This window comes from Pseudomonas sp. CFBP 13727 (genome assembly GCF_014841915.1).
In the GTDB taxonomy this organism is placed as follows: domain Bacteria; phylum Pseudomonadota; class Gammaproteobacteria; order Pseudomonadales; family Pseudomonadaceae; genus Aquipseudomonas; species Aquipseudomonas baltica.
The window spans coordinates 286,448-514,167 of record NZ_JACYUT010000002.1 but is presented as its reverse complement, the minus strand read 5'-3'; the positions used below and the strand labels follow the sequence as shown (position 1 = coordinate 514,167).

The 227,720-nt window shown below is 61.4% G+C and carries 211 protein-coding genes, 4 tRNA genes and 6 pseudogenes (2 of these 221 running past the window's edge); 105 read left to right on the top strand and 116 right to left on the bottom strand.

Annotation, left to right across the window (positions count from 1 at the left end):
- The 4 genes in view from IFT76_RS09850 to fabI are tightly spaced (at most 18 nt apart) and all read left to right on the top strand, a layout consistent with a single transcriptional unit that may run on beyond the window.
- Window positions 1-561 carry the 3' portion of a microcin C ABC transporter permease YejB gene (locus IFT76_RS09850; RefSeq protein WP_122476002.1) on the top strand. Its footprint begins 513 nt before the window's first position, so only the last 561 of its 1,074 coding nucleotides appear in the window; its start codon lies off the left edge, out of view; the stop codon is at window positions 559-561.
- 1 nt (window position 562) lies between these two features.
- Complete coding sequence (locus tag IFT76_RS09845; RefSeq protein WP_122476003.1) at window positions 563-1,582, top strand: ABC transporter permease; 1,020 nt, start codon at window positions 563-565, stop codon at window positions 1,580-1,582.
- 1 nt (window position 1,583) lies between these two features.
- On the top strand, window positions 1,584-3,194 hold the full coding sequence (locus IFT76_RS09840; RefSeq protein ID WP_192058150.1) for an ABC transporter ATP-binding protein: 1,611 nt from the start codon (window positions 1,584-1,586) through the stop codon (window positions 3,192-3,194).
- An 18-nt stretch (window positions 3,195-3,212) separates the two neighbouring features.
- Entirely contained in the window at window positions 3,213-4,007 is a 795-nt protein-coding gene (fabI, locus tag IFT76_RS09835) for an enoyl-ACP reductase FabI (protein ID WP_192058149.1), read from the top strand.
- A gap of 170 nt (window positions 4,008-4,177) precedes the next feature.
- On the opposite strand, the gene IFT76_RS09830 is transcribed toward fabI, so the two are convergent.
- The 6 genes from IFT76_RS09830 to tig all read right to left on the bottom strand — a co-directional run bounded on the left by IFT76_RS09830 (window position 4,178) and on the right by tig (window position 12,622).
- Complete coding sequence (locus tag IFT76_RS09830; RefSeq protein ID WP_185794481.1) at window positions 4,178-6,052, bottom strand: SurA N-terminal domain-containing protein; 1,875 nt, start codon at window positions 6,050-6,052, stop codon at window positions 4,178-4,180.
- Between the two features lie 171 nt (window positions 6,053-6,223).
- Window positions 6,224-6,496, bottom strand: coding sequence for an HU family DNA-binding protein (locus tag IFT76_RS09825; protein ID WP_049858847.1), 273 nt, complete (start codon window positions 6,494-6,496; stop codon window positions 6,224-6,226).
- Window positions 6,497-6,639: 143 nt separating this feature from the next.
- On the bottom strand, window positions 6,640-9,036 hold the full coding sequence (gene lon / locus IFT76_RS09820; protein ID WP_192058147.1) for an endopeptidase La: 2,397 nt from the start codon (window positions 9,034-9,036) through the stop codon (window positions 6,640-6,642).
- A 151-nt stretch (window positions 9,037-9,187) separates the two neighbouring features.
- Complete coding sequence (gene clpX / locus IFT76_RS09815) at window positions 9,188-10,474, bottom strand: ATP-dependent Clp protease ATP-binding subunit ClpX (protein WP_122476011.1); 1,287 nt, start codon at window positions 10,472-10,474, stop codon at window positions 9,188-9,190.
- Window positions 10,475-10,578: 104 nt separating this feature from the next.
- Window positions 10,579-11,220 carry an ATP-dependent Clp endopeptidase proteolytic subunit ClpP gene (clpP, locus tag IFT76_RS09810; protein ID WP_122476013.1) on the bottom strand — a complete coding sequence of 214 codons (642 nt, stop codon included), beginning with the start codon at window positions 11,218-11,220 and terminating at the stop codon, window positions 10,579-10,581.
- Window positions 11,221-11,311: 91 nt separating this feature from the next.
- Window positions 11,312-12,622, bottom strand: coding sequence for a trigger factor (tig, locus tag IFT76_RS09805; RefSeq protein ID WP_192058146.1), 1,311 nt, complete (start codon window positions 12,620-12,622; stop codon window positions 11,312-11,314).
- A 312-nt stretch (window positions 12,623-12,934) separates the two neighbouring features.
- Between tig and IFT76_RS09800 the strand changes: the two genes are divergently transcribed.
- Window positions 12,935-15,103: a GAF domain-containing protein gene (locus IFT76_RS09800; protein WP_192053282.1), complete on the top strand. Its 2,169-nt coding sequence runs from the start codon at window positions 12,935-12,937 to the stop codon at window positions 15,101-15,103.
- Between the two features lie 85 nt (window positions 15,104-15,188).
- Here the strand turns inward: IFT76_RS09800 and IFT76_RS09795 are convergent.
- The 3 genes from IFT76_RS09795 to IFT76_RS09785 form a co-directional block, all read right to left on the bottom strand.
- Window positions 15,189-15,273 (bottom strand) — tRNA-Leu (locus tag IFT76_RS09795).
- Window positions 15,274-15,330: 57 nt separating this feature from the next.
- Window positions 15,331-15,406 (bottom strand) — tRNA-His (locus IFT76_RS09790).
- Window positions 15,407-15,447: 41 nt separating this feature from the next.
- Window positions 15,448-15,524, bottom strand: a tRNA-Arg gene (locus IFT76_RS09785).
- A 290-nt stretch (window positions 15,525-15,814) separates the two neighbouring features.
- On the opposite strand from IFT76_RS09785, the gene folD reads away from it, so the two are divergent.
- On the top strand, window positions 15,815-16,669 hold the full coding sequence (gene folD / locus IFT76_RS09780; RefSeq protein ID WP_192053191.1) for a bifunctional methylenetetrahydrofolate dehydrogenase/methenyltetrahydrofolate cyclohydrolase FolD: 855 nt from the start codon (window positions 15,815-15,817) through the stop codon (window positions 16,667-16,669).
- 278 nt (window positions 16,670-16,947) lie between these two features.
- Here the strand turns inward: folD and IFT76_RS09775 are convergent, their stop codons facing one another.
- From IFT76_RS09775 to IFT76_RS09750, 6 genes are read right to left on the bottom strand one after another with little or no spacing between them, the layout of a single operon-like run.
- A complete protein-coding gene (locus IFT76_RS09775; RefSeq protein ID WP_192058144.1) occupies window positions 16,948-18,693 on the bottom strand; it encodes an ABC transporter substrate-binding protein in 1,746 nt (581 codons plus the stop codon).
- Window positions 18,694-18,739: 46 nt separating this feature from the next.
- Complete coding sequence (locus IFT76_RS09770) at window positions 18,740-19,012, bottom strand: DUF2160 domain-containing protein (RefSeq protein ID WP_192058142.1); 273 nt, start codon at window positions 19,010-19,012, stop codon at window positions 18,740-18,742.
- 10 nt (window positions 19,013-19,022) lie between these two features.
- Window positions 19,023-19,823, bottom strand: coding sequence for a carbohydrate ABC transporter permease (locus IFT76_RS09765; protein WP_122476020.1), 801 nt, complete (start codon window positions 19,821-19,823; stop codon window positions 19,023-19,025).
- 7 nt (window positions 19,824-19,830) lie between these two features.
- Window positions 19,831-20,697 carry a carbohydrate ABC transporter permease gene (locus IFT76_RS09760; protein ID WP_122476022.1) on the bottom strand — a complete coding sequence of 289 codons (867 nt, stop codon included), beginning with the start codon at window positions 20,695-20,697 and terminating at the stop codon, window positions 19,831-19,833.
- The gene (locus tag IFT76_RS09755; RefSeq protein ID WP_192058140.1) at window positions 20,694-21,791 is read right to left on the bottom strand and encodes an ABC transporter ATP-binding protein; all 1,098 of its coding nucleotides are present in this window, start codon (window positions 21,789-21,791) and stop codon (window positions 20,694-20,696) included. The genes IFT76_RS09760 and IFT76_RS09755 overlap by 4 nt, the downstream gene beginning before the upstream one ends.
- Window positions 21,791-22,885 carry an ABC transporter ATP-binding protein gene (locus IFT76_RS09750; protein ID WP_192047815.1) on the bottom strand — a complete coding sequence of 365 codons (1,095 nt, stop codon included), beginning with the start codon at window positions 22,883-22,885 and terminating at the stop codon, window positions 21,791-21,793. Before IFT76_RS09750 ends, IFT76_RS09755 begins: the two co-directional genes overlap by 1 nt.
- A 256-nt stretch (window positions 22,886-23,141) precedes the next feature.
- Here IFT76_RS09750 and IFT76_RS09745 point away from each other — a divergent pair.
- Window positions 23,142-24,926, top strand: a pseudogene (locus IFT76_RS09745) (sigma-54-dependent Fis family transcriptional regulator); the annotation flags it as partial.
- A 24-nt stretch (window positions 24,927-24,950) separates the two neighbouring features.
- On the opposite strand, the gene IFT76_RS09740 reads toward IFT76_RS09745, so the two are convergent.
- Entirely contained in the window at window positions 24,951-25,781 is an 831-nt protein-coding gene (locus IFT76_RS09740; protein ID WP_192058136.1) for an IclR family transcriptional regulator, read from the bottom strand.
- 232 nt (window positions 25,782-26,013) lie between these two features.
- Here IFT76_RS09740 and IFT76_RS09735 point away from each other — a divergent pair, with 232 nt between their 5' ends.
- The 7 genes from IFT76_RS09735 to IFT76_RS09705 are packed head-to-tail and all read left to right on the top strand — an operon-like array spanning window position 26,014 to window position 32,497.
- Window positions 26,014-27,039, top strand: coding sequence for an ABC transporter ATP-binding protein (locus tag IFT76_RS09735; protein ID WP_192058134.1), 1,026 nt, complete (start codon window positions 26,014-26,016; stop codon window positions 27,037-27,039).
- A complete protein-coding gene (locus tag IFT76_RS09730; protein WP_185794471.1) occupies window positions 27,036-27,881 on the top strand; it encodes an ABC transporter permease in 846 nt (281 codons plus the stop codon). Before IFT76_RS09735 ends, IFT76_RS09730 begins: the two co-directional genes overlap by 4 nt.
- A 3-nt stretch (window positions 27,882-27,884) precedes the next feature.
- Window positions 27,885-28,679: an ABC transporter permease gene (locus tag IFT76_RS09725; RefSeq protein WP_122476031.1), complete on the top strand. Its 795-nt coding sequence runs from the start codon at window positions 27,885-27,887 to the stop codon at window positions 28,677-28,679.
- On the top strand, window positions 28,679-28,969 hold the full coding sequence (locus tag IFT76_RS09720; RefSeq protein ID WP_122476033.1) for a (2Fe-2S)-binding protein: 291 nt from the start codon (window positions 28,679-28,681) through the stop codon (window positions 28,967-28,969). Before IFT76_RS09725 ends, IFT76_RS09720 begins: the two co-directional genes overlap by 1 nt.
- Window positions 28,966-30,321 carry an FAD-dependent oxidoreductase gene (locus IFT76_RS09715; RefSeq protein WP_192058132.1) on the top strand — a complete coding sequence of 452 codons (1,356 nt, stop codon included), beginning with the start codon at window positions 28,966-28,968 and terminating at the stop codon, window positions 30,319-30,321. Before IFT76_RS09720 ends, IFT76_RS09715 begins: the two co-directional genes overlap by 4 nt.
- Window positions 30,318-31,460, top strand: coding sequence for an NAD(P)/FAD-dependent oxidoreductase (locus IFT76_RS09710; protein ID WP_192058131.1), 1,143 nt, complete (start codon window positions 30,318-30,320; stop codon window positions 31,458-31,460). Before IFT76_RS09715 ends, IFT76_RS09710 begins: the two co-directional genes overlap by 4 nt.
- Window positions 31,457-32,497 carry an ABC transporter substrate-binding protein gene (locus tag IFT76_RS09705; protein ID WP_122476038.1) on the top strand — a complete coding sequence of 347 codons (1,041 nt, stop codon included), beginning with the start codon at window positions 31,457-31,459 and terminating at the stop codon, window positions 32,495-32,497. Before IFT76_RS09710 ends, IFT76_RS09705 begins: the two co-directional genes overlap by 4 nt.
- Window positions 32,498-32,654: 157 nt before the next feature.
- Here IFT76_RS09705 and cysS read toward each other — a convergent pair whose 3' ends face one another.
- A complete protein-coding gene (gene cysS / locus IFT76_RS09700; protein WP_192058129.1) occupies window positions 32,655-34,037 on the bottom strand; it encodes a cysteine--tRNA ligase in 1,383 nt (460 codons plus the stop codon).
- A 29-nt stretch (window positions 34,038-34,066) separates the two neighbouring features.
- The gene (locus tag IFT76_RS09695; RefSeq protein WP_122713769.1) at window positions 34,067-35,764 is read right to left on the bottom strand and encodes a glutamine--tRNA ligase/YqeY domain fusion protein; all 1,698 of its coding nucleotides are present in this window, start codon (window positions 35,762-35,764) and stop codon (window positions 34,067-34,069) included.
- A gap of 229 nt (window positions 35,765-35,993) precedes the next feature.
- Between IFT76_RS09695 and IFT76_RS09690 the strand changes: the two genes are divergently transcribed.
- Window positions 35,994-36,497, top strand: coding sequence for a peptidylprolyl isomerase (locus IFT76_RS09690; RefSeq protein WP_122476043.1), 504 nt, complete (start codon window positions 35,994-35,996; stop codon window positions 36,495-36,497).
- The gene (gene lpxH / locus IFT76_RS09685) at window positions 36,494-37,228 is read left to right on the top strand and encodes a UDP-2,3-diacylglucosamine diphosphatase (RefSeq protein WP_192058127.1); all 735 of its coding nucleotides are present in this window, start codon (window positions 36,494-36,496) and stop codon (window positions 37,226-37,228) included. Before IFT76_RS09690 ends, lpxH begins: the two co-directional genes overlap by 4 nt.
- 100 nt (window positions 37,229-37,328) lie before the next feature.
- Here lpxH and IFT76_RS09680 read toward each other — a convergent pair whose 3' ends face one another.
- The 3 genes from IFT76_RS09680 to IFT76_RS09670 all read right to left on the bottom strand — a co-directional run bounded on the left by IFT76_RS09680 (window position 37,329) and on the right by IFT76_RS09670 (window position 40,696).
- Window positions 37,329-38,861 carry a DHA2 family efflux MFS transporter permease subunit gene (locus tag IFT76_RS09680; protein ID WP_122476047.1) on the bottom strand — a complete coding sequence of 511 codons (1,533 nt, stop codon included), beginning with the start codon at window positions 38,859-38,861 and terminating at the stop codon, window positions 37,329-37,331.
- A gap of 57 nt (window positions 38,862-38,918) precedes the next feature.
- A complete protein-coding gene (locus IFT76_RS09675) occupies window positions 38,919-40,151 on the bottom strand; it encodes an HlyD family secretion protein (protein WP_192058125.1) in 1,233 nt (410 codons plus the stop codon).
- Between the two features lie 71 nt (window positions 40,152-40,222).
- Entirely contained in the window at window positions 40,223-40,696 is a 474-nt protein-coding gene (locus IFT76_RS09670; RefSeq protein ID WP_192058123.1) for a MarR family winged helix-turn-helix transcriptional regulator, read from the bottom strand.
- 267 nt (window positions 40,697-40,963) lie between these two features.
- Between IFT76_RS09670 and dacB the strand changes: the two genes are divergently transcribed.
- A complete protein-coding gene (dacB, locus tag IFT76_RS09665) occupies window positions 40,964-42,424 on the top strand; it encodes a D-alanyl-D-alanine carboxypeptidase/D-alanyl-D-alanine endopeptidase (RefSeq protein WP_185794463.1) in 1,461 nt (486 codons plus the stop codon).
- 63 nt (window positions 42,425-42,487) lie between these two features.
- Here the strand turns inward: dacB and rlmKL are convergent, their stop codons facing one another.
- On the bottom strand, window positions 42,488-44,764 hold the full coding sequence (rlmKL, locus tag IFT76_RS09660) for a bifunctional 23S rRNA (guanine(2069)-N(7))-methyltransferase RlmK/23S rRNA (guanine(2445)-N(2))-methyltransferase RlmL (RefSeq protein WP_192058121.1): 2,277 nt from the start codon (window positions 44,762-44,764) through the stop codon (window positions 42,488-42,490).
- A 533-nt stretch (window positions 44,765-45,297) separates the two neighbouring features.
- Here rlmKL and rmf point away from each other — a divergent pair.
- Window positions 45,298-45,513 (top strand): ribosome modulation factor, encoded by a 216-nt coding sequence (rmf, locus tag IFT76_RS09655; RefSeq protein ID WP_008368461.1) that lies wholly within the window; start codon window positions 45,298-45,300, stop codon window positions 45,511-45,513.
- Window positions 45,514-45,601: 88 nt separating this feature from the next.
- Here the strand turns inward: rmf and IFT76_RS09650 are convergent, their stop codons facing one another.
- The 9 genes from IFT76_RS09650 to ppsA all read right to left on the bottom strand — a co-directional run bounded on the left by IFT76_RS09650 (window position 45,602) and on the right by ppsA (window position 54,927).
- Window positions 45,602-46,630 carry a quinone-dependent dihydroorotate dehydrogenase gene (locus IFT76_RS09650; RefSeq protein WP_192058119.1) on the bottom strand — a complete coding sequence of 343 codons (1,029 nt, stop codon included), beginning with the start codon at window positions 46,628-46,630 and terminating at the stop codon, window positions 45,602-45,604.
- Window positions 46,631-46,777: 147 nt separating this feature from the next.
- Window positions 46,778-47,815, bottom strand: coding sequence for an OmpA family protein (locus IFT76_RS09645; RefSeq protein WP_192053153.1), 1,038 nt, complete (start codon window positions 47,813-47,815; stop codon window positions 46,778-46,780).
- A 103-nt stretch (window positions 47,816-47,918) separates the two neighbouring features.
- Complete coding sequence (gene sigX, locus IFT76_RS09640) at window positions 47,919-48,509, bottom strand: RNA polymerase sigma factor SigX (protein WP_122476059.1); 591 nt, start codon at window positions 48,507-48,509, stop codon at window positions 47,919-47,921.
- Between the two features lie 103 nt (window positions 48,510-48,612).
- Complete coding sequence (locus IFT76_RS09635) at window positions 48,613-49,437, bottom strand: mechanosensitive ion channel family protein (RefSeq protein ID WP_185794460.1); 825 nt, start codon at window positions 49,435-49,437, stop codon at window positions 48,613-48,615.
- A gap of 3 nt (window positions 49,438-49,440) precedes the next feature.
- Window positions 49,441-49,683 (bottom strand): CrfX protein, encoded by a 243-nt coding sequence (locus IFT76_RS09630; protein WP_122476063.1) that lies wholly within the window; start codon window positions 49,681-49,683, stop codon window positions 49,441-49,443.
- 84 nt (window positions 49,684-49,767) lie between these two features.
- Window positions 49,768-50,763: a zinc transporter ZntB gene (locus tag IFT76_RS09625; RefSeq protein ID WP_122476065.1), complete on the bottom strand. Its 996-nt coding sequence runs from the start codon at window positions 50,761-50,763 to the stop codon at window positions 49,768-49,770.
- A 27-nt stretch (window positions 50,764-50,790) separates the two neighbouring features.
- Window positions 50,791-51,276 carry a ribonuclease E activity regulator RraA gene (gene rraA / locus IFT76_RS09620; RefSeq protein WP_122476067.1) on the bottom strand — a complete coding sequence of 162 codons (486 nt, stop codon included), beginning with the start codon at window positions 51,274-51,276 and terminating at the stop codon, window positions 50,791-50,793.
- 84 nt (window positions 51,277-51,360) lie between these two features.
- Window positions 51,361-52,347 carry an alpha/beta fold hydrolase gene (locus tag IFT76_RS09615; RefSeq protein WP_122476068.1) on the bottom strand — a complete coding sequence of 329 codons (987 nt, stop codon included), beginning with the start codon at window positions 52,345-52,347 and terminating at the stop codon, window positions 51,361-51,363.
- Between the two features lie 204 nt (window positions 52,348-52,551).
- Complete coding sequence (gene ppsA / locus IFT76_RS09610; RefSeq protein WP_122476070.1) at window positions 52,552-54,927, bottom strand: phosphoenolpyruvate synthase; 2,376 nt, start codon at window positions 54,925-54,927, stop codon at window positions 52,552-52,554.
- A 174-nt stretch (window positions 54,928-55,101) separates the two neighbouring features.
- Between ppsA and ppsR the strand changes: the two genes are divergently transcribed.
- The 6 genes from ppsR (at window position 55,102) to IFT76_RS09580 (ending at window position 61,434) form a co-directional block, all read left to right on the top strand.
- The gene (gene ppsR, locus IFT76_RS09605) at window positions 55,102-55,920 is read left to right on the top strand and encodes a posphoenolpyruvate synthetase regulatory kinase/phosphorylase PpsR (RefSeq protein ID WP_192058117.1); all 819 of its coding nucleotides are present in this window, start codon (window positions 55,102-55,104) and stop codon (window positions 55,918-55,920) included.
- Window positions 55,921-56,114: 194 nt separating this feature from the next.
- Window positions 56,115-56,666, top strand: a complete 552-nt coding sequence (rloA, locus tag IFT76_RS09600; RefSeq protein ID WP_192058116.1) for a retropepsin-like aspartic peptidase RloA — start codon at window positions 56,115-56,117, stop codon at window positions 56,664-56,666.
- 5 nt (window positions 56,667-56,671) lie between these two features.
- A complete protein-coding gene (gene rloB / locus IFT76_RS09595; protein ID WP_122476074.1) occupies window positions 56,672-58,207 on the top strand; it encodes an osmotic stress tolerance membrane protein RloB in 1,536 nt (511 codons plus the stop codon).
- Window positions 58,207-59,193, top strand: a complete 987-nt coding sequence (locus tag IFT76_RS09590) for an alpha-L-glutamate ligase-like protein (protein ID WP_192058114.1) — start codon at window positions 58,207-58,209, stop codon at window positions 59,191-59,193. Before rloB ends, IFT76_RS09590 begins: the two co-directional genes overlap by 1 nt.
- A gap of 79 nt (window positions 59,194-59,272) precedes the next feature.
- On the top strand, window positions 59,273-60,616 hold the full coding sequence (gene pabB / locus IFT76_RS09585) for an aminodeoxychorismate synthase component I (RefSeq protein WP_192058111.1): 1,344 nt from the start codon (window positions 59,273-59,275) through the stop codon (window positions 60,614-60,616).
- Between the two features lie 83 nt (window positions 60,617-60,699).
- Window positions 60,700-61,434 carry a phosphoadenylyl-sulfate reductase gene (locus IFT76_RS09580; protein WP_192058109.1) on the top strand — a complete coding sequence of 245 codons (735 nt, stop codon included), beginning with the start codon at window positions 60,700-60,702 and terminating at the stop codon, window positions 61,432-61,434.
- A 48-nt stretch (window positions 61,435-61,482) separates the two neighbouring features.
- Here the strand turns inward: IFT76_RS09580 and cysB are convergent, their stop codons facing one another.
- The gene (cysB, locus tag IFT76_RS09575; RefSeq protein ID WP_043185743.1) at window positions 61,483-62,457 is read right to left on the bottom strand and encodes an HTH-type transcriptional regulator CysB; all 975 of its coding nucleotides are present in this window, start codon (window positions 62,455-62,457) and stop codon (window positions 61,483-61,485) included.
- Window positions 62,458-62,578: 121 nt separating this feature from the next.
- Window positions 62,579-63,079 (bottom strand): universal stress protein, encoded by a 501-nt coding sequence (locus IFT76_RS09570; protein WP_122476081.1) that lies wholly within the window; start codon window positions 63,077-63,079, stop codon window positions 62,579-62,581.
- Window positions 63,080-63,293: 214 nt separating this feature from the next.
- Between IFT76_RS09570 and IFT76_RS09565 the strand changes: the two genes are divergently transcribed.
- Entirely contained in the window at window positions 63,294-64,367 is a 1,074-nt protein-coding gene (locus IFT76_RS09565; RefSeq protein ID WP_122476765.1) for a 3-deoxy-7-phosphoheptulonate synthase, read from the top strand.
- A 66-nt stretch (window positions 64,368-64,433) separates the two neighbouring features.
- On the opposite strand, the gene IFT76_RS09560 is transcribed toward IFT76_RS09565, so the two are convergent.
- Window positions 64,434-64,715: a GNAT family N-acetyltransferase gene (locus tag IFT76_RS09560; protein WP_122476082.1), complete on the bottom strand. Its 282-nt coding sequence runs from the start codon at window positions 64,713-64,715 to the stop codon at window positions 64,434-64,436.
- Between the two features lie 469 nt (window positions 64,716-65,184).
- On the opposite strand from IFT76_RS09560, the gene IFT76_RS09555 reads away from it, so the two are divergent.
- Window positions 65,185-65,436, top strand: a complete 252-nt coding sequence (locus tag IFT76_RS09555) for an Lpp/OprI family alanine-zipper lipoprotein (RefSeq protein ID WP_122476084.1) — start codon at window positions 65,185-65,187, stop codon at window positions 65,434-65,436.
- Between the two features lie 70 nt (window positions 65,437-65,506).
- Here IFT76_RS09555 and IFT76_RS09550 read toward each other — a convergent pair whose 3' ends face one another.
- The 3 genes from IFT76_RS09550 to IFT76_RS09540 form a co-directional block, all read right to left on the bottom strand.
- On the bottom strand, window positions 65,507-66,475 hold the full coding sequence (locus tag IFT76_RS09550; RefSeq protein WP_192058107.1) for a L,D-transpeptidase family protein: 969 nt from the start codon (window positions 66,473-66,475) through the stop codon (window positions 65,507-65,509).
- A gap of 92 nt (window positions 66,476-66,567) precedes the next feature.
- Window positions 66,568-66,861, bottom strand: a complete 294-nt coding sequence (locus IFT76_RS09545; protein WP_122476088.1) for a hypothetical protein — start codon at window positions 66,859-66,861, stop codon at window positions 66,568-66,570.
- Between the two features lie 56 nt (window positions 66,862-66,917).
- Window positions 66,918-67,523, bottom strand: coding sequence for an arylesterase (locus IFT76_RS09540; protein WP_122476089.1), 606 nt, complete (start codon window positions 67,521-67,523; stop codon window positions 66,918-66,920).
- Between the two features lie 11 nt (window positions 67,524-67,534).
- Here IFT76_RS09540 and IFT76_RS09535 point away from each other — a divergent pair, with 11 nt between their 5' ends.
- The gene (locus IFT76_RS09535; protein WP_192053139.1) at window positions 67,535-68,218 is read left to right on the top strand and encodes an ABC transporter ATP-binding protein; all 684 of its coding nucleotides are present in this window, start codon (window positions 67,535-67,537) and stop codon (window positions 68,216-68,218) included.
- A complete protein-coding gene (locus tag IFT76_RS09530) occupies window positions 68,218-70,722 on the top strand; it encodes an ABC transporter permease (protein WP_192058104.1) in 2,505 nt (834 codons plus the stop codon). The genes IFT76_RS09535 and IFT76_RS09530 overlap by 1 nt, the downstream gene beginning before the upstream one ends.
- Window positions 70,723-70,737: 15 nt before the next feature.
- Here the strand turns inward: IFT76_RS09530 and IFT76_RS09525 are convergent, their stop codons facing one another.
- The 3 genes from IFT76_RS09525 to IFT76_RS09515 form a co-directional block, all read right to left on the bottom strand.
- A complete protein-coding gene (locus tag IFT76_RS09525) occupies window positions 70,738-71,046 on the bottom strand; it encodes a class I SAM-dependent methyltransferase (RefSeq protein WP_122713797.1) in 309 nt (102 codons plus the stop codon).
- A gap of 219 nt (window positions 71,047-71,265) precedes the next feature.
- Complete coding sequence (gene greB, locus IFT76_RS09520; protein WP_192058102.1) at window positions 71,266-71,742, bottom strand: transcription elongation factor GreB; 477 nt, start codon at window positions 71,740-71,742, stop codon at window positions 71,266-71,268.
- A gap of 69 nt (window positions 71,743-71,811) precedes the next feature.
- Window positions 71,812-73,233: a transglycosylase SLT domain-containing protein gene (locus IFT76_RS09515; RefSeq protein ID WP_122476097.1), complete on the bottom strand. Its 1,422-nt coding sequence runs from the start codon at window positions 73,231-73,233 to the stop codon at window positions 71,812-71,814.
- A gap of 121 nt (window positions 73,234-73,354) precedes the next feature.
- Here IFT76_RS09515 and IFT76_RS09510 point away from each other — a divergent pair, with 121 nt between their 5' ends.
- Both IFT76_RS09510 and IFT76_RS09505 read left to right on the top strand, forming a co-directional pair.
- Entirely contained in the window at window positions 73,355-74,200 is an 846-nt protein-coding gene (locus IFT76_RS09510; protein WP_192058100.1) for a TatD family hydrolase, read from the top strand.
- 174 nt (window positions 74,201-74,374) lie between these two features.
- A complete protein-coding gene (locus tag IFT76_RS09505; protein ID WP_122476099.1) occupies window positions 74,375-74,620 on the top strand; it encodes a hypothetical protein in 246 nt (81 codons plus the stop codon).
- Here IFT76_RS09505 and IFT76_RS09500 read toward each other — a convergent pair.
- The 11 genes from IFT76_RS09500 to IFT76_RS09450 form a co-directional block, all read right to left on the bottom strand.
- On the bottom strand, window positions 74,589-75,383 hold the full coding sequence (locus IFT76_RS09500; protein ID WP_185794447.1) for an acyl-CoA thioesterase: 795 nt from the start codon (window positions 75,381-75,383) through the stop codon (window positions 74,589-74,591). The two genes, IFT76_RS09505 and IFT76_RS09500, sit on opposite strands and share 32 nt — an antisense overlap.
- Window positions 75,384-75,495: 112 nt before the next feature.
- Entirely contained in the window at window positions 75,496-77,481 is a 1,986-nt protein-coding gene (locus IFT76_RS09495; RefSeq protein WP_192058098.1) for a transglutaminase TgpA family protein, read from the bottom strand.
- Complete coding sequence (locus IFT76_RS09490; protein ID WP_446731097.1) at window positions 77,478-78,461, bottom strand: DUF58 domain-containing protein; 984 nt, start codon at window positions 78,459-78,461, stop codon at window positions 77,478-77,480. The genes IFT76_RS09495 and IFT76_RS09490 overlap by 4 nt, the downstream gene beginning before the upstream one ends.
- The gene (locus IFT76_RS09485; protein WP_122476106.1) at window positions 78,431-79,348 is read right to left on the bottom strand and encodes an AAA family ATPase; all 918 of its coding nucleotides are present in this window, start codon (window positions 79,346-79,348) and stop codon (window positions 78,431-78,433) included. Before IFT76_RS09485 ends, IFT76_RS09490 begins: the two co-directional genes overlap by 31 nt.
- 77 nt (window positions 79,349-79,425) lie before the next feature.
- The gene (locus IFT76_RS09480) at window positions 79,426-79,704 is read right to left on the bottom strand and encodes a hypothetical protein (RefSeq protein WP_122476107.1); all 279 of its coding nucleotides are present in this window, start codon (window positions 79,702-79,704) and stop codon (window positions 79,426-79,428) included.
- A gap of 105 nt (window positions 79,705-79,809) precedes the next feature.
- Window positions 79,810-80,532 (bottom strand): response regulator, encoded by a 723-nt coding sequence (locus tag IFT76_RS09475; RefSeq protein WP_185794445.1) that lies wholly within the window; start codon window positions 80,530-80,532, stop codon window positions 79,810-79,812.
- 2 nt (window positions 80,533-80,534) lie between these two features.
- Window positions 80,535-83,171: a sensor histidine kinase gene (locus IFT76_RS09470; protein ID WP_192058096.1), complete on the bottom strand. Its 2,637-nt coding sequence runs from the start codon at window positions 83,169-83,171 to the stop codon at window positions 80,535-80,537.
- A gap of 15 nt (window positions 83,172-83,186) precedes the next feature.
- Complete coding sequence (gene kdpC, locus IFT76_RS09465; protein WP_192058094.1) at window positions 83,187-83,747, bottom strand: potassium-transporting ATPase subunit KdpC; 561 nt, start codon at window positions 83,745-83,747, stop codon at window positions 83,187-83,189.
- A 16-nt stretch (window positions 83,748-83,763) separates the two neighbouring features.
- Window positions 83,764-85,818: a potassium-transporting ATPase subunit KdpB gene (kdpB, locus tag IFT76_RS09460; protein WP_192058092.1), complete on the bottom strand. Its 2,055-nt coding sequence runs from the start codon at window positions 85,816-85,818 to the stop codon at window positions 83,764-83,766.
- 10 nt (window positions 85,819-85,828) lie between these two features.
- Window positions 85,829-87,523, bottom strand: a complete 1,695-nt coding sequence (kdpA, locus tag IFT76_RS09455; protein ID WP_122476115.1) for a potassium-transporting ATPase subunit KdpA — start codon at window positions 87,521-87,523, stop codon at window positions 85,829-85,831.
- 6 nt (window positions 87,524-87,529) lie between these two features.
- Entirely contained in the window at window positions 87,530-87,619 is a 90-nt protein-coding gene (locus IFT76_RS09450; protein ID WP_192058090.1) for a K(+)-transporting ATPase subunit F, read from the bottom strand.
- A gap of 198 nt (window positions 87,620-87,817) precedes the next feature.
- Here IFT76_RS09450 and IFT76_RS09445 point away from each other — a divergent pair, with 198 nt between their 5' ends.
- Together IFT76_RS09445 and IFT76_RS09440 are read left to right on the top strand one after the other, a co-directional pair.
- Window positions 87,818-89,059 (top strand): exonuclease SbcCD subunit D C-terminal domain-containing protein, encoded by a 1,242-nt coding sequence (locus IFT76_RS09445; protein ID WP_192058088.1) that lies wholly within the window; start codon window positions 87,818-87,820, stop codon window positions 89,057-89,059.
- Window positions 89,056-92,688, top strand: coding sequence for an AAA family ATPase (locus tag IFT76_RS09440; RefSeq protein WP_192058086.1), 3,633 nt, complete (start codon window positions 89,056-89,058; stop codon window positions 92,686-92,688). Before IFT76_RS09445 ends, IFT76_RS09440 begins: the two co-directional genes overlap by 4 nt.
- A 57-nt stretch (window positions 92,689-92,745) precedes the next feature.
- Here the strand turns inward: IFT76_RS09440 and IFT76_RS09435 are convergent, their stop codons facing one another.
- The 4 genes from IFT76_RS09435 to IFT76_RS09420 all read right to left on the bottom strand — a co-directional run bounded on the left by IFT76_RS09435 (window position 92,746) and on the right by IFT76_RS09420 (window position 96,678).
- Complete coding sequence (locus IFT76_RS09435) at window positions 92,746-93,903, bottom strand: lactonase family protein (protein ID WP_192058085.1); 1,158 nt, start codon at window positions 93,901-93,903, stop codon at window positions 92,746-92,748.
- A gap of 103 nt (window positions 93,904-94,006) precedes the next feature.
- Window positions 94,007-94,282 carry a DUF5629 family protein gene (locus tag IFT76_RS09430; RefSeq protein ID WP_122476122.1) on the bottom strand — a complete coding sequence of 92 codons (276 nt, stop codon included), beginning with the start codon at window positions 94,280-94,282 and terminating at the stop codon, window positions 94,007-94,009.
- A 74-nt stretch (window positions 94,283-94,356) separates the two neighbouring features.
- Entirely contained in the window at window positions 94,357-95,346 is a 990-nt protein-coding gene (gene araD1, locus IFT76_RS09425) for an AraD1 family protein (protein WP_192058083.1), read from the bottom strand.
- 21 nt (window positions 95,347-95,367) lie between these two features.
- The gene (locus IFT76_RS09420) at window positions 95,368-96,678 is read right to left on the bottom strand and encodes an MFS transporter (RefSeq protein WP_192058081.1); all 1,311 of its coding nucleotides are present in this window, start codon (window positions 96,676-96,678) and stop codon (window positions 95,368-95,370) included.
- 206 nt (window positions 96,679-96,884) lie between these two features.
- On the opposite strand from IFT76_RS09420, the gene IFT76_RS09415 reads away from it, so the two are divergent.
- Window positions 96,885-98,624, top strand: coding sequence for an IlvD/Edd family dehydratase (locus IFT76_RS09415; RefSeq protein ID WP_192058079.1), 1,740 nt, complete (start codon window positions 96,885-96,887; stop codon window positions 98,622-98,624).
- 184 nt (window positions 98,625-98,808) lie between these two features.
- On the opposite strand, the gene IFT76_RS09410 is transcribed toward IFT76_RS09415, so the two are convergent.
- Window positions 98,809-99,378, bottom strand: coding sequence for an elongation factor P (locus IFT76_RS09410; protein ID WP_049858924.1), 570 nt, complete (start codon window positions 99,376-99,378; stop codon window positions 98,809-98,811).
- A gap of 49 nt (window positions 99,379-99,427) precedes the next feature.
- Window positions 99,428-100,570 (bottom strand): elongation factor P maturation arginine rhamnosyltransferase EarP, encoded by a 1,143-nt coding sequence (gene earP / locus IFT76_RS09405; RefSeq protein WP_192058077.1) that lies wholly within the window; start codon window positions 100,568-100,570, stop codon window positions 99,428-99,430.
- Between the two features lie 122 nt (window positions 100,571-100,692).
- Here earP and IFT76_RS09400 point away from each other — a divergent pair, with 122 nt between their 5' ends.
- Window positions 100,693-101,157: a GreA/GreB family elongation factor gene (locus IFT76_RS09400; RefSeq protein ID WP_122476129.1), complete on the top strand. Its 465-nt coding sequence runs from the start codon at window positions 100,693-100,695 to the stop codon at window positions 101,155-101,157.
- A 494-nt stretch (window positions 101,158-101,651) separates the two neighbouring features.
- Here IFT76_RS09400 and IFT76_RS09395 read toward each other — a convergent pair whose 3' ends face one another.
- Window positions 101,652-104,075, bottom strand: coding sequence for a glucose/quinate/shikimate family membrane-bound PQQ-dependent dehydrogenase (locus IFT76_RS09395; RefSeq protein ID WP_192058075.1), 2,424 nt, complete (start codon window positions 104,073-104,075; stop codon window positions 101,652-101,654).
- 295 nt (window positions 104,076-104,370) lie between these two features.
- Window positions 104,371-104,796 carry a cell wall hydrolase gene (locus tag IFT76_RS09390; RefSeq protein WP_192058074.1) on the bottom strand — a complete coding sequence of 142 codons (426 nt, stop codon included), beginning with the start codon at window positions 104,794-104,796 and terminating at the stop codon, window positions 104,371-104,373.
- Window positions 104,797-105,084: 288 nt separating this feature from the next.
- Between IFT76_RS09390 and IFT76_RS09385 the strand changes: the two genes are divergently transcribed.
- Window positions 105,085-107,199, top strand: a complete 2,115-nt coding sequence (locus tag IFT76_RS09385; protein ID WP_192058071.1) for an ATP-binding protein — start codon at window positions 105,085-105,087, stop codon at window positions 107,197-107,199.
- Between the two features lie 186 nt (window positions 107,200-107,385).
- Window positions 107,386-107,847, top strand: a complete 462-nt coding sequence (locus IFT76_RS09380) for a PA2169 family four-helix-bundle protein (protein WP_122476136.1) — start codon at window positions 107,386-107,388, stop codon at window positions 107,845-107,847.
- Window positions 107,848-107,941: 94 nt separating this feature from the next.
- Here IFT76_RS09380 and IFT76_RS09375 read toward each other — a convergent pair whose 3' ends face one another.
- From IFT76_RS09375 to IFT76_RS09365, 3 genes are all read right to left on the bottom strand, one after another.
- Entirely contained in the window at window positions 107,942-108,589 is a 648-nt protein-coding gene (locus tag IFT76_RS09375) for a serine protease (protein ID WP_192047769.1), read from the bottom strand.
- A gap of 493 nt (window positions 108,590-109,082) precedes the next feature.
- Window positions 109,083-110,006 (bottom strand): LysR family transcriptional regulator, encoded by a 924-nt coding sequence (locus tag IFT76_RS09370; protein WP_192058069.1) that lies wholly within the window; start codon window positions 110,004-110,006, stop codon window positions 109,083-109,085.
- Window positions 110,003-110,977, bottom strand: a complete 975-nt coding sequence (locus IFT76_RS09365) for a quinone oxidoreductase family protein (protein WP_192058067.1) — start codon at window positions 110,975-110,977, stop codon at window positions 110,003-110,005. Before IFT76_RS09365 ends, IFT76_RS09370 begins: the two co-directional genes overlap by 4 nt.
- 212 nt (window positions 110,978-111,189) lie before the next feature.
- Here IFT76_RS09365 and IFT76_RS09360 point away from each other — a divergent pair, with 212 nt between their 5' ends.
- From IFT76_RS09360 to IFT76_RS09290, 15 genes are all read left to right on the top strand, one after another.
- Entirely contained in the window at window positions 111,190-112,209 is a 1,020-nt protein-coding gene (locus tag IFT76_RS09360) for an AraC family transcriptional regulator (RefSeq protein ID WP_192058065.1), read from the top strand.
- 219 nt (window positions 112,210-112,428) lie between these two features.
- On the top strand, window positions 112,429-113,817 hold the full coding sequence (locus IFT76_RS09355; RefSeq protein WP_192058063.1) for an MFS transporter: 1,389 nt from the start codon (window positions 112,429-112,431) through the stop codon (window positions 113,815-113,817).
- A 12-nt stretch (window positions 113,818-113,829) separates the two neighbouring features.
- Window positions 113,830-114,570, top strand: coding sequence for a nitroreductase (locus IFT76_RS09350; RefSeq protein WP_122476147.1), 741 nt, complete (start codon window positions 113,830-113,832; stop codon window positions 114,568-114,570).
- Window positions 114,567-116,219: an AMP-binding protein gene (locus IFT76_RS09345; protein WP_185794424.1), complete on the top strand. Its 1,653-nt coding sequence runs from the start codon at window positions 114,567-114,569 to the stop codon at window positions 116,217-116,219. Before IFT76_RS09350 ends, IFT76_RS09345 begins: the two co-directional genes overlap by 4 nt.
- Before the next feature lie 488 nt (window positions 116,220-116,707).
- The gene (locus IFT76_RS09340) at window positions 116,708-117,946 is read left to right on the top strand and encodes an urea ABC transporter substrate-binding protein (RefSeq protein ID WP_122476150.1); all 1,239 of its coding nucleotides are present in this window, start codon (window positions 116,708-116,710) and stop codon (window positions 117,944-117,946) included.
- Between the two features lie 10 nt (window positions 117,947-117,956).
- A complete protein-coding gene (locus IFT76_RS09335; protein ID WP_185794423.1) occupies window positions 117,957-118,826 on the top strand; it encodes an ABC transporter permease subunit in 870 nt (289 codons plus the stop codon).
- Window positions 118,826-119,857, top strand: coding sequence for an ABC transporter permease subunit (locus tag IFT76_RS09330; RefSeq protein ID WP_192058061.1), 1,032 nt, complete (start codon window positions 118,826-118,828; stop codon window positions 119,855-119,857). The genes IFT76_RS09335 and IFT76_RS09330 overlap by 1 nt, the downstream gene beginning before the upstream one ends.
- A complete protein-coding gene (locus IFT76_RS09325; protein WP_192058060.1) occupies window positions 119,854-120,579 on the top strand; it encodes an ATP-binding cassette domain-containing protein in 726 nt (241 codons plus the stop codon). Before IFT76_RS09330 ends, IFT76_RS09325 begins: the two co-directional genes overlap by 4 nt.
- The gene (locus IFT76_RS09320) at window positions 120,572-121,276 is read left to right on the top strand and encodes an ABC transporter ATP-binding protein (protein ID WP_192058058.1); all 705 of its coding nucleotides are present in this window, start codon (window positions 120,572-120,574) and stop codon (window positions 121,274-121,276) included. The genes IFT76_RS09325 and IFT76_RS09320 overlap by 8 nt, the downstream gene beginning before the upstream one ends.
- A gap of 12 nt (window positions 121,277-121,288) precedes the next feature.
- Window positions 121,289-122,809, top strand: a complete 1,521-nt coding sequence (locus IFT76_RS09315; RefSeq protein WP_192058056.1) for an amidase — start codon at window positions 121,289-121,291, stop codon at window positions 122,807-122,809.
- Window positions 122,806-123,930 (top strand): transporter substrate-binding domain-containing protein, encoded by a 1,125-nt coding sequence (locus IFT76_RS09310; protein ID WP_192058054.1) that lies wholly within the window; start codon window positions 122,806-122,808, stop codon window positions 123,928-123,930. Before IFT76_RS09315 ends, IFT76_RS09310 begins: the two co-directional genes overlap by 4 nt.
- A gap of 16 nt (window positions 123,931-123,946) precedes the next feature.
- Entirely contained in the window at window positions 123,947-124,561 is a 615-nt protein-coding gene (locus IFT76_RS09305) for an ANTAR domain-containing response regulator (RefSeq protein WP_185794417.1), read from the top strand.
- Window positions 124,562-124,609: 48 nt separating this feature from the next.
- On the top strand, window positions 124,610-125,761 hold the full coding sequence (locus IFT76_RS09300) for an iron-containing alcohol dehydrogenase (RefSeq protein WP_192058052.1): 1,152 nt from the start codon (window positions 124,610-124,612) through the stop codon (window positions 125,759-125,761).
- A gap of 188 nt (window positions 125,762-125,949) precedes the next feature.
- Complete coding sequence (locus IFT76_RS09295) at window positions 125,950-126,585, top strand: hypothetical protein (protein ID WP_192058050.1); 636 nt, start codon at window positions 125,950-125,952, stop codon at window positions 126,583-126,585.
- A 14-nt stretch (window positions 126,586-126,599) separates the two neighbouring features.
- A complete protein-coding gene (locus IFT76_RS09290; RefSeq protein ID WP_192058049.1) occupies window positions 126,600-127,382 on the top strand; it encodes a DODA-type extradiol aromatic ring-opening family dioxygenase in 783 nt (260 codons plus the stop codon).
- Window positions 127,383-127,448: 66 nt separating this feature from the next.
- Here IFT76_RS09290 and IFT76_RS09285 read toward each other — a convergent pair whose 3' ends face one another.
- Both IFT76_RS09285 and IFT76_RS09280 read right to left on the bottom strand, forming a co-directional pair.
- A complete protein-coding gene (locus IFT76_RS09285) occupies window positions 127,449-127,739 on the bottom strand; it encodes a type II toxin-antitoxin system RelE/ParE family toxin (protein WP_192058047.1) in 291 nt (96 codons plus the stop codon).
- The gene (locus IFT76_RS09280; protein ID WP_122476172.1) at window positions 127,702-127,965 is read right to left on the bottom strand and encodes a CopG family ribbon-helix-helix protein; all 264 of its coding nucleotides are present in this window, start codon (window positions 127,963-127,965) and stop codon (window positions 127,702-127,704) included. Before IFT76_RS09280 ends, IFT76_RS09285 begins: the two co-directional genes overlap by 38 nt.
- 240 nt (window positions 127,966-128,205) lie before the next feature.
- On the opposite strand from IFT76_RS09280, the gene IFT76_RS09275 reads away from it, so the two are divergent.
- The 5 genes from IFT76_RS09275 to IFT76_RS09255 all read left to right on the top strand — a co-directional run bounded on the left by IFT76_RS09275 (window position 128,206) and on the right by IFT76_RS09255 (window position 130,433).
- Entirely contained in the window at window positions 128,206-128,817 is a 612-nt protein-coding gene (locus tag IFT76_RS09275) for a LysE family translocator (RefSeq protein ID WP_192058045.1), read from the top strand.
- A gap of 203 nt (window positions 128,818-129,020) precedes the next feature.
- Complete coding sequence (locus IFT76_RS09270) at window positions 129,021-129,275, top strand: AbrB/MazE/SpoVT family DNA-binding domain-containing protein (RefSeq protein WP_122801237.1); 255 nt, start codon at window positions 129,021-129,023, stop codon at window positions 129,273-129,275.
- Window positions 129,272-129,619 carry a type II toxin-antitoxin system ChpB family toxin gene (locus IFT76_RS09265; protein ID WP_185794411.1) on the top strand — a complete coding sequence of 116 codons (348 nt, stop codon included), beginning with the start codon at window positions 129,272-129,274 and terminating at the stop codon, window positions 129,617-129,619. The genes IFT76_RS09270 and IFT76_RS09265 overlap by 4 nt, the downstream gene beginning before the upstream one ends.
- Before the next feature lie 97 nt (window positions 129,620-129,716).
- Entirely contained in the window at window positions 129,717-130,130 is a 414-nt protein-coding gene (locus tag IFT76_RS09260; RefSeq protein ID WP_244647920.1) for a hypothetical protein, read from the top strand.
- A gap of 78 nt (window positions 130,131-130,208) precedes the next feature.
- On the top strand, window positions 130,209-130,433 hold the full coding sequence (locus IFT76_RS09255; protein ID WP_122476182.1) for a YgdI/YgdR family lipoprotein: 225 nt from the start codon (window positions 130,209-130,211) through the stop codon (window positions 130,431-130,433).
- On the opposite strand, the gene IFT76_RS09250 is transcribed toward IFT76_RS09255, so the two are convergent.
- Window positions 130,411-131,328 (bottom strand): DMT family transporter, encoded by a 918-nt coding sequence (locus tag IFT76_RS09250; RefSeq protein ID WP_192058044.1) that lies wholly within the window; start codon window positions 131,326-131,328, stop codon window positions 130,411-130,413. The two genes, IFT76_RS09255 and IFT76_RS09250, sit on opposite strands and share 23 nt — an antisense overlap.
- An 89-nt stretch (window positions 131,329-131,417) precedes the next feature.
- Between IFT76_RS09250 and IFT76_RS09245 the strand changes: the two genes are divergently transcribed.
- The gene (locus IFT76_RS09245; RefSeq protein WP_192058298.1) at window positions 131,418-132,749 is read left to right on the top strand and encodes an aminotransferase-like domain-containing protein; all 1,332 of its coding nucleotides are present in this window, start codon (window positions 131,418-131,420) and stop codon (window positions 132,747-132,749) included.
- Between the two features lie 88 nt (window positions 132,750-132,837).
- On the opposite strand, the gene IFT76_RS09240 is transcribed toward IFT76_RS09245, so the two are convergent.
- On the bottom strand, window positions 132,838-133,287 hold the full coding sequence (locus tag IFT76_RS09240; protein WP_192053059.1) for a hypothetical protein: 450 nt from the start codon (window positions 133,285-133,287) through the stop codon (window positions 132,838-132,840).
- Window positions 133,288-133,495: 208 nt separating this feature from the next.
- Here IFT76_RS09240 and IFT76_RS09235 point away from each other — a divergent pair.
- Window positions 133,496-133,861, top strand: a pseudogene (locus IFT76_RS09235) (AraC family transcriptional regulator); the annotation flags it as partial.
- A 396-nt stretch (window positions 133,862-134,257) separates the two neighbouring features.
- The gene (locus tag IFT76_RS09230; protein ID WP_192058042.1) at window positions 134,258-134,845 is read left to right on the top strand and encodes a LysE family translocator; all 588 of its coding nucleotides are present in this window, start codon (window positions 134,258-134,260) and stop codon (window positions 134,843-134,845) included.
- On the opposite strand, the gene IFT76_RS09225 is transcribed toward IFT76_RS09230, so the two are convergent.
- Complete coding sequence (locus IFT76_RS09225; protein ID WP_244647918.1) at window positions 134,796-135,644, bottom strand: AraC family transcriptional regulator; 849 nt, start codon at window positions 135,642-135,644, stop codon at window positions 134,796-134,798. The two genes, IFT76_RS09230 and IFT76_RS09225, sit on opposite strands and share 50 nt — an antisense overlap.
- A gap of 280 nt (window positions 135,645-135,924) precedes the next feature.
- Here IFT76_RS09225 and IFT76_RS09220 point away from each other — a divergent pair, with 280 nt between their 5' ends.
- From IFT76_RS09220 to IFT76_RS09185, 9 genes and pseudogenes are all read left to right on the top strand, one after another.
- Entirely contained in the window at window positions 135,925-136,185 is a 261-nt protein-coding gene (locus IFT76_RS09220; protein WP_122713851.1) for a type B 50S ribosomal protein L31, read from the top strand.
- 157 nt (window positions 136,186-136,342) lie between these two features.
- A complete protein-coding gene (locus IFT76_RS09215; RefSeq protein WP_192058038.1) occupies window positions 136,343-136,675 on the top strand; it encodes a hypothetical protein in 333 nt (110 codons plus the stop codon).
- 108 nt (window positions 136,676-136,783) lie between these two features.
- Complete coding sequence (locus IFT76_RS09210; RefSeq protein WP_122476208.1) at window positions 136,784-137,236, top strand: hypothetical protein; 453 nt, start codon at window positions 136,784-136,786, stop codon at window positions 137,234-137,236.
- 282 nt (window positions 137,237-137,518) lie between these two features.
- Window positions 137,519-138,100, top strand: coding sequence for a TetR/AcrR family transcriptional regulator (locus IFT76_RS09205; protein WP_192058296.1), 582 nt, complete (start codon window positions 137,519-137,521; stop codon window positions 138,098-138,100).
- Window positions 138,101-138,159: 59 nt separating this feature from the next.
- Window positions 138,160-139,263 carry an alkene reductase gene (locus IFT76_RS09200; RefSeq protein WP_192058036.1) on the top strand — a complete coding sequence of 368 codons (1,104 nt, stop codon included), beginning with the start codon at window positions 138,160-138,162 and terminating at the stop codon, window positions 139,261-139,263.
- A 98-nt stretch (window positions 139,264-139,361) separates the two neighbouring features.
- Window positions 139,362-140,105 (top strand): SDR family oxidoreductase, encoded by a 744-nt coding sequence (locus IFT76_RS09195; protein ID WP_192058034.1) that lies wholly within the window; start codon window positions 139,362-139,364, stop codon window positions 140,103-140,105.
- Between the two features lie 63 nt (window positions 140,106-140,168).
- Entirely contained in the window at window positions 140,169-140,555 is a 387-nt protein-coding gene (locus tag IFT76_RS09190) for a nuclear transport factor 2 family protein (RefSeq protein ID WP_192053041.1), read from the top strand.
- 59 nt (window positions 140,556-140,614) lie between these two features.
- Window positions 140,615-140,716: pseudogene (locus IFT76_RS20925) on the top strand (NAD-dependent dehydratase); the annotation flags it as partial.
- An 84-nt stretch (window positions 140,717-140,800) separates the two neighbouring features.
- Window positions 140,801-141,262 carry an SRPBCC family protein gene (locus tag IFT76_RS09185; protein ID WP_192058032.1) on the top strand — a complete coding sequence of 154 codons (462 nt, stop codon included), beginning with the start codon at window positions 140,801-140,803 and terminating at the stop codon, window positions 141,260-141,262.
- Window positions 141,263-141,314: 52 nt separating this feature from the next.
- Here IFT76_RS09185 and yfcF read toward each other — a convergent pair whose 3' ends face one another.
- The 8 genes from yfcF to IFT76_RS09145 all read right to left on the bottom strand — a co-directional run bounded on the left by yfcF (window position 141,315) and on the right by IFT76_RS09145 (window position 149,184).
- Window positions 141,315-141,941: a glutathione transferase gene (gene yfcF / locus IFT76_RS09180; protein WP_192058031.1), complete on the bottom strand. Its 627-nt coding sequence runs from the start codon at window positions 141,939-141,941 to the stop codon at window positions 141,315-141,317.
- 456 nt (window positions 141,942-142,397) lie between these two features.
- Entirely contained in the window at window positions 142,398-142,841 is a 444-nt protein-coding gene (locus tag IFT76_RS09175; protein ID WP_122476218.1) for a hypothetical protein, read from the bottom strand.
- Window positions 142,842-143,103: 262 nt separating this feature from the next.
- On the bottom strand, window positions 143,104-143,361 hold the full coding sequence (locus IFT76_RS09170; protein WP_192053035.1) for a DUF3077 domain-containing protein: 258 nt from the start codon (window positions 143,359-143,361) through the stop codon (window positions 143,104-143,106).
- 129 nt (window positions 143,362-143,490) lie between these two features.
- A complete protein-coding gene (locus IFT76_RS09165) occupies window positions 143,491-143,697 on the bottom strand; it encodes a hypothetical protein (RefSeq protein WP_192058029.1) in 207 nt (68 codons plus the stop codon).
- 438 nt (window positions 143,698-144,135) lie between these two features.
- Window positions 144,136-145,298, bottom strand: a protein-coding gene (locus IFT76_RS09160; protein ID WP_126364779.1) for an IS3 family transposase whose coding sequence is annotated in 2 segments (ribosomal slippage) — window positions 144,136-145,046 and window positions 145,046-145,298 — 1,164 coding nt in all. Because the reading frame shifts where the segments join, the coding sequence is not laid out codon by codon here.
- Window positions 145,299-145,459: 161 nt separating this feature from the next.
- Window positions 145,460-146,626 (bottom strand): serine hydrolase domain-containing protein, encoded by a 1,167-nt coding sequence (locus IFT76_RS09155; protein ID WP_192058027.1) that lies wholly within the window; start codon window positions 146,624-146,626, stop codon window positions 145,460-145,462.
- A 760-nt stretch (window positions 146,627-147,386) separates the two neighbouring features.
- On the bottom strand, window positions 147,387-148,193 hold the full coding sequence (locus IFT76_RS09150; RefSeq protein WP_192058025.1) for an alpha/beta fold hydrolase: 807 nt from the start codon (window positions 148,191-148,193) through the stop codon (window positions 147,387-147,389).
- A 91-nt stretch (window positions 148,194-148,284) separates the two neighbouring features.
- A complete protein-coding gene (locus tag IFT76_RS09145; protein WP_192058023.1) occupies window positions 148,285-149,184 on the bottom strand; it encodes a LysR substrate-binding domain-containing protein in 900 nt (299 codons plus the stop codon).
- A 108-nt stretch (window positions 149,185-149,292) separates the two neighbouring features.
- Here IFT76_RS09145 and IFT76_RS09140 point away from each other — a divergent pair, with 108 nt between their 5' ends.
- Genes IFT76_RS09140 through IFT76_RS09125 form a run of 4 tightly spaced genes read left to right on the top strand, consistent with a single transcriptional unit; the run spans window position 149,293 to window position 152,453 of the window.
- Entirely contained in the window at window positions 149,293-149,955 is a 663-nt protein-coding gene (locus IFT76_RS09140) for an RraA family protein (protein WP_192058021.1), read from the top strand.
- Window position 149,956: 1 nt separating this feature from the next.
- Window positions 149,957-150,622 carry an RraA family protein gene (locus tag IFT76_RS09135; protein WP_192058020.1) on the top strand — a complete coding sequence of 222 codons (666 nt, stop codon included), beginning with the start codon at window positions 149,957-149,959 and terminating at the stop codon, window positions 150,620-150,622.
- Entirely contained in the window at window positions 150,619-151,248 is a 630-nt protein-coding gene (locus IFT76_RS09130; RefSeq protein WP_137137783.1) for an RraA family protein, read from the top strand. The genes IFT76_RS09135 and IFT76_RS09130 overlap by 4 nt, the downstream gene beginning before the upstream one ends.
- Window positions 151,245-152,453, top strand: coding sequence for an aminotransferase class I/II-fold pyridoxal phosphate-dependent enzyme (locus IFT76_RS09125; RefSeq protein WP_192058018.1), 1,209 nt, complete (start codon window positions 151,245-151,247; stop codon window positions 152,451-152,453). Before IFT76_RS09130 ends, IFT76_RS09125 begins: the two co-directional genes overlap by 4 nt.
- 496 nt (window positions 152,454-152,949) lie before the next feature.
- Here the strand turns inward: IFT76_RS09125 and IFT76_RS09120 are convergent, their stop codons facing one another.
- The gene (locus tag IFT76_RS09120; protein WP_192058017.1) at window positions 152,950-153,324 is read right to left on the bottom strand and encodes a MerR family transcriptional regulator; all 375 of its coding nucleotides are present in this window, start codon (window positions 153,322-153,324) and stop codon (window positions 152,950-152,952) included.
- Window positions 153,325-153,397: 73 nt separating this feature from the next.
- Here IFT76_RS09120 and IFT76_RS09115 point away from each other — a divergent pair, with 73 nt between their 5' ends.
- A complete protein-coding gene (locus IFT76_RS09115; RefSeq protein WP_192058015.1) occupies window positions 153,398-153,847 on the top strand; it encodes a hypothetical protein in 450 nt (149 codons plus the stop codon).
- Window positions 153,848-153,859: 12 nt separating this feature from the next.
- Here the strand turns inward: IFT76_RS09115 and IFT76_RS20815 are convergent, their stop codons facing one another.
- Both IFT76_RS20815 and IFT76_RS09105 read right to left on the bottom strand, forming a co-directional pair.
- Window positions 153,860-155,587: a PQQ-dependent sugar dehydrogenase gene (locus IFT76_RS20815; protein ID WP_244647917.1), complete on the bottom strand. Its 1,728-nt coding sequence runs from the start codon at window positions 155,585-155,587 to the stop codon at window positions 153,860-153,862.
- On the bottom strand, window positions 155,544-155,927 hold the full coding sequence (locus IFT76_RS09105; protein ID WP_192058013.1) for a tautomerase family protein: 384 nt from the start codon (window positions 155,925-155,927) through the stop codon (window positions 155,544-155,546). The genes IFT76_RS20815 and IFT76_RS09105 overlap by 44 nt, the downstream gene beginning before the upstream one ends.
- Window positions 155,928-156,021: 94 nt before the next feature.
- Between IFT76_RS09105 and IFT76_RS09100 the strand changes: the two genes are divergently transcribed.
- From IFT76_RS09100 to IFT76_RS09090, 3 genes are all read left to right on the top strand, one after another.
- Window positions 156,022-156,864, top strand: coding sequence for a LysR family transcriptional regulator (locus IFT76_RS09100; RefSeq protein WP_192058011.1), 843 nt, complete (start codon window positions 156,022-156,024; stop codon window positions 156,862-156,864).
- A 120-nt stretch (window positions 156,865-156,984) separates the two neighbouring features.
- Window positions 156,985-157,686, top strand: a complete 702-nt coding sequence (locus IFT76_RS09095) for a glutathione S-transferase family protein (protein ID WP_192058010.1) — start codon at window positions 156,985-156,987, stop codon at window positions 157,684-157,686.
- 130 nt (window positions 157,687-157,816) lie between these two features.
- Window positions 157,817-158,386 (top strand): TetR/AcrR family transcriptional regulator, encoded by a 570-nt coding sequence (locus IFT76_RS09090; protein WP_192058008.1) that lies wholly within the window; start codon window positions 157,817-157,819, stop codon window positions 158,384-158,386.
- A 19-nt stretch (window positions 158,387-158,405) separates the two neighbouring features.
- Here the strand turns inward: IFT76_RS09090 and IFT76_RS09085 are convergent, their stop codons facing one another.
- Entirely contained in the window at window positions 158,406-159,275 is an 870-nt protein-coding gene (locus IFT76_RS09085; protein ID WP_185794381.1) for a helix-turn-helix domain-containing protein, read from the bottom strand.
- Between the two features lie 156 nt (window positions 159,276-159,431).
- Between IFT76_RS09085 and pobA the strand changes: the two genes are divergently transcribed.
- Both pobA and IFT76_RS09075 read left to right on the top strand, forming a co-directional pair.
- Window positions 159,432-160,616, top strand: a complete 1,185-nt coding sequence (gene pobA, locus IFT76_RS09080) for a 4-hydroxybenzoate 3-monooxygenase (RefSeq protein WP_192058006.1) — start codon at window positions 159,432-159,434, stop codon at window positions 160,614-160,616.
- Window positions 160,617-160,685: 69 nt separating this feature from the next.
- Window positions 160,686-162,248 (top strand): sensor domain-containing diguanylate cyclase, encoded by a 1,563-nt coding sequence (locus IFT76_RS09075; protein ID WP_192058004.1) that lies wholly within the window; start codon window positions 160,686-160,688, stop codon window positions 162,246-162,248.
- A gap of 63 nt (window positions 162,249-162,311) precedes the next feature.
- Here the strand turns inward: IFT76_RS09075 and IFT76_RS20990 are convergent, their stop codons facing one another.
- From IFT76_RS20990 to IFT76_RS09050, 6 genes and pseudogenes are all read right to left on the bottom strand, one after another.
- Window positions 162,312-163,154, bottom strand: a complete 843-nt coding sequence (locus tag IFT76_RS20990) for a methyl-accepting chemotaxis protein (protein WP_425312007.1) — start codon at window positions 163,152-163,154, stop codon at window positions 162,312-162,314.
- Window positions 163,155-163,169: 15 nt separating this feature from the next.
- Window positions 163,170-164,294 (bottom strand): annotated as a pseudogene (locus tag IFT76_RS20985) (HAMP domain-containing protein); the annotation flags it as partial.
- 142 nt (window positions 164,295-164,436) lie between these two features.
- Complete coding sequence (gene araD1 / locus IFT76_RS09065) at window positions 164,437-165,432, bottom strand: AraD1 family protein (RefSeq protein ID WP_192058000.1); 996 nt, start codon at window positions 165,430-165,432, stop codon at window positions 164,437-164,439.
- A 53-nt stretch (window positions 165,433-165,485) separates the two neighbouring features.
- Window positions 165,486-166,661 (bottom strand): L-rhamnonate dehydratase, encoded by a 1,176-nt coding sequence (locus IFT76_RS09060; protein WP_122476260.1) that lies wholly within the window; start codon window positions 166,659-166,661, stop codon window positions 165,486-165,488.
- On the bottom strand, window positions 166,658-167,716 hold the full coding sequence (locus IFT76_RS09055; protein WP_192057998.1) for a 4-hydroxythreonine-4-phosphate dehydrogenase PdxA: 1,059 nt from the start codon (window positions 167,714-167,716) through the stop codon (window positions 166,658-166,660). The genes IFT76_RS09060 and IFT76_RS09055 overlap by 4 nt, the downstream gene beginning before the upstream one ends.
- Entirely contained in the window at window positions 167,713-168,669 is a 957-nt protein-coding gene (locus tag IFT76_RS09050) for an amidohydrolase family protein (RefSeq protein ID WP_192057996.1), read from the bottom strand. Before IFT76_RS09050 ends, IFT76_RS09055 begins: the two co-directional genes overlap by 4 nt.
- A 398-nt stretch (window positions 168,670-169,067) precedes the next feature.
- Here IFT76_RS09050 and IFT76_RS09045 point away from each other — a divergent pair, with 398 nt between their 5' ends.
- From IFT76_RS09045 to IFT76_RS09005, 9 genes are all read left to right on the top strand, one after another.
- On the top strand, window positions 169,068-170,084 hold the full coding sequence (locus IFT76_RS09045) for a tripartite tricarboxylate transporter substrate binding protein (RefSeq protein ID WP_185794374.1): 1,017 nt from the start codon (window positions 169,068-169,070) through the stop codon (window positions 170,082-170,084).
- Between the two features lie 52 nt (window positions 170,085-170,136).
- The gene (locus tag IFT76_RS09040; RefSeq protein WP_122476268.1) at window positions 170,137-170,670 is read left to right on the top strand and encodes a tripartite tricarboxylate transporter TctB family protein; all 534 of its coding nucleotides are present in this window, start codon (window positions 170,137-170,139) and stop codon (window positions 170,668-170,670) included.
- Window positions 170,667-172,196: a tripartite tricarboxylate transporter permease gene (locus tag IFT76_RS09035; RefSeq protein WP_192057994.1), complete on the top strand. Its 1,530-nt coding sequence runs from the start codon at window positions 170,667-170,669 to the stop codon at window positions 172,194-172,196. The genes IFT76_RS09040 and IFT76_RS09035 overlap by 4 nt, the downstream gene beginning before the upstream one ends.
- A gap of 69 nt (window positions 172,197-172,265) precedes the next feature.
- Window positions 172,266-173,207, top strand: a complete 942-nt coding sequence (locus IFT76_RS09030; protein WP_122476272.1) for a LysR family transcriptional regulator — start codon at window positions 172,266-172,268, stop codon at window positions 173,205-173,207.
- Window positions 173,208-173,421: 214 nt separating this feature from the next.
- Window positions 173,422-174,624, top strand: a complete 1,203-nt coding sequence (locus tag IFT76_RS09025; protein WP_192057992.1) for a pyridoxal phosphate-dependent aminotransferase — start codon at window positions 173,422-173,424, stop codon at window positions 174,622-174,624.
- A 52-nt stretch (window positions 174,625-174,676) separates the two neighbouring features.
- On the top strand, window positions 174,677-175,576 hold the full coding sequence (locus IFT76_RS09020) for a transporter substrate-binding domain-containing protein (RefSeq protein ID WP_192057990.1): 900 nt from the start codon (window positions 174,677-174,679) through the stop codon (window positions 175,574-175,576).
- Between the two features lie 98 nt (window positions 175,577-175,674).
- Window positions 175,675-176,403, top strand: coding sequence for an amino acid ABC transporter permease (locus tag IFT76_RS09015; RefSeq protein ID WP_192052989.1), 729 nt, complete (start codon window positions 175,675-175,677; stop codon window positions 176,401-176,403).
- Window positions 176,404-176,406: 3 nt separating this feature from the next.
- On the top strand, window positions 176,407-177,093 hold the full coding sequence (locus IFT76_RS09010; RefSeq protein WP_192057988.1) for an amino acid ABC transporter permease: 687 nt from the start codon (window positions 176,407-176,409) through the stop codon (window positions 177,091-177,093).
- On the top strand, window positions 177,090-177,818 hold the full coding sequence (locus IFT76_RS09005; protein WP_122476282.1) for an amino acid ABC transporter ATP-binding protein: 729 nt from the start codon (window positions 177,090-177,092) through the stop codon (window positions 177,816-177,818). Before IFT76_RS09010 ends, IFT76_RS09005 begins: the two co-directional genes overlap by 4 nt.
- Window positions 177,819-177,845: 27 nt before the next feature.
- Here the strand turns inward: IFT76_RS09005 and IFT76_RS09000 are convergent, their stop codons facing one another.
- Genes IFT76_RS09000 through IFT76_RS08990 form a run of 3 tightly spaced genes read right to left on the bottom strand, consistent with a single transcriptional unit; the run spans window position 177,846 to window position 180,769 of the window.
- Entirely contained in the window at window positions 177,846-178,634 is a 789-nt protein-coding gene (locus IFT76_RS09000) for an NADPH-dependent F420 reductase (protein WP_192057986.1), read from the bottom strand.
- A gap of 46 nt (window positions 178,635-178,680) precedes the next feature.
- On the bottom strand, window positions 178,681-179,421 hold the full coding sequence (locus tag IFT76_RS08995; protein ID WP_192057985.1) for an NADPH-dependent F420 reductase: 741 nt from the start codon (window positions 179,419-179,421) through the stop codon (window positions 178,681-178,683).
- 34 nt (window positions 179,422-179,455) lie between these two features.
- Complete coding sequence (locus tag IFT76_RS08990; RefSeq protein ID WP_192057983.1) at window positions 179,456-180,769, bottom strand: NtaA/DmoA family FMN-dependent monooxygenase; 1,314 nt, start codon at window positions 180,767-180,769, stop codon at window positions 179,456-179,458.
- A 227-nt stretch (window positions 180,770-180,996) separates the two neighbouring features.
- Between IFT76_RS08990 and IFT76_RS08985 the strand changes: the two genes are divergently transcribed.
- Window positions 180,997-181,605, top strand: coding sequence for a TetR/AcrR family transcriptional regulator (locus IFT76_RS08985; RefSeq protein ID WP_192057981.1), 609 nt, complete (start codon window positions 180,997-180,999; stop codon window positions 181,603-181,605).
- Between the two features lie 92 nt (window positions 181,606-181,697).
- Here the strand turns inward: IFT76_RS08985 and acnB are convergent, their stop codons facing one another.
- From acnB to IFT76_RS08950, 7 genes and pseudogenes are all read right to left on the bottom strand, one after another.
- On the bottom strand, window positions 181,698-184,298 hold the full coding sequence (gene acnB, locus IFT76_RS08980; protein WP_192057979.1) for a bifunctional aconitate hydratase 2/2-methylisocitrate dehydratase: 2,601 nt from the start codon (window positions 184,296-184,298) through the stop codon (window positions 181,698-181,700).
- A 191-nt stretch (window positions 184,299-184,489) separates the two neighbouring features.
- Window positions 184,490-185,101: pseudogene (locus tag IFT76_RS08975) on the bottom strand (PrpF domain-containing protein); the annotation flags it as partial.
- A gap of 136 nt (window positions 185,102-185,237) precedes the next feature.
- Window positions 185,238-185,588, bottom strand: a pseudogene (locus IFT76_RS08970) (aconitase family protein); the annotation flags it as partial.
- Between the two features lie 44 nt (window positions 185,589-185,632).
- Entirely contained in the window at window positions 185,633-186,520 is an 888-nt protein-coding gene (gene prpB / locus IFT76_RS08965; protein WP_192057975.1) for a methylisocitrate lyase, read from the bottom strand.
- Window positions 186,521-186,724: 204 nt separating this feature from the next.
- Window positions 186,725-187,645 carry an NAD(P)-dependent oxidoreductase gene (locus tag IFT76_RS08960; RefSeq protein WP_192057973.1) on the bottom strand — a complete coding sequence of 307 codons (921 nt, stop codon included), beginning with the start codon at window positions 187,643-187,645 and terminating at the stop codon, window positions 186,725-186,727.
- Between the two features lie 95 nt (window positions 187,646-187,740).
- A complete protein-coding gene (locus IFT76_RS08955; protein WP_192057971.1) occupies window positions 187,741-188,025 on the bottom strand; it encodes a YciI family protein in 285 nt (94 codons plus the stop codon).
- 166 nt (window positions 188,026-188,191) lie between these two features.
- The gene (locus tag IFT76_RS08950; RefSeq protein WP_192057970.1) at window positions 188,192-189,094 is read right to left on the bottom strand and encodes a LysR family transcriptional regulator; all 903 of its coding nucleotides are present in this window, start codon (window positions 189,092-189,094) and stop codon (window positions 188,192-188,194) included.
- Window positions 189,095-189,670: 576 nt separating this feature from the next.
- On the opposite strand from IFT76_RS08950, the gene IFT76_RS08945 reads away from it, so the two are divergent.
- On the top strand, window positions 189,671-191,302 hold the full coding sequence (locus IFT76_RS08945) for an MFS transporter (RefSeq protein WP_192057968.1): 1,632 nt from the start codon (window positions 189,671-189,673) through the stop codon (window positions 191,300-191,302).
- A 34-nt stretch (window positions 191,303-191,336) separates the two neighbouring features.
- On the top strand, window positions 191,337-192,863 hold the full coding sequence (locus IFT76_RS08940) for a CoA-acylating methylmalonate-semialdehyde dehydrogenase (RefSeq protein ID WP_192057966.1): 1,527 nt from the start codon (window positions 191,337-191,339) through the stop codon (window positions 192,861-192,863).
- A 245-nt stretch (window positions 192,864-193,108) separates the two neighbouring features.
- Here IFT76_RS08940 and IFT76_RS08935 read toward each other — a convergent pair whose 3' ends face one another.
- From IFT76_RS08935 to IFT76_RS08925, 3 genes are all read right to left on the bottom strand, one after another.
- Window positions 193,109-194,425: a CitMHS family transporter gene (locus IFT76_RS08935; protein WP_192057964.1), complete on the bottom strand. Its 1,317-nt coding sequence runs from the start codon at window positions 194,423-194,425 to the stop codon at window positions 193,109-193,111.
- A gap of 316 nt (window positions 194,426-194,741) precedes the next feature.
- Window positions 194,742-197,513, bottom strand: a complete 2,772-nt coding sequence (gene acnA / locus IFT76_RS08930; protein WP_192057962.1) for an aconitate hydratase AcnA — start codon at window positions 197,511-197,513, stop codon at window positions 194,742-194,744.
- A gap of 225 nt (window positions 197,514-197,738) precedes the next feature.
- Window positions 197,739-198,668 (bottom strand): GntR family transcriptional regulator, encoded by a 930-nt coding sequence (locus IFT76_RS08925; protein ID WP_192057961.1) that lies wholly within the window; start codon window positions 198,666-198,668, stop codon window positions 197,739-197,741.
- Between the two features lie 157 nt (window positions 198,669-198,825).
- Between IFT76_RS08925 and prpF the strand changes: the two genes are divergently transcribed.
- The 3 genes from prpF to IFT76_RS08910 all read left to right on the top strand — a co-directional run bounded on the left by prpF (window position 198,826) and on the right by IFT76_RS08910 (window position 202,540).
- Window positions 198,826-199,998 (top strand): 2-methylaconitate cis-trans isomerase PrpF, encoded by a 1,173-nt coding sequence (gene prpF, locus IFT76_RS08920; protein WP_192057959.1) that lies wholly within the window; start codon window positions 198,826-198,828, stop codon window positions 199,996-199,998.
- Window positions 199,995-200,723 carry a transporter substrate-binding domain-containing protein gene (locus tag IFT76_RS08915; protein WP_192057957.1) on the top strand — a complete coding sequence of 243 codons (729 nt, stop codon included), beginning with the start codon at window positions 199,995-199,997 and terminating at the stop codon, window positions 200,721-200,723. Before prpF ends, IFT76_RS08915 begins: the two co-directional genes overlap by 4 nt.
- A 173-nt stretch (window positions 200,724-200,896) precedes the next feature.
- Window positions 200,897-202,540 (top strand): acetolactate synthase large subunit, encoded by a 1,644-nt coding sequence (locus IFT76_RS08910; protein WP_192057955.1) that lies wholly within the window; start codon window positions 200,897-200,899, stop codon window positions 202,538-202,540.
- Between the two features lie 115 nt (window positions 202,541-202,655).
- On the opposite strand, the gene IFT76_RS08905 is transcribed toward IFT76_RS08910, so the two are convergent.
- Window positions 202,656-203,996 carry an MFS transporter gene (locus IFT76_RS08905; protein ID WP_192057954.1) on the bottom strand — a complete coding sequence of 447 codons (1,341 nt, stop codon included), beginning with the start codon at window positions 203,994-203,996 and terminating at the stop codon, window positions 202,656-202,658.
- 595 nt (window positions 203,997-204,591) lie between these two features.
- On the opposite strand from IFT76_RS08905, the gene IFT76_RS08900 reads away from it, so the two are divergent.
- The 5 genes from IFT76_RS08900 to IFT76_RS08880 all read left to right on the top strand — a co-directional run bounded on the left by IFT76_RS08900 (window position 204,592) and on the right by IFT76_RS08880 (window position 207,716).
- Entirely contained in the window at window positions 204,592-204,819 is a 228-nt protein-coding gene (locus IFT76_RS08900) for a ribbon-helix-helix protein, CopG family (RefSeq protein WP_192057952.1), read from the top strand.
- Window positions 204,813-205,184 (top strand): type II toxin-antitoxin system VapC family toxin, encoded by a 372-nt coding sequence (locus IFT76_RS08895; RefSeq protein ID WP_192057950.1) that lies wholly within the window; start codon window positions 204,813-204,815, stop codon window positions 205,182-205,184. Before IFT76_RS08900 ends, IFT76_RS08895 begins: the two co-directional genes overlap by 7 nt.
- A gap of 606 nt (window positions 205,185-205,790) precedes the next feature.
- Complete coding sequence (locus IFT76_RS08890; RefSeq protein WP_342365575.1) at window positions 205,791-206,159, top strand: MarR family winged helix-turn-helix transcriptional regulator; 369 nt, start codon at window positions 205,791-205,793, stop codon at window positions 206,157-206,159.
- A 34-nt stretch (window positions 206,160-206,193) separates the two neighbouring features.
- Entirely contained in the window at window positions 206,194-206,940 is a 747-nt protein-coding gene (locus IFT76_RS08885) for an NADPH-dependent F420 reductase (protein ID WP_192057946.1), read from the top strand.
- Complete coding sequence (locus tag IFT76_RS08880) at window positions 206,937-207,716, top strand: NADPH-dependent F420 reductase (protein ID WP_274603811.1); 780 nt, start codon at window positions 206,937-206,939, stop codon at window positions 207,714-207,716. The genes IFT76_RS08885 and IFT76_RS08880 overlap by 4 nt, the downstream gene beginning before the upstream one ends.
- Window positions 207,717-207,843: 127 nt before the next feature.
- On the opposite strand, the gene IFT76_RS08875 is transcribed toward IFT76_RS08880, so the two are convergent.
- The 3 genes from IFT76_RS08875 to IFT76_RS08865 all read right to left on the bottom strand — a co-directional run bounded on the left by IFT76_RS08875 (window position 207,844) and on the right by IFT76_RS08865 (window position 208,628).
- On the bottom strand, window positions 207,844-208,119 hold the full coding sequence (locus IFT76_RS08875; protein WP_192057942.1) for a hypothetical protein: 276 nt from the start codon (window positions 208,117-208,119) through the stop codon (window positions 207,844-207,846).
- A gap of 164 nt (window positions 208,120-208,283) precedes the next feature.
- Window positions 208,284-208,448, bottom strand: coding sequence for a S24 family peptidase (locus IFT76_RS08870; protein ID WP_192057941.1), 165 nt, complete (start codon window positions 208,446-208,448; stop codon window positions 208,284-208,286).
- Between the two features lie 90 nt (window positions 208,449-208,538).
- A tRNA-Ser gene (locus IFT76_RS08865) sits at window positions 208,539-208,628 on the bottom strand.
- A gap of 213 nt (window positions 208,629-208,841) precedes the next feature.
- Here IFT76_RS08865 and IFT76_RS08860 point away from each other — a divergent pair.
- Together IFT76_RS08860 and IFT76_RS08855 are read left to right on the top strand one after the other, a co-directional pair.
- Window positions 208,842-209,531: a crotonase/enoyl-CoA hydratase family protein gene (locus IFT76_RS08860; RefSeq protein WP_192057939.1), complete on the top strand. Its 690-nt coding sequence runs from the start codon at window positions 208,842-208,844 to the stop codon at window positions 209,529-209,531.
- A gap of 191 nt (window positions 209,532-209,722) precedes the next feature.
- Entirely contained in the window at window positions 209,723-210,694 is a 972-nt protein-coding gene (locus tag IFT76_RS08855; RefSeq protein WP_192052972.1) for a magnesium and cobalt transport protein CorA, read from the top strand.
- Window positions 210,695-210,728: 34 nt separating this feature from the next.
- Here IFT76_RS08855 and IFT76_RS08850 read toward each other — a convergent pair whose 3' ends face one another.
- The 10 genes from IFT76_RS08850 to IFT76_RS08805 form a co-directional block, all read right to left on the bottom strand.
- Window positions 210,729-211,454, bottom strand: a complete 726-nt coding sequence (locus IFT76_RS08850; protein ID WP_192052970.1) for an amidotransferase — start codon at window positions 211,452-211,454, stop codon at window positions 210,729-210,731.
- Between the two features lie 505 nt (window positions 211,455-211,959).
- Window positions 211,960-212,793 (bottom strand): transglutaminase family protein, encoded by an 834-nt coding sequence (locus IFT76_RS08845; protein WP_192057920.1) that lies wholly within the window; start codon window positions 212,791-212,793, stop codon window positions 211,960-211,962.
- Entirely contained in the window at window positions 212,790-213,740 is a 951-nt protein-coding gene (locus IFT76_RS08840; protein WP_122476296.1) for an alpha-E domain-containing protein, read from the bottom strand. The genes IFT76_RS08845 and IFT76_RS08840 overlap by 4 nt, the downstream gene beginning before the upstream one ends.
- Before the next feature lie 12 nt (window positions 213,741-213,752).
- Entirely contained in the window at window positions 213,753-215,162 is a 1,410-nt protein-coding gene (locus tag IFT76_RS08835) for a circularly permuted type 2 ATP-grasp protein (protein WP_122476298.1), read from the bottom strand.
- A gap of 376 nt (window positions 215,163-215,538) precedes the next feature.
- Complete coding sequence (locus IFT76_RS08830) at window positions 215,539-215,880, bottom strand: ribonuclease E inhibitor RraB (protein WP_192057918.1); 342 nt, start codon at window positions 215,878-215,880, stop codon at window positions 215,539-215,541.
- Window positions 215,881-216,100: 220 nt separating this feature from the next.
- Entirely contained in the window at window positions 216,101-216,337 is a 237-nt protein-coding gene (locus IFT76_RS08825; protein WP_122476302.1) for a hypothetical protein, read from the bottom strand.
- Between the two features lie 175 nt (window positions 216,338-216,512).
- On the bottom strand, window positions 216,513-218,600 hold the full coding sequence (locus tag IFT76_RS08820) for an LTA synthase family protein (RefSeq protein ID WP_192057916.1): 2,088 nt from the start codon (window positions 218,598-218,600) through the stop codon (window positions 216,513-216,515).
- A gap of 200 nt (window positions 218,601-218,800) precedes the next feature.
- Window positions 218,801-218,992 carry a PLDc N-terminal domain-containing protein gene (locus IFT76_RS08815; RefSeq protein WP_043185491.1) on the bottom strand — a complete coding sequence of 64 codons (192 nt, stop codon included), beginning with the start codon at window positions 218,990-218,992 and terminating at the stop codon, window positions 218,801-218,803.
- A 90-nt stretch (window positions 218,993-219,082) separates the two neighbouring features.
- The gene (locus IFT76_RS08810; RefSeq protein WP_122794999.1) at window positions 219,083-219,613 is read right to left on the bottom strand and encodes a hypothetical protein; all 531 of its coding nucleotides are present in this window, start codon (window positions 219,611-219,613) and stop codon (window positions 219,083-219,085) included.
- Between the two features lie 63 nt (window positions 219,614-219,676).
- On the bottom strand, window positions 219,677-220,198 hold the full coding sequence (locus IFT76_RS08805; protein WP_122476308.1) for an ankyrin repeat domain-containing protein: 522 nt from the start codon (window positions 220,196-220,198) through the stop codon (window positions 219,677-219,679).
- A gap of 359 nt (window positions 220,199-220,557) precedes the next feature.
- On the opposite strand from IFT76_RS08805, the gene IFT76_RS08800 reads away from it, so the two are divergent.
- Window positions 220,558-220,836: a DUF3509 domain-containing protein gene (locus tag IFT76_RS08800; RefSeq protein ID WP_043185483.1), complete on the top strand. Its 279-nt coding sequence runs from the start codon at window positions 220,558-220,560 to the stop codon at window positions 220,834-220,836.
- A gap of 173 nt (window positions 220,837-221,009) precedes the next feature.
- On the opposite strand, the gene IFT76_RS08795 is transcribed toward IFT76_RS08800, so the two are convergent.
- From IFT76_RS08795 to aroC, 3 genes are read right to left on the bottom strand one after another with little or no spacing between them, the layout of a single operon-like run.
- A complete protein-coding gene (locus tag IFT76_RS08795; RefSeq protein ID WP_192057914.1) occupies window positions 221,010-221,555 on the bottom strand; it encodes an acireductone dioxygenase in 546 nt (181 codons plus the stop codon).
- A 19-nt stretch (window positions 221,556-221,574) separates the two neighbouring features.
- Complete coding sequence (locus tag IFT76_RS08790; RefSeq protein ID WP_192053417.1) at window positions 221,575-222,753, bottom strand: MFS transporter; 1,179 nt, start codon at window positions 222,751-222,753, stop codon at window positions 221,575-221,577.
- A gap of 5 nt (window positions 222,754-222,758) precedes the next feature.
- Complete coding sequence (aroC, locus tag IFT76_RS08785) at window positions 222,759-223,850, bottom strand: chorismate synthase (protein WP_192057912.1); 1,092 nt, start codon at window positions 223,848-223,850, stop codon at window positions 222,759-222,761.
- Between the two features lie 139 nt (window positions 223,851-223,989).
- Between aroC and IFT76_RS08780 the strand changes: the two genes are divergently transcribed.
- Both IFT76_RS08780 and IFT76_RS08775 read left to right on the top strand, forming a co-directional pair.
- Window positions 223,990-224,943 (top strand): alpha/beta hydrolase, encoded by a 954-nt coding sequence (locus IFT76_RS08780; RefSeq protein WP_244647019.1) that lies wholly within the window; start codon window positions 223,990-223,992, stop codon window positions 224,941-224,943.
- Between the two features lie 81 nt (window positions 224,944-225,024).
- Window positions 225,025-225,807 carry a hypothetical protein gene (locus tag IFT76_RS08775; protein WP_192057910.1) on the top strand — a complete coding sequence of 261 codons (783 nt, stop codon included), beginning with the start codon at window positions 225,025-225,027 and terminating at the stop codon, window positions 225,805-225,807.
- A gap of 119 nt (window positions 225,808-225,926) precedes the next feature.
- Here the strand turns inward: IFT76_RS08775 and prmB are convergent, their stop codons facing one another.
- Complete coding sequence (gene prmB / locus IFT76_RS08770; protein WP_122476320.1) at window positions 225,927-226,835, bottom strand: 50S ribosomal protein L3 N(5)-glutamine methyltransferase; 909 nt, start codon at window positions 226,833-226,835, stop codon at window positions 225,927-225,929.
- A 137-nt stretch (window positions 226,836-226,972) separates the two neighbouring features.
- Here prmB and IFT76_RS08765 point away from each other — a divergent pair, with 137 nt between their 5' ends.
- Entirely contained in the window at window positions 226,973-227,563 is a 591-nt protein-coding gene (locus IFT76_RS08765; protein WP_122476322.1) for a cysteine hydrolase family protein, read from the top strand.
- Between the two features lie 33 nt (window positions 227,564-227,596).
- Window positions 227,597-227,720, top strand: partial view of a hypothetical protein gene (locus IFT76_RS08760; RefSeq protein ID WP_122476324.1) — the start only. Its footprint extends 197 nt past the window's final position; 124 of the gene's 321 nt are visible here — the first part of the coding sequence; its start codon is at window positions 227,597-227,599; its stop codon lies beyond the right edge, outside the window.

Below are 227,720 nucleotides of genomic sequence, written 5' to 3'. Positions count from 1 at the left end.
CCCGCCTTCCTGTTCGCCATCCTGCTGATCGTGGTGTTCGCCGGCGGCAGCTACCTGGACTGGTTCCCGCTGCGCGGCCTGACGTCCAACAATTTCGAGGAGCTGAGCTGGAGCGGCAAGGTGCTGGACTACTTCTGGCACCTGGTGCTGCCCGTCGGCGCACTGGTGATCGGCCACTTCGCCACCATGACACTGCTGACCAAGAACAGTTTCCTCGACGAAATCGGCAAGCAATACGTGGTCACCGCTAAGGCCAAGGGGCTGAGCAATCGCCGCGTGCTGTACGGCCACGTGTTCCGCAATGCCATGCTGCTGGTGATCGCCGGCTTCCCCTCGGCCTTCATCGGCATCTTTTTCACCGGGTCCCTGCTGGTCGAAGTGATCTTCTCCCTCGACGGCCTGGGGCTGATGAGCTTCGAGGCGGCGATCAACCGCGATTACCCGGTGGTGTTCGGCACCCTGTTCATCTTTACTTTGCTGGGGCTGGTGGTGAAATTGATCGGCGACCTTACCTACACCCTGGTCGATCCACGCATCGACTTCGGCCATCGGGAGCACTGAGATGAACCTGTCTCCCCTCAATCGGCGGCGCTTCGAACGGTTCAAGGCCAACAAGCGCGGCTGGTGGTCGCTGTGGCTGTTCCTGGTGCTGTTCGGCCTGAGCCTGGGCGCCGAACTGATCGCCAACGACAAGCCCCTGGCGGTGCGCTACGACGGCGAGTGGTATTTCCCTGCCTTCAAGCGCTACCCGGAAACGACGTTCGGCGGCGAATTCCCCCTCGAAGCCAACTACAAAAGTCCCTACCTGCGCGAACTGCTGGCGGCCAAGGACAGCTGGACGCTCTGGGCGCCGATCCCGTTCAGCTACCAGAGCATTAACTACGACCTCAGGGTACCGGCACCGGCGCCGCCTTCCGCGCAGAACTGGCTGGGCACCGACGACCAGGGGCGCGACGTGCTGGCGCGGGTCATCTATGGCTTCCGCATCTCGGTCCTGTTCGCCCTGACGCTGACCATCGCCAGTTCGATCATCGGAGTCATCGCCGGTGCGCTGCAGGGCTTCTATGGCGGCTGGGTGGACCTGGCAGGCCAGCGTTTCCTGGAGATCTGGTCCGGCCTGCCGGTGCTGTACCTGCTGATCATCCTGGCCAGCTTCGTGCAACCCAATTTCTGGTGGCTGCTGGGCATCATGCTGCTGTTTTCCTGGATGAGCCTGGTGGACGTGGTGCGCGCCGAATTCCTGCGTGGCCGCAACCTGGAATACGTGCGCGCAGCCCGCGCGCTGGGCATGCAGAACGGCGCGATCATGTTCCGCCACATCCTCCCCAACGCCATGGTCTCGACCATGACCTTCATGCCGTTCATCCTGACGGGCGCGATCGGCACCCTGACCGCCCTGGATTTTCTCGGCTTCGGCCTGCCTGCCGGTTCGCCATCGCTGGGCGAACTGGTCGCCCAGGGCAAGTCCAACCTGCAGGCGCCCTGGCTGGGTATCAGTGCCTTTACCGTGCTGGCGCTGATGCTCAGCCTGCTGGTGTTCATCGGCGAATCAGCCCGTGACGCCTTCGACCCGAGGAAATGACATGAGCCAGGACAATCTGATCCAGGTCCGCGACCTGGCCGTCGAGTTCGTCGCCGGCGAAAGTCGGCAACGGGTGGTCGAACACATCAGCTTCGATATCCGCCGTGGCGAAACCCTCGCGCTGGTGGGTGAAAGCGGCTCGGGCAAGTCGGTGACTGCACACTCCATCCTGCGCCTGCTGCCCTACCCGCTCGCCCAGCACCCCAGCGGCACCATCGTCTACAACGGCCGCGACCTGCTCACGCTGCCGGAAAAACAGCTCAGGCACATCCGTGGCAACCGCATCGCGATGGTCTTCCAGGAGCCGATGAGTTCGCTCAATCCGCTGCACAACATCGGCAAACAGATCGGTGAAGTGCTGGCCCTGCACAAAGGGCTCACCGGGGCTGCCGCTGTCCGGCGCACCCTGGAATTGCTCGAGCTGGTCGGCATCGGCGAGCCGCACAAGCGCCTCAAGGCGTTGCCGCACGAATTGTCCGGCGGCCAGCGTCAGCGGGTGATGATCGCCATGGCCCTGGCCAACGAGCCAGAACTGCTGATTGCCGACGAGCCCACCACCGCACTCGATGTCACCGTGCAGCTGAAGATTCTCGAACTGCTCAAGAACCTGCAGGCGCGACTGGGCATGGCCCTGTTACTCATCAGCCATGACTTGAACCTGGTGAAGCGAATTGCGCACCGGGTATGTGTCATGCAGCGCGGTCGCATCGTCGAACAGGCTACGTGCGAAGAATTGTTTCGAGCGCCCCAGCACCCGTACACCCAAGTTCTGCTAGGTGCCGAACCCAGTGGCGAGCCGGCGGCGACACGGGTTGGCGAACCGATTCTGTCGGTCGACGACCTGCGCGTCTGGTTTCCCGTCAAGAAGGGATTGCTGGGTCGTACCGTGGATCACGTCAAAGCCGTCGATGGCATCCAGTTCACCCTGCCCCGTGGGCAGACCCTGGGTATCGTTGGCGAAAGCGGCTCGGGCAAGTCCACGCTGGGCCTGGCGATCATGCGTTTGATCGCCAGCCGTGGCTCGATCCGCTTCCAGGGCACTGCTCTGGACGGCTTGGCCCAACAGCAGGTGCGACCGCTGCGCAAGCAGATGCAGGTGGTCTTCCAAGACCCGTTCGGCAGCCTCAGCCCACGCATGAGCGTAAGCCAGATCGTCGGCGAAGGCCTGCGAATACACAAGATCGGCAACGAAGCCGAGCAGGAACAGGCTATCATTGCCGCGCTCGAGGAGGTTGGGCTGGACCCGCAGACCCGCCATCGTTACCCTCACGAGTTCTCCGGCGGGCAACGGCAACGTATCGCCATTGCCCGGGCCTTGGTTTTGAAACCGGCGTTGATCCTGCTGGACGAGCCCACATCGGCGCTCGACCGCACCGTTCAACGCCAGGTAGTGGAGCTGTTGCGTTCACTGCAACTGAAATACAACCTGACCTATTTGTTTATCAGCCACGACCTGGCGGTAGTCAAAGCCTTGAGCCACCAACTGATGGTGATCCGGCACGGTCAGGTCGTCGAACAAGGGGCGGCGCGGGCTATCTTTGCCGCGCCGCAGCACCCTTATACACAGCAGCTGTTGGAAGCAGCCTTCTTGGCCCCAACGGCTGTCGATTAACCTGAAGAGGAACAACACATGGGTTTTCTCGCCGGTAAGCGCGTCCTGATCGTCGGTGTCGCCAGCAAACTGTCCATCGCATCCGGCATTGCTGCCGCCATGCATCGCGAGGGTGCTGAACTTGCCTTCACCTACCAGAACGAAAAGCTCAAGGGCCGCGTCGAAGAATTCGCCGCCGGCTGGGGCTCGAGCGCCGATCTGTGCTTCCCGTGCGACGTGGCCAGCGATGTTGAAATCGCCTCGGTCTTCGAAGCCCTGAGCAAGAAGTGGGATGGCCTGGACGTCATCGTTCACTCCGTCGGTTTCGCCCCTGGCGACCAGCTCGATGGCGACTTCACCCAGGCCACCACCCGCGAAGGCTTCCGCATCGCCCACGACATCAGCGCCTACAGCTTCGTGGCACTGGCCAAGGCCGGTCGCGACATGATGAAAGGCCGCAATGGCAGCCTGCTGACCCTGTCGTACCTGGGCGCCGAGCGCACCATGCCCAACTACAACGTCATGGGCATGGCCAAGGCTTCGCTGGAAGCGGGCGTGCGTTACCTGGCCGGCTCCCTGGGCCCGGAAGGCACGCGCGTCAACGCCGTATCGGCTGGCCCGATCCGTACCCTGGCAGCCTCGGGCATCAAGAACTTCCGCAAGATGCTCTCCGCCAACCAGGCGCAGACCCCGCTGCGCCGCAACGTCACCATCGACGAAGTCGGCAACGCCGGCGCGTTCCTGTGCTCCGACCTGGCGTCGGGCATCAGTGGCGAAATCATGTACGTGGACGGCGGCTTCAACACCACCGCCATGGGTGATATCGAAGAGTAAGTCGTCAGGCTGCACTCGATCGAAGAAAACGCCGCTCACCTCGAGCGGCGTTTTTTTACCTGAGATTCAGAAATCTCCGTAGGAGCGGTCATCGGCCGCGAAAGGGCGCCGCCGATGCCTGGACAAACAAAAGGCCGCATACGCGGCCTTTTGTTCAAACATCCATCACCTCAATACTTGGTGATGTCCGCCTTGGTTTCCAGCAACTTGCGATACGCGGCAAAATCCTGCTGCCCCATGCGCGACGCCAGGAACCGGCGATACTGGGTCTTCTCTTCATCGCTGGGTGCTGCCGCCTCGTTCACGCCGTCCAGGCGCAGAATCACGAAGCTGCCATCCTTGAGCGACACACTGGTGAATTCGGGCTTCTCCTTGGCTTGTGGCTTGGGCATGCGGAACAGCGCCTGCAGCTCGGCCGGCTCGATGCCGTCCTGACCGCGGGTGACCGCCTCCAGCACTTTCCACGACTGCCCGTCCTGACGGGCAGCCAACGGCACCTTGCCGTCACGCAGACCGGCCAGCAACGCTTCGCCCTTGGCCTTCACCTGGGCTGCAGCGTGCTGCCTGGCCAACTCGGTGCGGATCGGCCCGGATACGGCTTCCAGCGGCAGCTGCGCAGGCTTGCGATGCTCCTTCACACGCACCACGACCATGGTTTCCGGATCCAGCTCGAGCGCGGCGCTGTTGGAACCCTCTTCCAGCACTTCGGGGCTGAACGCAGCCTGGACCACCGCGCGACTCGCCGTGACGCCCTGGCTGCCGCCGTCCCTGCCGAATGGCTCGGAGGTCTGCACCTTGAGGCCCAGCTCCTGAGCCGGCTGACCGAGGTCGGAGGCTTCGAACGCCGAGTCTTCCAACTGCTTGGTGGCGGTGACGAAGCGCTGTTCCACTTCCTGGGTCTTGAGGTCGCTGGTGAGCTTGGCCTTGAGGCTGGCAAAGGTCGGTACGTCCGGCGCCTGCACGTCTTCAAGCTTGATCAGGTGCCAGCCGAAATCGGTGCGCACCGGCGCCGACACCTGGCCCTTGCTCAAGGCATTGAGCGCCGTTTCGAACGCCGGGTCGTACACGCCATTGCCGGCGAAGCCGAGATCGCCGCCATTGTTGGCCGAGCCTGGGTCCTGTGAGACTTCCTTGGCCAGCTTGGCAAAATCCTCGCCCTTGTCCAGGCGCGCCTGTACTTCCTCGATCCTGGCCTTGGCCTGCGCGTCATCGAGCTTGTCGTTGACTTCGATCAGGATGTGCGCGGCACGGCGCTGCTCGGACAGGTTGGCGATCTCTTTCTGGTAGGCGTCCTGGAGGTCCTCGTCCTTCACGGTGATCTGGTCGAAGAACGAAGACTTCTTCAATTCGACATAGTCGATGACCACCTGATCGGGGCTCATGAACTCCTTGGCGTGTTCGTCGTAGTGCGCCTTGATCTCCTCGTCGGTGACCTTGGTCGCCGACGGGTCAGCCTTGAAGGTCAACGAAGCGAAATCGCGGGTCTGCTTCTCGAGACGGGCGAACGCGGCAACCTGCTCGTCGGTCACGAAGCTGCTGCCTGCCAGGCCGGCGCGCAGCTGGCTGATGAGCATCTCTTCGGAGAGCATCTGGCGGAACTGCAAGCGGCCATAACCCATCTGGCGGATGACCTGGTCGAAACGTTCGGCGCTGAACTTGCCGTCAACCTGGAATTCCGGTGTCTGCAGCATGATCTGGTCGAGCGCGCCTTCGGAGAAGGCGAACTTGGCGTCATGTGCGCCTTGCAGCAGCAACTTGCGGTCGATCAGGCCCTTGAGGGCCGCTTCGCGCAGCATCTTGTCGTCGAGCAGGGCCGGATCGAAATCCTTGCCCAGCTGTTGCATCAGCTGGCGACGTTGCATCTCGGTGGCCTGGCTTAGCTCGTTCAAGGTGATCTCGTCACCGTTGACCTTGGCAGCGTCCTGGCTATGGCTGGCGGCCTGGAAGATCGCGTCGAAACCGGTAAGCGCCATCAACACGATGATCAAACCGATGATGGTCTTGGCAATCCAGCCCTGGGAGTTATCCCTGATGTTCTGCAGCATGCATCCCCCGAAAACGGTCGTACAGATAGAGCGACCGCGGAGAGTAATAGGAATCCGGATAGAAGAAAGGCGCATCCGAGGATGCGCCTTCTCGTAACTCGCGGAGCTTGCTCAGCTCCACTCCTGTTGCCGGCATGGCCTGGCAGCAGGTAGCAAAGGCGTGGCCGAAGCTTAGTTGACAGCTTCTTTCAGGGCTTTACCGGCTTTGAAGCTGGGCTTCTTGGCAGCCGCGATTTCCAGCGCCTTGCCGGTTTGCGGGTTGCGACCGGTGCGCGCCGGGCGATCAGTCACGGAGAACGTACCGAAACCTACCAACACAACCGAATCACCGGATTTAAGGGCGCCCGTCACGGATTCGATCACGGCGTCCAGCGCCTTGCCAGCTGTAGCCTTGGAGATATCAGCAGATGCGGCGATTGCGTCAATCAGTTCCGACTTGTTCACTATAAGTCCCCTTATATCGATATTTTGAGTTGTTTCTAAGTATGTGGTGAAACGTGCGCCGGGTGGCTGTCGAGACAGCAAGTGCCGCTTTATAACAAGGGCTCTAAAAAACTGTCAAGAAAGCCACCCAGTCAAATCAAGGCTCAATGCGTGCTGATTCGTTCCTTGGAATCCGTATCGCGTTTCTCATCCTTGGCGACAATCTCGGGAGCCACATCGGGCAAGGGCTCAGGCGCGTATTGCAGCGCAATTTGCAGGACTTCGTCAATCCATTTAACAGGTTTAATCTGCAGATCCTGTTTGATATTGTCGGGAATTTCCTTGAGATCGCGCACGTTTTCTTCAGGGATGATTACAGTCTTGATTCCACCACGATGGGCCGCCAGCAACTTCTCTTTGAGGCCACCGATGGCCAATACCTGGCCGCGCAGGGTGATCTCGCCGGTCATGGCGACATCGGCACGCACCGGAATCTTGGTCAGGGCCGAAACCAGCGCAGTGCACATGCCGACACCGGCACTCGGACCGTCCTTGGGCGTGGCGCCTTCGGGCATGTGGATATGCGTGTCGTGCTTCTCATGGAAGTCCGGCGCGATACCCAGGCTCTTGGCGCGGCTGCGTACCACCGTCTGCGCCGCCGTGATGGACTCGACCATCACGTCACCCAGCGAACCGGTCTTGATCAGCTGGCCCTTGCCGGGAACCACGGCAGCCTCGATGGTCAGCAACTCGCCGCCCACCTGAGTCCAGGCAAGGCCGGTGACCTGACCCACCTGGTCCTGCTGCTCGGCCAGGCCGTAGCGGAACTTGCGCACGCCCAGCAAGTGCTCCAGCGATTCGGCGGTGACCTTGACGGTGAATTTCTTCAGGTGTGCATGTTCCTTCACCACCTTGCGGCAGATCTTGGCGATCTGACGCTCCAGGCCTCGCACGCCCGCTTCGCGGGTGTAGTAGCGAATGATGTCGCGGATCGCCTCGACGTCGATCTCGACTTCGGTCTTTTTCAAGCCGTTGGCTTCGATCTGCTTGGGCGACAGGTACTTGATCGCGATGTTGATCTTCTCGTCTTCGGTGTAGCCGGGCAGACGGATCACTTCCATCCGGTCGAGCAACGCCGGCGGAATGTTCATCGAGTTCGAGGTGCACAGGAACATCACGTCGGAAAGGTCGTAGTCGACTTCCAGGTAGTGATCGTTGAAATTATGGTTCTGCTCTGGATCGAGCACTTCCAGCAGCGCCGAGGCCGGATCGCCGCGCATGTCGCTGCCCATCTTGTCGATCTCGTCGAGCAAGAACAGCGGATTGCGGACCCCCACCTTGGTCATCTTCTGAATCAGACGACCAGGCATCGAACCGATGTAGGTACGACGGTGACCGCGAATCTCGGCTTCGTCGCGAACACCGCCCAAGGCCATGCGCACGAACTTGCGGTTGGTGGCATGGGCGATGGATTCGGCCAGGGAGGTCTTGCCCACACCGGGCGGCCCGACCAGGCACAGCACAGGGCCACGGATTTTCTTCACGCGCTTTTGCACGGCGAGGTATTCGAGGATGCGTTCCTTGACCTCTTCGAGCCCGTAGTGATCGGCATCCAGAATGCTTTCGGCGCGTGCCAGGTCGAGGCGCACCTTGCTCTGCGCCTGCCAAGGCACCTGCACCAGCCAGTCGATATAAGTCCGCACCACCGTTGCTTCTGCAGACATCGGCGACATCTGCTTGAGCTTGTTCAACTCGGCCGTGGCCTTGGCCAGGGCGTCCTTGGGCAGGCCCGCCGCGTCGATGCGCTTTTTCAGCTCTTCGACTTCGTTGTGCCCTTCCTCGCCATCGCCCAGCTCTTTCTGAATGGCCTTCATCTGCTCGTTCAGATAGTACTCGCGCTGGCTGCGCTCCATCTGCTTCTTGACCCGCCCGCGAATGCGCTTCTCGACCTGCAGCAGGTCGATCTCGGCATCCAGCAGTGCCAGTACGTGTTCGACACGCGCCGGCAACTCGATGATCTCGAGGATCTCCTGCTTCTGTTCGATTTTCAGCGCCATGTGCGCGGCCATGGTGTCGACCAGGCGGCCAGGCTCATCGATGCTGTTCAGCGAGGACAGCACCTCGGCAGGGACCTTCTTGCCCAGCTGCACGTACTGCTCGAACTGGCCCAGCAGCGTGCGCACGAACACTTCGGACTCGCGATCCGGCGCATCGACTTCGTCGATCAATTGCACTTCGGCGCGAACGTGGCCGTTGATCTCCAGGAACTGCTCGACGCTGCCGCGCTGCTCGCCTTCGACCAGCACCTTGACGGTGCCGTCAGGCAGCTTGAGCAGCTGCAGAACGGTGGCAACGGTACCGACACGGTACAGGGCGTCCTCACCTGGATCATCATCGGCGGGATTCTTCTGCGCGAGCAAAAGGATCTGCTTTTCGCCAGACATCGCCGCCTCGAGGGCTTCGATGGACTTCTCACGACCCACAAACAGCGGGATAACCATATGCGGATAGACGACGACATCACGCAATGGCAGGAGAGGCAATTCGATGGTTGTCTTCATGATTTCGCCTCTACAGCGGCCCCGAAGGCCGTAAACAGATGGAATTGAGCATGCCTTCAATGTGGGGGCTCGCCCCGCAAAAAACAAGTTCACTGTCTGAAAAACGAAAGGGGCCCGTAGGCCCCTTCCTTGTTCCAGCTCAGATTGTCGATCAGGCGTCGGGTGCAGCCTTCGCCGGCGGCTCGCTGTTTTCGTAGATCAACAGCGGCTTGGACGTCCCTTCGATCACGCTCTCATCGATGACCACTTTGCTTACATCGGTCTGCGAAGGAATTTCATACATGGTGTCGAGCAGAACGCCTTCGAGAATCGAACGCAGGCCTCGCGCACCAGTCTTGCGCTCAAGAGCACGACGAGCAACGGACTTCAAGGCATCGCTGCGGAACTCGAGATCCACGCCTTCCATTTCGAACAACTTGCCGTACTGCTTGGTCAGCGCGTTCTTCGGTTCGGTAAGGATCTGGATCAGTGCCGCCTCGTCCAGTTCGTCCAGCGTTGCCAGAACCGGCAGACGACCGACGAACTCGGGGATCAGCCCGAACTTGACCAGATCGTCCGGCTCCACTTCACGCAGCGACTCGCCGACCTTCTTGCCTTCCTGCTTGCTGCGCACCTGGGCACCGAAACCAATACCACCCTGGGTGGAGCGATTCTGGATGACTTTTTCCAGGCCGGAAAATGCACCACCACAGATGAACAGGATGTTGCGCGTGTCGACCTGCAGAAACTCCTGCTGAGGATGCTTGCGACCACCTTGCGGCGGTACCGAGGCAACGGTGCCCTCGATCAGCTTCAACAGCGCCTGCTGCACGCCTTCGCCCGAAACGTCACGGGTGATGGACGGGTTGTCCGACTTGCGCGAAATCTTGTCGATTTCGTCGATGTAGACGATGCCCATCTGGGCTTTCTCTACGTCGTAGTCGCACTTCTGCAGCAGCTTCTGGATGATGTTCTCGACGTCCTCACCCACGTAACCGGCTTCGGTCAGGGTGGTGGCATCGGCGATGGTGAACGGAACGTTGAGCAGGCGAGCCAGTGTTTCAGCCAGCAAGGTCTTGCCCGAACCGGTCGGGCCGATCAGCAGGATGTTGCTTTTGCCGAGCTCGACGTCGTCGTTCTTCTTGTCACGCTGGTTCAAGCGCTTGTAGTGGTTGTACACCGCTACCGCCAGAACCTTCTTCGCGCGCTCCTGGCCAATCACATACTGATCCAGGATGCCGCTTATTTCTTTGGGCGAGGGCAATTTATGCGCGCTGCTCTCGGCCTGGGCTTCCTGCACCTCCTCGCGGATGATGTCGTTGCACAGGTCGACGCACTCGTCGCAGATAAAGACCGAGGGGCCGGCAATCAATTTGCGCACTTCATGCTGGCTTTTGCCACAGAAGGAGCAATAGAGCAGCTTGTTGCCGTTGTCCTCGCCGTTGCGGGTGTCAGTCATTCGATCGATCCAAATCCGATAGGCTTGCAACACAAGATGAAGGCTATTGCGGGCTTTTTCAAGCCCACAGGTGGCTGACATGGCCACCACCCCCATCTGGCTGCTTAGGCGGGCAAGTTGCGCTTGGACATCACAGAGTCGATCAAACCGTAATCGACCGCACGCTCGGCGCTCATGAAATTGTCGCGGTTGGTGTCCTTCTCGATGGTCTCGATGCTCTGGCCGGTGTGGTGCGCCAGCAGCGAATTGAGACGCTCGCGAATGAACAGGATTTCCTTGGCATGGATCTCGATGTCCGAGGCCTGGCCCTGGAAACCGCCCAGCGGCTGGTGAATCATCATGCGCGAGTTGGGCAGGCAATGACGCTTGCCCGCGGCGCCACCGGCAAGCAGGAACGCGCCCATGCTGCAGGCCTGGCCGATGCAGGTGGTGGACACGTCCGGCTTGATGAACTGCATGGTGTCGTAGATCGACATCCCCGCCGTCACCGACCCGCCTGGTGAGTTGATGTAGAGATGGATGTCCTTGTCCGGGTTTTCCGCCTCAAGGAACAGCAACTGCGCGGCGACTAGGTTGGCCATGTAGTCTTCCACAGGGCCGATCAGGAAGATCACTCGTTCCTTGAGCAGGCGCGAGTAGATGTCGTACGCACGTTCGCCACGAGCCGATTGCTCGATAACCATCGGGACCAGGCCGCCTGCGGCCTGGATGTCAGAGCTCTGCTGAATATAAGAATTGCGGGACATGTCTCGCACTCACTCCCAAATAGTCATGTCTTGAATACGCATAAGCCAGCGCGAAGGCTGGCTTATGGTGTTTTCGAACCTCAGAGAACGATCACTCGGCTTGTGCTGCTTCCGCCGGCTTGACCGCTTCTTCGTAAGAGACCGACTTGTCGGTCACCTTGGCTTTCTGCAGAACAGTATCCACAACTTGTTCTTCCAGCACAACCGAACGGACTTCGTTCAGCTGCTCATCATTTTTGTAGTACCACGATACAACTTGCTCAGGCTCCTGGTAGGCCGAGGCCATTTCCTGGATCAGCTCGCGCACGCGTGCTTCGTCCGGCTTGAGTTCGTTCTGCTTGACCACTTCGGCAACGATCAGGCCCAGCACGACGCGACGCTTGGCTTGCTCGGTGAACAGCTCGGCCGGCAATTGGTCAGGCTTGATGTTGCCGCCAAACTGCTGCACGGCTTGAACGCGCAGACGGTCGACTTCGTTGTCGAGCAGCGCCTTGGGCACTTCGATCGGGTTGGTCGATACCAGACCGTCCATGACCTGATTCTTGATCTTGGCCTTGATTGCCTGACGCAGCTCGCGCTCCATGTTCTTGCGAACTTCGGCGCGGAAGCCGTCGAGACCGGTTTCCTTGATGCCGAACTGGCCGAAGAACTCTTCGTTCAGCTCTGGCAGTTTGGCTTCGGAAACGCTGTTGACGGTGACGGTGAACTCGGCGGCCTTGCCGGCCAGCTCGAGGTTCTGGTAGTCCTCGGGGAAGCTCAGGTTCAGGACCTTCTCTTCACCGGCCTTGGCGCCGACCAGGCCGTCTTCGAAACCAGGAATCATGCGGCCCGAACCCAGAACCAGCTGGGTACCTTTGGCGGAACCACCGGAGAACTCTTCGCCTTCGATCTCGCCGACGAAGTCGATGTTCAGCTGGTCTTCGGTCTGCGCGGCGCGATCGGTCTGCTCGTAGCGTACGTTCTGCTTGCGCAGCACTTCGAGCATGTTGTCCAGGTCGCTGTCGGCGACGTCGGCGCTCAGACGCTCGACTTCGATGCTGTCGAACGCGCCGACTTCGAACTCGGGGAACACTTCGAAGGTGGCGATGTATTCCAGGTCCTTGCCCTTCTCGAACACTTTCGGCTCGACGGCGGGTGCGCCGGCTGGATTGAGCTTCTGCTCGACCACGGCTTCATAGAAGGAAGCCTGGATGACGTTGCCCAGGGCTTCCTGGCGCGCGTCAGCCTCGTAGCGCTGACGGATGACGCTCATAGGCACCTTGCCTGGACGGAAGCCCGGGATCTTGGCGTTACGGGCGGTCTGTTGCAGACGCTTGTTGACTTCGGCCTCGATGCGCTCGGCGGGAACGCCGATGGTCATGCGGCGCTCGAGAGCGGAAGTGTTTTCAACAGAAACTTGCATGGATTTTCCTCGTTGCACAGACGTTAGCCGGCCATTTCCGACCCCAGATCAAGGGCAAGCATTCTAGAGGCTCGAACTCAAGAAGTCACCCTATGCACATGGATGCGCACAAAGTCGCTGAAGAAACCGTCAAACGGCAGCAAAAGAAGGCTGGCCCAGGCCTGCAAATGCCCTGACGGACAAGTTTTGCAAGATAATCTCAGGCTCGCTGGTATCCTATGCAAAGGATAAAGCCATTACCTTGCACTTCCACGTGGAGATCTCGGCCATTCTGTCGCTTCCCGTAGCAACCTCTATTCTTGCAGGACCCTCATGGCCATAAGCCCTGACACGCCGGTCTCCCTCGCCAATTGCGAGGACGAGCCCATTCATCGGCCCGGGGCCATTCAGCCTCACGGCGCGCTGATCGCACTGGACGGCGAAGGTCGCGTGCTGACTCGCAGCGCCAACCTGATGGCCATCACCGGATTGGATGTATTGCCGGGCACTACCCCGAACAGCGAACTGCTGGGCGCCGATGCCCTGGCCTTGATCGCCGAGGGCCTTGCCAGCAGTGATCACTGGGCGAACAGCGTCGAGAGTGTCCTGCTTGGCCGCCTGTTCGACGTGGTTGCCCATCGCCATCTGCAGGTCCTGTATCTGGAGTTCGAACCGCGTCGGACCGCCAGCGGCTCGTTCAGCCAGTTCGCCCTGTACGCGCAGCGCATCATCAGCCAGATGCAGAACCGCCACGACATCGACGCACTGCTGAGCCGCGTGACTGCCGAAATCCGCAACATGACAGGTTTCGACCGGGTCATGGCCTACCGTTTTCGCCCCGACCTGTCTGGCGAAGTCATCGCCGAGGCCCACCGCGAAGACCTCGAGAGCTACCTGGGCCAGCGCTACCCGGCATCGGACATCCCTGCCCAGGCACGCCTGCTTTATATACTCAACCCGATTCGCCTGATCGCCGACGTGGCCTATGCGCCAGCGCCGTTGACGCCGTCCTTGGATCCACGGACCGGCCAGCCGTTCGACCTCAGCTTCAGCACCCTGCGCAGCGTTTCGCCGATTCACTGCGAATACCTGACCAACATGGGCGTGCGCGCCTCGATGAGCGTGTCGATCGTCGTCGGCGGCAAGCTGTGGGGGCTGTTCTCCTGCCATCACATGGCACCCAAGACGATGGCGCATCCATTGCGCATGTCTTTTCAGGTCATCTCGCAGGTGTGCAGCGCGCTGGTCGAGCGGTTGGAGCACAACCTGGCCACCCAGACCTTGAAGCAGGCGAGCGACCAACAACAAAAACTCATGACCCTGGCGCGCGACTCCGAAGACCTGGTCAGTGCATTGGCGGGCGAGCCGGACAACATTGCCGCGCTGATACCCTGCGATGGCGCCGCAGTGGTCATGTCGGGTCGCACCCAAAGCATCGGCGGGCACTTCGACCCACTGTGTCGCCAGGTGCTGGAGCACGTCGAGCAGGACCCGAACCTCGAGGTCTTCCACACCGACAATTGGCAGGGTTCAGAGAGTGAACGCAATACCAGCGGCTACTGCGGCATTCTGGCGGTCCGTTTCCATCGCCAGGAATCGGGCTGGGTGATGTGGCTGCGCAAGGAAGAAATCAACAATGTGCGCTGGGGCGGCAAGCCGGAGAAAATCATCAAGGTCGGGCCGTCCGGGCCACGCCTGACGCCACGGGGCTCCTTCGAGGCTTGGGAAGAAGTGGTGCGTGGGCGTTCGGCCAACTGGGGCGATACCGATATCACCATTGCCGAGAAGCTGCGACGCGACCTGGTCGAATTGTGCCTGAGCCGTGCCAGCGAGATCGATGGCATGCGTCAGCGCCTGATCGCCATGCTCGGCCATGACCTGCGCAATCCGCTGCAGTCGATTTCCATGGCTGCGGCCATGTTGTCCTCGAGCGAGACGCGCGACACCGAACTGCGCAAGCACATCAGCCACTCCAGTGGTCGCATGGAACGGCTGATCAGCCAGATCCTTGAGATGAGCCGCCTGCAGTCCGGCCTCGGCATCATGGTCAATCGGGTTGAAACCGATCTGTCGGCGCTGGTCGAAAGCATCGTCGATGAGACAGCGGTGGCTTTCCCTGGCCTGACCATCGAGGCACGCATCCAACCGGATGTGCGCGCCATGGTCGATCCGGACCGCTACGCGCAGGTCATCACCAACCTGCTGGGCAACGCCCGCTACCATGGCACGCCGGATACGCCGGTACTGATCAGCTTGAGCACGGAGCAAAACAACACGCGGCTGTCGGTCCTCAACCAGACCACCCCGGTGGCCCCCGAGCGCCTGTCGACGCTGTTCCAGCCGTTCAAGCCGCACAGCAGTGAAAACCTGCGCAACAAGAACGGCCTGGGGATCGGGCTGTACATTTCTCAGGCCATCGCGGTTGCGCACAGTGGCAACCTGAGCGTCGAGCAGAACGGCAATGTCATCACCTTCAGCATGGTCCAGCCCGTGGAGGCGTGACTCGTCGACTGAAACGCAGACACGAAAAAGCCGCCCGAAGGCGGCTTTCACGTTGCGCAGCAGGCCTAGGCCTGACTGTACGGGTTGGTGCGGACGAAGAGACTCGAACTCTTACACCTTGCGGCGCTGGAACCTAAATCCAGTGTGTCTACCAATTCCACCACGTCCGCGTGTAGCTTTTAAAGCAAAGGCGCCGGATCGGTAAGAATCGGGCGCCTTTCGGAATATGGGGTGGACGATGGGGATCGAACCCACGACAACAGGAGTCACAATCCTGTGCTCTACCAACTGAGCTACGCCCACCATATTGCGTTTACTACATTACTTGTGCCAAAGCTGCCTAATGGCGCACCCGGCAGGACTCGAACCTGCGACCATCCGCTTAGAAGGCGGATGCTCTATCCAGCTGAGCTACGGGCGCTTTTGAGTCTGTAGTCCTTGCAGATTACAAATCCAGAGCTTCAGTCGGTGATGACAAACAAGCCTTGAAACCGCCTGTTTTGCTCTACCTTCTTCACCAGTGCTAGGCCCTGCCCGACAAGTGCGACGAATGTTATAGGCGAGCCTTGGGGTCGTCAACTCTTTTTTGAAAAAAATTCATTTAATTAAAGGGCTTAGGAGGTTTCGCGAAGCAAGCGCCTTTGCCCTGGGCGTGCGACATGCGAGAATGCGCGCACATTTTCATTCCTTTTCGATGGTTAATCACGCGTCATGACTGCACAACTTATCGACGGCAAGACGATCGCCGCCAACCTGCGTCGGCAGATCGCTCATCAGGTTGCCGAGCGTCGTCGGCAAGGCCTGCGCACGCCGGGCCTTGCGGTGATTCTGGTGGGTACCGACCCCGCTTCCCAGGTCTATGTTTCGCACAAGCGCAAGGACTGCGAGGAAGTCGGTTTCGTTTCCCGGGCCTTCGACCTGCCGAGCACCACCTCGCAGATTGAGCTCGAGACGCTGATCGACACGCTCAATGCCGACACCGAGATCGACGGCATTCTGTTGCAGTTGCCGCTGCCCGAGCATCTGGACGCCTCGCTGCTGCTCGAGCGCATCCGTCCGGACAAGGACGTCGATGGTTTCCATCCCTATAACGTCGGCCGCCTGGCCCAGCGCATTCCGTTGCTGCGTCCGTGCACGCCCAAGGGCATCATGGCCCTGCTGGAAAGCACTGGCCAGGATCTGTATGGCATGGACGCGGTAGTGGTGGGTGCCTCCAACATCGTTGGCCGACCGATGGCCATGGAGTTGCTGCTGGCAGGCTGCACCGTGACCGTGACTCATCGGTTCACCAGGGACCTGGCGGGCCACGTGGGCCGCGCCGATCTGGTGGTGGTTGCCGCGGGCAAGCCAGGGCTGGTGAAGGGCGAATGGATCAAGGAAGGTGCGATCGTGATCGACGTGGGCATCAATCGCCAGGCCGATGGCAAGCTGGTGGGCGACGTGGTGTATGACACTGCCCTGCCCCGTGCCGGCTGGATCACTCCAGTCCCAGGCGGCGTAGGTCCGATGACCCGCGCCTGCCTGCTGGAAAACACCCTGTATGCGGCAGAAACGCTGCACCAGTGACGTAAGCCCTGATGCGCGCTGCATCCGTTGCACCGCAGCGCGGCTTTCGCGGCCGCTGACCGCTCCTACGGGGCATCAATCTTCCGTGGGAGCGGCCTGTGGCCGCGAAAAGAACGGCGCGGTGTGGCAGGCCAATCGCAGCGCGGCTTTCGCGGCCGCTGAGCGCTCCTACGGGGGTATCCATCTTCCGTAGGAGCGGCCTGTGGCCGCGAAAAGAACGGCGCGGTGTGGCAGGCCAATCGCAGCGCGGCTTTCCTGGCCGCTGACCGCGCCTGCGGCTACTTTCTTGCATCCTCCCACGATTTGACCAGTTCGGCGTAGCCCACGGTCTGACCTTGAGGTTTTTCGTTGGCCAGTTTGGGCTTGGGTGCGCCGGGCTGGTCGAACCAGTACTGGGCGTCGCGCTCGGGGTTCATCTTCGGCCCGCACACGGGTTGCACCTTGCTGCGTTCCAGGCGCGTCATGATCGCGTCCTGGTCCTTGGCCAGGCCATCGAGCGCCTGCTGTGGGGTCTTCTCGCCGCTGGCTGCCTCGGAAATGTGGCTCCACCACAACTGCGCCAGACGCGGATAGTCAGGCACGTTGGTGCCGGTCGGGGTCCATTGCACGCGAGCCGGGCTGCGGTAGAACTCCACCAGGCCACCCAGCTTGGGTGCCAGATCGGTCATGGCCTGGGAATTGATGTCCGATTCGCGAATCGGCGTCAGGCCGACGATGGTCTTTTTCAGCGAGACCGTCTTCGACGTCACGAATTGCGCATACAGCCATGCCGCCAGGCGCTGTTTCTCGGGCGTCGACTTGAGGAAGGTCCAGGCGCCGGTGTCCTGATACCCCAGCTTCATGCCCTCTTCCCAGTACGGGCCCTTGGGCGAAGGTGCCATGCGCCATTTCGGCGTGCCATCGCCATTCATCACCGGCAGGCCAGGCTTGGTCATGTCTGCAGTGAAGGCGGTGTACCAGAAGATCTGCTGGGCGATGTTGCCCTGGGCCGGTACCGGGCCGGATTCGGAGAAGGTCATGCCCTGAGCTTCGGGCGGTGCGTAGGCACGCATCCAGTCGACGTATTTCTGCGTCGCATAGACGGCTGCCGGGCCGTTGGTGTCGCCGCCACGGGTCACGCTGGAACCCACCGGATGGCAGTCCTCCACGCGAATGCCCCACTCGTCCACCGGCAAGCCGTTGGGCAGGCCCTTGTCGCCACCGCCGGCCATGGAGAACCAGGCATCGGTGAAGCGCCAACCCAGCGAGGGGTCTTTCTTGCCGTAGTCCATGTGCCCGTAGATGCGTTTGCCGTCGATTTCCTTGACGTCCTCGGAGAAGAACTTGGCGATGTCCTCGTAAGCCGACCAGTTGACCGGGACACCGAGCTCGTAGCCGTAGATTTCCTTGAACTTCTTCTTCAGTTCGGGGCGGTCGAACCAGTCGGCACGGAACCAGTACAGGTTGGCGAATTGCTGGTCGGGCAGTTGATAGACCTTGCCGTCGGGCGCGGTGGTGAACGAGATGCCGATGAAATCCTTGAGATCGAGGGTGGGCGAGGTGGCCTTCTTGCCCTCGGGACTGGCCATCATGTCGGTGATCGATTCGCTCTTGCCGTAGCGAAAGTGGGTACCGATCAAATCCGAATCGTTGACCCAGCCATCGTAGATGTTCTTGTCCGACTGCATCTGCGTCTGCAGCTTCTCGACCACATCGCCTTCCTGCAACAGGTCGTGGGTGAGCTTGATCCCGGTGATCTCGCTGAACGCCTTGGCCAGGGTCTTGGCTTCGTATTCATGGGTGGTGAGGGTTTCGGACACCACGTTGATGCTCATGCCTCGGAACGGCTTGGCGGCCTCGATGAACCATTGCATCTCCGCCATCTGTTGCTCGGGCGTGAGGGTGGATGGCTTGAATTCGGCGCCTACCCATTTCTTCGCCGCGTCTTCATAGGCATCCGCCCAAGCCGCGGCGCTCAGCCCGGCGCACGCCAGCGCGGTCGCCAGGGCAATGCTATGTCGCAGTTTGTTGTTGTTCTTGTACATAGTGACCTCCTGTTTGGAATTTTTGCGTCGCGCAGACCCGTGTGGCTCAGCCCCAACGCATTACCGCCAGCAACCACACCAGGGACAGCGCCGAGGCGACCCAGATGCTCCAGTCGGTAACGCCGATCACCAGCAGGTGCAGGTAGGCGCTACCGAGAAGACCGATGAACAACCGATCGCCGCGAGTGGTCGCGATCGGCAGGAACCCGCGCCGCTCGGTGCAGGGCGAGCGCAATTCGTAGAGCGTCATGCCGGCGAGCAACAGCGCGATGGCGCCGAAGAACAGGGCAGTCGGTAGAGTCCAGGCCATCCACTCCATCACAGGCTCCTCATACGCGGCCCAGGGCGAAGCCCTTGGCCACATGGTTGCGAACGAACCAGATCACCAGCATGCCGGGCACGATGGTCAGCACGCCGGCCGCAGCCAGCACACCCCAGTCGATGCCCGAGGCTGAAACGGTACGGGTCATCACCGCCGCGATCGGCTTGGCATTGACCGAAGTCAGGGTGCGCGCCAGGAGCAATTCCACCCACGAGAACATGAAGCAGAAGAAGGCCGTTACACCGATACCCGAGCCAATCAGCGGCATGAAGATCTTCACGAAGAATTTCGGAAAGCTGTAGCCATCGATGTAGGCGGTTTCGTCGATCTCCTTCGGCACGCCGGACATGAAGCCTTCGAGAATCCACACCGCCAGCGGTACGTTGAACAGGCAGTGCGCGAGCGCGACGGCGATGTGCGTGTCGAACAGGCCGATGGATGAGTACAGCTGGAAGAACGGCAGCAGGAACACCGCAGGCGGCGCCATGCGGTTGGTCAGCAGCCAGAAGAACAGGTGCTTGTCGCCTAGAAAGCGGTAACGCGAAAACGCATAGGCCGCCGGCAGCGCGACGCTGAGCGAGATCAGCGTGTTGAGGCTCACGTAGTACAGCGAATTGATGTAGCCGGTGTACCAGCTGGGGTCGGTGAAGATCACCCGATAGTTGGCCAGGGTGAATTCGTGGGGAAACAGGGTCAGCCCGCCGAGGATTTCACCGTTGCTCTTGAACGACATGTTCAGCAACCAGTAGATGGGCACCAGCAAAAACAGGATGTACAGCAGCAGGGGGATCAGTTTGCGCTTGCTCATGGCTGCCTCAACCTTGCTTGTCGTTGTGGGTCATGGCGGTATAGAACAGCCATGACACCAGCAGAATGATCAGGAAGTACACCAGCGAGAAGGCCGCAGCCGGGCCCAGGTCGAACTGACCCACGGCCATCTGCGTCAGGGTCTGGCTGAGGAACGTGGTGGCATTGCCCGGCCCACCACCGGTCAGCACGAAGGGTTCGGTGTAGATCATGAAGCTGTCCATGAAGCGCAGCATGACCGCGATCAACAGCACGCTTTTCATCTTCGGCAACTGGATGTGCCGGAACACCGCCCAGTTCGAGGCGCGGTCGATACGCGCAGCCTGGTAGTAGACGTCGGGGATCGCGCGCAGGCCCGAATAGCACAACAGCGCCACCAGCGAAGTCCAGTGCCACACATCCATGACCAGCACCGTGACCCAGGCGTCCACGGTGTTGGACGCATAGTTGTAGCTGATGCCCATGGCGTTGAGCGTGTAGCCCAGCAAGCCGATGTCGGCGCGGCCGAAGATCTGCCAGATGGTGCCTACCACGTTCCACGGAATCAGCAGCGGAATGGCCATGACGATCAGGCACAGCGACGACCAGCGGCCCTTGGCCGGCATGGTCAGGGCGATGGCGATGCCCAGGGGTATCTCGATCAGCAGCACGCAGCCCGAATAGATGAACTGGCGCAGCAGCGAATCGTGCAGGCGCGGGTCCTGGAGGACCTGGCGGTACCAGTCGGCGCCAACGAAGTAGCGGCTGGACTGGTCGAAGATGTCCTGCACCGAATAGTTGACCACGGTCATCATCGGAATCACGGCGCTGAACGCCACCAGCAGGAACACCGGCAGCACCAGCCACCAGGCCTTGTTGTTCTGAACCTTGTTCATGGCTTCACCTCCAGCAGGCGGTCATCGGCATAGACCATCAGCCACTGCGCGGGAAAGCTGATGAACACCGTGCCCTCGGGCACGGTGCGGTCCTCGGGCAAACGCACCTTGAAGGTCTGGCCGCCGAGCAGCAGGGTGAGAATCTTGTAGGTGCCCAGGTCTTCCAGATGGACCCGTTCGCTGTGCAGGGCCGCCTCGAAGCCTTCGTCCCAGACCCGGATGAACTCCGGACGGATGCCGATCTGCAGGCGTTGCCAGCCGCCCTGGGCAATGCGCGCCTGCAAGGCCTCCGACAAGGGCACATGAATGCCGCCGAAACCGACCCCACCACGCTCGGGCTGGACATCGACGAGGTTCATGCCGGGGCTGCCGATGAAGTAGCCGACGAAGGTGTGCGCCGGTCGCTCGAACAGCTCGCGCGGGGTGCCGAACTGGACGATCTGACCGCCGTACATGACCGCGATCTTGTCGGCGAAGGTGGATGCCTCGAGCTGGTCGTGGGTAACGTAGACCATGGTGATGTTGAACTGCTCGTGGATCTGCTTGAGCTTGCGCCGCAGTTTCCATTTCAGGTGCGGGTCGATGACCGTCAGCGGTTCATCGAAGAGGATCGCCGAGACGTCGTCGCGTACCAGGCCACGGCCCATCGACACTTTCTGTTTTTCGTCGGCACTGAGATTGCGCGCCTTGCGCTGCAGCAAGCGTTGCAAGTCGAGCACCTCGGCCACTTCCTGCACCCGAACCTTGACCTGTTCCTCGGACTTGCCCTGGTTGCGCAAGGGGAATGCCAGGTTGTCGAATACCGTCATGGTGTCGTACACCACCGGAAACTGGAACACCTGGGCAATGTTGCGCTGCTCGGGCGGCAGTTCGTTGACCACTTTGCCGTCGAACAGCACCTGCCCGTGGGACGGGCTGAGCAACCCGGAAATGATGTTGAGCAAGGTCGATTTGCCGCACCCGGACGGGCCGAGCAAGGCGTAGGCGCCGCCCTGCTCCCAGATGTGATCCATCTCGCGGATGGCATAGTCTTCCGGCCCAGCCGGGTGGGCGCTGTAACTGTGGGCCAGGTGCTGCAGACGTATCTCGGCCATCAGGCAGCCCTCGCTACACGCAGGCCGGGAGCCTGGACCAATTGCCCGTCGCGCTGGAACACGAACAGCTTGTGGGTCGGGATGTACACCGGTATGGCCGCGTCCACCGCATAGTCGTGGACGCCCGGCAGATGCAGCACCAGCGAAAAGTACTCGTTGCGTACGTGCAGGAACGTCTCCGAGCCGCTGATCTCCGCAAGCTCCACGGTTACCGCCAGTTCCAGGTCGTCGTCATTGCTGGGGGTCAGGCCGATGTGGCTGGGTCGCACGCCGAAGCGGTAATCGCCATCGGGGACGCCGGACAGGTCGAGATTGCGGGCGAAGTGAACGAAGTTGGCGAAGCTGACTTCCTGACCACCGATGCGACCTTCGATCAGGTTGATCGGCGGTTCGGAAAACAGCTCGGCCGCGAGCACCGTGGCCGGCCGGTGGTAGACCTCCGGCGTCCTGCCACTCTGAATCACCCGCCCCTCGTGAAGAATGGTGGTGGTGCCGCCCAGCGCCAGGGCTTCGTTGGGTTCGGTGGTGGCGTACACGGCAATGGTATGGCGGGTCAGGAACAACTCGCGCATCTCGAAACGCAGTTCTTCGCGCAGCTTGTAGTCGAGGTTCACCAGCGGTTCGTCGAACAGGATCAGTTCGGCATCCTTGACCAGCGCGCGGGCCATGGCCGTGCGTTGTTGCTGGCCACCGGACAATTCCAGCGGGTGGCGCTTGAGGAACGGCTCGATCCGCAACATGCGTGCGGTCTGCAACACGCGCTCCTCGATCTGCTCGCGGGCCATGCCGGCCTGGCGCAGCGGCGAGGCAATGTTGTCGAAGACGGTCATGGTCGGGTAGTTGATGAACTGCTGGTAGACCATGGAGACGTTGCGCTGGCGCACCGGTTTGCCGGTCACGTCCACACCGTTCATCAATACGCGGCCCTGGTCAGGTTTGTCCAGGCCGGCCATCAGCCGCATGAGGCTGGTCTTTCCAGACAGGGTACGTCCCAGCAGAACGTTGAACGAACCGGGTTCCAGCACCAGCGACGCATTGTCGATGTACAGCTGATTTTCCACACGACGAGTGACCTGCTCGAGCACAAGGGACATGGCGGCGCCTTTTTTATTATTGGAAGCGGTTGCGGCTTCGCATCGGTACGACTGCTGGCAAACCCAGAGCGATAAGCGTGCCAATTGCCGCCAGTCAAGGCTGAAAGCGCCAGCCAAACGGTTCGAAGGTATGTGTCCAAGGCAGGCGGGGTTCATCACTGAACAAAAATGAACGCCTGGCGCATTGACAATGAACAACCGTGAACAACACTGCATGAACAAAAACAACAAGGCCGCGTGCCGGGATACTCGAACCATGTCCGTATCCAATCCAATGCTTGCCCATGACCGGCTCATCCACGATTCCTGGGCACGCTGTCGCGAAGCGGGGCTCGAGCACCATCACGCGCCGCGCTTCGAGCCGCTGCCACGGGCCGCGCTGCAACAGATGCTCGAACGCCACCAGGCGCTGCTGCACACCACCCATCGCGAGGTGTTGCCCTACTACGAACACATCCTGGGCAATTCGCGCTGCCTGATTCGGCTGGCCGACCCGCAGGCGCGCGTGCTCAGGTCGTGGGGAGAGCAGCCGGGCGCTACCCACAGCCATGCCGGTTTCGTCCCCGGCGCGTCCTGGCTGGAAACATCGGCCGGGACCAATCCGATCGGCACTGCGCTGGCCTGCCGCCAGGCCGTGCACGTCGAGCCCGACGAGCACTTTCTGCTTGCCAACCGCTTGATGAACGGCTCGGCGTCACCGATATTCGACGCGCAACGGCGAATGGTCGCAGTGCTGGACGTTTCCAGCGACAGTCACCTGCCGCCTTCGCACACGCTCGGGTTGGTGAAGATGATGAGCCAGACGGTGGAGAATCGCCTGATTCTCGAGGCGTTCGCCGACCGGCATCACCAATTGATCTTCAATACCGGAGTCAACAACCTCGACAGCCAGTGGGCCGGACTGCTGGTCTTCGACGACAACGGTTGCGTGCTGGCCGCCAATCGTCGTGCCGACAGCCTGCTGGGTGTCGAGCTTCCGGGGTTGACCGTGCAGCAGGTGTTCCGACTGACGCCGCAGGCACTGCTCGACCACCCGCCGGAGCGCACGTTCGCCCTGCAACCGCCAGGGCGCAACCGGTTGCAGTGTCTGCTCAAGAAGCCGGTTTTACCGTGCCCGGCGCCGGCTGCAGCGCAACGTGGCACCGACCCGCGCCTGGACAAAGCCATGCAGCAGGGTCTGCGCCTGCTGGAAAAGGACGTGCCGTTGTTGCTGCGCGGCGACACCGGTACCGGCAAGGAAGTGCTGGTCAAGGCTCTGCACCGGGCCAGCAGCCGCGCGTCTTGCCCGCTGATTGCGGTCAACTGTGCGGCGATTCCCGCCGAGCTGGTGGAGTCGGAACTGTTTGGCTACGAGCGTGGTGCCTTCACCGGTGCCAGCCAGAAGGGCAGCCCTGGCCTGGTGCGCAAGGCCGACAAGGGCATTCTGTTCCTCGACGAGATCGGCGACATGCCGTTGCCGACCCAGGCGCGGCTGCTGCGCGTATTGCAGGAGCGCTGCATCCAGCCGCTGGGCTGTGGCGACCCGATACCGGTCGACATTCGTCTGATTTCCGCGACCCATGAGGATCTGCGCCAGCGGGTGCAGGCCGGCTTGTTCCGCGAAGACCTCTACTACCGCCTGGCTGGCATGACCCTGCACCTGCCGACCCTGCACGCGCGCAGCGACAAGCGCGAGCTCATCGAACAGGTGTGGGAGTCGCACCGCGAACCCCAGCAGAGCGCCGGTTTCAGCGCCGAGGTGTGGGCCGCATTCATGGCCCACCCATGGCCTGGCAACGTGCGTCAGTTGTCTGCGGTGGTCAAGGTCGCCCTGGTCCTGGCCGATGAGGAGGTGATAGGCCTGGACCATCTGCCCGAGGATTTTCTTCGCGAGGCGGGCCAGCTGCCGGCGCAGGAACAGGCCTTGCCGCGCCCGCTGCTGACCCTGGCCAAGGTCAGTGACCTGGGCGAACTGCTGCAGGCCAGCGACGGCAACATCTCGCGCCTGGCCAGGCGCCTGGGAGTCAGCCGCAATACGCTTTACAAGCGTCTGCGCGAACAGGGGCACGCCGGGCACGCCGGCCCTTCAGACCTTGCCGAAGGTCTGCGAGGGCCTGCGCAGGGTCGGGTCGAAGGGGTTCAGACGTGGGCCGATGGCAGCAGCTTCGCGCTTGAGCAGTTCGACCACGGTGGGTAGACGGTCGGGGCCAAGTCGATCGCTGATGGTGGCTACACTGAGGGCCGCCACCGCGTGGCCGTTGCGGTCGAGTATCGGCACCGCCAGGCCCGCCATGCCGGGCAGCACGCCGGTGTTGCGCGCGGCATAGCCGAGCTTGCGCACGCTGTCGACTTCCGAACGCAACAGCACCTCGTCGTACAGGTGCAGGTCCCTGAGCCGGGGCAGGTTGTAGTGGATCACGGTTTCGCGCTCGTCTTCGGGCAGGAACGCGAGGATCGCCAGGCTGCCTTGCCCTACCCCCAGCGCAACGCGGCCACCGATGTCGCCGGTGAAGGTGCGTATCGGGTAGGGCCCTTCGCTGCGGTCCAGGCAGATGGCATCGAAACCACTGCGCGCCAGCAGAAACAGCGAGTCACCCAAAGACGCCGACAGCCGCAGCAGGCTGGGGCGCGCCAGCTCGCGCAGGTTGCTGCCATTGCCGGCGCGGGCGGCCAGGGCGAAGAACTCCAGGCTCAGCCGATAGCGCTTGCTGCGTACATCCTGCTCGACCATGCCCTCCTCTACCAGCCCGCGCAACAGGCGGTGCGTAGTGGGTTGCGACAGGCCGATGCGCTCGGCGAGCTGGATGACGCGCTCGCCCTCGGCGGGCGCTGCAGACAATCCACGCAATACGGCAAACAACCGGGAGACACCGCCTGTGCCTGGCTCCGAATTCCGCTCAGTGGAATCGTTATTCATGTTTTATTCATCCGATTTCATTGAAAGGATTAATCCGAAAATAACCATCCGCTCAGTGAAATAAGCGCTTTCGCCATCCTAGTCTTCGTCCTACTCTGCGTCCACGGGGCGAGACCAACAATAGCCGGCAGCCGACTCAGAACGAGCGCCACCCCATTGCAGGACCCCTTTCGCCTCTGCCCTCGATCAACGCACCGCACATGCGGCCGACAACGACAGGTGGAACGCAGCCATGGCCTTTCTCGAACTTCAAGCACTGTGCAAACGCTACGGACCCGTGCAGGCCGTGGTAGCGACCGACATGAGCGTCAGCCAGGGCGAGTTCGTCTCGCTGCTCGGCCCTTCGGGTTGCGGCAAGACCACCACGCTGCAGATGATCGCCGGCTTCGTCGATGTCACCAGCGGCCGGATCGTGCTCGACGGCCGCGATATCACCCATGCCAAACCCAGCAGCCGTGGCCTTGGCGTGGTATTCCAGAGCTACGCGCTGTTCCCGCACATGAGCGTGCGCGACAACGTGGCCTTCGGCCTGAAGATGCGCAAGGTTGGCAGCAGCGACATCCGCACCCGTGTCGACCAGGTGCTGGCGCTGGTGCGCCTGACCGCCCATGCCGACCGTTACCCACGCGAGCTGTCCGGGGGCCAGCGCCAGCGGGTGGCCCTGGCTCGGGCCTTGGTGATCCAGCCGCCGGTGCTGCTGCTCGACGAGCCATTGTCCAACCTCGACGCGAGCCTGCGCGAGGAAATGCAGTTCGAGATTCGCCGCATCCAGTGTGAAGTCGGCATCACCACGCTGATGGTGACCCACGACCAGGCCGAAGCCTTATCGATCAGCGACCGGGTGGTGGTGATGCAAGCCGGTCAGGTCACGCAGATCGACGAGCCCTACAAGCTCTACGAGCACCCGCGCACGCCGTTCATTTCCGGTTTCGTCGGCAAGGCCAACCTGCTGCCCGGCGAGTACGACGCGCTGGGCCAGCCCCAGGTCTTGGCACAGGCCGGGGAAGGCGAACTGATGTTGAGCCTGCGCCCGGAGAAGATCGATTTCTGCAACGCCGGTGATGGGCGCATCCAGGGCCGTATCGTGACCCGCTATTTTCTCGGCAGCCAGTGGCTGTACCGCTTGGAAACGGTGCTCGGCGAGATCACCGTGGTGCGGCGCAACGATGGCAGCGCACCGCTGGCCACCGGCGTCACTGTCGGCCTGGACTGGCCGGGCGAGCTGCTTCGCGTGCTCGCCAGCGAGGCCTGCGCATGAGCCGCGGATACCTGCTGTCGGCGCCGGCGCTGGCGCTGTTCGTCGGTCTGCTGATCGTCCCGCTGGGGCTGACCCTGGTGCTGTCGTTCAACCTGTTCGACTACGAAGTGGGGGTCAAGAGCGACAGCTACACGCTGGCCAACTACGCCGCCCTGCTCAGCGACGGCTATTTCTACGAAATTTTCTGGCGGACCTTCTGGATCAGCGCTCTGGTGACCCTGCTGTGCGTGGTGATCGGCGTGCCGGAGGCTTACATCCTCAGCCGCATGGGCACGCCGTGGCGCTCGATCTTCCTGATTCTGATCCTGACCCCGCTGCTGATTTCGGTGGTGGTGCGCGCCTTTGGCTGGAGCCTCTTGCTGGGCGCCGATGGCCTGATCAATCAGGCTATCGCAGCGCTGGGCGGGCGGCCGCTGAAAATGCTCTACACACCCTTCGCGGTGATTCTGGCGCTGGTGCATGTGATGTTGCCGTTCATGATCATCCCGGTCTGGACCTCGCTGCAGAAGCTCGACCCGGCTGCCGAGCAGGCGGCGCAATCGCTGGGCGCAAGCCAGGCCAAGGTGATGCGCCTGGTGGTGCTGCCGCAGATCATGCCCGGCGTGCTGTCGGGCACGCTGATCGTCTTCGGTCTGGCGGCCAGCTCGTTCGCCATTCCCGGGCTGCTCGGCGGGCGCCGCTTGAAGATGGTCGCCACGGTGGTCTACGACCAGTACCTGTCGGAACTCAACTGGCCCATGGGCGCAACCATTGCGGTGGCGCTGTTGCTGGCCAATCTGCTGATCATGCTGTCCTGGAACCGACTGGTCGAAGGTCGCTACAAGAAAGCCCTGGGGGAATGATCGATGTCCAAGAACGGTCCGTTGGCCCTGTCGTTTCATGCCTTGGTGGTGGTGTTCATGCTGGCCCCGCTGGTGGTGGTGTGCCTGGTGGCGTTCACCCCGGAGAACACCCTTACCCTGCCCACCTCCGGGTTTTCCCTGCGCTGGTTCCGCGCCGTTTTCGAGCGCGCCGATTTCATCGATGCGTTCTATAACAGCCTGATCCTGGCCGTGGTGGCTGCAACCCTGGCGACCCTGATCGCCGTGCCGGCGGCGCTGGCGATCACCCGCTATCACTTTCCGGGACGCGACTTTCTCAATGCGCTGTTTCTGTCGCCGATCATCATTCCGCACCTGGTGCTGGGCGTGGCGATGCTGCGCCTGTTCGCGCTGATGGGGGTCAATGGCAGCTTCGTCTGGCTGATGCTGGCCCATGTGGTGGTGATCACGCCTTATGTGCTGCGTCTGGTGATCGCCGCCGCCATCGGCATCGACCGCAGCGCCGAGCAGGCGGCGGAATCGCTGGGCGCCAGCCGTTTCACCCTGTTTCGTCAGATCACCCTGCCGATGATCCTGCCGGGGGTGGCCGGGGGCTGGCTGCTGGCGTTCATCAACAGCTTCGACGAGGTGACCCTGTCGATCTTCGTTACATCGCCTGCCACCCAGACCCTGCCGGTGCGCATGTACGTGTACGCCACCGAGTCCATCGACCCGATGATGGCGGCGGTGTCGGCGCTGGTGATCGCCTTGACCGCCGCGACCATGATTCTGCTCGACCGGGTGTATGGCCTGGACCGCGTACTGGTGGGGAAAAACTGATGGCTTTGTTCAAGCGCCTGGCCGAACTCGATCGCGCGTCGGTACCCTTCACCCTCGATGGACAAGCGGTGACCGGTCTGGCTGGGGATACCCTGCTGGTCGCAGTACTGACCTGCGCCGAGCACCTGCGCGGCAGCGACTTCAGTGCCCAGGCCCGTGCCGGTTTCTGCCTGATGGGCGCCTGCCAGGATTGCTGGGTGCGCTTGGGCGACGGCCGCCGCGTGCGCGCCTGTGCCACGCCACTGGAAGCCGGCATGCAGGTCGACCGCGAACCGGGGCGGCGCTCGTGAACGCGGTGGTGATCGTCGGCGCCGGACCGGCCGGCATCCGTGCCGCGCAGACCCTGGCCGCCCATGGCCTGCGCCCGTGCCTGGTGGACGAAGCCTTGCAGGGCGGCGGCCAGGTCTATCGCCGAGCACCGGGCAACTTTCAACGTCCTGCCAGCCAGCTCTATGGCTTCGAAGCGCGCAAGGCAGGTGCGGTGCATCAGGCGCTGGACGCGCTGCGTGGGCAGATCGACTACCGACCCGACACATTGGTGTGGAACGCCGAGGATGGCTACCTGCACACGCTCAACCAGCAGCGCGTCGGCACCGTCAAGTATGACCGCCTGTTGATCGCCACCGGCGCTACCGACTGCATCCTGCCGGTGCCGGGTTGGACCTTGCCCGGTGCCTACAGCCTCGGCGCTGCGCAGATTGCCTTGAAGGCCCAGGGGTGCGCCATTGGCGAGCAGGTGGTGTTCGCCGGCAGTGGGCCGTTGCTGTATCTGGTGGCCTATCAGTACGCCAAGGCCGGCGCGCGGGTGCTGGCGGTATTGGATAGCTCGCCGTTCGCTGCTCAGGTCGCAGCCCTGCCCCGGCTGCTGCGTCAGCCCTTGACCCTGGCCAAGGGTCTGTACTACCGCGCCTGGCTGACTGCCCATGGGATCGCCGTGCACCAGGGCGCGCATCTGGTCAGGGTCGACGGCGAGCGCAGGGTCGAAGCCGTCACCTGGCAGCAAGGTGGCAAACGACACACCCTGGCTTGTGACGGGTTGGCCTTCGCTCACGCGCTGCGCAGCGAAACGCAACTGGCCGACCTGCTCGGTTGCGCGTTTACCTGGAGCGCGCTCAACCGGGCCTGGCTGCCGAGCCGCGACCCGGCCGGGCGCAGCAGCGTGCCGGGGGTCTATCTGGCCGGTGATGGCGCTGGGATCATGGGTGCCGATGCGGCGGAAATGGCCGGCGAGCGCGCCGCCCTGGCCCTGCTCGAAGACCTGGGTGTCGCCATCGACGCCAGGCGTGGCGCGCACCTGCAAAGGCAACTGGCGCGCATCCAAGGGTTTCGTGCCGGCCTGGAAGACGCATTCCCGTTCCCCGAGGACTGGGCTCGCCAGGCGCCCGATGAACTGATGCTGTGCCGATGCGAGGAAGTCAGCGTCGGCGAGGTACGCGGGGTGGTCGCCCAGGGCCATACCGATATCAACCGAGTCAAAGCCCATTGCCGGGTCGGCATGGGCAGGTGCCAGGGGCGCATGTGTGGCAGCGCCACCGTGGAAATCATTGCCCAAGCCGCCGCGTGCTCGCCGCAGGACGTCGGCCGCCTGCGCGCGCAGGCGCCCATCAAGCCGCTGCCCTTCGGTGTGGAGGTGCAGCCTTGAGCCAGGTCTGCGAAACCGATGTGATCATCGTCGGCGGCGGAATCGTCGGTGCTTCGGCAGCCTTGATGCTGGCGCTGCGCGGTCAGCGGGTGGTATTGCTGGAGCGCGACTGCTGCGGCTCGCGGTCCAGCGGCGTGAACTACGGTGGCGTGCGCCGTCAGGGCCGTTCGCTGGTGCAATTGCCGCTGTCGCAGCGCGCCCATGAACTGTGGAGCGACCTGCCCGGGCTGATCGGCATCGACGGCGAGTACGTGCGTTCCGGTCATCTCAAGCTGGCCCGCAGCGACGCCGACATGGCCCGTCTGCAAGCCTGGGCCGACGCCGCCGCGGGTTTCGATCTGGGGGTGGAGCTGCTCGATCGTGGTCAGTTGCGCCAGCGTTTTGCCTGGGTGGGCGACGTGGCCGTGGGTGCGTCGCTGTGCAGCGCCGATGGGCATGCCAACCCACGCCTGGTATCGCCCGCCTTCGCGGCAGCGGCCAGGCGTGCCGGTGCACGGATCCTCGAGCAGGTGCAGCCGTTGGCCTTCGACCATGACGGCCAGGCGTTCGTGCTGGCCTGCAGCAACGGCGAACGGCTGCGCGCGCCCTGGCTGCTCAACTGTGCCGGGGCCTGGGCGAACCACATCGCCGAACAGTTCGGCGAGCAGGTACCGATGACCAGCGGCCACCCGGCAATGCTGGTGACCGAACCGCTGCCTGTGGTCATGGACGTCAGCACCGGGGTCGAGGGCGGTGGCATCTACGCGCGCCAGGTGGCACGGGGCAATTGCGTGCTCGGCGGCGGGCAGGGTTTCGCCGTGGACACGGTGCGGGCACGCCCCGGTCAGCTGGCCACCCTGGATATCCTGCGCAACGCCGTCGAGTTGTACCCGTTCCTGCACGGCGCGCAGGCGATCCGTACCTGGAGCGGGACCGAAGGCTACCTGCCCGACCGCGAGCCGGTGATCGGCCACAGCCTGGCGCAGCCGGGCCTGATCCACGCCTTCGGCTTTGCCGGAGCCGGTTTCCAGATCGGCCCTGCGGTCGGTGAAGCCTTGTCGCAACTGGTCGTCGAGGGCCGCAGCCAGGCGCCGATCGACGCGTTTTCCATCCAACGCTTTTCTCCCCTTGAACTGCATAAAGGAAGGTCGCTTTCATGAAGCCAGTCAAACCTACGGTTCACGCACTCTCCCTCGCTGCACTGCTTGCAGCCACCGGCGCCCAGGCCGGGCCCACGCTCTACCTGGGCATGAACGGCGGCACCATGGAACGCCTGTACGCCGACAAGGTGCTGCCGGCATTCGAGGAGGCCAATGATGTGAAGGTGGTCATCGTTCCGGGCACTTCTTCCGACATTCTCGCCAAGGTCCAGGCGAGCAAGGACAACCCGCAGATCCATGTGATGTTTCTCGACGACGGCATCATGTACCGCGCCATCTCCATGGGCCTGTGCGACACCCTGCAGGACAGCGACGGCCTGGCGGCCATCCCGGCCAAGGCGCGGATCAAGGATCAGGCGGCTGCGGTCAGCCTGGGGGTGACTGGGCTGGCCTACAACACGCGCCTGTTCAAGAAGAATGGCTGGGCCGCCCCCACCTCGTGGATGGACATGGCTGATAGCCGTTTCAAGGAAAAACTGGTGTTCCAGTCACTCGCCTCCTCGACCTTCGGCCTGCATGGTTTCCTGATGTTCAACCGCTTGCAGGGTGGCAGCGAGACCGATGTCGAACCGGGGTTCAAGGCATGGCCCAAGACGGTAGGCCCCAATGTGCTGGAGTACATCGCCAGTTCGGCGAAGATCTCCGAGATGGTGCAGACCGACGAGGCCGCGTTGTTTCCGCTCACACCGACTCAGGTGACCGCCTTGAAACTGCGCGGTGTACCGGTTGAGTACGCGCAACCCAAGGAGGGCGCGGTGGTGCTCAACGTGGCGGAATGCGTGATCGCCAAGAACGACCAGCCCGAGCTGGCCCAGAAGCTGGCGGCCTACCTGCTGAGCCCCGAGGCCCAGGCACCGGCACTGGAGGAAGGCGATCAGATACCGTCCAACCCCAATACCCCAACAACCGACAAGACCCGTGGGCAGGTGCAGGCGATGGAGAAATACCTGGAAACGGCAGTGGCCATCGACTGGGATCAGGTCAACCAGCTGCGCCCTACCTGGAACGCCCGCTGGAGCCGCTCGATCGAGCGCTAGGCCACGCACCGAGTCGCCCGTTTCGCGGCCACGGACCGCTCCTACGCAAAATCCGTAGGAGCGGTCCGTGGCCGCGAAAGGCGCGACGCGGTCCAACTGGTACACCGCAGTGCCCGGTTCGCGGCCGATGACCGCTCCTACGGGGAATGTTGCTGTATCAGTCCGCCAGGCGCCAGGTGGTGCCGCCCTTGCCGTCTTCCAGCACAACGCCCAACGCGGTGAGCTGGTCGCGGATGCGGTCGGATTCGGCCCAGTCCTTGCCCGCTCGTGCCGCCAGACGTGCGGCGATGAGGGTGTCCACCTGGGCCGCATCGACGCGACCGGCAGCGCCGGCCTGGAGGAATTCGTCGGAATCGAGCTGCAATACCCCGAGCAGGTCGCCCATTTCGCGCAAACGACCGGCCAAGCCCGCAGCTGCGTCGACATCACTGTCACGCAAACGGTTGATCTCGCGCACCAGATCGAACAACACGGCGCAGGCCTCCGGTGTGCCGAAGTCATCGTTCATGGCATTGGCAAAGCGCTCGACGAACAGCTCGCCCCCCGCTGCCGCCACTTTCGGCAAGCCCTTGAGCGCATGGTAGAACCGCTCCAGCGCGCCCTTGGCTTCCTTCAGGCTGTCTTCGGAATAGTTGATCGAACTGCGGTAATGGCTGGAAACCAGCAGGTAGCGCACCACCTCGGGCTGATACTTCTCCAGCACATCGCGAATGGTGAAGAAGTTGTTCAGCGACTTGGACATCTTCTCGCCGTTGATGCGGATCATCCCGCAGTGCAACCAGGCGTTGGCGTACGGCTTGCCGGTGGCCGCCTCGCTCTGGGCGATCTCGTTCTCGTGGTGCGGGAATTCCAGGTCGTTGCCGCCACCATGAATATCGAAGGTGTCGCCCAGGCAGCAGGTCGACATCACCGAGCATTCGATGTGCCAGCCAGGACGGCCTGGGCCCCACGGTGACTCCCAACTAGGCTCGCCGGGCTTGACGCCCTTCCACAGGACGAAATCGAGGGGGTCCTGCTTGGCCTCTTCCACTTCGATGCGCGCCCCGATGCGCAGGTCTTCGATCTTCTTGCGCGACAGCTTGCCGTAGCCCTGGAACTTGCCGACCCGGTAGTACACGTCGCCGTTGCCCGGCGCATAGGCATAGCCCTTGTCGATCAAGGTCTGAATCATCGCCAGCATGCCCGGGATGTGCTCGGTGGCACGCGGCTCCTGATCCGGCTTGAGGATGTTCAGGCGCGCCTCGTCCTCGTGCATCGCATCGATCATGCGCGCGGTCAGGGCATCGAAGCTTTCGCCGTTGTCCCGCGCACGGTTGATGATCTTGTCGTCGATGTCGGTGATGTTGCGCACGTAGGTCAGCTCATAGCCGCTGTAGCGCAACCAGCGCGTGACCAGATCGAACGCGACCATGCTGCGACCGTGGCCCAGGTGGCAGTAGTCGTACACGGTCATGCCGCACACGTACATGCGCACCTTGTTGCCATCCAGCGGCGTGAAGACCTCTTTGCTCTTGCTCAGCGTGTTGTAGATGTTCAGCACAACGATTCCTCAACTTGGCCTGGCGAGGCTCAGCCCCACGAGTCACGCAGGGTGACGGTACGGTTGAACACCGGACGACCCGGTTGCGTGTCGACCAGGTCGGCGCAGAAATAGCCTTCGCGTTCGAACTGGAAACGATCTTCCGGCGCCGCGTTGGCCAGCGACGGTTCGGCGCGGCAGCCACGCAGTACCTGCAGGGAGTCGGGATTGATGTTGTCGAGGAACGTCGCGCCGTCTTCGGCCTTCTCCGGGTTGGCCGAGCGGAACAGGCGATCGTACAGGCGTACTTCACACTCGACGCTGGCCGCGGCCGGAACCCAGTGGATCACGCCCTTGACCTTGCGCCCTTCCGGATTCTTGCCCAGGGTGTCCGGGTCGTACGAGCAGCGCAGCTCGACGATGTTGCCGTCGGCATCCTTGATCGCTTCGTCGGCACGGATCACGTAGCTGCCACGCAGGCGCACTTCGCCGTTGGGCTCCAGGCGCTTGTAGCCCTTGGGCGGCTCTTCCATGAAGTCGTCGCGGTCGATGTACAGCTCGCGCTCGAACGGCAAGGCGCGCACGCCCATGTCTTCCTTGGGGTGGCGCGGCAGCTCGAGCTGCTCGACTTGGCCTTCCGGATAGTTGGTGATCACTACCTTGAGCGGGCGCAGCACGCACATGGCGCGCGGTGCGTTGCGGTCGAGGTCGTCACGGATGCTGAATTCGAGCATCGACATGTCGACGACGCCATCGGAACGGTTGGTGCCGATCATGTCGCAGAAGTTGCGGATCGACGCCGGGGTGTAGCCGCGACGGCGGAAACCGGAGAGGGTCGACATGCGCGGATCGTCCCAGCCCTGCACGTGCTGTTCGTCGACCAGCTGCTTGAGCTTGCGCTTGGAAGTCAGCGTGTAATTGAGGTTCAGGCGGCTGAACTCGTACTGGCGCGGGTGCGCCGGCACTGACAGATGGTCGAGGAACCATTCGTACAGCGGACGATGCCCTTCGAATTCCAGGGTGCAGATGGAGTGCGTGATGCCTTCGATGGCGTCGGACTGACCGTGGGTGAAGTCGTAGTTGGGGTAGATGCACCAGGCATCGCCGGTCTGGTGGTGATGGGCGTGGCGGATGCGGTAGAGAATCGGGTCGCGCAGGTTCATGTTCGGCGAGGCCATGTCGATCCGCGCACGCAGTACGCGCTCGCCGTCCTTGAACTCGCCAGCCTTCATGCGCGCGAACAGGTCGAGGTTTTCCTCGACGCTGCGCTCGCGGAACGGGCTGTTGCGGCCAGGCTCGGTCAGGTTTCCGCGGTACTCGCGCGCCTGCTCGGGGGTCAGGTCGCAGACGTAGGCGTCGCCCTGCTTGATCAGCTCCACGGCCCAATCGTGCAGCTGGTCGAAGTATTGCGAGGCGTAACGCTCTTCACCGGCCCACTCGAAGCCCAGCCACTTGATGTCGCGCTTGATGGCGTCGATGTATTCCTGATCTTCCTTGGCCGGATTGGTGTCGTCGAAACGCAGGTTGCAGACACCGCCGAATTCCTGCGCCAGGCCGAAGTTCACGCAGATCGACTTGGCATGGCCGATGTGCAGATAGCCGTTGGGCTCGGGCGGGAAGCGGGTAACGATCTGGCTGTGCTTGCCGGCGTCCAGGTCGGCCTGGACGATCGGGCGCAGGAAGTTGGCGGGCACGGCAGGGCCATTGCCTTTGGAGTTGGGAGCGTTGTCGGCGGTGGGCTTGCTCATTGGAATCCTTGAACGAACGATGCGGCGGCAGCCAGGGTAGGCCGACCAAATCAAAGCGCTTATCATAGCCGAAGCGGTCAACCGGCTGACAGGCCAGCCCCGACAAACTATCGGGTAAATCCTGCAGCGCGGCAAAAAACAGCCTTTGAATAGGCATCGTCGCCTGTAAACTGGGCGCCGTCGCTAGCGAATTTCCACAGAACATTCTCCACAGAACAGAGAGAGACCCATGTCCAAAGTCAAACTGACCACCAACCACGGCGTCATCGTCCTGCAACTGAACGCCGAAAAGGCCCCGCTGACCGTGGCCAACTTCCTCGAGTACGTGCAGGCCGGCCACTACGAAAACACCGTATTCCACCGCGTGATCGGCAACTTCATGATCCAGGGCGGCGGTTTCGAGCCTGGCATGAAAGAGAAGAAGGACAAGCGCCCGAGCATCCAGAACGAAGCCGACAACGGCTTGCCGAACAAGAAGTACTCGGTGGCCATGGCCCGCACCATGGAGCCGCATTCTGCTTCGGCGCAGTTCTTCATCAACGTGGGCGACAACAGCTTCCTCAACCACACCGCGAAAACCACCCAGGGCTGGGGCTACGCGGTGTTCGGTGAAGTGGTCGAAGGCCAGGACGTGGTCGACAAGATCAAGGGCGTGTCCACCACCTCCAAGGCCGGTCACCAGGACGTACCCGCTGAAGACGTGATCATCGAGAAAGCCGAGATCGCTGAGTGATACTGCTGATCTCCGATCTGCACTTGCAGGAAGAACGCCCGGACATTACCCGGGCGTTTCTGGATTTCCTCGGCGGGCGTGCGCGCTCAGCCGAGGCGCTGTACATTCTGGGCGACTTCTTCGAAGCCTGGATCGGCGACGACGCCATGACCCCTTTCCAATCGTCCATCTGCGCAGCGCTGCGCGCGCTCAGCGACGGTGGCACGAAGATTTTCCTGATGCACGGCAACCGCGACTTCCTGATCGGCTCGAGCTTCTGCAGGAAGGCCGGTTGCAGCCTGCTGGCGGACCCGAGTGTAGTGCGCTTGAACGGCCAGGCGGTGCTGTTGATGCACGGCGACAGCCTGTGCACGCGCGACGAAGGCTACATGCGCCTGCGCCGCGTGCTGCGCAACCCGCTGACCCTGTTCGTCCTGCGCAACCTGCCGCTGGGCACGCGTCACACGCTTGCCCGCAAGCTGCGCAATGAAAGCCGGGCGCAGACCCAGATGAAAGCCCATGACATCGTCGATGTCACCCCTGAAGAGGTGCCGCGGGTGATGCGCCAACACGGTGTGGCCACCCTGATTCACGGGCATACCCATCGTCCGGCAGTGCATGAGCTGCAGATCGGTGATCTGCAGGCACAGCGTATCGTGCTGGGGGACTGGGATCGTCAAGGGTGGGTGCTGCAGGTGGATGACCGGGGCTTCAACCTGGCGCCGTTCGATTTCCCGGCGCCGGCGGTCTGATACACCGCGCTGTCCTGTTCGCGGCCACTGACCGCTCCTACAGGTAGATCGCGGTGCCTCCGTAGGAGCGGTCAGTGGCCGCGAACAGGCGCCACGGTTTTCAATGCCCACCACCGGCAGCCGGCCCGGCCTTGGCGGTGAACGGTGGCTTGGCCAGCCAGACCAACAGCACCAGCCCGGCGAAGATCCATCCCATCAGGGTGAAATAGTCCACCGTACTCAACATGTAGGCCTGGCTGTTGACCATCTGCTCCATCCGCGCATACGCCTGAGGCGTGTTGCCGCCCATCTGCTCCAGTGCATGGCGGGTCACCGGATCGTAGGTGCTGATGCTCTCGGTCAGGTAGGCATGATGCTGATCGGCGCGGCGAATCCAGATCCAGGTCGTCAACGATGCGGCGAAACTGCCGCCCAGCGTACGCAGGAACGTCGCCAGGCCCGACCCGTCGGCAATCTGCTGCGGTGGCAGGTCCGACAGCAGAATGCTCAAGGTGGGCATGAAGAACAGCGCCACGCCAGCGCCCATGAACAACTGCACCAGTGCCACATGCTGGAAGTCCACCTGGCTGTTGAACCCGGCACGCATGAAGCAACTGGTACCGATAGCCACGAACGCGAGGCCCGCGAGCAGACGCAAATCGAACTTGTGTGCGTACTTGCCGACAAAGGGCGACATCAGCACCGGCAGGATACCGATAGGTGCTACCGCAAGGCCCGCCCAGGTGGCGGTGTAGCCCATCTGGGTCTGCAGCCACTGCGGCAGGATCAGGTTGATGCCGAAAAACCCGGCATAGCCGAACACCAGCACCAAGGTACCGATGCGGAAGTTGCGGAACGCGAACAGTCGCAGGTTCACCACTGGATGCTCATCGGTCAGCTCCCAGATGACGAACGCCGTCAAGGCTACGGCCGATATGACCGAGCCGACGATGATGAACCCGGACTCGAACCAGTCCAGATCGTTGCCCTTGTCCAGCACCACCTGCAATGCACCGACGCCGATGATCAACGTGATCAGGCCGACATAGTCCATGGGCTGTCTGCTCAGGTGCACCGGCCGCTTGGCCATCTGCTGACGCACCACAGCACAGGCGAACAAGCCGATGGGAATATTGATGAAGAAGATCCACGGCCAGCTGTAGCTGTCGGTGATCCAGCCACCCAGGATCGGCCCGGCGATCGGCGCCACCACCGTTACCATCGCCAACAGCGCCAGGGCCATGCCGCGCTTGGCCGGTGGATACACGGCGATCAGCAGGGTTTGCGTCATCGGGTACAACGGCCCTGCGACCAACCCCTGCACCACGCGAAAGCCGACCAGCTCGGGCATCGAGGTGGAAATGCCGCACAGGAACGAGGCTAGCACGAACAACAGTGTGGCCCAGAGAAACAGCTTCACTTCACCGAAGCGTCGACTCAGCCAGCCGGTCAGTGGCAAGGCGATGGCGTTGCTCACCGCGAACGAGGTGATGACCCAGGTGCCCTGCTCGGAGCTGACCCCCAGGTTGCCGGAAATGGTCGGCAGGGCGACGTTGGCGATGGTGGTGTCGAGCACCTGCATGAAGGTCGCCAGCGACAGGCCAATGGTGCAGAGCAACAGGCTTGGCGGCGTGAACGAGGCTTTGGAATCCATGATCCACCCTTTGCAATGCGATGCCGCGCCCGCCCTTCAGGGCCCGGCGCAGGCGAATCAGCGCGTGGCCGTGGTACCGGGCGCTGCGCTGTTGTCGTGGATCAACTGGGCGATCATGGCGTCCGCCTCACCCAACTGCTTGTCGTAGACATTGGTGGTGAAGGACGCCTGCTGCGGGGGTTGCTGGGCCAATACCGGCCCGCTCTGGTCGTGCAGATTCACATCGACCACCGTCGACAGGCCGATGCGCAGCGGGTGCTCGCGCAACTGCGCGGGGTTGATGTGCACCCGCACCGGCACCCGTTGCACGATCTTGATCCAGTTGCCCGTGGCGTTCTGCGCCGGCAGCAGGGCGAACGCACTGCCGGTACCGGCGCCCAGGCTGTCGATGGTGCCGCTGTACTTCACCTCGTCGCCGTACAGGTCACTGGTGATGTCCACCGGCTGGCCGATGCGCATGTGGCGCAGCTGGGTTTCCTTGAAGTTGGCGTCGATCCACAGCTGGTCGAGCGGGATCACCGCCATGGTCGCGGTGCCCGGCTCGATGCGCTGCCCCAATTGCACGGTGCGCTTGGCCACATAGCCGGTCACCGGGGCGATCAAGGTGGTGCGGGCATGGGCCAGATAGGCCTGGCGCAACTGCGCTGCCGCGGCACGTACGTCGGGATGATTGGACACCTGCGTGGCATCCACCAGCGCGGTCGAAGTTGCCAGTTGCTGCTGGGTGTTGCTCAAGGCGCTTTGCGCGGAAATCAGATCGTCATGGGCGTGGGACAGCTCTTCCTGCGAGATCGCCCCGTCGGACGCCAGGTTCTTGCGTCGGCCATAGTTGTCCTGCGCGCGTTGCACTTCTGCCTTGCGTGCAGCGACCTGGGCTTTCATGCCGTCAACGTTGCTGTACAAGCCACGCACCTGGCGTACCGCCTTGGCCAGGTTGGCCTGGGCATTCTGCAGGTCGATCTGCGAATCGTTCGGGTCGAACTGCACCAGCGGCTGGCCCTCGTGGACCAGGTCGCCGTCGTCGGCGCCGATGCTGATCACCGTGCCCGTGGTCAACGGTGTGATTTCCACCACATTGCCATTCACGTAGGCATCATCGGTGCTTTCGCTCCAGCGCCCGTACAGCGTGTACCAAGCCCAGACGCCCAGACCGCCGAGCACCACCAGGGCGAGCAGGATGAACAGCCAAAGCTTGCGCTTGCGACGGTTGCCCGGCGCCTTGTCGTTGGCCGACGGCGCTGCGGGCGGTTGCTGGGTGGCATTGGAATCAGTGGCAGTGGCATTGGCCATGGCAGTTCACCTGAAAGGGTTCGGTCGGTGTTGCATCGAGCAGGTCAGTCCGGGGTCTCACGGCGGCGGGTTCACCCAGCGGCGGTACCCAGCGCCAACAGGGGGTCCCCGGAAGCCTGCAGCAGCTTCGTGAGAATCCGTTCCAATTCGACGATTTCTTCGCGTTCGAGCATGCCCACCAGCTCGTTCATGGCATTGGCACCGATGACCGGCAAGCGTGCCGCCAGTGCCTGCCCCTCTTCGGTCAGCACCAGCTGCACCTGGCGTCGATCGGCGGCGCTGCGCTGGCGCCTGATCAGCTGCTTGTGTTCCAGGCGGTCGAGCATGCGTGTCATCGAACCGCTGTCCAGCGCCAGGTAGCGGGACATTTCCGCCGGTGTGTCGATACCGAACCGCGCATTGATGATCAGCACCTTGAATTGCGCCGCGGTTACCCCGTAAGGCACCAGGTGCGCGTCCAGCAAACGGTCCTTCAACGCCGATCCACGGCCCAGCAGCAGGCCCAGATTGCAGGTATGGAAGGTCTCGGGGGTGTAGTGATTCATGGGCTGGCAGGCTGTCCCGACTGTGTGAACACATCTTTGAAACATAATGTTACTGCTTAGGCAGACAATGTCAAGGCAATGGTTAGCTTGCTAACAGATAGATCTGTCGGTCGCTTTCACCGGAAAAATTCGCCCGATCCCGATCGTGGCTGGCCAAAGCACGCAACGCTTGGGGCATAATGCTGGCGTTTCACCCGTAGTGGGGGTCTTCATTTCCTTATATGGCCCTCGTTTTCGTCACCCCTCGCCTGCAGGGTTTTCACGCACATGATCAAATCTCTTCGTCCAATACTGCTCGCCGGCCTGATGTTGCCACTGGCATTTCCCATCGCTGCCGCCCCCCTGAACACCACCCTGCCGCCCAAGGTTCAGCAAGCCATCAAGGCCAGCAAGCTGCAGAACGATGCACTGTCACTGGTCATGCTGCCGCTCAACGGCCCCGGCAGCCCGACCGTGTTCAACGCCGACGTGTCGGTCAACCCGGCCTCGACCATGAAGCTGGTCACCACCTATGCAGCACTCGAGTTGCTGGGGCCGACCTACCAGTGGAAGACCGAATTCTTCACCGACGGCACCCTGAGCAACGGCGTGCTCAACGGCAACCTCTACCTCAAGGGCGGCGGCGACCCCAAGCTGAACATGGAAAAGCTCTGGCTGCTCATGCGCGACCTGCGCGCCAACGGCGTGCGCCAGGTGACGGGTGACCTGGTGCTGGACCGCAGCCATTTCGTGCAGCCGCAACTGCCAGCGTTCAACGACGACGGCGGCGACGAAAACGCACCGTTCCTGGTGCGTCCGGATTCGCTGCTGGTCAACCTCAAGGCGCTGCGCTTCGTCACCCGCAACGACACCGGCAAGGTGCTGGTGTCGGTCGAACCGCCGATCGCGACCATCCGCATCGACAACCAGGTCAAGGCCCTGCCCGGCACCAAGTGCACGGGCGATGTGCGCTACAACCCGATCACCCAGGCCGACGGCATGACCGTGGTGGTCAGCGGCCAGTTGGCCGAGGGCTGCAGTTCGCAAACCTACCTGTCGCTGCTCGACCACCAGAGCTATGCAGCCGGCGCGGTGCGGGCCATCTGGAACGAACTGGGCGGCAGCATCCAGGGCGGCGACCGTCTAGGGGCCGTGCCGAAGAGCGCGCGAGTACTGGCGCGGGCGTTTTCGCCGGATCTGGTGGAAATCATTCGCGACATCAACAAGTACAGCAACAACACCATGGCTCAGCAGCTGTTCCTCAGCCTGGGCGAGCGCTATCGCAACGAGGCCGACGGCGACGACGCCAAGGCCGCGCAGCGGGTGATTCGTGGGTGGCTGGCGAAAAAGGGCATCACCGCATCGCATCTGGTGATGGAGAACGGCTCGGGGCTGTCGCGTGACGAGCGCGTCAGCGCGCGGGAGATGGCCACCTTGCTGCAGGCGGCCTGGAAAAGTCCGTACGCTGCCGAGTTCATGGCGTCGATGCCGATCGTCGGCATGGACGGCACCATGCGCAAGCGCCTCAAGCGCACGGCCCTGCAAGGTGAAGGCCACATCAAGACCGGCACCCTGAACACCGTTCGCGCCATCGCCGGCTACAGCCGCGACAGCAATGGCAACACCTGGGCGGTGGTCGCCATTCTCAACGACCCACGCCCGTGGGGCGCCTCGTCGGTACTGGATCAGGCACTGCTGGATCTGTATTCGCAGCCAAAAGCCGCGTCTACTTCGCCCAACATCCAGTAATCCACCCAGACCCTCTGGAAGGGGGGCGCGCTGCTTGCAAAGGCAGCGCCCCCTCTCGGTGAATCACCGCGCCTGAATCTTCCAGGCCCGGTGGATCTTGCCGTTGCGCGCGAAATCCTGATCCACTGTCTGCGCCGTGATGTCCTCGACCGCATAGCGCTCGGCCAAATTGGCGTCCAGCTGGAACTTGCGGAAGTTGTTGGAGAAATACACCACGCCCCCCGGTGCCAACCTTGCGACCGCCAGGTCCAGCAACTCGACGTGGTCGCGCTGCACATCGAACACCCCTTCCATGCGCTTGGAATTGGAGAAGGTCGGCGGGTCGATGAAAATCATGTCGTATTCGTCACGACTGGCCTGTAGCCAGGCCATCACATCGCCCTGCTCCAGGCGGTTCTTGTCCGAGAAACCATTGAGCGACAGGTTGCGCCGTGCCCAATCCAGATAGGTCTTGGACAGGTCGACGCTAGTCGTGCTGCGCGCACCGCCCTTGGCCGCATGCACGCTCGCCGTGGCGGTGTAGCAGAACAGGTTGAGGAAGCGCTTGCCCGCTGCCTCTTTCTGAATGCGCAGGCGCATTGGCCGATGATCGAGAAACAGCCCGGTATCCAGGTAGTCCGTCAGGTTCACCAACAACTGCACGCCGCCCTCCTGCACCTGGGTGAACTGGCCCTGAGCGCTCTGGCGCTCGTATTGGCGCGTCCCGCTCTGGCGCTCGCGGCGCTTGATGATGACCCGGCTCTTGTCGATGTTCAGTGCCTGCGGAATCGCCGCCAGGGCGTCGTACAGGCGTGCCGAAGCCTTCTCAGGGTCGATCGACTTGGGCGCGGCGTATTCCTGCACGTGCACCCAATCGTGGTACAGATCGATGGCCATGGCATATTCAGGCATGTCCGCATCGTACACACGGTAGCAATCGATACCCTCGCGACGTGCCCATTTGCCGAGGGTCTTGAGGTTCTTCTGCAAGCGGTTGGCGAACATCTGCCCGCCTTCGCTGAGCCGCGCCTGTTCAACCACGGGCGCGGGCGCCGGGGCCGGCTTGACAGGGTTGCCGTTCTTGTTCACTCGTGCATACGGATCGGCCAGCGCTGGCGCGGTATCCACCTGCTCGGCTTGCTCACGCGCGGCCTGGCGCTGCTCGGGCGTACGTCGCTCACCGGTGACGAACTGGTCTGGCAGCACCTTGATCAATAGCAGCTTGCACGGCAACGGGCCGTTCCAGAACGAATACTGCTTGTGGCTGCGGATACCCATGCGCTTGCCCAGGTCGGGGGCACCGGTGAACACCGCCGCTTCCCAGCTCAGGCAGGCCTGGCGCAGGCGTTCGCCCAGGTTCTGGTACAGGTACAGCAAGCTGGCCTCATCGCCCAGCCGCTCGCCGTACGGCGGGTTGCAGATGACCAGGCCTTTCTGGTTGTGATCGGGGCGCGGCTCGAACGTCGCCACCTCGCCCTGGTAGATCTTGATCCAGTCGCTGAGGCCGGCGCGTTCCACGTTGTTGCGGCCTGGCTGGATCAACCGCGGGTCGGCTTCGTAGCCGCGAATCCACGAGGCTGGCTTGGCCAACCCGGCTTCGGCCCTTGCCAGCGCCTCGTCGTGCAGCTTGCGCCAGGTAGCCGGAACATGACCGAGCCAGGCGCTGAAGCCCCAGCGCGTACGCTTGAGGTTGGGTGCGATGTCGGCGGCAATCATGGCCGCCTCTACCAGAAAGGTCCCCACACCACACATCGGGTCGGCCAGTGCGCCGCCCTCGGCAGCGATGCGCGGCCAGCCCGCACGAATCAGAATGGCGGCTGCAAGGTTTTCCTTGAGCGGCGCAGCGCCTTGCTGCAGGCGGTAGCCACGCTGGTGCAGGCTGTGTCCGGACAGATCGAGCGAGAGAATCGCCTCGCCGCGGTCCAGGCGCAGATGGACGCGCAGGTCCGGGTTGAGCTTGTCGACGCTGGGACGCTCGCCACTGGGCGTGCGCAGCTTGTCGACAATGGCATCCTTGACCTTCAGCGCACCGAAGTGAGTGTTGTCGATGCCCGAACCATGCCCGCTGAACTCCACGGCCAGGGTGCCGTCGGGCAGCAGGTGGTCCTGCCACTCGACATCCAGAACGCCGTGATAGAGGTCTTCGGCATCTTTCATGGCAAAGCGCTTGAGCACCAGCAGCACGCGGTTGCCCAGCCGCGACCACAGGCACAGCCGGTAGGCGGTTTCCATGTCGGCCATGCCGCGCACTGCGGAGGTGTGCTCGCGGGTTTCTTCCAGGCCCAGGGCGGTGGCTTCTTCGGCAAGCAAGCCTTCGAGGCCCTTGGGGCATGTGAGAAACAGTTCAAAACGGTCCGACATGGTACTTCCTGGCCCATTTGGGCATTGATGAGACGGCAAGCGCATTGCCGTCTCGAGGTTCAACCAGGCGCCTTACGCAATGGAGCGCCCGAGCGACACCACCGTGGTGTCAATCCACCCCACCTGCCGCCTTGATAAGCGAGAAGCCGGGGCAGAACCTGATTCTGCTGATAAAGGCATCGCCTGCGCGACCCTTCGTCGATTTTTCACGTCACTGGAATCGAGATGATTCGCAATGGCATATTGACCTCATTGCATACTGCAAGCCTTGTCTTGGACGGGCTAGCAGTCGAGTGAAGCTTGAAGCACCTGCTTACTTATTGCCCATACCGCGAAATAGTTACGTGCTTATGACAAAACGATCATTCACATCGCGCAGTTCAACGTTTAGAAATCACCTCAGGTCGTCGCCGCAATGGCGAAGACATCACTGCTCGCCACGCCGGCAGCGAGCGCGATACCGGCAGATCATCTGCCTGGCCTCACACGAGGCCAACGGGACATTACAGTCAATAGACAGAGGGCAACACCCTATGAGAAGACTTAAGCGTGATCCGTTGGAACGAGCATTTCTACGCGGATACCAGTATGGCATCCATGGCAAATCCCGCGAGCTTTGCCCTTTTACTCTACCGTCGGTACGCCAAGCCTGGATCAACGGCTGGCGCGAAGGACGCGGCGACAACTGGGACGGTATGACCGGCACTGCGGGAATCCATAGGCTCAACGAACTTCACGCCGTCGGCTGACACTCTTTTTCCTTTTCACCATGCACGCCCAACCAGGGCGGCGGGCTAGCGCCCAGGGGCCTCTGCGAGGCCCCTATCGCGCCTCGAATCATTGCCTGGCGCGCAGCGCCGCGATGGCGTCCACCGACTCGCGGATCAGTGCAGGCCCCTTGTAGATGAAGCCCGAATAAATCTGCACCAGACTGGCACCCGCGGCGATTTTTTCGGCCGCATGCCCACCCTCTGTGATCCCGCCTGCTGCAATGATCGGCAATCTGCCGTTCAAGGTCTGCGCCAGCACCTTGACGATGTGAGTGCTTTGCTCCCGCACCGGCGCTCCCGACAACCCACCGGCTTCGTCTGCGTGAACCAGCCCCTCGACACCGACCCGGCTGAGGGTGGTATTGGTGGCGATCACTGCGTCCATACCGGCGTCGACCAGTGCCTGTGCCACCAGTGCGGTTTCATCATCGCTCATGTCCGGGGCGATCTTGATTGCCAACGGCACATGCCGCCCACTTTGCCCGGCCAGCACCACGCGCCGTGCTGCCAGCGTGTCTAGCAACTGCTTGAGCGAGTCACCGAACTGCAGGCTGCGCAGGCCGGCGGTATTGGGCGAGCTGATGTTGACGGTGATGTAGCTGGCGTGGTCGTAGACCTTGTCCAGACAGATCAGGTAGTCGTCCACGGCGCGCTCGACCGGGGTGGTGAGGTTCTTGCCGATATTGATACCCAGCACGCCCCGATACTTGGCCGCCTTGACGCGCTCGACCAGGTTGTCGACACCCAGGTTGTTGAAGCCCATGCGGTTGATGATTGCGCAGGCTTCAGGCAGGCGAAACAAACGGGGCTTTGGATTGCCCGGCTGTGGACGTGGGGTCACCGTGCCGATCTCCACCGAGCCGAAACCCAGCTGGGAGAAGCCGTCGATGGCCGCGCCGTTCTTGTCCAGCCCCGCTGCCAGCCCCACCGGATTGTCGAACTGCAGACCCATGACCGTGACCGGCAGGCCCGCCGGTGGCTTGGCGAGCAGGCCGTTGAGGCCCAGGCGGCCACCGGCGCCGATAAGGTCCAGAGACAAGTCATGGGAGGTTTCAGCGGACAATTTGAACAGCAGCTGGCGGGCCAGATTGTACATAGGCGGGCTTGGCTCCGAGGAAGCGATAGAGGGGTGCGATTGTGCCAGATCCGCGGTCGGTTAGGTATGGTAGCGGGTGGCACAGGCCAAATCGCAGGCAAAGAAAAGCCCGGCATGAGCCGGGCTTTTCGTTGAAGCGGTAGCTAATTACTTAGCTTGAGCTTCTACTTCAGCTTCTACGCGACGGTTTACAGCGCGGCCAGCGTCGGTGGCGTTGTCAGCCACTGGGCGGGTTTCGCCGTAGCCAACCGAGTTTACGCGGTTGGATTCAACACCGTACTGACCGGTCAGCACTTGCTTGACAGCAGCAGCGCGACGCTCGGACAGCTTCTGGTTGTAGGCATCAGGACCGACGGAGTCAGTGTGACCTTCAACAGTGGTGGTGGTCTGTGGGTACTGCTTCATGAAGTCAGCCAGGTTCTTGATATCGCCATAGCTGTTGGTCTTCACGACCGACTTGTCGAAGTCGAACTTGACGTCCAGCTCAACGCGAACGGTTTCGGCGACGGCTGGGCAGCCATCAGCGTCAACGGTAACGTTGGCAGGGGTGTCAGGGCACTTGTCGACGTTGTCGCAGACGCCGTCGTTGTCGGAGTCAGCGCAGACTTCAGCTACTGGAGCTGGAGCAGCGGCTGGAGCAGGCTTGGAGCCGCCACCGAAGTTCACGCCGATACCGACGCTTGGCGCCCACTCGGTGTCGCCTTGGTCGATGTTGTACTGAGCTTCAACACCGGCACGGGCGTAGAAGTTGTCAGTGAAGTACAGCTTGGCACCGCCGCCCAGGTTGGCGAAGGTGGAACCGTTACGGCCGTTGCGATCGTTCTGACCGATGCTTTGGTCAGAGAAACCAGCCGAAACGTACGGACGCAGCATGTCGCCTGGCTTGTTGAAGTGGTACAGAGCGTCCAGAGCTGTGTTGGAGCCCTTGATGTTCTTGCCGCTGTCGCTGCGAACGTTGTGGACTTCGTCGTAACCCAGACGCAATTCAACGTCGTCGGTCAGGAAGTAACCAACCGAGCCACCGAACAGGTTGCCGTCGTTTTTGAAGTCGCGAGCGCTGTCGTAGTATTCTTTCTTGGCGAAGCCTTCGATTTCAACTGCGCCTTGGCCTTGTGCCAATACGCCGAATGAAGTTGCGGCAACGAGAGAACCAATGGCAAGGCCCAAGGTGTTTTTCAGTTTCATCCGTTAAATCCCCATCTGGTGATTGTTAAGCGCCCCTCATCCGGGGCAGCTTGACGGCAAGTCTAGCAGACCTTGCCGGTAGGTTAGAGACCTTTGCGCCGAACTAAGTTTCGGACAGGTCTGCAAATTTATCGCGGAGCTTATCTAAGGCCCGCTTGTACCGCATTTTGGTGGCGCTCAAGCCCATGTGCATGATGTCGGCGATTTCCTGGAATTCCAGCTCCGCGACGAATCGCAGCACAAGAATCTCCCGGTCTATCGGGTTCACGAACACCAGCCATCGGTCGAGACCACCGCGCTCCTCCGACTTGGGCGCCTTCTCTTCGGATGCCTCCTCGAGCGGATCGAGACTCAGGGCATCCATCAAGCGGCGCTTGCGCCTTTCCTTCCGGTACTGCGTGATGCATTCGTTATAGGTGATGCTGTAAAGCCACGTCTTGAATTTCGACTTACCCTCGAAATTCTTTAGCCCGTACAGCACCTTCAACATCACTTCCTGACAGACATCGTCAGCGTCACGATCGTTCCCTAAATATCTTGCACAGACGTTGAAGAGGGTTCGCTGGTAGCGACGCATCAGCTCTTCATAGGCCCGCGTGACATGGAACAGCTCCTCGTGCGAACGCGCCACCAACTCCTCGTCAGAGAGCTCGCGGGGGTCGTAGCGCACGGGCAGCGTATGTACTTTATTCAAAACAGGTCGGCCCGAAGGTCAGGTCCCCGAAGGTCAGGTCATTGTCCGCCAAGGCATGATCGCTCAGCCTTTTTGCGGCGGCATACATTAGCAAAACGTTGACCTATCGGCTACTCACCCGCTGTTCCAGCAGCTCGCGGTTGGACATCGAAACCAGCTCGCCGTCGTCGGTCATCACTGTCGTCTTGACGGTGCCGATTTCCTCGATCTGCCCTTCGACCCCTCCAACCTGCACCTGCTGGCCCACTTGAAACAGTTCCCGCACGTAGATCCCGGCCAGTATCTGACTGGCGATTTCACGGCTGCCCAACCCCATGGCCAGTGCTGCGGCCAGACCAACGGTAATCAAGGCGATGACGATCACGTGGTTCAGCAGGTCGGTCTTGACCTCCAGCTGGCTGATGGCCACCGAAATGCTGATGATGATCACCAACCACTGCGCCACACGTCCCAGGCCACCTGCGTAATCGAGCCCTACCCCTTCGGCAGCGCCGCGTACCACGCCATTGACCAGTTGCGCCAGCAGTACACCGACCAGCAACACCAAGGCTGCACCGAACACCTTGGGCAGGTACAGCGCCAGCATGTCCAGGGTCGCCGAAACCCGCTGCAGCCCCAGCGACTCGGCGGCCGACACCAGGAAAATCAACAGCACGAACCAATAGACGATCTTGCCGATGAGGGTCGAGATCGGCACCCTGAGGCCGCCACGGCCAAGCAGTTTGGTCAGGCCGGTCCCCGCCATCAGGCGGTCGAGCCCGAACTTGGCCAGCAGCTTGGACAACAACGTGTCGAGCAGCTTGGCGACCAGGAAGCCCAGCAGTACCACCACCAACGCCCCGAACAGGTTGGGGATGAAATTGGCGACCTTGGTCCACAGGGCAGTCATCGCCGCCACCAGGCTTTGAGTCCAGGGGTCCAGTTCCATTGATCAATCAGCCTTATCCGCAGCGGCGGAATCCGTACGACGAGACACCGGCGCGATATTCGCCGAACCACTGTTCACCGCGATCATGAATGCCTGACCCCAGCGCCCTATCAGGCTGAAGAGATCGCCCGCGCCGACCTGGCGATTGGCGGTCTTGAGCACTCGCCCCAGCGCGGCGCGGTCGTCGCGACCCGGCGCGTGAGCATTGAGCATGTCTCGCAGGGATTCTTCGAACGGATCAGGCATGCATACCTCGCGAATTTCATTCAAAGACGAGACCCTGCGGCGGTGAGTCACAAAGGTCTCGGCGAGCACAGGGTAAATTCCGTGTCAGACCCAGCGCAAGCGTCGAAACAACAACCACTGGCCCAACGCTACGGCCACCATCAATGCGCAGGCAATGGTGAAACCATAGGGGCTGTCGGAACCGGGAATGCCACCGACGTTGATGCCCAGCAGACCGGTCAGAAAGCTCATCGGCAGAAAGATGCCGGTGATGATGCCGAAGCGATACATGGTGCGGTTCATGCGCTCGCTCTGACGCCGGTCTTCGGCCTCGAGCACCAGCCCCACGCGCTCGCGCGCCAGTTCCAGCTCTTCCAGATAACGGGTCAGGCTGTTGTTGAGTTCGTTCCAGTAGTCGGCGTCGTCGTCGACGAACCAGGGCACCTTGTTGCGCGCCAACTGGCCAAAGATATCGCGTTGCGGCGCGAGGAAGCGCCGCAGCCCGGCCGCCCTTCGGCGCAGCTGCAAAATGCTGCCGTGCTCGGGCGTGTACCGTTCGTCGGCGTCGAGTTTGTCTTCCTCCATATCGACGATGTCGGAGAGGTCTTCGACCAGTGCCTGGACCTTTTCGGTCAAGTGCTGAGCCAGGTACAGAATCAACTCCGAAGCGGTTTTCGGGCCCTTGCAGGCGGCGAACTGTTCGAGCAGGTCGTCGGTCGCGCGCAAGGGCCGCAGTCGCAGGGAAATGATGCGCTGGGCCTGGGCGAAAATCCGCACCGAGACCATGTCCTCGGGCTCGGCTCCTGGATTGAGATTGACCCCACGCAGGAACAGCAGCAGTTCATCGTCGGGCAACGGGACCAAGCGCGGGCGGGTGTTCTCCTCCAGCAGCAGGTCGCAGCTGAATTCGCTCAGGCCACTATTGCGGCGCAACCAGTCACGGGTCTGGGGATGGCTGCGGTCCCAGTGCAGCCACAGGCTCTGGTGAGGTTGCAGCTGCAGCCCGTCGATATCGGTCCGGGCAACCGACCGCGCACCTCCCTTGCCGTCCAGCAACAGGGCATGCACCAGCCCCCATTGCGCATTTTCTTCCTCGTACATCGTGTCCCCGTTACTGATGGAAAGTTGTCATTCGGGCATGCTCAACGCCTCTGGCGAGACGATGATGCCGTTGTTGTCGGCATACAGATAGTGGCCGGGAACGAATGTGACACCGGCGAAGCTGACCTTCACATCGAGATCACCCAGACCCCGCTTGACGGTCGGCATCGGATGGCTGGCCAGGGCCTGCACACCGACATCGGTTTGCGCGAGCATGTCGACGTCACGCACGCACCCATAGATGACCAGGCCTTCCCAACCGTTCTCCGCGGCTTTCTGGGCAAGCATGTCGCCCAGCAGCGCCTTGCGCAGCGAGCCTCCACCGTCGACCACCAGCACCTTGCCGGTGCCATCCAGAGCCACCTGCTCGCGTACTCGCGAGTTGTCTTCGAAGGTCTTGATGGTGACGATCTGGCCGCCGAAGGAGTCGCGGCCACCGAAATTGCTGAACATCGGCTCGAGCACCTCGACGTCGGGGTAGGCATCACACAGGTCGGGGGTCAGATAGTGCATGGCATTGCTCCTGGGGCGAATGGCGGCTGCAAGAGCCAGTAGCCTGCACCGGACGCGGCGCGGCCCTCACAGCCTAGACCATGCTCAGGTCGTCGCCAACGGTGTCGCGCCGGGCAGCAGCGGCCGGTAGGGGTCGCTCAGCCAGGTCCCGACCAGCGGCCAGACCTCGGCCTGGGCTTGCGCGCTGACCAGCATGCGCACGTGGTCGAAGTCGTCGCCGAAGCCCTGGGCGCGGCCCAGGTTGACGAACTGGTTGTGGCTCCCGGCAAATTGCTCGAACAGCTGGCGGCAGTCCCAGCTTGGATCCTGCAGGTCACCGACCGCCGCAACGGCGAGGATGGGCAGCTTCACTTCGCCCAGCCCCTGCCACCAGTCCCGCTCGGCATCGCCGAAACGGCCGAACAGGCCTTTCCAGCGCATCCATTCCAGGCCAACGCCCACCGGCTCGTCTTCCGGGCCACGTTTGAGGCGGGCCCCGGAAATGTGTGGATAGCGCTTGAGCAGGCGGCGCGCGGCCCAGTTCAGCGGAGGAATCCGCAACTGCCAGTGACGTCGACTGACCTGGGCACCGAACAGGGCCGCAGACGCTGCCAGATCGCCTTGCAGATAGCCCCCACCCAAGGCGGCGGCCAGGGTGATGCCGCCGAGCGAATGCCCGATCCAATGCGGCGTCTGAGCACTGACCTCGGCGACGAACGCACCGATGACCGGAAGATCGTAGCGGGCGTAGTCGGCCACGGTATTGCTGGCGTAGTGCTGGTTGCGCGGCGACAGCCCGTGGCCGCGCATTTCGGCTATCCATACGTCGAATCCGCGACGTGCCAGCCAAGGCCCCAGGCCTATGCCCTTGGGCGAGTACCAGAAGCGCCGGTTGGAAAAGCTGCCATGCAGAAGGATCACCGGCACCCCGCGAGCACCGGGTTGATCGGCCAGGCCCAGGCGCGTCAACGCCAGCTCGACACTGGGGTCGGGGCTGTTGGCGGCCTTGATGCGGTAGATGTCTTCGCTGAGGTCGCCGCGACGCTCGGCACTGAGCAGCGCGACGGGAAAGAGGGTACTGCTGCTTTGCATAAGGCACTTGCGTCTGAATGAATGGGGCTGTAACCGGGGCGCAAGCCGCGTCTGTGTTGATCTGTGCGTGAAGGGCAGGATCAAGGGCGACGCGGCTTGCGCCGCTGCTACAGGCGACCGGGGTGTTTGAAAGGACACACCGGTCTGGGGTGATACAGGGGACCGGGGTGCCGGAAAGGACACACCGGTCTGGGGTGGGACGGCTTAAACGACGCTTTCCTTTTCTGCCAGGAAGAACCAGGTTTCCAGGACCGAGTCCGGGTTCAGCGACACGCTTTCGATGCCCTGCTCCATCAGCCATTTGGCCAGGTCAGGGTGATCGGACGGGCCCTGGCCGCAGATGCCGATGTACTTGCCGGCCTTGTTGCAGGCCTGGATGGCATTGGCCAGCAGCTTCTTGACCGCCGGGTTACGCTCGTCGAACAGGTGGGCGATGATCCCCGAGTCGCGGTCCAGGCCGAGGGTGAGCTGGGTGAGGTCGTTGGAACCGATCGAGAAGCCGTCGAAGAACTCCAGGAACTCGTCGGCCAGGATGGCGTTGGACGGCAGCTCGCACATCATGATGATGCGCAGACCGTTGTCGCCGCGGGCCAGGCCATTCTCGGCGAGCAGGTCGATCACCTGCGACGCTTCGCCCAGGGTGCGCACGAACGGCACCATGATCTCGACGTTGGTCAGGCCCATTTCGTTGCGCACCCGCTTCATCGCCCGGCATTCGAGCTCGAAGCAGTCGCGGAACGACTCGCTGATGTAGCGCGACGCCCCGCGGAAGCCCAGCATCGGGTTCTCTTCTTCCGGCTCGTAGAGCTTGCCGCCGATCAGGTTGGCGTATTCGTTGGACTTGAAGTCGGACAGCCGGACGATGACTTTTTTCGGCCAGAAGGCCGCAGCCAGGGTGCTGATGCCCTCGACCAGCTTGTCGACGTAGAAATTCACCGGGTCGCTGTAGCCGGCCACACGCTTGTCTACGCTGTCCTTGATTTCCGGGGTCAGGGTGTCGTAGTTGAGCAGCGCCTTGGGGTGCACGCCGATCATCCGGTTGATGATGAACTCCAAGCGCGCCAGGCCGACACCGGCATTGGGCAACTGGGCGAAATCGAAGGCGCGATCCGGGTTGCCGACGTTCATCATGATCTTGAATGGCAGCTCGGGCATGGCGTCGACCGAATTCTGCTTGATGTCGAAGCCCAGTTCGCCCTCGAAGATGTAGCCGGTGTCGCCCTCGGCGCAGGACACCGTCACGCCCTGGCCGTCCTGGAGCAGTTGCGTGGCGTTGCCGCAGCCCACCACTGCCGGAATGCCCAGCTCGCGGGCGATGATCGCGGCGTGGCAGGTTCGCCCGCCGCGATTGGTGACGATGGCACTGGCGCGTTTCATCACCGGTTCCCAGTCCGGGTCGGTCATGTCCGAAACCAGCACGTCACCGGCCTGGACCTTGTCCATCTCGGAGACGTCGTGAATGATGCGGACCTTGCCGGCGCCGATGCGCTGGCCGATAGCGCGGCCCTCGACCAGCACGGTGCCCTTTTCCTTGAGCAGGTAGCGTTCCATCACGTTGGCGCTGGAGCGGCTCTTCACTGTCTCCGGGCGCGCCTGGACGATGTACAGCTGGCCGTCGTCGCCGTCCTGGGCCCACTCGATGTCCATCGGCCGGCCGTAGTGCTTCTCGATGATCATCGCCTGCTTGGCCAGCTCGCTGACCTGCGCATCGGTCAGGCAGAAACGCGCACGTTCGGCCTTGTCGACGTCCACTACCTTGACCGAGCGTCCGGCGCGCGCTTCGTCGCCGTAGACCATCTTGATCGCCTTGCTGCCCAGGTTGCGCCGCAGGATCGCCGGACGACCGGCCTCCAGGGTGTGCTTGTGCACATAGAATTCGTCGGGGTTCACCGCGCCTTGCACCACGGTTTCGCCCAGGCCGTAGGCGCCGGTGATGAACACCACGTCACGGAACCCGGACTCGGTGTCCAAAGTGAACATCACCCCGGCAGTGCCGGTTTCCGAACGCACCATGCGCTGCACGCCGGCCGACAGGGCAACCAGCTTGTGGTCGAAGCCCTGGTGCACGCGGTAGGCGATGGCGCGGTCGTTGAACAGCGAGGCAAAGACTTCCTTGGCCGCGCGAATGACGTTCTCGACACCGCGGATATTGAGGAAGGTTTCCTGCTGGCCGGCAAAGGAGGCATCGGGCAGGTCTTCGGCGGTGGCCGAGGAACGCACGGCAACGGCGATGTCCGGGTTGCCCTTGGACAGCTCGGCGAAGGCGATGCGGATCTCTTCGTTGAGACGCTCGGGGAACTCGGCCTCCATGACCCACTGGCGGATCTGCGCGCCGGTGCGAGCCAGGGCATTGACGTCGTCCACGTCGAGCGCATCGAGGGCCGCGTGGATCTGCTCGTTGAGCCCGCTCAGGTCGAGGAAGTCGCGATAGGCCTGGGCGGTGGTGGCAAAGCCGCCAGGCACCGACACGCCGGCACCAGCCAGATTGCTGATCATCTCGCCCAGGGACGCATTCTTGCCCCCCACGTGTTCCACATCATTGTTGCCAAGCTTATCGAGGGAAACTACGTACTCTACCAAGGTGATCTCTCCACTGACTGGGTTGGAAAAGCTCGGGATGCCCGGCGCGAATCGTCGCACGCGGGGGGCTGTGGCCGCAGCCTCGGAAATGAACGAGAATGCCTGGCAATGCTGGCCGTCAATCGGGCCTATCATATCCAAGAATCGTCAGTTGCCTAAGGGCCGGGGCGCACAATGAAACGATCTGCATTCTTCATCTCCGACGGTACCGGCATTACCGCCGAAACGCTGGGGCAAAGTCTACTGGCGCAGTTCGAAAACATTACCTTCAGCAAGTTCACGCGGCCCTATATCGACAGCGTGGACAAGGCTCGGGCCATGGTACAGCAAATCAATAACTGCGCCGAAAAGGCCGGTGTGCGACCGATCATCTTCGACACCATCGTCAATCAGGACATCCGCGAGATCCTCGCCACCTCCAACGGCTTCATGATCGACATCTTCTCGACCTTCCTCGCCCCGCTGGAAATGGAGCTCAGCGCACATTCCTCGTACTCGGTGGGCAAGTCCCACTCCATTGCGCACAATGCCAACTACATGGAACGCATCGAAGCGGTCAACTTCGCGCTGGACAACGACGACGGCGCCAGAACCCACTACTACGACAAGGCCGACCTGATCCTGGTGGGCGTGTCGCGCTGTGGCAAGACCCCGACCTGCCTGTACATGGCCATGCAATTCGGCATCCGCGCCGCCAACTACCCGCTGACCGAAGACGACATGGAGCGCCTGCAGTTGCCACCCGCGCTCAGGGCCCACCAGCACAAGCTGTTCGGCCTGACCATCGACCCCGATCGACTCACCGCGATCCGCCACGAACGCAAGCCCAACAGCCGTTACGCCAGCTTCGCCCAGTGCGAGTTCGAGGTGCGCGAGGTGGAAGGCCTGTTTCGCCGCGAGAACATTCCGAACATCGACTCGACCCATTTTTCGGTGGAAGAAATCTCCGCCAAGATCCTCGTCGAGAAAGGCGTCGAACGGCGCTTCAAATAGGCGCCTGCACCCGTGGCGCCCACCCCTGACGAGCGGTCGACCCTCGAACTTCACGGTCGTTTCGCACTCCAAGGCCTCGCCCGACTGTGCCTGCGCTGGCGGCACGAAAGCACCGTGCTAGAATGCGGTGCTCTCTTCCTGTTACCCGCGAAACGTTTTTGCGGTGCCCGATTCGGTATTCATAATTTCAATTCATGACTCTCAAACCCCTCTCCCGCCTGTTCAGCCTTTTATTCATTCCGTTCATTCCGGGCCTGGGCCTGGCTGCCGAAAAGACCACCTACGGCTTGAACGAGTACGCACAGTTGACCGACATCAACCTGCGGGTCGCAGCCAAACTCGATACGGGCGCATTGACCGCCTCGCTCAGTGCCCGTGACATCAAGCGTTTCAAGCGCAATGGCCAACCCTGGGTGCGCTTCTACCTGGCGATCGACAATGCCCATTCCCACCCCATCGAGCGGCCGCTGGTGCGCGTGAGCTCCATCAAGCGACGCGCCGACGATTGTGAATGCAGTGCCCGCGAACGCAAGACCCACACCCAGCGGCCGGTGATCGAACTCGACGTGTGCATGGGCCATACCCAGCGCCGCATCGAAGTCAACCTCACCGACCGCACCGCATTCGACTACCCGCTGCTGATCGGCTCCGATGCGCTCACCCGCTTCGATGCGCTGGTCGACCCCAGCCGCAAACACGCTGCCGGCAAACCCGCCTGCGCCACTGTCGCCACCATCGCAGAGTAATTTCAATGCGCGCTCTAACCCTGCACTTGAAGATCCTGATCACCGCGCTGGTGGGGCTGGGCATCGCCATCACCGCCTATCAGATCCTCGTACTCGGCATCCCGGTGACCGAAGACGAAACCGACGATCTGTGGAACATCGACGCCAAGGTCGAATTCGTCGCCAGCGCCAAGGACCCGGTGAAGGTGCAGATGTTCGTGCCGCCACTGAGTCGTGACTATGTGAGCCTCAACGAGAGCTTCATCTCCAACAACTACGGGGTCAGCGTCAATCGTCTGGACGGCAACCGCAAGGTGACCTGGTCGGCCCGGCGCGCTTCGGGCAACCAGACGCTGTACTACCGCCTGGTGCTGACCAAGCGCTACAGCGGCGAAAAAATCAAGGTCAAGGGGCCGATCTTCCGCGACAGCCTGGCCGTGGAAGGCCCGGAAAAGATCGCCGCCGAAGCATTGCTGGCGCCCATCCGCCAGCATTCGGCCGATGTCGAGACTTTCGTCGGCGAAACCATCAAGCGGGTCAACAATCTGGCCGACGACAACGTCAAGCTGCTGCTGGCCGGCGACACCTCGACCTTGCACAAGGCACGCATCATCGACCTGCTGCTGTCCATCGCCCACGTGCCGATGGAAAAGGTCCACACCGTGCGCCTGCTCGCCGACCAGGCGCAGACACCGGAACTGTGGCTGCGCAGCTTCAACGGCAACGACTGGCTGTACTTCAACCCCGATACCGGCGAGCAGGGCCTGCCCGAGGATCGCCTGCTGTGGTGGACGGGTGACGAAAACCTGGTGAGCGTCGAGGGTGGCCGCAAGGCAACCGTCACCTTCACCATGAACAACAGCGAGATGAACGCCATTCGCCTGGCCAAGCTGACCGACGAGAACACCGACGCCGACTTCCTCGAGTACAGCCTGTACGGCCTGCCGCTGCAGACCCAGCAGACCTTCATGATCATGGTGATGATCCCGATCGGCGTGCTGGTGATTCTGATCCTGCGCAACCTGATCGGCATCCAGACCCTGGGCACCTTCACTCCGGTGCTGATCGCCCTGGCATTCCGCGAAACCCAGCTGGGCTTCGGCATCATCCTGTTCACGGTGATCACCGCGCTGGGGCTGTCGCTGCGCTCCTACCTGGAACACCTGAAGCTGCAGATGCTGCCCAGGCTGTCCGTGGTGCTCACTTTCGTCGTGGTGCTGATTGCCGCGATCAGCCTGTTCAGCCACAAGCTGGGCCTGGAGCGCGGGTTGTCGGTGGCGCTGTTCCCGATGGTGATCCTGACCATGACCATCGAGCGTTTGTCGATCACCTGGGAAGAGCGCGGCAGCGGGCATGCCTTGAAGGTCGCGGTGGGCACGCTGTTCGCCGCCTCCCTGGCGCATATCCTGATGAGCGTGCCGGAGCTGGTGTACTTCGTGTTCACCTTCCCGGCGATCCTGCTGATCCTGGTGGGCTTCATGCTCGCCATGGGCCGCTACCGCGGCTACCGGCTGACCGAACTGGTGCGTTTCAAGGCCTTTCTCAAGCAGGCCGACTCCTGATGTTCGGCCTGTGGAAAACCTGGAAAGCGCTGGAGGCCCGCGGCATCATGGGCATCAACCGGCGTAACGCCGACTATGTGCTCAAGTACAACCGGCGCAGCCTGTACCCCATCGTCGATGACAAGATCATCACCAAGGAACGCGCCATCGCGGCGGGTATCCATGTGCCCGAGATGTTCGGGGTGATCTCCACGGAAAAACAGATCGATCGCCTCGACGAGATCATCGGCGGGCGCAGTGACTTCGTGGTCAAGCCGGCCCAGGGCGCTGGCGGTGACGGCATCCTGGTGGTCGCCGACCGCTTCGAGGAGCGCTTTCGCACCGTGTCGGGCAAGATCATCAGCCGCGAAGACATCGAGCACCAGATTTCCAGCATCCTCACCGGCCTCTATTCGCTGGGCGGGCACCGTGACCGCGCGCTGATCGAATACCGGGTGATCCCCGACCAGATCTTCAAGAGCATCAGCTACGAAGGCGTACCGGACATCCGCATCATCGTGCTGATGGGCTACCCAGTAATGGCCATGCTGCGCTTGCCGACCCGGCAGTCGGGCGGCAAGGCCAACCTGCACCAGGGCGCCATCGGCGTCGGCGTCGACCTGGCCACGGGCGTGACCTTGCGCGGCACCTGGCTGAACAACATCATCAGCAAGCACCCCGACACCACCAACGCCGTGGACGGTGTGCAGTTGCCCAACTGGGACGGCTTCATGCGCCTGGCCGCCGGCTGCTTCGAATTGTGCGGGCTGGGCTACATCGGCGTCGACATGGTCCTGGACCAGGAGAAAGGCCCGCTGATCCTGGAGCTCAACGCCCGCCCCGGGCTGAACATCCAGATTGCCAACGACTGCGGCCTGACCCTGCGCACCCAGGCCGTGGAAAAACACCTGGAAGCGCTGGCGGCCGAAGGCATCGTGGAAACCGTCGAAGAGCGCACGCGCTTCGTCCAGGCACTGTTCGGTCATGTGCCCGCAGCAGTGACCTGAGCGCGGACGCCACGCCACCCGCACACGCGGCGCCCGGCTGCATTACAATCCCAGCCCCGCTACTGGCCACCGACCTATCATGCCAACCTGCTCGCTTCACGCCCTGCCCTACCTGGCCGACCCGGCGCCCTATTTCGCTGCGGTTCGCCACGCGCCTGGCGCGGTGCTGCTCGACAGCGCGCAGCCGATCGCCCAGCGCGGCCGCTTCGACCTGATCAGCGCCTGGCCGTTGCAGACCTTCGGCGTCCACGCCGGTGAGTCCGGCCAGCAGTACCTGCAACGGGCCCGTGTCGCGCTTGCCGGACTGGGCCAGGCGCAATTGCCCGACGGCTGCGAGTTGCCCTTCGCCGGAGGGCTGATCGGCTACCTGAGCTACGATTTCGGCCGCAGGCTGGAGACCCTGCCAGCGCCCAACCACGACGACCTCGACCTGCCGCACGCTAGCCTGGGCCTCTACGCCTGGGCGCTGATCAGCGACCATCGCCGGCAGACCAGCGAATTGATGTTCCATCCCGCGCTGGATGCACGCGAACGGCAACGCTTGATCGACCTGTTCGCCCAACCGACCGCGCTCGAAGCGCCGGCCTTCCGGCTGCACTCTTCGATGACACCGGACCGAACCGCGGAGCAGTACCGGCGGGCATTCGAAAAGGTGCAGGCCTACATCCAGGCCGGAGACTGCTATCAGGTCAATCTGACCCAGCGTTTTCGTGCCGCCTGCGCAGGCGACCCGTGGGCCGCTTATCAGGCCGTGCGCGCTGCCTGCTCTACGCCGTTTTCCGGCTACCTGCAGTTGGCTGGCGGCGCAGCCTTGTTGAGCTTTTCGCCAGAGCGTTTCATCAAGGTCACGGCTGGTCATGTCGAAACCCGGCCGATCAAGGGCACCCGCCCGCGCAGCCTCGACCGCGAAGAAGACGCGCGCCAGGGTCGCGAGCTGCTGGCCAGTGCCAAGGACCGCTCGGAGAACCTGATGATCGTCGACCTGCTGCGCAATGACCTGGGCCGAAGCTGCCGGATCGGCTCGGTGCGGGTGCCGCAGCTGTTCGCCCTGGAGAGCTATCCGAACGTTCATCACCTGGTCAGCGCCGTGACCGGTGAGTTGGCCGCGGACAAGGACTGTCTGGACCTGCTCGCCGGCAGTTTTCCCGGTGGCTCGATCACCGGCGCGCCGAAGATCCGCGCCATGCAGATCATCGACGAAGTGGAACCGACACAACGCGCCATCTACTGTGGTTCGTTGCTGTACCTGGATGTGCGCGGTGAAATGGACAGCTCCATCGCCATCCGTACCTTGCTGGTCAAGGACGGCCAGGTCTGCTGCTGGGGCGGTGGCGCGATCGTGGCCGACTCGCAGTGGCAGGCCGAATACGAAGAGTCGATCTTCAAGGTGAGCGTGCTGCTGGATACCCTCGCGGGGCTCTGAACCGGGTCATGTCGCCCGGTGTTTTTTTGTTACCATTGCGCCACATAGAGCGCCAAGCGCCACTTTGACCAGGAAGCCGCCTGATGAGCCAACCCTTCGATGTCGCCGACATGGCGACGACCTACGCGACCAAGTCCCCGCAGGACATTCTCAAGCTCGCCTTCGCCAACTTCGGCGACGACCTCTGGATTTCCTTCAGTGGTGCCGAAGACGTGGTGCTGGTGGACATGGCCTGGAAACTGAACAAGAACGTCAAGGTGTTCAGCCTGGACACCGGCCGCCTGCACCCGGAAACCTATCGCTTCATCGAGCGGGTACGCGATCACTACCAGATCACCATTGAACTGGTCTCGCCGGACAACGCGCTGCTGGACCCTTTCGTCAAGCAAAAGGGACTGTTCAGCTTTTATCGCGATGGTCATGGCGAGTGCTGTGGTATCCGCAAGATCGAGCCGCTGCGGCGCAAGCTGTCCACCGTCAGCGCCTGGGCCACCGGCCAGCGGCGCGATCAGAGCCCAGGCACCCGTAGCCAGGTAGCGGCGGTGGAAGTGGACGGCGCGTTTTCGACGGCCGAGCGCACGCTGTACAAGTTCAACCCCTTGGCGCAGATGAGCAGCGAAGAGGTGTGGGGCTACATCCGCATGCTCGAACTGCCCTTCAATAGCCTGCACGAGCGCGGCTTCATCAGTATCGGCTGCGAGCCCTGCACGCGGCCGGTGCTGCCCAACCAACACGAGCGCGAGGGGCGCTGGTGGTGGGAGGAAGCCACGCAAAAGGAATGCGGGCTGCACGCGGGCAATCTGATCGCCAAGACCTGAGCCACGGGACGCCGCTTGGGCATGGCATGCCTGGGAACGGCGGCGCAATCAATGCTCGGGCAACTCGACACCTTCGAACAAGGCTTCCAGTTCCTGCTTGTTGTGGCACTGGATGGCCTTGGCCATGACCTCGCGGGTGAGGTGCGGCGCGAACTTCTCGATGAAGTCGCACATGAAGCCGCGCAGAAAGGTGCCACGGCGGAAGCCGATGCGGGTCACGCTGGATTCGAACAGGTGATCGGCGTCGAGCACCACCAGGTCGTTGTCGAGCTTGGTATCGACCGCCATCTTGGCCACGATGCCCACACCCAGGCCCAGTCGAACATAGGTCTTGATGACGTCGGCATCGGCGGCGGTGAACACCACCTTCGGCGCCAGGCCACGCCGCGAGAACGCTTCGTCGAGCTTGGAGCGACCGGTGAAACCGAACACGTAGGTGACGATCGGGTACTCGGCCAGTGCCTCGAGCGTCAGCTTCGGCACCTTGGTCAGCGGATGCCCCTGAGGCACCGCAATGCAGCGGTTCCAGCGGTAGCACGGCATCATGATCAGGTCGCCGAACGAGTCCAGCCCTTCGGTGGCAATGGCGAAGTCGACGGTACCGTCGGCGGCCATTTCGGCAATCTGCATCGGCGAGCCCTGATGCATGTGCAGGGCCACATCCGGGTACTGCTTGATGAAACTGCTGATCACCGTCGGCAATGCATAACGGGCCTGGGTGTGGGTGGTGGCGATGGAGAGCGTGCCCTTCTTCTCGTTGGAGAACTCCTGGGCGATCTGCTTGATGCTTTCCACCTTGCGCAGGATCTCGCCGGCGGTGGTGATGATGCGTTCACCAGCCGGGGTGACGCGGGTCAGGTGTTTGCCACTGCGTGCGAAGACTTCAACACCTAATTCGTCTTCCAGCAGGCGGATCTGCTTGCTGATACCTGGCTGCGAGGTATACAGGCTTTGCGCCGTGGCGGAGACGTTGAGGTCATGATGCGCTACCTCCCAGATGTAGCGCAGTTGCTGAAGCTTCATATGAATCCCTCACACAGGAAAAACCGCCAGTCGTCGGCGACGGGTTATAACTATATTAAAGGTTGTAACAATAAATCTAGAACTTTTTATTAAATTTGTAGGAAAAATAACCAACCCAGACTCATCCTCTGGGTCGGCTGCGGTGCTCGGTCAGGGGCACCATGTAGACCGGCACCGGGGACAGCTGCAGCACGCGGGCCGCAGTGCGTCCCAGGGGAACGTCAACAGTGGCACCGTGGCTGTGACTGCCGAATACCAGCAAGTCCACCGCCAGTCGCTGCGCCTGGTCAAGGATGACCTCGGCTGGATCCCCTTGCCTCACGCGCACGGCGCGGATCAAGGCCAGGCCTGGCTCGTCGTCGCCCAGGTCGCTGCGCAGGCTCTGCAGGACCTTCTCCTCGATCCCGGCCATGACGGTATTGAGCCCTTGATTGTGCAGGCGGTCGAGCGTGGACTCGTCCAGGTAACTTTGCAGCACCGATTCGGCGATCAGGCCCATCGGCTCCACGGCATGGATGACATACAGCTGCGCGTTGAAACTGCGCGCCAGGGCTACGGCGTGCTGCATGACGAACGGGGCATATACCCCCAGGTCAGTGGCGTACAGCATGGAGCGGATCATGCGACCTCCGAAGTAGCCAATGCGACAGGCATACTTGAGCGTAGCAGTGCCGCCCGCCGTGCACCGGTCGTCGGCGCATGGCAATGGCACAAATCCGTTGTCTGCATGCGCTCTAACGCGCTAAGGTTCGACTCCCCCGCCGCTCATAATCATGCTGTGCCTCGCCGTGCGGGGTTCGCTGGCGGCCGGCACCCGTGACCTGACGAGTAACACGATGGCTGACCTACCGATCGACGACCTAAACGTCGCTTCCAACGAAACCCTCATCACCCCTGCGCAGCTGAAGCGGGAAATCCCGCTCAGTGCCGCCGCGCACACCACCGTGGCCGCTGGCCGTGAAGTGGTGCGCGATATTCTCGATGGGCGTGACCATCGCCTGTTCGTGGTCATCGGCCCGTGCTCGATCCACGACATCGATGCAGCGCACGAATATGCGCGCCGGCTCAAGGCGCTGGCCGCCGAAGTCTCGGACACCCTGTACCTGGTCATGCGCGTGTACTTCGAAAAGCCGCGCACCACGGTTGGCTGGAAAGGCCTGATCAACGATCCGTACCTGGACGACTCGTTCAAGATCCAGGACGGTCTGCACATCGGTCGGAAACTGCTGCTGGATCTGGCCGAAATGGGCCTGCCTACCGCGACCGAGGCGTTGGACCCGATTTCGCCGCAGTACCTGCAGGACCTGATCAGCTGGTCGGCCATCGGCGCGCGCACCACCGAATCGCAAACCCACCGTGAAATGGCTTCGGGCCTGTCCTCGGCCGTGGGCTTCAAGAACGGTACCGACGGCGGCCTGACCGTGGCCATCAACGCGTTGCAGTCGGTGTCCAGTGCGCATCGGTTTCTGGGCATCAACCAGGAAGGTGGCGTATCCATCGTCACCACCAAGGGCAATGCCTACGGCCACGTGGTGCTGCGCGGCGGCAACGGCAAGCCCAACTACGACTCGGTCAGCGTGGCGGTGTGCGAGCAGGCGCTGGAAAAAGCAGGCATCAAGGCCAACATCATGGTCGACTGCAGCCACGCCAACTCCAACAAGGACCCGGCACTGCAACCGCTGGTGATGGAGAACGTGGCCAATCAGATCCTGGAAGGCAACCAGTCGATCATCGGCCTGATGGTGGAAAGCCATTTGAATTGGGGCAGTCAGTCGATTCCCAAGGACTTGGGCGACCTGCAGTACGGCGTATCGGTCACCGATGCGTGCATCGACTGGGCCAGCACTGAAAAGACACTGCGCAGCATGCACGCCAAACTCAAGGATGTGTTGCCCAAGCGGAGCCGCTGAAGCCAAGGGCCGGGTCCATAGCTTCCACTGACCCGGCCTTGCGGCATGCAGACGCAGCCTGGCTTTCTACAGCTTGGCCGCACGGCGCTGGTGGCGTTCCATGTAGCGCTCGACATAGGAGCACGACGGGATCACCGTGTAGCCATGACTCTCGGCGTAGTCCAGAGCCTGCTCGGTAAGTGCCGCAGCGATGCCCCGACCGCGCAAGGCGTTGGGTACGAAGGTGCGGTAGATGTCCAGGGTCTGCTTGCCCAGGTCCATGTAGGTGAGGTACGCACGGTGGCCGTCGATATTGATTTCGAACTGGTGACCGGCCTGGTCGTGGTGGATCGAAAGCGCCTCGCTCATCGCGTTTCCTCGCGGGTCTTGGATTTAGACCTCTACCTTACCGCTCTTTGTACAACGAAGAAACAGTTGCGCAGGCCTGTGCTGATTTTGTCATCAAACGCAATCGTGATGCCTGCAACGGCAGCAAACAACATCAGCGTGCAGGCGAGTTGATTGTCTTCGCCGCAACTCATTTTCGACTTCCCGGCCATCCCTCAACTGCGTGCGGCCGAAGACATTTAAACCCTGCCTTAGTTCATGCATCAAGCAATTACGCGATGCACTTGCGCACGCCCCCGGATTGCGCCCAACCAGCGCTAGACCGTGGTTTGCGGGTTACGTTCCGCCCCTCGGGGCATGGGTGGATTTTTTTTCATCTCTTGCGCTGCGTCCGTTTACTTACTACAAGTAATGAGTAGTATGTACGGCGGCTAGTTTCTCATTCATGAGAAATGGCTACTTAAAAGAATGTCCTTCGAAGGGGAACACAATGAACAATGCTCTGAAATTCTCTGCACTGGCCCTGGCCGCCGTTCTGGCTACCGGTTGCAGCAGCGCAACCAAAGAAACCGAAGCTCGCCTGACCGCTACCGAAGACGCCGCTGCGCGCTCGCAAGCCCGTGCCGACGAAGCCTACCGCAAGGCTGACGAAGCGCTGACCGCCGCTCAGAAAGCCCAGCAGACTGCCGACGAAGCCAACGAGCGCGCTCTGCGCATGCTCGACAAGGCCAGCCGCAAGTAACAGCCTTTTCCGAGGCTGTAAAAAAACCGACCCACTGGGTCGGTTTTTTTATGGGCGCAGCAACAGCCGACTAGGGGGCGGGCGGGCTGCCAGGCGCGCTGCTGATCATCGGGACACCCGCCCCGGCAATTTCGACCGGCAGGCCGTCTTCGGCGGCGACCACATCACGGACCACGTCCCAGTTCATCTTGATGTCCGGGGCGAAGTCGCGACGGTTGAGCAACGCATTGATGACGGCGGTGTGCCTGTCCAGGGTCACCGGATCACCCTTGTCGGTCAGTTGCGCGTGGGCTTCCAGGTACACCTTGCCGCCGCTCATGCCGAACTTGTAGGACTCGTTCATGATGCGCACGCCAGTTCCAACCGGCACCATGCTGGCCAGCTCCAGCACGTTGTCGTTGTACATGCGGAAGCAGCCATGACTGGTGCGCATGCCGATGCCGAACTGCTTGTTCGAGCCGTGAATCAGGTAGCCCGGCAGGCCGAGGGTGAATTTGAAAGGCCCCAGCGGGTTGTCCGGGCCGGCAGGCACCACATTGGGCAGCGGATCACCGTCTGCAGCATGCTCGGCCTTGATCGAGGCCGGCGGCGTCCAGGTCGGATTCGGGGTCTTGGCGATGATCTTGGTGTGCGCGATGGGCGAGCCCCACCCTTCCCGGCCAATCCCCAGCGGATAGGTACGCACGACGTCCTCGCCCTTGGGGTAATAGTAGAGGCGGTACTCGGCCAGGTTGATGACGATGCCCTCGCGCGGACCCGGCGGCAAAATGAAGCGAGTCGGCAGGACAATCTGTGTACCGGCACCCGGCAGCCAGGGGTCGACGCCAGGATTGGCAGCGACCATTTCCAGATAGCCGAGGTCATTGGCCGTCGCGATGTCGGCGAAGGTGTCCTCGTACCTGGCGGTGATGGTCTGCACCTGGCCGATGATGTCTTCACCCGCAGGTGGCAACGGGAATTCCAGCGCCATGGCCGGCGTCGCTGCGAATGCGGCGGCCAGCAACAGGCTGCGGGTGAGGACGGAAAGGCTCGGCGGCATCCAGGAAATCCTTGGTCGAACTGAACGGGACAATGCCCCGATTGTACGCGCAGTTGCCGGGCGCGTGTAGACGGGGGCCGTCAGGACGCCGATCAGGGGATCGACTGCAGCTCGGGCCATACCGGTCGTGTGCCCTTGCGCTGGGCGAACAGGATGGCCCGGCACAGTTTGCACAGCCGTTGGTCACGAAAGATCAGCTTGTGCACTTCCAGCCAGCGCGGCTGGGCCGGGAGCAAGGTTCCACACAGGGTGCGGTCCACCGAACCGCCCAGTTCCAGCTGACGCGCAGCCAGGTGCACGCGACTTTCCTGGCAGGCGAACAGGTCCAGCTGATCGTCGGGCTCGATCAATTGATAGGCAAACAGGGACCAGGCGGGACGCGGCATCGGGGGCTCCAAACAGGGGGCGCCACATTAGCCGAAAGCCCGCGCGCAGAAAAGCGTCAAAGCAAGGGTTTGAGCGTCGGCCAGACGTTTTCCAGCAGTTTGCCCTGGGCGCCAGCCGTGGGATGCACGCCGTCGGCCTGCATCAGTGTCGGCACCCCGCCGACCCCTTCGAGCAGAAATGGCACCAGGGCCACTTTTTTCTCTTCTGCCAGCGTGTGATAGACCTGGGCGAACGACTGGGTGTAACGCGCGCCGTAGTTGGGCGGCAACTGCATGCCCAGCAACAGGACCTCGGCGCCGGCCTTGCGGGAGACCTCGATCATCGACGCAAGATTCTGTTGCAATTGCGTTACGGGCATCCCGCGCAGGCCATCGTTGCCACCCAGCTCGAGCACGACCAGGTCCGGCTTGTGCGCTGCAAGCAGCGCGGGCAGCCGCGCCGAGCCATTGGCCGAGGTGTCGCCAGTGATCGAAGCGTTGACCACCTTGTCGCTGAAACCCTGCTGTTCCAGGCGCTGCTCGAGCAGCGCGACCCAGCCGGCACGGGTATCCAGGCCGAAAGCCGCGCTGATACTATCGCCAACGATCAGTACCGTACCTGCCGCTGCACTCTGGGCGGCCAACATCAGGCCCAGGCCAGCACTCATCAACCACATTCGCATCGGGACTCTCCATGGGCGCAAGCATTCTTACAGCGCGGAACCTTAGCAAAGTGGTCACCAGCGCGGAAGGTGAACTGACCATTCTGCACGAACTCTCGCTGGAATTGGCCAAAGGCGACAGCCTGGCCATCGTCGGCGCATCGGGTTCGGGCAAGTCTACCCTGCTCGGCCTGCTGGCCGGCCTCGACCTGCCCAGTGCTGGTAGCGTGACCCTGGCCGGCCAGGACCTGGGCACCCTCGACGAAGACCAGCGCGCGCGGGTACGAGCCGAACACGTCGGTTTCGTGTTTCAGTCGTTCCAACTGCTCGACAGCCTCAATGCCCTGGAGAACGTGATGCTGCCGCTGGAGCTCGACGGCCGCAAGGATGCCCGAGAACATGCGCGCACGTTGCTCGAACGGGTCGGCCTGGGCCAGCGTCTGACCCACTCGCCCCGCCAGCTCTCGGGCGGCGAACAACAGCGTGTCGCCATCGCCCGCGCATTCGCGGCCGAACCGGACGTGCTGTTCGCCGACGAGCCCACCGGCAATCTTGACAGCCATACCGGCGAGCGCATCAGCGACCTGCTGTTCGAGCTCAACAAGGAACGCGGTACCACCTTGGTGCTGGTAACCCACGACGAACGCCTGGCGCATCGCTGCCACCGCCTGATCCGCCTCGATGCCGGGCGCCTCGTCGCGCCCCTGGAGCCCTGATGGCCGGCCTGCCGATGTTGCGACTGGTGGCCCTTGCCGCCCGTCAGCTGTTGCGTGATGCGCGTTCCGGCGAGCTGCGCGTGCTGTTCTTCGCCTTGCTGGTGGCGGTTGCTGCCAGTACCGCAATTGGCTACTTCGGAGCACGCCTCAACGGCGCGATGCAGTTGCGCGCCACCGAGTTTCTCGGCGCAGACCTGATCCTGCAGGGCAGCAGCCCGGCGCGTCAGGAGCAGATCGATGCAGGCATCAACGCTGGCCTGGATCATGCGCGGGTGGTGGAATTCGCCAGCGTGATTGCCGCCGACAGTGGTATCCAGCTGTCCAGCGTCAAGGCGGTCGATGAGGCTTACCCCTTGCGCGGCGAGCTCAAGAGCGCAGCGCAGCCGTATGGCGAGGAAACCGCCGGGGACGGGCCCAAGCCCGGCGAGGCGTGGGCCGAGTCACGGCTGCTGGCCGCGCTGAACCTGAAAGTGGGCGATACCCTGGATGTAGGCAGCAAGACCTTGCGCCTGGCACGGGTGCTGACTTACGAGCCGGACCGTGCCGGCAATTTCTACAGCCTCACGCCCCGGGTGATGATCAACCTGCAGGACCTGGCTGCGACCAATGTAGTGCAACCGGGCAGCCGGGTGACCTACCGTGAACTGTGGCGCGGCGCTCCCGAACGGTTGGCCGGTTATCAGAAGCAGCTGGAGCCGGGACTCGAACCCAACCAGCGCCTGCGTGATGCCAGGGACAGCAACCAGCAGATCGGCGGCGCCCTGGGCAAGGCCGAGCGCTACCTGAACATGGCGAGCCTGGTGGCAGTGCTGTTGGCCGGCGTGGCAGTGGCCATGTCGGCCAGCCGCTTCGCCGCGCGACGTTTCGATGCCAGCGCCCTGCTGCGCTGCCTCGGCCTTTCGCGGCGCGAGGTGATGCTGATGTTCTGCGTGCAGCTGGCCCTGCTGGGGCTGCTGGCGTGCCTGAGCGGCGCGCTGATCGGCTGGCTGGCGCAGCTGGTGCTGTTCCAGATGCTGCACGGACTGCTGCCAGCCGTGGTACCGGCCGGAGGGCTGTTTCCTGCGCTGGCCGGCATCGGCACCGGGCTGGTGGCGCTGGCCGGTTTCGCCCTGCCGCCCCTGGCGGCCTTGGGCGCGGTGCCGCCCTTGCGCGTGCTGCGTCGTGATTTGCTGCCAGTGCCGCCAAGCACCTGGCTGGTGTATGGCACCGCGCTGCTGGCGCTGGGCTTGATCATGTGGCGGTTGAGCCTGGACCTGGTGCTGACGTTCGCCCTGCTCGCCGGCGGCCTGTTGGCGGCGCTGATCCTGGGTGGCCTGTTGTTGCTGGCTTTGAAAAGCCTGCGCCGCTTGCTGGCGCGTTCACCCCTGCCATGGCGCCTGGGGCTCGGGCAACTGCTGCGCCATCCCCTGGCGGCTGCCGGGCAGGCGTTGGCCTTCGGCCTGATCCTGCTGGCAATGACACTGATCGCACTGCTGCGCGGCGAGCTGCTGGACAACTGGCAGAACCAGCTACCCGAGGACGCGCCGAACTATTTCGCCCTGAACATCCTGCCGGACGAGCGCGATGCCTTTGCCGGCCACCTGCAGCAGGCCGGCGCCCGCTCGGCGCCGCTGTACCCGGTCATGCCGGGGCGTCTGGTCGACATCAACGATGCACCAGTGCAGGAGCTGGTCGAAAAAGACTCGCGCGGTGAACGCGCGGTGCAGCGGGACCTGAGCCTGACCTGGTCCGAGCACCTGCCCAACGGCAATCGGATAACCGCCGGGCAATGGTGGAATGCGGCCCAGCGCTCTGACGTACCTGGCGTGTCGGTCGAAGAAGGGGTGGCGCAGAGTCTGCATCTCAAGCTTGGCGACCGTCTGACGTTCAATATCGGCGGCTCCAACCGCGATGCCGTGGTCACCAGCCTGCGCACGGTGGACTGGAACAACTTCCAGCCCAACTTCTTCATGATCTTCCAGCCCGGCACGTTCGACGACCTACCGACCACCTACCTGACCAGCTTCTATATTGCGCCTGGTCATGATTCACAGGTGGTCGAACTGTCCAGGGCATTCCCGGCGGCCACCATTCTGGGGGTCGAGGCGCTGCTGGAACAGCTGCGCAGCATCCTCGCCCAGGTCACCCTGGCGGTGGAGTACGTGCTGCTGTTCGTGCTGGCAGCGGGCATGGCGGTGTTGTTTTCCGGGCTGCAGGCCACGCTGGACGAACGCATCCGCCAAGGCGCGCTGCTCCGTGCGCTGGGTGCCGAGCGCAAACTGCTGGTCAAGGCGCGGCGCATCGAGTTCGGACTGCTGGGCGCCGCCAGTGGTGTGCTGGCAGCACTGGGAAGCGAGTTGATCAGCTTCGTGCTGTATCGCTACGCCTTCGACCTGGTCTGGACGCCGCACCCCTGGCTGCTCTGCTTGCCACTGATCGGCGCGCTGCTGGTGGGTGGCGCCGGGGTGTTCGGCACCCGTCGAGCCCTCAACGCAAGCCCGTTGCAGGTGCTCAGGGAAGGCTGAAACGCCACGGGCGATTCAGCGCAGCGTGATGAGCCCCTGCCGGGCGATGCGCACGGCATGGGCAATCACTTCGTGGGCGTCGCGGGCCGACGGTGCCTGGATCACGGCCAGCTCGAAGCTGTTGTCGGGCAGGCTCTTCAAGGCGCTGTGCTGGTCGATGAAACGCGCCACGAACGCACCGGGCTTGCCACGGCGACGCGGCCAGCCATCGAGGCTGCGCAGCAGGTTCGGCTGATGCTGGCCAACCAGCAGGATACGGGGATTGCGCAGGGACGGGCTCGCCGGGATCGGCGCAAGGCAAACGATGGGACGGGGACAGTTCATGATGGTGTTCTCAGCCTCGACCGCTTCATGTGGGAGAGCTGGGCAGCGGTGGGAGGCATCACCGAACCAGCGCTTTAGCGGTATTTCGAGGGCTCGTGAAAACCCCCAGGCGCCCCGCAAGTAGCTGTCTAAATCGGCGCATGAGCGGTAATCCTAGTGAACGGGCAGGCACGAGTCAACCGCCTGACTCGCAGGGCTTGCGACGGATGCGCACCGGATTCAGGCAGGCTTGTAGGAAATCTGGTTTACGTACCAGAGCGCTTCGCCATCGGGGATCTGCACGACAATGTCGTCGCCCTCCTGCTTCTTCAGCAGGGCACGGGCCATGGGTGAGTCGATGGAGATATAGTCATTGCGGCCATAGATCTCGTCATAGCCAACGATGCGGAATGTCTTGCGCGCGCCTTCATCGTTCTCGATCTCGACCCAGGCACCGAAGAATACCCGCCCTTCCTGTTCGGACGAATAATCGACGACCTTGACGTCTTCCAGGCGCTTGCGCAGGTAGCGCACCCGGCGATCGATCTCGCGCAGCAGTTTCTTGTTGTACTGGTAGTCGGCGTTCTCACTGCGATCGCCCAGCGATGCTGCCCAGGCGACCTTCTGCGTAATCTCCGGACGATAGACGCGCCACAGATGATCGAGTTCGGCCCTCAATGCCTCGTGCCCTTCACGGGTAATGATGTTCGTTGCCAACACGGTCTCCAGCCAGGCTCAAAGCCGTAGCCTACAGCAAACGCCCTGCCCTGCCAGTACGCCGGGCGTTCAGCGAGCAGACGCCAGCTTGCGGGCGCCGGGCTCCAGTGAGTCGCGTTCGCGGGCGAATGCCAGGTAGTACTTGTTCACACTGTTGACATAGCTCACCGAGGCCATGCCCATCTGCTCCATGGCGATGCGTTCGGTCTGGAAAAACCATTGATCGGGGTTGAGGCCGCGGCGGCGGGCCTCCTTGCGCATTGCCTGCACCCGTTCAGGGCCCATGTTGTAGGCGGCCAGGGTGAAGGCCATGCGTTCACGTTCGTTGAGTTTGTTGCTGGAAAAGAACTTGCGGCGAATCATCGCCAGATATTTGGCCCCGGCCTGCACGTTGTTGTCGAGGTTCTGGATGTTGCCCACGCCCACCCGCCGCGCCGCCGAGGGGGTGATCTGCAGCAGGCCGGTCGCGCCGCCACCACCGCGGGCGGCCGGATCGAGCTTGGATTCCTTGAAGGCCAGCGCCGCGAGGTTGAGCCAGTCCATGTGCTGCTCGCGGGCGTGCCGCTGGAGCACCGGGCGCAGCTTTTCGAGGCGCTGGCGGTCGCTGCGGGCCAATGGATAGTGAACCTTGTACAAGCCGCGGTAGACCTTGACGAAGGCGGCATCCTGGTCGCTCGGCGCCTTGTAAGAGGCCAGGAAGCGATCGACGCTGGCGCCCAGCTGCGGTGCGTCGCGGCGCACGTACCAGCTGACCGAGCCCGGTGCGCTGAGCACCACGCGACGGTCTACCCGCAGTCGCGGCATGACCTTGGCCCAACGCTCGGCGATAGGCAGTTCCACTACGGTCAACGGGTAGATCCCGGCTTGAACCATCTCCAGTACGTCTTCTGCGGCCAGGCTTGGGTCGACCCATTCGATGTCGATGGGCGCCAGCTTGCGCAACGCCAGTTTCTGGTTCAAACGTTCGATTGCAGCGCCTGCGGCGCTGCCGTTGGACAGGGCCAGGGTCTTGCCGGCCAATTGTTCGACCCGTACGTAACGCCGTCCGCCTTTGCCGCCCACCAGCACGAAAGGCACATTGGCGACCACCGCATCGCTGGCCGCGACCTTGCTGGAAGGGTGCAGCTCCATCAACTCGCCCGGCGCGACCAGGTCGCCTTCGCCGCGCTGCAGGGCGCCGAGCAGTTGCTCCTTGGCGCGCGGGATGATCTTGAGCTGCAGCGCCTGGCCTTTGCCGGCGTGAGCATTGAGATAACCTTGAAAAGCCTGCAGGCGGTGGTATTCGACGCCAATGGCCTGACCGCGAACCTGACCAGAGCTGTTGCGGCTCTGGTTGACCAGCACGCGCAATACCTTGCTCGACTGGATCTGCGCCAGGTCGCGGACCTTGGCCGGGTGCGCCGCCAGGGGAGGCCCCGCCGGACGAGCGGCGGCAGCCGAGGGCAGCCCGAGGGCCAGACAGAGCATGACAATCAGTGATCTAAGGCCCATGGTTCCCCGGCAATGTCCTGAGCAGCCCCTCACGGACCGCCACAACCTTCTGAAGTTCTTGGCTTTCTTGCCAATCGCCAAGCTCTGGTATGCTTTTCGCCTCCTGCTTCGAGGTAGCACCATGCAACTCATCGATATCGGCGTCAACCTTACCAACGACAGCTTCGCGCAGAAGCACGAGGCGGTTCTGCAGAGGGCCTACGAGGCCGGCGTCTGTCAGTTGGTGCTCACCGGGACCAGCGTCGAAGGCAGCGAACAGGCGCTGCAACTGTGCCAGCAGTGGGATGAGTCGAGCGAGCGGCTGTTCAGCACTGCGGGCATTCATCCACACAGCGCCAGCGAGTGGAACGGCGACAGCGCCGCACGCCTGCGCGACCTGCTGCGCGTGCCGCGGGTGAAGGCCGTAGGCGAATGCGGCCTGGATTTCAATCGAGATTTCTCGCCGCGCCCACAGCAGGAAAAGGTGCTGCAGGAGCATCTGGCCCTGGCCGTGGAGCTGCAGCTGCCGGTATTTCTCCACGAACGCGACGCCCACCAGCGCCTGCTGGACATTCTCAAGGACTACCGCGACCACCTGCCTGCCGCCGTGGTGCACTGCTTTACCGGCGAGCGGCAGGCGCTGTTCGGCTATCTGGACCTGGACCTGCACATCGGTATCACCGGCTGGATCTGCGACGAGCGTCGCGGCACCCACCTGCACCCGCTGGTGAGCAGCATTCCCGCCGCGCGGTTGATGCTCGAGAGCGATGCCCCGTACCTGCTGCCGCGCACCTTGCGCCCCAAACCCAAGAGTGGCCGCAACGAGCCGGCCTTCCTCAGTGAAGTGCTGCGCGAAGTGGCCCTGCATCGCGGTGAAAGCATGGCCGAACTGGCGCTGAGCACGACGGCCTGCGCGCGGGCGTTTTTCGCCCTGCCCGAAATCCCCGGCGCCGCCGCTGGCCTCTATGGCGCCGATAGCGAAGCTTGATTCGCGGCCAATGCGAGGGCTGACTATTATCGTTCTCAACTGATCCGGACCAGGATAGAGCTGAACAATTCGCCGGTGGCAGGACTCTACAGGTCATGCCATCCAGAAATGGCTCAAGCGACATCGTCTTGTTGATCCAGGTCCCGTTGCACCGCGCCCAGGGAGCATTGAGCCATGAACGACACCACCGCATTGAAGATCGTCAACGACCCGAACAACGGCCTGCGTGTGTCGCGCGCCATTGCCCTGCCATTGCTGGCTCTTTCAGCCTTGATGCTGGTCGATGCCGCCGCCTGTGCCAGCATTGGCGAAGCGGCCATCGGTGTCATTGGCCTGGTCGCAGCGTTCGCCCTGGGCCGCGGCCAGCGTGAACCCAGCCAGGCCGAGCTCAGCCAAAAACTGTCACCGTCTGCCGGCTGATAGCCAGCAGCTCCCCCTCGGGGTTCCACATGGCCGCAGAGGTGTGCCCATAGCCATCGCGGGCATGCTCGATCAGGGCCTGATAGCGGCACCAGTCGCCGCTGCGCATTGCAGGCATCGGTTGAATGAACTCGATAGTCCAGGTCAGGCTGCTGCCGGGCGCAGGCTTGCTCAGATAGGGCAGCAATGCAGGCGGCCAGGCGTCGCCCAATACCAGTAACAACGCTTCGGTGATCGGCTCATCGCGATCATGCTCACGCAGCTGCATCCATCCGCCGATACCAGCGACCGGCGTATTGCTGAAGGGCAGCGCGCCGATTCCCCAGCGCATGTCCAGATGGCGAATGTACTCCGGCGTCACCCCAGGCAGGTACGGCAACGCCGTGGATTGCTCCAGCGTTTTCATGGCCGGCACCGGCACTGCGCTGAGGGTGATCGCCGATTCGCGTGGTAGGCCGAAGCTGGCCTGGACCACGGTCATTGTGCGTCCGTTCTGCACTGCCCGAGCCAGCACCGATGTGACCGCACTGCCCTCGCGCAATATTTCCACCTGTAGATCCATGGGGACTTCCAGTTCGGCTGGCCCCACGAACGTGATCGCCATCGAACGCACCGGCCGGCCAGGGACCTGCGCCGCCATGGCCTCGTGCAGCAAAGCGGCCATGAGCCCGCCGTAGCAGGCGCGACCCTGGCTCCATTCGCGAGGTACGGTAACGCTGTGGGGTGGACGTCGTGCGCTTGCCAGCAAGTCGCGAAGGTTCATGGGCCGGCCTTGGGGTGGTTGTCGATGGGCTTGATGGTAGACAGCTCGGCGTCAGCGCGCAGCTTTCATATCGGCCAATTTCCAGTTCAAGCGGTCGTCCAGGCATGCCGCGCTACGAAGTCACGCGCCCAGCCGTACGGCCCAGTTGCCGGCGCAAGCGGGTCAGCGCAGCACGCAATTGCTCGCGCGAAACCGGTCGACCGCCATAGCGCTGGGCCATGAAGGCGTAGGCGAAGGTCAGGATGGCCTCGCTTTGCGCGGGCAATTGAACGGCTGCGCGCTCGGCGAAGGCCATGGCGCCCTCGCCGGCATGGCGCACCAGGCCACGACGGCGCAACAGGCGCTCGAACGCTGCGAACTCCTTGAGTTGCGGATCGACCCGCCGGCGCCAGGGCTTGAGCAGCCAGACACTGGCCAGCAGCATGAACGACAGCCCGCCGATCGGCAGCGCCCAGCGTTGCAGGCCCTGGAACCAGCGAGCGAGAAATTCGATCTGGCGCTCGCCCTGGTACTCCAGCACCCAGCGCTGCCATCCGTAGTTGAGGTTGTCCCATTGCAGGCGCAGGTCGTTGAGCCAGGTCAGATGAGGGTAGCGCAGCGGCGAAAAGGGTGAGCCGGCAAGGAATTCCTCGTCGGCCGACAGCGCCTGCTGCAAGCCCTGCTCGACCCGCGCCGGGGCCACCGCCGCAGTGGGATCGGCCCGTTGCCAGCCCGTGCCTGCCTGCCAGTATTCGACCCAGGCATGGGCTTCGAACTGGCGCACGGTCAGGTAATTGCCCGCCGGGTTGAGTTCGCCGCCCTGGTAGCCGGCCACCACCCGTGCGGGCACCCCTGCCACACGCAAGGCATAGACCATGGCCCCGGCGTAGTGGGCGCAGAAGCCGCGCCGGCTGTCGAACATGAATTCGTCGATACTGTCGCGACCCAGTACTGGCGGATTGAGCGTGTAGTGAAAAGGCAGTTCGCGAAACTGCCGCAGCATTTCGTCCACCAGTGCCTGAGGCGTGTCGAAACGGGCACGCAGACCCTGCGCCCACTGGCGCGTGCGCGGATCGCCCTGGGCCGGCAGTTGCAGCGCGGTGCGCAGCGCCGGGGCGGCCAACTGCGGCTCGCGAATCACCTGCGGCCACGACGTCACCGCGTACATCAGTGGCTGGTCGACCGGACGGCGGCGCTGCAGGCGGCCATCGCTCAACTGGCGCACGCCGGCCAGCGCGGTACGTGCCACGTCCAGCGCAAACAACCAGGGCTTGCCGCTGGGCTGCTGGATGATCTGATAATCCAGGGACGGACCCGTTGGCTGCCAATCCGCTGCCAGTTGGGTCTGGATCCACGGCGACTGGCTCCAGGTCCGGCCGTCGTAGACATCCAGGCTCAGGGCACGCCAATAGAGGTCGCGCTTGGCCGGTATGGCGCCGTCGAAGCTGGCACGAAAGGCTACTTCGCCGGACTGGCTGAGACTGGCGACGTCGGCCGCGCTCATGCTTTCCGACAGGCCGGTCACGCCCTGGCCCGGCTTGGGCAGCGGCAGCGACCAGAGCGGTTCCAGGCGTGGGAAGAACACGAACAACAGCAGCATCAGCGGCAGTGCCTGCAACACCAGGCTGCCCGCCAGTTTCAAGGTCGCCATGGGCCGGGCAATCAGCTGGGTCTGCTGCAGACCGATCAGGGCCGCCAACAAGGCCAGCAGCGGCAATACGCTGTAGAGCGCCCAGCCCAGGCTGGCATCGAACAGATAGGCCACTGCCAGACAGAACAGGCCGAGGAAAATCACCACGCGGGCGTCGCGGGCGGTCTGCATCTCCAGCAGCTTGAGCAGGAACGCGGCCACCAGCAGCGCGGCGGTGGCCTCCAGGCCCACCCAGGTGCCGCTGGACAGATAGACGCCGGCGGCCACCGCGAGCATCAGCGCCACCTTGATCAGCCGCCCTGGATAGCGCGCACGCATGCGAAACACCTGCACCCGCCACAGCGTGCAACCCAACCACAAGCCCAGCAGCCACAACGGCACGTGCAACCACAGCGGTACCAGTACCAGCGATTGTGCCAGCAGCAGCCAGGTCAGGCTGACACGCGGAATGGCGGCGGGCGTACTCATGGCTGCTCTCCAAACAGCGCCAGCGCCCGCAGGCACGCTTCGCGATGAGCATCGCCGCTGTCGGTGTCGAGGCGATTGCCGGGCAGCTGCAAGGCGAACGGTCGCTGCTCGCGGGACAGGGCCAGTACCCAGTAGCAGAGCCGCGACAAGCGCTGTTCGACATCGCCGCCCAGGGCCACGAAGTCCAGGCACAGCTCCTGGCCGCGAAGGTCGGCGAAGTCCTTGACCAGCAGTCCTTCACCGCGCGACCAGGCCTTCCAGTGCATGCGCCGCCAGGAATCACCGGGCTGGTATGGCTTGAGGCCCTGGAAATCATCCACGCCTTGGCCGTGCAGACGCTGCGCCTGGTCTTCGATGTCGGCCGATTCGCTGTGCAGCGTTGGCACTTCGCCTTGCAGGGGCTGGGGATACACCAGCACGCGCTGGCCCAGATCGACCCAGGTCCAGGCCATCAGCACCCCCAACGGAAAGCTGGTTTCCACGCGCATGCGCGGTGCTACCAGCCAGCCGCGGCGCTCGGTAGGCAGGCTCAATTCCAGCGCCTGTACATGATCGGGGGCAACGTCGCTGCGTTGCAATTGCCGGGCATCCCAGCCAACGCCAATGGCCTGGTGCTCCTTGCCGCCGCTTTCCAGGCGCAAGCCAAAGCGTGCCTGCTCGCCGACGAACACCGAAGTGGCGCCGTTGCCACTGACGAGCAACCCACTGAGGTTGCGATAGGTGTGCAGGATGGCCACCACGAATACCGAGCCCAGCAGGAATACCAAGGCGTAGGCAAGGCTATTCTGGTAGTTGATCGCGGCAAGGAACATCAGCAGCAAGACGACGATAAAGCCCATGCCGCTGCGGCTGGGAACGATGAAGATTCGGCGCTGATCCAGCTCGATGCGCGGCGCCGCTCGCAGCCGACGCACCTGCCAGCGCCGCCAGCGCTCGCCCAGCAGACGCTTCACAGCGCAGGCACCTCCCGCAGCAGCCACTGCACCAGCGCCCCGCCACCTTGTCCGGCGGGGTCGGCGCGCTCGCGCAGGCGATGACTGGCCACCGACGGCAGCACGGCTTGCACGTCCTCGGGAATCACGTAGTCGCGGCCGATCAGCAACGCCCAGGCCTTGGCGGCAGCGAGCAGCGCCAGACTGCCACGCGGCGACAGCCCGTAGGCAAACTGGGGCTGGCTGCGGGTAGCTTCCACCAGGCGCAGCACGTAATCCACCAAAGCGTCGCTGGCGCGTACCGCACGCGCCTGGGCTTGCAGCGCGGCCAACTGCGCATGATCGAGCACCGCGTTCATGCGCGGCAGCAGATCGCGTCGCGCTTCGCCCATCAGCAGGGCTTTCTCTGCGGCCTTGGCCGGGTAGCCGAGCGAGAGGCGCATGAGAAAGCGGTCCAGCTGCGATTCGGGCAGCGCGAACGTGCCGCCCTGGGTCGTGGGGTTCTGCGTGGCGATCACGAAAAAGGGCTGAGGCAATGGCCGGGTGGCGCCTTCGATGGTGACCTGGCCTTCTTCCATCGCTTCGAGCAAGGCACTCTGGCTTTTCGGGGTGGCGCGGTTGATTTCGTCCGCCAGCACCAGTTCGGCGAAGATCGGCCCGGGGTGGAACACGAAGCGCCCGCTGTCCTTGTCGAACACCGAAGTGCCGAGGATGTCGCTGGGCAACAGATCGGAAGTGAACTGGATGCGCTGGAAACTCAGGCCCAGCACCTTGGCCAGGGTGTGGCTCAGGGTAGTCTTGCCCATGCCGGGCAGGTCCTCGATGAGCAGATGACCGTCGGCGATCAGACAGGTCATCGCCAGACGCACCTGGGTTTCCTTGCCCAGCAGGACTTCGTTGACCGCTTGCAGGCACTCATCCAGTCGACTGCGCATGGCAGACACTCCTTGTCGATACTACGTCTGCAGAACGCGCCCGGCGCCTAGCGGCGACCTTGGGCGACTACCGTGCTTCAACGTCCGGCGCGTGACTCGCGAATGTAGAACCGCGCCTTCTCGGCCTTGCTGGTGCAGCCTTCGAAGGCTTCGAACTGTTGCTGGGTCTTGGCCCCGGTGAGCAGTGACAGGGCCTTGGAATAGCTGACGGTTCCGGCCAGACCCTCGGCCTTGGCCAGATCGAGTTCATGCCAGGCACCATCGAGCTGGGTGGCGCAGCTGTCGCGGTAGGCGGTCTTGCCAGCACAACCACTCAAGGCCAGTGCCACCAGTGGCACACAGATCCAGGCTTTCATCGATGACACCTCGGGAAAAACATCAGGGTAATGCTGGGTCAGACGGTATGCCATCTAAAAAGTGCCATTGCCAGGTCCACGGTTTGTCATTGTGGGAGTGGCACGTCAGTCCGGGCTTGCCAGTCGGTAGCCTACGCCTGGCTCGGTGACGATGAAGCGCGGCGCGGCTGGGTCGTCGTCGAGCTTCTGACGCAGATGGCCGACGACGATGCGCAGGTAGTGGGTGTCGTCGACATGGGTGGGGCCCCAGATATCCTTGAGCAGCTGCTGCTGGGTGATGACGCGCCCTGGATGGCGCGCCAGTTGTGCCAGCACTGCATATTCCTTGCGGGTCAGGGCCACCGGCGCGTCGTTGAGGATGACTCGGCGCAACGCCAGGTCGACCTGCAGAGGCCCCAATTGCAAGGCAGACTCCAAGGTTTCGCTGCCGCTGGACTGACGCAACAGCGCACGGACTCTGGCGAGGAACTCCTGAATGCCGAAGGGCTTGGTCACGTAGTCGTTGGCGCCACCGTCCAGGGCCTGGACCTTCTGCGCCTCGCTGGCGCGGACCGAGAGCACCAGAACCGGCACGGTACTCCACTGGCGCAGCTGCTCGAGCACCTGCTGGCCGTCCATGTCCGGCAGACCGAGGTCCAGCACCACCAGGTCGGGGCGCATCAGGGCGGCCTGGCTCAGGCCCTCGGCGCCGGTGCCCGCTTCGATCACCTTGTAGCCCTGTGATGCCAGGCTGATGCGCAGGAACTTGCGAATCTGCGGCTCGTCGTCGATGACCAGAAGCGTGTTGGCCAGGGCGTTGCTGGCCCCAGAGGTGCTGGAAAGGTTCATGCTCAGGTGTCCGGGTCTGCGCCCGGTTGAGCGCGCAGTGGCAAGCATAAGGCGATGCAGGTGCCTTGGCCATCGATGCCGCTGGTCACTTCGACACGACCGCCATGGGCGCCAACCATGCCCTGACAGATCGCCAGGCCCAGCCCCGTGCCCTGCCCGCCCCGATCACCCCGAGCAGCGGTGTAGAACATGTCGAATATCTTCGCCCGCTCGGCTTCGGGAATGCCGGGGCCCTCGTCGCTGACCGCCAGCACCAGGCTGTCGTCGCGCACGCTGGCCGACACCTGCAGGCGCCCGCCGAGCGGCGAGAACCGAGCGGCATTCTCCAGCACATTGACCAAGGCCTGCTCGATCAGCGCCGCATGCACATGCAGCAGGGGCAGTTGCGCAGGCACCTGCACCTGCACCTGCAACGGCGCCAGGGGTGCGCGCAGCCGAGCCACGGCGCTGGCGACGATATCGCCGGCTGCCACCCAGTCCCGAGCCAGCTTGAGGGCGCCGTGGCCCAGGCGCGTCATGTCCAGCAGGTTCTGGATGTAGCGGTCCAGGCGCTCGGCTTCGTCACGGGTGACTTCGAGCAAGGCCTGGCGATCGTCCGGCGCCAGCGCCGTGCCCAGGGCCAGCAGGCTGTCGATACTGCCGCGCATGGCCGTCAACGGTGTACGCAGGTCGTGGGACACCGAGGCCAGCAAGGCACTGCGCAACTGTTCGGTTTCGCCGTGCAGGCGCGCCGCTTCCAGATCCTGGGCCAGGTTGGCCCGCGCCAGGGCCTGGGCCACCGGCTGCACCAGGGCCTCGAGCAAGCGTCGGCCATGGCCGTCGAGCCGCCCAGGCTGTCGTTCGCTCACCGCCAGAAGCGCCAGCACCTGCCCTTCCAAGGTCAGCGGCAACCACCACCAGCGCCCGGCGGGCAACGTCGCCGTGCCCAGCCCAGCCGGCTGGGCATGGTTGCCGGCCCACTGCGCGGCGGCCAGTTCGGTGGTCGAGAACTGCGCTGTGCTGCTGTGGGCCACCTTCCAGCCCTGCTCGCCGCGCTCGAGTAGACAGATGTCCAGCCCAGGCCAACCGTGCAAGTGCTGCGCGGCCGCGCTGAACACCGCCTGGCGGTCGGTCGCCGCCGCCAGCAGCCGGGACAGTTCCAGCAGTTGCGCGGTGTGTGCCTGGGTTTCGCGCAGGGCACTGAGCTGCTGACGCTGGCGGGCCGCCAGATTGCCCGTGAGCGCCGCCATCAACAGAAAGAACAGCAGGGTCAAGACGTCTTCCTGACGCTGGATGCTCAGGGAGAAGTTGGGCGGAATGAACAGAAAGTCGTACGCCAGGAACGACAGCGCCGCGCAGCTCAGCGCCGGCCCCGGGCTGCTGCGTACCGCCACCAGCAGCACTGCGGCGAGAAATACCAGAGAGATATTGGGCAGGTCCAGCACCTGCGCCACCGCCCAGGCCAGCCCGCTGGCCAGCAGCGTGGCGGTCAGCGCCAAGGCATATTCGCGCCAGCGTCCAACGGGCCGCGCACGGCGGGGTTGCGGCGCATGTTCTTGAGTGCGCGCCAGTACGTTGATCTCGATGCCGCTGGGCTGGCGCAGCAAGCGCTCGGCCAGGCCCGCGCCGAAGCGGCGTCGACGCGACTGGCCGACCAGCACCAGATTGGCGCGACGGTCGGCGGCATGCTGCAGCAAGGTCCTGGCCACTTCCGCATCGCGCAGCTCCACCACCTCGCCGCCCAGGCGTTCGGCCATCTGCTGGGCCAGCTGCAGGCGCTGGCGCGCCGCTTCGTCGAGCAGCGCGCCGTTGTCCACATGGACCACCGACCAGGGCAGATGGCGGCGACGCGCGACGCGGCTGGCGTGGCGCACCAGGCGCTCGGCCTGCTCGTCGCCGGCAATGCCCACCAGCAGCCGTCCCCGGACGCTGGGTGCCTGCTGGCCGAGGCTGCGATACCCTTCGTGCAGATCGTCGTCGACCTGGGCCGCCGCAGTCTGCATGGCCAGCTCGCGCAGGGCGCTGAGGTTGGTCTGGGTGAAGAACGCGTCGATGGCCGCCCGCGCCTGCTCGGGCACGTATACCTTGCCCTCGCGCAGGCGTTCGAGCAGCTCGCGCGGCGGCAGGTCGATCAGCAGCAGATCGTCGGCTTCCTGCACCACCCAGTCGGGCAGGGTTTCGCGCACCTGCACGCCGGTGATCGTCTGGACCTGGTCGTTCAGGCTTTCCAGGTGTTGCACGTTGACCGTGGTGTAGACGTCGATACCGGCGGCGAGCAGCTCCTGCACGTCCTGCCAGCGCTTGGCGTGGCGGCTGCCGGGGGCATTGCTGTGCGCCAGTTCGTCGACCAGCACCAGGGCCGGGCGGGCAGCGAGCACCGCGTCCAGGTCCATTTCCTCCAGCATCACGTCGCGGTACTGGCAACGCAGCAGCGCCTGCTGAGGCAGGCCGACCAGCAGCGCTTCGGTTTCTGCACGACCGTGGGTCTGTACCACCGCGGCCAGTACGGTGATGCCCTGACGCTGACGGGCATGGGCGGCCTGCAGCATGGCGTAGGTCTTGCCGACGCCGGGGGCGGCCCCCAGGAACACTTTCAAACGCCCACGCCCAGCGCTGGGCAAGGCGGCCAGCAAGGCATCGGCGCGGCCGGAATCACTCATGGCGCAGGCTCGTCATCATCGGGACTGCGACGGTAGCCGATCCAGCGCCTGGTTCAAAGCCAGTACGTTGACCACGGCCGGCCCGATGAGGGGAGATTCGGTATGTGCCTGCACCAGCGCGCGCAGGGTCGACTCGGCCAGGCCGCGCTCGCGCGCCACCCGTGGCACCTGGTAGTTCACCGCCGCCGGTGGCAGATGAGGGTCCAGGCCACTGGCCGAGGTGGTCAACAGCGCCAGGGGGATCGGGCCCTGCTGCGCATCGAACTGTTCATCGGCCTGCGCCAGCACACGGCTTCGCAGTGCAGGGTTGCTCGGCGCCAGGTTGCTCGCACCGCTGGCCAGTGTGGCGTAGTCCGCCGCCGAAGGCCGTGAATGAAACCAGTGCTCGCCGGTGAAGGCTTGCGCGAGCAAGGTCGAGCCACGCACCTCGCCCTGCGCATCGCGCACCAGGCTGCCGTTGGCCTGGGTAGAGAATGCCAACTGGCCTACCGCCCACACCAGCAGTGGATAGGCCCCGCCGGTGAGCAGGGTCATCAGCAGAATCAGGCTCAAGGCCGGACGCAACAAACTGTTCATCTTTCAAGCTCCAGGGTCAGACCAGATGCAATGCAGTGAGGACGAGGTCAATCGCCTTGATGCCGATGAAGGGCACCACCAGGCCACCCAGGCCATAGATCAGCACGTTGCGCCGCAACAACTGCGCAGCGCTGTTGGCCTGCACCCGCACACCGCGCAGGGCCAGGGGAATCAACACGATGATGATCAGGGCGTTGAAGACGATGGCCGAAAGGATCGCGCTTTGCGGGCTGGCCAGGTTCATCACGTTGAGCACGCCCAGGGACGGATACACCGCGGCAAAGAGTGCCGGCAGGATGGCGAAATACTTGGCGACGTCGTTGGCGATGGAAAAGGTGGTCAGCGCGCCGCGGGTGACCAGCAGTTCCTTGCCGATGCGCACGATGTCCAGCAACTTGGTCGGGTCGCTGTCCAGGTCGACCATGTTGGCCGCCTCGCGTGCAGCCTGGGTACCGTCATTCATTGCCACGCCGACGTCGGCCTGGGCCAGCGCCGGTGCGTCGTTGGCGCCATCGCCACACATCGCCACCAGCCGCCCATCGGCCTGTTCCTGGCGAATGCGCGCCAGCTTCTTCTGCGGCGTGGCCTCGGCCAGCACATCGTCGACGCCGGCTTCGGCGGCGATGGCCGCCGCGGTGAGCGGGTTGTCGCCGGTCACCATGACGGTGCGGATGCCCAGCTTGCGCAATTGCTCGAAGCGCTCGCGAATGCCCGGCTTGACCACATCCTTCAAGTGGATCGCCCCCAGCAATTGCTTGTCTCGGCACACCAGCAGCGGCGTGCCGCCACTTTGCGCGATGCGCTCGATATGGTCGGCCAGTGCGGCCGGAAGCTGCGCCCTGGACTGGCCGATGTAGGCCAGCAGCGAGTCGACTGCGCCCTTGCGGTAGCACTGCTGGTCGAGGTCGACGCCGGACAGGCGCGTCTGCGCGCTGAACGGCACCGACTGCCAGCGCTCGGCGGGCGGCTCGTCGACGCTGAACAACGGACGGATGAACTCGACCACCGAACGCCCTTCCGCCGTTTCATCGCCCAGCGAAGCCAACAGCGCACCTTCGGCCATCTGCGCATCGCTGACGCCGGGGGCGGCGTACAAAGCGCTGCACCGGCGGTTGCCGAAGGTGATGGTGCCGGTCTTGTCGAGCAGCAGCACATGGACGTCGCCGGCCGCTTCCACCGCGCGCCCGGACTTGGCCACGACGTTGAGCCTCACTAGGCGGTCCATGCCGGCGATGCCGATGGCCGACAGCAGGCCGGCGATGGTGGTCGGAATCAGCGTCACCAGCAGCGCCAGGAGGAACACCAGGGGCAAGCTGTGCCCGGAGAAGCGGGCGAAGGGCTGCAGGGTCACCACCACCAGCAGGAAGACCATGGTCAGGCCGATGAGCAGGATGTCCAGCGCCACTTCGTTGGGGGTCTTCTGGCGCTTCGCACCTTCCACCAGCGCAATCATCCGGTCCAGGGTCGATTCGCCGGGGTCGGTGCTGATCTCGATCAGCAGCCAGTCGGACACCACCAGGGTGTTGCCGGTGACCGCCGAGCGATCGCCGCCCGACTCGCGGATCACCGGCGCCGATTCGCCCGTGATGGCGGCCTCGTTGACCGCAGCGATGCCCTCGCGCACCTCGCCGTCGCCGGGAATCATCTGCCCGGCTTCGACGCGCACCACATCGCCCTTGCGCAGCACAGTGGCGGCGACGTTTTCGAAACTGCCGTCGGCGCACTGTCGGCGTGCCTGCAAGCCCTGGCTGCCCGCTTTCAGGCTGTCGGCGCGCGCCCTGCCGCGGCCCTCGGCCAAGGCTTCGGCAAAATTGGCAAACAGCAGGGTAAACCACAGCCACACGGCGATCTGTACGGCGACCGCGGCCGGCACCGCTGGGTCAGGCAGCAGGCACAGGCCGGTGGTCAATACAGCGCACAACTCCACCACCAACAGCACGGGGCTGCGCAGCAGTCGCCGCGGGTCGAGCTTGACGAAGGCCTGCAGCAGCGCCGGTCGCCACAAGGCACTCAGGGTGGCCCCGGCGGGCGGTGATGGTTGCTTGGCAGCGGCAACGGTCGATCGGTTCATTGTCCAGGCCTCAGAAATGCAGGTTCAAGTGCTCGGCGATCGGCCCCAGGGCCAGCACCGGCAGGAAAGTCAGGCCGCCCACTATCAGCAGGGTCACGGTCAGCAGGGTGATGAACAGCAGGCCATGGGTGGCGAAGCTGTCGGCGCTGGGCGCACTGGCGTTCTTGCTGGCCAGCGCCCCGGCCAGGGCAAGTACCGGCAGAATGTAGCCGAAGCGCCCGATCAGCATGCCCAGGCCCAGCATCAGGTTGTGAAAGGCGGTGTTGGCGGACAGGCCGGCGAAGGCCGAACCGTTGTTGGCGCTGGCCGAGGTGTAGGCATACAGCAACTGCGTGAAGCCATGGGGCCCCGGGTTGCTCACGGCGCTCGCCGGCCCCGGCAGGCTGACGGCGATGGCGCTGAGCACCAGCACGCCGACCGGCATCACCAGCAGGCTCGCCACCAGCCAGCGGACCTCGCGTGCCTGCAGCTTCTTGCCCAGGTACTCGGGGGTTCGACCGATCATCAGTCCGGCCAGGAACACGGTCAGCAGCACGTTGAGCAGCATGCCGTAGAGACCGGCGCCAACCCCGCCGAAAATCACCTCGCCGAGCATCATGTTGACCAGAGCGACCATCCCGGAGAGCGGGTTGAGGCTGTCGTGCATGGCGTTGACCGAACCGTTCGAGGCGGCCGTGGTGGTCACCGACCAGAGCACACTGGCGGTGGTGCCGAAGCGGCTTTCCTTGCCTTCCAGCGGAGCGGCCTGCTCGACCATGGCGCTGGCCAGCAGCGGGTTGGGTTGCTGCTCGGCATACAGCGACAAGCCGATGCCCAGCAGTAACAGGGTCAGCATGCAGGCCAGAATCGCCCGGCTCTGGCGCAGGTCCTTGACGTAATGACCGAAGGTGAAAACCAGGGCGGCCGGGATGGTCAGAATGGCTGCCAATTCGAACAGATTGCTCCACGCCGTGGGATTCTCGAACGGATGCGCCGAGTTGACCCCGAAGAATCCGCCGCCGTTGGTACCCAACTGCTTGATGGCGATCTGGCTTGCAGCCGGGCCGAGCGGGATGGTCTGCGCGTTGCCTTGCAGGGTCAGCGCGTCCACGTACGGGGCGAACGTCTGCGGCACGCCCTGCCATAGAAGGAACACGGCCAGCAGCAGCGCCAGCGGCAGCAGGCCATACAATGTGGCGCGGGTCACATCGACCCAGAAGTTGCCAAGAGTACTGGCCGAGCGCCGGCTGATGCCGCGACACAGCGCTACCAGCACGGCCAGGCCGGTTGCGGCGCTGAGGAAATTCTGCACACCCAGCCCGGCCATCTGGCTGAGGTAGCTGAGCGAGGTTTCGCCGCTGTAGGCCTGCCAATTGGTGTTGGCCATGAAGCTGACGGCGGTGTTGAACGCCAGGGTCCACTCCTGGCCAGGCAGGTGCTGGGGATTGAGCGGCAGGTAGCCTTGCAGCATGAGCAGGGCGAACAACACGCCGAACCCGGCCAGATTGAAGGCGAGCAGAGCCAGGGCGTAGCGCTGCCAACTCTGCTGCTGTTGCGGGTCGATACCGGCGAACCGGTAGCAAAGCCTTTCCACTGGCTGCAGCGGTACGCTGAGCCAGGTGCGCTGGCCTTCCATGACTTTGTAGTAGAAACGTCCGAGCCAGGGCGCGGGCAGCAACACCAGGGCGAGGAAGGCCGCTATCAGTGCGAAATCGTGACTGTGCATGACCGACTAGCCTCCACTGGCGCGCGAGAGGGCGACGAGCAGGTACACGAACAAGCCGATGGCCAGCAGCAGGAACAGGCCGTCCAGAACAGACATGAGCAATATCTCCAGGCACGGCGGGCGCCGCTTGTCGACATTCTCCAAGGCTTGGGCGTAAAGGCGCGAGATCGATACCCAGGCGTCGCCGTAAAGAACGCGTAAAGATCGGTGGGTCACATCCTGCCAAGCGCGGCGCATGGGAACGTCGGGGCCGAACGGCTATCATGGCGGCCTTCCCTGCCCCCTGGAGCCTTCATGCGCCTGTTCCACACCTCCGACTGGCACCTCGGCCAAAGCCTGCACGGTCAGGAGCGCGACTTCGAACACGCAAGCTTCCTGCGCTGGTTGCTGCGCCAGCTCGCCGAGCGCCAACCCGACGTGCTGCTGGTGGCAGGCGATATCTTCGACACGGTCAACCCGCCCGTGCGCGCCCAGGAGCGCTTGTACAACTTCATCGTCAGCGCCCACGAGCAGCAGCCGCAGCTGACCATCGTGATGATCGCCGGCAACCATGACTCGGGTTCGCGCATCGAACTGCCTGGGCCGTTGATGCGCCGCCTGCGCACCCACGCGCTGGGCCGGGTGATGTGGCTCGAGGATGGCCGCCTCGACAGCGAACGGCTGTTGCTGCCGCTGCCCGATGCCAAGGGCGAAGTGCAAGCCTGGTGCCTGGCCCTGCCCTTCCTGCGCCCTGCCGAGGTGACCGGCGCAGCCCTGGGCGAGGATTACCTGCAGGGCATCGCCCGTGTGCACGAAATGCTGATTGCCGCCGCCAATGCCCGACGCTCGTCGGGGCAGGCGCTGATTGCCATCAGCCATGCGCACATGGCCGGCGGTTCGGTGTCGATGGAGTCCGAGCGCAGCCTGGTGATCGGCAGCGCCGAGGCCCTGCCGGCCAGCCTGTTCGATGCCAGCATCAGCTACGTTGCCTTGGGCCATCTGCACAAGCCGCAGAAGGTCAACGGCGAATCGCGCATTCGCTACAGCGGTTCACCCATTCCACTGTCGTTTTCGGAAATCGAATACCCGCATCAGATCCTCGAGATCGAATGCGCTGGCGAGCAACTGATGAGTGTGGAACCGATCCTCATCCCACGCGCCGTCGACCTGCTGCGCATCGGCCCGGCGCCCTTGCCGCAGGTGCGCGAACAGTTACAGCAACTGCCGGACGTGGACCTGTTGGCCGACCTCCTGGGCTACCCCTGGCTGGAAGTGCGAGTGGTACTCGACGAGCCACAACCGGACCTGCGCCAGCACATCGAAACCGCCCTGCAAGGCAAAGCCGTGCGTCTGGTGCGGATCGCCGCCGAGTACGCCGGGCGCGCCAACGCCGACAACGAAGACGTCGGCGTCTTGATCGAACTGGATCAGCTCAGCCCCCACGAACTGTTCAGCCGCGCCTGGCTGGACAGTTATGGCAGCGAGGTGGACGAACAGACCCTGGATGACTTTGCTCGGTTGTTGCAGGAAGTGCAGTTGGAGGGCGAAACCCCATGAAGATCCTGGCCATTCGCCTGAAGAACCTGGCCTCGCTGGCCGGCCCGTTCGAATTGGATTTCACTGCCGAACCACTGGCCAGTGCTGGTCTGTTCGCCATTACTGGCCCCACCGGCGCGGGCAAGAGCACTTTGCTCGATGCCCTGTGCCTGGCCTTGTTCGGCGCCGTGCCGCGCCTGGGCAACGCGTCGCAGAGCGCCAAGGTGCCGGACGCCGATGGCGAGATCGGCAGTTACGACCCGCGCACCTTGTTGCGTCGTGGTACCGGGGCAGGCTACGCGGAAGTGGATTTCCTCGGCGTCGACGGTCGTCGCTATCGCGCGCGCTGGGAAGCCAACCGCGCACGGGACAAACCCGGCGGCAAGTTGCAGAACAGCCGGCAGTCGCTGCGCGACCTGGACAACGACCAGCTACTGGCCAGCCAGAAAGGTGAATACAAGCAACTGCTCGAGGCCCGCCTGGGGCTCAACTTCGAACAGTTCACCCGTGCGGTGATGTTGGCGCAGAGCGAGTTCAGTGCCTTTCTCAAGGCCGATGACAACGAGCGCAGCGAGCTGCTGGAAAAGCTTACCGACACGGCGCTGTACACCCGCCTGGGCAAGCGCGCCTTCGAAAAGAGCCGCGACGCCCGCGAGCAGCTCAAGCACTGGCAGGACCAGGCCACCGGTATCGCGCCACTGGCGGTCGAGGCCCGTACGGCCCTGGACCTGGAGTTCCAGAGCGCCAGCGAGCAACTGCGCCAGCAGCAAGCGCGCCTCAAGGAGGTGGAACGGCAGCAGCAGTGGCACCGCGAAGACCAGCGCCTGACCGACGACTGCCAGGCGGCCCGGCAGCAGGTGGAAGACGCGTCCCAGGCGTGGGAAGCAGGCGCCGAGCAGCGTTTGCAACTGCACATGCTCGAACAACTGGCACCGCAACGCTACCTGTTCGGCCGCGAGCAGGAAGTGCGCACCCAACTCCTGCCCTTGGCCGAACGCATCGAGCTGTCGCGTTCGCGGCAGCAACAGCAAGCGCTGCAGCGCCAGCAACTGGACGAGCAACGCGAACAGGCCGAGCGCACGCTGCAACAGGCGTTGGCGCAACAGGCCGAAGCGCAGCCCCGGTTGCAGCAGGCCTTCGACGAGCAGTCGAACCGGAGCCGATTGCAGGCCGAGCTAGAACCCCTGAGCCCGGCGCTGGCCGAAGCCGAGCGGCAGCTTTCGTCTGGGGCGCAGGCGTTGCTGGGCATGGAGCAGCAACAGGCCGAGACTGGCAAACGCCTGCAGCAGGTCGCCGACGCGCTCGAACGCAGCGCCGAGCTGGCACCGCTGGCCACCACCTGGAACGCCTACCTGCCACGCCTGCAGCACGTGGTGACGCTGAGCAGTCGCCTGCGCCAGGGTCAGACCGAGCTGCCAGACTTGCAGGCGCAGGCACACGCCACACAGACGAGCCTGGAAGCGCATCAAACGGACCTTGCCCGCGTCTTTCAGCATGCCCCGTGCGGCGTCGAGGAGCTGCCTGAGCGCTTGCAGCAACTGACCCAACGTCTGCAACAGCAACGCCTGGCGCTGGGCGGTGTACAGGAACTGGAACGGCTGTGGCAGCGGCGCAACGCTGTCCAGGAACGTCTTGAACAAGGACGCCAGCAGCAGGCCACCTTGCTGGCCCGGCGCGAGCAACTGACCGCCCAGGGGCTGGAGGTCCGCGCGGCCCACGAACAGGCCGAGCAAGCCCTGACGTTGACCCTGCAACTGCTCGAACGCCAGCGCCTGGCGCGCAGCGAAAGCGTCGAACAGTTGCGCGAACGGTTGCAGCCCGAACAGCCCTGCCCGGTCTGCGGCAGTGTCGAACACCCCTATCGCGCTCCCGAGGCGCTGTTGCAGGCGCTATCGGCCCACGATGACGATGAAGAGCAACGCGCGCGCGCTGCGCTGAAGCCGCTGTCCGAACGCCTGATCGAGCTGCGTACCGAAGTCGGCGCGCTGATCGAGCAGCACAAGCAGCTCAAGGCGCAGGAGCAACAATTGCTCGACCAGCCGGATGGCACCGAGTTGACCCGGCATCCGCTCTACCCTGCCCTTGCCGACGCCGAGCAGGCGGATGACTGGCTGCGCGACACCGTGGCCAGCCACACGCGCCTGATCGATGAGGATGAACGGCAGCAGAACAGCCTGCTGGCCTTGCAACAGCAGGCAACCACCTTGCAGCGCGCCGTGGCGCAAGCCGGGGAAACCAGCCAGCAGGCGCGGCAGACGCTGCAGGCGCATCAGGCCCACGTCGACGCCGACCGGCAACGGCTCGACGAAGAGCTGCAGGCGTTGGCCAGCCAGTTGCCCGCCGCTCGCCTGCAGGCCCTGCGCGAGCAACCGGCACAGACGTTCATGGCGCTGGAGCAGAGCATCGGCGAGCGTCTGGCACAGATCGAGCAACGGGACGAGGAACAGGCCGAGTTCGACACCCGCGCGCGCCGCATCGAGCAGGCCCGCAGCGAGCATGCGCGGCACCAAACCGACTGCGAGCAGCAACGCCAGCGGGTCGCGGCACTGTCCACGCACCTGCAGACCTGCGAAGCACGGCTGCACGAATTGCTGGGCGAGCATGCCCAGGCTGCCGCCTGGCAGACGGCCTTGCACGATCAGGTCGAAACGGCGCGCGAGCAGGAACGGCAAGTCGACCGCCAGCAACAGGATCTACGAACCCAGACAGTGCAGACCGCCAGCGCCCTGGAGGCCGACACTCAGCAGCAGACCCAACTGCAGCGAGCCCTGGCCGACGTGCAGCAAGCCCTGCACGCCTGGCGCGAGCAGCGTCCGCAACTGGACGACGATGGGTTGCGGGCACTGCTCGCCATCGATGAACCCCAGGTCGATGCGCTGCGCAGCCGCCTGCATACCACGGAAAGGGCCTTGGAACAGGCGCGCATCCGCCTGCACGAACGCGAACAGCGCCAGCAGGCCCATCGCGCAGAGCTCGACGCGATTGCCAGCGCCGAAGCACTGGACGCACAACACGCCGCCCTGCTGCTGGACGCCGAACGGCAGGAACATCACTGCGCCGAACTGCGCGCCCGGCAGACCGAAGACCAGCGCCGGCACGGTGCCAACCAGGCCCTGCAGACGCAGATTGCCGAGGCCGATGCGCTCTACCAGCGCTGCGCGCGACTGGCGGCGCTGATCGGCTCGGCCGAGGGCGATCGCTTCCGCAAGATTGCCCAGGCCTACAACCTCGACCTGCTGGTGCACCACGCCAACGTGCAACTGCGCCAGCTGGTGCGGCGCTACCGGCTCAAGCGCGGCGGCAGCATGCTCGGGTTACTGGTGCTGGACACGGAAATGGGCGACGAACTGCGCTCGGTGCATTCGTTGTCGGGCGGGGAAACGTTTCTGGTTTCACTGGCATTGGCTTTGGGCCTGGCGTCGATGGCCTCGAGCACACTGCGCATCGAGTCGCTGTTCATCGACGAAGGCTTCGGCAGCCTCGACCCCGAGTCGCTGCAGCTGGCCATGGACACCCTCGACGGCCTGCAGGCGCAGGGACGCAAGGTAGCAGTGATTTCCCACGTGCAGGAGATGCACGAGCGCATTCCGGTGCAGATTCAGGTGCGGCGCCTGGGCAACGGCTTGAGCAGCGTGCAGGTCACCGGCTGAGGCGGCGTTCCCCCGGTTGCGCGCACTGCCGCGCAGCCGGGGGTCAACGGCCGACCATCACCGGGTCAGGAATTTCACGTCCGAGGGGGCATCCTGCGCGAAGCGCTGCACCGTCTCACCCAGCATGCCGGTGCTCGCATCGCGCTTGAGCACGGTGATCTGGTTGCTTTTCTGGTTGGCGATCAACAGGAAGTGGCCGGTAGGGTCGAGGGTGAATTCACGCGGATGATCGCCGTCCACGTCACGACGCTGGATTTCCTCGAGCTGGCCATTGCCGGCTGCAACGCTGAACACCAGCATCTGATTCGCCGTGCCGCGGTTGCTCACATAGAGAAAGCGGCCATCGGCCGACAGGTGCAACGCGCCGCTTGCGCTTTGCTTGCCGGCCGTGCCCAGTTCGAGCAGTTGCTGGCGTACCAGGTTGCCGTCCCTGACGTCGAACATGGCCAGTTGACCGCTCATTTCCAGGGTCAGGTAGGCGTGCTTGCCATCGCGACTGAACAGCAGATGACGCGGGCCACTGCCGTCCGGCAACTGGACCGAGGCCGGTTGCGCTGGCACCAGTGGGCGCTCGGCAGACTCGGGCTGGTAGCGGTACACGTACACCCGGTCGGCGCCCAGGTCGCTGGCATAGACGTAGTTGCCGGAGGGCAGCGATACCACCGAATGCACATGCGGCCCGGCTTGACGCTCGGGATTCACCTGGCTGGCAACGTGCTTGAGCTGTTGCACCACCTCGCTGAGCGTGCCGTTCTCGGCCACCTTGAACACGCTCAGGCTGCCACCTGGGTTGACGTTCACGGCATAGTTGGAAACGAACAGGTAGCGCCCGTCCTGGCTCAGGCTGGAATGGGTTGGCTCATCGCCACGGGTCGCGACTTGGCTGACCTGGTTGAGTTCGTGGGTGTTGCCGTCCACTGTGAAACTGCTGACCTTGCCGACCACCTCTTTCTGCCCGGGGCCGTTTTCGTTGACCACGAACAGGCGCCGCTGGTCCTGGGACAAGGTCAGCCAGGACGGGTTGGAACTCTTGAATGTCTGCTGTGGCTGCGCCTCGATCTGGCCGGTAGCGCTGTCGAAGGCATAGCGGTAGATGCCTTCGCTGGCGCCCTGGGTATAGGTGCCCACCAGCAGGTCGTATTTTTCGGCTGCGCCGGCGTGCAGTGAGGTCAGGACCAAACCGTTGACAAGCATAGATAGCAGAACTCGCTTCATGAAGGTCTCTCCGAGCCTGTTGTGAGTGGCCGATTTTTCGTGGCACCGAGTGTTGTAGCGGCAGCAGGAGCGAACGTGGATCGGACTCTAGAGACCGCCGCGTTCAAGCCTGGGTTTCATCTTCTTCGTCGCGGGCCGAAAACGCGCTGAGGCACGTCAGTTGGTGAGACACGCCGGCCTGGCTGATGACGAAGCTGTTCGGTTCGGCGCCGGGCTGGGCGGCCTGCTGTTCTTGCAGGGTGAACTGCCAGCGCTTGAGTTCGCGGCCGTCCATGCACTGGATGTGCAGGGTGTGCTCCTCGTCGAAGGAAAAATCGAAGGCGTGCAGGGTGTCGATCAGCAGCATGTCGCAGGTTTGCAGCGCGATAGGCAGGCTCATGGTCGGATCTCCGGGGGTGATATCCGACCATGATAACCGCGATGCGCGCCTCTGGCCTGCTCGCCAGTACGCGCCTACAGGATGCCCACGCTGCCCGGTGCGAATGCGGCCTCGGCCTGGCCGACGCTGTTCACCAAAGGGGCGCCGAAGGCGGGTAGGCTGATTTCGAACTGGTCACCCAGCTGGGTGACGACGCCGTCGGCGAACGACAGCGTGGCGGTGCCGAAGAAATGCACATGCACGTCGCCAGGATTGAGAAACTGCGCGTACTTGAAATGGTGGTACTCGAGGTTGTCGAAGCTGTGGCACATGTTCGCTTCGCCACTGAGGAATTCCTTCTCCCAGATCACCTCGCCAGCCCGGCGGATACGGCTGGTGCCGACAAGGTGCTCGGGCAGCTCACCCACGCGCAGCTCGGGGCCGTAGCTGCAGCTGCGCAGCTTGGAATGGGCGAGGTAAAGGTAGTTCTTGCGCTCCATCACGTGGTCGGAGAACTCATTGCCCAGGGCGAACCCCACGCGATACGGCCGTCGATCCGGGCCGATCACGTACAGCCCACCCAGCTCGGGCTCTTCGCCGGCGTCCTCGGCAAACGGCGGGACCGGGAATGCCTGGCCGGGCCGCACGACAATGCTGCCATCGCCTTTGTAGAACCACTCCGGCTGCACGCCAGGCCGGCCTGCAGCAGGCTTGCCGCCCTCCACGCCCCACTGGAACACTTTCATGCTGTCGGTGACGGCGGCGTCACCGCTTTGCTGGTGCATCTTGTCGCGGGTGGCGGCGCTGCCCAGGTGGGTCAGGCCGGTGCCGGTCACCAGCATATGGGCCGGGTCGGGGTGATCCAGAGGCGCGAGAACGCGACCCTGTTCGAGCAGCTGCGCGTAGTCATGCTGTTCACCCAGGCCACACCCGTCCACCGCCTGGGCCAGGCCGTGGCCTGCGGCAATGGCGTTCATGGCCAGCTCGCGGACACTGTGGGCGCCGCGCACTTCGTGCACGCGGTCGCCATCGACCAACCCCACCCGACGTTGCCCGTCTTTCAATTCGAATTGCACCAGATGCATGATCGCTTCCTCTTGCTGAATTCAGGTACGGGCGCTGGCGGCGAACGCATCGGCCGGCAGCACGTGGCGGCGCTCCAGGAGCTGGTAGACCACTGCGGTCAGCAGTAGCCCGAACACCATCACGCCGCTGAGAAAATACAGGCCGCTGGCCAGGTTGCCGGTGTACTCCTTGAGTGCGCCGATCACGAACGGCCCGATGTAGCCGCCCAGGTTGCCCACCGAGTTGATCAGGGCAATGCCCGCCGCCGCACTGGCACCGGCGAAGAAGCGGCCCGGCAGGGTCCAGAACACCGCCGTGCAGGAGAACAGGCTGAACGCTACCAGGCACAAAGCCGCCAGCTGCGCCGCCGGCACACTCAGCCAGGCGCTTAGGAACAGGCCGACAGCGCCCAGCACGTACAGCACGGCCAGGTGACCGTAGCGGTCGTTGAGGCGATCGGAACTGCGCGGGATGAGCAACAGACCGACGATGCCGAATACATAAGGCACCGACGACACGAAACCGGTGGTCAGGTCACTGCCGCCGAACTGTTTGATCAGGGTCGGCAACCACAGGCCCAGGCCATAGATGCTCAAGGTGACCGGCAGGTAGAACAGCGCCAGCAGCAACACGCGAAAATCCTTGAGCGCGTGCAGTGGGTTGCCATGCCGGGTCTGCCCATAGGCCTGCAGGTCCTTCTCGAGTTCGCTGGCCAGCCAGTTCTTTTCCTCCTGGTTCATCCATTTGACCTGCTGCGGGCCGTCGGGCAGCCAGCGCAGCACCGGCCAGGTGAGCAGGATGGCCGGGGTGCCGATGACGATGAACAGCCATTGCCAGCCATGCAGGCCCAGTACGCCGTCCATGCCCAGCAGCGCACCGGACACTGGCCCGGTGATCATCATGGCGATGGGCTGGGACAGGATGAACAGGCCGAGGATCTTGCCGCGATGACGGACCGGAAACCACTGCGTGATGTAGTACAGCACGCCGGGGAAGAAGCCCGCTTCGGCAGCGCCCAGCAGAAAGCGCATGACATAGAAGCTGTGCGGCCCCTGCACGAAGGCCATGCCGATGGTGATGGCGCCCCAGGTGATCATGATGCGCGCGAACCAGCGGCGTGCGCCGAAGCGTTCGAGCATCAGGTTGCTGGGAATCTCCAGGAGGAAGTAGCCGATGAAGAACAAGCCGGCACCCAGGCCGTAGGCCGCATCGCCGATGCCCACGTCTGCGCCCATGTGCAGCTTGGCGAAGCCCACTGCGGAGCGATCCACGTAGGCGATCAGGTACAGCAGAATCAGGAACGGAATCAATTTGAAGGTGATGCGGCGTATAAGCCCCAATTCCTGGCTCATGGGATCGATCTCCACTTTCTTGTTCTTATGGTCGTTGACGTGCGACGGCTGTACGGACACTCGCCGGTGTCTCGCTGAAACCTGCAGCCCTCATTGAAATCGACTTTATAGTATTACTATTTACCGCACAAGCTCTTCCAATCGTCGTTTCAATGGCCTATTTTTAGGGCATACACAAAAACAAGTCTTACAATAAGAGAGCCACCATGCCTGATAACAAAACGCCCCTGCGCTCGGCCCAATGGTTCGGTACGGCAGACAAGAACGGCTTCATGTACCGCAGCTGGATGAAGAACCAAGGCATCGCCGACCACCAGTTCAACGGCAAGCCGATCATCGGCATCTGCAACACCTGGTCCGAGCTGACGCCGTGCAACGCCCACTTCCGTACCATCGCCGAACACGTCAAGCGGGGCGTGATCGAAGCCGGTGGTTTTCCGGTGGAATTCCCGGTGTTCTCCAATGGCGAGTCCAACCTGCGGCCCACGGCGATGCTGACCCGCAACCTGGCGAGCATGGACGTCGAGGAAGCCATTCGCGGCAACCCGATCGACGGCGTGGTGCTGCTCACCGGCTGCGACAAGACCACCCCTGCCCTGCTGATGGGCGCGGCGAGCTGCGACGTACCGGCCATCGTGGTCACGGGCGGGCCGATGCTCAACGGCAAGCACAAGGGCCGCGACATCGGTGCCGGCACCATCGTCTGGCAGATGCATGAGTCGTACAAGGCCGGCCAGATCAGCCTGGACGAATTTCTCTCCGCCGAAGCCGGCATGTCGCGCTCGGCCGGTACCTGCAACACCATGGGCACGGCCTCCACCATGGCCTGCATGGCCGAGGCACTGGGCACCTCGCTGCCGCACAATGCGGCCATTCCGGCGGTGGATTCGCGCCGCTACGTGCTGGCGCACATGTCCGGCATGCGGGCGGTGGCGATGGTCCGCGAAGACTTGCGCCTGTCCAAGATCCTGACTAAAGAGGCGTTCGAAAACGCCATCCGCGTGAATGCGGCCATTGGCGGATCGACCAATGCGGTGATCCATCTCAAGGCGATTGCCGGGCGTATCGGCGTCGAGCTGGAGCTCGACGACTGGACCCGGATCGGCCGTGGCACGCCGACCCTGGTGGACCTGCAGCCCTCCGGGCGCTTCCTGATGGAAGAGTTCTACTATGCCGGCGGCCTGCCAGCCGTGCTGCGACGCCTGGGTGAAAACGGCCTGATTCCTCATCCAGACGCCTTGACGGTCAACGGTCAGTCACTGTGGCAGAACGTGCAGCATTCGCCGATCTATGGCGAGGACGAGGTGATCCGCGCCATCGACAATCCATTGGTGGCCGACGGCGGAATCTGCGTGTTACGCGGTAACCTGGCGCCGCTGGGGGCAGTGCTCAAGCCCTCGGCCGCGACCCCGGCGCTGATGACCCATCGCGGCCGCGCGGTGGTGTTCGAAAACTTCGACATGTACAAGGCACGCATCAACGATCCGGACCTGGACGTGGACGCCAGCTCCATCCTGGTCATGAAGAACTGTGGACCCAAGGGTTATCCAGGCATGGCCGAGGTCGGCAACATGGGCCTGCCGGCCAAGCTGCTGGCACAGGGAGTGACCGATATGGTGCGCATTTCGGATGCGCGCATGAGCGGCACGGCCTACGGCACGGTGGTGCTGCACGTGGCGCCGGAAGCGGCCGCCGGGGGCCCGCTGGCAGTGGTTCGCGAGGGTGATTTCATCGAGCTGGACTGCGCCAGCGGACGGTTGCACCTGGACATCTCCGACAGCGAGCTGCAGGCCCGCCTGGCCGACTGGCAGGCACCGGCGCAATCGTTGCTGGTGGGCGGCTATCGGCAGCTGTACATCGACCACGTGATGCAGGCAGACCAGGGCTGTGATTTCGATTTCCTGGTCGGCTGCAGGGGGTCCGAGGTGCCGCGGCATTCGCATTGACCCCCCCGCCCCGCCGGCCTGTAGGAGCGGCCAGTGGCCGCGAAAAGAGCACCGCGGTGTGACAGGTATACCGTGGTGAATTTTTCGCGGCCGATGACCGCTCCTACGGAATAGGCGGTGATTGGGCATAAAAAAACCCGACTCCAGGTCGGGTTTTTGCATCGCAGTCAAGCAGGCCGGAAGCTTACTTGGCGCGACCTTTGTACGAACCGCCTTCACGGGTGTCGATCTCGATCATGTCGCCGATCTCGATGAAGTCCGCAACGCTCAGCTCGGTACCGTTCTTCAGTTTGGCAGGCTTCATCACCTTGCCCGAAGTGTCGCCGCGAGCGGAACCTTCGGTGTAGTCGACCTGGCGCACGATGGTGGTCGGCAGCTCGACGCTGACTAGACGCTCTTCGAAGAACACGGCTTCGCAGACGTCGGTCATGCCTTCTTCCACGAATGGCAGAACGGCCTCGATGTCTTCGGCGTTCAGTTCGTACATGGTGTAGTCGGTGGTATCCATGAACGTGTAGCTGTCACCGCTGATGAACGACAGGGTCGCTTCCTTGCGGTCCAGGATCACGTCGTCCAGCTTGTCGTCGGCACTGTAGACGGTTTCGGTCTTGTAGCCGGTCAGCAGGTTCTTCAGCTTGGTCTTCATGATCGCGCTGTTACGGCCCGACTTGGTGAATTCAGCTTTCTGAACCAACCAAGGGTCGTTGTCGATACGGATCACGGTACCGGGTTTCAGTTCTTTACCAGTTTTCATTACGAATATCCGAATTTGGATGGTGATTTACAAAAATCTAGGCCGCGTATCATAGCCAATTTCGGTAAAACTGCACCAGCGTCGTTGCAAGATCAGGCTGAGTGGCCTGTGTGGCGCACCATTGCCGCGCGTGCGCGACCAGTTCCGGCCAGTGCCGAATGGCCTCGCGCCATGCCGGGCCGATGTCGGCGCCCTCCACGCTCTGGTTCCAGGCCCGCCACAGCCCGCGCAACGCGGCATAGGCTGCGGGCGAGAGGCCCTGGCCGTAGCGATCGAGAAACGCCTCGAGTTTTTCCCAGTGCGCGTATTCCTCCTGGACATAGATATGCCAGACCATCGGTGCGGCCGCCCACTGGGCGCGAACGAACGAGTCCTCACCGCGCACGGCATTGAAATCGCAGCACCACAGCAGCCGGTCGTATTCGCTCTGACGGACGAACGGCAGCACCTGCACCTTCAGGCTGCCCCGTTGTACCTGGCTGCCGACGTCCAGCGATGCCTCGCCCAACCATTGGCGCACGTCGGCCAGCACTCGGCCTTCGGGGACCAGCAGGTGGTTGCTGCGCGTGTCATCGGCCAGGGCATCCAGCCACGACCCCAGCCCGCTGTGCTCATAGGCGAACAGCGACAACAGGCGGGCGCCCGGTTCGGGCTCGACACCCAGCCCGGCCAGAAACCTCTGCCGCGCTGCGGGATCGGCTTCGAAGGCCTCGCGGTGCTCGACCAGGCAGGCTTCGCGCAGCAAACCTCCGGTACCGGTGGTGAAGCCGGGAAAGAAGAAGAACTTGCGCAGCCCGCCCGGCTGCGGCGACGGCAAGCCGTGGCAGCCATCGACCCAGGTTTCGGCGCTGAGGTAATCAAGGTTCAACCACAACGGGGACCGGCTGCGCGCTGCCATGGCGTCGACGTATTCAGGCGGCAGCTTGCAGGCGAAAGCACCTACCACCACATCAGCAACCTCGGTGGCCTGCCATTCGCCGCGCCAATGGCGGACTTCCACGCCGTCATGCCACTGCTGCGGCTGTTCGGCGCTGGCGGCAGGCCACAGACGGGCGAATGGCACCAAATCGTCGACCCACAGGCGCACCTGCATACCGTGTTCGACCTGCAGTTGGCGGGCCAGGCGCCAGGTGATGCCGATGTCGCCGTAGTTGTCCACGACCGTGCAGAAAATGTCCCAGGTGGCCTTCATGGCTGACTCCAACGCAAACGTTTACACAAAGCCGGCTATTGTCCGCATAAACGTCCGCGCACAGAAGCACTAAAGGCGGTTCGTGCGACAATTGCCCGCTCGTTCCCACCGTCAGTCCAACCATGAACAAACCTGCCCTGTTGCAAGCCATCATCGAACGCCTGACCGTTGATCTGGACGTGGCTCAGCGTGCCGCGCAGACGGCCTATGAAACCGCCACCCATGAAGAGAACGTGGCCGAGAACAAGTACGACACGCTCGGGTTGGAGGCGTCCTACCTGGCCACCGGGCAAGCGCGGCGCATGGAAGAGATTCGCCACGGGTTGGCGAAATTCCGTGCACTGCAGTTGCGTGATCTTCAGGCAGGGATCGAACTGGGCGCACTGGTGGCGCTGGATTCGGAAAGCGGTGTGCGCCAGTGGTTTTTCCTGGGGCCCGATGCGGCGGGGTTGAAGCTGGATTTCGAAGGCTGCCCGGTCATGGTCATCACCCCGCGCTCGCCCTTGGGGCAAAGCCTGTTGGGCAAGAGCGTGGATGATGAGGTCAGCATGGCGGGCAATGTTCAGGTCATTGCCCAGGTGATTTGACGCCCGGCGCAAGTAGACACACCGCGTGAACCGTTGACGCGGCTTGCCTGGTACACCGCGTGCAACATTGACGCTGCGATCCCCTGTAGCAGCGGCGCAAGCCGCGTCCGGCCTCAACGCGGATTGTCTGATACACCGCATGCGCCGCCGACGCGGCTCGCGCCGCTGCTACAGGGATGGTGCAAGCCGCCTCTGTGTGCAACGCGGTTTGTTTGGCACACCGCGTGCAACATTGACGCTGCGATCCCCTGTAGCAGCGGCGCAAGCCGCGTCCGGCCTCGGCGCGGATTGTCTGATACACCGCATGCGCCGCCGACGCGGCTCGCGCCGCTGCTACAGGGATGGTGCAAGCCGCCTCTGTGTGCAACGCGGTTTGTTTGGCACACCGCGTGCAACATTGACGCTGCGATCCCCTGTAGCAGCGGCGCAAGCCGCGTCCGGCCTCGGCGCGGTTTGCCGGGTACACGGCGAGTGCCATGCACGCGGCGTGGGGGTTACTTCTTGTCGGGCAGCGCGTACGCGATCACGTAGTCACCGCGATCCGGCGACTGGCGCGCACCACCCGCGGTGATGACCACGTACTGCTTGCCCGTCTTGGGCGAAACGAAGGTCATCGGGCCGCCCTGGCTGCCAACCGGCAGACGAGCCTTCCAGGCCTCTTCGCCGGTGGCCGAGTTGAACGCACGCAGGTAGTAATCCTGGGTACCGGCAATGAACACCAGGCCGCCCTGGGTCGACAGCGTGCCGCCCAGCGTCGGCATGCCGATTGGAAGCGGCAGGTGCATTTTCACCCCCATCGGCCCGGTATCTTCCACGGTCCCCACTGGCACCTGCCAGGCAACTTTCTGGGTCTTCATGTCGATTGCGGTCAAGGTACCGAACGGCGGCGCCTGGCACGGAATGCCGGCGATGGATAGGAAGCGGTTCTTGTTCACCGCATACGGCGTGCCCTTGAGCGGTACCGCGCCCATGCCGGTGTTGAGCGCTTCGCCACCCGAAGACGCCTTGGCATCCTTCTGCTGAGGCACCATCTGTACCCACAGGCCCAGACGCATGTCATTCACGAAGATGAAGCCATGCACCGGATCGGTCGACAGGCTGCCCCAGTTCATCCCACCCAGAGACCCCGGGAAGCTGAGCGACACATCGGTACCCGGCGCGGTGTACAGACCCTCATAGCGCATTTTCTTGAACGAGATCCGGCACAGCATCTGGTCGAACGGAGTCGCACCCCACATGTCCGACTCGGTCAGGTGTTGCGCGCCGATCTGCGGCATGCCCACCGACAACGGCTGGGTCTTGGCATAGGGTTCGCCAGGAATGTCCGAGCCCTTGACTGGAATGTCCTGCACGGCCGTCAGCGGTTGACCGGTCGCGCGGTCCAGCACATAGATCTGCCCCGCCTTGGTGCCGATCACCACTGCCGGCACACTGCTGCCGTCAGGCTTGGGGAAGTCCATCAGGGTTGGCTGCATGGGCAGGTCGAAGTCCCAGAGGTCGTTGCGTACGGTCTGGTAGACCCACTTCTCTTCACCGGTGGTCGCGTTCAACGCCAGGATCGAAGCACCGTAGCGGTGATTCAGCGGCGTGCGCTCGACACCGTAGATATCGGTCGACGAACTGCCCATGGGCAGGAACACGGTGTTCATCTTCGGATCGTACGACATCGGTGCCCAACTGTTGGGCGTGCTGCGCACATAGGTGTTGTCGCCGGTCGGCGCCTGCTTGTCCTCGGGGTTGCCCGGATCGAACGCCCAGCGCATTTCGCCAGTGACCACATCGAAACCGCGGATCACACCGCCCGGCATGTCCGCCTGGACGTTGTCGGCGACACGACCACCGACCACTACCGTGGTACCGGCCATCAACGGCGCGGAGGACAACTGATAGTAGGAATCCGGGACATTCCCCAGACCCGCTTTCAGGTCCACCTGGCCCTTGTTGCCGAAACCTTCACAGAACTCGCCCGTGTCGGCATCCACGGCAATCAGGCGGGCATCGATGGTGTTGGTCAACAAGCGACGCTGGCAATTGGCACCCGGCGCGACCGCAACGGCCTTGACCGGCGTATTGCCTTCGCTCGACTCCACCACCGCACTGCTGGCGTCGAAGTAGGCCAGGCCGCGGCAACGCTGCCAGACCGCAGCCTGAGCATTGATCTGGTTTTTCCAAAGCTCTTTGCCAGTGTCGGCGTTCAGCGCAATGATGTTGTTGTGCGGAGTGCAGATGAACACCTTGTCACCCACCTGCAGCGGTGTGGCCTGGTCTTCCGCTCCGTTGCCGTTGCTGATGGCGACGTCACCGGTGTGGTAGGTCCAGGCTGGAACCAGGCTGGCGACGTTGTCGCGATTGATCTGGTCGAGAGCGGCGAAGCGGTTGCCGCCTTCGTCGTTGCCGTAATGGGCCCAGTCCTTCTGCGCACTGGCAGGGGTGACCTGGGTCAGGCCTGGGCCTTCCCCAGTCGGGGCGACCGAGGCATGCGGCACGAACATGCCGGCGGCGCCAGCCACGACGGCCACTGCCAGCAGCGCGCCTAGCGCATAGCCGGCGCGACCGCCGCTAAGCCCGTTGGCGCGACGCAAGGTGGGATACGCCAATGCCACGACCAGACTCAGCACACCCAGCGCGAACAGGCGGGAAATCTGCGGCCAGAAGTTGAGCCCGGCGTCGACCAGCGCCCAGATCACCGACAGCACCATGACCGCTGCGAACAGCCATGCGCCGAGCAGGCGCGACTTGAACAGGGCAATGGCGGCGACGGTCATGCCCAGGCCGGCCAGCAGGAAATACCAACTGCCGCCCAGGGTGGCCAGGTAGCCACCGCCAGCCAGGTAGAGCAGTCCGAATACGAGTACGCCCAAGGCAGCGACCCAGATGGGCCAGCGGCGCACCGCTGGTGAAGGTTGAGGCTTAGTCATGTTGCATGATCCTGTTGACGCATGAACGTTTCTGGAAGGTTGAGCAAAGTGTAGGCAAGCCATCGCGACACGCTGGTCGGGACGATGCTCGTGACGAACTTTCACGACCTGCACGGCTTCCCGATCAGGTTCCAAAGAGGAACGACGGGCGCCGTCACAGCATTAACTAATTAGTTAGTTACGCAACGATATCAAAAAAAACCGACAGCTGCGACAAATCGCCCCGGCGTGGATGGGTGAAACACTGTTGCGCCGATTGTAACGCTGCCTGGGTTTTCCTCAGCGGCACCTGGCCTTAAGGCACATCCTTGAAGAACGCATGGCCGCCGAGTACTAGCGTACGCGTCGCGCCAGCGGCCCAGGCTGGCGGTGGGGACAGGCGCAACGCATGGTAATGCGTGGCACCGTCGGTGGGGTCCGCCGTACGGCCAGCAATGACCTGCTCGGCCACCACCAGGGCCTGCGCCCATTGCGCCTGCGGAATGGGACGAGCGCCGCTGAGGTAGGGGTAGTTGGGGTCACCAGGGTTCCAGCAACTGAACTGCCAGGATTTGTGACACACGCCGATGTAGCCCTCGCCCCACCACGACCGGGGATTGGCATCATGCACACGGTTGCGGATGACCCACGCCACCGCGATCTGCCCTGCAATGCCTTCGCCACGGGCTTCACCCCATAGCGTTCGCGCAACGACGTCGTGTACCTGCTGAATGTGTGTCATGGTGATCTCTGCGTGTGAATGGCCGTAGCGGCAGGACTGGACGACAACCTCGCGGCTGTCCCGGCTGCTCGCCCAGCGCGGCCAGATTGCTGAGCTGCACGGGGGTTTGCCAGCCGGTAACGATTCCCCACCTGCCAAGCCGCGGCTGCAGTTTCCCGTGCCAAAGGTCGATGCCAAAGCCTTGAGAATTGGTGGCAGTGGCTTTACAAATGTCATCGCCATGCCCGGTCCGTCGCCCCGCGCCGACCTGCCCTCGATCGACCATCCCATCACGGAGTCCCATTGCCGATGCACGCACCCGACGACGACCTGGACACCGGTGCCCACACCTCCGGCTGGGGACTGAGCCGTCTGCACGCCGCGACATCGGTCAGGTGGGTGGCCAAGCTGTTGTCATGGGTGGCCCTGCTTACCGGTGCCACGGCGCTCTGCGAATATGTGCTTGGCCAGCCATTGCTGGGCTATCTCTTTGCGGGCCTGATGGGCATGTCGCCGTTGACGGCCATGGCGCTTTGCGGTCTGGCGCTGTCCAGCCTCCTGGGACGTCGCGCACGCCCCAGCTGGTTGCTCGCCGGCCTGGCTTCGAGCATCGCATTCGCCTTGCTGGGCGCACACCTGTTGCTTGGTGCCGACGTCTTGAGCCCGACGGTGAACGCCTGGTTGTTTCCGCCTTCGGAGCTCTTCGTCGGTAGCGTTTCGCCGGCCACGGCGAGCTGCCTGGCTTTGCTGGGCGTGGCCCGCATGGCTCAGTTGGCTGGCCGCCACAAAGCCTGCGATGTGCTTGCCCTGCTCGCCTTCGGCCTGGCCGGCATCGGCCTGCTGGGCTATGCCTACGGCGTCAAGGATTTGTACTCGGTGCTGCTGTTCAATGCCATGGCGGTCCACACCGCTGCAGCGCTGGCCTGCCTGGCTGTTTCAACGATGCTTTTTCAGGCCGATCAGGGTTGGCTGAACGTGGTCACGCTGAGCAACCGTGCAGGCGCAGTCACCCGTCGGCAATTGCTGCTCACGGCCATCCTGCCAGTGATCGGCTGGCTGTTGCTGTCGGCCATCAACGCCCGCGCCATCGGTGCGCCCGCCGCCCTGGCCCTGGTGGTGGCGACGGTATTTCTGCCGCTGGTCATCCTGATCATCAAGGACGGCCGGGTCACGGCGCGCCTGGACCTGCAACGGCAGAAGCAGCGTCGCCTGGAAACCACCATCAGGCAGCGTCTGGAACTGGAGCTGGATCAGAAGCGCGCCGAACTGGAACAGGAGTCGGCGCAACGCATCGTCGCCGAACAGGTGATGAACCGCGCCCAACGCCTGGATGCAATCGGACAACTGACGGGCGGTATCGCCCATGATTTCAACAACCTGCTGATGGGTATTTCAGGCAACCTCGAGCTGCTGCATCGCCACGTCGAGAGCGATCCCAAGGCCTCGAAGTACGTGACTCGGGCGACGCTGTCCACGGAAAAGGGCATTCGCCTGACCGGGCAGCTGCTAGCGTTCTCGCGTACGCAACGGCTGAACGTATCGGCAGTCAGCCTTGCCGACACCGTCACTGCGGCCTTCGAACTGGTTGGCAACGCGCTGGGCCCCGACATCAATATCGACATGCAGACGCCCGACCGCAGCCTGTTCGTCAGCACCGACCCCCTGCAATTGGAAATGGCCATACTCAACCTCGCCCTGAACGCCAGGGACGCGATGCCCGACGGCGGCTGGTTCACCGTCAAATGCTCGCCGACCGCTCCGCCGGGTACACCGCCCAGCGTATCGATCCGGGTCAGCGACAGTGGTACCGGCATGTCCGCGGAAGTGCTGGCCAAGGCGTGCGAGCCGTTCTTCACCACCAAGGAATCGGGCCGCGGCACCGGGCTGGGCCTGGCGCAGGTCTACGGCCTGTGCCGTCAATGTGGCGGCGACCTGAAGATCACCAGTGAGCCGGGCCAAGGCTCGACCTTCGAGCTGGTGCTGCCAATGGCCGAGCGTCCGCGCGCGAACTCGATCGGCCCACAGCCGACCAGCGTCGCGGCGCCGCTCGCCCCTCTCGCTCTGCCGGTGCTGGTGGTCGACGATGACGATGCAGTGCGCACGGTACTGGTCGACGACCTGCGTGGACGCGGCTATGAAGTGCTCGAGGCCGATCGTGGTGGCAAGGCCCTGGCAATACTGGGCAACACGCGCTGCGCCGCAGCCGTCATCGACTTCCTGATGCCGGAGATGAATGGCGCCGAGCTAGCGCGCAAGGCACGCCAGCTCGTCCCCCAGCTACCGATCATCTTCATCAGTGGCTATGCCGACACCCTTGCACTGGATGCCATCGACGGTGCGGTGGTGCTGCGCAAACCGTTCGAACTCGACGAGCTGGACCGACTGGTCAGAGAGTTGGCCGGCGCGCCAGGGCCGAACACCTGACGGTGGTGGGCGCCTGGCCGATTTGTGCTCCGCAAAAATGCGCCTGAAAGGACTGCCTAAGCGCCCATTTCAAAAAAATCGGAACCTTCCGCCAAACAGGGCGACCTAAACACAGCGTACGTACCATGCCTACGCCATGGCTGCCTCTTGGGTCTGAGCCAGACCGTCCACCAAGGAGATTTTGAAATGACCGACGCTCATAAAGAAACGATCAAGGTACTCAACGACCTCATCGAAACATCGAAAGATGGTGAGGCTGGTTTCAAGGATCTCGCCGAAAACACCAACAACCCTGAGCTGAAGGCAGTCTTCGCAGCCGCCGCTTCCGACACCGCCAGCGGTGCTGCAGAACTGCAGAACGAAGTACGCAAGCTCGGTGGCGAACCCGAAACCACCACCAGCGTTGCAGGCGATCTGCACCGTCGTTGGGTCGACCTGAAGTCGGCCATCACCGGCAAGGACGACGTCGCACTGCTCAACGAAGCAGAGCGCGGCGAAGACGTTGCCAAGAAGAGCTACACCAAAGCGCTGGAAAACCATGACGTGACCCCTGAGGTACGCGCCGTGATCCAGAAGCAGTTCGATGGCGTCATGCGCAACCATGACAAGATCAAGGCACTGCGTGACGCAGCTCGCGCTCAGAAATGAGTGAGGGGCTTGGGCGGCTGCCAAGGCCGCCCGAGCCGTGCTTTACCCGCAACGCCCCCCGCCTTGACAACATCCCCGCCGTTACCCGATCGACTCAACGTGTCACATAGCCCATGACTGGGGCCGGTACTTTGACGTCGCCCTGAAAGCGATGCCATTCCTTGTCGATTTCCTTGTAGCTCATGAACACACTCACCCGCTTGGCGTCGGCCAGGTCGGTATTGGTCATGGACTGGGTGTAGCGCGTCGGCACGAATGCCACCGTAATGCCGACTACCGAGCCGTCATCCGCATACACCGGACCACCCGACATGCCCATGGCACTCGGACCGTCGTGGATGGAATAGAGCACGCCATCGTTGAGGTTGCTGAGCAGCAACTTGCCTTCCTTCACCTTGCCGCTGCCTTTGACGGGCATCAACAGTGGACTGAAGCCGACGGCGGTGACGTTTTCGCCGACCGATGCCTGACGCCAGTGGGGAGCCGCAGCAGCCTTGCGCTTGATGAAGACCACATCGCCACGACCACGGTGCGCAACGTCACTGAGGTAAGGGGTGTGCTTGGCAGAAACCGCGTAATCCTCATTCCATTGCACGGCCGAGGCCTGATACAGGAGAGGGGCGGGAAGACTCGAGGTGACCATGAAAGCGTCTTTGTAGGCGGCATCGCTGACAAAGGGAGTTGGCATGCCATTGCAGCCGGACAGAAGCAGGCCGAACATCAGGCAGATAGATCGATTCATCGTATTCCAGTGTAGCAATCCCATTTCTGGGACTATTGAAGCAACCTTGCTTGCGTGGTTCTCATCCCTCTGGACGAGAATAGGTTCGCGTGCGCGAGTGTTTGTAAAGACCCTGGAAACCGGCGCGTTGATGCCGTGCGCTACGCGGTGTTCCAGGCCGCCATTGTTCCCTGGCGATCCTGTCGGATCGTGACTGACAGCGTGATCGGGTGTTGGTGGGCATGATCGCGAAGCATTGCGAGCCTTCGAACGCCACGTCCGGCCAACCAAAGCCACGACGCTCCAAAATTCGGGACGTGGTGGCCGATGATGACATTATGACATCATCCATCTTTCACCGGCAACAAGAATAATGGCACATGGCCATTTATTTTGGTTGCACAGTGAAAAGGGTATCGGACGGGTCGAGGAAGTCTTTAATAGCAATATGCTACTACTGTGACGTGGTTCCGATTCCGCTGGCGGACGCCAGCATGACCCTTGCGCCGCACACCTACTCCCAAGGCGGCCCATCGACGAAGTGCGATTCGATCCAGGCCTTGAATGCCAGGACGGTTGCTGCCGGAAACTTCGAAGAAGGTCGTATCAGGTAGATTCCGCCCACTGAGTCCAATCGCCAGTCGGGCAGTATCTGAACCAGGTCGCCGGACGCCAGCTGGCGGCTCATCAGCCATTCGCCCGCACCCAGAATGCCCGTGCCGGCCATTGCGGCGCTGAGCAGGGTTTCGCTGTCGTTGGATGTCAGGGTGCCTTGCGTGGTCACGCTTTCCTGACGGTCTGCGCGGTGCAGCTTCCATTCCGGAAACGAGGCCAGCCCGCTGAAACGCAGGCAGTTGTGCCTGACCAGATCTGCAGGCATCAGCGGCATGCCGCAGCGTTCCACGTAGGCAGGGGATGCACAGAGAATGCGGCGATGGTCGCAGAGCTTGTTGGCAATCAGTCGGCTGTCTTCCAGCTCGCCGATGCGCAAGGCCAGGTCATAGCCTTGCTCGATGATGTCGACGACGTGCTCGCTGTAGTCGGCAACGATCGACACACCGGGGTGTGCGCTCAAGAACTCGGGCAACAACGGGGCCACCCACAGGCGCCCCATGGCCGCTGGCAGCGCCAGGCGCAGGACCCCGCGCACCTGGGAAACGCCTGACGTGGCCTGCTGCTCGGCTTCGGCAATCTGGCTCAGGGCTGAGCGCAGGCGCTGTTCCAGCTTGGCGCCGACTTCGGTAATCCGGACCTGGCGAGTGGAGCGCTCCATGAGGCGCACGCCCAGCCGCTTTTCCAGGGCGGCCAGACGCTTGGAGATCACCGTGGGATGACGCTGGAGCAAGCGACCGGCAGCGACGAACGAGCCTTGGCTGGCCACGGCCAGGAAGGCGGCGATCTCGTCGCTGTGCTGACCGTCGAGCAGGTCCGGGGTCATGGGGCGAGAATGATCGCCCCGCCGGACTGACCCGATTCGAGCGCCTCATGGGCGCGAGCCGCTTCGGTCAAGGGATAGGTCTTCCAGATCCGCGGGGTGATGATGCCCGCCTCGACCGCCGCCAGCACGTCGGCCGCGCGCTCCTGGTACTCGGCTGTGGACGCGGTGTGCGCAACGATGGAAGGTCGGGTCAGGAACAGCGACCCCTTGCCGTTGAGAGTCGACAGCTCGACCGCGCCGGGCGCACCCGACGATGCGCCGAACGACACCATCAGGCCGCGCGGACGCAGGCTGTCCAGCGACGCTTCGAAGGAGATACGACCAATCGGGTCGTAGACCACATCGACCTTGCGCCCCTGGGTGAGCTTGGCCACGTCCGCGGCGAGCGTGGCCGCATCGAATACCAGCACCTCGTCGCAGCCCACCGCCTTTGCCCGCTCGACGCTCTCGGGTTTGGACACCACACCGATGACGTACGCCCCCAGGTGTTTGGCCCACTGCCCCATGATCTGGCCCAGGCCGCCGGCGACGCCGTACAGCAGCATCGTCGTACCGGGGCCTACCGGGTAGGTGGATTTCAACAGGTACTGTGCAGTGATGCCTTTGAACAACACGGCCGCGGCCTGCTCGAAGCTGACCCCGGCCGGCAGCTTCACCAGCCGTTCGGCCGGATAGAGCCTTTGCGCCGCATAGCCGCCCAAGGGCCCGGTGGCATAGGCGACGCGGTCGCCTGGCTGCACGTTGGTCACCCCTGGCCCCACCGAGATCACGGTGCCCGCGCCTTCCAGGCCCAAGCCGGACGGCAGCGGTACCTTGACCGCACCATTGCGCTGGGTGACATCCAGGTAGTTCACGCCCACGGCCGCCTGCTGCAGCCACGCCTGCCCTTCGCCCGGCGCCTGCTCGACCACGGTGTCTTCCCACAGCACGGAGGAATCACCGGGTTGATTGAAACGGATCACTGCGGCCATGTCGTTCTCCAGTCGGTCAATAGTGCCGACGAGTATGGAAACGCGCCCAGCGTTACACAAGACGGTGAATCTGCAGTATATACCTGCACTGGGTGCAGCAATGATCAGATGACGATTGACTGGTGTGCCCGGACCGATTGCCTGTCGTTGCGGGTTTGTTTACCGTTCAGGCCACTGGTCGACACTCGGTGCATCGCTCACAGGGACACGTCATGGCTGTAGTTGCAGACAAAGGCACGACTTCCATAGGCCTGGTGCACGAAGCCCTGCACGGTGCAATGCAGCGCGGAGTCGACATCCAGCCGGTGTTGCGAGACGCGGGCATCGACCCAGGCTTGCTTGACGCGCCCCAGGCCAGAGTCTCCGCAGTCGCGTTTTCTCGACTCTGGATTGCGCTGGCCAATGCGCTGGACGACGAGTTCTTCGCCATCGACAGCCATCCTCTGCGCAGAGGCAGCTTTCGGCTCATGTGCCATGTGGCCCTGGGCTGCCACTCGCTGGAGCAGGCGCTGCGGCGGATCCTGATGTTTCTGCGCAGCGCCCTGGACGATGTCTACGGCGAGCTGACGTACGAAGACGACTCGGCGGTGCTGGTCATTCACGACCACGGCGTGGAAAGACGCCTGTTCAGCTATGGCACCTGGCTGATCCTGGTGCACGGACTGCTCTGCTGGCTGGGCGGCCGGCGCTTGCCTATCCAAAGCATCGGCTTCCGGCCGGCGCAACCTTTGGACGACAGCGACTACCGCCTGCGCTTTTGCGAGTCGCTGGTGTTCGGTGTCGCCCAGACCACCGTCCGGTTCGATCGCAGCCTCCTCGCCCTCAAGGTCGTGCAGACCCCCGCAACCCTCACACCCTTCCTGGAAGAGTCGCCCGGCAATTTGCTGGTCAAGTACCGCAACGATGAAAGCACGGGAGCGAAGGTTCTTCAGAAGCTGCGCGGTGTGAATCCGGAGGACTGGCCTGAGTTCGACCGGTTGGCGAAATCGCTGGGCACGTCGAGTTCGACATTACAACGACGGTTGCACATCGAAGGCTTGAGCTACCAGCGCCTGAAAGATGACCTTCGCCGGGACATGGCCATTCATCTGCTTGGCCGTGAAGAGCTGACAGTGGTCGAAGTGGCACTGCAAACCGGTTTTCAGGATGCCAGTGCCTTCCATCGCGCGTTCAAGAAGTGGACGGGCGTCAGTCCCGGTTGCTATCGCCGCAACGAAGCCGATGAAACGTAGGCCTCACTGCTCCCCCTTCTGAAAGATTCACGATCCGTCCCTTTCCTGTCCCCGCCCCGGACTGTCCAAACACCCCAATCAGAACGACGACTTTGGACATGGGCGTAGCCCATGCCGGCGCCTACGATAGCCGAACTCCAGCCATGGCCGCTGCCCATGGCCTGGTCGGCGGAACACCTGTGCACTTCAAAACAAGAATAAAACCGAAGGAGACACGCTATGCAACCCGTGAACGTTTTCGCGCTGGCAAAGGATTCAAGGTTCAACCGCTTCCATGGCCTGATCCTGTTCTGGTGCGTGCTCATCCTGATCATCGACGGCTATGACCTCGCCGTTGTGGGTGCGGCACTGCCGGCCATCATGAAGGACATGAACATCGAGGCCACCAGTGCCGGCATCATGGCCGGCTCGGCGCTGTTCGGCACCATGCTCGGCGCGATCTTTCTCGGCACGCTGGCCGATCGCATCGGTCGGCCGAAGATGACGGCCATCTGCGTTGCGCTGTTCAGTCTGTTCACTGCGGGTGCCGGGCTGACCAACGACCCCATCAGCTTCAGCGTCATGCGTTTCATCGCAGGGCTGGGCATTGGCGGCGTACTGCCGATCTGCACCGCGCAAATGGGCGAGTTTTCGCCATTGAAACTGCGCACCCGCCTGGTAACGCTGGTATTCGCCGGTTATTCCGTGGGTGGCATCCTGGTCGCCCTTACCGCAAAACAGCTGATCGAAAGTCACGGCTGGCAATGGGTGTTCTACGTCGCGGGACTGCCCGTGATCCTGATCCCGTTCATTCTCAAGAGCATGCCTGACTCCATCGGCTACATGCTCAAACAGGGCCAGCAGGACGCACTCAGGGAGGTGGCGCGAAAGCTCGATCCCGGCAACATGATTCCCGACGATGCGGTGATGGCCGGCAACCCGGATATCCTCGACAAACAGGATTCCCCGGTGCGCAACCTGTTCGCCGATGGCCGCGGTTTCAGCACGGTCATGATCTGGGCGGCATTCATGACCGGGTTGTTCATGGTCTACGCGCTGAACTCCTGGCTGACCAAGCTGATGGCCATGGCGGGTTTCAGCCTGGGATCGGCGCTGAATTTCGTGATCGTGTTCAACGTCGGTGCCATTGTCGGCGCGCTGGGCGGTGGCTGGCTGGGCGACAGGTTCAACATCAAGCGTGTGCTGGTGTGCTTCTACATCGTCGGCGCCCTGGCGCTGGTCATGCTTGCCTACACCCGCTCGCCGGGCCTGCTCTACGCCGTGGTGTTCACGGTCGGCGCATCGACCTTGGGTACGCAACTGCTGGCCTACGCCTACGCCGGCGATTTCTACCCTTCGACCATCAGGGCCACCGGCGTCGGCTTTGCATCGGGCGTGGGCCGCATAGGCGCCATCGTGGCCCCGGTACTGATCGGTTGGTTGATCTCGATGCACTTGCCGCTGGAGCAGAACTTCATGGCCATCGCCCTTGCCGGGCTGATCGGTGCGGCGGCGGTTTCGCTGATCAATCAGTCCCTCGCCGATTCTTCCCAGGCACGCTCGACCCGCCGCGCGCCATCGGCCACCGACAGTGCGGCCTTGAATCCTGCAACCTCCAAATCCACCTGACTGGGGGCACTTATGAATCGACTGTCTCAACCGCCGTCAAGCCCCGCCCTGGTTGTGGAGGCTGTGGACTGGGCGATCAGGTCTCGGCGCAGCATCAGGGCTTTTCTTCCCGACCCCGTGGCCCAGGAAGACGTGGAAAGCATCCTCGATGTCGCCCGCTTCTGCGCGACGGGCGTGAACATGCAGCCCTGGCGTGTGCACGTGGTCACTGGCGACGCCAAACGGCAGCTGTCCAACGCCATAGCGGATATAGACAACGATCCCGCCCATGCCAACCAGCTGCTCGACCCCTACGAGTACTACCCCAGAGAGTGGGTGACGCCCTATGCGGACAGGAAAAAGAAAGTCGGCTGGGAGCTGTACGGGCTGCTGGGCATCGCCAAGGGCGACAAGCAACGCATGCATGAGCAGCACGGCCGCAACTACCGGTTCTTCGATGCGCCGGTAGGCCTGCTGTTCACCATCGACCGCGTGCTCCAGCAAGGAAGCCTGCTGGACTACGGCATGTTCCTGCAAAGCGTGATGGTGGCTGCCAGGGCTCGCGGGTTGCACACGTGCCCTCAGGCCGCCTTTCTGAAGTATCACCACGTCATCGCCGAAGTCCTTGGCATTCCCGACGAGCAAATGCTGGTCTGCGGCATGAGCCTGGGCTATGCGGACGCGTCCAGCGTCGAGAACGAGCTGGTCACCGAGCGCGAACCGGTCAGTGCATTCACCACCTTTCATCACAATAACAAAGAGACTCGCCCATGAAGCCTGCAGCCCTCAACGAGTGCCTCGACAAGACCCCGGCCAATCACCTCCCCCTGACCCCGTTGGGGTTTCTGGAAAGGGCTGCGTTGGCCCATCCGACACGGGCTGCGGTGGTGTATGGACCCATCACGCGGACCTGGGCGCAGACGCGCGAGCGCTGCCTGCGACTGGCCAGTGCTCTGGTCGCTCGAGGATTGGGCGCTGGCGATACCGTCTCCATTCTGTGCCCGAATACGCCGGCCATGCTCGAAGCGCATTTTGGCATCCCGTTATCAGGCGCAGTGCTCAACACCATCAACTGCCGGCTCGATGCCGAAGGCGTGGCGTTCATTCTCAGGCATGCCGAGTCCAAAGCCATTCTGGTGGATCGCGAATACGCAAGCCTGGTTGCGGCGGCGCTCGAGCGGCTGGATCAGGCGCTGATCGTGATCGATATCGACGACCCCTTCGCGCCGTTGGGGCCATCGATCGGCGTGGTGGGTTATGAAGAGCTGCTCGCCAACGGCGATCCCGACTTCGCCGGCGTCTGGCCTGTCGATGAATGGCACCCTATCGCCCTGAACTACACCTCCGGTACCACGGGCGATCCCAAGGGGGTCGTCACCAGCCACCGCGCGACCTATCTGATGAGCCTGCTGCAGATGACCAACTGGCCGCTGCCGCGTGCGCCGCGCTACCTGTGGACGCTGCCGATGTTCCACGCCAACGGTTGGTGTTTTACCTGGGCGATCACCGCAGCGGCGGGCACTCATGTGTGCATGCGCAAGGTCAGTGCCGAGGCCGTGTTCGATGCCATCGATACCCACGGAGTGGACCATTTCTGCGCCGCACCCGTGGTCATGGCCATGATTGCCGATGCGCGTGATCGCGAGGTGTTGCGATCACCTGTGCGCGTGCTCACGGCCGGCTCCCCTCCACCGGCTTCGGTGCTCAGCGCGGTGGTTGCACTGGGCTTCGACGTGGATCATGTCTACGGCATCACCGAGGTATCCGGCACCCCGGTGAGCTGCGTGTGGCAAGACGGCTGGGACGCGCTGACGGACAGCGAACAACGCGCATTCCGGGTTCGTCAGGGCACGCGAGCGGCAACGTTCGAAGGGATGATGGTGGCGGATCCGGACACCTTGATCGCGGTGCCGCACGATGGTGTCACCACCGGCGAACTGTTGCTGCGCGGCAATACCGTAATGATGGGATACCTGAAGAACGCGTCGGCCACCGGCAAGGCCTTCGCGGGTGGATGGTTTCATACCGGGGACATCGCGGTGGTGCATGAAGGTGGCTACGTGCAAATCACCGATCGTTCCAAGGATGTCATCATCTCAGGCGGCGAGAACATCTCCTCGATCGAAGTCGAGGATGTCATCCACTGCCATCCCAGCGTCCTGCACGCGGCTGTCGTGGCCCAGCCCGACGACAAATGGGGTGAGGTACCGTGCGCCTTCATCGAACTCAAGGCCGGTGTCGCGGCGCCCACCGGTGCCGAGCTGATCGCGTTCTGCCAAACGCGACTGGCCAGGTTCAAATGCCCGCGACAGGTCATCTTCACGGAGCTGCCGAAGACGGCCACCGGCAAAATCCAGAAATTCGTGCTGCGCGAGCGTGCAGGCAGCAAGGCTGCCATCTCGAGGCTCGCGTCCGGAGGGTGAAGCCGTTCGTAGGTGTGCGTTCAATACAGAGGGGCAGTGTTCGACCCATGCTGAGCACTGCCGCCCCTGTTACCCATCAGTTGGACCCTGCCCGGTTTGAGTGCAGGATTCCCATTCTGGAGCACACTATTGCGCTCTCAAAAGCGCACCAACAAAAAATATTCAGTGAAAACATCCAGTTACTGACAGCGGCCTGATTATTGCTTCGTTTAGGGCGTCGCGCCCCACGCGACATCTGTTTCCTCCAGCGGCCCTCATGCCCTGGGCGACCCGGCCCCAACGATGCGGCTGCGGTCACAAGCGAAACGCTCGACACCCGTTCAGCCGACAGCGTCGTCGGTACGTGAGATCAGGCCCTACCCCCCTCGCCTGCATCTCATCCAGCCCCCACTCCATTCCTGTTTCCCGGTGCTTGCACGGGCAGCCCCTTCGGCTGTGCGCAAACCGGCAGGCGATGGCACGCAGGGCTGGTTCCAGGAGCACTGAGCATGGCTATCAATCGTCGTACCTTTCTGCGTTCGTCCGCCATTTCCGCTGCCGCACTGTCGGCGCTGAGCTTCAAGAGCCTGTCGGCCTTCGCCGCCGACGACGCCATCAAGATCGCCTCGCTGTACGACAGCTCGGGTGGCCTGGACATCTATGGCAAGCCGATCGTGGACGCGCTGACATTCGCCACCGAGGAACTCAATGCCCAGGGCGGCCTGCTCGGTCGGCCGTTGAATCTGATCAAGTACGACACCCAGTCCAACATGCAGCTGTACGCGCAGTACGCCCAGCAGGCGGCGCTCAAGGATCGCGCTGCCGTGGTGCACGCGGGCATCACTTCGGCGTCACGCGAAGTGGTACGGCCGGTACTGGACCGCTACAAGACGCTGTACTTCTACGACAACCAGTACGAAGGCGGCGTGTGCGATCGCAACTTCTTCGGCACCGGCGTGACGCCGGGGCAGACCGTGGAGAAGCTGGTGTCCCACGTGACCCAGAAGTGGGGCAAGAAGGTCTACATCGTGGCGGCGGACTATAACTACGGGCAGATCGTCACCGCCTGGGTGAAGAAGTACGTCGAGCAGGCCGGCGGGTCGAGCGTGGGTATCGAGTTCTTCCCGCTGGACGTGACCAACTTCGGCGCGACCATTTCGAAGATCCAGGAAGCCAAGCCGGACTTCGTCTGGTCGGCCCTGGTCGGCGGCGCGCACATGTCGTTCTACCGCCAGTGGAAGGCCGCCGGCATGACCGGCAAGCTGCCGATCGCCTCGACCACCTTTGCCGGTGGCAACGAGCACATCGTGCTCTCGCCCGAAGAGTGCAACGGCATCCTGATCTGCCAGAACTACGTGCAGGAACTGCAGACCCCGCTCAACACCGCGTTCGTCGAACGCTTCCACAAGCGCTTCGGCGCCGACTACCCGTACATCACCGAACTGGCGATGGGCGCCTACCAGGGCATGATGCTGTGGGCCGAGGGCGTGCGCCAGGCCGGTTCGATCGAACGCATGGCGGTCATCGAAGCGCTGGAGAAAGGCATCAGCCTGGACCTGCCCAGCGGCAAGGTCAGCATCGACCCGGCCACCCACCACTGCATTCTGGACGTGCACATCGCCGAGGTGCGCGATCGCCGCCTTGAGGTGGTTGAAAGCTTCGCCCAGCAGGCCCCTTCGGACACCGCCGCGGTTTGCGACCTGATCAAGAACCCCCGTGATGCCAAGCAATACAGCATCGCGCTGTAAGGAGACGGACATGGATTGGGCTGCGATTTTTTCCCTGCAGATAGTCGGCGCCATCGCCACGCTGGTGCTGCTCAGCATCGGCCTGGCGGTGGTGTTCGGCATGATGAAGATCATCAACCTGGCGCACGGCGAGTTCATGATGCTCGGCGGTTACGTGGCCGTCCTGGCCACCCACCACTGGCACGTGCCGATCTGGATCTCGATCCTGGTGCTGGCGCCGCTCACCGTGGGCCTGTTCGGCATGCTGGTCGAGCGCCTGCTGATACGCCACCTCTACGGCCGCATGATCGACACCATGCTGGCCACCTGGGGCCTGAGCCTGGGGCTGACCGGTGCGGCGACCATGCTGTTCGGCAACACCACGGTGGGCATCAGTTCACCGTTGCCGGGCATTACCCTGGGCGCCTATCAAACCAGTGGCTACGGACTGTTCGTGATTGCCGTGGCCGTGGCGGTCCTGCTGGGCCTGTGGGCGCTGCTGCGCTTCACCCAGTTTGGCCTGTGCGCGCGGGCGACCATGCAGAACGCCAAGATGGCTGCCGCCCTGGGCGCCAACCCCGGGCGCATCTACAGCCTTACCTTTGGCCTGGGTGCGGCCTTGGCCGGGCTCGGCGGCGCGGTCCTCGCGCCACTCACCGGGGTGATCCCGACGCTGGGCGCCAGCTACATCGCCAAGGCCTTCATCACCGTGATCGGCGGCGGCAGCGCGGTCATCACCGGCACGCTGAGTGCGGCCGGCGCGTTCGGCGTCATCAGCCAAGTGGTGACCTTCTTCAGTACCCCGGTGTTCGGTGAAGTGGCCCTGCTGCTGGCCGCCATCGTGCTGATCCGCGTGTTGCCCCAAGGCATCACCGGTCGTTTCTTTCGGAGGGCGTTCTGATGCCTGTCGCATTTCGTGATCTGCTGCCGGTGCTGGGCTGTGTGCTCGCGGCCGTGCTGGTCGGCGTTCTACCGCAGTGGCTGGACCTGTTCACCCTGCTCTCGCTGACCATCTACCTGGTCATGGCCTTGCTGGCGCTGAGCCTGGCATTCATCTGGGGCTTTGGCGGCATCCTGTGTTTCGGCCAGGCTGCGTTCTTCGGCCTGGGCGCCTATGCCTATGCCATCGGCGTGCTGAACATCGGCGACAGCACCTGGCCGGTGCTGCTGGCTATTGCCGTACCCGCACTGTTCGCCGCGGCCATGGGCTACTTCATGTTCTATGGCGGCATCAGTGATGTGTACCTGGGCGTGATCACCTTGGCGGTGACGTTGATTCTGTTCAACGTGATGAACTCCACCTCGGGCAGCGAATACCACATCGGCAGCGCGCTGCTGGGTGGTTTCAATGGCATTCCGGCGATCCCGACGCTCAACGTGCCGTTCGATCCGCAGCGCGTGCTGGAACCTGAAACCCTGTTCCAGGTGATCGGCGGCGCCTTGATTCTGTGCTACCTGGGCCTGCGCGGGCTGCTCGCCAGTCGCTTCGGCAAGGTGGTCGTGGCCATCCGTGAAAACGAGCAGCGTGCCGGGCTGCTGGGCTACGACACGCGCCTGCACAAGCTGATCGTGTTCAGCCTGGGCGGCGGCATTGCCGGGCTGGCCGGATGCCTGTTCGCCAACTGGGGTGCGTTCGTCAGCCCGGGCGTGTTTGGCCTGGCACAGTCGGCGCAGATCATCATCTGGGTCATCGTCGGCGGCCGTGGCACCTTGTTCGGGCCGATCCTGGCGTGCATCGGCCTGCAGGCACTGATGGCGCGACTGGGTGAACAGCAAACGGTCGACAGCGGCCTGGTGCTGGGCGCGATTCTGCTGACCTTCGTCATGCTGCTGCCGCGCGGCCTGCTGCCAAGCCTGGGGGCTTTGGCCTCGCGCCTCTTCAAGCGCCGCCCGGCGCCCAGCCCTGTCGTGCCACCGGAGAGCGTCGTATGAGCGTGCTACTGCAAACCCAGGGCCTGGGGGTCAGTTTCGGGGGTGTTCACGCCGTCAAGGCAGTGGACTTCACCCTTCACAGCGGTGAGCTGCGCTGCCTCATCGGCCCCAACGGTGCGGGTAAAAGCACCTTTTTCAAACTGCTCAGTGGGCAGTTGAAGCCGACCCACGGCACCTGCCACTTTCAGGCCAGGCGCATCAGCGGCCTGCCCCCGCACCGCATCGCCCGCATGGGTATCGGCATCAAGACCCAGACGCCCAGCGTGTTCGACGGCCTGGATGTATTCGAGAACCTGCGGCTGGCCGCCAGCCGTACGCAGAGCGCCGATCAGGCCCGGCAAAGCGCCGAACACACCCTGCGGCGCATCGACCTGGCCGAGTACCGTCATCGTCTGGTCGGCGACCTGGCCCACGGTCAGCGTCAATGGGTCGAGCTGGGCATGATCCTGGCCTCGCGGCCGACGTTGGTGCTGCTGGACGAGCCGGCCGCCGGCATGACTTATCAGGAAGTGCGCAAGACCGCGGAGCTGATCAAGGAGATCAATGCGCACAGCACCGTGGTGGTGGTCGAGCACGACATGGAGTTCATTCGCCTGATCGCCGGCACGGTCACCGTGTTCAACCAGGGGGCAATCCTCGCCCAGGGCAGCTTTGCCGAGGTGACCCAGGACCCGTTGGTGCGCGAAGCCTATCTGGGCAAACAGGAGATCAAACATGCTTGAAGTCAACGGATTGTGTTCCGGCTACGGGCGCGTGCCGGTGTTGCGCGACATCGGTCTGCGCAGCGCCACCGACAGCTGCATCGGCGTGCTCGGCCGCAACGGCATGGGCAAGACCACCCTGCTGCGCGCGCTGATCGGCGAGTTGCCGGCGCTGTCAGGCAGCGTGCGGTTCGCCGGCCACGACCTGAGCCGCGCCGATGCCAGCCAACGCGCACGCGCCGGCATCGGCTACGTGCCCCAGGGCCGGCAGATCTTTCCGTTTCTCACCGTGGGTGAAAACCTGCGCATGGGCTGCGTGAAGAATTTCACCGAGGCCAGCGCCACCATCGAGCGGATCCTGACGTATTTCCCGCGGCTGCAACGGCTGCTCGACCAGCCCGGCGGCGCGTTGTCGGGCGGCGAACAACAGCTGCTGGCCCTGGCTCGCTGCCTGTGCGGCAACCCGAAGCTGATTCTGCTCGATGAACCGACCGAGGGCATCCAGCCCTCCATCTGCGACGAGATCATCGAAACCCTGCAGCGCCTGCGTCGCGAACAGGGCCTGGGGATCATTCTGGTGGAGCAGGACATCGACTTCCTGACGGCGCTGGCCGATCGCATCCTGATCATCGAGAACGGTCGACTGGTCGATGAAGTCGACCCTGCCAGCACCACCACCGAAGCGCTTGCCGAGCGTTTCATGGGCTTTCATTCTTAAGGATTCATCGTCATGTCCATTCAACGTCCAACCCAGGTCGAGCTTGCCGAAACCGGCAACCAACTGGGCCTGCATCTGCCAGCGCCGTTACTGGCGCAGTATGCCGACATTCTCGAAGCGGTCTGGCAGGACTATGACCGTCTGGATCAGCTGCAACCGGTCAGCCTGCCGCAGCGGTATCCCAGGAATGCCGGGCAGATTCCCGCGCCGGCGCAGAACCCCTACAACGCCTGGTACGTGCGTACCGACCTGCACGGCGCTGCCGAAGGCACCCTGAGCGGCAAGCGCATTGCCCTCAAGGACAACATCTGCCTGGCCGGTGTGCCCATGATGAATGGTTCGTCGACCCTGCAGGGTTACGTGCCCGATGTCGACGCCACCGTGGCCACGCGCGTGCTGGACGCCGGCGGCAGCATTCTGGGCAAGGCCCATTGCGAGTTTTTCTGCGTCTCGGGCAGCAGCCACACCAACGCCACCGGCGCAGTGCACAACCCGCGCAACCCAGGGCATTCGACCGGGGGGTCGTCGTCGGGGTGCGCCGCGCTGATCGTCGCCGGTGAAGTGGACCTGGCCATCGGCACCGATCAAGGCGGCTCGGTGCGCATTCCAGCAGCCTACTCGGGCATCTACGGCATGAAGCCGACCCACGGATTGGTGCCCTACACCGGCATCATGCCCATCGAAATGACCCTGGACCACGCTGGCGTCATGAGCGCCACGGTGGCCGACAACGCACTGATGCTCGAGGTGCTGGCCGGCGCCGACGGCCTGGATCCGCGCCAGGATCGGCAGATGCCAGTACAGGCCTATACCCAGGCCCTGGGCGCAGGTGTTGCGGGCCTGCGCATCGGCGTAGTCAGCGAGGGCTTCGGCCACGCCAATTCCGAAGCCGATGTAGACGCCGCCGTGCGCCGCGCTGCCGGTCTGTTCGCCGAATGGGGCGCCCTGGTGGAAGAGGTTTCCATCCCCCTGCACGCACTGGGCCATGCCATCTGGACACCGATTGCCGTGGAGGGCACCACGCAACTGCTGCGCGGCTACAATTACGGTTCCAATTGGAAGGGCTTGTACGTGGAGAGCCTGATGCGCGCGCAACAAGACTGGCAACAGCAGGCCGACGCCTTCCCTCACGATCTGAAAACCTGCCTGCTGGCAGGCCACTATGCCCATCAGCGATTCGCCGGCCAGTACTATGCCAAGGCGCAGAACGCCGCACGCCAGCTGCGCGCCGCCTACGACGAGCAGTTGGCCCGCTACGATCTGCTGCTGATGCCGACCGTGCCGCTCAAGGCGCCCAAGCTTCCCGCAGCCGATGCCACGCCCGCAACCTGGGTCACCCGTGCCCTGGAAATGAACGCCAACACCGCCCCGTTCGACGTGACCGGCCACCCGGCCCTGTCGATTCCCTGCGGGCTGGCGCAAGGGTTGCCGGTGGGACTCATGCTCATAGCCCGCGATTACCATGAGGCGACCCTTTACCAGGCTGCGCATCACTTCGAACAGCATATCGATTGGGAAAGCCTGACCTCATGAGCGGCGAAGACTACAAGGTAGGCCTGCTGTTTTCCCGGGCCAGCCTGACGGCGGCGTCGGAAACCGCCCAGGCCAATGCCACGCACCTGGCAATTGCCGAAATCAACGACGACGGCGGCCTCGGCGGTCGGCGCCTGCAGGCCGTCGACGGCGATCCCGGCGCCGACCCGAACGACTACCGCGACAGCGCGCTGCGCCTGTGCGACCAGCAACAGGTGCAGGTGCTGTTCGGCACGCACATGTCGAGCACACGCAAGGTCGTTCTGCCGGTGGTCGAAAGCCGTCGTCGATTGCTGTTCTACCCAACCCTGTACGAAGGTTTCGAATACTCGCCGTACTGCTTCTATACCGGCTCGGCACCCAATCAGAACTCGCTGCAGCTGGCCCGCTACGTGCTGGAAACCCATGGCGGGCGGGTGCTGTTCGTCGGGGGCTCGTATGTCTACCCCTACGAATCGAACCGCATCATGCGCGAGCTGTTCGAACAGGCCGGCGGCGAGGTCGTCGACGAGATCTACCTGCCTTTCCACGCCACCGCCGAAGATTTCGACCGGGTCATGCAGCGGGTGCGCGAAACCGCTCCCGACGCCATCTACTCGACCATCGTCGGCAGCGACATTCCGTCGCTGCACCGCGCCTATCGCCAGGCGGGGTTCGATCCTGCGGTCGTGCCCATCGTCAGCCTGGCCACCAACGAGGTCGACGTGCAAGCCATGAGCGACGAGGAAGCCGAAGGCCACATCTCCGCCGCGCCCTGGTTCTCGACCTTGCAGACGCCGGCCAGCCAGGCGTTCGTGGCACGCTACCGTGCGCGCTTCGGCGAACACGCCGCGATTACCTCGGGTGCCGAAGCGGCCTACTTTCAGGTTCACCTGTTCGCGCAAGCCGCGCGCCGCGCGTCCGATGACTCAGTGCAGGCCCTGCGCGAAGCACTGGCCGGGGCAAGCTTCGAGGCGCCTCAAGGCACCGTGCAGATCGACGCCCAGACCCAGCACACCTGGCTGTGGCCGCGCATCGCCCGGCTCGACCAGCGACGGCGATTCCAGCTGGTGCTGGAGAGCGCCGAAGCCGTGCAGCCGAGCCCCTATATGGTCGACTACCAGATGGACGTGCAGCCATGACCTGCCGGAGGCCGAGATGACCAGCGCGCCGTCCCTGCTGCGCGAACTCAAGGGCCTGCGCGTACTGGTGATTCACCCACAGGACGGTGAGGCACGCATCGTGCTCGACCAACTGCAGCGCATCGGCTGCATCGTCGAACAACGCTGGCCGGTGCCCACCACGCTGCCCGAAGCGGTCGACGTGGTGCTGCTGGCCGTGGAACTGAGCCAGCGGTTGAACACGCAAACCTTGGTGGAAGGCCTGAGCGAGCAGGCGCCGCCAATCATCGCCGTGGTCGGTTACGAGAACCCGTCGATGCTGCAACTGGTGCTGGAGACGCAACCGGCGGCGGTCATCGAGCGGCCCCTGCGGCCCTTCGGCCTGCTGACCCAGTTGCTGATGGCGCGGGCCGCCTGGCGGGCGCGCATCGACATGCTCGCCGAGTTGCGCAAGCTGCAAAGCCGGCAACCGGCCGTGTCGAAAATCTCCATGGCCAAGGCGCTGTTGATGGCGCGCCATCGCCTGGGCGAGAACGATGCCCATCGGCGCCTGCAACGCGAAGCCATGACGCGCCGCACCAGCATGGAGGCCATCGCCCAGCAGATCATCGATGCCGATCAACCTGCCGAACCCGAACCGCCGCTGCCGTAGCCCTGCGCTGAAACAGCGCCCCCAACCACAAGAATACGAGGTCACCCCATGCAAGGATTCACCTTCAGCAGCACTGCCCACCTCATCTGCGCCACCGGCAGCGCCGCCGCCCTGGCCGAACAGTGCGTCAGCCGCGGCGCCCAGCGGGTATTGCTGGTCACCGATGCCGGCATCCTCAAGCACGGCCTGCTCGACAGCGTGCTGCCGGGCTTCGCCACTGCGGGCATCGAACTGGCGGTGTACAGCGACGTGCTCGCCGATCCGGCAGAGGCCCTGGTGCTGGCAGCCACCGAGCAGGCCCGGGGCATGCAAGCCGACCTGATCGTCGGCTTCGGCGGCGGCAGCTCCATGGACACCGCCAAACTGGTCGCCTACCTGGCACACCCTGGGCAGCGGCAGAGCCTGAGCGACATCTACGGCGTGAACCAGGCCACCGGCCCGCGTTTGCCATTGATTCAGGTACCCACCACCGCGGGCACGGGTTCGGAAGTCACGCCCATCTCCATCGTCACCACGGCCACCGGCAAGTCCGGCGTGGTGGCGAACCAGCTGTTGCCGGACCTGGCAATTCTCGACGCGCAATTGACCATCGGCCTGCCCGCCCCGGTCACCGCTGCCACCGGCATCGACGCCATGGTGCATGCCATCGAGGCCTACACCAGCAAGCACCGCAAGAACCCGCTCTCCGACCTGCTGGCGCGCGAAGCCTTGCGCCTGTTGGCGGCGAACCTGGAACGCGCGGTCAATACACCGCAAGACCTGGAAGCCCGCCAGGCGATGTTGCTGGGTGCCTGCCTGGCCGGCCAGGCCTTTGCCAACGCACCTGTTGCCGCCGTGCACGCCCTGGCCTACCCGCTGGGTGTCAGCTTTCACCTGCCCCACGGCCTGTCCAATGCGCTGGTACTGCAGCAAGTGCTGCGCTTCAACCTGCCGGCCGCCCAAGGCCTGTACGCCGAGCTGGCGCCCTTGGTGCTGGGCGATCGCCTGCAACCTGGCGATGCGGCGCAGCAGTTCATCGACGAACTGCTCAGGCTTCATGTGGCCACCGGTCTGCCGCTGCGCCTGGGTGATGCCGGAGTGACCCGCGAGAGCCTGCCGGAACTGGCTCGCAGCGCAATGCTGCAACAGCGCCTGCTGGTCAACAACCCGCGCGAAGTCAGCGAGGCCGATGCGCTGGCGATCTATACCGCGGCGTTCTAGGTCGCGGCCGAACACCGCGCCTCCTGTGCTGCACGGCAGACAGCCCCATACCAAGGGGCTGTCAGCCTGCGGGCAACCCATCGCATCAACTCCATCAATGTTTACTATCGTGAAAGTCCGCTTTCTTTTCGCGGTGCCAGACGTTTATATGCGCGACTTATAGCAACTGTCTCGCTTTGGAGCTTCACGTGTACGCCCGCCCTGATTTGAAATACTCGCTTCTGTTCGCTTTGGCCAAATGCTCGATTGCTGGCTTGTCGTTTGCCATGGTGTGGTTGGACATCGCAGTCTTTCATACCGATATCCTTGAAATATCGTTTACCGAGATCACCCAGGAGCTCATGCTCGCGCTGTGCGCCCTGTTGTTCTGGAGCGCACCGGGACCGGCCCGCAAAGGCGGCTTCGAATACCTCGCCGCAGGATTTTTCGCCTGTCTGCTGACCCGCGAGCTGGACGGCCTGTTCGACCCCATCAGCCACAGTGCGTGGCTGTGGCCGTTCCTGGCTATCGCTGCAGTCGCCATAGGCAAGGCGGCAAGTGCCAGGCACAGACGGCAAACCCTGCAGTCCCTGGGCGCTTTCCTGCGCACGCCAACGTTCGCCGCGCTGGCCACCGGCTTCGCGGTGCTGATCTTTTCCAGGATTTTCGGCATGGGTGCGTTCTGGCACCAGGTCATGGGTGACGGCTACCAGCGCCTGGCGAAAACCACGGCTGAAGAAGGTGTGGAGTTGCTGGCATATGGCATCTGGCTGTGCGCCAGCTTCGAGTATTGGGTCAAATGCCGGCTTGGCGAAAGCTGGAGTCCTCAAACCGCAACGTCTTGATGTGGAGTCCGCTGATGACTATTCGATCGCCAGTACTGTTCGTGTCCCATGGTTCCCCCATGTTCGCGGTCGAGCCCGGCCTGGCTGGCAAGCACCTGGCCGAGCTGGGTCGTCAGCTGACGCGGCCCGACGCCATCGTCATTCTTTCCCCGCACTGGATGATCCGCGGCGACATCCGCGTGACCGCCAGTGCAGCCCCGCCGACGATTCACGATTTCGGCGGCTTCCCCGACGCCCTGTATCGGATTCAATACCCAGCACCGGGCGCACCGGCCCTGGCCGCGCGGATCGTCGACATGCTGCAGGCCGGCGGCTGGCAATCCCGCCTGGATGCCGAGCGGGGCCTGGACCACGGGGCCTGGGTACCTCTGCTGTATCTGGCGCCGGACGCGGACATACCGGTCATCCAGGTTTCCATGCCCGCTGCGCTCGATACTCATCAGGCCTGGAAGCTGGGCCAGGCGCTCAAACCACTGCGCGACATGAACGTATTGATCGTGGCGTCCGGCAGCCTGACGCACAACCTCTACGAATTCCGTGGCGCAACGCCCCACGGCGCGCAATACGTCAAGGATTTTGCCGCCTGGACGGCGAAGACCCTGGCCTCGGGTGATCTGCACGCGCTGCTGGACTACCGGCAATACGCCCCCTCGGCAGAACGCGCGCACCCCACGGACGAGCATTTCATGCCGTTGTTCATCGCACTCGGCGCGGCGGGTGAGCAGTATGAAACGCGGGTGATCGAGGGCGGTGTGGAGTATGGGGTGTTGGCGATGGACAGTTACGTGTTCACGTAAAGCAGCAAGCGTGAGCTACACGGGCGGCCACTGGAATGGCCAGCCCTGCCGAAGTGGAACGTTCCGCTACCAATCCTCACTGCGCTCTGCGTGTTGGTGCAAGATTCGATACACCAGAATGGCATTGCCTTTCAAGGTGTAGATCGCACGGTAGGGATACTTCGCAAAGATCAACTCACGGCAATCGGGGATGCCCGACGCCTTGCTCAGTTGAGGAAACGCCTCCAGCTGGCTCAAACCATCCAACATCTGAAAAATGGTTTCTTCTGCTTTTTCAGGTCCTCTGAGCGCTTCGTAGTGCTCATGAATACCGTCGAGATCACTCGCCGCCTTGCTGGTTAATGCGACTTTCGGCACGCGCCACCCACTTAGCCTTTACGGCATCCAAATCGACCAGATTGCCTGCCTCTGCATCTGCGATGCCTTCGGCTACAGCACGGAAATGCCACGACTCGGATTCCACATAGCGAGCCAAAGCACGTTTCAAATGGTATTGACGATCTCGATCGGTGGCTTCGGCGAGCTGATCGAGCTGATCGATCAGCTCGGCTTCCACACGGAAAGAAAGAACGGGCGAACCCATGGCAGTACTCCTGGGACGTTTGTTTACGATGTATACGTTTACGCGCAACGTACACACTACCGATTGGAAGCTGCTTGAGCAATCCCTGTCGTGACGGATCCGGAAGTCAGCTGCTGCTTTCGAATACCAGGCTGCCGAAAAGCCTGGTGTGTACTGGTTAAATCACCACTGGCTGTACGGTATTACTTGCCAATTCGTCAGGTAGTTTCACTGCTACAACAACCCAGAGACCATACGGACATGCTCATCGACCTCCTGCCTGCCTTCGCCCTCTTCGCTCTGGTGTCGTCCATCACCCCAGGCCCGAACAACACCATGCTGCTGGCCTCGGGGGTGAACTTCGGTTTCCTGCGCACCATTCCCCATGCCTTGGGCATCAGCCTGGGTTTCATGCTGCTGGTGCTGGCAGTCGGACTGGGCCTGGGTGAAATATTCACCGCCGTGCCTTGGACCTACACCGCACTGCGCTGGATAGGCGCGGCCTACCTGCTTTACCTGGCGTGGTGCATCGCCACCTCGGGCAGCATGAGCGAGGCAGGAGAACAGAACAGCACACCCATGACCTTCCTCGGCGCCGCCGCCTTTCAATGGGTCAACCCCAAGGCCTGGGTGATGGCGGTCGGCGCCATCACCACCTATGTGCCGGCGCAGGGTTACGTTTATAACGTGGTGGTCATCGCCGCGGTGTTCGCACTGGTCAACCTGCCCAGCGTCTGCGTCTGGGCCGGCTTCGGCAGTGTCCTGCGCAACGTGCTTCGGGTGCCGCGCTGGTTGCGGCTGTTCAACTGGAGCATGGCGGCGTTGCTGGTGCTGTCGTTGTATCCGTTGTTGCAGAGCCCGGCACCTGTTTGAGGTGTTGGAAAGTCATCCGCATATTAGCGTTCCGGTGATGTATTGGGCTATTTCCTGATGGCCCGGTCTTGGGATATGCGATGAGTATGCGCCGGTTTCACGACGCGCTTTCGAGCTAGCATTGTAGATACTATGTTTATACAAAACGCTTGCGGCTGACTCGACACGTATCTACAATGTGTACACTTTTTCAGGAGGTTGCCATGGAAGTCAAGGTGCAGCAGTGGGGCAATAGCGCGGCGATTCGCCTGCCAGCAACTGTGCTCAAGATGATGAATCTGGTCAGCGGCGATGTGCTGAAACTCGATGTGTCCGCCGAGGTGATGACCCTCAAGCCTGCGAAGGCCAAGCCGCGTTACTCGCTGGCCGAGCTGATGGCGCAGTGTGACTTGAGCGCGCCGGAACCTGCCGACATGGCAGCGTGGAATGCCATGTCGGCCGTTGGGCGTGAGGCGTGAGGCGGGCCAAATTCAACCGTGGCGATATTGTGCGCCTGAACCTGAACCCCACCGCCGGCCGTGAGCAGCAAGGCGATTTCCGTCCGGCGCTGATCATTTCGCCTGCGGCCTTCAACGTGTCGGGCTTGGTCCTGATTGCGCCCATCACCCAAGGCGGGGATTTTGCCCGCCATGCTGGTTTTGCCGTGCCACTAAGTGGTTCCGGCACCGAGACGCAAGGCGTGGTGTTGTGCAATCAACTGCGCACCGTTGACCTCGAGGCTCGTGGAGGCAAACGCGTAGAGACGGTCCCCGAGGTGGTGATGGACGACGTACTGGCCCGCATTCAGGTGTTGATCGAGTAAGGAAAACAATACCAGCGCCGGCCCTCGCGGAAGAATCCATTGGAAAATACGCTGCAATATCGGCAGCGACACCTACCGGCCCACACTGGATACACCCATGAAATACAGCATCCTGGCTTCGCTATTGGCTTTGAGCCTGAACGCATCGGCCGCTCAACAGAGTCTTGATCTACCTAGTTGCGACATCAAAGCCCAGCGCGAGCTGGTGGGCGAAACAGGTGGCAAGATCACCGACCCTCGACAGGCCCACATCTCGGTACGAGCCAACATTCTCAGCGCGGACATCGGCACCACGCGAAAAACCCGCAAGATCAGCCAAGCTCAAGCCGACCGTATGATCGAACGTGTCGAAGTCGTCCGTCATCAAACCGACCAATTCGTACATCAGCAGGGCTTCTTGAGCGCAGCGGAAAAGCCAGTTTCGACCGAGAGTTCGACAGCCTCGCCATGCAGTTGTGCAAGCAGAAGAGTCGGAGTGAATAGGTCGATGGTATGCTCACAACGCGGATAAAACGCTCGACTCACAACACCGCAGCTCACCTAAGAAGAGCATCCGCAACCCAGCGAATCGATCGAAGAAGGTCACCTCATGAAACTGAAAGCTTTTTACTATTGCACTGCTTTCCTGTGCGCGGCTACGTTGGCTGGTTGCTCCACCAACACGGTCGTCACGTTGCAGAACGGCACACAGTACATCACCAAGGATGTACCTGACGCCAAAACGAAAGACGGCTTCTATGAGTTCGAAGATGTTTCGGGCAAGCAGGTAAGGGTCAAGGCAGACGAAGTGGCTACCGTGAAGGAAGAGGATTGATCCTGCCGTAACGCCGCGCCCCGGCGACACAGAGGATCACCGCTACTGTGACGCCGAACATGCCAAGGCTGACCTGTTCGTGCAGCAGTACCGCGGCCAGTGCCAGGCCAAAAAATGGTTGAAGCAGTTGTAGCTGGCCGACAGCAGCGGTGCCGCCCTGCACCAGGCCGCGGTACCAGAACACGAAGCCGATCAGCATGCTGAACATCGACACGTAAGCCAGGCTCAACCACGCCGGTGTGCTGATGCCGGAAAACGAAGCGGGCGCCAACCATGCTGTCAGTGGCATCACGACCGGCAGCGCCAACACCAGCGCCCAGCAGATCACCTGCCAACCACCCAACGTTTTGGAAATTTTTGCCCCTTCGGCGTAGCCGAGGCCGCAGGCAAGAATGGCCAAGAGCATCAGAATGTCGCCGGTCGGTGAGGCGGTCAGCCCTTGGGTAACGGCAAACCCGACGACTATCAGACTGCCCAGCACCGAGAAAAACCAGAACGCCGCCCCAGGGCGCTCACCACCCCGCACTACGCCGAACGCAGCAGTCGCCAGTGGCAACAGGCCGACGAACACAATGGAATGGGCCGACGTCACGTGCTGCAACGCCAGTGCAGTCAGCAGCGGAAAACCGATCACCACGCCCATTGCTACGATGATCAAAGGCAATAGGTGCTGACGTACCGGTCGCCGTTCCTTGAACAGCAAGAGCAGGCACAGCGCGAGCACGCCGGCGATGGCTGCCCGTGCGACGGTCAGAAATACCGGGTCGAATTCCAGCACAGCAATGCGAGTGGCGGGCAGCGAACCGCTGAAGATCACGACACCGATGAGGCCATTGACCACCCCGCTCGCGGGTTTCACTGTCGTTTGGCTGTGCACGTCAGAGGTGCGTTCCATTGAGTGTCCACTCCATATCGGGTTGCATGTAGCGCATCGTATGACCGACTATCGTGACAATCAAAAAATTGTCATGGATACACTTCAAGATGGCTCCCTCCCGGTACAAGTCGCTGGTAGATACCTTTGCAGCCGATATTCGCGCCGGACGTTTGCCGCCGGGTACGCGTTTGCCGACACATCGCCAACTTGCGGCTACCCATGGATTGGCCTTGGTCACCGCCAGCCGGGTGTATGCGGAGTTAGAAGCCATGGGACTGGTCAGCGGCGAGACCGGGCGCGGGACGTTCGTGCGGGAAACCTCACTGCCGCCCGGCCAAGGTATCGATCAGCCGGACATTGCCGCGGGCGTGATCGACCTCAACTTCAACTATCCGGCCATGCCAGGTCAGGCCGACCTGTTGCGCAGTGCCTTGCGCCAGCTGGCGTTGTCCGGCGACCTGGAAGCGCATTTACGCTATCAGCCACATGCGGGTCGCCTGCATGAACGGGCTTCAATTGCCCGTCATCTGATCCACCGTGGCGTCACGGTGGATCCCGAGCAGATTCTGATCGTCAGCGGCGCCCAACATGGTTTGGCGATAAGCCTGATGGCATTGCTGAAACCTGGGGACGTGATCGCGGCAGATGCGTTGACCTATCCTGGGTTCAAGTTGCTGGCCAAGACATTGCACCTTGAAGTGGTGCCCATTCCCGCCACCGCACAAGGGCCGGATCTCGATGCCCTCGCCTCGCTCTGCCGCCGTCGTTCGGTGCGCGCCGTCTACACGATGCCTACGCTGCACAATCCGTTGGGTTGGGTGCTGCCCGCCGATCAGCGCGAGCGCTTGGTGGCGATCGCTCGCGAGCATGACCTGACGATCATTGAAGACGCAGCCTACGCGTTTCTGGCGCAAGATCCGCCGCTACCGATTATTGAGTTGGCGCCTGAAAGAACGTTTTACGTGTCAGGGTTTTCCAAGAACATCGCCACCGGCTTGCGCGTCGGCTTCGTCGCAGCCCCTGTGCATCGAGTGGACGCGTTGAAGCGCACGGTCAAGGCCACGACCTGGAACACACCCGGCGTCATGACCGCCATCACCTGCGCCTGGCTCGACGATGGCACGGTCGCCGCGCTGGAGACGAAAAAGCGCGCGGACGCGCAGGCCCGGCAGGCGTTGGCTGACACGTTGTTGTCAGGGTTACCGGTGGTGCGTCATCCCTCTTCGTACTTTCTATGGCTGCCGTTGGCGGAGGATGCAAGGGCGGATCAAATCGCCCTGGAACTGATGCGCGAGCATGTGTCGGTCTCGACGGCCGAGCCGTTTTCGATCTCGGTGCACGTCCCTCATGCACTACGGCTGGCACTTGGGTCGGTGAGCATGGACGCCCTGGGTGAGGCGCTGGGCACCGTAAAGCGGGTGGTGGGGGCGTATATCTGATCCCAGTTCACCCAGGTAAGAAAACGAGACACCACGTCGTCTACTCGACCGCCGAATGCGATATGAGGTGAGTTTGGACATGTGGCCATCAAACACGTTTGATTGCGTACATAAAAGCAAAAACAGCCAGGATCTTGAAAGTTGCCAAAAACCCTTTAAGGGCCAAAGAATACCACTCTGTTCCTTCAACACAGTCCATGCACTGCAGCGACGCAGGCGAGCTTCCTGACTTCTTGAACTCCAGTTCGCGGCAGTAGCCATAAAACATGAACGACCAGAGAAGCATGACCGCGCCCAATGCTTTGATCTTGTCTCTGGATGAGTAGATGACCTCTGGCTCAAGAAGGTAAACCACGCCTGCCAAGACAAAAATCAACATGCCCACATAAGCCATTTTTTTTCGGCACCTTGGCGACGCCCGAAAATTGTTGAATACATCGAAAGGATGAAATGTACGGTCCCTCTGTAATCTATCTTCGAGGGAAACCAAATAGCCGGAGCAAAAAGCAAGCATCCCAATAATAAGAACAAGGATCATATGAAGCCCCGCATTAGCAAAACTGGGCAGAACACCGATCTACCATTTCCCGATCAGGCTGTGGCTCCCACGACCTCAATACTAACACCGGTACCCGCCATCGGAATATGATGCGGCAGTGGTGTCAACGCCCCCTTCTCGCGCGATCTATCGCCCGGCTCGGGTGCTAAAATCCCTCGTCCCTGGACTCCGCCCGAGTGATGCACTCATGCTCCTGAATCTCGAAATCCGCAGCTATGAGTGTGAAAACCCTCATCACTCCCACGATCATGCTCAATTGGTCCTGCCGGTTCGTGGCCAGATGGAAATCGATGTAGACGGTCGCGGCGGGAGTATCGATCAGTCATTGGCCGCCGTGGTGAGGCCAGGCTCGGTGCACTCTCAGCTCAGCCGCGCAGACAGCTGTTTTCTGGTGCTGGACTGCGCGCCGGCTCTGCTGGAGACACTTCAGATGGAGCATCTGGCTCGAAAGACGTACGTACCTATCTCCCCTGCGACACGACGGCTGATCGAGTTCGCCGAGCTCATCGGCAACAAGCGACTAGCCTTGGACGCTCCACAGTTGAGCGTCTTGCACGGCCGTCGCCGCGAGCTTCGATCAGACCAGCATCGACCAGCTGACTCAGCCGCCGCTGCGCGGTACGTCGGGCTAGCTGAGGATGCTGCGCAAGGATCTCTGCCAATGTCAGGCCAGACGCCGATTCAAGGATGGTTTCCTTCAGAGCTTCCAAATTTGGCATAGTGTTTTGGCGCGATTCGAAACAAGGATGGCGCAATTGTGGCGCGATTTCGAGAATCGCGCCAATTTATGGCGCGATTTATGGCGCGATCTGCAGAATCGCGCCAACTGTCTTGGACGTTGCAGGAAACCAACACCGGCAACGACAGCGTCCGGGAGCAATTTCCTTCAATACAGCCCCTCCCATGATCTCTACCGTCAGTGCTCCCTCGCCCGTTTTGAAGGTGCCTGATGAGTATCGTCGTTTCCATGGCCGTTTTTGCACTGGCCTCTTCCATAAGCCCCGGCCCGGTCAACCTGGTCTCTTTGAGTTGCGGTGCCCACCACGGACTGCGGGCCGCCCTGCCCCACGTCACGGGGGCGACTCTGGGGTTCATCCTGCTGCTTTTGCTCATGGGCCTGGGACCGCACGAGATGCTGAACCGCTGGCCATGGTTGACGCAGCTGATTCGCATGGCCGGCGTGATATTCCTGCTGTACCTGACCTACAGACTGGCAAGCAGTGACGGGCGATTGGACACGGCGCACGTGCAGACCCGACCTTCCGCCTTCACCGGCGCGCTGATGCAATGGCTCAATCCGAAAGCGTGGCTCGCGTGCCTTGCAGGCATGGGCGCCTTCGTTGCCGATGGCGATGTGCGAATGGTGTGGATGTTCGCACTGATCTATCTGGTGGTCTGCTGGCTATCACTGGCCAGTTGGGCCTGGGCCGGTGCCTCGTTGCGCGACTATTTGAGCAACACTGCCAGACTGCGCGGGTTCAATCGCGTCATGGCCGCGCTGCTCGGGGGCTGCGCCGTGTATCTATTGCTCGAGTAGGCACACCGCGATAGTGCCCTGGCGTCGTCGCCAAGGCGCGCTTGAACAGCCGCTGCAAGTGCGCTTGATCCGCAAAGCCAACGCGCGCCGCGACCTGGGCGATGTCTTCCCCCTGGCGCAGGCCATCGCGGGCCAGCTTGAGGCGGCAATCAATCAAGTACCCATGAGGCGTAAGCCCATGGCACGCTTTAAACGCGCGGATCAGATAGGAAGGTGAAAGCTGTACGGCCGACGCTATATCCTCCAGCCGCAGTGCATCAGCGCAATGCTCACGGATGAATTCCGCTGCCTGGGCCATCTTGTGCGGTTCACTTTTGGCGTCATTGCTGACCGGCTGCAACCGCGCCACCAGTCGCTGGAAGAACCCCAGCGTTGCACCCTGCATGATGTTTGGCGGGCAGTCGCTGGCCGTGAGCGTGCGGTACAGATCGTCCAGCTCGTCAAACAGACTGACGTCGGCGCTATAGGTCTGCGCAAAAGGCACGAAGTCTTTTTGCGTACCGGAACCCGGCTGTTGCAGCGTCGCGAGCCACTGGGCATCCACGTAGAACATGCGGTATGCCCAAGGCTGTTCGTGCACGGGATTGCAGGCATGCACCACACCGGGGTTCATGAGCACCACGCTGCCGGCACTGATCAGGCGGCTACTGTCGCCGTTCAAATAAGTGCTCTGCCCCTGCATGATCGCGCCAATGGAGAACGTCGAATGAGAGTGGCGCGCGTGGCTGAACGTGCGACCGTCCTCGACGTTGCGGATTTCCAGGTGTGCGAGCGCAGGATGACGCCAGTAGTGAGACATAGGTCCTTCCATCCCGTGGGGCTGGCATGCAGAAAGGGGCAGCGTTGCCGTTGGGCACGATTCAGCTTGATCCTGAGCTTATACCGAGGGTCGGCTCTCGGCCAACTGCCGTCGTGAGGGCAATGAAGGAGTAGCGATGCTAAGCCGGCGCACTCATTGCTGCTGCGTAATAAGCACGCCGCTGGTGCGACCCTAAAAGAGATCAGCAAGTGAGTACTGGAAAAATCAGCTGCCAATATGTTACGGTATAACATATTACTACTCACCTGAGGCAATGACTATGAAACCCGGAATCCACCCTGACTACCGCACCGTCCTGTTCCACGATACGGCTGCGGACGTCTATTTCCTGATCGGTTCGACAGTGGAAACGGATCGAACCCAGACCCATACGGATGGCAACGTGTACCCGTATGTCGCCCTCGATGTCTCGAGTGCTTCACACCCTGTCTACACCGGCCAGGTCCGCAAGACACAGGCGGAAGGCCGTATTGCCGGGTTCAACAAGCGTTTTGCCGGTTTCGCGTCGAACAACAAGTGACCCCTCATAACCTGTGTCGTGAAGCCAGTGCGCCCCGCTGGCTTTGGTCCTGGCGACACGTCCACTCGGCTGCACGTCACAGACCGTCGTGCCAAGCCCTCTATCGCGACGGTATGCAGTTAGACTGTGCACACATTTCAGGTATGGATCCCGAGCCGTGAGCGTGATTCTGATCAGCATTGTGTGCATCATCTTCTGGACCACTGTGTCATGGCTCTCAGGCACTGCGGAGCCGTGGGACGCAGCGGGTTACTGGACCACTGTCTATCCAGCGGCGCTGGTGCTGTCAGCCATTCTGGGGGCAATTTTTCTACGCCTGAGCCTGATAGCAGGCGCGATAGTCATGTTTGCCCAACTCCCGGTGGTCGTAGTGTCTGCCGGCGTTTCGCCCTTGCTGGCTGTGGGGGTCATCTATGTCGCTCTCCTTTCCATCCCTGCAATGATGATCTCCTGGGTGTCCGGAAAACTGCGGCTTTTTTGCAGCGGTTGAGTAGCGGCAGGCTGCTGGCCCCTCTGCTCGGAATTGATCCTTACAGTATCGGGTGATGAGGCATCGGAGATGCTTCGATGGCCAATATCCTCGATTAGGAGATGCGAGATGAAGGATCAGGACAACCATGCGCTGGTGAGCACGTTGATATTCCCCATTGCTCCCATCGTGGTGATTTTCGCGCTTTCGGCTCTCTGCGCAGATATGTGGCACGCAGCCCATTACACGCCAGGCGAAGATGGTGGTGAAGCTGAGCCTGCCATGGCGCTTATTCTGATACCGCTGCTGCTGACGATTTTCGCCATGGTCCTTGCAGGAATGACAGCACTCAATCGCTGGGTCGCCCGACGGTTCGCTCCGGGCGTCTGGTGGCGCCTCGCAATGGCCATTCCGCGAATGCTGCTGGCGGGCCTTTCACTGCTGCTTTTTCTCGTCTCCGCTGGTTTCTTCATGGGCGACGTAACGGCCATAGGACACTGGCAGGTAGTTTGCGCCTGGATTGCCTGCCTCATCGTAGTAGCGACGTTCGTTGTTCAGCAGTATCGCCGCCTGACTGAATGAAAATCGGACGTCGGCACCGCCGACGACTTCGTAGCGGCGGGTGGTTCTTCGATCTGGAACAGTCGAGGCGAAAGCCTCTGCAGTGCTGGTGCAGAGCATGAAGCGTTGATTGCGTATGACATGGAGACTGACGAAGTGGGTGTTTTTAGCCTGGTGTAAAACCCCACACTTGATGTCGCGGCAAAGGCCATTGCGGATTACCTGCGCGCAAGCCCGGCGATACCACTGCACAGAAAAATTTTGTAGACGACCGGTCGGTATGTGTTTACCATGCTGCCCATCATGAAGAAACCAGCTCAAGACATGCGGCAGCACATCATCGATGTGGCTCGTTCGCTGATGACCAACAAAGGCTATACGGCCGTTGGCTTGGCCGAAGTGCTGAGCACGGCGGGTGTGCCCAAAGGGTCGTTCTATTACTACTTCAAGTCGAAGGAAGAATTCGGCCAGGCTTTGCTGGAAGAATATTTCTCCGAGTACCTGGGCCGCGTGGACGCGCTCATGGCAAAGCCTGGAAGCGGCGCCGAACGCTTGCTGGCCTATTTCAACTACTGGACTCAAACCCAAGGCACTGACCTGCCCGAGGGCAAATGCCTGGTGGTCAAGTTAGGCGCAGAGGTCTGCGATTTGTCTGAAGACATGCGCGCTGTGCTCGAAGTCGGTACGGCGAAGATCATTCAGCGCATCACAGCATGCGTGGACATGGGCGTAGCCGACGGCAGCATTCATCCAGAAGGTGACCCTGCAGCCTTTGCTGAATCACTCTACCAGCTATGGTTGGGCGCCTCCCTGCTGGTCAAGGTGAACAGATCCACAGAGTCCTTTTCAAAAGCTCTGATCATGACCAAGCGCTTGCTGCACTAGTACGCGCTTTTTATTTACCCAATTCAGTAGACGACCGGTCCACTACTAAGGCTTAGAACATGAACGACATCAGCAATACCACTGACCTGTTTTCTCCCGTACGCATGGGTGCCATCGAACTGGCTAACCGCATTGTCATGGCGCCCGTCACCCGTAGTCGTTACGGCGAAGCAGGTATCCCCACTGAGTTGCACGCCACTTATTACGCTCAGCGGGCCACCGCTGGATTGATCGTGGCTGAGGCGACCAACATCTCGGCTCAAGGCCGCGGCTACGCGGCGACCCCTGGCATCTGGAGCGAGGAGCAGGTAGCGGGATGGAAAAAGGTCACCGATGCGGTGCACGCTGCAGGTGGCAAGATTGTCAGTCAGCTCTGGCATGTAGGGCGCTTTTCAAGCGTCGACCTGCAACCCAATGGCGAGGCGCCGGTAGCACCTTCCGCTATCCAGGCAGAGGGTAATACCTACACAGCCGATGGGTTTGTGCCTGTGTCCATGCCGCGAGCGCTCGAAACCGACGAGATTCCCGGCATCATCGAGCAGTACCAACACGCGGCCAAGAATGCCAAGCGCGCGGGTTTCGACGGTGTAGAAGTGCATTCGGCCAACAGCTACCTGCTGGACCAATTCCTCCGCGATTCCACCAACCAGCGTACAGACCAGTACGGCGGGTCCATCGAGAATCGCGCGCGTCTGACCCTTGAAGTGACCCGAGCAATCGTCGATGTCTGGGGCAATGACCGCGTAGGCATTCGCCTGTCACCGGTGACACCGGATGCGGGAAACACGCCACCGGACAGCAACGTCATGGGCCTTCACGGCTACCTTATCCAACAGCTCAACGCGCTGGATCTGGCCTACCTGCATTTTGTCGAAGGGGCCACAGCCACCTCCCGAGAAGTGCCGGAAGGTGTCGACATGGACGCATTGAGTGCCCAGTTCAATGGTCGGTTCATTGGCAACAACAACTACGACCTGGAGATGGCGGTCGAGCGGCGTGCAGCGGGCAAGATCGACGCTGTGGCATTCGGCCGCCTGTTCATTTCCAACCCAGACCTCGTCGCGCGCCTGCGCCACGGTGCCGAGCTGACCATCGCGCCTCGTGAGTCGTACTACGGCGGTGGCGCCGAAGGCTACACCGACTGGCCATTGGGTAATTACTAAGACCAGCACTTACCTACTCCCCTGCCCGGTTCATCTGGCACTCCCCAACGGTTAGTACGCGCCACCTACGCGGGAACACCGCCACAAAGGAACACGACATGAATTACCTGGACAAGAAAACCGCCATCGTCACTGGCGCCTCTTCTGGCATTGGAGCCGCCACGGCTAGAGCGCTGGCGGCCCATGGCGCCAACGTCATCGCCGCGGCCCACGAAGAAGCGGGCCTCGTCGTTCTGGTCAGCGAGCTACGTGCCGCCGGTTATGAAGCGGTGAGCTACGTAACGGACGTTACCTGCCCAGAGCAAACACTGGCGATGGCCCAGTTCGCCAAGGACACCTACGGCTCAGTGGATATCTTGGTGAACAACGCAGGCCTGATGCTGTTTTCCAACTGGGTCGACCTCGCCACCCGCGACTGGAACGCCATGATCGATGTGAATATCAAGGGCTACCTGAACGCCATCGCGGCCGTTCTCCCATTCATGATTCAGCAGAAGTCCGGCCAGATCTTGAACATGGACTCAGTGGCAGGGCATCAGGTCGGCCCAGCCGCCGGTGTCTACAGCGCTACCAAATTCTTCGTTCAGGCTATGACTGAATCCATGCGCAAGGAGTTGGGTGTGCACCACGGCATCCGCGTCAACACCGTAAGTCCAGGCGTGATCAATACCGGCTGGGCCGACAAAGTGACCGATCCCGAAGGCCGCAAAGCCGCCAAGGCGCTGAATGAAATCGCTATCGCGCCCGAGGACATCAGTCGCGCGGTGATCTACGCACTCAATCAACCAGCCAACGTAACTGTGAACGATCTGATCATTTCGCCGACGCGTCAGGACTGGTGATCGGATTATGCACGTCGATGTAACCCAGTGATCCGTCGAATCCAACTTCAGGAGAAACACCCTATGAGCAACAACATCAAAGCCGTGCCAACCAGCGATTACAACGCCGTCATCGAAACCGCCAGCAACTATGTCGAAGGCTTGCGTGCAGGCAGCGTTGCCATCATCGCGGAAGCGTTTCATAAAGACGCCGTGATGTACGGCTTCACCAACGGTCAACTGTTGGGCGGGCCGATCAGCAACCTGTATACGTTCGTCGAAACCAACGGCACGGCGCCAGACATCAGCACTCGTCTGGACGTGCTGGCTATCACTCCGACCACCGCTGTCGTACGCGTCGATATGGAAAAAGACGCGATCGGCGCTGACTACAACGACTACCTGACGTTGATCAAAATCGATGGTGCCTGGAAAGTCATTGCCAAGGTTTACCACCAATTCGAAGGCTGACTGCGCAGGCCTGTGCCGGTGCAAGCCGCACCGGCACTTCCCCACAACAGGAGCAACCCATGTCCAGAGTTTTTGTCATTGGCGCCGCCGGTAAAGTCGGCAAACGCCTTGTCAGTCTTCTTGTCAGCAACGGTCACGACGTAGCCCCACTGCATCGGCAGCGCGTCGATTGATTTGGCTGCAAGCACGCTCAGCCAACGATAATTTTTAAAGATATGGCTTTGAAGGCTTTTGGAGTTTGATGTATGGCAACAGTTGAATACAGCGCCGTTATCGCAACCACTGCAGAACACGCCTGGAAAGTGCTAAGAAACTTTGGGGAAATAGCCCAATGGCACCCGGCAATCAATGAAAGCAGCCTCGAAGATGGGCAATCAGAAAGCACGATTGGCTCAGTCAGACGGCTTGATCTGGCAGACGGAGGCGTTCTTCGCGAACGCCTTCTGGTACTGGATAACCCCCAGATGCGCTTAACATACAAATTCGAAGAATCACCTCTACCGCTCGACAACTATCGAGCAGACGTCAGGGTGATCAAGGTCAGTGGAGAGCTTCAGTGTGTCATTGAATGGCGTGCGAGCTTCGACGTCCGCGATGCAGAAATGACTGCCCACTTTGAAGCGCTGATCACCCGGCTGGTCGTGGATGGCCATGACAGCCTGGTGCTGTACCTCGCTCAGTCACCGCCGTGTAAAGACGGGCACTGAAGCCAGCCGGTTTGAAGGACTACTGATGCCCCATCACCGGCCAGCCTGCGATCTAAAGCGGCGGGCGCTCGAGGGCGACCCAGGCCTGCACGCTGGGGCGCTGCCATTGACGTTGCGCATACTCCACCAACGCTGAAGGCACAGCATCGCCATTGAGTATCAGCCGGTTGAGCATGAGCGCCAGATCGACATCCACTATCGACCATTGGCCGAAAAGATTTTCTGCGCCGTCTTTGAGCAGCGCTTGCGCCGTATAGAACAACTTGTCCGCTGACTCACGAGCCGTCGGCGACAAAGGGCCATATTGCTGACCATAGAACACCCCAGCAGTGGAGCGCTCCTGCCTGATGGGCAGCAGATCGCTGCGAATCCAGGCCTGAACCTGCCGCGCCTTCGCCAGTAGCCGAACGTCTTTCGGATAAATCGGCACTTCGGGGTAAACGCTTTCGAGATACTCCGTGATTGCTGAAGATTCCGACAAGGCAAAATCTCCATCCACCAAGGTTGGGACCCTCTGGGTTTGCGAGAGAACAGCGTAGGCATCTGCCTGGTGTTCAAGTTTCTGCAGGTCGACTGCGCTCATCGCAAAATCGATGCCTTTCTCGCGCAGTGCAACAAACACCGACAGGGCATAGGGGCTGGTGAACTGCGAATCGACGTACAAGTGCAAACGGCTCATGGACTGATCTCCTTATGCAGAAGACTCCACGCTACGAGATTAAGCAGAGAGAGGGAAATCAATGATTTTCATGGGGGTATTCTTGGTAGGAATGGGCGGTGTTGGGGTGTTGGTCTGGATAGGCTAGGGTCTGGGTCGATAGTACCCAGACCACGCGTTTATCGGCTCAGGCGAGTACCGGCTCGGTGCGGACCATGGCAGTCTCGAGGTACGAATCAAGCGTCCCAGTGGCTACGCGATTCCAGACCAGGCGTTTAAAGGTTGGCACAAGTGACAGCTTGTTTGATATCATAGCCTCGTCAGCACAGACCGGAACCTTCGCTTGAAGGGGTGTTGATTTCGGAGCGAAAGCTCTCCCAGCCAGTGTGCGGGATAAGGCGCAAGCCGAAAGAACAGGCCGATATTGAGACACGCAAAAAGCCCCTGTGCGTAAGCACAGGGGCTTTTTGCTTCCTGTCACACCGACTTTCCTTTATTGCGCATCTCCAGTACGTAACGCGTGTTGAATGCTTTCCCTTTGGGCAGCGAGTGGCGACCCCAGGTATCAACCTCATAAGCGCTGATGACGTGCATTCGCAGTAGATTCGTCGTTTCGGCGGGCTTGGTGATGGAAAAGAAAATCGCGTAATCATGTAGATCCAGACAAAAGTACCTCTGGCCACTGTTCTTGCTGTTATGCGGCACTACCATTCCGGTATAGAAGCGGCGCTCTATGTAGTCACGCAGCTGGGTGCTGCAGTGGTACCGCGAAGGGCAGAAATATCTATGTTCATGCTTGTGCCGCAGCGGCTCACCGTTGCCTTTATCGTCCGTGAAGCAATGAAAGCCGAATTCGAAACGGACGGTCAGCTGGTTACCAGCCACCTCGAAGGTCATCTCGAACGGCTGCAAATGCGCCATACTCTTGGTAACACCGTTGATGACCAGATGATTCCATTGCATGTTCAGTAGCAGTCCAAGCGCCCTGTGAAGCGGGCATTGTATCGTTGCTGAGACAGATTGCATTCCGCCTCCAGGTAGACCTTTCCAACATACCGAGATGAGCCATCACTTGATGCCAGAATATCCCTGCGGTTGGCATGCCGTGTGGCTGCTTTGGCTGTGTTGCGAAACTTGTGTTTGGCGCGATCAACAGAATGAATCGCGCCAATCTCCTTCCAAGTCACTCACCGCGAATCAACAACGCATCTACCAATGCCTTCGCCCCCTCGATGCAATGCACCGTGGCGCCAACCAGTCCTGGATCCACCACCCGGGCATCGCACATTTCAGATGCCGAAGCATGGGCGCACGTCAGCAGATGGGACAATTGCGTCAAGGCATCTTCCAAGGCAACACCGGAGTTAACACTGAATATCGGCTGCTGGTCCGAGCCATGGCGGCCGAACGGCAAGACGTTGGTTTCCGTGATTTCGATCATGGCCAATCTCCTTATCTACGATGAACACGCCAACAGGCCTACCCATGGGCAGTCACCTATGGGAGCGGGCCCTGCCCATTGGCAGGCACCTGTGGGAGCGGGCTCTGCCCGCGAATGCCGCGCCGCGGTCTATGTCCGCCAGAACTGCCAAAAGCGCCGCGGCGGCTGACTCTCGCACTGCGCATTTCTCCGTGCCTGCTCCATCAACGCACGCTGACGCTGGAAACGCTCGGCCAGCACACGACCATCGGTTTCAGCAAAGTCTGTCGGGAAATGAAACAACGGGTGATCGGAAGGAAGATCGACAACGGGTGGATCGGGGGTCGGCTTGACCATGATGCAACTCCTGACGGCTCGATTGAACCGCCACCTTCCGCTGCGAAACGGAAAAGGGTGGCAGCTGTACGCGGGTTCGCAGACCGGACCGTCAGGCACCCGGCGCACCCGAAGGTGCCCCACGCACAGCCGCCATAGATCGACACTGTAGGCGAAAAAAAACGCCGACAATGGATATGGAGGCGCTGCGCGCCTGACGAATTGTTCGAGCTGCGAAACCCGGTCGCTGAATTGGCAGCGACGGGCGAGAGGTTGGCGGAGGTGGTGGGGGAAGGCAAGGTTGGGGGGGAAGGCGTTGCTGGTCCCAGCCGATGGTTGAACGACCGCTTTCGGCCAGAAGCGGACAGATAGATCGACTCTAAATACAAGTGCTACTGAGGATGGGGAGACGTCGCATGCCCTTTAATCGCGCTTGTCGATGGGGCATATTTGTAGTGGTCAACTGATCCCGGACACTGAATTGAGTTTTTCCTCAGCGACCGCAGGCGCTAGCCCTTCGTTGAACTGATGCGGTCGCCGCCAGTTGTATCGCTCCATCAGGAACCGGCCGATATCCTGTTGCGCTAGCGCAGCGCTCATGTAGCCCACCGTCGGTATCCATTCACTTTTTAGGCTGCGAAATAGTCGTTCCATCGGCGCATTATCATGGCAGTTGCCGCGACGACTCATGCTCTGCGTGAAGCGGTATCGCCACAGTCTCTGGCGGAAACTCCGGCTGCCGTATTGACTGCCTTGATCACTGTGAAACAGCACATTTTGAGGCCGGCCACGCTGCTCATAGGCCATGTCCAGCGCTTTGATCACCAGGTCGGCGTCGGGCTTGGCTGAGAACGCCCAGCCCACAACCCGGCGCGCATAAAGATCGATTACCGCCGCTAGATAGTGCCACCGACCTTCGGCCCAAACGTACGTGATGTCACCGCACCAAACCTTGTCGGGGGACGCCACGCTGAACCCTCGATCAAGCACGTTCGGGATATCAGGCCGCTCCACGGTCGCCTTTTTATAGGCATGGGAACCCGGCTGTTTGCTGATCAAGTTCATCTCGCGCATCAACTTGCGTACCTTGAATCGCCCGATTCGCATACCGTCCTCTTTCATCATCAGCATGATGCTCCGGCTGCCCGCAGCGCTTCGGCTTTGCGTAAACAGCTCGTTCACACGGCTGCGCAAAACCACCCGTTCGGCATCCGGATACCGACGTTTCCGGCAGTAGGCGTAGTAGCAAGATCGGGTTACTTCAAATACCGAGCACAACAGATCAATCGGCTCTTGAGCCCGAAGTTGATCGATTAACGCGAACGCTCGTGTTCCTCGGCCATCAAGAGCGCGGTGGCCTTTTTTAAGATCGATTTTTCCCGTTCGAGCCGATTGATACGAGCTTCGAGTTCCTGGATTTTTTGCTGCTCAGGCGTCAGGGCTTTGCTGGTTGGAGTAACACCGCCACGTTCTTGCTGGAGCTGGTTCACCCAACGACGCAAGGCCGACTCAACCAGCCCAAGCGAACGGGCTGCTTCGGTATGGGTGTAGCCTTGGTCGAGCACCAGGCACGCCGCCTCGCGCTTGAACTCAGGGGTAAAGGTACGACGTTGCTTGGTCATCAGACACCTCTCTGTGGCGAGCATTCTCGCCTAAATGGGTGTCCGGTTTCATTAGACCACTACATATTCGTGTGCATAACGCCTGAGTTAAGTCGAGCCGCGAAGCGGGCTCGGCTTGAACGAATTGTTAGGCAGTCCTCGGATTGCTCCGCCGCAGATTGCTAGGCCTCGACCGCGGCCAAGGCCAGGTCGTTGATACGTTGCACACGCTCGATATGGCGCAGGCCCTCAATAAAGCCGGCAGATAGGAAGATGACGGTTAGATCCCGCTCAGGGTCGATCATCCATGCCGTCGAGGCACCGCCGACCGCCGCAATGCTTTGAGGCGATGCGGTGTGCCCGGTCGCGTTCAGGATGTGCCCACTCCCGCGGATATAACCACCGAGCAAGGTAAAGTGCGCCGCGAAATCGTTGAGGCCCCGCTCTTCGACCTCGAAGGCGGTCGCATCGTTGATCAAGCCGGGCGCATGATCCTGCCGAGCGTAGTCGAAGAGCGCGGGTGAGAGAACACGCTGGCCGTGCGCTGTCCCACGCCCGCGGAAAACTTCGGTGAACCGGAAGACATCTTTGATCGTGGAAAACGCATTCCCGCTCGGCATCTCTGCGTCCGCGTCAAGGAACTCATTTAAAAGGCGCAGAAGCATCGGTGTGGTGGGTCCCACATTCGCTTCAGTAAACGACACCGGAACCCGTCGAGGATCGTCGATCGAGCACGCGAAGCTGCTGTCCGCCATGCCCAACGGCGTGAACAAATCTTCTTGGGCAATGCGATTGAAACCGCGCTTTTTCGAATCGGTATTGACCAGGATCTGGCCCAACAGATCGTAGCCCAAGCCCGATGTGTAGATGCATTTGGTGCCGGGACTGTAGGCCGCAGGCAATGCGCACATCGCGGCTGTCTTGACCGCGAGGTTTCCGACCTTGTCCAGGCCAAGCGGAGGCGGAACGAGACCGAACGGCAGCCCCGCGGTGTGCGCCAGCAATTGCCGCACGGTTGCCCGCTGCTTGCCCAGTGCGCCGAAGCCGGGAACGAGGTCCGCGATGCGTGTATCAAGGCCGAAACGGCCTTCATCAATCGCTTTGAGGACGAGCGTCGCGGTATAGGCCTTTGACATCGACATGAGCAGGTATCGATCGTCACCTGATGGAGCCCGACCCGGAGCAACCGTTCCGAAGGTCGCCTGGTAGGCCACCTGACCGTGGCGAGCGACGAGGATTGAAGCGCCAAAGTGCCTTCCGCTGTCGATGTCGGCCTGAATAGAGGCACCAAGCCGGGCGAGCGCATCCTTATTCAAACCAACCGAGGGAGGTGAGAGGTCGAGGTTCATTGAGGTTTAGCCTTCTTTAATTGCTGCTTTGGCGGGCCGATGTCATCGCCTAACGTTTGGTTAAGGGGCCGCGGAACGCGATCCCGAACGAGCGAAGCGAGTGACTTGAACCACCTGTTAGGCAGAGGACTTCGAGCCGGACGCAGGTAATAAATACCGCACTGTGGCCAACCCGCGAGGGCCCTGCAAGCAACATATTGGTTTTTGCTGGGAACGCACTCATGCGGTCTGTTCGCCCCGATACGGCGTTGATGATCGGACTTGAGGCCTGGTAAGCAGCGAATGAGTTCGAGCGTGCACGTTGTTTAACAGCACAACTATGAATAGCTTCTATGCCCGTAACATGCCTCCTGTGCCTTTGCCGCCTAACTATTAATTAGGCGACATTGCTGTCGCATAACACACCTTGAGATGTCTGATAACGTCCATTTTCATGCGGTAATCCCTTGATTTGCATAGACGCGAAAATGGCAAACGCGACTAGGCTAGGTAAAAAAGCGACATCAAAGGCCACACGTACCAAACCTGCCAAGGCATCGTAATGGCTAGACGCTACTGATCGGCATCAAGACTGTTTTTTTGACGTGTCGAAATTACAGCGAACAAAAGCGGATCAAAGCAGGTGTGAATCGCCACTGGTCTTGTAGGCACTCGATGACCGCTATTGGCTTCAAGCATGGCGCAACCTAATTGTTATTTTTACCGAGTAGTGCGGAGCTTCATGCGGCCGACATAACCGCGTGTAAATGGTTAAATCTGCTTAGGCGAAGTCTTGTAGGGCTTTGATCCGCCGCCACATGAGCACAGGGTTCGAGTACATCGGGAAATGGCCGCAATCAGGAATGCACGCTAGGTGCACGCCTTGTGCTGCAATGTCCTTGAGGTAGGACAGGTGGGAATTGGTCACGCCATACATGTATTGGCGCGGGAATGGCAGGCCTAGAAATTTATCCATCAACTGACCATTGTCGGACAAATCCACCATTGATTCGAAAATGCCGCGCACCGCGCCGGCACGCACTTTGTGCGCCAGGCTTGCGGCATACAGCGCGCTCGCAGGGTCCGATGCCAATCGAGTGCGTTCAATAAAGTCGCGGAAAAATCGTACATCATCACAGCGATGATCGTGGATTTGGCGGCTGAGGAAACAGTCCTCAGGAGCGATGTTGCCCTCGATGTCGACGAAGCTCAGCACGCGCGCAGGATCTCCATGAGCCAACATCAGGCCGGTCAAACCTCCCATGGAGTGACCTACCAAGTGGAAAGTGTTGGTCTCAAAATGCTTGAGTACGGCCTGTGCCGTTTTCACCAGGAATGGAATGTTGATACGCAAGAGGTCGCTGCATTCGGTCTCACCGCAGCCTGGAGCATCGTAGGCAATGAAGGGATGTCCATCGAAAGCAGGCTGCAGCGTGATATCGGCGTAGTCCTCCTTGGTAGAGCCGAAACCGTGAAGGAACAGGATGGGCGCCTTAGGCCCACGGCGGTGAATCACCGACAGGTTGAGCTGCACACCGTCGATGTTCAGCGGAATTTTCTCGTGGGTGAAGCGAGCTGGGTGGGACACGGGGCGGAGCTCCTATTGCAGACATCCTCTATGTTGAACTCGCCAGATGATTTGTAAAATACTAAGTCACGAACCCTGTTATATGCCTAGCCTATGACAGCATGGTCTGCTTTGCTTGGTCGATCATGGCATCCACGAGCGGATTCTTATGCTCGCTGTGCCATGCCATGGCAGTAGTCACCACTTTCACCTCCGGGAACAGAGGCCGAATGAGTACGTTTTTTGGCGCGAGCTTGCCCATCGAGGTGGGAACCAGGGCAATGCCTTGGCCGCAGCTGACAAAGGCAACTTGTGACGAGACCGAGCGAACTTGATGCACGATCCGCGGGGCGAAGCCGCTGGCTTTGCACTGTCCAACCAGATAGTCGAAATAAACAGGACTCACATCGCGTGAAGCCATCACCAAGGTTTCATCGGCGAGGGACTTGAGAGATATGGAGTCACTCGCGGACAAGGGGTGATCGTTAGGGAGCGCTACTGCCAGTCGATCCTCGGACAACGGTAGAGATTGCAAGTGCCGACCGAGGTTGCCCTCAAGGCGCGCGAAGGCGATGTCGATATCGCCGGCCTCAAGAGCGGGGATAGCCTCCGCGCTATCGATCTCCCGAACCGATACCGTAATCAGTGGATGGTCCTGCTTGAACCGCTCGATCAGCGGGGGCAGTACATCGATCATTGCCGAAGTAATCGCCCCAATGGTCACTACGCCAGCTTGGCCGGCCACGGCCTCATGCACCGCCAGCTCCAATCGTTCCAACTGATCAGCAAATTTTCGTACGGCGGGGAGGATGGCGGCTCCCGCAGCGGTCAGTTGTGCGCCTCGGCGCGACCGAGTGAACAGTTGAACCCGTAAGGATTGCTCAAGCGCCTGTATTTGCTCGGTCAATGGCGGCTGTGACATGCCCAGCCGTTTAGCTGCGCGACTGAAGTTTTGGTCCTCAGCTACAGCCAGGAACAGCCACAGATGGCGTATCAAACGAAAGTTGATCACGGCGCTCTTCCATAGGTTTGGGATATGACAAGCTTAGCTTCTTCGTAATATACGTATCAAATCTCGGCGCAGATACTCAAGCCTCACCTAGTAAGAGGTCTGCAACCGATGAGCTCAAAAGCCCCGCTTGAGCGCCTGGCCGCACTCGACACCAACACGGTGTCGGACGCGCTGGACTTCCTCCAGCTCCCTGGCGCCACTAACGGCCTGATGCCGCTTTGGAACTGCCCGAAGATTGTTGGCCGAGCCAGCACTGTTCAGTTGGGGCCCAAGCAGGATGTGGCGCCCACCGTTCACCTGATCACCCCAGTAGTGGAGCAGATCACCACCGATGACCGCGTGCTGGTAATCGCGGGCGGCGTCGATGGTATCTCCAGCTGGGGCGACATCCTGGCAAACGCCGCCCAGCGCAAAGGTATTCGGGGCTCGATCATCGATGGTTTCAGCCGTGACATCCGCGGCAGCGCGGACATTGGCTACCCAGTCTTCGGTCGCGGCGTGACCATGATCAGCGCCCGTAACCGGCTCATCCAGATCAACGCAGCCGTCAAAGTTCGCATGGCGGGCGTCGAGGTAGAGGAAGGCGACTACGTGATCGCCGATGAATGCGGAACCGTGTTTGTCCCGGCCAATGCGATCGAGAAGGTCCTTGATTTGGCCGAGCGTATCGATCGCCGCCAGGCCGGCATGGTGGACGCCGTACGTGCAGGCCGCTCGGTCGAGGAAGTCATGCACGACACCCAATTCGAAGCTATCAAGGTAGAGCACTGATATGAGCCTTTCCGATAAAGACCTCGTTGCCTTGTTCGAAGGCCTGGATACGCCAGGGGTTTCCGACGCGATGGACAAGCTAGGCCTTCCAGGCCAAGCCTTTGGTGTCGCACCACTGGCCAACTACAGCCAGGTTGTGGTCGGCCCAGCCTTCACCGTTCAGTACGTGAGTGCGAGCACTCCGCCCGGCACTGTCGGTGACTTCATCGATGACGTAGCACCAGGTGACGTTGTGGTCATTGCCAACGAAGGCCGTACCGATTGCACGGTGTGGGGCGACATCATGACCCAGTACGCCTTGGCCCGCGGTATCGCCGGCACGGTCATAGACGGTGTCTGTCGCGATGTGAATAAAGCACTGGGCGAAGGGTATCCATTGTTCAGCAAAGGTCGCTTCATGCGTACCGGCAAAGACCGCGTTGAAGTCGTGACCGTGAACCAGCCGGTGTCCGTTGGCCAAGCGCGGGTCTGTGCCCGCGACATCGTTGTCGCTGACGCCAATGGCGTCGTCGTCGTCCCGCGCGGTCGTGCCCAGGAAGTCGCCGAAACGGCACGGCGCATCGAACACGTTGAAGCGCAAATCCGCGAACAAATCGCCACTGGCAAGAGCCTTAAGGAAGCCCGCGACGCCCTCGGTTACCACTCCCTGCAGAGCAAACAGCCATGAGCCTTCCACACGATTATCAGAACATTGCTAAGGTCCTCGGCAGCTCCACCCTGTACGAGGCCTCTGGGTTGCCGTGCGCCGTGGACCGCGAGATTCGCGCTGTCTGGAAAGGCGCTTTCATTGCTGCACCGGCGTACCCGCTGCAGTGCTCGCCAGGTGACAACCTGGGCCTGCACATAGCCGTGGCGAACGCGCCACGCGGTAGCGTCCTGGTTTGTGACACCGCTGATTTCGTTGCCGGCTACTGGGGGGAGGTACTCACCGTGGCGGCTGAAACCGCTGGTATTGTTGGCTTGGTAATCAATGGCGGCGTGCGCGACATCGCCGCGCTTGAAGCGCACGGCTTCCCGGTTTTTGCTCGGGGTATCTCCGTTAAAGGTACCGTCAAGGCGACCACGCCATCCGTAGGCAAACCGTTCGACTTCAGTGGTGCGCAGGTCAGCGCCGGCGACTTAGTGGTCGCGGATGAGGATGGTGTGATCATCATCCCCGCCGAAGCGGTTGAGCGCACATTGCGCGAAGGCCAGAAGCGCGCCGATAAAGAGGCTGTGTTCATGGCCAAACTGCGTGAAGGCAAGACCACCATGGACCTGATGGGCCTTTCCCTCCCGGAGGAGCACGCGTGAGCCTGGAAACGCTGAACCGTCGGCTGGAGGCTGCCAAGCCTTCGGCGACTTACAAAATCATCGACCGCGTCGCTGCGCGTCGTGCCGAAGGGGCGAAGATCATCTCACTCTGTGCCGGTGAGCCTGACTTCGATACTCCGGAGCACATCCGTACCGCAGCCATCAGTGCGATCAATAATGGCCACACCCGCTACACCCAGGTGGCCGGTCTTCGCGCGCTGCGTGAAGCCATCGCCCGTAAGTACCAGCGCGAGAACTGCCTCGACGTGAGCTGGCAAGACACCCTGGTCTGCAGTGGTGGCAAGCAGGTCATTTTCAATGCCTTGGCCGCGACCCTCAACGAAGGCGATGAGGTAGTAATCCCTGCGCCGTATTGGGTCAGCTACCCAGAAATGGTTGAGTTGTGCGGCGGCGAGTCGCGGATCGTTGCCTGTGGCGCCGAGTCGAGCTTCAAGCTCACACCGCAGGCGCTGGCTGGAGCTATCGGGCCGAAGACTCGTTGGCTGATCTTGAATTCGCCTTCCAACCCCACGGGCGCTGTGTACGATCGAGCCGAGCTGAAAGCCCTGGCTGAAGTGTTGCTCGATCATCCGCAAGTGCTGATTTTGGCGGACGACATCTACGAGCACCTGATCTTCGACGGGCGTGATTTCCTCACGCTCGCCCAAGTTGAGCCTCGACTGGCTGCACGAACGCTGACCATGAACGGCGTATCGAAGGCCTACGCCATGACTGGCTGGCGGATCGGGTTTGCCACTGGGCCTCGCTGGTTGCTCGAAGCGATGGAAAAGTTGCAGGGCCAGCAGACCTCGGGCGCCTGTTCCATCTCGCAGCATGCGGCAGTCGCTGCTCTGGACGGTCCGAAAGACTTCATCGCCCACAGCCGTGAAGTGTTCCAGCGGCGTCGAAATTTCATGGTCGAGCTACTCAACCAGGCGCAGGGCATCAGTTGCGAAGTTCCAGGCGGGGCCTTCTACGCCTTTGCCGATTGTTCCGGCCTGATCGGGAAGCGCTCGCCGGGCGGCAGTGATCTAGTTGACGACGAAGCGGTCGCTTTGGCACTACTTGAAGAGGCCAACGTGGCCGTCGTACAAGGTAGTGCGTTTGGACTTCCAGGCTACCTTCGTATTGCCTACGCTCTGGATGATGAGTCGCTGCGTGCGGCTTGCGGGGCAATTCACCGCTTCTGCAATGACGCAAGGTAGAGGCACCTCACGCTATGGCCGTCGTTCGGGATCGGTAGCGTCGGCCATGGCTGCCAACAGCAAATCGAATTGCGCTCGCTATTAGCCACTGTCAGCTATGGATGGCGTTAACAGTCACCCGCGAACGTCTGCTATTGGCCGAAAGCAGCCCTTTCCGCACGGAGTCATCGACCGCCAGTGATTTACACCATTCGCAGCCTTGCTCCAAACGACAGCTGATACCCTCAGAGATCTCTCACCTCAAACATCTGCCGCACGCCGTAAGAACAGCACTCTCGAAGCAAACACCTACCCCATGCGGATAAGGCTATCAACTGGATCGACATCTTCGAAGCTCTGAAAGCGGGACCGACGGCTGTTATCGAACGCATTCCAGAGACGCTCCACCAAACGCCCGACAGGGGATCTGGATGTTGCTGATCGACGACCTACTGACCATCACGCACAACCCGCCCCACGCCACCCTCCTTGAACCCCGGCACCAGCAAAACATCATTCAGAACGCAGCAATCCGACCCGCCCCCATCAGCGGACAGACCTGCACGGCTCGCTCGGCCAATAGGTTGCGCAGAGCATGCATTTGTCCGATGCGCTCGTCCAACAAAGCAATTTTCTCTGCAAATAACTGAGCCAGCAGATCGGTGGAAGCTTCCTGGCTGGTCCATAGCAACGGCAGATTTTCGCCGATCTCCTTCAACGAAAATCCCAAGTGCTGCGCCAGCTTGATATACCCAACCAGTTGCAGCGTCTGCTCGGCATAAAACCGATAGCCGTTGGCAGCACGACCCGGCTTGATCAAGCCTTTCTCTTCATAGAACCTCAGGGTATCGACTGACACGCCTGCCTTCGCTGCCACTTCTCCGATCTTCACCCGTCAATTCTCCGTTTGACTCTGGACCTAACTCCAGGCTTTAGCCTGCGGGCTCCAACTGTGAGGGGTGAATATGATCAGCGTAAATAGAAATCTACAGATCGTTCGGGCCAGTGCTGTCTACGATCTTGTGGTCACTGCGGGCTTCATGACGCCTTGGACGGCATTGCTGGTTTTTGAAGGATTCGCAGCGCTGTCCGCTGCGCTGGCATTGGACCGAACGGTCCCCACGCTGGACATTACCGCGATGCTATTCGCCAATTTGCTGGGCAGCATCGTGGTGGTCTGGTCGATATGGCGGCTGGTGCAACCCAGCCGCAGCGTTGGTTTGTATGACACACTGGCGAGAGTGCTGTTCGCTGCCTGGCAGCTGTTTGCAGTAGCTCACGGCGCCAGTTTTCTGATTCTGGGCTTCACGGTTTTCGAAGTGGCCTTTGCCATTGCGCAACTGCTGCCGACACACAATCCACGAGCGGTTCAAACGCAGGCAAGCCCTGAGGGTTCTGGTCTTGGTGCGCGGTAGACGAAAGTCTCGCTATGGCGTCACCCGCAAGAGCTTCGCATCGACCCCATCGGTCAGCACGTAGATCGACCCATCGGGAGCTCCTTTGACGTCGCGCATGCGCTCGTCCAGTTCGCCCAGCAGCAGTTGCTGACCGACGATCTGCTGGCCGTTACGCACAACGCGGCGCACGGCACGCTCCTTGAGTGCCGGGACCAGCAAGTCGCCTTGCCATTGGGGAAACAGCGGACCGTCGTAAATGGCCAAGCCAGCGGGTGCAATCGACGGTGTCCACTCCAGGAGTGCGTTCTGGTAGCCAGGCAAACGGGTGAATGGCGTTATTTTCGCAAACGGGTAGTCGATACCGCCCGTGACGATGGGCCAGCCGTAGTTGGCGCCCGGCACGATGCGGTTGACCTCGTCGCCGCCGCGCGCGCCATGCTCGGTGATCAGCAAATCGCCTGTGGTGGGATCGACGGCGATGCCCTGCACATTGCGGTGGCCAAGGCTGTAGATTTCCGGGGCGACGCCAGCTTGGCCGATGAAAGGGTTATCCGCCGGCGGGCGGCCCTCGCGGTCGATTCTGACCAGGGTGCCCAGATCGTTCGCAGGATTCTGCGCTTCTTCTCGCCGCTCGCTGCCGTCGCCCAGCGCAAGCACCAGGGTCTGGTCGCGAAGAAAGGCAATGCGCCCGCCGTTGTTGCCGGCGCGAGGCTTGAGCGTGGAGCTGAACAGCACGCGTACGTCGTCGAGCCGATCATTCGCCAACGTGGCACGCACAAGGCGCGTGCCGTTTGCACCGGTTTCTCCATAGGCCATGGTCAGGTAAAGCCAACCGTTGTGTTCGAACTGCGGATCCAGCGCGACCTCCATCAATCCCGCGGTACCGCCCTGCTGAAAGATGGGCGGCAGCCCGTCGAGCTTGATCTGCGCAGACGCGCCATCGGCAGCGATGGCGAGGAGCCGCCCTTGCATCTCTGTGACCAGGACGCGGCCGTCTGGAAGAAACGCCACCGACCATGGGCGGTTCAGGCCCGTCGCGACGGTCTGGACCTTGTAGCTGGCGGAATCTACCCTCGCTGGCGTATCGCCGGTGCCAGGGGCCATGGCGAAGAACAACATGGCGGGCGCAGCGATGAGAACCGCCACCACACCCGCCTGACGCCACTCCCCTCCTCGGCTCGACGAACGAGCAGTCATGACCGAAGGCGCGCTCAGACGCGCATAAAGCCACCCGCCAACGATCCCCGTCAGCGACATCAGCACATGGCCAACCGCCGTGCGGGTGCCCGGCAATGCGGGCATCGGAATCACCGAGCGCATCAGCCAGAAGACGAAACCCAGCCCACATACGCTGGCCGTGATGAAAACGAGCCTGCGCCAGGAAGCTGGGGTGAAACGCAGCACCCAATGGCCTGCCAACACCGCGAAAGACAGCGCCAAAAAGGCTATGCCGGCCATGACTGGAGCAAACCGCGCAAGGTCTTCGAGCGTGGTCCAGAGTCGAACCGACAAGGTCACCGGCGCGCCGAGGCGAATCAGTTCGGCGAGGTTGAGCTGAGTCTGCACGACGCTGGCAATGGCACCCGTCGCCAGCGCGGCGACGAGCAATGCCCTTATGTAGTGGATCGCGGCCTTCATTCGATGCGTTCTCTGCCTGGCTTTCAATGCTTGGAGATTAACCGCAAACACTGCACGCCAGCACTCAAAAACCAGCCTACCCGCGGCCCTTCGCCCGATCGGCCTGAGTCCGCCCGTCATACCCCCAATCGGTTGCCGGATGCTCCTTTACAACGATGTAGGTCGCCGGGTGAAGGTCCGGCAGGGCCCGTCGGAGCAACGACATGGCACTTGCGATAAACGCAGTTTTTTTCTCTTCCGAGTTCGTCCCGGCGGTCACGCTGACCTCGAGATGCGCCGCCGCCGGCTGTTCATCAGCGCCGACGGTCCAGCGATGTGCCCCCGGCACTTCAATCAGCACCGAGGTAAGGTCCCGGCGTTTGCCCAGGGCGTTGGCGATCAGGTCAGTCATTTCGGTGCACAGCTGGCGGCCATGGTCGAGAGACGGCTCGTGCGACAGCGTAAGTCTGGCAAAAGGCATTTTCGTTCTCCTGGCGGTGATGGAGATCGAAGTCTATTTGAGAAAAACGAAACTATACTCAAGACTTTCCACACCCCAGGTTTGAGTTTTCCTCATGATTGCGGACATTCCCTCCCCGTTGCTTCGCACCTTCGTGGCGGTGGTCGATGGTGGCTCGCTGGCCGCGGCGGCCACGCGCATTGCGCGCAGTGAGTCGGCGCTCAGCCTGCAGATCGCCCGTCTTGAAGGCATCGTGCGCCAGCCGCTGTTCGACAGGGATGGCCGGGGCTTGCGGCTCAACACTGCCGGGGGGCTTTTGCTGGGCCATGCGCGCTCGATCCTGGGTCGCATAGACGCCGCACGTGCGGAGCTTGCGCCGGACACCGCGGCGCCGGTTCGACTCGGTGTCGTGCAGGATTTCGTGGCAGGGGTATTGCGCCCCACGCTTGCGGACGTCCTCGCCGCGACCCCCGATGCTGCTTTTTCAATTGTCGTGGCCAGCACGGCAGAACTGCTGCAGGCCATAGGCGAGGACCGCATCGACGCCGCCTTGTGTGCGGGTGAGCCGTTTGGCGGCAGCGTGGTCACCCGGCTTCCCATGAAGTGGTTCGGCCACCCGGATCTGCTGCTCAGTGACGTGGTACCGCTGGTGGGCATCACCCTGCCCTGCCCGTTTCTGCTGGCCGCGCAGCGGGTGCTGGACGCCGCCGGGCGTCCGTGGCGCATGGTGCTGACCACGCCGAGTCTCGATGGCGTACGTGCGGCGGTCGAAGCAGGACTGGGGATTACCTGCCGTACCGAAGCGGGCTTCTGCCGACCGGCGATGGCGGGCACAGCGCTGCCGCCCCTGCCGGAGATCGCCTATTCCATCGTTGAGCGACGTCGGGACGATGCAGGTAACCGCCTGGCCGTCAGCAGAATGCGAGAGCACCTTGAAGCCGTGGCGCATCACTCGTAAAAAAAGCGAATCGTTGTACCTAACAAACGTTAGGTAGCCTATTGACGCGCTCTCAAGAGGCGTCTATGGTCTTTCTACCTAACAAGTGTTAGGTAGACCTCTCTCCAACAGGACCCACCCATGACCGCCAAACTGCAGCTCTTCACGTCTCCCTCGGCTTTCCCCAACCCGCAGCGCCTGCGGTTGTTCATGCACGAAAAGGGCATTGCCGATCAGTTCGATGAAGTCATCTACGACATGGCGCCGGGTGGGCAGCAGCGCGGTTGGCGCCATCTGAACATAAACCCGTGGGGTGAAACGCCGACCTTGCAGTTGGCCGATGGCAGCTACCTGGCGGAAACGGCGGCCATCGCGCGTTACCTCGACCAGTCCTATCCGGGCCGCAAGATCATGGGCGAAAGCGCGCTGGAACAGGGCCTGGACACCATGTGGGACAACCGCATCTGGGTGCATATCCTCTATCGCATCGTCACCGCGTTCCACGTGCTACACACCGGCCTGGGCTTCAAGCTCGAACTGACCAAGAACGAAGCGTGGGGTGAGCACTGTCGCAAGGAGGCGGTGATGCATGCCGCCCTGGTCAATCGTCATCTGGCTGACGGCCGTGAATGGCTGCTCGGCGGTGCCGAGCCGACGTTTGCCGACATCACTTTGGCAACCGCCATCGCCTTCTCCAAGTTCCCGGTCAACGCCACCCCGCTGGACGAGCGTTTCGAGCATCTGGACAGCTACTGGCAGCGCTGGCAGCAAGGGCCAGCCTTCCAGGCGGCCTACGCTGACCGCAGCAGCGGCATACCAGAGCTGGATTCGCCTACCGCGTGATTGTTCGCAACGGGTAGCAATGGCCGAGGCCGCCATCCCCTGGCGGCCTCGGTACGCGTCATGCCGAGCCCTTTTGCTTTAAGATGCCGCGCTTCCCCGAGAACTCGTCCTACGTACGAAAGGCACCCCAATGAGCAGCAACGCCCGCGAGGCCATACTCCTGGCTGCCCGAAACATCGCCCAGTCACAAGGCTACAACGGGCTGAATTTTCGTGACCTGGCCAATGAAGTCGGGATCAAGCCGGCCAGTATCTACTACCACTTTCCGAGCAAGGCCGACCTCGGCGTTGCCGTTGCCCGGCGCTATTGGGAAGACGGTGCGGCTGCGCTGGAAACCATTTCCGAGCAGACCCCCAACCCTGTCGAAGCGCTGCAGCGCTTCCCCGAGATCTTTCGGCGCTCGCTAGAGGCTGACAACCGGCTTTGCCTGGGCAGCTTCGTGGGCGCTGAAACCGATAACCTTCCCCCGGCCATGGCCGAGGAAATCCAGGCTTTCGCGCAGGTGAACATTGCCTGGTTGAGCCGGCTGCTGGTCGAGGCGCACGTGTGCGAACCGGCTGCAAGCGAGGTACGTGCGCGGGCTATCTTTTCGGCAGTGGCCGGCGCTCAACTGGTTGCCAGAAGCCGCTCGGACATCTCGCTGTTCGATACGCTGATCGAGGCCTATCGGGCTTACGGGCCCCTGCCCCCCCGTCAGTAGCCTTCAGGGCCCACTTCCATTACCGCTGCACGCGAAACTGTTTCGGTGACTGCCCCGTACAGCGTTTGAAGAAGCGCGAGAAGTAGGCCGGGTCGGAGAACCCGAGGTTGTCGGACACTTCGGCGATGGTCATGCTGGTGTAGACCAGATCGCGCTTGGCCTCCAGCAGCAATCGCTGATTGATCATCTGCAATGCAGACTGCCCCGCGAGGCGCCGACACAGCGCGTTGAGATGGGCATTGCCGATGCCGAGCGTCGCGGCATAGTGGTCGATAGGCAGGTGTTCACGAAACCGCAGTTCCAGTGTCTTGATGAAGACCTGCAGATAGTCGCGCCCACGATCGACTTGCAAGGTGTCCGACGAGGACAGTGCCTGTTTGCGCCGACTGAGCCAGATCGACAGGATCGTGATCAAGGATTGCAGCATTGCATCGCGGCCCGATTGCTGTTGGTTGTACTCCTGGGCAAGGGCTGAAAACAGCGTGTCCAGATATGCGCGCTCGGCACCGACCGGATAACACACAGCCGTGGTCAGCACCGGGCTGCCGAGCAAGGCGCCGAGCTGATGGGCCAAGGGCAGCGCCAGGCTGAGCACGTGGCCCTGGGTGTCGGCGGAAAACTTGAAGGTGTGCACGCTCAGCGCTGGAACGACCTGCAGCGAAGGAGAATCGACGAGATTGACCTCGTCCTCGACCTTCAACGTGGCCTGCCCTGCCTGCACGTACAACAGTTGCACCAGATCGCTGTGCCGATGGGGTTTTATTTCCCAGCCATGCAGCTTGCTCCGCTCGGGAATCGACTCGCAATGGATCAGGTCTGGCGTCGGCCAGGCCCCGGTTTCGCCGTACAGCTTGAACACCGGAACGGGCGCGGCGAGCGATTTCGACATTGTGTCTTCCCCACTGCAACGATCCGCCGAAAGTCCATGAAATATGCCGGATATTGCCTTCTTATCTCAAGTCTGCTCATCAAAAATACAGGGGACAACAATAAAAATGCACTGCAAGGGGTCACGCCCGCAGTCGCACCTCACAAGGCTGCTCACATGAAAACTCAAGTCGCTATCATCGGTGCCGGTCCGTCCGGCCTTCTGCTCGGCCAACTGTTGCATCGTGCGGGTATCGACAACGTCATCGTCGAACGCAAGGACCCCGACTACATCCTCTCGCGGATTCGTGCCGGTGTGCTCGAGCAAGGCACCGTCGACCTGCTGCGCGAAGCCTCGGTCAGCGCGCGTATGGACGCCGAGGGTCTGGTGCACGATGGGTTCGAACTGGCGTTCGATGGACGCAGTGAACGCATCGACCTCCGCGCACTGACCGGCGGCAAAACGGTGATGGTCTACGGCCAGACCGAAGTCACCCGCGACCTGATGCAGGCCCGGGCCGCCGCCGGCGCGCTGACGGTCTACGAGGCCGACCAGGTTCAGCCCCATGACATGAACAGCGACAGCCCGTACCTGACCTTCCAGCACAACGGCGAGACGGTTCGCCTGGACTGCGACTACATCGCCGGCTGCGATGGCTTTCATGGCGTGTCGCGGCAAGCGATTCCGGCAGAGGCCTTGAGCATCTTCGAACGCACCTACCCCTTCGGATGGCTGGGTATTCTGGCCGACACACCGCCGGTCAACCACGAGTTGATCTACGCCAACCATGAGCGTGGCTTCGCCTTGTGCAGCATGCGTTCGGCAACGCGTACCCGTTACTACCTGCAGGTGGGAGCAGAGGAACAGGTCGAAGACTGGTCCGATCAGCGCTTCTGGGATGAACTGAAGCGTCGCCTGCCCGCGCCTGTCGCAGAGCGGCTGGTGACCGGCCCGTCCATTGAAAAGAGTATCGCGCCGTTACGCAGTTTCGTGGTGGAGCCGATGCAATACGGCCGTTTGTTTCTACTCGGCGATGCCGCCCACATCGTCCCGCCCACGGGAGCCAAAGGCCTGAACCTGGCGGCCAGCGATGTCAGCACCCTGTATCGCATCCTGCTCAAGGTCTATCGCGAAGGGCGTACCGACCTGCTGCAGAAGTACTCGCACATCTGCCTGCGCCGCGTCTGGAAAGCCGAACGGTTCTCCTGGTGGATGACCTCGCTGCTGCACCGTTTTCCCGACACCGATGCCTTCGGTCAGCGTATGCAGCAGACCGAGCTCGACTACTTCGTGGGTTCCCCTGCCGGTCGCCAGACCATCGCCGAGAACTACGTGGGGTTGCCGTATGAAGACATAGAATGAATACGAGCTTCCAGTGCGGTACGGAAACTGCATTGATCTCGCTTTGCCGCCAAGCCAATGACGCCTTTTATGAAACCAAGCGACTTTACCCCAGCCAGACTATCGCCGTCGTTGCTGAGCAAAGCCCTGATAGGCTTCATTGCATTGGTCTGTCTATCCTTGGGTCTGGCGACCGCATGGCAAATGAGCCTGTCCCGGGAAGAACGTCTGGCGGCCGCCAAAGTTGCAGTTTCCAATATCGTTCGCGCCGCCGAACAGCAAGCTCAAGACACAGTGCGGCAGGCTGACAATACCTTGCGTGATCTTGTGGAGCGCGTAGAGCACGACGGGCTTGCCAGCGACGCGCGAGCGCGGTTGGCGAAGCTGATGGCGGCGAACGTGTCGAACGTCGAGGCTGTCCAGGGGCTCTTCATCTTCGATGCCCAGGGCAACTGGATAGTCAACTCGTTCTCCGAGATTCAAACCCACGATAACGGTGATCGTCCTTATTTCATCTATCACCGCGATCACAGTGATACCGCCACGCGAATCGGCTCCATCGTGAAAAGTCGCATCACTGGGGATATGGTCATTCCGATCAGCCGACGTATCAACGGCGCCGACGGCACTTTTGCCGGTGTGGCATTGGCCACGGTGCCCGTTGCCTATTTCCAGACCTTCTTCGAGCGAATGGATGTAGACGACCAAGGCGTTATTTTCCTGGCACTGAACAACGGTGACCTGCTGGCTCGACGCCCCACCTTGACCGCGCTGATGACCACCAACCTTGCCAAGGGCGATATTTTCTCGCGCTATCTGCCCGAGAGTGACAGCGGTATTGCCGTGACCAAGTCTTTGGTGGACGGCGTGGAAAGGATCTATGCCTACCGCCGAGTCACCGGTCTGCCGATCGTCGCGGCTGCGGGTGTCTCATCCCAACACGTATTCGCCCCCTGGTGGGCGTATGCCTATCGGTCGGCGGGGCTGATTGCCCTGATCTGCCTTGCCTTGATAGGGCTCAGTGTCTTGCTCTACAAACAAATCCAGCAACTGATAACGGCGGAAAGCGAGCTGCACAGCGCCCAGAATGAACTGGAGATAATCGCGCAAACCGACAGCCTGACGCAGTTGCCCAATCGACGTTGCTTCGACTTTGCCGTGCGCAAGGAATGGGCGCGAGCCAGCCGCAATCGCTCGACGCTGGCGATCATCCTGTTGGACATCGATTGGTTCAAGCAATACAACGACCAATACGGGCATGTCCGGGGCGATGACTGCCTTATAGAAGTCGCCAATCTGATAGGCAGTGCGGTGCACCGAGCCGGGGATCTGGCGGCACGTTATGGTGGCGAGGAATTCGTGATTCTGCTGCCCGAAACGGATCTTGCCGGCGCGCTCAGCGTTGCCGAAAAGGTCAGGCTGTCCATTTTCAATGCCGGCATAGAGCATTCAGCCAGTGCGCTGGGCAACGTTAGTGTCAGCTTGGGCGTGGTGGCAATCAATGCACCCAAACATGACGCCTATACCGCGGCCCTGAAGGAGGCGGACAGGCTTCTGTATCGTGCCAAAAACCGAGGCAGAAACCGTGTCGAGGCGAACGAGCTGCTGGGTGCCCAAGCAACCGGTGCATACGCCAGCAGCCTGGTGACTTAGGGCATCTGCCCTGGACTATCCCGAGCCTGGGCTGCCGTTCGTCACAGCAGCCTTAGCCCGTCCTCACACCTTGAAGCGTCGCACCACAGCGATCAGATTGGCGTTGGATGCGGCGAGCGCAGACGTGCTCTTCTCGGTCTGCGCGCCTCCTGCCACCAGGTCTTCGACTATCTGCCGCACCGCTACCATGTTGCGATTGACCTCTTCGCTGACGGCGCTCTGCTCTTCAGCTGCGGTGGCTATCTGCGTGCTGAGGTCGTTGATGCACACAACCGATTCGGTCATCGCATCCAAGCCTTCGTTCACCCTGGAGGTCTTGTCGACCGTGGCCTGACAGCGCGCCTTGGTGCTCTCCATCGCCACCACGGCAGCACTGACACCCTGCTGCAGACGGTTGAGCATTTCATTGATTTCCGAGGTGCTGGACTGGGTACGCCCTGCCAAGGCCCTCACTTCATCGGCAACCACTGCAAAACCGCGGCCTTGTTCACCTGCGCGCGCCGCCTCGATCGCAGCGTTGAGCGCGAGTAGATTGGTCTGCCCGGCAATGTCACCAATCACGCCCAGTACAGAATTGATACGCTGGGCATCGTGTTCCATGGCCCTGACCTTGGTAGTGGCGTCTTCCACTTCCGAGATCAGTTCGCGGACACTGCTCGAGGCATCTTCGACCACCACTTTTGAATGCCGGGCCTTCTCGCTCGCCACCTGGGTCATGCTCGCGGTTTGAGCGGCATTGCGGGCGACGTCATCGGCGGTGGAGCTCATCTCGGTGATGGCCGTCACCGCTTGATCGGTTTCATTGGCGTGGCGAGTCAGAATGCTGTTGGTGCCGCGCGACTGTCCGCGTAGCTGCTCGATACCCTCGGCAATCAAAGAAGACGAGTCGGACACTTCACTGATCATTTTCTGCAAATAGACGATGAAACGGTTGATCGAGTGGCCCACTGCGCCAACTTCGTCCTCGGCGCGAATGACGATGCGCTTGGTCAGGTCGGCATCACCGGCCGACAACGTATCGATATTGGTCTTGAGCACCGCCAAACGGTTCATCAGTTGCCTGAGGGCGAACACGATGACCAGCAGCATGATCACCACCATCGGGATCTGCAGCATCGCCAGGGTCGTGAGCACATGGCTGCTTTGCGCCGTCAGCACTTCAGTGGGTTGGGCTACCGCCATCTGCCACGGCGTGCCTTCGACGGGCATCAGGAGCAAGGTGTATTCCTTGCCCTCGCTGCCGATGAACGTCGAACGCGTGGCACCGGGAGTTTTCAGCAGACCCTGCAATGCTGCAGCAAAGGGGTATTGGCCAGCCAGGTCGCCGAGATTCTTCAGTACGTTGTTGCCTGGAATCTCCGGCTGGTTGCTCAGGACTTTGCCGTCGCTCTCGACGATCATCAGTTGCGCGTTGATCTCACGCTCTTTCTGCGCGATCAGCTCATTGAAGAAGCCCAGCGTCACATCGATGGTCGCAACGCCATAGGCGGCGCCGTCCTTGGTAATGGCCATCGCGCAGTTGGTGCGCGGCTCCGGGCTGGCATCGTCCTGGTAGGCCGAGGCCCAGTTGCACTGCCCCGCAGGGGCCTTGAGCCCACCGAGGTACCAGGACTGCTCAAAGTAGTTTTTCGATTCAGGCGAGTTCCAGTGCGTGTTGACTATCAACTTGCCGCTGGCATCGCGGTGATAGAACGTACTGTGCTTGGCCCGGCCCACGGTACGTTTATCGGGAAGCGGCCAGATACCTCCGCCGAATACCTTCGACTCGCCATACTGGTTGACCATGCTGGGCAGCAGGCGGTCGATACTGTCGCTGTCCAGTTGCGCAACCGTCTCGGTAATCACCCGCTGCTGCGCCTGCACCCGGGCCAACTCGCGCTTGATGACGGCACTGATTTCCCCTGCCTCAGTGACCAACTTGCGTTCATCGGTGCTTGTAAGGCTGGGCGTGATGAAGTAATTGACCCCTATCGCCGTCAGCACCGCGACGAGCAGAACGAAGCCTACGAAAGTAGCGGTATAGCGAGTTTGAATGGTGTGCAGCATGAGGGGCGCATCCGCAAGGTGTGGAGTTATTGATCTTGTATAACCTTATCGGCGCGGAACTTTGTCGCATGAGTGCAAGCCCTGATAAAACGTGAACATCTCGGTTCATCAGGAGCGTGCACGGCTTGCTTATATAGTGCGATCAGAGCGCGTTCACCTGACCGATCGCCAAAGGCTCGGCGCTTTCGCCGATGCCGTTTTCCAGAGGTGCGCCAAACGCATCAAGGCTGATCTGGAAGCGATCACCCGGCTGGGTTTTCACGCCGTCGGCAAACGACAGTGTCGCGGTGCCGAAGTAATGCACGTGGACATCGCCCGGACGCAGGAACTGCGCGTATTTGAAGTGATGGAATTCAAGGTTGGCGAGGCTGTGGCACATGTTGTCTTCGCCGCTGAGAAACTCCTTTTCCCAGAGCGTTTGGCCATTGCGAATGATGCGGCTGGTGCCGGCAAGATGCGCTGGCAATGCACCCACGCGCAGTTCCGGACCGTAGGCGCAGAAGCGTAATTTGGAATGGGCAAGGTAGAGGTAGTTGCGCCGCTCCATGACATGGTCGGAGAACTCGTTGCCCAGGGCATAGCCGACGCGGTACGGCTGGCCATCCTCACCAATCACATACAGCCCGGTAAGTTCCGGTTCTTCGCCGGCATCTTCGGCGAAGGGTGGAACAGGGAAATCGGCCCCCGGCCGCACGACGATGCTGCCGTCACCCTTGTAGAACCATTCCGGTTGCGCGCCGGCTTGGCCTTCTGCCGGTTTGCCGCCTTCCAGGCCCCATTTGAAGATGCGCATGGTGTCGGTCATGCCGGCTTCGACGGCGCCTTCTTGCTGGTGCATCTTGTCGCGCGCCGAAGCGCTGCCCAGGTGAGTCAGGCCGGTGCCGCTGATCAGGCAATGCGCAGGGTCTTCGTGATCGAGCGGCGGCAATACGCGGCGCTCTTGCAACAACTGCGCATAGTCCGGACCCGGTCGCGTGCCACGGGCGGCCACTTCATCGGCCAGGCCGTGGTGACCGCGAATGGCCGCCAGAGCGAGCTCTCGGGTCGTGCGGGTATCATTGACCACCTGGACGTGGGCGCCCTCGACAACGCCAACCTGGCGTCCCCCGTCGGTGTTTTCGAATTGAATCAGACGCATGTGTGGCCTCCGGAACGTCATGGTTGGCGCCGCCCGCAAGCGGCGCCAAAGGGTCACTCGATGATGTTGAAGTCGCTCAGGTATTCATCGGAGATTTCCAGGCCCAGACCCGGGGTATTGTCGTCGAGCTGAATGTAGCCGTTGACCGGTTGTGGCTCGCCCTTGAACACGTAATAGAAGAGTTCATTGCCGACCTCGACATCGAACACCGGGAAGAACTCGGCCATCGGCGACGCCGTGGTCGACATGGTCAGGTGATAGTTGTGCATTTGCCCGGCGTGCGGGATGACGGGCACCGACCAGGCTTCGGCCATGGCGTTGATCTTGCGGGCAGCGGTGATGCCACCGACACGGTTGGTGTCGTACTGGATCACGTCGATCGCACGGCGTTCGAGCAAGTCCTTGAAACCGTAGGAAGTGAATTCGTGCTCACCGCCGGAGATCGGCATGATGCCCATCTTCTTCAGCTCGATGTAGCCTTCGATGTCGTCGGCAATCACCGGCTCTTCGAGCCAGCGCGGTTCGAACTCGGCGAGCTTGGGCAGCATGCGTCGGGCGTATTCCAGGGTCCAGCCCATGTAGCACTCGAGCATGATATCGACGTCGGGGCCGGCCAGTTCACGCAGGGCGCGCACTTGTTCGATGTTCTTGCGCATGCCGGCCGGGCCGTCTTTCGGGCCATAGCCGAAACGCATTTTCAGCGCGGTGAAGCCCTGGTTCAAATAGCCCTGAGCCTCTTCGAGAAACAGGTCGAGGTTGTCATTGGCGTAGAGCTTGGAGGCGTAGGTCCAGATCTTTTCCTTGGTACGGCCACCCAGCAGTTTGAACACCGGTTTGTTGACCGCCTTGCCCATGATGTCCCAGATCGCGATGTCGATTGCCGAGATCGCCGCCATGCCAATGCCCTTGCGGCCCCAGGCGTGACTCTGGCGGTACATTTTCTGCCAGATGTACTCGTTGTCGAACGGGTCTTCACCTATGGCGATCGGCGCCAGATAGGTGTCGATGATTTCCTTGGCCACACGTGGCGCCAGGGCGCAGTTACCGATGCCGACCAGACCGGTGTCGGTCTCCACTTCCACCACCAGCCAGCCGTGGAAACGGAACGAGCCCATGGCGTCGCCGCGCTCGAACAGAATGTCACTGGCGTTGGTGCAGAAGTGCGCCTGGGGCGGAACGACTTTGCCTTTCCACTCGAAAACGCGGGTACGGATGGCTTTGATTTTCATGGATTCAGGTTCCTTGCGCTGCCGGTTTCTTGTAATTGTCGAGTCGTGTTCAGTAGCTGTTGCCCGCCCATCCGGCAGGCAATTTCGAACGCTTGGCGAATGGCGCCGACATTGGCTTTGCCCTGCCCGGCAATATCGAACGCGGTGCCGTGGGCCGGGGTGGTGATCGGGATCGGCAAGCCGCCCTGCACCGTTACGCCGCGGGAGAAGCCCATCAGTTTGATCGCGATCTGCCCTTGGTCGTGGTACATCGTGACCACTGCATCAAAGGCACTGGCATCGCCCTGGACCTTGAGGAAAATCGTATCGCCCGGATACGGGCCTTCCGCGGCAATACCCATGGCCTGCGCCGAACGCACTGCCGGGCCGATGATGTCCAGCTCTTCGCGACCGAACGAGCCGTTGTCGCCGTTGTGCGGGTTCAGCCCACAGACGCCGATGCGCGGTTTTGCCAGGCCGCTGCGCTTGAGCGCGGTGTCGATCAGCTGAATCGCTTCGATCACCCTGGTCTGCGAGAGCAGGCCCGGCACGTCGGCCAGGGCAACGTGCGAGGTCACGCGCGAGGTCCACAGGTTGTCGAGCACGTTGAATTCGCAGAACGGCCCATCGAAGCCCAGCAACTCGGCGAACCAATGCAGCTCATCGCTGTGGGCCATGCCGGCCATGTGCAGCGAGGTCTTGTTCAACGGGCCGAACAGCACGGCGTTGGTAGTGCCGGCTTCGGTCAAGCGCAACGCCTGTTCAAGGGTGTCGAGGCTGTAGCGACCGCCGATGACACTGGCTTCACTGCGGGCAAATTCGCCCACGGTGTCGCCGCGAAAGTCATACAACAGCGGCGTGTCATCGACGAACGACAACTGCTCGAGCGATTCCACGCGGCGGTAAGGAAATTCCATTCCGGCGATGCGCATGCCGCGCTGCATTTCCGCTTCGTCGGCGATCAGGATCACGTTGGCCTGGCTGCGCACCGAGGGCTCGGCGAGCAGCCGTGCGATCAGTTCCGGGCCGATGCCCGCCGGGTCGCCAAGGACCATGGCGATGGATGTCTTGTTCATGCTTCACTCCTCAAGGGTTCAGGCCGTGTCCGGTCAAGGGTGCCCGGCTCGCAGCGATAGACGCGCTGCGCATTGCTGTAGAACAAACGCTCCTGATCGGCCAATGGCAGATCGGCAACGATGGATTTGAATCCGTTGTAGATGACGTCGAACGAGCCACAGAGGCTGTCCACCGGAAAATTGCTGGCGAACATCACGCGGTGGGTGCCGAACATCGCGATCACCTCGCGCACGATCCAGGCGTTGTCCTTGGCCCGCCACGCCTGGCGCAGCTGGCCGAGCCCTGACACCTTCACCTGCACGTTCGGCCACTCGGCCAGCCGCGCCATGGCCAGCCGCCAGGCGGCCAGGCCTTCGGCGCTGCGGTCATTGGGCAAGCCGGCATGGTTGAGAATCAGCGTGGTGCCCGGAAAATCCCGCGCCAGCCATTCCGCCTCATGCAGATTCCACCACGGTGTCTGCAGGTCGAAATGCAAGCCCAGCCCTTGCAGCACGGCATAACTGCGCCGCCAACGCTCGTCGCTCATCAGGCTGCGCACGCGCCCGACCTGCGCCCTTGTGGTCGGGCCTCCAGGCTTGTGGCGCACGCTGCGCACGCATTTGTAGGAGGCTTGCTCGGCCAGTACGGCGGCGGCCTCGGGATGATCCAGCCAGGCTTGCGCGACGATCGCATTGGGCAAACCGTAACGGCGGGCGAGTTGTTCGACGAAACGGGTTTCGCCCACCGGGTCCTGCGGGTCCCATTCCGATTCGATGTACACCGTCTGCACGACCTGGTGAGTACCGGTATCGGCGAGGTAATCGTCGGGCAGGTAGCTACGTTTGATCGCGCTGTAATCGCCATAGCGGAACGCCACACTGGCATCGGCTGCCAGCCACGGATGGGGATTGATCGAAGGATCCCAGAAATGATGATGGGCATCGATGATCGGACCGTTCCACAGCTCGGCCATGGCGCACCTCATTGGTGATTTATTGTTCTTTTGATTGATCGTTCTTCTGGGTGCAATCCACCGCAAAATACGGCGTTGGTGTGCACTATCGAAGGCTCCCCGATAACCGTCCAATCAAAACTTGGAATAGAGCGATAGCCTGGAGTTATCTCAACGGGGTTTTCGCGTGTCTGCGGATGGGTTGCAGCGAGCCGGAGTTTCTTATGAAATGGCTCTGGACCGGCACTTACACCCTGCTGCGCAGCTTTGTGCGGGGCTAGCTATAACCCCTGGTTATCGGTGTATGTATTGTTTTGACTAGACGCGGAGCCTGCACCTTCCCACACTCACTCCAGGCTTGCGGTTCGACCGCTCAGACAAGTCACTTATAACAACTACAAGAAAACGAGGCTCTTTCCATGCGAAATGCATTCGTCCGTCGCACATCCCTTCTCATGCTCGGCTGCTCCATGGCCGCTGCCGGCGCTTTTCCAGCGCTCGCCACGGCGGCCTGGCAACCGGACAAGAATGTCGAAATCGTCGTCGCGGGTGGGCCCGGGGGCGGCACCGACCAGTTGGGCCGCCTGATTCAGTCGATCATCTCCACGCACAAGCTGCTCGACGTCAACACCATCGTCCTCAACAAGGGCGGCGGCAATGGCGCCGAAGCGTTTCTTGACCTGAAGATGAACAAGGGCGATCCGGAAAAACTGGTGATCGGCACCAATAACATCTACCTGCTGCCGCTGGTGGCCAAGCTCGGTTACCAATGGCAGGAACTGACCCCTGTGGCGGCCGTCGCCGAGGATGACTTCATCCTGTGGAGCTACAAGGACGCGCCATGGAAAGACGCCAAAGGCTTCTACCAGGCGGCCCAGGCTGACCCCGCAAAAATGCGCATGGGCGGCAGCCAATCCAAGGATGTCGACCAGACATTGACCTTGCTGCTGAACCAGACCAACAACAGCAAGCTGGTCTACATCCCGTTCAAGAGTGGCAGCGAAGCCGCGACCCAACTGGCCGGCAAGCACATCGCCGCCAACGTCAACAACCCCAGCGAAAGCATCAGCCAATGGCGCGGCGACCAGATCGAGCCGCTGTGCGTGTTCAGTAAAGAGCGCATGACCTACACCGACAAAGTGGCCGGCGACAAATCCTGGGCCGACGTACCAACCTGTTACGAACAAGGCCTGGGCATCGATCAATATCGCTTCCCGCGCACCGTGTTCATGCCAGGCGACGTGACCGCCGAACAGCGCGCGTTCTATGTCGAACTGATGCGCAAGGTCACCGAGACGCCGGAGTTCAAGGCCTACGTCAAGCAGAATGCATTGGTACCGACCTTCCTCGAAGGCGAGCCGCTGACCGCCTACATCGAAAAAGACACCGCCCGCGTGACACCGGTGTTCAAGGAAGCCGGCTGGCTGAAAAACTGAGTCGCCTGCGGCCGTCCGCCTAAGGACGGCCGTCATCTGCTGGAGGTGTTTCATGTCCCATTCTTCGGATTCACCGGCGCTGGTCGGCACCCGCTGGGTTGAACTTGGCCTGACACTCTTCACCACGCTGATAGGCGTGGTGGTGATGTTCGGCAGCGTCGAACAGGGTATCGGCTGGGGCGACTCCGGCCCCGAGCCGGGTTACTTCCCTTTCTACATTGGCCTGCTGCTCAGCGCCGCCAGCCTGGGCAACGGCGTGTTGACCCTGGTGCGCTGGAAAGCGCTGAGTATTGCGTTCGTCAGCCGCAGCGCCTTTGGCCAGGTGTTGTCGGTGTTCATCCCGATTGCCCTGTTCGTCGGCGCGATGCCGCTGGTGGGCATCTATGTGTCATCGGCCTGCTTCATTGCCTGGTTCATGTGGAGTGACAAGGCACGCGCCACGCCCTACAGCAAATGGAAGATCGCAGGCATCTCCCTCGGTGCAGTGCTTGCCAGCTACCTGATCTTTGCGCTGTGGTTCAAGGTCCCGCTGGATGGCGGTCCATTGGGCGAATGGATTGCCCAGACCGTGAGATATTTCAAATGAGCGAATTCGATTCCTTGTTGCAGGGCATGAACCTGATCCTGACCCCGGGCCACATCGGCCTGATGGTGATCGGCGTGCTGTTGGGTATTCTGGTAGGGGTGTTGCCCGGTCTCGGCGCACCCAACGGCGTGGCGTTGCTGTTGCCGCTGACATTCACCATGTCGCCGGTGTCGGCGATCATTCTGCTGTCGTGCATGTACTGGGGTGCGCTGTTCGGCGGCTCGATCACCTCGATTCTGTTCAACATACCCGGCGAGCCGTCATCGGTGGCGACCACCTTCGACGGCTACCCGATGGCCCGCGAAGGCCGCGCGGCAGAAGCATTGACCGCCGCATTCAGCTCGGCGCTGATCGGTGCCCTCGCCGGTGTCCTGCTGCTGACGTTCCTGTCGACACGCATCGCCGAGTTCGCCATGTCCTTCAGTTCGCCGGAGTTCTTTGCGGTGTATCTGCTGGCGTTCTGCACGTTCATCGGCATGAGCAAGAATCCACCCCTGAAAACCGTGGTCGCCATGATGATCGGCTTCGCCATGGCAGCCGTCGGCATGGACACGGTGTCCGGCAACCTGCGCCTGACGTTCGACCAACCGATCCTGATGACCGGGATCAGTTTCGAAGTGGCAGTGATCGGCCTGTTCGGCATCGGCGAGATTCTCTGCACCGTCGAGGAAGGCCTGGTGTTTCGCGGTGAGCATGCGCGTATCACACCGATGGTCATCCTGCGCACCTGGGCCAAGCTGCCGCGGTACTGGTGGACGATCGTGCGCAGCACCCTGGTGGGTTGCTGGATGGGCATCACCCCGGGCGGGCCGACGGCGGCCTCGTTCATGAGCTACAGCCTGGCGCGGCGCTTCTCGAAAAACCGCGAGAACTTCGGCAAGGGTGAACTCGAAGGCGTGATCGCCCCGGAAACCGCCGACCACGCGGCAGGCACCAGCGCGCTGCTGCCGATGCTGACCCTGGGCATTCCCGGCTCGGCAACCGCGGCAGTGATGCTCGGTGGCCTGATGATCTGGGGCCTGCACCCCGGGCCGACATTGTTCGTCGAGCAGCATGACTTTGTCTGGGGGCTGATTGCGAGCATGTACCTGGGCAACGTGGTGAGTCTGATCGTGGTGCTGGCCACCGTGCCGCTGTTCGCTTCGATCCTGCGCATTCCGTTCTCGATCATCGCGCCGATCATCATCATGGTCTGCGCCATCGGCGCGTACTCGGTGCACAACTCGTTCTTCGACGTGGTGTTGATGCTGGGCTTCGGCGCCCTGGGTTACCTGTTCAAGAAGCTGGGCTACCCGATTGCGCCGCTGGTGCTGGCAGCGGTGTTGGGCGACAAGGCGGAAGATGCGTTCCGGCAGTCGATGCTGTTCTCGGACGGTCACATCGGCATCTTCTGGTCCAACCCATTGGTGGGCGGCTTGACCACGGCGGCTCTGCTGATGCTGTTCTGGCCGCTGATCTCCAAAGTGCTGCAAACCGTGCTGGGCCTGCGCAAATCCCAATTGCCGAAGACAAAATCGGTGCTGTGACACGCCGTGCTGGCAACGCCTGGCATTTGTTGTCAGGCTTGCCGCAGTTCATTTTCGCGAGCCCGGCCCATGACCCGAATTCCCGATGCCAACGTGATCCACGGCCGCCTGCGCCTGCGCCAACTGCGGCTGATGCTGACGCTGCAGGAATTCGGTTCATTGCGCCGCGCCGCCGATCATATCGGCATGACCCAACCCGCCGCGACCAAGATGCTGCACGAGGCCGAGGATCTGCTCGGTGTCGAACTCTTCGAGCGCCTGCCACGCGGCATGCGCCCTACGCCGTTCGGCGAAACCGTCACTTACTACGCGCGCATGGTCTTCGCTGAATTGAGCGGCATGCGCGAGGAACTGGTGGCGCTGGAATCCGGCAACCTCGGCCGGGTCGCCGTCGGTGCGATTCCGGCACTGGCCTCGGGCTTGTTGACCCGCACCATCGCCACCTTGAAACAAAGCCACCCTCGCCTGTCGATGAGCATTCAGGTCGACACCAGCGACGTGCTGGTGCAGGCGCTGTTGCAGGATCAACTGGACATCGTGCTGGGGCGGATTCCGGCCGGCGCCAGGGCCGAAGAACTGTTGTTCGACAGCCTGGGTGAGGAAGCCCTGTGCGTGATCGCCGGCGCACAACATCCTTTGTCCAAGGAAAAACAGCTGAGTTGGGCCGAGTTGCAGAACATGACCTGGGTGTTGCAACAGCATCCCAGCCCGATGCGCTCGATCATCAATCAGGTGTTTCACAACGCGCGCGTGGACATCCCCAGCAGCATCGTCGAAACCACCTCGATCATGACCTTGCTGTCCTTGGTACAGCAGACCGACATGCTCGGCGTCACCCCGGTGTCGGTGGTCGAGGATTATCCCGGACGACATCTGCTGGCGGTGTTGCCAATCAAGTTCGAAGCACGCCTGCCACCGTTCGGGCTCATCACCCGACGCCATCGCATCCAATCGTCAGCGATGCAGGCGTTCATGAACTCGGTGCGCGCGGAGCACGCGTTGGTCAAATGAGCGGCGAGAAGAATCAAGCACACTGATAAATAGACCGCGCAAATTAAACGTTCGAGAGCTTCGCGTGACGTTCGCAACGCCCTTTTCAACGCACTGAACTTTTAGGTATTTGAGCGATTGCAGAGGGCGCCGCCCGTGTCATACTACGTCCTACAACTAGAACGACAGGATGTCTCAAAGGCCCTGGCGCACGACCAAAGGAAGGCTGTTTTTCATGAATTTTGAAAGCGAACGCGTCCGCCAAATCTCCTCGTCCCCCAGCATGGTCATCTCCATGCGTGCCAAGCAGCTGTCCAGTGAGGGTCGCGACATCGTCGACATGAGCCTGGGCGAACCCGACTTCGACACCCCTGCGCATATCATCGAGGCCGCGCATCAGGCGATGCTCGACGGGCACACTCGCTATACCGCACCGCAGGGCACCCTGCCCTTGCGCAAGGCCATCGTCGCCAAGTTTCAGCGTGATAACGACCTGGCTTATAGCGTCGACGAAATCACCGTCGGCAACGGCGCCAAGCAGGTGATCTACAACACCTTCGTTGCAACCCTGGAACCCGGCGACGAAGTGGTCATACCCGCGCCCTATTGGGTGTCGTACTCCGATATCGTCACCTTGAACGGCGGCGTGGTGCGGGTGATTCCCTGTGGCATCGATGCCGGCTTCAAGCTCACGCCGCAGGCCCTGCAAAGCGCGTTGAACGACAAGAGTCGCTGGCTGATTCTCAACTCGCCGTCCAACCCCTGCGGGGCGATCTACTCTGAAGCCGAGTTGCAGGCACTGGGCAAGGTGCTGGAGGATTTCCCCAATGTGCTGGTGATGTCCGATGAAATCTACGAGCACGTGCTGCTCGCCGACCAGCCTTTCGTGTCATTCGCCAGCGCCTGCCCGCACCTGCGCGAACGCACCCTGCTGATCAACGGCGTGGCCAAGGCCTACGCCATGACGGGCTGGCGTATCGGCTACGGCGCAGGGCCCAAAGGTCTGATCGCCGCCATCAGCAAGATCCAGTCACAAAGCACGTCTGGCGCGAGCGCCATCAGCCAGGAAGCGTCCCGCGCAGCGCTCGAAGGCCCGCAGGATTTCGTCAGCCGTTGCGCCAGGGAATACGCCCAGCGCGGCAAGCTGCTGGTAGACGGCCTGAGCCAATGCCCGGGCCTGCGCCTGAGCGCGCCGGCCGGTGCGTTCTACGCTTTTCCGGAATGCAGCCAGTTGTTCGGCCGCACCACGGCGCAAGGCCAGGTGCTCGAGGACGACGTAGCGCTGTCGGCCTACCTGCTCGATCACGCCGGTGTCGCCGTCGTGCCGGGCGCGGCGTTCGGCATGCCAGGGTACTTCCGACTGTCATTTGCCACTTCACGCGAACAGATAACCAAAGCTGTCGTTGCCATTCGCGAAGCGCTTTCAGCCCTGCGCTGACGCTATCGCTTTTCGTTGTGCCAAAGCTGCCATAACAACATCGGAGATCTACATGCTCGATCAAAAGAAACAGCTGCTTGCCTTGGTTGTCGCGGTTTGCCTGGGCGCCAGCGCTGCGCAGGCTGAAGAACTGACCGGTACACTGAAAAAGATCAAGGAAGTGGGCACTGTCACGCTGGGCTACCGCGATGCGTCGCTGCCTTTCTCCTATCTCAACGACGCCCAGCAGCCTATCGGCTACAGCATCGAGCTGTGCAAGAAAATCGTCGACCAGATCAAGGTCAAGGTCGGTGAGCCCAACCTCAAGACCGAGTACGTATCGGTCGTTGCGGCCACCCGTACCCCGCTGCTGATCAATGGCACCATCGACATGGAGTGCGGCGTTACCACCAACACCGTCGAGCGTCAGAAGCAGATCGGTTTCCTGCTGACCAGCTACATCGCCAGCGCCAAATACGCCGTGAAGAAAACCGCCGGCATCGACAGCGTGGCCGATCTGAAAGGCAAATCGGTGGTAGTGATCACCGGCGGCAGCGGCGAGTGGATCACCAAGAACCTGGACCGCGAAAAACAGCTGGGCTTGAAAATCCTCAACGCCAAGGACGGCGGCGAAGCCTTCCTGATGCTGGAAACCGGCCGCGCCGTGGCCTATATCAACGACGACGTGCAGCTGATGGCAACCATCGCGCAAAGCCGCAGCCCGGACGCCTACACCTTGCTGCCTGAACCAATGTCAGCCGAACCCTACGCCATCGGCATCCGCAAGAACGATCCTCAATTCAAGACATTCGCCGACGATGTACTGCGCAACCTGTACAGCACCGGTGTGATCGATACGCTGTACCCGACCTGGTTCCAGCAGCCTATCCCGCCGAAAAACGCCACGATCAACTTGCCGATGAGCGATGCATTGAAGCAAGCCATCGCCAATCCGAACGACACCGGCGTCTGACCCGCCCCCTTCACGCCAGGCAGTGACGCGGCGCACATGCGCCGCGCCGCTGTGCGCCTGGCTGCATGCAGTGCTTCTCCCTGAACGTTGGTGTTGGCATGGATTACAACTGGAACTGGAGCGTGTTCTGGGATTTTGCTCCCGGAGAATCCGCCTCGTATTTGCATTGGTTGGTCACCGGCACGAGCTGGACCCTGGCGACCACCCTCCTCGCGTTCACCCTGGCGTTTCTGATTGGCGGCACGGTCGGTACCCTGCGTACCAGTACGGTGCGCCCGCTGGTATGGCTGGGCAACCTGTATACCGAGGTGTTTCGCAATATCCCGCTGCTGGTGCAGATGTTCATCTGCTTCTTCGTGGTCCCCGAACTGCTGCCCCTCTCCTGGGGCGACTACCTCAAGCAAGACCTGCCCTACCCGTCTTTCTTCAGTGCCGTCGTGGCCCTGACCCTGTTCACCTCGGCCAAGCTTTCCGAGCTGTTCAAGGCGGGCATCGAGTCGGTTGCCTACGGCCAGCGCGGCGCGGCGCTCGCCCTCGGCCTGCGGCCCACCCAGATGTACCTGAACGTACTGCTGCCGCAGGCGATCCGCGTGGTGTTCCCACCGCTGACGTCCGAAGCACTCAACACCCTGAAAAACTCTTCGGTAGCGCTGACCATCGGCTTGATGGAGCTGACCGCGCAGGCGCGTAACGTCAGCGAATACTCGTTCAATACCTTTGAAGCCTTTACCGCGGCAACGGTGATCTACGTGGCCATTTCACTGCTGATGACGTTCGTCATGGGTCGTATCGAAAGCTCCCTGGCCGTTCGCGGCGCGACGAGGTAAGTCATGTTCGATCTAGACCCCAGTGTCATCGTGCGAGCCATGCCCGCACTGTGGAACGGCCTGAAGTTCACCTTGTTACTGACACTTGTGGCGATGTCGGTGGGCATCGTGGTCGGCACCCTGCTGGCATTGATGCGCTTGTCGGGCAACCGCGTGATGCGCGGCTTCGCCCTGGGCTACGTCACGGTCATGCGCAGCATTCCGCTGGTGCTGGTGATCTTCTGGTTCTACTTTTTGATGCCGCTGCTGCTGCAGATGACGTTCCACACCGAACGCCCCGTGCAGATAGGCCCGGTGGTGACTGCCTTCGTGACGTTCTGCATGTTCGAGGCGGCGTACTACAGCGAAATCATCCGCGGCGGCATCCAGAGTATTTCCGGCGGTCAGAAACAGGCAGCCCAGGCCCTGGGCCTGCGCCCGTCGCAAGCGATGCTCTACGTGATCCTGCCGCAGGCACTGCGGCGCATGCTGCCGTTGCTGCTGACCCAGACCATCATCCTGTTTCAGGACACCTCGCTGGTGTATGTGCTGTCGATCGCAGACTTCACCGGCGCAGCCAGCAAATTCGCCCAGCGCGACGGACGCCTGGTGGAGTTGTACCTGTTCGTGGCCCTGGTGTACCTGGTGATCTGCTACCTGCTGTCGCGGCTCAGTAAACGCCTGAAAAAAAGCACGGAGAGAACCGCATGATCCAGATGAAAAACCTGAGCAAGTGGTACGGCGATTTCCAGGTCCTGAAAGACTGCACCACCCAGCTGTCGCGCGGTGAGGTGATGGTGGTGTGCGGGCCGTCCGGCTCGGGCAAGAGCACCCTGATCAAGTGCGTGAACGGTTTGGAGCCGGTGCAGGAAGGACAGATCTCCATCGACGGCCAACCGGTCACCGGCCGCGGTGTCGACCTGCCGAAACTGCGTGCCCGAGTGGGCATGGTCTTCCAGCATTTCGAGCTGTTCCCGCACCTGACTATCGTGGAGAACCTCAACCTGGCGCAGATCAAGGTGCTCAAGCGCGATGTCACCACCGCCACCAGCAAGAGCACGGCACTCCTGGAGCGCGTGGGCCTCAAGGCCCATGCGCACAAGTACCCCATTCAGCTGTCCGGTGGCCAACAGCAACGAGTCGCCATTGCCCGCGCCCTGGCCATGGACCCCATCGCCATGTTGTTCGATGAACCCACCTCGGCGCTGGACCCGGAAATGGTCAACGAAGTGCTGGATGTGATGGTGGAGCTGGCAGGCGAAGGCATGACCATGATGTGCGTCACCCACGAGATGGGGTTCGCCCGTAAGGTCGCCGACCGCATCGTGTTCATGGACGGCGGCGAAATCATCGAGGACGTGAAATCCGAAGAGTTCTTCAGCGCGCCCCGCTCCGATCGTGCTCGCAGCTTTCTGTCGAAGATCTTGCAGCATTGAGTACCCGACCCGGCGCAGAAACCAGGCTTACATATTGATGGCCCGAACCAGCCGCACGCCCCAGTCCTCGTCGGGGTTGGTTGTCCCATCTCCTAGCCGTTCCTGCATAACCGCTACGCCCAGATCACGGCGCTTTGGCAATCTCTCGCGCTCAGCGGCTTTCAGGGCAGGCTCGATTTCTGCGTTCGAAAGATCCGTGCAATAGACAGGCGCCCCTGGCTGCTGGCGCCAGGAGTCCGCCAGCGGACCGGCGTAAACGGCGTCCAGCCCCGTATCATTGACCAATGACATGGTCACATCGCGATCACGATCGCGATCGGCTGATACCGGAATGGCGATCCGATCGGCTGCTCCGGCAGGCTTTCCTTTTTTGGCCAGCGAGGCCGATCCGATTGCATTCCACGCTTTGGCTATCGGGCGGCCTAGTTGCTCTGTGACCCACAGACTCTCTACCTGGCCGCGCTCAATGGCATCGATCTTCTGGTCGCGGAAAGGATAATAATTCGAGGTGTCGATCACGACCGTCTCTGCCGGAAGACTAGCGATAAGCGGGGCGATCCCAGGCAGGCGGTTGAGAGGGATGGACAGGATGACGACCTCAACATCGACCAGTGCGTCTTCGGTCGTTACCGCTCGAGCACCCGACGCCAGCAGTTCTGGAGCGATGGAGTCAGGACCTCGAGAATTGGCTACCTTGACGTCATGTCCTGCTTCGCTCAGACGCACAACCAGTGTTTTGCCGATGTTTCCGGTTCCTAGAATGCCAATTTTCATGAGGGTGTCCTTAGATGAAGTAAAGCTTTGTTTGAGTTGCATAACTGGACGCTCACACTGAAGATCTGCATGTGTTTGGGACATGCCATCAGTGGGGAGCCGTAACTTCTCGATTTCGCTTGATGACAGTGTCGTGGTCGAGCGACGTTGTGCTTGCTGCAAACTCGGCCATCAGGCTGTCACGATGATGAGGAGCGATTTTTTTCACGGCGTGAGCCACTGCCCACTTGAGCTCTGGCAGCGTCAGTTCGGTGCAGTAGGCAGGCGTGCCTGGTTGCTGACGCCATGACAGCGCAAGGCTTCCTGCATCAAATGGCTCGAATCCGGCGTCTTCGATCAGCTGAAATGCCACTGCCTTTCCAGCCTGGGAGTCACCGGATACGGGCATAGCGATCCTATCTATGGTCCCTTTGGGCTTGCCGCCGTCGGCCAATGTTTTAGCCAGTGCAGCGTTGAACGTCTTGATGACAGGTCGCCCCAGTTGCTCGCTCGACCACACACTTTCAGGCGTGCCTGCATCGACTTCCGCAACACGTGTACCGAACTGCGGATAATAGTTCGAGGTGTCGATCACAATGGCCTCTGGGGAAGCGCTGGCAACGATCCCAGCAACCTGCGGGATGCTTGCAAACGGGATCGACAAGATGATCACTTCTACATCTTGTGTGGCTTCATGCGAAGCGACTGCGATGGCACCTATTCGATCGGCAAACTGCTGGATGTCAGTCGGCCCCTTGGATCCTGCCAACTTGACTTTATGGCCTGCGGCGACGAGTTTACGTGCGAGGGTTCCGCCGATGTTGCCTGCGCCGATAATACCTATTTTCATATACTGTCCTCATGGGTTTAGGGTAGATGTTGAGTCAGGTGGCAATGCGCGGATCGATGCCATACTGGGCCGTTGCGTCCAGATGATCGCGCAGGGTGGCACCTTCATAATCTCGATGAAAAAGACCACGTTCTTGAAGAGTCGGGACAACGCCGTCGACAAATGCGTCGATACCGTCGTCGTTGATGTCGGGTGAAATCCAGAAGCCGTCAGCTGCCCCGGCCTCAAACCATTTCTGCATATGGTCTGCCGCTTCAACGGGTGGGCCGACGATGGCCGGGTGATAATCGATCACGCCGTGGGCCAATATGTCTTTCACACTCCAACCCTCGCGGGCAATCTCCAACGCGTGCAGCGCGCGCGGGTCGAATGGCGATGGGTGCGCTGTCGCCAGCTGCATTGGCGACAGCGGTCGGTCAATCAGCGCGAGATCGAAACTCAGGCCTAACATCTGCCCCAGGTAAGCAGCCTGCTGGGCAAAATAGCGCTCGTTGAGCATCGTTCGACGATCCAGCGCCTCGCGACGGGTGTTCGCAATAGTCGTCATCAAACCGGGAATGAATTTGATTTCATCCGGATGCCGACCAGCGTTTACAGCTGCGTTGCGAAAAGCCTGCCTCTGCGCCTGGGCATCTTCCACTGTGAAGCACGCACCGATCACCGCAGTTGCATACCGACCGGCAAACTCAAAGGCATTGCGGCCGCCGCCCGCATGAAAAACGACTGGCTGTCCTTGCTCGGAAGGAGGGATGTAAAGAGGGCCGCGAGAGCCTACGTACTGGCCCTGAAACGCTACGGGTGCGATCTGATCCGCCTTTGCGAATTGCCCGCTGACTTGGTCGTGAACCCACGCGTTTTTGCCCCAACTCCCCCACAAAGACTGCACCAGTTGTGCAAACTCGTTGGCACGCGCATAACGATCTGCACTGGACGGGATTCGCTGGCCATAGTTTGCGGCCACGTCATTGCCGCTTGAGGTGACGGCGTTCCAACCCGCGCGACCATGGCTCATGATGTCGAGCGCCTTGAATTGCCGCGCGAGGTTGAATGCTTCATTGAACGTCGTGGATCCAGTGGCTACTAAGCCTATGCGTTCGGTACCACGCGCCACGGCTGCCAGTGTCATCATCACATCAAGGTTGAAATGAGGCGCCTCGTTTTCAATATCAGCCACCGCGCCAGGGCCATCGGGCAGGAAAATGAACTGAAATTTTCCACGCTCTGCCGCTCGCGCCTGACGTACTCGCGCATCGAAGCTCACGTAATTTGTAGGATCGACCCACGGCATGCGCCATGCGCCGGGTTGTGAACCGTAACCGTTACCCAGATGCAGGCCGATGATCATCATGCTCATAACCTTCCCGCCTTGCGGCCACCTGTCTTGAGATAGGCAGTGCCGGTGAGCCTGACTGTGTCCACCCGGACACCTTGGTATGGCGAATGCCACGGATAGGGATCTATCATGCCGTCCTAACTCCCCAGTATTAGCCAATGCATAAAAACGGAAAGCTCCTCCGCTTGTCTTGAGCTAATATATGGAGATGCACTCCGGATATCAAGAGCCAAATCACAGCCATGCCTACACAACCCTCGATACGGCCCCCACGGGCCGATGCATTGCGCAACCGAAACCATATTCTGGAAGTCGCAGGCCTCGCCTTTGCCGATGAGGGCGTCGACGTCTCCATGGACAGTATCGCCAAACGTGCAGGGGTCGGCCCCGGGACCTTGTACCGCCATTTTCCGACGCGCGACGCCCTGCTGGCTGCTCTGATGGAGGTGCACTATGCGTATCTCGATCAAGCACGCATGGCCATCCAAGCCGATGAGCCAGATCCTGGAATTGCGCTGGACCGTTGGATCGAAGCCTTGGGAACCTGGATGAATGCATACGAAGGGCTACCGGAACCTTTGCGTGCGGCCTGGTCCCAGCCGAGTTCTGTTCTCCGTCCCACCTGTCAATCACTCGTCGATGCTTCCGACGTATTTCTTGAAGCTGCGCAGCGCAATGGTGATGCGCGACCTTCGCTGACCGGACGCGACATCTTTCTTGCGGCGTTGGCCATTGCTTGGGCAGGCGCCAATACTGGCGGGGCCATCGATACGCGTCAGGCCTTGCAGGAGGTCTTGCGTACTGGCTGGGCGCTACCGGTCTCTGCGCAAGATGGGCTTCATGAGAAGTAAAATGGCTCATCTCCCTGCTCGCCCATCGCCGTGTTAACCAAGTAGTGCGCAGCACGCCATTTGCCTGTACGCCTTTCCTATTGCTGCCGGGTCTAAGCTGACGCGACAGCTATCCGGGCGTTCTGCGCTGCATTCTTGAAGCTCGCAATCTGATCAAAGCTCAAGTATCTGTAAATGTCAGAGGACATTTTCGCGATCACTTCTGCGTGCTGCATGTACTCATCCAGGCTGGGAAGCTTGCCAAGGATCGCAGCCACGGCGGCAAGCTCTGCAGACGCCAGGTAAACATTGGCCCCGTCTCCCAGACGGTTTGGAAAGTTGCGCGTCGAGGTCGAAACAACGGTCGAGTCTGGCGCGACGCGAGCCTGGTTGCCCATGCACAACGAACACCCGGGAATCTCGGTTCGAGCACCAATACGCTTGAACACATCGTAGAACCCTTCCGTTCTCAGCTGGTGCTCGTCCATTCTGGTGGGTGGACATAACCAAAGTCTGGTCGGAATCGAACCAACCTGCCGATTCAAAAGTGTGCCGACGGCTCGGAAATGGCCAATGTTGGTCATGCACGAACCGACGAAAACCTCATCGACTTTGCTACCACTCACGTGTGAAAGAAGCTGCGCATCATCAGGATCGTTAGGTACACAAACGATCGGCTCGATAATGTCGCTCAGATCGATCTCGAGCACGGCCGCATAGTCGGCGTCGGGATCGGCGGACATCAGCGACGGGGTACTCAACCAGTCCTCCATCGCGGCTGCACGCCGCTCGAGTGAACGGGCATCACCGTAGCCCTCGGATATCATCCAGCGCAGCAGCGTGACATTCGAGTTCAGATATTCAGCGACAGCTTTCTCTGGGAGCTTGATCGTGCAACCTGCTGCAGAGCGTTCGGCCGAGGCATCGGACAGCTCGAATGCCTGCTCGACGGTCAAGTGATCGAGACCTTCAATTTCAAGAATCCGGCCGGAGAAGACATTCTTCTTGCCTTTCTTCTCGACCGTCAGCAACCCTGCTTTGATCGCGTAGTACGGAATGGCATGCACAAGATCCCGTAGGGTGATGCCTGGCTGCAATGTCCCTCTGAACCGAACCAGAACCGATTCAGGCATATCCAGAGGCATCACACCCGTCGCTGCCGCGAAGGCCACCAGACCTGAGCCGGCCGGAAACGAAATGCCCAGCGGGAAACGCGTATGGGAGTCACCGCCGGTGCCGACCGTGTCAGGCAGAAGCATTCGATTGAGCCAGCTGTGGATGATCCCGTCGCCTGGCTGCAGTGATATGCCTCCTCGGTTCCTCATGAAGTCCGGAAGGGTGTGATGAGTCATAACGTCTACAGGTTTGGGATACGCGGCGGTATGGCAGAAGGACTGCATTACCAGGTCTGCGGAAAAGCCCAGGCATGCCAGATCCTTGAGTTCGTCTCGCGTCATGGGCCCTGTCGTGTCTTGCGAGCCCACCGTGGTCATCTTCGGTTCGCAGTACGTTCCTGGCCGAATGCCTGCAACGCCACAGGCCTGGCCCACTATCTTTTGCGCAAGGGTGAAGCCTTTTCCAGAATCCGCTGGCTGCTCTGGCTTATGGAAGAGCATAGAGGCTTCGAGCCCCAGTTCGACCCGAGCTCTTTCTGTCAATCCACGACCGATGATCAGAGGGATTCGACCGCCGGCTCGTAGTTCGTCGAGTAGAACAGGGGTCTTCAGACTAAACCTTGCTACGACTTCGTCCGAGTCGTGCTTACAGACCTTCCCTGCCAGGGGGTACACATCGATGACATCCCCCATGCTCAAAGCCGAGACATCGAACTCAATCGGAAGCGCACCGGCATCTTCCATTGTGTTATAGAAAATGGGGGCGATCTTGTTTGCGAAGCAGAATCCTCCCGCACGCTTGTTCGGTACGTGAGGTATGTCATTTCCAAAGAACCACAGTACCGAGTTGGTAGCCGACTTGCGCGACGAGCCGGTCCCAATCACATCGCCCACAAAGGCAACGGGATAGCCTTTGGCACGTATGTCTTCGATCTGCTTGAGCGGACCAATTTCACCGGGGCATTCCGGCTCGATACCGTCACGGGTCATTTTGAGCATGGCCCTGGCATGCAGTGGAATGTCCGGACGCGACCAAGCATCTGGCGCTGGAGAAAGATCGTCCGTGTTCGTCTCCCCCGCTACCTTGAAGACGGTCAGCGTGTATTTATCTGCAATAGCCGGTCTGCTGGAAAACCATTCACCCTCGGCCCATGATTGCAGCACTTTCTGGGCATAGTGATTTCCCGCTCTGGCTTTGTCCGCCACATCACGAAACGCATCGAACATGAGCAGTGTGTGCTTGAGCTGCGCCGCTGCTTCTGCAGCCAGAGTGGGGCTATCCAATAATTCGACCAAGGTTGAGACGTTATAGCCGCCCTGCATGGTGCCAAGCAGTTCAACGGCCTGCAGTGGGCTTATCAAAGGAGAGTGCCCGGTGCCGTGTGCAATGGCCGACAGGAAGCCCGCTTTTATATACGCGGCCTCATCGACCCCAGGCGGCACACGGTGTGTGATCAACTCCAAGAGCAGTTGCTCATGCTCAATGGGTGGCGACTTCAAAAGCTCCACCAGCGCCAACGTTTGTTCCGGGTTCAGAGCCAACGGGGGCAAACCGAGCGCCGCTCGTTCACGTACATGATCGAAGTATTTCTCTAGCACGTTGTCATTCCTGATCTGGGGCCGTGGGACATCGACCAGCTGTAGGCAATGCCGTTGGCATCAGCCCTGAAAATCGGACACTCAGTTCACCGCTACCAGGTTTTAGGTACGCGAACAAAGCCGTTCATGAGCACTCGGGCACTGCGACTCGTCACCATGCGATCGATGTGCACCACCTCATGGTGACGCTCAACGCTCGGGTCCACTTGCAAGGTTTCGCTGGGAAACATCGCTTTGCCATCGCCATCTGCGCCGGAAGCGGAGTCGAAGAACTCGAGGACAATCTCTCCTGCTGGAAACGTCACACCCTCCAGCTCGAAATCACCCAACTCCTGCACTTCGGCATCCCTGATGGGAACCTTCGCCAGCACGGTCCTGCCGATATTCTTCTGCCATATGCGAACGGTAGCGATACCGTCGAGGGGAACGCGTGCGAACGGTAGCAATGCGTTGCTGATTGCAAATGGGCCCACCGCAGCCGATAGATCTGCGCAGCTTCCAGACCAGTCGACGAGGGCGTCATCGATCGACACCTGTCCAAACAGATAATCGACATCATGATCAGGGACTTGGCTGCGGCTGACGATCACCACCTTGCTGGTGCTGGAAGTGGCTCCTCCCATTCCATCGATCTGTTTGCCATAGGGGTCGGGACTTCCGATGATTCGAAGAACCAGGGCATCTCTCTCGACACCGGGTCGTTGGGCCTCTCTGGGTAGATCGTCAAGTGAGAAAAAAACGCCCTTGCTGGCTCCGCCTCGCATGTAGGTAGCGGGAATTCGCAGTTGTGCCGGATGACTCATGACGCTACTCCCGTCTTATGCCGGTGCATTTTCAAAGAAGTCTTCTGCAAAGCGCTGCAACACCCCACCGGCCTCATAGATCGAAACCTCCTCGGCCGTATCCAGACGACAGGTGACAGGCACCTCAAGGGAGGTTCAGCCGCATCCACGAGGCCCGACCCAGCATGACGTTCTCAGCCTCCAAACCACCTACACCCACCGCGATGACGCCAAGCGCATCGACATGGGGAGTATGGCTATCGGTACCTACCAAGGTATCGGGAAAAGCCACCCCGTCCTTCACTTGAACCACCGGGGGCATTTTCTCCAGATTGATCTGATGCATGATCCCGTTGCCGGGGGGTATGACCTCCACATTTTTGAACGCTTTCTTTGTCCACTCGATGAAGTGAAACCGGTCTTCATTGCGGCGATCTTCAATCGCACGGTTTTTGATGAAAGCGTCGGGGTCGTAGCCCCCGCATTCCACAGCCAGCGAGTGGTCGACTCTGACCCGCAGGATTCATCGACGCCCACCGACAAAGCGGGTCGTTACGCCCGACTCCGCGCAAAAAGCGCGTCGAGCTTTTGCTCGTACTCGTGGTAGCCGATTGACTCATACAGCTCCATTCGGGTCTGCATGGTTTCCACAGCGCCTCGCTGGGTGCCCGTTCTACGAAGAATTCGATAGACGTTTTCCGCCGCTTTGTTCATCGCTCGAAAGGCCGAGAGCGGGTACAGCACCATTGCCACATTGACCGAAGCCAGCTCGTCAGTTGTATAGAGTGGGGTTGAGCCGAATTCCGTGATGTTGGCCAAGATGGGCGCCCGCGCCCGTTCAGCGAATTGCTCATACATGGCAAGTTCGGTCACTGCTTCGGGAAAGATCATGTCCGCCCCCGCTTCGACGTACGCAGCTGCACGGTCCAGAGCCGACGCTACTCCTTCGATCGCCAGCGCATCGGTGCGGGCCATGATGACGAAATCCTCGTCTGTTCGAGCATCGACAGCAGCCTTGATTCGATCGACCATTTCCCGCTGGCTGACGAGTTCTTTGTTGGGGCGATGGCCGCAACGTTTGGCACCGACCTGATCCTCGATATGGATTGCACCGGCGCCGAACTTGATCATCGACTTTACCGTTCGCGCAATATTGAACGCCGACGAACCAAAGCCGGTATCGACGTCGACCAATAATGGAAGATCACACACATCGGTGATACGGCGAACGTCGGTCAGAACATCATCCAGACTGCTGATTCCGAGATCGGGTATGCCCAAAGATCCAGCTGCTACCCCTCCTCCAGAAAGGTAAATGGCGCGGAAGCCAGCGCGTTTCGCCAGTAGCGCGTGGTTCGCATTGATCGCGCCTACAATCTGTAACGGACTTTCCTGCGCTACCGCTTGACGGAAGCGCTGACCGGCAGAGGTTATCGTCATATCGACCTCACTTATTATTATGGGCGACTTCATGCGGCAAACCGAGGCCGCAGCCGAACGCCAAGCGCCAGCCCTCATGAGACCGCAGTTACTTAGGGACACCAGCGATGGTTATTTAAATTTGCATATGACAGGTGAATCAGAAATGGCCCGAAGCTGAGACTCCGGGCCGGATGTCGCAATGTTCCAGGACAGCGCTTGCGATCAAGCGATAGCTTTCTGTGGTACGGCTTTTTCAGCGGCGTCTTTCAGGCTAAGCACCAAGGAAGTAGCATCCATGTCTGCGCCGCCGTTATCCATGTGTTTTTTCAAGATGGCGTGGGCAGCTTCGGCTGTGGCGATCGTGGCACCCACTTCGCGGCCTGCCTCCATGGCAAGGCTGAGATCCTTGGCCAGCAGCCAGGTCTTGAAGCCTGCTTTATAGCCCTTCGATGCGGGGGCAGTTGGAACTACACCCACACCAGGATTCCAGACGCGGAACGTCCAGTTATCGGCAGTGGATCGAATGGCAATTTCGAAAAACTCTTTCAGGTTCAGACCCAGGCGCTCGGCCAATGCAGTGGCTTCGCAGTTGACCGCGACGCAAACCCCCATGATCAGGTTGTTGACGACCTTTGCTGCCTGGCCAGCCTCCGGACCACCGGCATGGGCGATGTAACCACCCATCGGGCCCAGCAGCTCCTTGACGCGGGCCACGTGCGGGTCTTCACAACCAATCATGAAGGTCAGACTGCCATCTATGGCCCCCTCGGTACCACCGGAGACGGGCGCCTCGGCAAAGATTCGACCGGCTTTCCTGGCAGACGCATGTACAGCACGGGCGTTTTCAATGCCAATGGTGGAGCAGTCGATGACCACGGTGCTTGGATCAATGCTGGCAAATACACCGTTCGGACCGGTCAGGACTTCCTTGACCTCGGTACCTGTAGGCAACATGGTGAATACGGCATCGACACCCTTACAGGCTTCAGCCACCGTCGCACAAACTTCGACGCCGTTTTTTACAGCCGCTTCACGGGCAGCAGCGTCAATATCCACACCCCTCACGGTGTAGCCGGCATTCAACATATGTTTGGACATAGGGATGCCCATGAAACCAAGACCGATCCAAGCGATAGTTTTCATTTTTGTTCTCCATTGCTTTACAAGGGTTATGCCAAACAGTCAGGCGCGATTATCGTAGGTTGTCCAAGTACAGGCGTTTACGCTGCACGCTTGGATTAACGCTGATCGATTGCTTTGATATAGGGGTTGATGCTGACTTCACTCCAAACATTGTTTAGAGCAAACGGATCATTTTTCTGAAAATTTGTAGCTTGCTCGAGAGATTCTGCTTCCACCACCAGCATGCTCCCAATCTTCTTTTCGCTGTCGGTGGACGTGTAGGGCCCGGCGACCAGAATCTTGATCGATGCACTTTTAAGGTAAGCACGATGCGCGTCGTAGAACTCATCACGCAAGGTGGGTGTAGATGGATTATCTCTGCAGTAGATGACGTAGAGCATGCTGCACCTATTATTGTTTTTAGACGTTCCAACGAAGCCAGACTTCCGAGGAAGTATCCTGCTCGATGGAATGACGTTACGCCCGCCGGTTGTGCCTTCACAACACAATAAATACACATCCGGCGTGCAAAAAATCACTGACGTCCAAAGGTGCCTACCCGTGCTACTACAGGAAGAGCTGCTGGTTGGCACCGACCTCGTCCGCGATGAACCTGGCGACTTCGCGTATGTGCGCAGCTTTGCGATGGTCCTCATGCACATGCATGTAGAACGAGCGCTTGATGTTGACCTCGTCAGCCAGCACGGGAATCAACTTGGGGAAGGAGTTTGCGATGTAGGCAGGCAGGATGCCCAGGACCGTCCCTCCCAGCACCGTGTGCAACTGAGTCAACAAATTGGTACTGCGCAGGCGCGACACCAGATCAACCTTCAGACCGCTCGAAAAATTGAGCTGAGGTGCGAACAACAGTTCTTCAACGTACCCCACGAACGAGTGCTGCTGCAGATCCTGCTGCGTCCGTATTGGAGCAGCCTTATCGAGGTATTCACGAGTGGCGTAGATCTGCAGGCGATAATCCGTGAGCCTGCGAGAAGCTACACGCATGTGTTCCGCTGTCGCCAGGCTGATGCCGATATCAGCTTCGCGTTTGGAAAGACTGAACACGCGAGCGGCGGCATAGATCTCGACCTCAAGATTGGGGTGTCTCCGTGTCAGTTCGGCCATGCGCGGGGCGAGGAATACGCTGCCGAAACCATCCGGGGCACCGATTCTGACCAGACCGGAGATTTGCCCCAGGTCACTCTCGTCACTTTTGTAGGACAGCAGAATGCTTTCCATACTTTCAACCGCATTCAGCACACGTTCCCCCTCAGGGGTGAGTTCGTAGCCCGAATTGCTTTTGTGAAAAAGCCTGATGTTCAACCCATCCTCGAGCGCAGAAACGTGCCTCGCAACGGTTGTGTGTTCCGTTCCCAGCGTTTCGGCAGCGCCCGACAAGGTTCCGGCTCGGGCAACGGCTAGAAAATACCGAAAATCATCCCAGTTCTCTTTTTTTTGTTTCTTTGCCATCACTCGGCTCCTGGTCTTGGTGCGAACCTCTTGAGGTTCCTGCCATCAACTCCCTGCTGAAAGCCGGAGCAATGTGTGGTTCATGAATACGTCTGTGGTCGCGCGAGTGTACGCAGATGCAAGCTTGGCTAGGTAGCGGCCGGAGTCTGCGCCATGATCCAACTGCATTGGAACTGCACACCGCCCTTCCTCACCAGGCTTGAGTACCTCGAGCAACGCGCACCGATTTTGTGTCTCACGTAGCTGCTCCGTATGCGAGATCACACGGCCCATAACGACGCTGCCGCGTTGCATTGGGCTGTGCGAGGGATAGAGGGTCACATGCCGGCCATCCCGCCTTTTTTGCACATCCGTTGAGCACATTCTGCTCTGTGCCACGCTATAAGGCGCTCATAGACTCGGCCTCATTACCGCTGGCGCTTGAAGACAAAGCATCCGTTGTAAGAAGCATGAACCATCGGTTGAAAGTTAAATTGTTGGAGGGTGAACTCCAATGATCCAACGATGGCGGCCTATCCAATTGGCCGGCAGTCAAGAACAAAAACAAAATGAGCCCACCGGGCCGAGGAACTGCAAATGAGTGATATTGCGCACACCGAAAGCGTCGGCGCGTCCGAAATAGGACGCCAAGACAGAAAAGTTATTTTCGCCTCGTCCCTCGGGACTATATTCGAGTGGTACGATTTCTTCCTGTATGGCGCCATGGCGGTCATTATCGGCAAGCACTTCTTCTCCGGCGTCAACGACACTACTGCCTTTATTTTCGCTCTGATGACGTTCTCTGCCGGCTTCCTGGTAAGGCCCTTCGGCGCACTTGTGTTTGGTCGTTTGGGCGACATGATCGGCAGGAAATATACATTCATGGTGACGATCGTCCTCATGGGTGTATCAACTTTCCTCGTAGGTATCCTTCCCACTTATGCGTCTTGGGGTATAGCTGCTCCGATCCTTCTCGTCGTTCTGCGCATGCTTCAAGGCCTGGCGCTCGGCGGAGAGTATGGCGGAGCCGCGACCTATGTCGCAGAGCATGCGCCAAGAAACAAACGTGGAATGTTTACTGGCTGGATTCAGTCAACAGCGACCTTTGGATTATTGCTTTCACTGCTGGTCATCTTGATCTGTCGCAAACTCACCGGTGACCAATTCGAAGTGTGGGGCTGGCGGATCCCATTCCTCTTGTCTCTGATTATGGTAGGTATCTCCGCCTGGATTCGCATGAGCATGCACGAGTCGCCCTCTTTCAAGAAAATGAAGGAAGAAGGCACCACAAGTAAATCGCCTATCCGGGATTCGTTCGGTTCCTGGGAGAACTTGAAGGTTGTACTGATTGCGCTGTTTGGGATCAATGCCGGTCAGGCAGTGACTTTCTACACCTCGCAATTCTATGTCCTGTTCTTCATGACTCAGTTTTTGAAGATGGACCCCGCACAGGCCAACACACTGCTGATCATCAGCGTTGTCATCGGCGCCCCGTTCTTCGTCATATTCGGATCGCTGTCCGATAAAATTGGCCGCAAGCCCATTCTGATGACGGGATTGCTACTGGCTACCGTTCTGTACTTCCCGTTGTTCAAAGCCCTGAGCCATTATGCAAACCCGCAGATCTCGCAAGCCAGCATGACGGCACCCGTCACGGTGACTGCAGACCCTGCATCGTGCACCTTCCAATTCGACCCGGTTGGCAAAGCCAAGTTTGATAGCCCCTGCGACAAGACAAAGGCTTACCTGGCCAAGATGGGTATTCCTTATGAAACCATTGCCAGCCCGGCTGGCAGCGAGATCGAGATTGCCGTCGGCAGCACGGTGCTCAAGGGTTTCGATGCTGTAGCCATCAAGAACGTGACCGTGGCGGCGGGTTACCCATCCAGCGCTGATCCGGCGCAGGTCAACCAACCCATGGTAGTCGCGATCATCGTCGCTCTGATTCTGATCGCCTGCATGACCTACGGTCCATTGGCAGCCACGATGGTGGAATTGTTTCCGACGCGTATACGTTACACCTCGATGTCCTTGCCTTACCACATCGGTAACGGTTGGTTCGGGGGACTGCTGCCCACCATCTCTTTCGCACTTGTGGTTTACACAGGAGATATCTACTACGGCCTCTGGTACCCCGTCCTCATCACAGGCGTCAGTCTCGTCATTGGCGTCATTGCACTCAGAGAGACCAAAAACGTTGATCTCGATGCCGTAGAAACTTCGAAGTAAGCATTGACTTTAGAACTGTAAACAAGGAGACATCATGAATGCTTCATTGAACAAGAACAATACTACAGTGGCTCAGGTCAAGTTGCTGATCAACGGAGAATGGGTCGACTCCAAGACGAAAGAGTGGCTCGATGTGGTGAACCCGGCCTCCCAAGCCGTATTGGCGAAAGTGCCGATGGCCACTCAGGAGGAAGTCAAAGCTGCCATCGACGCCGCCGAGCATGCGTTTCACAGCTGGAAAAAAACACCGCTTGGCGCACGCATGCGCATCATGCTCAAGCTTCAAGCGCTCATCCGTGATAACTCCAAGCGCATCGCTGAGGTATTGAGCGCCGAACAAGGCAAGACCATCGCGGATGCTGAAGGTGATATCTTCCGAGGCCTGGAAGTCGTGGAGCACGCGTGTTCAATTGGCAGCCTGCAAATGGGCGAGTTTGCCGAAAACGTCGCAGGGGGTGTGGACACTTATACCCTGCGGCAGCCCGTTGGTGTATGTGCCGGTATAACGCCCTTCAACTTCCCCGCCATGATTCCACTGTGGATGTTTCCGATGGCGATCGTTACGGGTAATACCTTCGTACTCAAACCATCGGAACAGGATCCGCTGTCCACCATGATGCTGGTCGAACTGGGACTGCAGGCTGGTATTCCGGCCGGGGTCCTTAATGTGGTGCATGGTGGTAAAGAAGTCGTCGATGCCCTCTGCACCAATTCAGCCATCAAGGCTATCTCGTTCGTAGGTTCCACGCACGTGGGTACCCACGTCTACAACCTGGGCAGCCAGCACGGCAAGCGTGTTCAATCGATGATGGGCGCCAAGAACCACGCCGTGGTGCTGCCTGATGCGAACCGCGAACACACATTGAATGCACTGGTTGGCGCAGGTTTCGGCGCAGCCGGTCAGCGCTGCATGGCCACCTCGGTGATCGTCTTGGTAGGCGAAGCCCGCACTTGGCTGCCCGATATCAAGGAACTGGCTCTGAAACTGAAAGTCAACGCCGGCTCTGAACCGGGTACCGACATCGGTCCAGTCATTTCAAAGCGTGCCAAACAAAGGATCCTGGATCTGATTGAAAGCGGTGTACGTCAGGGCGCGAAGTTAGAGCTCGATGGCCGAAATATCAATGTCCCGGGTTTCGAAAACGGCAATTTCATCGGGCCGACCCTGTTCTCAGGCGTCACCACCGATATGGATATCTACACCCAAGAGATCTTCGGTCCGGTTCTCGTCGTCCTCGAAGCCGACACCTTGGACGATGCCATTGCCCTGGTGAATGCCAATCCCTTCGGCAACGGTGTGGGGTTGTTTACCCAAAGCGGCGCCGCTGCCCGCAAATTCCAAAGCGAGATCGACGTCGGTCAGGTGGGTATCAATATTCCGATCCCGGTACCCGTACCGTCGTTCAGCTTTACCGGTTCGCGTGGTTCGAAACTTGGTGACCTTGGCCCCTATGGCAAGCAGGTCATTCAGTTCTATACGCAAACCAAAACCATCACAAGCCGCTGGTTTGATGACAAAAGCGTCAGCGAAGGGGTCAATACGACCATCACATTGAAGTGAGATGTAATGCCCGGCTCGATGCCGGGCAGCGGTGTACATCATCCTGGTATGGTCACTGGCCGCATTTTACAGAGCACGCTGTCTCCCAAGTCCGGGCTATCAGCGTGAAGGCACCACGGCAGTGAGGCCAGTCACCCGCTCAGAATCCCTACCCCCAGGTGTCCAGATATGACTTTTCCATGTCTGGACACCGTGACGTCCTCCAGATGCAATTCAGTAAGCTTTGCAAACGATGCTGGCCGGCATCACTGCGCGCGGTGTAACGGAAACCCTCCGAACAACACCCCTCCCACCAACAGCGCCAGGCTCGCAAGCACTGCCCACTTCAGGGCAAATTTCTGGTGGTCACCCAGGTCGACCTTGGCAAGCGCGACCAACAGGTAGAGCGATGGCACCAGGGGGCTCAACAGGTGCACGGGCTGACCGACGATGGAAGCTCGCGCGATTTCCAGCGTCGTGAACCCGTAAGTGGTAGCCGTTTGGGCCAGCACTGGCAGGATGCCAAAATAGAATGCGTCGTTTGACATGAAGAACGTGAAAGGCAAGCTGACCACGGCTGTGAATACCGCAAGGTACGGGCCGAAGCTGTCTGGAATGACATGCAGCAAGCTCTGCGCCATGGCATCGACCATGCCGGTGCCTGAAAGAATGCCGGTAAAAATACCTGCAGCGAAAATCACCGACGTTACGGCCAACACGTTTGCGGAGTGTGAAGCGATGCGCTCCTTCTGCTGCTGCAAATGGGGGTAGTTCAATGTCACGCCAATACCGAAAGCGACCATGAACAGTACTTGAATGGGCATGAGGCCCAGCACCAGACAGGTCAGCAATCCAATGGTCAGTATCAGGTTTGGCCAGAACATTTTCGGACGCCGATTCCTCGCGCATTCCTCTGCATCGCCGTTACCCAGCGCAAGTTCACCATTGGCAAAGTCCTCGACATCGACGATGCCAAGCCGGGCCCGTTCGCGGCGACCGATGATGACTGCGGTGAGCATCAGCACAGCGCAAGCCATCAGCATGGCTGGAATCATGGGCAGGAAAATATCCAGGGCATCGACGTGCAGCGCTGCAGCTGCCCGCGCGGTAGGGCCTCCCCACGGCGAGATGTTCATGATCCCGCTCGCAATGTTGACCACGCACGTCAAGCCTAGAACACTCATGCCGAGCCGTTGGTAAAGAGGCAGGAAGGCAGCGATAGCGATCATGTAGGTGGTGGAGCTGTCACCGTCCAGGGAAACGAACAGCGTCAACACCGCTGTACCGACGACGACCTTGAGTGGATCACCCTTGACCAGCCGCAGTATGAAACGAACCAGCGGGTCGAAGAGGCCTGCATCGATCATGATGCCGAAATACAGAATGGAAAACGTCAACATCACGCCTGTCGGGGCAAGCGCCTTGATGCCATCCAACATCATTGCGCCCAGCCCTGTCCAGAAACCGCCGATCGCCGCAAATACAATAGGCACCAACAAGAGTGCAATAAGGGCAGTCATGCGCTTGGTCATGATCAAATACATAAAGCAACAAACCATCGAAAAGCCGAGAATAGCGAGCATGGCGATACCCTATCTTTAATGTGAATTGCTCAGGCGCACGGCGCACCGGCATGTAGTCGCGAACTGACTAAGTTGCGACCCATCAAAAATAAGATTTTCTTTCCAACACCCATGACCGGACGACTTGCATCGTTTGATAGCAATCATTGAAACTTCCTCATTCATTGTTTTTATCATTGGAGGCTGTCGATAGCGTATTGACCGCCAAGACTCATTACTTATGCGACGAACCCGACCTCCATCAGGCTCGCACTGTTTTGTGGTTCAAACGTACGGAACAAAAATCAATGCCGAGCCAATCGACGCCCGAAGGCGATCAAGCTTGCGCTGCGGTTGTCTTTTCAACCAACTGCCCGTTCGCGGAGGACAGCAGGCCCGCCAATACGAAAGGCAGAATGCCTCCATTGGCGAAGTAGGTTGCTTCGATCGCTGTATCGATACGGGCCAATAGAGTTACGTCTTGCTGGCTGCCGTTCTGGCGGGTGATCCGAAGCGTGACATCTTGAGCAGGCGTTACGCCGTTTTCCACACCGAGAAGGTCGAAGGTTTCCGTGCCATCCAGCGCTAGGGACCTCACATCGTCAGCGCCTTTGAATTGCAATGGAAGTACGCCAAGTCCAGCCAGGTTACTGCGGTGAATACGCTCGAAGCTTTTGGCAATGACAGCCCGTACGCCCAGCAAGCGTGTACCCTTCGCCGCCCAGTCTCTACTGGAGCCCGACCCGTACTCCTCGCCGGCAAAGATCAACGTTGGCGTTTGAGCAGCGATGTAGCTGCGCGACGCATCGAACAAGGTTGTCCGAATACCTGAAGGCTGAAGTAACGTGTAGGGACCTTCGTCTGCCGATCCATCTGCCTTCGTCGCAAGCATCAGGTTCTTCAGGCGAACGTTGGCAAACGTACCACGTACCATGACCTCGAAGTGACCACGGCGAGCACCATAGGTGTTGAAATCCTTGCGCTCTACACCGTGTTCGGCGAGCCATTTTCCAGCACTCGAATCAGGAGTGATCGAGCCGGCCGGGCTGATGTGGTCTGTGGTGATGGAGTCGCCCAGGATGGCCAGCGCACGCGCGCCAAGGATGGGACGAGCCGCTTGAGTGGTGTCGAAGAAATCGGGCTCGGCGGCGTAGGTTGATTGAGGCCAATCGTACACCTCCCCCTCGCTGGTCTTGATTGAGTTCCACAGGTCGTGATCCTTGGTCAAATCAGCATAGAGGTTCTTGTACAGTTCAGCGTTTGCAGCCTTCACGCTCAGCGCTTTGATTTCATCATTGCTTGGCCAGAGATCGGCCAGCAGTACGGGCTTCCCATCGCGATCATAGCCCAATGGTTCAGTGGTCAGGTCACAGCGCGTGGAGCCCGCCAACGCAAATGCAACCACCAAAGGTGGACTGGCAAGGAAGTTTGCCCGCAGGTTGCCGTGAATACGGGCTTCGAAATTTCGATTGCCCGACAGCACTGCGCTGCATACCAAGTCCTCGCCAACCACTACCTTTTCCAAGGCAGGATCAAGCGGGCCGATATTGCCGACACAGGCGCCGCAGCCATACGCTGCGATGTCGAAGCCAAGCTGGCTCAGGGGCTGGGTCAGGCCGGCATCCTGCAGGTACGCGGTCACGACGCGCGAACCCGGTGTGAAAAGCGTCTTCACCCACGGCTTGGCGACCAGGCCCTTCTCGACTGCTTTTTTGGCCAGCAAGCCAGCGGCGATCAAGAGCTCGGGATTCGAGGTGTTGGTGCACGAAGTGATCGCTGCGACCAGCACATGACCGTGCCCTACTTCGTAAGTCTGTTGCGGACCAACCGCGCCGGCAGGCTGGGCAGTGACTGGGTACAGCTGCTCAAGCTGGTCCTTGCTCTTGGCATAGCCACCGCTCTTGGCATCCTGGACCATGACTTCATCGAACCGACGCCCGAGGCCCGTAAGGTCAACGCGATCCTGGGGACGCTTGGGGCCAGATACGCACGGAACGATCTGGTCGAGATCGATCGTGATCACTGTCGAGTAATCAACACTGCCAACAGCAGGTGTACCGAACATGTCCTGGGCTTCGAAGTACTTGCGAATCAGCTCGATCTGCTCGGCACTACGCCCAGTCTGGCTGTAGTAGTCGAGTGTCTTGTCGTCGACCGGAAAAAACCCCGTCGTTGCGCCGTATTCGGGCGCCATGTTGGCAATCGTTGCGCGGTCGGTCGCGCTGAGGGAGCTTGCCCCCTCACCAAAGAACTCGACCAGCTTGCCTACCACCTTGGCAGCACGCAGCGTCTGAGTTATCTGCAGCACAGCATCTGTGGCGGTGACTCCAGGACGCAGGCTGCCGCTGAGTTCAACCCCGACCACATCCGGCATCAACATGTACACAGGCTGCCCCAGCATGCCAGCTTCGGCCTCGATACCCCCCACGCCCCAGCCCAGCACGCCAATGCCATTGATCATCGTCGTATGGCTATCAGTGCCCACGAGCGTATCGGGATACACGAGCGAGTTCTTCTCGATGACACCTTGAGCCAGATACTCCAAATTGATCTGGTGACAGATACCGATGCCTGGAGGAATGACCTTGAATGTTTCGAACGCTTGCATGCCCCACTTCATCAGTTCATAGCGCTCACGGTTACGCTGGAATTCGACCTCCATATTCTTGCGAAGCGCGCCGGGCACATTGGAAAACTCTGTCTGCACCGAGTGATCGACAACGAGGTGAACGGGTACCAGTGGCTCAATAGCTTTGGGGTCACCACCCCGCTTTTTCGCCTGGCTGCGCATGGCAGCCAGGTCGGTCAATAACGGGATACCGGTGAAGTCCTGAAGAAGGACACGCCCCACTACAAACGGGATTTCACGCTCCCGACTGCCCTGTGGCTGCCAGCCTGCGAGATCCTCGACGTGAGACTGGAGCACCTTGCTGCCATCGCAGTTGCGCAGTACTGACTCCAACAGGATCCGAATCACGACAGGAAGACGGCTCAAGTTCGGATAAGCCGTCGCCTGCAGCGCAGGCAGTGAATAATAGTGGTGTTCACGGCCATCGGACGTCTTGAACGACCGCAGACTTGTTGTTGAAAGCTTGTTGGCGTCGGTCATGTGGCTCTCTCTAGGCAACTCATCAGGTACACGGTTGAAACTGGAGTCATTCGTCCGGCAGCGTTGAGTCCATGAAAACTGGACATTGTTTATTGTCTGCCGAATGTGCAGTCAGACTAGGTCCGCCGGATTGCGTTTGTCAATCAATAAACGCAACAAAATACCCATCCCATAAAAAAGCCACCTATACGGTGGCTTTGCTAGACGGACGATAGTAGGCCAGGGTCAGATCGTGTCCGGCACCGATTGCACCTTTGCAGTGGATTGGAATACGGCGGAAACCGCCTTCTTGCGCCACGCACCTTCGATATGCTGCCGCATGTAGCTGGCGGCGCCGAGGTTATCACCCGCTTCGATGGCACCCAGAATCTGTAGATGCTCTACAGCGAGCGCCTGGCGCGGCAGATCCAGCTGGGTCTGGCGGTATTCGGCCAAGCGGCGCACCTGGTCGAGCCGACGAAGCGTCTGGAGCGCGAATCGGTTGCCTGACCATTCGGCTATCGTTTCATGAAAGCGGGCATTGGACTCGAACCGCTCGATGGCGGTCATGGTCAGGTAGCCGCCGTCCAGAATCGCCTGCTGCTCTTCGCGCAGCAGGCGCAACTGCGCCAAATCAGGCCTGAACTTGCTATTCAAAATGCCGGCCGGCTCAATTGCCAGTCGCAGCGAGTACATGTCCTCATAGGCTTCCAGCGAGTCAATCATCGGAAGAAAACGCCAGCCGTAACCGACTTCCTTTTCAACCCAACCTTCGCTTTGTGCTCGCGAAAGCACTTTGCCAATCTCGCTTCTCGACACGTTCAGCAGGCGGGTGAGATCAGCCTCCGTTACAGAGTCAGCTACCAAACGATCAAAACGCGCGTCTGCCAAACGCAGGTAAAGCGGATCGTCGATTTCCTGAAAATGAGCCTGCAACTCTGGTGGCAGCGTGTCGACGTCCCCATGCACGTGATAGCCCCGGTTTTTGTCGAACCGCATCAGTCCGGCGCTCACCAGACACTCCAATGCCACCTTGACGGGTGAGCGAGACGTCCCTATCAGTTTGGCTAACGTCCACTCAGGTAGATGCGTGCCCTTGGGCAAGCGCTCTCGTCGAACGTAGCTGATGATCTCGCGCAACGCCTTGCGCTGGCTTTTGGTCAGATCCTGGGTCATTTCTTATGGGCTTAATAGGCCTGGCGGAGCGCCGAATATACACGCCGCAGAGCGATTCGGGGACAAAGCGCAACTGCTAGGGAAATTTCCACTTGCGGTATTTTTGCGTTTGTTGTCGAATAAACGCATAAAACTATCACAGTTCCCTGAGGTGCTCATGCCGCAACAGTCCTTCAAAGCCGTTTACATGCGAGGCGGCACCAGCAAGGGGGTCTTCTTCCGCACGGATTGGTTGCCAGACGATCCAGGGATCCGAGATCGCATTTTACTGCGCGTGATTGGCAGCCCGGACCCTTATGGTCAACAGATCGATGGCATGGGCGGAGCGACCTCCAGTACCAGCAAAGTCGTACTCGTCAGTAAATCCAAAGAGCCTGACTGTGACGTGGACTATCGCTTTGGTCAGGTCGCGATAGATCGGCCGATGGTCGACTGGTCCGGCAACTGCGGTAACCTGACGTCTGCCGTAGGCCCCTTCGCGATCGCACAAGGTCTTGTGGACGCGCCGGCAAATGGCATCGCGGTCGTCCGAATCTGGCAAGCCAATATCAATGCGAAGATCGTTGCCTACGTCCCGATGCGTGACGGACAGGTCGTCGAAGAAGGTGACTTCGAACTGGATGGCGTGACCTTTCCGGCAGCGGAGATAAAAATCGAATTCCTCGACCCCAGTGGCGATGCCGACGAAGAAGGCGCTAGTGGCATGTTTCCTACAGGAACTGCGTTGGACACTCTCTCTGTACCGGGCGTCGGTAACGTCGAGCTCACCATGATCAATGCCGGGAACCCAGCCATTTTCGTACATGCGGATGTTCTGGGCCTAAAAGGCAACGAGCTGCAGAAAGACCTCAACAGCAACCCCGAATTGCTGGCCAAAGCCGAGGCGATCCGCGCTCACGCAGCTGTGAAAATGGGCTTGGCAGAGTCCCCCGAGCAAGCGACACAGTTACGCCCTCACACCCCGAAATTGGCTTTCGTTGCAGCACCAGAAGGTTATACGGCGTCTGATGGCAAGGTTGTCGATCCGGCAACGCTCGATCTCAATGCGCGAATTTTTTCCATGGGCAAGCTGCATCACGCGATGACTGGAACCGGCGCTGTTGCAATCGCTGTTGCGGCCGTCATTCCTGGCACGGTCATCAATCGTCTGGTGCCAGATTCCGCGGGCCGCCAGATTCGCTTCGGGCATCCATCCGGAAGCCTCGCTGTAGGGGCAGAAGCGAGGCAGGCCGAAAGCACGTGGGTAGTTTCAAAGGCGGTCATGAGCCGTTCTGCGCGCCGTCTCATGGAAGGCAGTGTTCTGGTTCCCTCGGACACCTTATCGATATGAAAGCGATCAGCTCCGAGTTGCGTCAGGCCTTTGCCGTCACGGAAGAGCTACGGGTGGTGATCAACTATGGAAACCCTATTCTGGCTAATCGTCCGGTATCGGGCGATGAGGCCCAGGGGGTTTCTGTCGATATCGCTCGGCGCCTGGCTCAGGCCTTGAACCTGCGTCTGCGTTTGGTAACGGTCGACACCGCAGGGTTCGCAGTCAAGGCCGTCGAGAACGGCGAGGCTGACGTTGGCTTTTTCGCCATTGATCCTGTGAGAGGTGCTCAGATCGCATTCACCTCTCCCTACGTCATCATCGAAGGCTGCTACTTGGTGCGCGAGCACTTCCCGGCATACGCACTGGGCGATATCGATGTGGCTGGCAATCGCATCGCAGTGGGTGAAGGTAGCGCTTATGACCTGTTCCTGACTCGTGAAATACAGCATGCGACGCTGGTTCGCGCCCCGTCTTCACCGGCTGTGGTCAATACCTTCATTGAGCAGAATCTAGAGATTGCTGCAGGCGTTCGCCAGCAATTGGAGGCCGACCGCAGTACGAAGCCTGGGCTCAGGCTGATAGAAGAGCCTTTCATGCAGATCCGGCAAGCCATGGGCGTGCCCAAGGCGCGAGGGCAGCAAGCATCCATTTGGCTCGACGATTTCATCAGGGGCCTGATTGCCGAAGGCTTTATCCATCAGGCACTTTCACGTCATTCCATTACTGGCGTAACTGTTCCCTGACGAAGCGAACCGCTGTGTTCCACAGTGGCGTAGCTCTGCATCGCCATAACGGCAATCGGTAGCCCATAATCAACCCGGCGCTTGTAATGGAGCTGGCAGGCTCCACTGGGCAGGGCTGACTGGCTGCGACAGGTGTTTCTCTCTACTCCCCCCCCAAAAGAGGTTCAAACCCAATGGCCAAGGCCGCAGATGTCGTCGTGCAATGTCTGGAGAACGAAGGCGTTGAATACGTTTTCGGTATTCCCGGCGAAGAAAACCTGGACCTCCTCGAATCCCTGCGCAAATCGCCCATCAAGTTGATATTGACCCGCCACGAACAGTCTGCCGGTTTCATGGCGGCGACCTATGGCCGCCTGACAGGCAAGACCGGGGTTAGCCTCTCTACCCTTGGACCAGGTGCAACCAACCTCGTGACCGCCGGCGCCTACGCTTATCTGGGCGGCATGCCAATGCTCATGATCACAGGCCAAAAGCCGATCAAGAAGTCCAAGCAAGGTCGGTTCCAGATAATCGATGTCTGCCAAATGATGAGCCCTATCACCAAATACACTCACCAATTTGCCTCGGCGGACAACGTTCCGGCGCGCATGCGTGAGGCTTTCCGCCTTGCCGAAGAAGAGAAGCCTGGTGCCGTGCATCTGGAACTGCCGGAAGACATCGCGGCTGAGCAGACCGACAGCCTGCCTATCCCGCCGAGCCTCGCACGTCGCCCACTGGCCGAGCACAAGGCCGTCGAAGCTGCAGTCGCGAAGCTCAATACCGCGCGCAGCCCGATCCTGGTGATAGGCGCCGGCGCGAATCGCAAAATGACCGCCAAGGTTCTCAAGCAACTGATCGACCAGACGGGTATTCCGTTCATCACCACGCAAATGGGCAAAGGCGTTGTCGACGAGCGTCACCCACGCTTCCTCGGCAATGCTGCACTGTCGTCCGGCGACTTCGTGCACCGCGCCGTCGAGGCTGCCGACCTGATCATCAACATCGGCCACGACGTCATCGAGAAGCCGCCGTTCTTCATGGTCCGAGGCGGCACCGAAGTGATTCACATCAACTTCCGCTCCGCCGAAGTCGACGCTGTGTACTTCCCGCAGATCGAAGTCATTGGCGATATCGCCAACGCCGTCTGGCAGATCGGCGAAGCCCTGACCGACGTCAGCCACTGGGACTTCACCCGCCTGCTGGCCATACGCGAAGCCAATGAAGCGCAGATCGTCGAGGGTGCCGACGACGACCGCTTCCCGGTCTACCCACAACGTCTGGTGGCAGACGTTCGTCGCGCCCTGCCCTCCGAAGGCATCGTTGCGCTCGATAACGGGATCTACAAGATCTGGTTCGCGCGCAACTACAAGGCGCACAAGCCCAACACTGTTCTGCTCGACAACGCCTTGGCGACCATGGGAGCGGGCCTGCCCTCGGCCATGGCTGCACACCTGGTACACCCGGACCGTTCGGTGGTCTCGGTATGTGGTGATGGTGGCTTCATGATGAACAGCCAGGAGCTGGAAACCGCAGTCCGTCTGGGCATGCACATCACTGTGGTGATCCTGCGTGACGATGGTTACGGCATGATCCGCTGGAAGCAGGCCAACATGGGCTTCGCCGACTATGGCCTGGACTACGGCAACCCGGACTTCGTCAAATATGCCGAGGCTTACGGGGCCAATGGTCATCGTGTGGAAAGCGCCGCAGGTTTTCTGCCGCTTCTGGAGCACTGCATCAAGACCCCAGGCGTGCACGTGATCGATTGCCCCATCGACTACAGCGATAACGACCGTATCCTGAACTACGAGCTGCGTGAGTGCGCTCTGGCGGTTTAGACGTTAGCGGTTCATCCGCGGGAGCATCAAAAAGCTCGTGGGTGAATACCACTGCCACGCAGCAAAAAGCCCGGGTAGCTGAGCACAGCACCCGGGCTTTTTTTGCGCATGCTTTTTATCTAGAGGCTTGGGCAAGCTTCTGGGACTTTGCGTTCTGGCTACCGATGTAGAACACCAGTATCACGCCCACGAAGCACATGCCGGCAATGGGTAACAACGCCAGCGGGAAGCTACCTGTTTTGTCCCGAATGAGGCCCACGAAGAAGTTCAGCGTACCTGTACCCAAATGCCCCAACGTATTGACTGCTGCGATACCCACCGCCAACACACTCGGAGAAAGGGTTTCACCGGTAAGGGCCCAGAAAGGTCCTTTCAAGGCAAAATTGCTGATCAGTACCATGGACAGCAAGATCAGAGTGATGACCAACGAGTCGGTCATCAGGGTGGCAACGAAGCTCAGCCCCATGATCGCCATAGGGATCGCCGTGCTGAAGATCCGGTCGCCCGTTTTGTCGGCACGCATACCCCAGAAGATCATGAACGCCGCACCAAGCCCGAATGGAATCATGTTCAGCAGACCTGTCTGCGTATCGGTCAGGTGGAACGACTTGAGAATCTGAGGCATCCAGAGCGACAGGGTGTTGCTGGTGGCCGAGATGCTCATATAGATCACGGCGAGCAGCAGCACCCACTTGTTGCTCATGGCTGCCCAAATCTTGCTCGCACCGTGTTTGTGTGGCTTGTTGTTCTCGCTTTGCTCGCGATCTTTTTGCTCAGCTTCAAGACGGCCTGACAGCCAGCTTTTTTCGTCATCGGTCAGCCAACGAGCTTCAGACGGTTTGCTGGGGAGAAAAAACAGCGTGGCAATACCCATGATCACAGCAGGCAGTGCTTCGAGCATGAGTAACCACTGCCACCCACGGTAGTCCCAGATGCCATCCATTTTCAGCAACAGAACCGACAGCGGCGATCCGATGAAATTGGACAGCGGTACTGCGACCATGAACACGGCTACGATTCGTGCCATGTACGCTTTGGGGAACCAGGTAGTGAGGTAAAGCAGGACGCCTGGAAAGAAACCCGCTTCAGCGGCACCGAGCAGGAAGCGCGAAATACCATAGGAAATCGGACCGGTGATGAACGCCGTACAAAACCCTACGATGCCCCAAGTGATCATGATGCGGGCGATCCATCGCCGTGCGCCAAATTTCTCCATGGCAACGTTGCTGGGCATTTCAAACAGCACGTAGGCGACGAAAAACAACGTAGCTCCGAAGCCGAAAATGCTCGCTGTCAGACCAATGTCTTTGTTCATGGTCAACGCAGCGAAGCCAATGTTGACGCGGTCAATATAGGCGATGAAGTAGCAGAACATCAGGAAAGGCAGCAGCCGCAGCATCATTTTGCGCACGGCAGCCTTCTCGACCGGGGATATGGTTTTCGCGTCGGTGCTCATGACCGTTCCTCATTATTTTTAGATTCAGCCTCGACCCTGACAGTCAAGGCAGGTTCTCGGCTTCTGTTTGGATCTGTCAGCGTCGGAAGGCGCCAGCCTGAAATCCCGGGAAACCATACCCAGACGGGCCATGCGTATTTCACATCACAAACGCAATGAGGCTATGTGCATGCGTTGCGTTTGTCAATTCACAAAAGCATTTATCGCCCTCTCTTCTGCCACTAAAACCCATGAAAGCGGATTTTTATGGCAACCTTCAGCATGAACGCATTGCGCTTATCGTCACTCATAGGCAATCTCTTTGATTTTAAAAAGCGTCATACACGCGAATTCTCGCGTGGGCCACATGAGTGCTGCGCTAACGCAAGGAGGGTAGTGACCGGTTCCTGAAGGAACGGTACGCATGGCGGAGACCGCATCAATTCAATAAGGACTTAGCGTCTTGCGCTGCTGAGGGAAGACGCAACATAGTGTCCGGGATCAATGCCCCCCACCGGTGGATGTGTAGCACCACCCTCGGCGAAGTGACCAGCGGCGCCAACCGCTCTCTCGTGGCTGATATACACTAATGATATCAACCACGGGAGATTACCCAATGAGCCGGATTCTTGCCGACCTCACCCCCAAGCAACTTGAAGACCTCAACCAACTGGCATCGGCCTTGGACACATCGCGCGCAGCCCTGATCCGGGAAGCGGTGGCCGCCTTCGTCGCGGTCAAGAATGAGGAGCTGAAGCACGCCGCCCCGAACGTTTTCGGGCTGTGGAGGGATCGCGCCGTGGACGGCCTGGCTTACGAACAGGAGCTGCGCAACGAATGGTGAGGTCCCTGTTTGATACCAATATTCTGATCGACCACCTATCTGGTAGACCCCTGGCCGAGCAGGTTATCCACGCTGCACACAGACCCATGATCAGCTTGATCACCTACATGGAGGTGTTAGTGGGTGCAGGTCATGCCAAAGAGGCCGACACCCTGCGCCATTGGATGGGACAGCAATTCGAAGTGGTACCGGTCTCGCTTGATATCGCACACGAAGCTGTCTTGCTACGCCAGCAGCGCCGCATCAAATTGCCCGACGCGATCATTTGGGCAAGTGCGCGCCTGGCAGGCGCAGTCCTGGTGACACGTAACACCAAGGATTTCCCCGAGACCGAACTGGGCGTGCGTGTGCCGTACCACTTGTAAGCGTTTTGCGAATGCAGCCCCGTGCAGTGGTCTAGCGACCTCGGCCACCTTTTCAGGCAAAAAATGATCGCTACCTAGAGGTGTTGGATGAGCGGACAACGACGTACCGTTGCCAAACAACGGATCCTGGATTTGATTGAAAGCAGTGTACAGCCCAACGGGTGACTCCTTGCCCAGAAACCAAAAACCCCCGGAGCGCTAGACGCTCCGGGGGTTTTTGACGTATCGAATATGGCGGTGAAGAAGGGATTCGAACCCTACAGGTGGCAATCACAGTACTTCACAGTCCCCGGATTCATTGGCTTCTGACGGCAGGGCAATGGACAGCGAGGTACAAGAAAGGACCCTTTTTTGCCCTAAATTTGCCTTGGATCTTACCGGCCTTCTTTGAAGCCCAAGTGGACCGGTAGCGAACGTAAACACCCGACGGCTCATCTCATCCACACGTCATGCGGGCAGCAGTCCATTCGGAAAACGATTGACGTGAGCCACTGTCTTTGCAAATATAGGTAGTGCACTATATTATCGTGAGCTATTTATATGACTGCAATACCACAAAGCGTTGCAACGGAGTTCTCATTCGCTTTGCACGCAGCCGCTAACCGGATGGTGAGATTGCACAAGCCGTTTCTTGGACCACTGGACCTGACCTTTTCACAGTATCTGGTCACGCTAGAGCTGTTCAATGGCGCGCCACTGACCGTAGGCGAACTATGCATCCGTCTTGATATGGAAACAGGCACCATGACGCCGCTGCTCAAGAGACTTGAGGCTGCCGGCGTTGTTACGCGTACGCGTGACGCGTCTGACGAGCGTCGTGTACTTATTGATCTCTCTGCTCATGGTAGAGGGATGGAAGAAGATCTCCGAAGTATACCCAACAAGATCCGAGTGGCATGCCAGCTAAATGTGGATGAACTGGAAGAGTTGCGCCGTACGCTCGATGGTATCGGGCGTCCGGCAGCCGAATCCTGAGAACTGAAACTAATCCAAGTCAAAAGGAACGTCAATGAAGATTGGAATTATTGGTATAGGCAATATCGGGGGCACACTTGCCCGCAAACTTAGTGCCACAGGGCACGAAGTTCGCGTTGCCAACTCCAGAGGAGTTGAGAGTGTGCGACCCTTCGCTGAAGAAATTGGCGCAATTCCTTCCGATGCTAACGAAGCGGTCAATGGCGCAGACCTCGTAATTTTGTCGATCCCGTTTCCTGGCATCGCAAAGCTCCCAAAGGACTTGTTTAGTAAACTTGCTGAGGGTGCCCCAATCGTTGACACGGGCAACTACTATCCAGGCCTCCGCGATCCCGATATTGCCGAACTAGATGAGGGAAAGATCGAAAGCGTTTGGGTGTCTGAGCAAATCGGTCGTCCAATCATCAAGGCATTCAATAACATTCTAGCCTACTCGCTTGCCGAGCTTGGTCGCCCAGCTGGCTCACCCGATCGTATCGCCTTGGCCGTTGCTGGGGATGACGCTCAATCCAAGCAAATGGTCATGGGCATCGTAAACGAGATCGGTTTCGACCCAGTCGATGGAGGTTTGCTATCAGAATCCTGGCGTCAGCAGCCAGGTACTCCGGGCTACTGCTGCGATTACGATGCAGAGGCGATGCGCAAAGCTTTGAATGAAGCAGTTCCCGGCAAGGCACCCGAGGTTCGCAACAAAATATACAGCCTCTGGGGGCAGCTGGGCTCCAGTCCCAGTCATGCTGACGTGATCAACATGAATCGTCGGGTGCATTCAGACTACTGAGTCATCACGGTCAACCAGAGGTATATGTTATGAAAGTCGGAATTCTGGGTACTGGGTCCATCGGCGGAACACTGGCCAGAAAACTCAGCGCTGCCGGTCATACCGTGAAGGTGGCGAACTCCCGTGGCCCGGACACAATCGACCCAGAAGTGCTCTCCACAGGTGCATCAGGCGTAACAAAAGAGGAAGTCGTGACCGGCATCGATGTGCTGATCCTTTCGATTCCCTTCATCCGGATCCCATACCTCGCGCCAATGCTGGCTGGCCTTCCTGCTGAGACGGTAGTGATAGATACGTCGAATTACATCCCTTTCCGCGATGACAGGATCGAAGCTATCGAAAAGGGAAAACCCGATAGTATTTGGGTCTCCGAGAAACTAGGTCGTCCTATCGCGAAGGCTTGGAATTCAATCTATTCCGTAACGCTTAAAGAGATGGGCAGGCCCGTTGGCCACCCTGACCGTGTAGCCGCTCCCGTTGCTGCGGATCGCGACCGGGACCGAGAGGTGACGATGGCACTGGTTGAGGAATCGGGCTTCGACGCCTATTACGCCGGGACCATAGAAGAGTCCTGGCGCCAGCAATGTGGTGCCCCCTGTTACTGCACAGAAATTACGCTTGCAGAGCTGCCTGGGGCATTGGCCAGAGCTGATCTAGCACGTTCACGTAGACGGCAGGACCTCGCTTTCGCTGTATACGAAGAAAAGTACGGCACTTCCGGGATAAACCCGGACGGTGACTTCATAGTTCAACTGTCTCGCTTAATCAACTTGTAGAGTGCTGGTGTATTCAAATAGGGGGGGTTACGGGGCCTTGGGGGTTATTCAAACCCCCGGAACCTCCTCAAGGGGCACCAATTGGTACAAAAAGTGGTACGAGCTTCCGCACACCCGCCGACCAGTTTCACTCCACACTCTTGTACCACCGCGACTGCGCATAGAGGCATTCGCCCTCTTTTTCTAGCCCGCTCAGCACGAATCCGTTCGGTGCCATCCATGACAGTACCGCCTCATGCAACACAGGCAGTTCGCTCGGGCCGATAGAGTTCACGCCTTTGACGCTGGCCGTCATTGAGTTCCGGCTCACGGCTTGGCATAACTCTTCATTGATCCGCAGATCACCCACGGTCGCTGGCAGCCCACGGATCTCTGCCGCTTCATTCGGCTTGCCCAGGCGCATCCTTCGCGTCACCTAGCACCTCATGGCTCAATGCCGTGCTGGCGAACGATGTGGGTGACGACGCCCCACACGTTGAATTCGCCGCCTTGCATGATGAAGCGGTGGTGGTGGCCATCGCTTTTGGACCTCAGCACCGGCATGCCCCCGATTATCACCTGCCCCTTCTACACCTCCGCGCCCTTGTCGACGATCAACAGGTCAACTTCGAACATCCCAGAGCGGGTCATGCTGTCACCGTCGACACGCACCAAGCAGGTGCCGGGCGCGCGGATGCACGGCAGATCATCGAGAGCGATGTTAAGGTGTTCAGATTGGAATGGGCGGTCCATGACATAGCTCTTATTAGCCCCCATCACTTGCCCAGAAACCAAAAACCCCCGAAGCGCTGGACGCTCCGGGGGTTTTTGACGTATCGAATATGGCGGTGAAGAAGGGATTCGAACCCTTGATACAGTTTCCTGTATACACACTTTCCAGGCGTGCTCCTTCAGCCACTCGGACACTTCACCGTTTCTCGGCACACCTGTTCGGTGTGTCGAGGCGCGCTAATGTAGTCGATAGCGTTCGTGATGGCAAAGCTTTTCTGCAAGTTTTTCATGCGCTTAAGCCCAGCACCGAATTCCCTCGGGCCTGTCAGCGTGACCGGCCAGTCAGTCACGGCGCTTTACCCAGCCGGCAAGGCTGGGTAACGTCGGCGCCACAACACGACAAGGAATACCGGTATGAGTGAGCTGATCGATTACCAACTCGAGGGCGGCATCGTCACCCTGACCCTGAACAACGGCAAGGTGAACGCCATCTCGCCTGCCGTCATCGCGGCGTTCAACGAGGCTCTGGATCAGGCCGTAGAGGCGCGCGCCGTGGTGGTCATCACCGGTCAACCCGGCATCCTTTCGGCAGGCTACGACCTCAAGGTCATGACCTCGAGCCCGGAGAATGCGATCAGTCTGGTCACCCTGGGCTCTACCCTCGCCCGTCGGCTGTTGAGCCATCCGTTCCCGGTCATCGTGGCCTGCCCGGGACACGCCGTGGCCAAGGGTGCGTTCCTGCTGCTGTCGGCCGATTACCGGATCGGCGTGGAAGGCCCGTTCCATATCGGGTTGAACGAGGTGCAGATCGGCATGACCATGCACCACGCCGGCATCGAGCTGGCCAGGGATCGCCTGCGCCGTTCAGCCTTCCAGCGCTCGGTGATCGGTGCGGAAATGTTCGATCCTGCCGGGGCGTTGCAGGCCGGTTTTCTCGATGAGGTGGTGCCGCCCGAGCAGTTGCAGGCCGCCGCCCTCGCTGCAGCGCAACGCTTGCAGAAGCTCAACATGAAAGCCCACGCCAGGACCAAGCTCAAGGCACGCAAAGCGTTCCTGGAGACCTTGGACGAAGCCATCCGGATTGACCAGGAGCAAGGCTTCTAAGGCGCGTCAGTACGAGCGGTAGGGACCCTTGCCCACAACACGTTGGGCCTTCACTGTGGCGGGCGTGAACAGGCCGCTGCGCAGTGCAATGCGCCATCGATGAACTGAACCGCGAACTGCGCCGCGCCGGAACACTCCTATCCACAGCAGGCCCATCCCGGGTGTCCCTGCCAATCGAAGAAGTGAGCATCATGGGCCGAGTGGTCGCCGCCGCGGTATACAGCGCGGGCAAGAAGATTACCGACATCAGCCTCGACGACGGCGCGCAGTGGGCGCGGCGTCCGGGGCATTTCGTATGGATCGGCCTGGAACAGCCCGACGCCGAACAGATGAGCCAACTGCAGAAACAGTTCGACCTGCATGAGCTGGCCATCGAAGACGCCCTCGAGGTGCACAGTCGACCCAAGCTCGAAACCTTCGGCGATGCGCTGTTCATCGTGACCTATTCGCCGATCCGTCGAGACCGCAAAGTCGAGTTCGTCGAGACCCATATCTTCGCCGGACGCGGCTATATCATCACTTGCCGTAACGGTCACTCGGCCTCCTACGCCTCGGTGCGCAAGCGTTGCGAAGCGCGACCATTGCTGCTCGATCACGGCGAAGATTTCGTGCTCTACGCTCTGCTCGATTTCGTCACCGAGAATTACCAACCGGTCAGTGAGACCATTCACTGCGAAATCGAATCGCTGGAGCGCCGCGTGCTCGGTGGCTCGCTCAACGAAGCCGATATCCAGCACCTGCACGGGCTGCGCCGCGAGCTGCTGCGCATGCGCCGCTATGTGGCGCCCATGGTCGAGATCAGTGAAGAGCTGCAGCGGCTGGACTTCCCGTTCATCGACAAGAACATGCGCCCCTATTTCCGCGACGTGCAGATTCATGTGAACCGGCAGATGGAGGACTTGGCGACCATGAGTGACATCGCCACGCAGACCATCGAGATCGGCCTGCTGCTGGAGTCGTCGCGGCAAAGCCTGACCCAGCGCAAGTTTGCCGCGTGGGCAGCGATCCTGGCCTTTCCCACGGCCGTCGCCGGTATCTACGGGATGAACTTCGAAAACATGCCGGAGCTGACCTGGCACTACGGCTACTACATCGTGCTGGGGGTCATCGCGTCCGGCTGCACCGGCCTGTTCGCCGGCTTCAAGCGCGCTGGCTGGCTGTAGCCGCGCGCTGTCCGACCCTGCCAGGGCACGAGCGTCACGCCGCGGGCGGGGTGCCCTGCGCGACGAAACGCATCATCCATTCAGCCACGGTGATGCCGTGGTGATCACGGTCCAGGCTGGCAATGGCTTTCTGATACACCGGCTCGCCCAGATGCTGCTGACGAATGTCGAGCAGCGCTCTGGAATAGTCATGGATGAATTCCGGATGCCCCTGGAAACACAGGACCTGATCACCGATCTGATAGGCCGCGAATGGGCAGAATTCGCTCGACGCCACGACCGATGCGTTCTGCGGCAGCGACGTCACCTGGTCTTGATGGCTGATCAGCAGGGTCAACGTTTCGACTTCCGGACTCATCCAGGACGCACGGTTGGCCAGGCTGTATTCATGGGTGCCCACTCCCCAGCCTTGCGTCGCGCGCTCTGCCTTGCCGCCCAGCAGCAGCGCCAGCAGCTGATGGCCAAAGCAGATGCCGAGCAGCTTGTCGCCGCGCTGGTAGCGCTCCAGCAGAAACGTCTTGAGCGTTTCGATCCACGGGTCGGTGGCAAAGGAGTCAGCCTTGCTACCGGTGACCAGATACGCGTCGTAGTGGGCATCGGCCGGTGGGTATTCACCGTTCATCACATTGAACACGGTGAACTTGGCAGGGATGGGCTGGCTGGCGAACAACGTTTCGAACATGCGGCCGTAGCCATGGTATTGCTCGACCAGCTCGGGCCGCAGGACGTCGGTTTCCAGGATGCAGATGTTGAGGGTCATAGGTCACTCGATGGAGAGGGAACGCAGGTAACAAGCCTGCCCGTTATCGGCGCTGGCTGGCAAGTGAAGCTGCGCCGGATTTGCCCGATGAACGGTAATTCACACTGCCGAGCTTGCATTTGCCTTCTTGGGCGTCTAGCACGGCGTGTTCAAAATCAGCAAAAGAGTTCCTTAGTCGAGTTTGATCGAAACGACCCCGTTTACCGTGGCAAAGCGTTCTAAGCCCCGTCAATCAAGGGTTCTAAGGTAAAAGCATGACTATTGATGCGGCCGTATGGGCACATCGAGTCGTGGGGGTGCACCTTTTCGCCAAGCTCAACCAAGGTTGCAGCATGGGTTGGCGCCAGGAAGAACATAACTCATAGGCAGTCTGCCATGTTCAAACATCCAAAGATCCGCCAGGCCGGACTCATTGTGTTCACCATGACGCTGGTGCTGATCCTGCCCAATCTGGGCAGGCTGTTCAGTTGAGGCGTTGCGGCCAGCCTGCAGACCGCTCTCGGATCTAGCCCTGGGTCTGACTCTGGGACTGCGGCGCAGTGGCCACGCTGACCACAGGTGCGCTCGGTGCGACCAGTACCTTGGCGTGCATTTGCTCGAAACCGCCACCGCGACGCATACCGCGCACCGGGCAGGCATCCAGGTAGTCCAGGCCTATCGCCAGTTTCAAGTGGCGTTCCGGGCGCGCCAATTGGTTGGTCACATCGAAGCTGTACCAGGCATCGTCGAGCCAGGCTTCGGCCCAGGCGTGGCTGGCCATGTGCTCGGTGTCCTCGGTAAACAGGTAGCCAGAGACATAGCGTGCCGGGATCCCCAGGCTGCGGGCACAGGCAAGAAAGGCATGGGTGTGGTCCTGACAGACCCCGGCGCCGCTGGCGAAGGCTTGCGCGGCACAGGTGTCCACGGCCGTCGCACCGCTGGTGTAGGTGATGTGCTGGTGCAGGCCCTGCATCAGGTCGATCAGGCCATTGCGGTCGCGCCGCGTGTGGCACTGTTCGGCGGCAAAGGCACGCAAGGCGTCGTCGGCCTCGGTCAGCCGGGTGAACCGCAGGAACGGCAGTGGTGACTGTGTCTCGTGTTCGGCCTCGCGGGTTTCGTCGATCTCGACCTGGCCACGCGCGCCGATGATGATCGCGTCGTGCGGCTCGTCCAGGGTCAGCACATGCAGGATGTTGCCGAACGGGTCGAGCTGGGCGCGCACCGGGCGCGGCAGGTCAAGCTGCCAGCTGAGAATGCGCTGGCGTTCGCTGTCGTGCGGCGTAAGGCGCAGGTACTGGATGCTGGCGCGCACCTCGTCATCGTAGTGATAGGCGGTTTCGTGACTGATGTTAAGCCTCATACAGCCTCCAGATAGGCACTGTGGATCGCATTGCCCAACTGGCGCACCAGCGGGATCTGTTCGTTCAACCACTCGTGCAGGCCTTCGTCGAGGATCTCGTCGATACCGGTGTAGCGCAGGCGTGCATCCAGTTCGGCGGCCAGGCGCTGCGCCGGGCGACCATTGGCGCCGGGCAGGTCGGCGAGAATCTGGTTGATCTCCTCGGTACACGCGCGCAGCGAACGGGGCACGTCGGCGCGCAGCAGCAACAGTTCGGCCACCGGCTTGGCGGCCGGTGCATCGCGATAGATTTCGGTGTAGGCCTCGAAGCTCGACAGCGCGCGCAGCAGCGCACTCCACTGGTAGTAACCACGGGCCGAGCTGTCGTCGACCGAATAGGCATCGTCGCCGAGCATCTCGTAACGCGCATCGAGCAAGCGCAGGGTGTTGTCGGCGCGCTCGATGAAGGTGCCCAGGCGAATGAAGCGGAACGCATCGTTGCGCATCAGCGTGCCATAGGTCGCTCCACGAAACAGGTGGGCGCGCTCCTTGACCCAGTCACAGAACCGACTCATGCCATAGCGACCCACGCCCTGCTCGGCAATCCCGCGGATCTCCAGCCAGGTGGAGTTGATGTTCTCCCACATGTCGGCGGTGATCCGCCCGCGCACCGCATGGGCGCTGGCCCGTGCCGCCCCCAGGCAGCTGTAGATGCTGGCCGGATTGGCCGGATCCAAAGCAAAAAAATGCAGCAAGCGCTCGGCATGCAGCTGGCCGTGACGTTCCAGGTAGTCTTCCAGGGTGCCGGTGATCAACAGCGGCATGGCGATTTCGTCGAGGCCGTCACCGCGGCCATCCTGCGGCATCAACGACAGCGAATAGCTGACATCGAGCATGCGCGCGAGGTTTTCGACGCGCTCCAGATAGCGCGACATCCAATACAGATCAGAGGCAGTTCTACTTAGCATTGGCAGGCATCCTTAATCCTCGACCACCCAGGTGTCTTTGGTCCCGCCGCCCTGCGACGAATTCACCACCAGCGAGCCTTCACGCAACGCCACACGGGTCAGGCCGCCTGGCACCACGCGGGTTTCACGGCCGGCCAGAACGAAGGGGCGAAGGTCGATGTGGCGCGGTGCGATGCCGTTCTCGACGAACGTCGGGCAGGTCGACAGCGACAACGTGGGTTGGGCGATGTAGGCATGGGGTCGGGCCTTGAGGCGCGCCCGGAAGTTTTCGATTTCGGCGGCACTCGCGCAAGGGCCTACCAGCATGCCGTAGCCACCCGAACCCTGGGTTTCCTTGACCACCAGATCAGGCAGGTTGGCCAGCACATGGGACAGCTCCGAAGGCTTGCGGCACTGCCAGGTCGGCACGTTCTTGAGGATGGGTTCTTCATCCAGGTAGAAGCGGATCATGTCGGTGACGAAGGGGTAGACCGACTTGTCGTCGGCCACGCCGGTGCCGATGGCATTGGCCAATACCACATTTCCGGAGCGATACGCGGCCAGCAGGCCGGGAACGCCAAGCATGGAGTCGGGGTTGAAGGCCAATGGGTCGAGGAAGGCGTCGTCCAGGCGTCGATAGATCACGTCCACCGGCTTGGGTCCGTCGGTGGTGCGCATGAACACCTTGTCGTCACGCACGAACAGGTCCGCACCTTCCACCAGCTCTACGCCCATTTCGCGCGCCAGGAAGGCGTGCTCGAAGAACGCACTGTTGAACCGGCCCGGGGTCAGCACCACCACGCTGGGATTGTCGATCGCGCTGGAGCTTTTCAGGGTATCGAGCAGCAGATTGGGGTAGTGATCCACGGGAGCGATGCGCTGCGCGGCGAACAGCTCGGGAAACAGCCGCATCATCATCTTGCGGTCTTCGAGCATATAGCTCACGCCACTGGGCGTGCGCAGGTTGTCTTCCAGTACGTAGTAGGAACCGTCACCGTCGCGCACCAGGTCGACCCCGGAAATGTGCGAATAGATATCGCGGTGCAAGTCCAGTCCTTGCATCGCCAGCTGATACTGCTCGTTGGCCAGCACCTGCTCGGCAGGGATGATCCCGGCCTTGATGATGCGCTGGTCGTGATACAGGTCGGCGAGGAACATGTTCAGCGCCTTGACGCGCTGGATACAGCCACGCTCCACGATGCGCCATTCGCTGGCAGGAATGCTGCGTGGAATGGTGTCGAAGGGAATCAGCCGTTCGGTGCCCTGCTCGTCGCCGTACAAGGTGAAGGTGATGCCGGCTCGATGAAACAACAAATCGGCCTCGCGTCGACGCTGGGCAAGCAGTTCCTGCGGCGTATCGGCCAACCAACGGGCGAACTCCCGGTAATGCGGGCGAACTTGGCCATCGGCATCGTACATCTCATCATAATAGGTGCGGCTCATGCCGTACTCCTTGTCACCCGGACCCAAGAGCCTTCGCAAGGCCCGTGCCATCGGCATATGTGCCATTAAATCAAGCGCTTGGAATTCCCAGCCGGGAACCGTGCACCGTTATTGTGCGGCAACGTCCGAACGCCGCTGACATGCGCTTCATTGCGAAGCGGATATTTCAAGCGGCTTGAGGCTATGACCAGCATAGACAGAGTTGAATTCAATAGCTTGCAGCGTTAGTGCATATTTAATTCATCGGCACCGGCAAAAGCTTGGCGCCCCATTGCGAGTCACCGAATTCCCTTTCGCCGCCACCTTGTGAGCGGCATTTTTTTGCCTGCGATTCGCTGAGCAGGTGAACCACGGCGCTGCCGTGGTCCACCTGGTTTCAGGCCTGCGGGCGTTGGACCTCGTGCTTCACGCCCCACCCCTCGATTTCGCCTTTCAGAGGCTCGACCACGGCTTCGAAATCCTGCTCGAATTCACCGATGCCGCCGTAGGTCGCGTACATCAGCTTGCTCAACTCCAGGTGCCAGGCACCATCGTCGCGCTCGCTTATCTGGGCATTGAGCGACTCGCCGCGAAACTTGCCGGCAGCCGTCCGCGCCCGGTCTTCATCGGGAAAGACCGCATAGAACTCGATAGGATGAATGCGTGCGAAATCGAAACCGCCCTCTTTCATGCGGCGCAATACATTGCTGCTGATGTCTTCTTGATAGGTTGTGCTCATGAATCGTCTCCCTCAGCAATAACGACGGATAGACTTTCAGTACTTCCAGAACCTCCTCGGAACAAGGAATGGGTGCGGTGCAGCGTCGAGGACGCGGCGCCTGGAATCGAGCCTGTTGCAAGAAGCATGGTACGAAAACGAGCAGCAGGATCCGTGGGGACCCTGCCCGCAGAGTAGCGCGAAGGCCGGGCCCGTGCCAATGGCCCGGATCAGATGAAATTCAAGCGACTTCGGTGATGGCCGTGATTTCCACGCTGTGCTGCGACTTGAGGGTCTTGGCAACCGGCGAGGCAACGTTGTCGGGAAGATTGACTTCATCCAGTCCGGCTGCGACGGGGTACAGCTTGGAGCGAACGAGCGTTGCCGCCTCTTCGATCGACGGGCAGGTGTCAGCACGGATAGCCATGCTGTCCAGCACGCCATCCTTGTTGACGAAGCTGATTTTCCACTCTTTCATCGGTGTACATCTCCTCGACGGAATTCAGGCAGGAATCTGCTTGATACGCTCACACAACGTTGACTCGCAGCGGCGGGGATTCGTTCCGGCCAGCGGATTGCCGGAGGCGTGCCACGCAGCACCGACACAGCCATGAAAAAAGGCCCCGAAGGGCCTTTTACAGTACACCAGGTACTTACTCCTGCTTGCTCTCCACCGCACCTGCGGTGTTGTCCAGCAGGCTCTTGGTCGCGGTCTGGATGAACGAGTCCAGCTTGGCCCGCAATTGCGGCACATCGTCGGCATCAGGGATCAGCTGGGCGTCGAATTCACGGCCCAGCTGATAGCGATACAGCCGCGTGTCCATGTCACGGGGCTCGACCAGAATGCGGTCGCCCTTGATGATCGCCACGGTCTGCTCGCTGCCCGAAGGCTTGATCACGGCGAAGCCGGGGTCGCCGGCAGGCAGGTTGAGCAGGTCGCGTCCCCAGCACTGGTGCTGGCTGGCGCCGCCCAGGCGGCCCATGATGGTCGGTACCACATCGGGCTGCGAGCCGACGGTGTGGTTGACCTTGCCGAATTTGTCCTGGATGCCCGGCCCGATCAGCAGCAGCGGTACGTTGAAGCGGCCCAGATCCATCTCGGTGATCTGCTTCTGGTTACCGAAGCCATGGTCGCCCAGCACGATGAACAGGGTTTCCTTGAAGTACGGCTCCTTGCGCGCCTTCTCGAAGAACTGGCCCAGGGCCCAGTCCGAGTAGCGCATGGCGGTCAAGTGCAGGTCCAGGCTGCTGCGCCCGGTGACCTTGTCCACTGGCAGATTCGCCGGCAGAGCGTAGGGCACGTGGTTGGACAGGGTCTGCAGCAGTGCGTAGAACGGCTTGCCGGCGGCGCCGCGCTTGGCCAGTTCTTCGTTGCCGCGGTCGAACATGTCCTGGTCGGACACGCCCCAGGTCGGATCGGAGAACACTGGATTGACGAAGTCGTTGCGGCCGATGAACGTGGTCATGCCCTGGTTGCTGAAGAACCCGGACTGGTTGTCCCAGGCGAAGTCGCCGTTATAGACATACACGTCGTCGTAACCACGCGCGGCGCTGAGCATCTCCGGCAGGCCGGAGAGCTTGTGGCTGCCCTCGGGGGTCTGCATCAGGTATTCGAAGCCCGGCAGGTTGGGGAAACAGCCCATGGTAGCGAACATGCCCTGATGGGTATGGGTACCGCTGGAGAAGAAGCGATCGAACAGCAGGCCTTCCTGGGCCAGCTTGTCGAAGTACGGCGTGATGCCGCCCTCGGCGCCCAACGCGCCCACCGAATGGCCGGCAAAGCTCTCCATCAGGATCACCACCACGTTCTTGATCGGCAGGGTGTTGGCCTGAGGCGGCTGGAAGTTGCGGCGCACGGCGGCGGTGTCGCTGTCCACCAGGGTGTCGTGGGGCGTCAGCAGCATTTCACGGACGGCGTTCTGCGCTTCGTCCTGCGGCAGGGTCGCCTTCCAGATATTGTCGCGGTCTTCGGACATGCGGCTTTTCGCGGCGGCGATCAATGTCAGCGAGCCGTTGAGGCCCAGCTGGTTGGCGAAGTTCGAATCGGTGGTGTAGGCGTCGCCCCAGCGCAACGGCGGACCTTGGCGCAAGGTGCCGCGCGCGGCCACCACGGCAATCAGCAGGATGACCACGAACACACCGACGCGTGCATACCACGGCGCCACCGGCTTGCCGACGCTGGCCGCCGTGGCGAAGCGCGGACGGGTCAGGCGGTCGAAGCCCTTGAACACCAAGCTCAGCAGCCAGGTCACGAAGACCCAGGCCAGCAGATAGCGCACCACGGGATAGCCATACCAGATCATGCTCAGCACGGTCTTGGGGTCTTCCTTCACGTACTGGAACACCAGGCCGTTGAGGCGCTGGTGAAACTCGCGGTAGAAGTCCATCTCCATCAGGCCGCACAGCAGCACCACGCTGGACACTATCGTCAGCCAGGCGCGGAACAGCCCGCGCCAGCGCATGGCGCGAGCGCTGAGTACCGCCAGCAGCAGTGGAATCAGCAGGTACACCACCAGGCGCAGGTCGAAGCGCAAGCCATTGAGGAAAGCTTCGACGAAGGTGCTGGCAGGCGTATCACCGATCATCTCGCGGTTGTACATCAGCAAGGCCAGGCGCAATCCGCTGAGCATCAGCATGATTGCCAGGCCGCTGAGCAGGGTATAAGCCAGGTGCGATTTGACGGTCGGTTGCAGGGTGCCGCGCGCGGCCTGCTTTTGACTCAAGGCGTCCGGAGTAGCCATGTGTGGGAAAGGTCCGTTGAGGTCTGTCGGTTAGGGTCTATGGGTGACGCGAAGGTGAAATCTGGGCGCGGATTGTCCGTGAAGACAGGTGAAAATTCCGTTCAGATTCTTTGCCGCGGCCGCGAAACGGCGGTCGGGCCGGGGATGATACGTCGGCAGGGCTGGCAGGTCGAACCCGTTGCAGGTTCGACCTGTTGCATTCAGACCCGTACGTTGCCGCGTGGACCAGCGATGGCCCAGATGATCAGGCCCAATACCGGCAGCAGGATGATCAGCAGTACCCACAGGACCTTGGCCCCGGTCGAGGCACCACTCTTGATGACGTTGATGACCGCCCAGATGTCCAGCGCGAGGATGATCAGGCCGATCAGGCTATTGAAAGTGGAACCCATGTGATACTCCTTGTGGATGGCATGCATCAACTAGGATAGCGGCGTGTCGCAGGGGTTCCGTGGCAACCGAGCGAAAGCTGGAACTGGCGTTCAGACGTGCAGTGCGACGCGCAATGCCTCCAGGGCAGGTACCGCCACGATGTGCAATTCGGCGCCCAGCGCCACCACCCGATCCACGTCCTTGCCGTACACCAGCACCATCTGCAGTTCATCGTCCAGTGGCTGGCTGAAGTTGAACAGCACGTAGCCGCCCTCCTCCTTGCTCATGGCTCCCAGTTGCACCTGGATACGATTGAGTGCGGTCAGCGCCTCGACCTTGCTCAGCTGCTTGGGCTTGATATTGAACGTCACGTCGGGCCCGAACGAGTCGATGATCTGCTGCAGCAGCTCGGGGTAGGTGTCGGCCTGGAAAATGACCGTGTCGGGCAGGCTGCCCACCACGACCCATTCGCCCAGCGGGATGGCAAAGCTGTCGTCGTAGTTGATGTCGGGGTTGGCGGCCAGGAAGGCCTGGGGATCGGCGTAGGCCTGGGCGGCCTCATCGGCAATGCGTTCGATGTCCTCATCGCGCATGCAGCCCGAACCGATTTTACCGATGAGTTCGACAAGTGACTGTTTCATGAGGCAACCCCTGCGGCGCTGGAAAAAGGCCGCAAGGATAGCCGCAATTCAGCCAGGCGGGTATCAGGCCGCCAGCTTCTGCAGTTGTTCGATGGTCAGCGTAGCCCCCATGGCACGCGCGGCGCCCAGCGCATCGATGCCTTGGGCGTCCACCGCGTTCGGGTTGGCGCCTTGCGCCAGCAGGTATTCGACCATTTCCGTGCGATTGAACATAGCGGCCATCATCAGCGCGGTCCGGCCATCGGCCGATGCACCATCGACCGGGGCGCCCTGCTCGATCAGCAACTGCACCATCGGCAGGTTGCCCTTGAAGGCGGCGCCAGCCATGGGCAGCTGGTTCTTGTCGTTGGCAATCAGCGGGTCGGCCTTGTATTGCAGCAGCGCGCGTGCCGCATCGAGGTGGCCGTGATAGGTCGCCAGCATCAACAAGGTATCGCCATTGTGGTTGCGCAGATTGGGCGGCAGGCCCTTCTCCAGAAGGCGCTCGAGCATCTGTGCATCACCGTTGCGAGCGACGTCGAACACTTGTTCAGCGAACTCGGCCGCTTCTTCGTCGTTCATCTGGCGAGCGTCGGGTTGGGTCATGGCAAAACCTCCTGGCAAATGGTTCACGGTAGGCAGTGTTCCCGCTGGGCTTCAAGCCTGCAACAGAGCCTGGCTATCGCCCCTGGAAGCGGGAATTTATTGGCGATTTGTGGTCATAGACAGTAGTGACGCGGGAAAAAATCCGTGCTGCGCCTGTCATTCCCTCCGGGCGACTTACCGTCAGACCCACCACGCCGCGCAAAATGCAGCATGCTCGACGACCATTCATGCAAATTGCACGGAGCCCGAATTTTGCGATATTCACAAGCTGTTGATTTAAAAGGATTTTATATTTAACGAAACTTGGCACACTCGCTGCAACTACCTAGACATGCCTGCCAACTTGCTAGGAGCTGCACATGAACTTCCTCCACGAAAAATTCGTTTCCGTTTTCTCCGAGTACGAAGTGACCACCCAGCCGCGTCCGGATGGTGCTGTCCTGCTGACCCTGCGTGACACCGATGGCAAACAGATCAAACGCTCGATTTCCTACGCTCAGCTGCACACTCCTGAGCAACTGACTTGGGTCATCAGCGCCATTCGTCGCGACCTGGCCGGCGAAGCCAGCCAACTGCCAGCGATCAACATGCTGCAAAGCCAGAACCGCTTCGCGCTGCCGACCTACCACTCGGCCTGATCAGCGCAGGCTGATCTGCCCGGCAAGTGTTGCTCGGCACGTATTCGCTGGACCGCCGTTCGTTTGACCCCTGCTGTTTGATTGAACGCTGTTGCTTGACCTCTGTTTCTTCTAAAGCCCGATACCTGGCGCATCCTGGTATCGGGTTTTTTTTCGCCTCGATGAAAGCCGGATCAGTCGTCCAGCCTCGGAAACCGATCGTTCGCTGGCTGCACCACGTACTCCGGGCACCAGCCGCGTGAATCGGTGAGCACACGCAACGCAATCAGTCGCCCCCTCTCGCCCATGTCCAGCCAATGGGCCATGCCTGCCGGAACCACGACGCGATCATCGCGCTCGCACAGCAGCGCGTACACGTAACCCCCAACGTGCAGGTTCAACAGCGCTCGGCCCGCCAGCACGCACAGCACCCATTCACCGATAAGACGATGCTCACGCAGCAGTTCGGCTTGCGTCGGGGTGTGCTGCACGTTGTTCTCGTCCAGGCTGAGCACGTCCACGCTCATGTAGCCACCTTGGGCCATCCAGGCGTCGACTTCGGCGCGGCAGGTCGCGACGATCTCTTCGGGGCTTGCCTCGAACGACATGGGCAGCGTCGATCCGGCGCGCTCGAAACGCACACCGAGCTCGGCCAAAGTGGCCGCAATGTCTTCGGCATGGCTCAGCACCTTGTTGGGGATGTCCGCAGTGCTGTGGTGATAGACGCTCAGGCGGCTCATGCAAATTCCTCGAATGGTTTCAGTGACTGGCCACAGGTGGCAGATCATGGGGTGTGCGTCTGAGCATGATCAACGCGGCAGCGAACGCGGCGAGGCTGGCCAGGGCAAAGGTGCCGGTGGCGCCCAGTGATTGCCACAGGTAGCCGGAGTACAGCGCACCCAAGGCGCCACCGACGCCAGCCAGTGCGGCATACAGGGCCTGCCCCTGACCCTGCTGATGGGCGCCGAAACTGCGCTGCACGAAATGGATCGCCGCCGCGTGGAAGCTGCCGAAGGTGGCGGCGTGCATCAGCTGCGCCAGCACCAGCAGCCACAGGTGTTCGGCGAAACTGCCCAGCAGCAGCCAGCGCACGGCCGCCAGAAGGAAGCTGGCGATGAGCACATGACGCAGGGAAAAGCGCGCCAGAATCCGGCTCATGGCCAGGAACATCAAGACCTCGGCCACGACTCCGACGGCCCACAGCATGCCGATCACTGCACGGCTGTAGCCCAACTGCTCCAGGTGCAGGGTAAGAAACGTGTAGTACGGGCCGTGGCTGAGCTGCATCAGGCCCACACACCCATAGAAGGCCAATACGCCGGGGCGTACCAGCTGTTTCATGAAGCCCTCCCCGGTCGTGCGGCGAGGGCCCTCGCCGGCGGGCACATCCGGCACCCACGCGCTGGCCGCGACGATACCGGCCATGATCAACAGCAACGCGTAGGGATAGGTGTCCAGGCTCAGGCTCTCGAATACCCGGCCCAGGCCCACCACCGCCAGAATGAAGCCGATCGAGCCCCACAGGCGGACCTGGCTGTAACGTGCGGTTTGCCCCTGCAGGTGTGCCAGCGTCAGGGTTTCGAATTGTGGCAGTACCGCGTGCCAGAAGAAGGCATGCAGGGCCATGACCATTGCCAGCCAGGCGTAGCCGGTGTCCACCAGGATCAGGGAAAAACTGGCCAGGGTGCAGACCGCGCCGATGCGCACGATGGCCAGGCGTCGACCGGTGCGGTCGCCCAGCCAGCCCCACAGGTTGGGCGCCACGCAGCGCATGAGCATGGGAATTGCCACCAGCTCGCCGATGCGCGCGCTGTCGAAGCCCAGATGGTGGAAGTACAGCGCCAGGAACGGCGCCGTCGACCCGAGCAGGGCGAAGTAGAACAGGTAGAAAGTGGACAGCCGCCAATACGGGACCGAATGCCCCGCCGGCGGCGGCACCGCGCTCAAAGCTGGCCCAGTACCGGAGTGTCGACCTTGACCTCGGCATTCTGCCCGCGATGGCGCAGCAGGTGGTCCATCAACACGATGGCCATCATGGCTTCGGCGATGGGCGTGGCGCGGATGCCCACGCACGGGTCATGGCGGCCCTTGGTGATGACGTCCGCCGGCTGGCCGTGGACGTCGATCGAGCGGCCCGGCGTGGTGATGCTGGACGTTGGCTTGAGGGCCAGGTGGGCAACGATCGGCTGGCCCGAGGAGATACCACCCAGCACACCCCCCGCATGGTTGCTGAGGAACCCATCGGGCGTCATCTCGTCGCGGTGCTCGGTGCCGCGCTGGGCGACGCAGGCAAAACCGGCGCCGATTTCCACGCCCTTGACGGCGTTGATGCTCATCAAGGCATGGGCCAGCTCGGCGTCCAGGCGATCGAAGATCGGCTCGCCCAGCCCCGGCATGACGCCTTCGGCCACTACGGTGATCTTGGCGCCGACCGAATCCTGGTCGCGGCGCAGCTGGTCCATGTAGGCCTCCAGCTCCGGGACCTTGTCCGGATCGGGGCTGAAGAAGGCGTTGTCTTCCACGCCGTCCCAGCTTTTGAAAGCAATCGGGATCGGGCCCAGCTGGCTCATGTAGCCGCGGACCTGGATACCCTGGGTGGCCAGGTACTTCTTGGCGATCGCGCCTGCGGCCACGCGCATGGCCGTTTCGCGCGCCGAGCTGCGGCCACCGCCACGGTAGTCACGCTCGCCGTACTTGTGATGGTAGGTGTAGTCCGCGTGGGCCGGGCGAAACAGATCCTTGATCGCCGAGTAGTCCTTGGATTTCTGATCGGTATTGCGAATCAGCAGGCCGATGGAGGTACCGGTGGTACGCCCATCGAACACCCCGGAAAGAATCTCGACTTCATCGGGCTCCTGACGCTGGGTCGTGTGCCGGCTGGTGCCCGGCTTGCGTCGATCGAGGTCGCGCTGCAGGTCGTCCACGGAAATTGCGAGCCCTGGCGGACAGCCGTCTACGATGGCGACCAGCGCCGGGCCATGGCTTTCGCCAGCGGTGGTGACAGTGAACAGCTTGCCGAAGGTATTGCCGGACATGCAGGGCGCTCCGCGAAATCAACCGAATCAGACAGAGCGCCAGTATACGCAGGGTCGACGGCCAGTTCATCCCTGAACCTTAGCCGGACGCCCCAGTCCAAAGCGCACTTCCCTCGATAGTGGCTCGATGATGTTGCAGATGACGTTCCGATTGGTGGCCTTGATACTGTTCGTCAGCAGCACCGCTGCACTGGCCGCCACCCCTGATATTGCCAGGCGCCCGATCGAGCTGCAGACCGCTCAGGGCAAGCTGTACGGCTCGCAGTTGGTGCCCCGCGCGGATCGGCCGGTGCCGGTGGTGCTGATGATTTCCGGCTCCGGTCCGACCGACCGGGACGGCAACAATCCCGAGGCGGGTCGCAACGACAGCCTGAAGAAGCTCGCCTTGCTACTGGCGCAGAACAACATTGCCAGCGTGCGCTATGACAAACGCGGCGTGGCCACCGGGCGCAAGGCCACCCCCGACGAGCGTGATCTGAGCGTGGCAGGCTACGTCGACGATGCCGTGGCCTGGAGCGCGCAGCTCAAGCGCGACCCGCGTTTCGGCCCGCTGATCATCCTGGGCCACAGCGAAGGTGCGCTGATCGCTACCCTGGCAGCGCCGCGCGCCAATGCCGATGCGGTGATTTCGCTGTCGGGCAGCGGTCGTCCCCTGGGCGAAGTGTTGCGCGAGCAGATCGGCGAACGCCTGCCAGCCGAACTGCAACCGCGCAGCTACCAACTGATCGAGCGGCTGGAAGCCGGGCAGTATGACCCGGACGTGCCCAAGCCCCTGCAGGTATTGTTTCGCCCCAGCGTGCAGCCTTACCTGATTTCGCTGTTGCGCCAGGACCCTGCGCAGGCCTTCGCCGCCTTGAAGATCCCCGCCCTCATCGTGCAGGGCAGCAACGACATCCAGGTCGGGATTGGCGATGCGCAGGCACTGCAACGCGCCAAGCCCGATGCGCAGCTGGCGCTGATTCCTGGCATGAACCACGTGCTGCGTATCGTGCCGATGGACCTGCCTTCGCAACTCAAGTCGTATCGTGACCACAAGCGTCCGCTGGCGGCGGAACTGGGTCAGGCAGTAGTGAAATTCATCGACGGGCTTTGACGCAACGCGCCAGGGGACCCATGGCAGCGTTCAAGAGTGGGCAGGCATGGCCGATACAAGGTCCGTGAAGAGGATCGCGCCATGACCGAACAAGCCCCGCCAGAAGCCGTCGTCGAAGAACCTGCAGCGCCGCCGCGGCCGTGGGCCGAGGTGACCCCCGAGCAGTTCAGGATGCTGCGCCTGGCGCCCCTGCCCGCCGACCGTGCCAGCGGCCCGCGCCCCTTGCGTTTCGTGCAGTTCGGCATGGCCGAGCGCCACGACCCTGCCCTGAGCCTGTTGCGCCTCGACATCCAGCTGCCTGCCCAGCGCGTGCGCAGCGAGCAGAACCGGCTGGATGTCTGGGTCGATCATCAGCTGCGGCAGGTCAGCCTGGGCAGTGACGCAGGCCTGCAACTGGAACCGGTCAACCGTGGCCTGGGGCGCTTCGTCATGGCCCAAGCCGCCGCCTGGCTGCAGCGTCATTGGCCGCACTACACGCTGCAAGGCGCGGCGCTGTCGAGCAAGGAGGCGCTGCAACCGGCGGGCCTGGATCGTCGTGATCACGCACTGCGCACCCAAGGCTTGAACGTCGAATACGCAGATGTGCAACGCCTCAAGGGCCAGTATCACCCGATTGCCGTCAGCCAGTTGCTGAGCACCTGGAACGCGGAGAAAGTGCAGGTGGTCGAGGTGCTGGCGGCCAGCGAGATGCTGCAGATGGCCGAGCAGCAGTTGCAGGAGATGGAACTCAAGCTGCATGGGCAGCAGGAACGTATCGGGAAATTCGCGCGCGAGGAAAGCGGCCTGCGTTTCACCATCGCCTGCCTGATTGCCTTCGCCGTTTTCCAGGCCGCGCTGCTGATCTGGATCGCCACCCACCGCTGACAGCGGCACTCGCAAAAACTGTGTGGGAGCGGGCTCTGCCCGCGAAGGCGTCACTGCGGTATCGAGCCAAACCGCTGCAGACGTTCGCGAGCGCAACCCGCTCTACAGTTCATGCGTTTTCAGATACGCGAAGCGAACAACGCCTGATGCTCACGGCACTGTGCCGCGCTGAGCATGAACACGCCATGCCCGCCGCGCTGGAACTCCAGCCAGTTGAAGTCCACTTCCGGGTAGAGTGCCTCGACGTGCACCTGGCTGTTGCCGACCTCGATGATCAACAGGCCTCTGTCGTTGAGGTGATCAGCCGCCTCGGCCAGCATGCGCCGCACCAGGTTCAGGCCGTCGTCGCCACAGGCCAGGCCCAGTTCGGGTTCGTGCTGGTACTCGGCGGGCATGTCGGCGAAGTCCTCGGCATCGACATAGGGCGGGTTGCACACGATCAAGTCGAAACGCTGCCCCGGCAGGCCTTCGAAACCATCGCCCTGCACCGTATAGACACGCTCTTCCTGGCCATGCCGCTCGATGTTTTGATTGGCCACCTCGAGCGCCTCGAACGACAGGTCGGCCAGCACTACTTCGGCGTCCTGAAAAACGTCGGCGCAGGCGATGCCGATGCAGCCCGAACCGGTGCACAGGTCAAGGATGCGCGCTGGCGGCTGGCTCAGCCAGGGCTCGAAGCTGTTCTCGATCAGCTCGCCGATCGGTGAACGTGGCACCAGCACCCGCGCATCGACAATGAAAGACATGCCGCAGAACCAGGCCTCGCCGATCAGGTAGGCGGCCGGCACGCGCTCTTCCATGCGCCGCTTGAGCAGGTGCTGCACACGCACGATCTCGTCGTCTTCCAGGCGGCAATCCAGGTAGCTGTCGGCAATTTCATAGGGCAGGTTCAACGCCCCCAGCACCAACAGACGGGCTTCGTCCCAGGCGTTGTCGGTACCGTGGCCGAAGAACAGCTCTTCGCCATGAAAACGGCTGACGGCCCAACGGATGTGGTCGCGCACGGTGCGCAAGCGGGAAGTGATCACAAAAGCTCCTCGGTCGAATCAAGCCGGAATATTAACAGAGGCCCGTGGGTGATTTTCGCGATGTTCGCTCAATCCGATTCACAGAACGGCTCGAGCAGAGGACAATGCGGCAAAAGCCCTAGCCAAAGGAGCCCCAGATGTCCGTTCCAAAGACGATGTTCCAACTCAGTGGCCGCGGTTTCCCGCCCACCCGGATCGCCAACGCCAGCCTGATCATCATTGATGCGCAGAAGGAATACCTCAGTGGCGACCTGGCCCTGTCCGGCATGGACGATGCGCTGGCCAACATCGCCAGCCTGGTAGCTGCGGCACGTGCGGCCAAGCGGCCGGTGGTGCATATCCGCCATCTGGGCACCGTTGGCGGGCTGTTCGATCCCCAGGGCCGGCGCGGCGAGTTCATCGAAGGTTTCGAACCGCAGGGCGACGAAGCCGTGGTCGAGAAGCGCATGCCCAATGCCTTCAACAACACCGGGCTGCACGAGCTGCTGCAGAGCTATGGCCACCTGGACCTGATCGTCTGCGGATTCATGAGCCACTCCAGCGTCAGCACCACCGTGCGTGCATCCAAGGACTACGGTTATCGCTGCACCCTGGTGGCCGACGCCTGCGCGACCCGCGACCTGCCCCAGGGCGATGGCGTGCTTGCCGCGGCCAAGGTGCAGGAAGCTGAAATGGCCATCATGCGTGACAACTTCGCCGCGGTTGCCATGACCGGCGACTTGCTCTGACCCCCAGCCGGCCCGATCGCCACCGAGGAATCAATGAAGTCATCCCATGGTTTCAATGCGCGCAGACTCAGGAAACGTGCTCCCGGTGGCTGGCGCTATCGGCTGGGCGCGGGGCTGGGCGCCGTGCTGCTGACCCTTGGCTTGTTGTTGGCGATGG

Excerpts from the sequence above, each read along its gene's own strand:
- IFT76_RS09270 (WP_122801237.1), top strand. The coding sequence starts at position 129,021 with ATGGAAGTCAAGGTGCAGCAGTGGGGCAATAGCGCGGCGATTCGCCTG.
- IFT76_RS09770 (WP_192058142.1), bottom strand. The coding sequence starts at position 19,012 with ATGGAGTGGATGGCCTGGACTCTACCGACTGCCCTGTTCTTCGGCGCC.
- IFT76_RS09000 (WP_192057986.1), bottom strand. The coding sequence starts at position 178,634 with ATGCAACTCAAACAAAGCTTTACTTCATCTAAGGACACCCTCATGAAA.
- IFT76_RS09830 (WP_185794481.1), bottom strand. The coding sequence starts at position 6,052 with ATGCTGCAGAACATCAGGGATAACTCCCAGGGCTGGATTGCCAAGACC.
- IFT76_RS09650 (WP_192058119.1), bottom strand. The coding sequence starts at position 46,630 with ATGTACAATCTGGCCCGCCAGCTGCTGTTCAAATTGTCCGCTGAAACC.
- IFT76_RS09470 (WP_192058096.1), bottom strand. The coding sequence starts at position 83,171 with ATGAGTGATTCCGGCCGCGCCGATGCCTTGCTGGCCGCCTTGCCCAGC.
- IFT76_RS09500 (WP_185794447.1), bottom strand. The coding sequence starts at position 75,383 with ATGAACCTTCGCGACTTGCTGGCAAGCGCACGACGTCCACCCCACAGC.
- IFT76_RS09190 (WP_192053041.1), top strand. The coding sequence starts at position 140,169 with ATGAGCAACAACATCAAAGCCGTGCCAACCAGCGATTACAACGCCGTC.
- IFT76_RS09060 (WP_122476260.1), bottom strand. The coding sequence starts at position 166,661 with ATGAAAATCAAAGCCATCCGTACCCGCGTTTTCGAGTGGAAAGGCAAA.
- tig (WP_192058146.1), bottom strand. The coding sequence starts at position 12,622 with ATGCAAGTTTCTGTTGAAAACACTTCCGCTCTCGAGCGCCGCATGACC.
- IFT76_RS09705 (WP_122476038.1), top strand. The coding sequence starts at position 31,457 with ATGAAGCCAGTCAAACCTACGGTTCACGCACTCTCCCTCGCTGCACTG.
- IFT76_RS09050 (WP_192057996.1), bottom strand. The coding sequence starts at position 168,669 with ATGGCCGAGCTGTGGAACGGTCCGATCATCGATGCCCATCATCATTTC.
- IFT76_RS09630 (WP_122476063.1), bottom strand. The coding sequence starts at position 49,683 with ATGCCTGATCCGTTCGAAGAATCCCTGCGAGACATGCTCAATGCTCAC.
- IFT76_RS09220 (WP_122713851.1), top strand. The coding sequence starts at position 135,925 with ATGAAACCCGGAATCCACCCTGACTACCGCACCGTCCTGTTCCACGAT.
- ppsR (WP_192058117.1), top strand. The coding sequence starts at position 55,102 with ATGAAACGATCTGCATTCTTCATCTCCGACGGTACCGGCATTACCGCC.
- IFT76_RS09275 (WP_192058045.1), top strand. The coding sequence starts at position 128,206 with ATGCTCATCGACCTCCTGCCTGCCTTCGCCCTCTTCGCTCTGGTGTCG.
- IFT76_RS08875 (WP_192057942.1), bottom strand. The coding sequence starts at position 208,119 with ATGCGCCTGGGCAAGCCGAATGAAGCGGCAGAGATCCGTGGGCTGCCA.
- pabB (WP_192058111.1), top strand. The coding sequence starts at position 59,273 with ATGCCAACCTGCTCGCTTCACGCCCTGCCCTACCTGGCCGACCCGGCG.
- IFT76_RS09340 (WP_122476150.1), top strand. The coding sequence starts at position 116,708 with ATGGCTATCAATCGTCGTACCTTTCTGCGTTCGTCCGCCATTTCCGCT.
- IFT76_RS09025 (WP_192057992.1), top strand. The coding sequence starts at position 173,422 with ATGAATTTTGAAAGCGAACGCGTCCGCCAAATCTCCTCGTCCCCCAGC.
- clpP (WP_122476013.1), bottom strand. The coding sequence starts at position 11,220 with ATGTCCCGCAATTCTTATATTCAGCAGAGCTCTGACATCCAGGCCGCA.
- IFT76_RS08990 (WP_192057983.1), bottom strand. The coding sequence starts at position 180,769 with ATGATGATCATCGGCCTGCATCTGGGTAACGGTTACGGTTCACAACCC.
- IFT76_RS09310 (WP_192058054.1), top strand. The coding sequence starts at position 122,806 with ATGAGCGGCGAAGACTACAAGGTAGGCCTGCTGTTTTCCCGGGCCAGC.
- prpB (WP_192057975.1), bottom strand. The coding sequence starts at position 186,520 with ATGACGATAACCTCTGCCGGTCAGCGCTTCCGTCAAGCGGTAGCGCAG.
- IFT76_RS20990 (WP_425312007.1), bottom strand. The coding sequence starts at position 163,154 with ATGATCAGTGAAGTGTCCGACTCGTCTTCTTTGATTGCCGAGGGTATC.
- rraA (WP_122476067.1), bottom strand. The coding sequence starts at position 51,276 with ATGCACTATCTGACCCCCGACCTGTGTGATGCCTACCCCGACGTCGAG.
- IFT76_RS09075 (WP_192058004.1), top strand. The coding sequence starts at position 160,686 with ATGAAACCAAGCGACTTTACCCCAGCCAGACTATCGCCGTCGTTGCTG.
- IFT76_RS08915 (WP_192057957.1), top strand. The coding sequence starts at position 199,995 with ATGAAAGCGATCAGCTCCGAGTTGCGTCAGGCCTTTGCCGTCACGGAA.
- IFT76_RS08900 (WP_192057952.1), top strand. The coding sequence starts at position 204,592 with ATGAGCCGGATTCTTGCCGACCTCACCCCCAAGCAACTTGAAGACCTC.
- IFT76_RS08855 (WP_192052972.1), top strand. The coding sequence starts at position 209,723 with ATGGGCCGAGTGGTCGCCGCCGCGGTATACAGCGCGGGCAAGAAGATT.
- IFT76_RS08815 (WP_043185491.1), bottom strand. The coding sequence starts at position 218,992 with ATGGGTTCCACTTTCAATAGCCTGATCGGCCTGATCATCCTCGCGCTG.
- IFT76_RS09720 (WP_122476033.1), top strand. The coding sequence starts at position 28,679 with ATGGCTTTGTTCAAGCGCCTGGCCGAACTCGATCGCGCGTCGGTACCC.
- IFT76_RS08775 (WP_192057910.1), top strand. The coding sequence starts at position 225,025 with ATGACCGAACAAGCCCCGCCAGAAGCCGTCGTCGAAGAACCTGCAGCG.
- IFT76_RS09845 (WP_122476003.1), top strand. The coding sequence starts at position 563 with ATGAACCTGTCTCCCCTCAATCGGCGGCGCTTCGAACGGTTCAAGGCC.
- IFT76_RS09680 (WP_122476047.1), bottom strand. The coding sequence starts at position 38,861 with ATGGATTCCAAAGCCTCGTTCACGCCGCCAAGCCTGTTGCTCTGCACC.
- earP (WP_192058077.1), bottom strand. The coding sequence starts at position 100,570 with ATGAAGGCCACCTGGGACATTTTCTGCACGGTCGTGGACAACTACGGC.
- IFT76_RS08800 (WP_043185483.1), top strand. The coding sequence starts at position 220,558 with ATGAACTTCCTCCACGAAAAATTCGTTTCCGTTTTCTCCGAGTACGAA.
- IFT76_RS09225 (WP_244647918.1), bottom strand. The coding sequence starts at position 135,644 with ATGTCTCACTACTGGCGTCATCCTGCGCTCGCACACCTGGAAATCCGC.
- IFT76_RS09085 (WP_185794381.1), bottom strand. The coding sequence starts at position 159,275 with ATGTCGAAATCGCTCGCCGCGCCCGTTCCGGTGTTCAAGCTGTACGGC.
- IFT76_RS09725 (WP_122476031.1), top strand. The coding sequence starts at position 27,885 with ATGTCCAAGAACGGTCCGTTGGCCCTGTCGTTTCATGCCTTGGTGGTG.
- IFT76_RS09040 (WP_122476268.1), top strand. The coding sequence starts at position 170,137 with ATGTCCCATTCTTCGGATTCACCGGCGCTGGTCGGCACCCGCTGGGTT.
- IFT76_RS09320 (WP_192058058.1), top strand. The coding sequence starts at position 120,572 with ATGCTTGAAGTCAACGGATTGTGTTCCGGCTACGGGCGCGTGCCGGTG.
- IFT76_RS09005 (WP_122476282.1), top strand. The coding sequence starts at position 177,090 with ATGATCCAGATGAAAAACCTGAGCAAGTGGTACGGCGATTTCCAGGTC.
- IFT76_RS09485 (WP_122476106.1), bottom strand. The coding sequence starts at position 79,348 with ATGCGCAGTCGACTGGATGAGTGCCTGCAAGCGGTCAACGAAGTCCTG.
- IFT76_RS08945 (WP_192057968.1), top strand. The coding sequence starts at position 189,671 with ATGAGTGATATTGCGCACACCGAAAGCGTCGGCGCGTCCGAAATAGGA.
- IFT76_RS09440 (WP_192058086.1), top strand. The coding sequence starts at position 89,056 with ATGAAGATCCTGGCCATTCGCCTGAAGAACCTGGCCTCGCTGGCCGGC.
- IFT76_RS08960 (WP_192057973.1), bottom strand. The coding sequence starts at position 187,645 with ATGAAAACTATCGCTTGGATCGGTCTTGGTTTCATGGGCATCCCTATG.
- IFT76_RS09740 (WP_192058136.1), bottom strand. The coding sequence starts at position 25,781 with ATGAATAACGATTCCACTGAGCGGAATTCGGAGCCAGGCACAGGCGGT.
- IFT76_RS09155 (WP_192058027.1), bottom strand. The coding sequence starts at position 146,626 with ATGAACCTCGACCTCTCACCTCCCTCGGTTGGTTTGAATAAGGATGCG.
- IFT76_RS08890 (WP_342365575.1), top strand. The coding sequence starts at position 205,791 with ATGGTGAGATTGCACAAGCCGTTTCTTGGACCACTGGACCTGACCTTT.
- IFT76_RS08825 (WP_122476302.1), bottom strand. The coding sequence starts at position 216,337 with ATGAAAGAGTGGAAAATCAGCTTCGTCAACAAGGATGGCGTGCTGGAC.
- lon (WP_192058147.1), bottom strand. The coding sequence starts at position 9,036 with ATGAAGACAACCATCGAATTGCCTCTCCTGCCATTGCGTGATGTCGTC.
- IFT76_RS09200 (WP_192058036.1), top strand. The coding sequence starts at position 138,160 with ATGAACGACATCAGCAATACCACTGACCTGTTTTCTCCCGTACGCATG.
- IFT76_RS08830 (WP_192057918.1), bottom strand. The coding sequence starts at position 215,880 with ATGAGCACAACCTATCAAGAAGACATCAGCAGCAATGTATTGCGCCGC.
- IFT76_RS09735 (WP_192058134.1), top strand. The coding sequence starts at position 26,014 with ATGGCCTTTCTCGAACTTCAAGCACTGTGCAAACGCTACGGACCCGTG.
- IFT76_RS08850 (WP_192052970.1), bottom strand. The coding sequence starts at position 211,454 with ATGACCCTCAACATCTGCATCCTGGAAACCGACGTCCTGCGGCCCGAG.
- rmf (WP_008368461.1), top strand. The coding sequence starts at position 45,298 with ATGAGAAGACTTAAGCGTGATCCGTTGGAACGAGCATTTCTACGCGGA.
- IFT76_RS08795 (WP_192057914.1), bottom strand. The coding sequence starts at position 221,555 with ATGAGCCGCCTGAGCGTCTATCACCACAGCACTGCGGACATCCCCAAC.
- IFT76_RS08765 (WP_122476322.1), top strand. The coding sequence starts at position 226,973 with ATGTCCGTTCCAAAGACGATGTTCCAACTCAGTGGCCGCGGTTTCCCG.
- IFT76_RS08820 (WP_192057916.1), bottom strand. The coding sequence starts at position 218,600 with ATGGCTACTCCGGACGCCTTGAGTCAAAAGCAGGCCGCGCGCGGCACC.
- rlmKL (WP_192058121.1), bottom strand. The coding sequence starts at position 44,764 with ATGTCGGACCGTTTTGAACTGTTTCTCACATGCCCCAAGGGCCTCGAA.
- IFT76_RS09760 (WP_122476022.1), bottom strand. The coding sequence starts at position 20,697 with ATGAACAAGGTTCAGAACAACAAGGCCTGGTGGCTGGTGCTGCCGGTG.
- IFT76_RS09550 (WP_192058107.1), bottom strand. The coding sequence starts at position 66,475 with ATGCCGCCGAGCCTTTCCGTCCTCACCCGCAGCCTGTTGCTGGCCGCC.
- prpF (WP_192057959.1), top strand. The coding sequence starts at position 198,826 with ATGCCGCAACAGTCCTTCAAAGCCGTTTACATGCGAGGCGGCACCAGC.
- IFT76_RS09505 (WP_122476099.1), top strand. The coding sequence starts at position 74,375 with ATGAACGACACCACCGCATTGAAGATCGTCAACGACCCGAACAACGGC.
- IFT76_RS09750 (WP_192047815.1), bottom strand. The coding sequence starts at position 22,885 with ATGTCCCTTGTGCTCGAGCAGGTCACTCGTCGTGTGGAAAATCAGCTG.
- IFT76_RS09090 (WP_192058008.1), top strand. The coding sequence starts at position 157,817 with ATGAGCAGCAACGCCCGCGAGGCCATACTCCTGGCTGCCCGAAACATC.
- IFT76_RS09530 (WP_192058104.1), top strand. The coding sequence starts at position 68,218 with ATGGCCGGCCTGCCGATGTTGCGACTGGTGGCCCTTGCCGCCCGTCAG.
- IFT76_RS09730 (WP_185794471.1), top strand. The coding sequence starts at position 27,036 with ATGAGCCGCGGATACCTGCTGTCGGCGCCGGCGCTGGCGCTGTTCGTC.
- IFT76_RS09480 (WP_122476107.1), bottom strand. The coding sequence starts at position 79,704 with ATGAAAGCCTGGATCTGTGTGCCACTGGTGGCACTGGCCTTGAGTGGT.
- IFT76_RS09510 (WP_192058100.1), top strand. The coding sequence starts at position 73,355 with ATGCAACTCATCGATATCGGCGTCAACCTTACCAACGACAGCTTCGCG.
- IFT76_RS09280 (WP_122476172.1), bottom strand. The coding sequence starts at position 127,965 with ATGGGTTCGCCCGTTCTTTCTTTCCGTGTGGAAGCCGAGCTGATCGAT.
- IFT76_RS08955 (WP_192057971.1), bottom strand. The coding sequence starts at position 188,025 with ATGCTCTACGTCATCTACTGCAGAGATAATCCATCTACACCCACCTTG.
- IFT76_RS09300 (WP_192058052.1), top strand. The coding sequence starts at position 124,610 with ATGCAAGGATTCACCTTCAGCAGCACTGCCCACCTCATCTGCGCCACC.
- IFT76_RS09355 (WP_192058063.1), top strand. The coding sequence starts at position 112,429 with ATGCAACCCGTGAACGTTTTCGCGCTGGCAAAGGATTCAAGGTTCAAC.
- kdpC (WP_192058094.1), bottom strand. The coding sequence starts at position 83,747 with ATGAACAGTTTGTTGCGTCCGGCCTTGAGCCTGATTCTGCTGATGACC.
- IFT76_RS09395 (WP_192058075.1), bottom strand. The coding sequence starts at position 104,075 with ATGACTAAGCCTCAACCTTCACCAGCGGTGCGCCGCTGGCCCATCTGG.
- IFT76_RS08950 (WP_192057970.1), bottom strand. The coding sequence starts at position 189,094 with ATGGCAAAGAAACAAAAAAAAGAGAACTGGGATGATTTTCGGTATTTT.
- IFT76_RS08895 (WP_192057950.1), top strand. The coding sequence starts at position 204,813 with ATGGTGAGGTCCCTGTTTGATACCAATATTCTGATCGACCACCTATCT.
- IFT76_RS08940 (WP_192057966.1), top strand. The coding sequence starts at position 191,337 with ATGAATGCTTCATTGAACAAGAACAATACTACAGTGGCTCAGGTCAAG.
- IFT76_RS09420 (WP_192058081.1), bottom strand. The coding sequence starts at position 96,678 with ATGAGCCAGGAATTGGGGCTTATACGCCGCATCACCTTCAAATTGATT.
- IFT76_RS08925 (WP_192057961.1), bottom strand. The coding sequence starts at position 198,668 with ATGACCCAGGATCTGACCAAAAGCCAGCGCAAGGCGTTGCGCGAGATC.
- folD (WP_192053191.1), top strand. The coding sequence starts at position 15,815 with ATGACTGCACAACTTATCGACGGCAAGACGATCGCCGCCAACCTGCGT.
- IFT76_RS09335 (WP_185794423.1), top strand. The coding sequence starts at position 117,957 with ATGGATTGGGCTGCGATTTTTTCCCTGCAGATAGTCGGCGCCATCGCC.
- IFT76_RS09800 (WP_192053282.1), top strand. The coding sequence starts at position 12,935 with ATGGCCATAAGCCCTGACACGCCGGTCTCCCTCGCCAATTGCGAGGAC.
- IFT76_RS09030 (WP_122476272.1), top strand. The coding sequence starts at position 172,266 with ATGACCCGAATTCCCGATGCCAACGTGATCCACGGCCGCCTGCGCCTG.
- yfcF (WP_192058031.1), bottom strand. The coding sequence starts at position 141,941 with ATGAGCCGTTTGCACTTGTACGTCGATTCGCAGTTCACCAGCCCCTAT.
- araD1 (WP_192058000.1), bottom strand. The coding sequence starts at position 165,432 with ATGCGTCTGATTCAATTCGAAAACACCGACGGGGGACGCCAGGTTGGC.
- IFT76_RS09545 (WP_122476088.1), bottom strand. The coding sequence starts at position 66,861 with ATGCCGCGTCCCGCCTGGTCCCTGTTTGCCTATCAATTGATCGAGCCC.
- IFT76_RS09775 (WP_192058144.1), bottom strand. The coding sequence starts at position 18,693 with ATGTACAAGAACAACAACAAACTGCGACATAGCATTGCCCTGGCGACC.
- IFT76_RS09615 (WP_122476068.1), bottom strand. The coding sequence starts at position 52,347 with ATGCAAAGCAGCAGTACCCTCTTTCCCGTCGCGCTGCTCAGTGCCGAG.
- IFT76_RS09445 (WP_192058088.1), top strand. The coding sequence starts at position 87,818 with ATGCGCCTGTTCCACACCTCCGACTGGCACCTCGGCCAAAGCCTGCAC.
- dacB (WP_185794463.1), top strand. The coding sequence starts at position 40,964 with ATGATCAAATCTCTTCGTCCAATACTGCTCGCCGGCCTGATGTTGCCA.
- IFT76_RS09205 (WP_192058296.1), top strand. The coding sequence starts at position 137,519 with ATGAAGAAACCAGCTCAAGACATGCGGCAGCACATCATCGATGTGGCT.
- IFT76_RS09015 (WP_192052989.1), top strand. The coding sequence starts at position 175,675 with ATGGATTACAACTGGAACTGGAGCGTGTTCTGGGATTTTGCTCCCGGA.
- IFT76_RS09690 (WP_122476043.1), top strand. The coding sequence starts at position 35,994 with ATGTCCAAAGTCAAACTGACCACCAACCACGGCGTCATCGTCCTGCAA.
- IFT76_RS09435 (WP_192058085.1), bottom strand. The coding sequence starts at position 93,903 with ATGAAGCGAGTTCTGCTATCTATGCTTGTCAACGGTTTGGTCCTGACC.
- rloA (WP_192058116.1), top strand. The coding sequence starts at position 56,115 with ATGACTCTCAAACCCCTCTCCCGCCTGTTCAGCCTTTTATTCATTCCG.
- IFT76_RS09175 (WP_122476218.1), bottom strand. The coding sequence starts at position 142,841 with ATGGCGCATTTGCAGCCGTTCGAGATGACCTTCGAGGTGGCTGGTAAC.
- IFT76_RS09840 (WP_192058150.1), top strand. The coding sequence starts at position 1,584 with ATGAGCCAGGACAATCTGATCCAGGTCCGCGACCTGGCCGTCGAGTTC.
- IFT76_RS09755 (WP_192058140.1), bottom strand. The coding sequence starts at position 21,791 with ATGGCCGAGATACGTCTGCAGCACCTGGCCCACAGTTACAGCGCCCAC.
- IFT76_RS09105 (WP_192058013.1), bottom strand. The coding sequence starts at position 155,927 with ATGCCTTTTGCCAGACTTACGCTGTCGCACGAGCCGTCTCTCGACCAT.
- IFT76_RS09590 (WP_192058114.1), top strand. The coding sequence starts at position 58,207 with ATGTTCGGCCTGTGGAAAACCTGGAAAGCGCTGGAGGCCCGCGGCATC.
- IFT76_RS09095 (WP_192058010.1), top strand. The coding sequence starts at position 156,985 with ATGACCGCCAAACTGCAGCTCTTCACGTCTCCCTCGGCTTTCCCCAAC.
- IFT76_RS09100 (WP_192058011.1), top strand. The coding sequence starts at position 156,022 with ATGATTGCGGACATTCCCTCCCCGTTGCTTCGCACCTTCGTGGCGGTG.
- IFT76_RS09055 (WP_192057998.1), bottom strand. The coding sequence starts at position 167,716 with ATGAACAAGACATCCATCGCCATGGTCCTTGGCGACCCGGCGGGCATC.
- clpX (WP_122476011.1), bottom strand. The coding sequence starts at position 10,474 with ATGACTGACACCCGCAACGGCGAGGACAACGGCAACAAGCTGCTCTAT.
- IFT76_RS08870 (WP_192057941.1), bottom strand. The coding sequence starts at position 208,448 with ATGGACCGCCCATTCCAATCTGAACACCTTAACATCGCTCTCGATGAT.
- IFT76_RS09625 (WP_122476065.1), bottom strand. The coding sequence starts at position 50,763 with ATGTACGAGGAAGAAAATGCGCAATGGGGGCTGGTGCATGCCCTGTTG.
- IFT76_RS09670 (WP_192058123.1), bottom strand. The coding sequence starts at position 40,696 with ATGAATCACTACACCCCCGAGACCTTCCATACCTGCAATCTGGGCCTG.
- IFT76_RS09130 (WP_137137783.1), top strand. The coding sequence starts at position 150,619 with ATGAGCCTTCCACACGATTATCAGAACATTGCTAAGGTCCTCGGCAGC.
- IFT76_RS09165 (WP_192058029.1), bottom strand. The coding sequence starts at position 143,697 with ATGGTCAAGCCGACCCCCGATCCACCCGTTGTCGATCTTCCTTCCGAT.
- IFT76_RS09325 (WP_192058060.1), top strand. The coding sequence starts at position 119,854 with ATGAGCGTGCTACTGCAAACCCAGGGCCTGGGGGTCAGTTTCGGGGGT.
- IFT76_RS09170 (WP_192053035.1), bottom strand. The coding sequence starts at position 143,361 with ATGATCGAAATCACGGAAACCAACGTCTTGCCGTTCGGCCGCCATGGC.
- aroC (WP_192057912.1), bottom strand. The coding sequence starts at position 223,850 with ATGTCCGGCAATACCTTCGGCAAGCTGTTCACTGTCACCACCGCTGGC.
- IFT76_RS09255 (WP_122476182.1), top strand. The coding sequence starts at position 130,209 with ATGAAACTGAAAGCTTTTTACTATTGCACTGCTTTCCTGTGCGCGGCT.
- IFT76_RS09385 (WP_192058071.1), top strand. The coding sequence starts at position 105,085 with ATGCACGCACCCGACGACGACCTGGACACCGGTGCCCACACCTCCGGC.
- IFT76_RS09495 (WP_192058098.1), bottom strand. The coding sequence starts at position 77,481 with ATGAGTACGCCCGCCGCCATTCCGCGTGTCAGCCTGACCTGGCTGCTG.
- IFT76_RS09380 (WP_122476136.1), top strand. The coding sequence starts at position 107,386 with ATGACCGACGCTCATAAAGAAACGATCAAGGTACTCAACGACCTCATC.
- IFT76_RS08840 (WP_122476296.1), bottom strand. The coding sequence starts at position 213,740 with ATGCTAAGTAGAACTGCCTCTGATCTGTATTGGATGTCGCGCTATCTG.
- IFT76_RS09010 (WP_192057988.1), top strand. The coding sequence starts at position 176,407 with ATGTTCGATCTAGACCCCAGTGTCATCGTGCGAGCCATGCCCGCACTG.
- IFT76_RS09375 (WP_192047769.1), bottom strand. The coding sequence starts at position 108,589 with ATGAATCGATCTATCTGCCTGATGTTCGGCCTGCTTCTGTCCGGCTGC.
- IFT76_RS09535 (WP_192053139.1), top strand. The coding sequence starts at position 67,535 with ATGGGCGCAAGCATTCTTACAGCGCGGAACCTTAGCAAAGTGGTCACC.
- IFT76_RS09415 (WP_192058079.1), top strand. The coding sequence starts at position 96,885 with ATGCCTGATAACAAAACGCCCCTGCGCTCGGCCCAATGGTTCGGTACG.
- IFT76_RS09765 (WP_122476020.1), bottom strand. The coding sequence starts at position 19,823 with ATGAGCAAGCGCAAACTGATCCCCCTGCTGCTGTACATCCTGTTTTTG.
- IFT76_RS09450 (WP_192058090.1), bottom strand. The coding sequence starts at position 87,619 with ATGTCTGTTCTGGACGGCCTGTTCCTGCTGCTGGCCATCGGCTTGTTC.
- IFT76_RS08835 (WP_122476298.1), bottom strand. The coding sequence starts at position 215,162 with ATGAGCCGCACCTATTATGATGAGATGTACGATGCCGATGGCCAAGTT.
- IFT76_RS09315 (WP_192058056.1), top strand. The coding sequence starts at position 121,289 with ATGTCCATTCAACGTCCAACCCAGGTCGAGCTTGCCGAAACCGGCAAC.
- IFT76_RS09290 (WP_192058049.1), top strand. The coding sequence starts at position 126,600 with ATGACTATTCGATCGCCAGTACTGTTCGTGTCCCATGGTTCCCCCATG.
- IFT76_RS09260 (WP_244647920.1), top strand. The coding sequence starts at position 129,717 with ATGAAATACAGCATCCTGGCTTCGCTATTGGCTTTGAGCCTGAACGCA.
- kdpA (WP_122476115.1), bottom strand. The coding sequence starts at position 87,523 with ATGCACAGTCACGATTTCGCACTGATAGCGGCCTTCCTCGCCCTGGTG.
- IFT76_RS09570 (WP_122476081.1), bottom strand. The coding sequence starts at position 63,079 with ATGATCCGCTCCATGCTGTACGCCACTGACCTGGGGGTATATGCCCCG.
- IFT76_RS09240 (WP_192053059.1), bottom strand. The coding sequence starts at position 133,287 with ATGATCCTTGTTCTTATTATTGGGATGCTTGCTTTTTGCTCCGGCTAT.
- IFT76_RS09250 (WP_192058044.1), bottom strand. The coding sequence starts at position 131,328 with ATGGAACGCACCTCTGACGTGCACAGCCAAACGACAGTGAAACCCGCG.
- IFT76_RS09135 (WP_192058020.1), top strand. The coding sequence starts at position 149,957 with ATGAGCCTTTCCGATAAAGACCTCGTTGCCTTGTTCGAAGGCCTGGAT.
- IFT76_RS09245 (WP_192058298.1), top strand. The coding sequence starts at position 131,418 with ATGGCTCCCTCCCGGTACAAGTCGCTGGTAGATACCTTTGCAGCCGAT.
- IFT76_RS09515 (WP_122476097.1), bottom strand. The coding sequence starts at position 73,233 with ATGGGCCTTAGATCACTGATTGTCATGCTCTGTCTGGCCCTCGGGCTG.
- IFT76_RS08780 (WP_244647019.1), top strand. The coding sequence starts at position 223,990 with ATGACGTTCCGATTGGTGGCCTTGATACTGTTCGTCAGCAGCACCGCT.
- fabI (WP_192058149.1), top strand. The coding sequence starts at position 3,213 with ATGGGTTTTCTCGCCGGTAAGCGCGTCCTGATCGTCGGTGTCGCCAGC.
- IFT76_RS09695 (WP_122713769.1), bottom strand. The coding sequence starts at position 35,764 with ATGAGCAAGCCCACCGCCGACAACGCTCCCAACTCCAAAGGCAATGGC.
- IFT76_RS09365 (WP_192058067.1), bottom strand. The coding sequence starts at position 110,977 with ATGGCCGCAGTGATCCGTTTCAATCAACCCGGTGATTCCTCCGTGCTG.
- IFT76_RS09370 (WP_192058069.1), bottom strand. The coding sequence starts at position 110,006 with ATGACCCCGGACCTGCTCGACGGTCAGCACAGCGACGAGATCGCCGCC.
- IFT76_RS09560 (WP_122476082.1), bottom strand. The coding sequence starts at position 64,715 with ATGAGCGAGGCGCTTTCGATCCACCACGACCAGGCCGGTCACCAGTTC.
- IFT76_RS08805 (WP_122476308.1), bottom strand. The coding sequence starts at position 220,198 with ATGACCCAACCCGACGCTCGCCAGATGAACGACGAAGAAGCGGCCGAG.
- IFT76_RS09390 (WP_192058074.1), bottom strand. The coding sequence starts at position 104,796 with ATGACACACATTCAGCAGGTACACGACGTCGTTGCGCGAACGCTATGG.
- IFT76_RS09410 (WP_049858924.1), bottom strand. The coding sequence starts at position 99,378 with ATGAAAACTGGTAAAGAACTGAAACCCGGTACCGTGATCCGTATCGAC.
- IFT76_RS09330 (WP_192058061.1), top strand. The coding sequence starts at position 118,826 with ATGCCTGTCGCATTTCGTGATCTGCTGCCGGTGCTGGGCTGTGTGCTC.
- pobA (WP_192058006.1), top strand. The coding sequence starts at position 159,432 with ATGAAAACTCAAGTCGCTATCATCGGTGCCGGTCCGTCCGGCCTTCTG.
- araD1 (WP_192058083.1), bottom strand. The coding sequence starts at position 95,346 with ATGCATCTGGTGCAATTCGAATTGAAAGACGGGCAACGTCGGGTGGGG.
- IFT76_RS09555 (WP_122476084.1), top strand. The coding sequence starts at position 65,185 with ATGAACAATGCTCTGAAATTCTCTGCACTGGCCCTGGCCGCCGTTCTG.
- IFT76_RS09350 (WP_122476147.1), top strand. The coding sequence starts at position 113,830 with ATGAATCGACTGTCTCAACCGCCGTCAAGCCCCGCCCTGGTTGTGGAG.
- IFT76_RS20815 (WP_244647917.1), bottom strand. The coding sequence starts at position 155,587 with ATGACGGGCGGACTCAGGCCGATCGGGCGAAGGGCCGCGGGTAGGCTG.
- IFT76_RS09035 (WP_192057994.1), top strand. The coding sequence starts at position 170,667 with ATGAGCGAATTCGATTCCTTGTTGCAGGGCATGAACCTGATCCTGACC.
- IFT76_RS09475 (WP_185794445.1), bottom strand. The coding sequence starts at position 80,532 with ATGAACCTTTCCAGCACCTCTGGGGCCAGCAACGCCCTGGCCAACACG.
- IFT76_RS09360 (WP_192058065.1), top strand. The coding sequence starts at position 111,190 with ATGGCTGTAGTTGCAGACAAAGGCACGACTTCCATAGGCCTGGTGCAC.
- IFT76_RS09140 (WP_192058021.1), top strand. The coding sequence starts at position 149,293 with ATGAGCTCAAAAGCCCCGCTTGAGCGCCTGGCCGCACTCGACACCAAC.
- IFT76_RS08810 (WP_122794999.1), bottom strand. The coding sequence starts at position 219,613 with ATGAAACAGTCACTTGTCGAACTCATCGGTAAAATCGGTTCGGGCTGC.
- IFT76_RS09210 (WP_122476208.1), top strand. The coding sequence starts at position 136,784 with ATGAAGGATCAGGACAACCATGCGCTGGTGAGCACGTTGATATTCCCC.
- IFT76_RS09565 (WP_122476765.1), top strand. The coding sequence starts at position 63,294 with ATGGCTGACCTACCGATCGACGACCTAAACGTCGCTTCCAACGAAACC.
- IFT76_RS08885 (WP_192057946.1), top strand. The coding sequence starts at position 206,194 with ATGAAGATTGGAATTATTGGTATAGGCAATATCGGGGGCACACTTGCC.
- IFT76_RS09675 (WP_192058125.1), bottom strand. The coding sequence starts at position 40,151 with ATGGCCAATGCCACTGCCACTGATTCCAATGCCACCCAGCAACCGCCC.
- IFT76_RS08985 (WP_192057981.1), top strand. The coding sequence starts at position 180,997 with ATGCCTACACAACCCTCGATACGGCCCCCACGGGCCGATGCATTGCGC.
- IFT76_RS09020 (WP_192057990.1), top strand. The coding sequence starts at position 174,677 with ATGCTCGATCAAAAGAAACAGCTGCTTGCCTTGGTTGTCGCGGTTTGC.
- IFT76_RS09645 (WP_192053153.1), bottom strand. The coding sequence starts at position 47,815 with ATGAAACTGAAAAACACCTTGGGCCTTGCCATTGGTTCTCTCGTTGCC.
- IFT76_RS09580 (WP_192058109.1), top strand. The coding sequence starts at position 60,700 with ATGAGCCAACCCTTCGATGTCGCCGACATGGCGACGACCTACGCGACC.
- IFT76_RS09115 (WP_192058015.1), top strand. The coding sequence starts at position 153,398 with ATGATCAGCGTAAATAGAAATCTACAGATCGTTCGGGCCAGTGCTGTC.
- IFT76_RS09195 (WP_192058034.1), top strand. The coding sequence starts at position 139,362 with ATGAATTACCTGGACAAGAAAACCGCCATCGTCACTGGCGCCTCTTCT.
- IFT76_RS09540 (WP_122476089.1), bottom strand. The coding sequence starts at position 67,523 with ATGCGAATGTGGTTGATGAGTGCTGGCCTGGGCCTGATGTTGGCCGCC.
- IFT76_RS09525 (WP_122713797.1), bottom strand. The coding sequence starts at position 71,046 with ATGAACTGTCCCCGTCCCATCGTTTGCCTTGCGCCGATCCCGGCGAGC.
- IFT76_RS08995 (WP_192057985.1), bottom strand. The coding sequence starts at position 179,421 with ATGAAAATAGGTATTATCGGCGCAGGCAACATCGGCGGAACCCTCGCA.
- IFT76_RS09430 (WP_122476122.1), bottom strand. The coding sequence starts at position 94,282 with ATGAGCCTGCCTATCGCGCTGCAAACCTGCGACATGCTGCTGATCGAC.
- IFT76_RS09400 (WP_122476129.1), top strand. The coding sequence starts at position 100,693 with ATGAACAAACCTGCCCTGTTGCAAGCCATCATCGAACGCCTGACCGTT.
- IFT76_RS09230 (WP_192058042.1), top strand. The coding sequence starts at position 134,258 with ATGAGTATCGTCGTTTCCATGGCCGTTTTTGCACTGGCCTCTTCCATA.
- IFT76_RS09305 (WP_185794417.1), top strand. The coding sequence starts at position 123,947 with ATGACCAGCGCGCCGTCCCTGCTGCGCGAACTCAAGGGCCTGCGCGTA.
- IFT76_RS09185 (WP_192058032.1), top strand. The coding sequence starts at position 140,801 with ATGGCAACAGTTGAATACAGCGCCGTTATCGCAACCACTGCAGAACAC.
- rloB (WP_122476074.1), top strand. The coding sequence starts at position 56,672 with ATGCGCGCTCTAACCCTGCACTTGAAGATCCTGATCACCGCGCTGGTG.
- IFT76_RS08845 (WP_192057920.1), bottom strand. The coding sequence starts at position 212,793 with ATGAGGCTTAACATCAGTCACGAAACCGCCTATCACTACGATGACGAG.
- IFT76_RS09045 (WP_185794374.1), top strand. The coding sequence starts at position 169,068 with ATGCGAAATGCATTCGTCCGTCGCACATCCCTTCTCATGCTCGGCTGC.
- IFT76_RS09635 (WP_185794460.1), bottom strand. The coding sequence starts at position 49,437 with ATGGAACTGGACCCCTGGACTCAAAGCCTGGTGGCGGCGATGACTGCC.
- cysB (WP_043185743.1), bottom strand. The coding sequence starts at position 62,457 with ATGAAGCTTCAGCAACTGCGCTACATCTGGGAGGTAGCGCATCATGAC.
- IFT76_RS09345 (WP_185794424.1), top strand. The coding sequence starts at position 114,567 with ATGAAGCCTGCAGCCCTCAACGAGTGCCTCGACAAGACCCCGGCCAAT.
- IFT76_RS08860 (WP_192057939.1), top strand. The coding sequence starts at position 208,842 with ATGAGTGAGCTGATCGATTACCAACTCGAGGGCGGCATCGTCACCCTG.
- IFT76_RS08910 (WP_192057955.1), top strand. The coding sequence starts at position 200,897 with ATGGCCAAGGCCGCAGATGTCGTCGTGCAATGTCTGGAGAACGAAGGC.
- IFT76_RS08905 (WP_192057954.1), bottom strand. The coding sequence starts at position 203,996 with ATGAGCACCGACGCGAAAACCATATCCCCGGTCGAGAAGGCTGCCGTG.
- acnA (WP_192057962.1), bottom strand. The coding sequence starts at position 197,513 with ATGACCGACGCCAACAAGCTTTCAACAACAAGTCTGCGGTCGTTCAAG.
- kdpB (WP_192058092.1), bottom strand. The coding sequence starts at position 85,818 with ATGAACCGATCGACCGTTGCCGCTGCCAAGCAACCATCACCGCCCGCC.
- IFT76_RS08935 (WP_192057964.1), bottom strand. The coding sequence starts at position 194,425 with ATGCTCGCTATTCTCGGCTTTTCGATGGTTTGTTGCTTTATGTATTTG.